General features: G+C 58.9%; 208 protein-coding genes, 1 tRNA gene and 8 pseudogenes (2 of these 217 running past the window's edge). 89 read left to right on the top strand and 128 right to left on the bottom strand.

Annotated elements, in window-relative coordinates; genetic code table 11:
• From KP808_RS10525 to KP808_RS26125, 9 genes and pseudogenes are all read right to left on the bottom strand, one after another.
• On the bottom strand, positions 1 to 146 hold the 5' end (the start) of the coding sequence (locus KP808_RS10525; protein ID WP_002553868.1) for a carbon-phosphorus lyase complex subunit PhnI. 934 nt of this gene lie to the left of the window's left edge; 146 of the gene's 1,080 nt are visible here — the first part of the coding sequence; its start codon is at positions 144 to 146; the stop codon falls past the left edge of the window.
• Positions 146 to 742, bottom strand: coding sequence for a phosphonate C-P lyase system protein PhnH (gene phnH / locus KP808_RS10520; protein ID WP_058400266.1), 597 nt, complete (start codon positions 740 to 742; stop codon positions 146 to 148). Before phnH ends, KP808_RS10525 begins: the two co-directional genes overlap by 1 nt.
• Positions 742 to 1,206 (bottom strand): phosphonate C-P lyase system protein PhnG, encoded by a 465-nt coding sequence (gene phnG, locus KP808_RS10515; protein WP_230018371.1) that lies wholly within the window; start codon positions 1,204 to 1,206, stop codon positions 742 to 744. The genes phnH and phnG overlap by 1 nt, the downstream gene beginning before the upstream one ends.
• Before the next feature lie 14 nt (positions 1,207 to 1,220).
• The gene (gene phnF / locus KP808_RS10510) at positions 1,221 to 1,955 is read right to left on the bottom strand and encodes a phosphonate metabolism transcriptional regulator PhnF (protein ID WP_058400264.1); all 735 of its coding nucleotides are present in this window, start codon (positions 1,953 to 1,955) and stop codon (positions 1,221 to 1,223) included.
• A 36-nt stretch (positions 1,956 to 1,991) separates the two neighbouring features.
• Positions 1,992 to 2,780, bottom strand: coding sequence for a phosphonate ABC transporter, permease protein PhnE (phnE, locus tag KP808_RS10505; protein ID WP_002553872.1), 789 nt, complete (start codon positions 2,778 to 2,780; stop codon positions 1,992 to 1,994).
• Between the two features lie 28 nt (positions 2,781 to 2,808).
• Complete coding sequence (phnD, locus tag KP808_RS10500; RefSeq protein ID WP_230018369.1) at positions 2,809 to 3,819, bottom strand: phosphonate ABC transporter substrate-binding protein; 1,011 nt, start codon at positions 3,817 to 3,819, stop codon at positions 2,809 to 2,811.
• A 38-nt stretch (positions 3,820 to 3,857) separates the two neighbouring features.
• Entirely contained in the window at positions 3,858 to 4,691 is an 834-nt protein-coding gene (gene phnC, locus KP808_RS10495; RefSeq protein WP_002553874.1) for a phosphonate ABC transporter ATP-binding protein, read from the bottom strand.
• A gap of 264 nt (positions 4,692 to 4,955) precedes the next feature.
• Positions 4,956 to 5,720 (bottom strand): methyl-accepting chemotaxis protein, encoded by a 765-nt coding sequence (locus tag KP808_RS26130; protein WP_371875234.1) that lies wholly within the window; start codon positions 5,718 to 5,720, stop codon positions 4,956 to 4,958.
• Between the two features lie 141 nt (positions 5,721 to 5,861).
• Positions 5,862 to 6,845, bottom strand: a pseudogene (locus KP808_RS26125) (cache domain-containing protein); the annotation flags it as partial.
• Positions 6,846 to 7,179: 334 nt separating this feature from the next.
• On the opposite strand from KP808_RS26125, the gene KP808_RS10485 reads away from it, so the two are divergent.
• The 3 genes from KP808_RS10485 (at position 7,180) to KP808_RS10475 (ending at position 10,609) form a co-directional block, all read left to right on the top strand.
• On the top strand, positions 7,180 to 8,007 hold the full coding sequence (locus KP808_RS10485) for an HDOD domain-containing protein (RefSeq protein WP_058400260.1): 828 nt from the start codon (positions 7,180 to 7,182) through the stop codon (positions 8,005 to 8,007).
• A gap of 160 nt (positions 8,008 to 8,167) precedes the next feature.
• Positions 8,168 to 10,144, top strand: coding sequence for a DNA topoisomerase III (locus KP808_RS10480; protein ID WP_058400259.1), 1,977 nt, complete (start codon positions 8,168 to 8,170; stop codon positions 10,142 to 10,144).
• Positions 10,145 to 10,207: 63 nt separating this feature from the next.
• Positions 10,208 to 10,609 (top strand): RidA family protein, encoded by a 402-nt coding sequence (locus KP808_RS10475; protein ID WP_003367150.1) that lies wholly within the window; start codon positions 10,208 to 10,210, stop codon positions 10,607 to 10,609.
• A gap of 6 nt (positions 10,610 to 10,615) precedes the next feature.
• On the opposite strand, the gene KP808_RS10470 is transcribed toward KP808_RS10475, so the two are convergent.
• The 3 genes from KP808_RS10470 to KP808_RS10460 all read right to left on the bottom strand — a co-directional run bounded on the left by KP808_RS10470 (position 10,616) and on the right by KP808_RS10460 (position 14,610).
• Positions 10,616 to 10,927, bottom strand: coding sequence for a DUF6482 family protein (locus KP808_RS10470; protein ID WP_032609388.1), 312 nt, complete (start codon positions 10,925 to 10,927; stop codon positions 10,616 to 10,618).
• 107 nt (positions 10,928 to 11,034) lie between these two features.
• Positions 11,035 to 12,831 (bottom strand): methyl-accepting chemotaxis protein, encoded by a 1,797-nt coding sequence (locus KP808_RS10465; RefSeq protein WP_122258629.1) that lies wholly within the window; start codon positions 12,829 to 12,831, stop codon positions 11,035 to 11,037.
• A gap of 165 nt (positions 12,832 to 12,996) precedes the next feature.
• On the bottom strand, positions 12,997 to 14,610 hold the full coding sequence (locus tag KP808_RS10460; RefSeq protein ID WP_230018367.1) for a methyl-accepting chemotaxis protein: 1,614 nt from the start codon (positions 14,608 to 14,610) through the stop codon (positions 12,997 to 12,999).
• A gap of 210 nt (positions 14,611 to 14,820) precedes the next feature.
• Here KP808_RS10460 and KP808_RS10455 point away from each other — a divergent pair, with 210 nt between their 5' ends.
• Positions 14,821 to 15,765, top strand: coding sequence for a DNA/RNA non-specific endonuclease (locus KP808_RS10455; protein WP_219171366.1), 945 nt, complete (start codon positions 14,821 to 14,823; stop codon positions 15,763 to 15,765).
• A gap of 144 nt (positions 15,766 to 15,909) precedes the next feature.
• Here KP808_RS10455 and KP808_RS10450 read toward each other — a convergent pair whose 3' ends face one another.
• The 7 genes from KP808_RS10450 to KP808_RS10420 all read right to left on the bottom strand — a co-directional run bounded on the left by KP808_RS10450 (position 15,910) and on the right by KP808_RS10420 (position 22,531).
• Positions 15,910 to 16,830, bottom strand: a complete 921-nt coding sequence (locus KP808_RS10450; RefSeq protein WP_058400255.1) for a substrate-binding domain-containing protein — start codon at positions 16,828 to 16,830, stop codon at positions 15,910 to 15,912.
• Positions 16,831 to 16,847: 17 nt separating this feature from the next.
• Positions 16,848 to 18,833: a methyl-accepting chemotaxis protein gene (locus KP808_RS10445; RefSeq protein WP_122259771.1), complete on the bottom strand. Its 1,986-nt coding sequence runs from the start codon at positions 18,831 to 18,833 to the stop codon at positions 16,848 to 16,850.
• A gap of 199 nt (positions 18,834 to 19,032) precedes the next feature.
• The gene (locus tag KP808_RS10440; RefSeq protein WP_122259770.1) at positions 19,033 to 19,869 is read right to left on the bottom strand and encodes a DUF1206 domain-containing protein; all 837 of its coding nucleotides are present in this window, start codon (positions 19,867 to 19,869) and stop codon (positions 19,033 to 19,035) included.
• A gap of 110 nt (positions 19,870 to 19,979) precedes the next feature.
• Positions 19,980 to 21,071: an SMP-30/gluconolactonase/LRE family protein gene (locus KP808_RS10435; RefSeq protein WP_005779725.1), complete on the bottom strand. Its 1,092-nt coding sequence runs from the start codon at positions 21,069 to 21,071 to the stop codon at positions 19,980 to 19,982.
• 122 nt (positions 21,072 to 21,193) lie between these two features.
• Entirely contained in the window at positions 21,194 to 21,463 is a 270-nt protein-coding gene (locus KP808_RS10430; RefSeq protein WP_230018365.1) for a hypothetical protein, read from the bottom strand.
• A 25-nt stretch (positions 21,464 to 21,488) separates the two neighbouring features.
• Complete coding sequence (locus tag KP808_RS10425; RefSeq protein ID WP_081023588.1) at positions 21,489 to 22,007, bottom strand: DUF2778 domain-containing protein; 519 nt, start codon at positions 22,005 to 22,007, stop codon at positions 21,489 to 21,491.
• 23 nt (positions 22,008 to 22,030) lie between these two features.
• The gene (locus KP808_RS10420) at positions 22,031 to 22,531 is read right to left on the bottom strand and encodes an Hcp family type VI secretion system effector (protein ID WP_058400249.1); all 501 of its coding nucleotides are present in this window, start codon (positions 22,529 to 22,531) and stop codon (positions 22,031 to 22,033) included.
• 343 nt (positions 22,532 to 22,874) lie between these two features.
• Between KP808_RS10420 and KP808_RS10415 the strand changes: the two genes are divergently transcribed.
• From KP808_RS10415 to KP808_RS10405, 3 genes are all read left to right on the top strand, one after another.
• Positions 22,875 to 23,246: a hypothetical protein gene (locus KP808_RS10415; RefSeq protein WP_016981345.1), complete on the top strand. Its 372-nt coding sequence runs from the start codon at positions 22,875 to 22,877 to the stop codon at positions 23,244 to 23,246.
• A 1-nt stretch (position 23,247) separates the two neighbouring features.
• On the top strand, positions 23,248 to 23,430 hold the full coding sequence (locus KP808_RS10410) for a DUF1289 domain-containing protein (protein ID WP_004665593.1): 183 nt from the start codon (positions 23,248 to 23,250) through the stop codon (positions 23,428 to 23,430).
• Positions 23,431 to 23,536: 106 nt separating this feature from the next.
• Positions 23,537 to 24,790 (top strand): MFS transporter, encoded by a 1,254-nt coding sequence (locus KP808_RS10405; protein WP_058400247.1) that lies wholly within the window; start codon positions 23,537 to 23,539, stop codon positions 24,788 to 24,790.
• 6 nt (positions 24,791 to 24,796) lie between these two features.
• Here the strand turns inward: KP808_RS10405 and KP808_RS10400 are convergent, their stop codons facing one another.
• A complete protein-coding gene (locus KP808_RS10400) occupies positions 24,797 to 25,537 on the bottom strand; it encodes a carbon-nitrogen hydrolase family protein (RefSeq protein WP_122259767.1) in 741 nt (246 codons plus the stop codon).
• A 162-nt stretch (positions 25,538 to 25,699) separates the two neighbouring features.
• Between KP808_RS10400 and KP808_RS10395 the strand changes: the two genes are divergently transcribed.
• The 3 genes from KP808_RS10395 (at position 25,700) to KP808_RS10385 (ending at position 30,105) form a co-directional block, all read left to right on the top strand.
• Complete coding sequence (locus KP808_RS10395; protein WP_058400245.1) at positions 25,700 to 27,001, top strand: Nramp family divalent metal transporter; 1,302 nt, start codon at positions 25,700 to 25,702, stop codon at positions 26,999 to 27,001.
• Positions 27,002 to 27,226: 225 nt separating this feature from the next.
• Positions 27,227 to 29,338 (top strand): TonB-dependent siderophore receptor, encoded by a 2,112-nt coding sequence (locus tag KP808_RS10390; protein WP_219171362.1) that lies wholly within the window; start codon positions 27,227 to 27,229, stop codon positions 29,336 to 29,338.
• Positions 29,339 to 29,376: 38 nt separating this feature from the next.
• A complete protein-coding gene (locus KP808_RS10385; protein WP_122281705.1) occupies positions 29,377 to 30,105 on the top strand; it encodes a DUF4198 domain-containing protein in 729 nt (242 codons plus the stop codon).
• A 27-nt stretch (positions 30,106 to 30,132) separates the two neighbouring features.
• Here the strand turns inward: KP808_RS10385 and KP808_RS10380 are convergent, their stop codons facing one another.
• Positions 30,133 to 30,351, bottom strand: coding sequence for a winged helix-turn-helix transcriptional regulator (locus KP808_RS10380; RefSeq protein ID WP_080394833.1), 219 nt, complete (start codon positions 30,349 to 30,351; stop codon positions 30,133 to 30,135).
• 407 nt (positions 30,352 to 30,758) lie between these two features.
• Here KP808_RS10380 and KP808_RS10375 point away from each other — a divergent pair, with 407 nt between their 5' ends.
• The 9 genes and pseudogenes from KP808_RS10375 (at position 30,759) to KP808_RS26115 (ending at position 43,056) form a co-directional block, all read left to right on the top strand.
• The gene (locus KP808_RS10375) at positions 30,759 to 33,605 is read left to right on the top strand and encodes an RHS repeat-associated core domain-containing protein (RefSeq protein ID WP_230018363.1); all 2,847 of its coding nucleotides are present in this window, start codon (positions 30,759 to 30,761) and stop codon (positions 33,603 to 33,605) included.
• Between the two features lie 509 nt (positions 33,606 to 34,114).
• On the top strand, positions 34,115 to 34,981 hold the full coding sequence (gene purU / locus KP808_RS10370; RefSeq protein ID WP_058400242.1) for a formyltetrahydrofolate deformylase: 867 nt from the start codon (positions 34,115 to 34,117) through the stop codon (positions 34,979 to 34,981).
• Positions 34,978 to 35,880, top strand: a complete 903-nt coding sequence (folD, locus tag KP808_RS10365; protein ID WP_230018361.1) for a bifunctional methylenetetrahydrofolate dehydrogenase/methenyltetrahydrofolate cyclohydrolase FolD — start codon at positions 34,978 to 34,980, stop codon at positions 35,878 to 35,880. The genes purU and folD overlap by 4 nt, the downstream gene beginning before the upstream one ends.
• Positions 35,862 to 37,103, top strand: a complete 1,242-nt coding sequence (locus tag KP808_RS10360) for an FAD-dependent oxidoreductase (protein ID WP_122281703.1) — start codon at positions 35,862 to 35,864, stop codon at positions 37,101 to 37,103. The genes folD and KP808_RS10360 overlap by 19 nt, the downstream gene beginning before the upstream one ends.
• A 13-nt stretch (positions 37,104 to 37,116) precedes the next feature.
• Positions 37,117 to 37,422 carry a sarcosine oxidase subunit delta gene (locus KP808_RS10355; RefSeq protein ID WP_004658056.1) on the top strand — a complete coding sequence of 102 codons (306 nt, stop codon included), beginning with the start codon at positions 37,117 to 37,119 and terminating at the stop codon, positions 37,420 to 37,422.
• Positions 37,419 to 40,325 (top strand): 2Fe-2S iron-sulfur cluster-binding protein, encoded by a 2,907-nt coding sequence (locus KP808_RS10350; RefSeq protein WP_230018359.1) that lies wholly within the window; start codon positions 37,419 to 37,421, stop codon positions 40,323 to 40,325. The genes KP808_RS10355 and KP808_RS10350 overlap by 4 nt, the downstream gene beginning before the upstream one ends.
• A gap of 3 nt (positions 40,326 to 40,328) precedes the next feature.
• Entirely contained in the window at positions 40,329 to 40,901 is a 573-nt protein-coding gene (locus tag KP808_RS10345; protein ID WP_230018357.1) for a sarcosine oxidase subunit gamma, read from the top strand.
• A 214-nt stretch (positions 40,902 to 41,115) separates the two neighbouring features.
• A pseudogene (locus KP808_RS26120) lies at positions 41,116 to 42,150 on the top strand (cache domain-containing protein); the annotation flags it as partial.
• A 138-nt stretch (positions 42,151 to 42,288) separates the two neighbouring features.
• A complete protein-coding gene (locus KP808_RS26115; RefSeq protein ID WP_371875232.1) occupies positions 42,289 to 43,056 on the top strand; it encodes a methyl-accepting chemotaxis protein in 768 nt (255 codons plus the stop codon).
• A gap of 120 nt (positions 43,057 to 43,176) precedes the next feature.
• On the opposite strand, the gene KP808_RS10335 is transcribed toward KP808_RS26115, so the two are convergent.
• Positions 43,177 to 44,073 carry a LysR family transcriptional regulator gene (locus tag KP808_RS10335; RefSeq protein ID WP_230018353.1) on the bottom strand — a complete coding sequence of 299 codons (897 nt, stop codon included), beginning with the start codon at positions 44,071 to 44,073 and terminating at the stop codon, positions 43,177 to 43,179.
• Positions 44,074 to 44,180: 107 nt separating this feature from the next.
• Here KP808_RS10335 and KP808_RS10330 point away from each other — a divergent pair, with 107 nt between their 5' ends.
• The gene (locus KP808_RS10330) at positions 44,181 to 45,056 is read left to right on the top strand and encodes an MBL fold metallo-hydrolase (protein ID WP_230018350.1); all 876 of its coding nucleotides are present in this window, start codon (positions 44,181 to 44,183) and stop codon (positions 45,054 to 45,056) included.
• Positions 45,057 to 45,150: 94 nt separating this feature from the next.
• Positions 45,151 to 45,549, top strand: a complete 399-nt coding sequence (locus KP808_RS10325) for a hypothetical protein (protein WP_005746847.1) — start codon at positions 45,151 to 45,153, stop codon at positions 45,547 to 45,549.
• Positions 45,550 to 45,636: 87 nt separating this feature from the next.
• Here the strand turns inward: KP808_RS10325 and KP808_RS25910 are convergent, their stop codons facing one another.
• From KP808_RS25910 to KP808_RS26105, 4 genes and pseudogenes are all read right to left on the bottom strand, one after another.
• Entirely contained in the window at positions 45,637 to 45,762 is a 126-nt protein-coding gene (locus KP808_RS25910) for a hypothetical protein (protein WP_080164905.1), read from the bottom strand.
• A 65-nt stretch (positions 45,763 to 45,827) separates the two neighbouring features.
• Positions 45,828 to 47,309 carry a chemotaxis protein CheW gene (locus tag KP808_RS10320; protein WP_230018348.1) on the bottom strand — a complete coding sequence of 494 codons (1,482 nt, stop codon included), beginning with the start codon at positions 47,307 to 47,309 and terminating at the stop codon, positions 45,828 to 45,830.
• Positions 47,306 to 47,773, bottom strand: a pseudogene (locus KP808_RS26110) (methyl-accepting chemotaxis protein); the annotation flags it as partial. The gene KP808_RS10320 and the pseudogene KP808_RS26110, both read right to left, overlap by 4 nt.
• Positions 47,774 to 47,980: 207 nt before the next feature.
• Positions 47,981 to 49,345 (bottom strand): annotated as a pseudogene (locus tag KP808_RS26105) (PAS domain-containing protein); the annotation flags it as partial.
• A 735-nt stretch (positions 49,346 to 50,080) separates the two neighbouring features.
• Between KP808_RS26105 and KP808_RS10310 the strand changes: the two are divergent.
• From KP808_RS10310 to KP808_RS10290, 5 genes are all read left to right on the top strand, one after another.
• Positions 50,081 to 51,010 (top strand): AraC-like ligand-binding domain-containing protein, encoded by a 930-nt coding sequence (locus KP808_RS10310; RefSeq protein ID WP_054081844.1) that lies wholly within the window; start codon positions 50,081 to 50,083, stop codon positions 51,008 to 51,010.
• 109 nt (positions 51,011 to 51,119) lie between these two features.
• Positions 51,120 to 52,031, top strand: coding sequence for an arginase family protein (locus KP808_RS10305; RefSeq protein WP_230018344.1), 912 nt, complete (start codon positions 51,120 to 51,122; stop codon positions 52,029 to 52,031).
• Positions 52,032 to 52,211: 180 nt separating this feature from the next.
• Positions 52,212 to 53,558: an LLM class flavin-dependent oxidoreductase gene (locus tag KP808_RS10300; protein WP_230018342.1), complete on the top strand. Its 1,347-nt coding sequence runs from the start codon at positions 52,212 to 52,214 to the stop codon at positions 53,556 to 53,558.
• Positions 53,555 to 54,514: a D-isomer specific 2-hydroxyacid dehydrogenase family protein gene (locus tag KP808_RS10295; protein ID WP_058407588.1), complete on the top strand. Its 960-nt coding sequence runs from the start codon at positions 53,555 to 53,557 to the stop codon at positions 54,512 to 54,514. Before KP808_RS10300 ends, KP808_RS10295 begins: the two co-directional genes overlap by 4 nt.
• 76 nt (positions 54,515 to 54,590) lie before the next feature.
• Positions 54,591 to 55,565: an aliphatic sulfonate ABC transporter substrate-binding protein gene (locus KP808_RS10290; RefSeq protein ID WP_230018340.1), complete on the top strand. Its 975-nt coding sequence runs from the start codon at positions 54,591 to 54,593 to the stop codon at positions 55,563 to 55,565.
• Between the two features lie 59 nt (positions 55,566 to 55,624).
• Here KP808_RS10290 and KP808_RS10285 read toward each other — a convergent pair whose 3' ends face one another.
• The 3 genes from KP808_RS10285 to KP808_RS10275 form a co-directional block, all read right to left on the bottom strand.
• A complete protein-coding gene (locus KP808_RS10285) occupies positions 55,625 to 57,295 on the bottom strand; it encodes an amidase (protein ID WP_230018338.1) in 1,671 nt (556 codons plus the stop codon).
• Between the two features lie 88 nt (positions 57,296 to 57,383).
• A complete protein-coding gene (locus tag KP808_RS10280) occupies positions 57,384 to 58,016 on the bottom strand; it encodes an ANTAR domain-containing response regulator (RefSeq protein WP_005746856.1) in 633 nt (210 codons plus the stop codon).
• Complete coding sequence (locus tag KP808_RS10275) at positions 58,013 to 59,161, bottom strand: transporter substrate-binding domain-containing protein (RefSeq protein ID WP_134931271.1); 1,149 nt, start codon at positions 59,159 to 59,161, stop codon at positions 58,013 to 58,015. Before KP808_RS10275 ends, KP808_RS10280 begins: the two co-directional genes overlap by 4 nt.
• A gap of 742 nt (positions 59,162 to 59,903) precedes the next feature.
• On the opposite strand from KP808_RS10275, the gene urtA reads away from it, so the two are divergent.
• From urtA to KP808_RS10220, 11 genes are all read left to right on the top strand, one after another.
• Complete coding sequence (gene urtA / locus KP808_RS10270) at positions 59,904 to 61,085, top strand: urea ABC transporter substrate-binding protein (protein ID WP_230018336.1); 1,182 nt, start codon at positions 59,904 to 59,906, stop codon at positions 61,083 to 61,085.
• A 66-nt stretch (positions 61,086 to 61,151) separates the two neighbouring features.
• Positions 61,152 to 62,054, top strand: a complete 903-nt coding sequence (gene urtB / locus KP808_RS10265) for an urea ABC transporter permease subunit UrtB (RefSeq protein WP_058407591.1) — start codon at positions 61,152 to 61,154, stop codon at positions 62,052 to 62,054.
• A 1-nt stretch (position 62,055) separates the two neighbouring features.
• Complete coding sequence (gene urtC / locus KP808_RS10260) at positions 62,056 to 63,198, top strand: urea ABC transporter permease subunit UrtC (RefSeq protein ID WP_057402228.1); 1,143 nt, start codon at positions 62,056 to 62,058, stop codon at positions 63,196 to 63,198.
• Positions 63,195 to 63,932, top strand: a complete 738-nt coding sequence (gene urtD, locus KP808_RS10255) for an urea ABC transporter ATP-binding protein UrtD (protein WP_016981335.1) — start codon at positions 63,195 to 63,197, stop codon at positions 63,930 to 63,932. Before urtC ends, urtD begins: the two co-directional genes overlap by 4 nt.
• 2 nt (positions 63,933 to 63,934) lie before the next feature.
• Entirely contained in the window at positions 63,935 to 64,624 is a 690-nt protein-coding gene (gene urtE, locus KP808_RS10250; protein ID WP_005746864.1) for an urea ABC transporter ATP-binding subunit UrtE, read from the top strand.
• A 22-nt stretch (positions 64,625 to 64,646) separates the two neighbouring features.
• Entirely contained in the window at positions 64,647 to 65,087 is a 441-nt protein-coding gene (gene ureE, locus KP808_RS10245; protein WP_005746865.1) for an urease accessory protein UreE, read from the top strand.
• Positions 65,084 to 65,815: an urease accessory protein UreF gene (locus tag KP808_RS10240; protein ID WP_219171340.1), complete on the top strand. Its 732-nt coding sequence runs from the start codon at positions 65,084 to 65,086 to the stop codon at positions 65,813 to 65,815. The genes ureE and KP808_RS10240 overlap by 4 nt, the downstream gene beginning before the upstream one ends.
• A gap of 27 nt (positions 65,816 to 65,842) precedes the next feature.
• Positions 65,843 to 66,538 carry an urease subunit beta gene (locus KP808_RS10235; RefSeq protein WP_219171338.1) on the top strand — a complete coding sequence of 232 codons (696 nt, stop codon included), beginning with the start codon at positions 65,843 to 65,845 and terminating at the stop codon, positions 66,536 to 66,538.
• A 3-nt stretch (positions 66,539 to 66,541) separates the two neighbouring features.
• Complete coding sequence (gene ureC, locus KP808_RS10230; RefSeq protein WP_058400220.1) at positions 66,542 to 68,254, top strand: urease subunit alpha; 1,713 nt, start codon at positions 66,542 to 66,544, stop codon at positions 68,252 to 68,254.
• A 26-nt stretch (positions 68,255 to 68,280) separates the two neighbouring features.
• A complete protein-coding gene (ureG, locus tag KP808_RS10225; protein WP_054070969.1) occupies positions 68,281 to 68,943 on the top strand; it encodes an urease accessory protein UreG in 663 nt (220 codons plus the stop codon).
• The gene (locus KP808_RS10220; RefSeq protein ID WP_219171336.1) at positions 68,940 to 69,797 is read left to right on the top strand and encodes an urease accessory protein UreD; all 858 of its coding nucleotides are present in this window, start codon (positions 68,940 to 68,942) and stop codon (positions 69,795 to 69,797) included. The genes ureG and KP808_RS10220 overlap by 4 nt, the downstream gene beginning before the upstream one ends.
• A 68-nt stretch (positions 69,798 to 69,865) precedes the next feature.
• On the opposite strand, the gene KP808_RS10215 is transcribed toward KP808_RS10220, so the two are convergent.
• A complete protein-coding gene (locus KP808_RS10215) occupies positions 69,866 to 70,957 on the bottom strand; it encodes an NADH:flavin oxidoreductase/NADH oxidase (RefSeq protein ID WP_005746873.1) in 1,092 nt (363 codons plus the stop codon).
• Between the two features lie 59 nt (positions 70,958 to 71,016).
• On the opposite strand from KP808_RS10215, the gene KP808_RS10210 reads away from it, so the two are divergent.
• On the top strand, positions 71,017 to 71,352 hold the full coding sequence (locus tag KP808_RS10210) for an ArsR/SmtB family transcription factor (protein WP_005779766.1): 336 nt from the start codon (positions 71,017 to 71,019) through the stop codon (positions 71,350 to 71,352).
• A 134-nt stretch (positions 71,353 to 71,486) separates the two neighbouring features.
• Here KP808_RS10210 and KP808_RS10205 read toward each other — a convergent pair whose 3' ends face one another.
• From KP808_RS10205 to KP808_RS10190, 4 genes are all read right to left on the bottom strand, one after another.
• Positions 71,487 to 73,109: a methyl-accepting chemotaxis protein gene (locus tag KP808_RS10205; RefSeq protein ID WP_230018334.1), complete on the bottom strand. Its 1,623-nt coding sequence runs from the start codon at positions 73,107 to 73,109 to the stop codon at positions 71,487 to 71,489.
• A 391-nt stretch (positions 73,110 to 73,500) separates the two neighbouring features.
• Positions 73,501 to 74,976, bottom strand: a complete 1,476-nt coding sequence (locus KP808_RS10200; protein WP_230018839.1) for an FGGY family carbohydrate kinase — start codon at positions 74,974 to 74,976, stop codon at positions 73,501 to 73,503.
• Between the two features lie 30 nt (positions 74,977 to 75,006).
• A complete protein-coding gene (locus KP808_RS10195) occupies positions 75,007 to 75,939 on the bottom strand; it encodes a transketolase family protein (RefSeq protein ID WP_058400216.1) in 933 nt (310 codons plus the stop codon).
• Positions 75,929 to 76,765, bottom strand: a complete 837-nt coding sequence (locus KP808_RS10190; RefSeq protein WP_005753658.1) for a transketolase — start codon at positions 76,763 to 76,765, stop codon at positions 75,929 to 75,931. The genes KP808_RS10195 and KP808_RS10190 overlap by 11 nt, the downstream gene beginning before the upstream one ends.
• 364 nt (positions 76,766 to 77,129) lie before the next feature.
• Here KP808_RS10190 and KP808_RS10185 point away from each other — a divergent pair, with 364 nt between their 5' ends.
• The 6 genes from KP808_RS10185 to KP808_RS10160 all read left to right on the top strand — a co-directional run bounded on the left by KP808_RS10185 (position 77,130) and on the right by KP808_RS10160 (position 83,337).
• Entirely contained in the window at positions 77,130 to 78,134 is a 1,005-nt protein-coding gene (locus KP808_RS10185) for an ABC transporter permease (protein WP_054070966.1), read from the top strand.
• Between the two features lie 63 nt (positions 78,135 to 78,197).
• On the top strand, positions 78,198 to 79,130 hold the full coding sequence (locus tag KP808_RS10180) for a sugar ABC transporter substrate-binding protein (protein WP_230018332.1): 933 nt from the start codon (positions 78,198 to 78,200) through the stop codon (positions 79,128 to 79,130).
• Between the two features lie 15 nt (positions 79,131 to 79,145).
• Positions 79,146 to 80,675 (top strand): sugar ABC transporter ATP-binding protein, encoded by a 1,530-nt coding sequence (locus KP808_RS10175; protein WP_122269199.1) that lies wholly within the window; start codon positions 79,146 to 79,148, stop codon positions 80,673 to 80,675.
• A 31-nt stretch (positions 80,676 to 80,706) separates the two neighbouring features.
• A complete protein-coding gene (locus KP808_RS10170; RefSeq protein ID WP_057412099.1) occupies positions 80,707 to 81,471 on the top strand; it encodes an SDR family oxidoreductase in 765 nt (254 codons plus the stop codon).
• A 30-nt stretch (positions 81,472 to 81,501) separates the two neighbouring features.
• The gene (locus tag KP808_RS10165; protein WP_230018330.1) at positions 81,502 to 82,302 is read left to right on the top strand and encodes an SDR family oxidoreductase; all 801 of its coding nucleotides are present in this window, start codon (positions 81,502 to 81,504) and stop codon (positions 82,300 to 82,302) included.
• 81 nt (positions 82,303 to 82,383) lie between these two features.
• Positions 82,384 to 83,337 carry a sugar-binding transcriptional regulator gene (locus KP808_RS10160; protein WP_230018328.1) on the top strand — a complete coding sequence of 318 codons (954 nt, stop codon included), beginning with the start codon at positions 82,384 to 82,386 and terminating at the stop codon, positions 83,335 to 83,337.
• 145 nt (positions 83,338 to 83,482) lie between these two features.
• Here the strand turns inward: KP808_RS10160 and KP808_RS10155 are convergent, their stop codons facing one another.
• The 9 genes and pseudogenes from KP808_RS10155 to KP808_RS25950 all read right to left on the bottom strand — a co-directional run bounded on the left by KP808_RS10155 (position 83,483) and on the right by KP808_RS25950 (position 90,308).
• Positions 83,483 to 84,805 (bottom strand): MFS transporter, encoded by a 1,323-nt coding sequence (locus tag KP808_RS10155; RefSeq protein WP_058400212.1) that lies wholly within the window; start codon positions 84,803 to 84,805, stop codon positions 83,483 to 83,485.
• 82 nt (positions 84,806 to 84,887) lie between these two features.
• On the bottom strand, positions 84,888 to 85,766 hold the full coding sequence (locus KP808_RS10150; protein WP_230018326.1) for an SMP-30/gluconolactonase/LRE family protein: 879 nt from the start codon (positions 85,764 to 85,766) through the stop codon (positions 84,888 to 84,890).
• A 46-nt stretch (positions 85,767 to 85,812) separates the two neighbouring features.
• Positions 85,813 to 86,745: a BKACE family enzyme gene (locus KP808_RS10145; protein ID WP_010200522.1), complete on the bottom strand. Its 933-nt coding sequence runs from the start codon at positions 86,743 to 86,745 to the stop codon at positions 85,813 to 85,815.
• An 84-nt stretch (positions 86,746 to 86,829) separates the two neighbouring features.
• Positions 86,830 to 87,618 (bottom strand): SDR family oxidoreductase, encoded by a 789-nt coding sequence (locus KP808_RS10140; protein ID WP_003432996.1) that lies wholly within the window; start codon positions 87,616 to 87,618, stop codon positions 86,830 to 86,832.
• Positions 87,615 to 88,337: a GntR family transcriptional regulator gene (locus tag KP808_RS10135; RefSeq protein ID WP_019741340.1), complete on the bottom strand. Its 723-nt coding sequence runs from the start codon at positions 88,335 to 88,337 to the stop codon at positions 87,615 to 87,617. The genes KP808_RS10140 and KP808_RS10135 overlap by 4 nt, the downstream gene beginning before the upstream one ends.
• Before the next feature lie 186 nt (positions 88,338 to 88,523).
• Positions 88,524 to 88,673 (bottom strand): annotated as a pseudogene (locus KP808_RS10130) (AraC family transcriptional regulator); the annotation flags it as partial.
• A 150-nt stretch (positions 88,674 to 88,823) separates the two neighbouring features.
• Positions 88,824 to 89,117, bottom strand: a complete 294-nt coding sequence (locus KP808_RS10125) for a hypothetical protein (protein WP_058400210.1) — start codon at positions 89,115 to 89,117, stop codon at positions 88,824 to 88,826.
• An 85-nt stretch (positions 89,118 to 89,202) separates the two neighbouring features.
• Positions 89,203 to 89,562: a hypothetical protein gene (locus KP808_RS10120; protein WP_230018324.1), complete on the bottom strand. Its 360-nt coding sequence runs from the start codon at positions 89,560 to 89,562 to the stop codon at positions 89,203 to 89,205.
• 455 nt (positions 89,563 to 90,017) lie between these two features.
• Positions 90,018 to 90,308, bottom strand: coding sequence for a hypothetical protein (locus KP808_RS25950; RefSeq protein WP_122281731.1), 291 nt, complete (start codon positions 90,306 to 90,308; stop codon positions 90,018 to 90,020).
• A 185-nt stretch (positions 90,309 to 90,493) separates the two neighbouring features.
• Here KP808_RS25950 and KP808_RS10115 point away from each other — a divergent pair.
• A pseudogene (locus tag KP808_RS10115) lies at positions 90,494 to 90,800 on the top strand (tyrosine-type recombinase/integrase); the annotation flags it as partial.
• Between the two features lie 75 nt (positions 90,801 to 90,875).
• Here KP808_RS10115 and KP808_RS10110 read toward each other — a convergent pair.
• The 9 genes from KP808_RS10110 to thrS form a co-directional block, all read right to left on the bottom strand.
• A tRNA-Pro gene (locus KP808_RS10110) sits at positions 90,876 to 90,952 on the bottom strand.
• Positions 90,953 to 91,040: 88 nt separating this feature from the next.
• Positions 91,041 to 91,397, bottom strand: coding sequence for a MerR family transcriptional regulator (locus KP808_RS10105; RefSeq protein WP_002553165.1), 357 nt, complete (start codon positions 91,395 to 91,397; stop codon positions 91,041 to 91,043).
• Complete coding sequence (gene ihfA / locus KP808_RS10100; RefSeq protein WP_002553164.1) at positions 91,378 to 91,680, bottom strand: integration host factor subunit alpha; 303 nt, start codon at positions 91,678 to 91,680, stop codon at positions 91,378 to 91,380. Before ihfA ends, KP808_RS10105 begins: the two co-directional genes overlap by 20 nt.
• A 3-nt stretch (positions 91,681 to 91,683) precedes the next feature.
• Positions 91,684 to 94,062, bottom strand: a complete 2,379-nt coding sequence (pheT, locus tag KP808_RS10095) for a phenylalanine--tRNA ligase subunit beta (RefSeq protein WP_230018322.1) — start codon at positions 94,060 to 94,062, stop codon at positions 91,684 to 91,686.
• 28 nt (positions 94,063 to 94,090) lie between these two features.
• Positions 94,091 to 95,107 (bottom strand): phenylalanine--tRNA ligase subunit alpha, encoded by a 1,017-nt coding sequence (gene pheS, locus KP808_RS10090; RefSeq protein ID WP_002553162.1) that lies wholly within the window; start codon positions 95,105 to 95,107, stop codon positions 94,091 to 94,093.
• A 104-nt stretch (positions 95,108 to 95,211) separates the two neighbouring features.
• A complete protein-coding gene (gene rplT, locus KP808_RS10085; protein ID WP_002553161.1) occupies positions 95,212 to 95,568 on the bottom strand; it encodes a 50S ribosomal protein L20 in 357 nt (118 codons plus the stop codon).
• Positions 95,569 to 95,597: 29 nt separating this feature from the next.
• Complete coding sequence (rpmI, locus tag KP808_RS10080) at positions 95,598 to 95,792, bottom strand: 50S ribosomal protein L35 (RefSeq protein WP_002553160.1); 195 nt, start codon at positions 95,790 to 95,792, stop codon at positions 95,598 to 95,600.
• A 60-nt stretch (positions 95,793 to 95,852) separates the two neighbouring features.
• Positions 95,853 to 96,404, bottom strand: a complete 552-nt coding sequence (gene infC, locus KP808_RS10075; RefSeq protein ID WP_170855886.1) for a translation initiation factor IF-3 — start codon at positions 96,402 to 96,404, stop codon at positions 95,853 to 95,855.
• The gene (thrS, locus tag KP808_RS10070) at positions 96,404 to 98,326 is read right to left on the bottom strand and encodes a threonine--tRNA ligase (protein ID WP_230018320.1); all 1,923 of its coding nucleotides are present in this window, start codon (positions 98,324 to 98,326) and stop codon (positions 96,404 to 96,406) included. Before thrS ends, infC begins: the two co-directional genes overlap by 1 nt.
• Before the next feature lie 360 nt (positions 98,327 to 98,686).
• Between thrS and KP808_RS10065 the strand changes: the two genes are divergently transcribed.
• Positions 98,687 to 98,992: a hypothetical protein gene (locus KP808_RS10065; protein ID WP_058407607.1), complete on the top strand. Its 306-nt coding sequence runs from the start codon at positions 98,687 to 98,689 to the stop codon at positions 98,990 to 98,992.
• 295 nt (positions 98,993 to 99,287) lie between these two features.
• On the top strand, positions 99,288 to 99,500 hold the full coding sequence (locus KP808_RS10060) for a cold-shock protein (RefSeq protein ID WP_003315566.1): 213 nt from the start codon (positions 99,288 to 99,290) through the stop codon (positions 99,498 to 99,500).
• 65 nt (positions 99,501 to 99,565) lie between these two features.
• Here the strand turns inward: KP808_RS10060 and KP808_RS10055 are convergent, their stop codons facing one another.
• Positions 99,566 to 99,913 carry an I78 family peptidase inhibitor gene (locus tag KP808_RS10055; protein WP_058407608.1) on the bottom strand — a complete coding sequence of 116 codons (348 nt, stop codon included), beginning with the start codon at positions 99,911 to 99,913 and terminating at the stop codon, positions 99,566 to 99,568.
• A gap of 310 nt (positions 99,914 to 100,223) precedes the next feature.
• Between KP808_RS10055 and KP808_RS10050 the strand changes: the two genes are divergently transcribed.
• A complete protein-coding gene (locus KP808_RS10050; RefSeq protein WP_002553154.1) occupies positions 100,224 to 100,418 on the top strand; it encodes a hypothetical protein in 195 nt (64 codons plus the stop codon).
• Between the two features lie 27 nt (positions 100,419 to 100,445).
• Here KP808_RS10050 and KP808_RS10045 read toward each other — a convergent pair whose 3' ends face one another.
• The 8 genes from KP808_RS10045 to KP808_RS10010 all read right to left on the bottom strand — a co-directional run bounded on the left by KP808_RS10045 (position 100,446) and on the right by KP808_RS10010 (position 107,837).
• A complete protein-coding gene (locus KP808_RS10045) occupies positions 100,446 to 101,471 on the bottom strand; it encodes a nucleoside hydrolase (RefSeq protein ID WP_057402304.1) in 1,026 nt (341 codons plus the stop codon).
• Between the two features lie 22 nt (positions 101,472 to 101,493).
• Complete coding sequence (gene rbsD, locus KP808_RS10040) at positions 101,494 to 101,898, bottom strand: D-ribose pyranase (protein ID WP_044323545.1); 405 nt, start codon at positions 101,896 to 101,898, stop codon at positions 101,494 to 101,496.
• Positions 101,895 to 102,815: a ribokinase gene (gene rbsK, locus KP808_RS10035; RefSeq protein WP_004665169.1), complete on the bottom strand. Its 921-nt coding sequence runs from the start codon at positions 102,813 to 102,815 to the stop codon at positions 101,895 to 101,897. Before rbsK ends, rbsD begins: the two co-directional genes overlap by 4 nt.
• A gap of 30 nt (positions 102,816 to 102,845) precedes the next feature.
• The gene (locus tag KP808_RS10030; RefSeq protein WP_230018311.1) at positions 102,846 to 103,862 is read right to left on the bottom strand and encodes a LacI family DNA-binding transcriptional regulator; all 1,017 of its coding nucleotides are present in this window, start codon (positions 103,860 to 103,862) and stop codon (positions 102,846 to 102,848) included.
• A gap of 1 nt (position 103,863) precedes the next feature.
• Entirely contained in the window at positions 103,864 to 104,856 is a 993-nt protein-coding gene (locus KP808_RS10025) for an ABC transporter permease (protein ID WP_002553148.1), read from the bottom strand.
• Positions 104,853 to 106,406, bottom strand: a complete 1,554-nt coding sequence (locus KP808_RS10020) for a sugar ABC transporter ATP-binding protein (protein WP_230018309.1) — start codon at positions 106,404 to 106,406, stop codon at positions 104,853 to 104,855. Before KP808_RS10020 ends, KP808_RS10025 begins: the two co-directional genes overlap by 4 nt.
• Before the next feature lie 53 nt (positions 106,407 to 106,459).
• Complete coding sequence (locus KP808_RS10015; protein ID WP_371875231.1) at positions 106,460 to 107,380, bottom strand: sugar ABC transporter substrate-binding protein; 921 nt, start codon at positions 107,378 to 107,380, stop codon at positions 106,460 to 106,462.
• A 232-nt stretch (positions 107,381 to 107,612) separates the two neighbouring features.
• Positions 107,613 to 107,837, bottom strand: a complete 225-nt coding sequence (locus KP808_RS10010) for a YgdI/YgdR family lipoprotein (RefSeq protein WP_005746777.1) — start codon at positions 107,835 to 107,837, stop codon at positions 107,613 to 107,615.
• A 133-nt stretch (positions 107,838 to 107,970) separates the two neighbouring features.
• Between KP808_RS10010 and KP808_RS10005 the strand changes: the two genes are divergently transcribed.
• From KP808_RS10005 to KP808_RS09995, 3 genes are all read left to right on the top strand, one after another.
• Positions 107,971 to 108,222: a DUF1654 domain-containing protein gene (locus tag KP808_RS10005; protein WP_004662361.1), complete on the top strand. Its 252-nt coding sequence runs from the start codon at positions 107,971 to 107,973 to the stop codon at positions 108,220 to 108,222.
• A 4-nt stretch (positions 108,223 to 108,226) separates the two neighbouring features.
• Positions 108,227 to 108,928 carry an endonuclease gene (locus KP808_RS10000; protein WP_058400205.1) on the top strand — a complete coding sequence of 234 codons (702 nt, stop codon included), beginning with the start codon at positions 108,227 to 108,229 and terminating at the stop codon, positions 108,926 to 108,928.
• 234 nt (positions 108,929 to 109,162) lie between these two features.
• Positions 109,163 to 109,399 carry a DUF6555 family protein gene (locus tag KP808_RS09995; protein WP_002553142.1) on the top strand — a complete coding sequence of 79 codons (237 nt, stop codon included), beginning with the start codon at positions 109,163 to 109,165 and terminating at the stop codon, positions 109,397 to 109,399.
• 78 nt (positions 109,400 to 109,477) lie between these two features.
• Here KP808_RS09995 and map read toward each other — a convergent pair whose 3' ends face one another.
• From map to KP808_RS09975, 4 genes are all read right to left on the bottom strand, one after another.
• Positions 109,478 to 110,269 (bottom strand): type I methionyl aminopeptidase, encoded by a 792-nt coding sequence (map, locus tag KP808_RS09990; RefSeq protein ID WP_230018307.1) that lies wholly within the window; start codon positions 110,267 to 110,269, stop codon positions 109,478 to 109,480.
• Positions 110,266 to 110,523 (bottom strand): ParD-like family protein, encoded by a 258-nt coding sequence (locus KP808_RS09985; RefSeq protein WP_002553140.1) that lies wholly within the window; start codon positions 110,521 to 110,523, stop codon positions 110,266 to 110,268. Before KP808_RS09985 ends, map begins: the two co-directional genes overlap by 4 nt.
• A 76-nt stretch (positions 110,524 to 110,599) precedes the next feature.
• Positions 110,600 to 110,809 carry a hypothetical protein gene (locus tag KP808_RS09980; RefSeq protein WP_058400203.1) on the bottom strand — a complete coding sequence of 70 codons (210 nt, stop codon included), beginning with the start codon at positions 110,807 to 110,809 and terminating at the stop codon, positions 110,600 to 110,602.
• 102 nt (positions 110,810 to 110,911) lie between these two features.
• Complete coding sequence (locus KP808_RS09975) at positions 110,912 to 111,943, bottom strand: Ldh family oxidoreductase (RefSeq protein ID WP_122259689.1); 1,032 nt, start codon at positions 111,941 to 111,943, stop codon at positions 110,912 to 110,914.
• A 255-nt stretch (positions 111,944 to 112,198) separates the two neighbouring features.
• Here KP808_RS09975 and KP808_RS09970 point away from each other — a divergent pair, with 255 nt between their 5' ends.
• Both KP808_RS09970 and KP808_RS09965 read left to right on the top strand, forming a co-directional pair.
• Positions 112,199 to 113,227 (top strand): FecR family protein, encoded by a 1,029-nt coding sequence (locus KP808_RS09970; RefSeq protein WP_005779809.1) that lies wholly within the window; start codon positions 112,199 to 112,201, stop codon positions 113,225 to 113,227.
• A gap of 227 nt (positions 113,228 to 113,454) precedes the next feature.
• Positions 113,455 to 113,847, top strand: a complete 393-nt coding sequence (locus tag KP808_RS09965; RefSeq protein WP_002553137.1) for a Fe2+/Zn2+ uptake regulation protein — start codon at positions 113,455 to 113,457, stop codon at positions 113,845 to 113,847.
• Between the two features lie 33 nt (positions 113,848 to 113,880).
• Here the strand turns inward: KP808_RS09965 and KP808_RS09960 are convergent, their stop codons facing one another.
• On the bottom strand, positions 113,881 to 114,069 hold the full coding sequence (locus KP808_RS09960; RefSeq protein ID WP_005779813.1) for a hypothetical protein: 189 nt from the start codon (positions 114,067 to 114,069) through the stop codon (positions 113,881 to 113,883).
• 243 nt (positions 114,070 to 114,312) lie between these two features.
• On the opposite strand from KP808_RS09960, the gene KP808_RS09955 reads away from it, so the two are divergent.
• A complete protein-coding gene (locus tag KP808_RS09955) occupies positions 114,313 to 116,121 on the top strand; it encodes a monovalent cation:proton antiporter-2 (CPA2) family protein (RefSeq protein ID WP_230018305.1) in 1,809 nt (602 codons plus the stop codon).
• 42 nt (positions 116,122 to 116,163) lie between these two features.
• Here the strand turns inward: KP808_RS09955 and KP808_RS09950 are convergent, their stop codons facing one another.
• From KP808_RS09950 to moaB, 3 genes are all read right to left on the bottom strand, one after another.
• Positions 116,164 to 117,090, bottom strand: a complete 927-nt coding sequence (locus KP808_RS09950) for a glycosyltransferase family 2 protein (protein ID WP_058400200.1) — start codon at positions 117,088 to 117,090, stop codon at positions 116,164 to 116,166.
• 87 nt (positions 117,091 to 117,177) lie between these two features.
• Positions 117,178 to 118,389, bottom strand: coding sequence for a molybdopterin molybdotransferase MoeA (locus KP808_RS09945; protein WP_058407618.1), 1,212 nt, complete (start codon positions 118,387 to 118,389; stop codon positions 117,178 to 117,180).
• A gap of 6 nt (positions 118,390 to 118,395) precedes the next feature.
• A complete protein-coding gene (gene moaB / locus KP808_RS09940; RefSeq protein ID WP_230018303.1) occupies positions 118,396 to 118,935 on the bottom strand; it encodes a molybdenum cofactor biosynthesis protein B in 540 nt (179 codons plus the stop codon).
• Positions 118,936 to 119,010: 75 nt separating this feature from the next.
• On the opposite strand from moaB, the gene mobA reads away from it, so the two are divergent.
• Positions 119,011 to 119,610 (top strand): molybdenum cofactor guanylyltransferase MobA, encoded by a 600-nt coding sequence (gene mobA / locus KP808_RS09935; protein WP_058400198.1) that lies wholly within the window; start codon positions 119,011 to 119,013, stop codon positions 119,608 to 119,610.
• Positions 119,611 to 119,714: 104 nt separating this feature from the next.
• Positions 119,715 to 119,939 (top strand): YgdI/YgdR family lipoprotein, encoded by a 225-nt coding sequence (locus KP808_RS09930; protein WP_002553129.1) that lies wholly within the window; start codon positions 119,715 to 119,717, stop codon positions 119,937 to 119,939.
• Positions 119,940 to 120,015: 76 nt separating this feature from the next.
• Here the strand turns inward: KP808_RS09930 and KP808_RS09925 are convergent, their stop codons facing one another.
• Complete coding sequence (locus KP808_RS09925; protein ID WP_230018301.1) at positions 120,016 to 120,906, bottom strand: pseudouridine synthase; 891 nt, start codon at positions 120,904 to 120,906, stop codon at positions 120,016 to 120,018.
• 184 nt (positions 120,907 to 121,090) lie between these two features.
• Here KP808_RS09925 and KP808_RS09920 point away from each other — a divergent pair, with 184 nt between their 5' ends.
• A complete protein-coding gene (locus tag KP808_RS09920) occupies positions 121,091 to 121,945 on the top strand; it encodes a shikimate dehydrogenase (protein ID WP_230018299.1) in 855 nt (284 codons plus the stop codon).
• A 3-nt stretch (positions 121,946 to 121,948) separates the two neighbouring features.
• Here KP808_RS09920 and KP808_RS09915 read toward each other — a convergent pair whose 3' ends face one another.
• On the bottom strand, positions 121,949 to 122,620 hold the full coding sequence (locus tag KP808_RS09915; RefSeq protein ID WP_004642739.1) for a TetR/AcrR family transcriptional regulator: 672 nt from the start codon (positions 122,618 to 122,620) through the stop codon (positions 121,949 to 121,951).
• Between the two features lie 107 nt (positions 122,621 to 122,727).
• Positions 122,728 to 124,635 (bottom strand): 3-dehydroshikimate dehydratase QuiC, encoded by a 1,908-nt coding sequence (quiC, locus tag KP808_RS09910; RefSeq protein ID WP_230018297.1) that lies wholly within the window; start codon positions 124,633 to 124,635, stop codon positions 122,728 to 122,730.
• A 617-nt stretch (positions 124,636 to 125,252) separates the two neighbouring features.
• Between quiC and KP808_RS09905 the strand changes: the two genes are divergently transcribed.
• Positions 125,253 to 126,581, top strand: coding sequence for an MFS transporter (locus KP808_RS09905; protein WP_230018295.1), 1,329 nt, complete (start codon positions 125,253 to 125,255; stop codon positions 126,579 to 126,581).
• A gap of 779 nt (positions 126,582 to 127,360) precedes the next feature.
• On the opposite strand, the gene KP808_RS09900 is transcribed toward KP808_RS09905, so the two are convergent.
• On the bottom strand, positions 127,361 to 128,248 hold the full coding sequence (locus KP808_RS09900) for a DMT family transporter (RefSeq protein ID WP_002553127.1): 888 nt from the start codon (positions 128,246 to 128,248) through the stop codon (positions 127,361 to 127,363).
• 260 nt (positions 128,249 to 128,508) lie between these two features.
• Between KP808_RS09900 and KP808_RS09895 the strand changes: the two genes are divergently transcribed.
• Entirely contained in the window at positions 128,509 to 129,765 is a 1,257-nt protein-coding gene (locus tag KP808_RS09895; RefSeq protein WP_230018293.1) for an OprD family porin, read from the top strand.
• Positions 129,766 to 130,009: 244 nt separating this feature from the next.
• Here the strand turns inward: KP808_RS09895 and pcaC are convergent, their stop codons facing one another.
• The 8 genes from pcaC to KP808_RS09855 form a co-directional block, all read right to left on the bottom strand.
• Positions 130,010 to 130,408 carry a 4-carboxymuconolactone decarboxylase gene (gene pcaC / locus KP808_RS09890; RefSeq protein WP_054079414.1) on the bottom strand — a complete coding sequence of 133 codons (399 nt, stop codon included), beginning with the start codon at positions 130,406 to 130,408 and terminating at the stop codon, positions 130,010 to 130,012.
• A complete protein-coding gene (locus KP808_RS09885) occupies positions 130,405 to 131,727 on the bottom strand; it encodes a 3-carboxy-cis,cis-muconate cycloisomerase (RefSeq protein ID WP_230018837.1) in 1,323 nt (440 codons plus the stop codon). The genes pcaC and KP808_RS09885 overlap by 4 nt, the downstream gene beginning before the upstream one ends.
• Positions 131,728 to 131,790: 63 nt before the next feature.
• Positions 131,791 to 133,140, bottom strand: a complete 1,350-nt coding sequence (locus KP808_RS09880; RefSeq protein ID WP_058408908.1) for an MFS transporter — start codon at positions 133,138 to 133,140, stop codon at positions 131,791 to 131,793.
• Positions 133,141 to 133,227: 87 nt separating this feature from the next.
• Positions 133,228 to 133,830 carry a protocatechuate 3,4-dioxygenase subunit alpha gene (pcaG, locus tag KP808_RS09875; protein ID WP_003366941.1) on the bottom strand — a complete coding sequence of 201 codons (603 nt, stop codon included), beginning with the start codon at positions 133,828 to 133,830 and terminating at the stop codon, positions 133,228 to 133,230.
• 11 nt (positions 133,831 to 133,841) lie between these two features.
• The gene (gene pcaH, locus KP808_RS09870; protein WP_003366939.1) at positions 133,842 to 134,561 is read right to left on the bottom strand and encodes a protocatechuate 3,4-dioxygenase subunit beta; all 720 of its coding nucleotides are present in this window, start codon (positions 134,559 to 134,561) and stop codon (positions 133,842 to 133,844) included.
• Between the two features lie 137 nt (positions 134,562 to 134,698).
• Positions 134,699 to 135,619: a pca operon transcription factor PcaQ gene (gene pcaQ / locus KP808_RS09865; protein WP_230018291.1), complete on the bottom strand. Its 921-nt coding sequence runs from the start codon at positions 135,617 to 135,619 to the stop codon at positions 134,699 to 134,701.
• A gap of 52 nt (positions 135,620 to 135,671) precedes the next feature.
• Positions 135,672 to 135,914 (bottom strand): glutaredoxin family protein, encoded by a 243-nt coding sequence (locus KP808_RS09860; RefSeq protein ID WP_003315616.1) that lies wholly within the window; start codon positions 135,912 to 135,914, stop codon positions 135,672 to 135,674.
• A 57-nt stretch (positions 135,915 to 135,971) separates the two neighbouring features.
• Complete coding sequence (locus KP808_RS09855; protein WP_122281140.1) at positions 135,972 to 137,042, bottom strand: acyltransferase family protein; 1,071 nt, start codon at positions 137,040 to 137,042, stop codon at positions 135,972 to 135,974.
• A 243-nt stretch (positions 137,043 to 137,285) separates the two neighbouring features.
• Between KP808_RS09855 and KP808_RS09850 the strand changes: the two genes are divergently transcribed.
• The 7 genes from KP808_RS09850 (at position 137,286) to KP808_RS09820 (ending at position 145,108) form a co-directional block, all read left to right on the top strand.
• Positions 137,286 to 137,600, top strand: a complete 315-nt coding sequence (locus tag KP808_RS09850) for a DUF883 family protein (RefSeq protein ID WP_002553118.1) — start codon at positions 137,286 to 137,288, stop codon at positions 137,598 to 137,600.
• 4 nt (positions 137,601 to 137,604) lie between these two features.
• Complete coding sequence (locus KP808_RS09845; RefSeq protein ID WP_002553117.1) at positions 137,605 to 137,997, top strand: phage holin family protein; 393 nt, start codon at positions 137,605 to 137,607, stop codon at positions 137,995 to 137,997.
• The gene (locus KP808_RS09840; RefSeq protein ID WP_002553116.1) at positions 137,994 to 138,350 is read left to right on the top strand and encodes a hypothetical protein; all 357 of its coding nucleotides are present in this window, start codon (positions 137,994 to 137,996) and stop codon (positions 138,348 to 138,350) included. Before KP808_RS09845 ends, KP808_RS09840 begins: the two co-directional genes overlap by 4 nt.
• Positions 138,351 to 138,523: 173 nt before the next feature.
• Positions 138,524 to 139,855 carry a deoxyguanosinetriphosphate triphosphohydrolase gene (locus tag KP808_RS09835; RefSeq protein ID WP_058402165.1) on the top strand — a complete coding sequence of 444 codons (1,332 nt, stop codon included), beginning with the start codon at positions 138,524 to 138,526 and terminating at the stop codon, positions 139,853 to 139,855.
• Positions 139,856 to 140,104: 249 nt separating this feature from the next.
• Positions 140,105 to 140,497 carry a response regulator gene (locus KP808_RS09830; protein ID WP_122281139.1) on the top strand — a complete coding sequence of 131 codons (393 nt, stop codon included), beginning with the start codon at positions 140,105 to 140,107 and terminating at the stop codon, positions 140,495 to 140,497.
• A 358-nt stretch (positions 140,498 to 140,855) separates the two neighbouring features.
• Positions 140,856 to 141,482 (top strand): response regulator transcription factor, encoded by a 627-nt coding sequence (locus KP808_RS09825; RefSeq protein ID WP_046719639.1) that lies wholly within the window; start codon positions 140,856 to 140,858, stop codon positions 141,480 to 141,482.
• A 56-nt stretch (positions 141,483 to 141,538) separates the two neighbouring features.
• Positions 141,539 to 145,108, top strand: a complete 3,570-nt coding sequence (locus KP808_RS09820) for a transporter substrate-binding domain-containing protein (RefSeq protein WP_230018835.1) — start codon at positions 141,539 to 141,541, stop codon at positions 145,106 to 145,108.
• A gap of 71 nt (positions 145,109 to 145,179) precedes the next feature.
• Here the strand turns inward: KP808_RS09820 and KP808_RS09815 are convergent, their stop codons facing one another.
• Positions 145,180 to 145,524 (bottom strand): YggL family protein, encoded by a 345-nt coding sequence (locus KP808_RS09815; RefSeq protein ID WP_058401058.1) that lies wholly within the window; start codon positions 145,522 to 145,524, stop codon positions 145,180 to 145,182.
• A gap of 329 nt (positions 145,525 to 145,853) precedes the next feature.
• Here KP808_RS09815 and dacB point away from each other — a divergent pair, with 329 nt between their 5' ends.
• The gene (gene dacB, locus KP808_RS09810) at positions 145,854 to 147,320 is read left to right on the top strand and encodes a D-alanyl-D-alanine carboxypeptidase/D-alanyl-D-alanine endopeptidase (protein ID WP_230018289.1); all 1,467 of its coding nucleotides are present in this window, start codon (positions 145,854 to 145,856) and stop codon (positions 147,318 to 147,320) included.
• Positions 147,321 to 147,372: 52 nt separating this feature from the next.
• Here dacB and KP808_RS09805 read toward each other — a convergent pair whose 3' ends face one another.
• Both KP808_RS09805 and rlmKL read right to left on the bottom strand, forming a co-directional pair.
• Positions 147,373 to 149,763 carry a sensor domain-containing diguanylate cyclase gene (locus KP808_RS09805; protein ID WP_058401056.1) on the bottom strand — a complete coding sequence of 797 codons (2,391 nt, stop codon included), beginning with the start codon at positions 149,761 to 149,763 and terminating at the stop codon, positions 147,373 to 147,375.
• Positions 149,764 to 149,903: 140 nt separating this feature from the next.
• The gene (gene rlmKL, locus KP808_RS09800; RefSeq protein ID WP_230018287.1) at positions 149,904 to 152,156 is read right to left on the bottom strand and encodes a bifunctional 23S rRNA (guanine(2069)-N(7))-methyltransferase RlmK/23S rRNA (guanine(2445)-N(2))-methyltransferase RlmL; all 2,253 of its coding nucleotides are present in this window, start codon (positions 152,154 to 152,156) and stop codon (positions 149,904 to 149,906) included.
• 588 nt (positions 152,157 to 152,744) lie between these two features.
• Between rlmKL and rmf the strand changes: the two genes are divergently transcribed.
• Positions 152,745 to 152,960, top strand: coding sequence for a ribosome modulation factor (gene rmf / locus KP808_RS09795; protein ID WP_002553055.1), 216 nt, complete (start codon positions 152,745 to 152,747; stop codon positions 152,958 to 152,960).
• 138 nt (positions 152,961 to 153,098) lie between these two features.
• On the opposite strand, the gene KP808_RS09790 is transcribed toward rmf, so the two are convergent.
• Positions 153,099 to 154,130, bottom strand: a complete 1,032-nt coding sequence (locus tag KP808_RS09790; protein WP_230018285.1) for a quinone-dependent dihydroorotate dehydrogenase — start codon at positions 154,128 to 154,130, stop codon at positions 153,099 to 153,101.
• Positions 154,131 to 154,381: 251 nt separating this feature from the next.
• On the opposite strand from KP808_RS09790, the gene KP808_RS09785 reads away from it, so the two are divergent.
• Both KP808_RS09785 and KP808_RS09780 read left to right on the top strand, forming a co-directional pair.
• Positions 154,382 to 155,593: a CmpA/NrtA family ABC transporter substrate-binding protein gene (locus KP808_RS09785; protein WP_058408915.1), complete on the top strand. Its 1,212-nt coding sequence runs from the start codon at positions 154,382 to 154,384 to the stop codon at positions 155,591 to 155,593.
• 14 nt (positions 155,594 to 155,607) lie between these two features.
• Positions 155,608 to 156,183, top strand: coding sequence for an ANTAR domain-containing response regulator (locus KP808_RS09780; RefSeq protein WP_044308275.1), 576 nt, complete (start codon positions 155,608 to 155,610; stop codon positions 156,181 to 156,183).
• A 59-nt stretch (positions 156,184 to 156,242) separates the two neighbouring features.
• Here KP808_RS09780 and KP808_RS09775 read toward each other — a convergent pair whose 3' ends face one another.
• Positions 156,243 to 157,490: a glycoside hydrolase family 68 protein gene (locus tag KP808_RS09775; protein ID WP_003433034.1), complete on the bottom strand. Its 1,248-nt coding sequence runs from the start codon at positions 157,488 to 157,490 to the stop codon at positions 156,243 to 156,245.
• Between the two features lie 897 nt (positions 157,491 to 158,387).
• Between KP808_RS09775 and KP808_RS09770 the strand changes: the two genes are divergently transcribed.
• The 5 genes and pseudogenes from KP808_RS09770 (at position 158,388) to cobA (ending at position 166,264) form a co-directional block, all read left to right on the top strand.
• Positions 158,388 to 159,599, top strand: coding sequence for a nitrate/nitrite transporter (locus KP808_RS09770; RefSeq protein WP_230018283.1), 1,212 nt, complete (start codon positions 158,388 to 158,390; stop codon positions 159,597 to 159,599).
• A 7-nt stretch (positions 159,600 to 159,606) separates the two neighbouring features.
• Complete coding sequence (locus KP808_RS09765; protein WP_058401052.1) at positions 159,607 to 161,268, top strand: bifunctional protein-serine/threonine kinase/phosphatase; 1,662 nt, start codon at positions 159,607 to 159,609, stop codon at positions 161,266 to 161,268.
• Positions 161,269 to 161,545: 277 nt separating this feature from the next.
• Positions 161,546 to 162,751: pseudogene (locus KP808_RS09760) on the top strand (NAD(P)/FAD-dependent oxidoreductase); the annotation flags it as partial.
• Positions 162,752 to 162,771: 20 nt separating this feature from the next.
• On the top strand, positions 162,772 to 165,492 hold the full coding sequence (locus tag KP808_RS09755) for a nitrate reductase (protein ID WP_230018282.1): 2,721 nt from the start codon (positions 162,772 to 162,774) through the stop codon (positions 165,490 to 165,492).
• A gap of 10 nt (positions 165,493 to 165,502) precedes the next feature.
• Entirely contained in the window at positions 165,503 to 166,264 is a 762-nt protein-coding gene (gene cobA / locus KP808_RS09750) for a uroporphyrinogen-III C-methyltransferase (RefSeq protein WP_058401051.1), read from the top strand.
• Between the two features lie 87 nt (positions 166,265 to 166,351).
• On the opposite strand, the gene KP808_RS09745 is transcribed toward cobA, so the two are convergent.
• The 8 genes from KP808_RS09745 to ppsA form a co-directional block, all read right to left on the bottom strand.
• The gene (locus tag KP808_RS09745) at positions 166,352 to 167,386 is read right to left on the bottom strand and encodes an OmpA family protein (protein ID WP_058401050.1); all 1,035 of its coding nucleotides are present in this window, start codon (positions 167,384 to 167,386) and stop codon (positions 166,352 to 166,354) included.
• Positions 167,387 to 167,491: 105 nt separating this feature from the next.
• A complete protein-coding gene (sigX, locus tag KP808_RS09740) occupies positions 167,492 to 168,082 on the bottom strand; it encodes an RNA polymerase sigma factor SigX (protein WP_002553043.1) in 591 nt (196 codons plus the stop codon).
• Between the two features lie 82 nt (positions 168,083 to 168,164).
• Positions 168,165 to 168,989 (bottom strand): mechanosensitive ion channel family protein, encoded by an 825-nt coding sequence (locus tag KP808_RS09735; protein WP_002553042.1) that lies wholly within the window; start codon positions 168,987 to 168,989, stop codon positions 168,165 to 168,167.
• A gap of 2 nt (positions 168,990 to 168,991) precedes the next feature.
• The gene (locus KP808_RS09730; protein ID WP_002553041.1) at positions 168,992 to 169,240 is read right to left on the bottom strand and encodes a hypothetical protein; all 249 of its coding nucleotides are present in this window, start codon (positions 169,238 to 169,240) and stop codon (positions 168,992 to 168,994) included.
• An 86-nt stretch (positions 169,241 to 169,326) separates the two neighbouring features.
• Positions 169,327 to 170,322 (bottom strand): zinc transporter ZntB, encoded by a 996-nt coding sequence (locus tag KP808_RS09725; RefSeq protein ID WP_058408918.1) that lies wholly within the window; start codon positions 170,320 to 170,322, stop codon positions 169,327 to 169,329.
• An 11-nt stretch (positions 170,323 to 170,333) separates the two neighbouring features.
• Positions 170,334 to 170,822, bottom strand: a complete 489-nt coding sequence (gene rraA / locus KP808_RS09720; RefSeq protein WP_058401048.1) for a ribonuclease E activity regulator RraA — start codon at positions 170,820 to 170,822, stop codon at positions 170,334 to 170,336.
• An 87-nt stretch (positions 170,823 to 170,909) separates the two neighbouring features.
• Positions 170,910 to 171,902 (bottom strand): alpha/beta fold hydrolase, encoded by a 993-nt coding sequence (locus tag KP808_RS09715; protein WP_058401047.1) that lies wholly within the window; start codon positions 171,900 to 171,902, stop codon positions 170,910 to 170,912.
• Positions 171,903 to 172,063: 161 nt separating this feature from the next.
• Positions 172,064 to 174,439 carry a phosphoenolpyruvate synthase gene (gene ppsA / locus KP808_RS09710; RefSeq protein ID WP_004667524.1) on the bottom strand — a complete coding sequence of 792 codons (2,376 nt, stop codon included), beginning with the start codon at positions 174,437 to 174,439 and terminating at the stop codon, positions 172,064 to 172,066.
• 193 nt (positions 174,440 to 174,632) lie between these two features.
• Here ppsA and ppsR point away from each other — a divergent pair, with 193 nt between their 5' ends.
• A complete protein-coding gene (gene ppsR / locus KP808_RS09705) occupies positions 174,633 to 175,451 on the top strand; it encodes a posphoenolpyruvate synthetase regulatory kinase/phosphorylase PpsR (RefSeq protein ID WP_002553036.1) in 819 nt (272 codons plus the stop codon).
• Between the two features lie 53 nt (positions 175,452 to 175,504).
• On the opposite strand, the gene prpF is transcribed toward ppsR, so the two are convergent.
• The 5 genes and pseudogenes from prpF to KP808_RS09680 form a co-directional block, all read right to left on the bottom strand.
• Complete coding sequence (gene prpF / locus KP808_RS09700) at positions 175,505 to 176,686, bottom strand: 2-methylaconitate cis-trans isomerase PrpF (protein ID WP_230018280.1); 1,182 nt, start codon at positions 176,684 to 176,686, stop codon at positions 175,505 to 175,507.
• Between the two features lie 134 nt (positions 176,687 to 176,820).
• A pseudogene (acnD, locus tag KP808_RS09695) lies at positions 176,821 to 179,410 on the bottom strand (Fe/S-dependent 2-methylisocitrate dehydratase AcnD).
• A 69-nt stretch (positions 179,411 to 179,479) separates the two neighbouring features.
• Complete coding sequence (gene prpC / locus KP808_RS09690) at positions 179,480 to 180,607, bottom strand: bifunctional 2-methylcitrate synthase/citrate synthase (protein WP_058401043.1); 1,128 nt, start codon at positions 180,605 to 180,607, stop codon at positions 179,480 to 179,482.
• A 383-nt stretch (positions 180,608 to 180,990) separates the two neighbouring features.
• The gene (prpB, locus tag KP808_RS09685; protein WP_230018277.1) at positions 180,991 to 181,884 is read right to left on the bottom strand and encodes a methylisocitrate lyase; all 894 of its coding nucleotides are present in this window, start codon (positions 181,882 to 181,884) and stop codon (positions 180,991 to 180,993) included.
• Positions 181,881 to 182,588, bottom strand: a complete 708-nt coding sequence (locus tag KP808_RS09680; RefSeq protein WP_122258754.1) for a GntR family transcriptional regulator — start codon at positions 182,586 to 182,588, stop codon at positions 181,881 to 181,883. The genes prpB and KP808_RS09680 overlap by 4 nt, the downstream gene beginning before the upstream one ends.
• A 296-nt stretch (positions 182,589 to 182,884) precedes the next feature.
• On the opposite strand from KP808_RS09680, the gene rloA reads away from it, so the two are divergent.
• The 4 genes from rloA (at position 182,885) to pabB (ending at position 187,372) form a co-directional block, all read left to right on the top strand.
• On the top strand, positions 182,885 to 183,436 hold the full coding sequence (rloA, locus tag KP808_RS09675; RefSeq protein ID WP_122258753.1) for a retropepsin-like aspartic peptidase RloA: 552 nt from the start codon (positions 182,885 to 182,887) through the stop codon (positions 183,434 to 183,436).
• A 4-nt stretch (positions 183,437 to 183,440) separates the two neighbouring features.
• Positions 183,441 to 184,976: an osmotic stress tolerance membrane protein RloB gene (gene rloB / locus KP808_RS09670; RefSeq protein ID WP_005732527.1), complete on the top strand. Its 1,536-nt coding sequence runs from the start codon at positions 183,441 to 183,443 to the stop codon at positions 184,974 to 184,976.
• The gene (locus tag KP808_RS09665) at positions 184,976 to 185,953 is read left to right on the top strand and encodes an alpha-L-glutamate ligase-like protein (protein WP_161936594.1); all 978 of its coding nucleotides are present in this window, start codon (positions 184,976 to 184,978) and stop codon (positions 185,951 to 185,953) included. Before rloB ends, KP808_RS09665 begins: the two co-directional genes overlap by 1 nt.
• Positions 185,954 to 186,028: 75 nt before the next feature.
• A complete protein-coding gene (gene pabB, locus KP808_RS09660) occupies positions 186,029 to 187,372 on the top strand; it encodes an aminodeoxychorismate synthase component I (protein ID WP_230018275.1) in 1,344 nt (447 codons plus the stop codon).
• A 118-nt stretch (positions 187,373 to 187,490) separates the two neighbouring features.
• On the opposite strand, the gene thrH is transcribed toward pabB, so the two are convergent.
• Positions 187,491 to 188,108, bottom strand: coding sequence for a bifunctional phosphoserine phosphatase/homoserine phosphotransferase ThrH (gene thrH, locus KP808_RS09655; RefSeq protein ID WP_230018273.1), 618 nt, complete (start codon positions 188,106 to 188,108; stop codon positions 187,491 to 187,493).
• 139 nt (positions 188,109 to 188,247) lie between these two features.
• On the opposite strand from thrH, the gene KP808_RS09650 reads away from it, so the two are divergent.
• On the top strand, positions 188,248 to 188,982 hold the full coding sequence (locus KP808_RS09650; RefSeq protein ID WP_230018271.1) for a phosphoadenylyl-sulfate reductase: 735 nt from the start codon (positions 188,248 to 188,250) through the stop codon (positions 188,980 to 188,982).
• A 78-nt stretch (positions 188,983 to 189,060) separates the two neighbouring features.
• On the opposite strand, the gene cysB is transcribed toward KP808_RS09650, so the two are convergent.
• From cysB to KP808_RS09630, 4 genes are all read right to left on the bottom strand, one after another.
• Complete coding sequence (gene cysB / locus KP808_RS09645; protein WP_003382487.1) at positions 189,061 to 190,035, bottom strand: HTH-type transcriptional regulator CysB; 975 nt, start codon at positions 190,033 to 190,035, stop codon at positions 189,061 to 189,063.
• 159 nt (positions 190,036 to 190,194) lie between these two features.
• On the bottom strand, positions 190,195 to 190,683 hold the full coding sequence (locus tag KP808_RS09640) for a universal stress protein (RefSeq protein WP_058408926.1): 489 nt from the start codon (positions 190,681 to 190,683) through the stop codon (positions 190,195 to 190,197).
• A gap of 76 nt (positions 190,684 to 190,759) precedes the next feature.
• Complete coding sequence (locus KP808_RS09635; protein WP_058401039.1) at positions 190,760 to 191,680, bottom strand: 5'-nucleotidase; 921 nt, start codon at positions 191,678 to 191,680, stop codon at positions 190,760 to 190,762.
• A 3-nt stretch (positions 191,681 to 191,683) separates the two neighbouring features.
• On the bottom strand, positions 191,684 to 192,655 hold the full coding sequence (locus tag KP808_RS09630) for a putative 2-dehydropantoate 2-reductase (protein WP_230018269.1): 972 nt from the start codon (positions 192,653 to 192,655) through the stop codon (positions 191,684 to 191,686).
• 243 nt (positions 192,656 to 192,898) lie between these two features.
• Here KP808_RS09630 and KP808_RS09625 point away from each other — a divergent pair, with 243 nt between their 5' ends.
• Positions 192,899 to 193,975 (top strand): 3-deoxy-7-phosphoheptulonate synthase, encoded by a 1,077-nt coding sequence (locus KP808_RS09625; RefSeq protein WP_058401037.1) that lies wholly within the window; start codon positions 192,899 to 192,901, stop codon positions 193,973 to 193,975.
• Positions 193,976 to 194,061: 86 nt separating this feature from the next.
• Here KP808_RS09625 and KP808_RS09620 read toward each other — a convergent pair whose 3' ends face one another.
• Complete coding sequence (locus tag KP808_RS09620) at positions 194,062 to 194,349, bottom strand: GNAT family N-acetyltransferase (RefSeq protein WP_002553019.1); 288 nt, start codon at positions 194,347 to 194,349, stop codon at positions 194,062 to 194,064.
• A gap of 473 nt (positions 194,350 to 194,822) precedes the next feature.
• On the opposite strand from KP808_RS09620, the gene oprI reads away from it, so the two are divergent.
• On the top strand, positions 194,823 to 195,074 hold the full coding sequence (gene oprI, locus KP808_RS09615; RefSeq protein ID WP_002553018.1) for an outer membrane lipoprotei OprI: 252 nt from the start codon (positions 194,823 to 194,825) through the stop codon (positions 195,072 to 195,074).
• Positions 195,075 to 196,055: 981 nt separating this feature from the next.
• Here the strand turns inward: oprI and KP808_RS09610 are convergent.
• The 3 genes from KP808_RS09610 to KP808_RS09600 all read right to left on the bottom strand — a co-directional run bounded on the left by KP808_RS09610 (position 196,056) and on the right by KP808_RS09600 (position 198,077).
• Positions 196,056 to 197,021: a L,D-transpeptidase family protein gene (locus KP808_RS09610; protein ID WP_002553017.1), complete on the bottom strand. Its 966-nt coding sequence runs from the start codon at positions 197,019 to 197,021 to the stop codon at positions 196,056 to 196,058.
• A gap of 112 nt (positions 197,022 to 197,133) precedes the next feature.
• Complete coding sequence (locus tag KP808_RS09605; RefSeq protein WP_002553016.1) at positions 197,134 to 197,415, bottom strand: hypothetical protein; 282 nt, start codon at positions 197,413 to 197,415, stop codon at positions 197,134 to 197,136.
• Positions 197,416 to 197,471: 56 nt separating this feature from the next.
• Entirely contained in the window at positions 197,472 to 198,077 is a 606-nt protein-coding gene (locus KP808_RS09600; protein ID WP_004664750.1) for an arylesterase, read from the bottom strand.
• Positions 198,078 to 198,087: 10 nt separating this feature from the next.
• Between KP808_RS09600 and KP808_RS09595 the strand changes: the two genes are divergently transcribed.
• Together KP808_RS09595 and KP808_RS09590 are read left to right on the top strand one after the other, a co-directional pair.
• Positions 198,088 to 198,771 carry an ABC transporter ATP-binding protein gene (locus KP808_RS09595; RefSeq protein ID WP_058408825.1) on the top strand — a complete coding sequence of 228 codons (684 nt, stop codon included), beginning with the start codon at positions 198,088 to 198,090 and terminating at the stop codon, positions 198,769 to 198,771.
• A complete protein-coding gene (locus KP808_RS09590; RefSeq protein WP_230018267.1) occupies positions 198,771 to 201,287 on the top strand; it encodes an ABC transporter permease in 2,517 nt (838 codons plus the stop codon). The genes KP808_RS09595 and KP808_RS09590 overlap by 1 nt, the downstream gene beginning before the upstream one ends.
• Before the next feature lie 37 nt (positions 201,288 to 201,324).
• Here KP808_RS09590 and greB read toward each other — a convergent pair whose 3' ends face one another.
• The 5 genes from greB to KP808_RS09565 all read right to left on the bottom strand — a co-directional run bounded on the left by greB (position 201,325) and on the right by KP808_RS09565 (position 204,793).
• Positions 201,325 to 201,798: a transcription elongation factor GreB gene (gene greB / locus KP808_RS09585; RefSeq protein ID WP_004667519.1), complete on the bottom strand. Its 474-nt coding sequence runs from the start codon at positions 201,796 to 201,798 to the stop codon at positions 201,325 to 201,327.
• Between the two features lie 47 nt (positions 201,799 to 201,845).
• Positions 201,846 to 202,175, bottom strand: coding sequence for a hypothetical protein (locus KP808_RS09580; RefSeq protein WP_002553011.1), 330 nt, complete (start codon positions 202,173 to 202,175; stop codon positions 201,846 to 201,848).
• 104 nt (positions 202,176 to 202,279) lie between these two features.
• A complete protein-coding gene (locus tag KP808_RS09575; protein WP_058400496.1) occupies positions 202,280 to 202,588 on the bottom strand; it encodes a hypothetical protein in 309 nt (102 codons plus the stop codon).
• A gap of 242 nt (positions 202,589 to 202,830) precedes the next feature.
• Positions 202,831 to 203,265 (bottom strand): DoxX family protein, encoded by a 435-nt coding sequence (locus KP808_RS09570; RefSeq protein WP_002553009.1) that lies wholly within the window; start codon positions 203,263 to 203,265, stop codon positions 202,831 to 202,833.
• Positions 203,266 to 203,371: 106 nt separating this feature from the next.
• Complete coding sequence (locus KP808_RS09565) at positions 203,372 to 204,793, bottom strand: MltF family protein (protein ID WP_058408829.1); 1,422 nt, start codon at positions 204,791 to 204,793, stop codon at positions 203,372 to 203,374.
• Between the two features lie 180 nt (positions 204,794 to 204,973).
• On the opposite strand from KP808_RS09565, the gene KP808_RS09560 reads away from it, so the two are divergent.
• From KP808_RS09560 to KP808_RS09550, 3 genes are all read left to right on the top strand, one after another.
• Positions 204,974 to 205,810 carry a TatD family hydrolase gene (locus KP808_RS09560; protein WP_004659190.1) on the top strand — a complete coding sequence of 279 codons (837 nt, stop codon included), beginning with the start codon at positions 204,974 to 204,976 and terminating at the stop codon, positions 205,808 to 205,810.
• A gap of 84 nt (positions 205,811 to 205,894) precedes the next feature.
• On the top strand, positions 205,895 to 207,370 hold the full coding sequence (locus KP808_RS09555) for a methyl-accepting chemotaxis protein (RefSeq protein WP_230018265.1): 1,476 nt from the start codon (positions 205,895 to 205,897) through the stop codon (positions 207,368 to 207,370).
• 124 nt (positions 207,371 to 207,494) lie between these two features.
• Positions 207,495 to 207,737: a hypothetical protein gene (locus KP808_RS09550; protein WP_058408832.1), complete on the top strand. Its 243-nt coding sequence runs from the start codon at positions 207,495 to 207,497 to the stop codon at positions 207,735 to 207,737.
• A gap of 13 nt (positions 207,738 to 207,750) precedes the next feature.
• On the opposite strand, the gene KP808_RS09545 is transcribed toward KP808_RS09550, so the two are convergent.
• The 12 genes from KP808_RS09545 to kdpF all read right to left on the bottom strand — a co-directional run bounded on the left by KP808_RS09545 (position 207,751) and on the right by kdpF (position 222,021).
• Positions 207,751 to 208,548, bottom strand: coding sequence for an acyl-CoA thioesterase (locus KP808_RS09545; protein WP_044323455.1), 798 nt, complete (start codon positions 208,546 to 208,548; stop codon positions 207,751 to 207,753).
• A 121-nt stretch (positions 208,549 to 208,669) separates the two neighbouring features.
• Positions 208,670 to 209,431, bottom strand: a complete 762-nt coding sequence (locus KP808_RS09540) for a CHAD domain-containing protein (protein WP_122281958.1) — start codon at positions 209,429 to 209,431, stop codon at positions 208,670 to 208,672.
• 24 nt (positions 209,432 to 209,455) lie between these two features.
• A complete protein-coding gene (locus KP808_RS09535) occupies positions 209,456 to 211,465 on the bottom strand; it encodes a transglutaminase TgpA family protein (RefSeq protein ID WP_122281957.1) in 2,010 nt (669 codons plus the stop codon).
• The gene (locus tag KP808_RS09530; protein ID WP_122281956.1) at positions 211,462 to 212,445 is read right to left on the bottom strand and encodes a DUF58 domain-containing protein; all 984 of its coding nucleotides are present in this window, start codon (positions 212,443 to 212,445) and stop codon (positions 211,462 to 211,464) included. The genes KP808_RS09535 and KP808_RS09530 overlap by 4 nt, the downstream gene beginning before the upstream one ends.
• Positions 212,415 to 213,332, bottom strand: coding sequence for an AAA family ATPase (locus KP808_RS09525; protein ID WP_122281955.1), 918 nt, complete (start codon positions 213,330 to 213,332; stop codon positions 212,415 to 212,417). The genes KP808_RS09530 and KP808_RS09525 overlap by 31 nt, the downstream gene beginning before the upstream one ends.
• A 387-nt stretch (positions 213,333 to 213,719) precedes the next feature.
• Complete coding sequence (locus KP808_RS09520) at positions 213,720 to 213,998, bottom strand: hypothetical protein (protein WP_002552999.1); 279 nt, start codon at positions 213,996 to 213,998, stop codon at positions 213,720 to 213,722.
• A 96-nt stretch (positions 213,999 to 214,094) separates the two neighbouring features.
• Positions 214,095 to 214,787, bottom strand: a complete 693-nt coding sequence (locus KP808_RS09515) for a response regulator (RefSeq protein WP_230018263.1) — start codon at positions 214,785 to 214,787, stop codon at positions 214,095 to 214,097.
• Positions 214,784 to 217,447 carry a sensor histidine kinase gene (locus tag KP808_RS09510; RefSeq protein WP_058408854.1) on the bottom strand — a complete coding sequence of 888 codons (2,664 nt, stop codon included), beginning with the start codon at positions 217,445 to 217,447 and terminating at the stop codon, positions 214,784 to 214,786. The genes KP808_RS09515 and KP808_RS09510 overlap by 4 nt, the downstream gene beginning before the upstream one ends.
• 65 nt (positions 217,448 to 217,512) lie before the next feature.
• Complete coding sequence (gene kdpC, locus KP808_RS09505) at positions 217,513 to 218,085, bottom strand: potassium-transporting ATPase subunit KdpC (protein ID WP_230018261.1); 573 nt, start codon at positions 218,083 to 218,085, stop codon at positions 217,513 to 217,515.
• Positions 218,086 to 218,139: 54 nt separating this feature from the next.
• Positions 218,140 to 220,218, bottom strand: coding sequence for a potassium-transporting ATPase subunit KdpB (gene kdpB / locus KP808_RS09500; RefSeq protein WP_230018259.1), 2,079 nt, complete (start codon positions 220,216 to 220,218; stop codon positions 218,140 to 218,142).
• 10 nt (positions 220,219 to 220,228) lie between these two features.
• Positions 220,229 to 221,923, bottom strand: coding sequence for a potassium-transporting ATPase subunit KdpA (gene kdpA, locus KP808_RS09495; protein WP_122281931.1), 1,695 nt, complete (start codon positions 221,921 to 221,923; stop codon positions 220,229 to 220,231).
• A 2-nt stretch (positions 221,924 to 221,925) separates the two neighbouring features.
• Positions 221,926 to 222,021 (bottom strand): K(+)-transporting ATPase subunit F, encoded by a 96-nt coding sequence (gene kdpF, locus KP808_RS09490; RefSeq protein ID WP_003406089.1) that lies wholly within the window; start codon positions 222,019 to 222,021, stop codon positions 221,926 to 221,928.
• Between the two features lie 242 nt (positions 222,022 to 222,263).
• Between kdpF and KP808_RS09485 the strand changes: the two genes are divergently transcribed.
• A complete protein-coding gene (locus tag KP808_RS09485; protein ID WP_122281930.1) occupies positions 222,264 to 222,527 on the top strand; it encodes a helix-turn-helix domain-containing protein in 264 nt (87 codons plus the stop codon).
• A gap of 85 nt (positions 222,528 to 222,612) precedes the next feature.
• Here KP808_RS09485 and KP808_RS09480 read toward each other — a convergent pair whose 3' ends face one another.
• The 3 genes from KP808_RS09480 to KP808_RS09470 form a co-directional block, all read right to left on the bottom strand.
• A complete protein-coding gene (locus tag KP808_RS09480; protein ID WP_230018258.1) occupies positions 222,613 to 227,409 on the bottom strand; it encodes an RHS repeat domain-containing protein in 4,797 nt (1,598 codons plus the stop codon).
• Positions 227,410 to 227,501: 92 nt separating this feature from the next.
• Entirely contained in the window at positions 227,502 to 227,987 is a 486-nt protein-coding gene (locus KP808_RS09475) for a hypothetical protein (protein ID WP_122281928.1), read from the bottom strand.
• 51 nt (positions 227,988 to 228,038) lie between these two features.
• A protein-coding gene (locus KP808_RS09470; protein ID WP_230018250.1) for an imidazole glycerol phosphate synthase crosses the window boundary here: on the bottom strand, positions 228,039 to 230,686 show its 3' portion. 2,545 nt of this gene lie beyond the right edge of the window; the window shows 2,648 of its 5,193 coding nt (coding positions 2,546-5,193); its start codon lies off the right edge, out of view; it ends in the stop codon at positions 228,039 to 228,041.

The raw sequence follows: 230,686 nt of genomic DNA, 5'->3' as shown, positions 1-230,686 counted from the left end.
ATGACTCGCGCAACCGCCAATGGCAACTGCTGGCGGATCTGCTCGACATCGAGCTCGGCAATGCTTGTATCGCCACGGCGCTTGTTGGCCAGCAGGCGGTGGGCGTTATCGATGGCCTGTTCGCCACCTTTCACGGCGACGTACATCAGGCACACTCCTGCACGCGGGTGCTGCGTGGCAAGCCGAGCATCTGGTTGCCCGACACAAAGAACACGTCCATCCCGCAGGGGAAGACATTACGTGCCTCACGCTCGGTCCAGAACGCTTCGTCCAGCGGCAAGGCCACAGAATTTTGCTGCTCGATGCCGGGACCGCTCCAGGCAAGGGCCGGTCCGCCTTGCAGGCCTGGCAGCTGAATCAGCAAGGTGCAGGACTGATCAGGGTAACGGTCGTTGCCGGTATCGAAACCGTGCAGCTCACCGACAGTCGACGCATCAAGCAACGCGAAGCGGGCAGCACTCCGGTCAGTGACAATCGGGCTGCCGCAATGAAAGGCAATGTTCGCGCGAATCGCCGGGGTATCAAATGCAGGGGCGAGCCAGAGCGGAGTGTCCAGGTCCAGCAGCGCCAGGCACAAGGCATGAGTTGCGCTGTCCAGGCCCTGCAAGGCAGGCGGCTGATGCCTGGTGGGCAGGGTCTGAATCACACCCGGACCGGACAAGGCCTTGAGCGCTACGCGAAAACTGCGCTGGGCATCCAGCACCGGATCGGTGAAGGCAGGTTGCAGAAGGACGGCATTCATCAGTCTTCTCCTCGGACCAGGGTAAAGAATTCCACTTTGGTTGCAGCGGCTTCGGCGTCCTTGCGTGCCCGACGCTCGGCTTGCGTACGTGCCAGTGGCTCGATCAGCTCGGACAGCCACCAGGCCTGTTGCGCGCCTTGCAAATGGGCATCGGCCAGTGCCGCCAGTTCGGCATGGCGCTTGTCGCGTCCGGCCAGATAGCTGTAACCCGTGCGGCCATCGGCCAGACGGACCACGCAGCGGGTAACGCTCATCTCGCCAAGGTTGAACGCCGAACCGGTGCCGCCCATGCGGCCACGCACCAGGGTCATGCCGATTTCCGGGGCGCGGATCATCTGGTAATCGGTGTCACGCAACGCCGCTTCGTGACGCTGTAATTGTTCGCGGCTCGGCTCATCGACAAGGGCGCGCGCCAGTACGCCCATCCAGTGCTGCCGTGCGGCCGTTTCAGGGGTTGCTTGCATGGAACACCTCGATGTCAGTCAGTCGTTGGGGTAACGGCGATCTGATTGAACGCCACCTGATACTGGAAGCGGTCGCAGCGGCTGACCGAGCGAGAAAGCTCCACCGGCTGCCCCGATCGGTCACACGAAACCGTCAACACCGTCAGCGCCGGCATGTGCCGGGGCATCAGCAGCAGCCCGGCCTCTTCACGGGACGGCAGGCGGGCTCCGATCAGGCTCTGCGCACGGCTCAGCGGCAACTCGCGCTCAGCCAGATACTGGCGAACCGAACCACCCTGATACTCAGCCAGCACATCGCTGTAGCGGGCGCTGTAGCGGTGGCAGATCAGGCTTACAGGCTGGCCATCCAGCTTGCGCAACGTCTGCATTTCGATCAGCGGCGCATGCTCGGCCAGCCCCAGATGCAGCGCATCTTCGTGACTGGCGAGGCATTCGCGGCGCAACAGCAGAATCGCTTCCACGCCGATGCCTTGTGCCGACAGCGACTGGCTGTAGGCGCTGTCGGCCTGCATCGGATAGATCAACGGACGTTCCAGCACTTGCGTGCCCTTGCCCTGACGCCGCAACACACTGCCCTCACGGACCAGTTCATCGACCGCTCGGCGGATCGTATGGCGGTTGACACAGAAGCGTTCGGCCAACTGAAACTCGGCAGGCAGATAATCGCCGGGCCGATACGAGACCAGCTCATCACGCAGGGTTTCAGCCAGTTCAAGGTACATCGGCTCAGCTTGTCTAGACAACTGCATAATTAAAAAAAGTGTTCATTGAACACCCCTCTTCTGTCAGATGAATTGCTTGCGCAGGCGCTGCGACATGATGTCGATGACGCTTACCACAACGATGATTACCAGCAGCACGGCGCTGGTCTGGACGAACGCAAAGGCACGGATGTTCTCCCAGAGAATGACCCCGATGCCGCCTGCGCCAACCATGCCCACCACGGTCGCCGAGCGCACATTGGATTCGAACCGGTATAAAGCATAGGAGATCCACAGCGGCATGACCTGAGGAATTACACCGTAGATGACCTCCTGTAAAGCACTGGCGCCGGTCGCACGTACCCCTTCGACAGGACCGGGCTCTATGGCCTCGACGGCTTCGGCGAACAGCTTGGCGAGCACACCGGTGGTACTGATCCAGAGGGCCAGCACCCCGGCAAACGGCCCCAGCCCGACTGCGACCACAAACAGCATTGCAAAAACCATCTCATTGATGGAGCGAAAGGCGTCCATGCAGCGCCGTAATGGCAGGTGAATCCACCACGGCGTGATGTTCTCGGCGCAAAGAACGCCCAGCGGTATCGAACAGACAATCGCCAGCGCCGTACCCCATAGGGCAATCTGGATGGTCACCAGCATTTCCTTGAGGTAGCTGCGCCACTCACGGAAGTCCGGCGGGAAGAAATCGGCGGCGAAGGTCGCCATGTTCGACGAGTCCCGAACCAGCGTCATCGGGTTCATTTCCGCGCCCTGCCAGGCCCAGGCCAGTGCCGCAAGCAACAGCCCCCAGCCCAGATAACGCGACCAGTTGGGCTTGCCCGCAGCCTGGGCATAGGCAACTTGAGTGGTCATGGCGAACTCCTGATAGTGATCGATTGGCTCAACCTGCAGAGCTGTCTACGGTTTTCTGGTTCAGCTCGGTGATCCGCTCCTGCAACTTGTTCAGGCTGGCGTCGATGTCCTTGAGGCGGGTCGCTTTCTCCTGAGCATCCAGCGTGGTGCTGGCGGCCACCTCAGTACGCTGTTTGAACAGCTCAAGCTGGCGAATAGGCAACAACTGGTCGTCGCTGGACTTGAGGAACTTGCCCATCTGCATGTTCTTCAGGACGGTTTTCTCTTCAGCGGTATTGCCATAATCGGCGAAGAAATCACGGATCTTCGCCTTGTTTTCGTCCGACAGCGCCTTGCTCCAGACAATCGGGTCGGCTGGAATCAGCGGCGACTTCCAGATCACTTTCAACTGCTCGACCTTGTCTGGTTGAGTCACGGCCAAGCGGTCCCAGCTTTCGGTATTGAAGGTCGCGACATCCAGCTGACCTTTGGCAACACTCAGGGCATTGACCTCATGGCTGGAGTTCAAGGTGCGCTTGAAGGCGGTGGAGGCATCCACGTGGTTTTTGGCAAATACGTAATAGCCAGGCACCAGATAACCCGATGTGGAGTTCGGGTCACCATTGCCGAAGGTCAGACTCTTGGCGTTCTTGAGCATGTCTTCGACGGAGTTGATCGGGCTGTCCTTGCGCACGATCAACAGGCTCCAGTAGCCCGCATCGCCGTTGGCGGCAGACGTCTGGGCAAAGATCTCGCCATTGGAGCGGTCTACCGCTTCCATCGCGGCCTTGTTGCCCAGCCAGGCCACATCGACCTTGTTGAAGCGCATGCCCTGAATCAGACCGGCGTAGTCCGAGGCAAAGGTGGCATTGACCTTCAGACCGGTTTTGCGGCTCATGTCATCGAGAAACGGCTGCCAGATACTTTTCAGGTTCTGCGATGACTCGGTGGACATGATGCCGAAATTGATGGCTTTTTCTTCTGCAGCCTGGACCGTGCCCAACGCGCAGGCGGTCAGCAAGGCGGCAGAGGCGAGAAGACGACCGATACGCTTGAACATGCAGGCTCTCCTGATAAATGGGGTGATGTTGAAAAGCTTCAGACTTTGGCCAGTTCCAGACGTGGTTTCTGCCGAACGCGACGGCTTCGTTCGGTGATCATCAGGCTCGCGTCCGCGTCTGCACCGTAGAGGTCATTGAGGAACTGTTTGCTGAGATCCTGCGCCAGGCCATCAAAATGTATCCGCCCGCCCTTGAGGGCCACGGCACGCGGGCAATAGCGCACCGCGTAATCCACCTGATGCAGGGTGACGACGACGGTCTTGCCGTCGCTGCGATTGATGTCGGCAAGAATTTCCATGACCCTGCGGGCCGATTCGGGGTCCAGCGAGGCAATCGGTTCGTCGGCCAGGATCACTTCGGCGCGCTGGGTCAAGGCGCGAGCAATCGCCACTCGTTGCTGCTGGCCGCCGGACAGGGTCGAAGCCCGCTGGGCGGCAAGATCTGCCAGCCCTACCCTGTCCAGCGCAGCCATCGCACGCTGTTTTTCCTCGCGATTGAACAGCGCCAGACTGCCGCGCCAGCGCGGCATGCGGCCCAGGCAACCAAGCAGAACGTTGTCCAGCACACTGAGGCGATTGACCAGATTGAATTGCTGGAAGATGTAGCCGATATCGGCGCGCAGGCGTCGCACCTGGCTGTTGAGACGACCGGACGACTGAACCTCGCGACCCAGCACCTGGACCTGACCACCATTGCTGCGATCACAGCACGCCAGACCGGCTAGATGGCGCAGCAAGGTTGACTTGCCAGAGCCGGAAGCGCCAATCAGCGCAACCATTTCACCGGGTTGTATAGACAACGCAAGGTCAACCAACGCACTTTTGTGCGAGAAGGTCTTGTTCAGGCCTTGTACATGAATGGCATCGTTCATGAGGCTTCTCGGTCTGCGCACGACCCGGGACAGGTCGTATTCGGTTGTCAACCAAACTGGACCTGTGTTGTTGCAGCCTCATGAACCGTGAGTGAAGAGCTGATAACAGTTTGTCGCAGAAGGTGTTGCAGCTCAGATCTTTGAAGCAGAGCGCGCAGACGTACGGCTTGCCTACGCGCTCGAGTTATACACGCACCTATGAGATGACTATCGTAACAATGCTCCGCGTGGTAACGATCATCATCATAGTGGACAGCTGCCGGATCAGATCCGGAAGCTGCCGACCAGTTGCTGCAAGCGGGCCGCCTGCTCTTCCAGCGAGTTGCAGGCGTCCAGGGTCTGACGCAGGTTGTCGACGCCCAGCTGGTTGAGGGTGTTGATATGGGTGATGTCGACATTGATCGACTCCACCACCGAGGTCTGCTCTTCCGTTGCAGCGGCCACCGACTGGTTCATGCCGTTGATCTCTTCGATGCGTCGGGTCACGCTGCTCAGGCGTTCGCCGGCGAGGTTGGCGATGCCTACGCTGTCCTCGCTCTGACGCTGGCTTTCAGTCATGTTGACCACTGCCTCACGAGCGCCGACCTGCAGCTCTTCAATCATCTTCTGCACTTGTTGCGCCGAATCCTGGGTGCGGTGCGCAAGGTTACGCACCTCGTCAGCCACCACGGCAAACCCGCGGCCTGCTTCACCGGCACGCGCCGCTTCGATGGCCGCGTTGAGCGCCAGCAGGTTGGTCTGCTGGGAAATGCTGGTGATCACTTCGAGAATCTGCCCGATGTTGGCGGTCTTGCCATTCAGGCTTTCGATGTTCACGCACGACTCGCTGATCTTGCCGGACAACTCGTTCATGGCCTTGATGGTCTGCTGCACCACACCTTGGCCGTCGCTGGCCAGGCCGCTGGCATCGCTGGACTGTTGCGAGGTGCGTGCCGCATTCTGGGCGATTTCCTGGGCGGCGGCACCCAATTCGTTGATCGCCGCTGCCACGCTTTCAGTGCGGTTGGCCTGCTGGTCGGAGTTGTCCATCGACGCGTTGGAGACCTTGACCACTTGTGTGGCAACCTCGCCCAATCGCGCGGCAGTCGAGGCCACTTCGCGGATCGAGGTATGGATACGTTCGACAAAATGGTTGAAGGACTCAGCCAGTGCGCCGAATTCGTCTTGCGATGTGATGGCCAGACGCTTGGTCAGATCGCCCTCGCCATCGGCAATATCACGCATCGCTCGGCCCATCTGATGCAAGGGTTGCATCAGCACCCGGATCAACAAGCCCAGCAGCAGGATGATCACCATCACCACAACCACCATCGCGGTGATGGCCGAGGTACGGAACTCGGTCAACATGGCGTAGGCGGAATCCTGCTCCAGTACCAGCGCCACGTACCAGTTGGCCGTCGAGACACCTTGAACGGGCGTGAAGGAAATGATCTCCGGCTTTTTACCGGAGTCGATTTCCGTTACACCAGTGGCAATTTTCGGCGTATTGACCGGGTACGCTTCATTGATGTTCTTGAGCACCAGCTTGCTGTCCGGATGCACCAGAATCTTGCCGTCGGCACTGACCAGAAACGCGTAACCATGGCCATCAAAGTTCAGCGAGTTGATGATCTTGGTGACGTTGTCCAGAGCGATATCAGCACCGGCCACACCCACGAACTGATTCTGAAACTTGACCGGTGTGGCCATGGTCATGACCAGCTTGCCGGAAGATGCCGCTATGTAGGGTTCGGTCACAATGGTGCCGGGCGCATTCTGTGCCGCCTTGTACCAGCCACGCGCACGCGGATCGTAGTCAGCAGGGCGATTGGCCGACGGCACCGAGAACATCACGCCATCGGTGCTGCCAAAGTAGCTCAACTGAAAACTTTCGCTGTAGGCAGGCAGGCCGATGGCGCGCTGCAACTGTGGCAGCTCCTTGCCATCCGCGGCGATTTGCTGCGACATCGATTGCAGCAATTGCATGCGGCTTTCCAGCCAGGTCTGGATGTTCTGCGTGGTGAGCGTACCCAGTTGTTGCAGCTCGGACCTGACGCTGGATTTGAGCGACTGACGTTGTCGATAGTCATTGATGACAATGAACACACTGAACGCCACGACCACAATCAATGCGGCGGCGAGAAGAATTTTTTTGCTGAAACCCAGACTTTTCATACGGTTACTTCCACGGCAAAAAACCAATAAGGACGATCTCTGAATCGCCAATCAAACTTCACAACAGTGCCGTCTATTTCACGTTACAACCTACAGGCCCTTCAGCAACCGGAGTCGATACACAAACGCCTGCGGTGTCGATCATCAGGCAGGTTCGAGCACCGAAACCTTACAGAGACGCTTGTATCGCCATATCGGCCGAGATGGACGAGTCCTTGATTATTTTTTTCGAAGCGTGCTGAGACCTGTCTCCCACAATCGGCGGTGAAACGTGCAGAGCCGGAAAAACTGGCTATGGTTGAATCATCCCCGCCGTGCAGAGGATGGTCTTGCCATGCTGAGTATCGAAAAACTTTTTGACGATTTGCACAGTCTCCCGAGCATTCCCAAGGTGGCTCAGGATCTGATGCTGCAATTTGACAACCCTTCCTCGAACCTGGAAAGCATTGCGCGAAACATCGAGAAAGACCCGGTGATTGCTGCCAAGGTGCTGCGCCTTGCCAACTCGGCGCGGTTTCGCGGCTCGCGAGAATCCTCCAGTATCGAAGACGCGGCGATGCGCCTGGGTTTCAACACCCTGCGCACCCTGGTAATGGCCTCGGCAGTGACCGGCGCGTTCAAAGCCGGGCCGAGTTTTGACCTCAAAGGGTTCTGGCTCAAAAGCTTTCAGGTTGCAGGGATCTGCCGAATGCTGGCGAAACAAACGGGCGTCGACCCTGAAATCGCCTTTACCTGCGGGGTCATGCATAACATCGGCGAACTGCTGATCCAGACCGGCGCGCCCGACGTTGCAGAGCGCCTGAACAACGCAGCCAAGGCCGGTACGCCGGGGCGTGCAGCCAACGAAACCCTGCAACTGGGTTTCAGCTACCCGGAAGTAGGCGCAGAACTGGCCAGTCGCTGGCATCTGCCAGAGCTGATCAAACAGGCTATCGCCTATCAGGCCACACCGCTGAAGGCTCCGGCCGACGCACCGCTGCCAAAGATTGTCGCTCAGGCCATCACCATCTCCGATGCACTGGAAGCCCATGGCGGCGCAACCCCGCAAGCGCAGCAGGCTTGCGGCGGGCCATTGATGGAGGGAGTCGATCTGGACGCACTGTTTGCCGGGCTGCCAGCGGTGCTTGAAGCCGACAAGGCGTTCTCCGACCTGCTGAGCTGAGCCGACACACTCTTCGCAGGCTGAAAAAGCGGTCATGGGGTGAACACTTCACTCCATGACCTGCTCCATTTATCTGTATATCCATACAGATAAAACTTGCCCGCAGCGTATTCAACGTTCATCCTTGCAGCCCTTGTACCGGTAATCGACGACGGTAGTCATGCGGCTGTTTCTTTGCGAAAAACCCTCCCAGGCCAAAGACATTGCGGCTGCGCTCGGCGCGACCCGGCGTGGCGACGGCTGCTGGGTGGGTGCCAATGCCACCGTGACCTGGTGCATCGGCCACCTGCTGGAAACCGCTCCGCCCGACGCCTACGATGCGCGTTACAAACGCTGGGTGCTGGAAGACCTGCCCATCATTCCGGAAAAGTGGAAGATGCTCGTCAAGCCGAGAACTGCCAGCCAGTTCAAGGCAGTCAAGCGATTGCTGGGCGAAGCTCAAGAGCTGGTGATTGCCACTGACGCCGACCGCGAAGGCGAGATGATCGCCCGCGAGCTGGTCGAACACTGTCGCTATCGCGGGCCGATTCAGCGTTTGTGGCTGTCGGCACTCGATGACGCCTCCATCCGCAAGGCGCTGGCAGCGCTCAAACCCGGTGCCGATACGTTCAGCCTGTATCACTCGGCGCTGGGTCGATCCCGTGCCGACTGGCTGATCGGCATGAACATGAGCCGCCTGTTCACCCTGCTGGGTCGCCAGTCGGGTTATCAGGGCGTATTGCCAGTCGGACGAGTACAAACCCCGACCCTGCGGCTGGTGGTGGACCGTGATCGCAGCATCGCCAACTTCGTACCGGCACCCTACTGGGCCATCGACGTCAGGCTGTTGCACGACAACCAGGCTTTTATCGCCCAATGGCGCGCACCGTCCGACGCCTGCGACGATCAGGACCGCTGCCTGAATCAACCGCTGGCGCAACAGGCTGCCCAAGCGATGCGCAGTGCGGCCAGCGCACGGCTGGTCAAGCTGCGCACCGAGCGGATTCGCGAAGTTGCCCCACTGCCTTTCGATCTGGGCACCCTGCAGGAAATCTGCTCGAAAAAGCTCGGGCTCGGGGCGCAGGAAACCCTTGATATAGCTCAGTCGCTGTATGAAACCCACAAGGTCATCACGTACCCGCGCAGCGATTGCGGTTACCTGCCGAACAGTCAGCATGGCGAAGCCGCGGGTATCATCGCAGCGCTGTGCAAGGCAGACGCGACGCTGGCCAGCCTGTCGCCGCACCTTGACCCGCAACGCCGGTCGCGGGCCTGGAATGACGGCAAAGTGACAGCCCACCACGGCATCATTCCCACTGCTGCCGTGCGCGGCGTCGAGCGTCTGACCGGCAAGCCGCGAGCGGTGTACACCCTGATCAGGGCGCGCTATCTGGCGCAGTTCCTGCCCAACCACGAATACGACCGTACCCAGGCCGACTTCGACTGCGCAGGCCATGCGCTGCGGGCGGTCGGCAAACAAATTGTCGAGCCAGGCTGGAAACGTGCCATGCCCGAGGCACTGGCACCGGCCAAGGGTCGCGAAGCGCCTGCGCCGCAGCCGTTGCCGGCATTGTTTCAAGGCTGCGAGTGCGCCGTCGCTGAGGTCATCCTCAAGGACCTCTGGACCCAACCGCCCAAACCGTTCACCGAAGGCGATCTGATCAAGGCGATGAAAAACGTCGCCAAACTGGTGGAAGACCCACTGCTCAAGCAAAAGCTCAAGGACACGACCGGCATCGGTACCGAAGCCACCCGCGCCGGGATCATTCAAGGCCTGCTGGATCGTGGCTATCTGACCAAACTGGGCAAGGCACTCTGCGCAGCGCCCGCAGCGTTCAGCCTGATAGACGCCGTTCCCCGCGCCATCGCCGACCCCGGCACTACAGCGATCTGGGAGCAGGCACTGGACATGGTACAAAGCGGCGAAATGAGCCTTGAAGAGTTCGTCGCCAAACAGGCAGCGTGGATGAGCAAACAGGTCAGCCGTTGCGTCGGCATGCGCATGAGCATCAGCGGCCCGGCCAGCCCGGCAGGCGTTGCGCCGCCCTGGAAGAAAAAACGCAAGACCACTAAACGCGCCGCCAAGACCTCCACCGCCACGGCGGATACTGCGGCGAAAAAGCCGCGGCGCGCTGCCAGACCGGCCGCCAAGGCGTAGGCCGGAACAGCGATAACCAGATCAGCCATTGCACATTCAAGCGTTACGAACAGGTGTTACAACATGTCAGACCGAGAGCTCATCATTCCGTCCACCATGCAGTCGATCATGGACCGTGCAGGCTATGCACCTGCGGTCAGGGTTGGGGATACCCTGTACTGCGCGGGCCAGGTGGGGCGTACGCGGGATATGGAAGTCATCCTCAACCCGGAGGCGCAGTTCATCGCCTGCTGGGAGAATCTGCGTACGGTGCTCGCCGAGGGCGGTTGCACCTTCGAGGATATAGTCGACATGACGACTTACCATGTCGCCATGAGCGAACACATGGCGGTCTTTCGTGAAGTAAAAAACCGCATATTCCCGCGTGGCCAGTGCGCCTGGACCTGCATCGGCGTTGCCGAACTGGCGCACCCCGGGTTGCTGCTCGAAATCAAGTGCGTTGCGATCAGGCGCAACAACGCCTGATCGACATCACAGACTCGAGCGCAGGGGTATCTCGTGCCGCGAAGTTTGTGCCTGAACATCGTCCAGACCGACCATTTCGTCATGCGCCACGGCCTGGGTCATGAACAGTTTTACGTCAGAGACCGAAGACAGCACCTTGCGCGCCTCTTCCACCGAAGCAACGTGCAGGGTTTTTCCGCTCGAATCTTCTACTGGCACAGACTTGCCCTCGAGCTTTGCGTGCAGCACGTAGGAACCGCCTTCCATGGAGATCAGATCGAGTTCACGAACCGTTTGATCCTTTACATGTTTGGTCAGGTCTTGAATGTTCAAAGTCACACCTCCAGTGGCGTTCTGAAAATCAGCGCCTTGTAGAAGTGGAGCTTTTACCGGCGCGAACGTTCAGTCGTGTTGCAGGCCTTATCGGTGCAACAATAACGCTGCCTTCACTTGCCCAGCAACAGCGCTGCGTCGAAGCCCATCCGCAAGTTGCCCCAGTGGCGCCCCTCGAAAAAGAACGGCACATCGATTTCGGTCATGATCTCGCCGGTATCACGCAGGTAGGTCTGCAACAGAAAACGTTGCTGGTTGCCCGCTGCACGCAAGCCTATCGGGTCGGAGAACATGCGTTTGTTGCGGCACACCGGCAAGTCGACGGCACGGTCGCCGGTCGGTTTCAGTGACACCCAGCTGTTGTTGACCGGGCAGTAACCTTTGTTATCCACGATAAAGGTGACCTTGCCACCCCGGGTGCCCTTGGTCAGCTTGTCGCACTCTTCCTGGCAGACTTGTGCGAAACGTTCTGTGTAACCGGTCATGTACTGCTTGGGGTCGGTGCCGGGAATCAGATTGTAGCTCTGATCGAACAGATTGACGCCCTGTTTGTGCAGCTCGGCCAGCCGCACCTGCAGGATGTCCCGGCACTGACTCGCGCGAGTAATGGCAGCGTCCAACTCGCCATGCCCCAGCACGAAACGCCCCAGCAGCGCCTGCACTTGCTCAGCCACACTGGACAGATCCCGAGTAGCCGTTGCGGAGTGCTGCATGCGCTGATCGATGGCCTGGCTATCGGAATAGATCCGCGTTACCCGTTCATTGATCCCCGTGTTGGTAGAGGCGAACTGCTGAATGTGTGCAGCGATGTCGGCGAGCTTGTCGTTGGTCGACTCGAAATCACCGATCATGCTCTCGAAATGGCCGGATGCGCGCTCTACGACCAGTTGGGTTTCGCGGGCGCTGTGGCTGATCTGAATGGTCTGTTCGTGGGTGGAGCTGACCTCCTGAAGCATCGCGTCGATGTTGCGCGAGATGTCGTCAGTGGCTTTGCTGACGTTTTGCGCCAGCGTGCGCACCTCGTCGGCCACCACCGCAAAACCTCGACCACTCTCCCCCGCCCTAGCCGCTTCGATGGCCGCATTGAGCGCCAGCAGGTTGGTTTGCGAAGAAATCTGCTGAATCAGCCCGACAATCGACTTGATGCTTGATGAACGCTCATTCAGGCCGGAGACCAGCCCACCGAACTCGTTGAGACTGGTGGATATCTGGCTGATATTGCCGGTCACCTCAAGCAGTTCGGCGTAAGAGTCGCGTGCCATGCTCAGATTCTGCGCAGTGGTGCTGGAAATACCCTGGGTCTGCTGCGAAACATCCTCGATGCTGCCCACTGCCATATTGCTCTGGTCCATCACTTCTCTGGCGAAGCGTGCCTGATCGGTCGCGCTGTCGCTGGAGTCACTGATGTTCTTCAGCGAGCGTGCCGATTCGACGGCGATCTGCACAGTCAGCCCCTGAATGCTACTGATGATCTCGCGCTGTTTGGCCAGAAAGAGATTGCAGGTACTGGCCAGCCCGCGAATTTCATCATGTGTGAGCAGCGGCAGATCCCTTGATAGATCACCTTCGCCACTGGCGACCTCTTCGAGCGCGCGAGTCATGGACATCACCGGACGCACGATCAGGTGGCGGAAATACCACACCATGAAGCTGACCATGACCAGCGTGAACAGGGTGCTCAGCAGAATTGCGTTGCTCAGCAGATCGAGCTGACTCTGGATCACGCCCAGCGCGGCAGGGTCCGTTTGCGTGCCGCGCAATTGCAGCATGATGTCGGAACGAATGTTCAGCGCCACCCAATACAGCAAGGCGCTGACCAGGACCAGCAGGAAAAGGCTTGATAGCTTCTTGGTCAGCGTGTTGAAAAACTGCTTTTCAACTGACTCGTATAAGGCCTTTAACGTCTGCATGTCGCTGCTCCTGGGGTGGAAAGTGATTCATCCACGAAAATTAACGCTTGTCGGTACCGAAGATTCAAGGGCTGAACCGGCCAATACAGGCCTGTGATGAGCCCTGCGCGACTCGACCGAGGGTCGAATGCGCCGGAGAGTACTGCAGGTTGGGGCTATTTGATATCAAAGACGGAAACGATCCACCGATTGTGAAAGCTGCCCGGCCATTGCCGAGAGTTCATCGGTGGTGCTGGCGGTCTGCCCGATGACCCGGCTGTTGCCCTCGGACATGCTGGCAATCATCTCCACCTGGTGAGCGATTTCGTTACTGGCCAGGCTCTGTTCACCGATGGTGCGAGTGATGTCGTTGACCAGCTGTGTGGTGCTCAACGTGGCCTCCAGTATCTCGCTGATCGAGCGTTGCACTTCGGCGGTGACGGCCATGCCCTTGTCGACCTGGGCAACGCCTGCTTCCATGCTGGTCACCGCCTCGCGGGTACTTTGCTGAATACGAGCGACCATCGCGGTGATTTCCTGGGTCGAGGTGCTGGTGCGCCCCGCCAGATTGCGAACTTCGTCGGCAACTACGGCAAAACCTCGACCCTGCTCGCCAGCGCGTGCAGCTTCAATGGCTGCGTTAAGCGCCAGCAGGTTGGTCTGATCGGCAATGCCCTTGATCACCTGAATAATATTGAAAATTCCTTCCGAGTCCTTGTCCAGCGTACGGATAACCTGCGCCGACAGCTGCGCCGAGCGGGCAATGCTGTCCATGTCACTGACCACCTGATGAATAACCCGGCCACCATTTTTCGCCAGTGTTTCAGCCTGATTTGCCATCTCCAGTGCGTGCCCGGCATGCCGGGTGATTTCTTCGATGCTCGCCGTCATCTCGCTGGTCGCTGCCGACATGGTGCCCGCTGCCGAGCTCTGCTGCCGACTGCTGTCGGCCACTTCATGGCAGCCACTGCTGAGCTGGCGGCTCATACCGCTGACGCCATGCGCGTTGCTGCGCACCACTTCGATCATCCCGCGCAGGTCGCGCTGCATGACCGCCAGACTGCGAATCAGCATGCTGGCCTCATCACGGCCACGGGGCTCGGCGATTGGTTCACTGAGATTGCCGTGAGCAATGCTGTCGGCAATGCGGCTGGCAGAGGCAAGAGGAATCATGATGCTGCGGGTTACCCAGCGGCCCTGAACCAGAAGCAGCAGGATACTGGCCACCAGCACCACAACCAGAGCGATGTTGGCGCTGCGGATTGCCTGACGGGCACCTTCGCCGCTTGCCTTGAAATTCCCCTCGATCAGGTCGCTGAGACTGGACATCTGCTCTTCCAGTTGCGTGAAGGCGCTGGTGAACGTGCCCAGTTCCTGTTGCGCTCGCTCCGGATTATCCAGAGCCAGACCGACAATACGCTCGCCACTGGCAATATAGGTATCGAGGCTCGGCTTGATCCTGTTCAGCTCCGCCTTGATCGCTTCGGTGATGGGAAGTTTGAGGTTATCGTTCAGCACAGCGCGAAAATGTGCAGCATGTTCATCAAGGGACTTCTGCACCTCTTCACGCGTGCTGTTGCTTTTGCCCAGGCCGACCAGCATCGCCGACAGCACATCGGCACGCAGCGCATCGTGCATCATGTCGGCTTCCAGATGATTGCTGAGCGCGGTCATGCTGACCTCGCTGTCGATCATCGCCGTCTCCGTGCGGGTATTGCCCACATAGTTGACCAGGCTGATGATCAGAACCGTCAGCACGCTAGTGCCAATCAACAACAATAGACGTAGCTTTATCGACATCCTGATGTCCCCTGCGATCAGTGAAATAACATGAACTGCGGAGTGCTCTTATTCAGAGCTTATCGACGCCTGTTACCCGTAACTTGAACCCGTTTACAGTTTTTTACCGTATGAGTGCCCGCGAACGATCGATTACCCGGCCTGACGTCGACCTGTAACGCGGCTATGGTGAACTGTAATGAACTCACGCCCACCGCAGGAGCCAACCAAGTGCCTGACAAAAAGCCCGCTATCGATCTCGCCTACCGACCACGTCTCGCCGACCTCAAGCCACTGCTCCCATCGGCCGAACTGCTTGCACCGCAGCCTGTTGCATCGCCACGCACCACACCGGCGAGCGAATTGCAGAAGCGCAAGGGGTATGTCGAGAATTTTCTCGGTGAATTCGTCGTGCCATGGCCTTCGACCGACGCGGAGCTGGCACCGGATGTCTATCCGCTGGACAACGCCGGCAATCGCCTCGATTACACCCACTTTTCAATCACCATGTCGCGCAGTCGGCGTCTGGCCCTGTATGTCGGTGTCAATATCGACGGTGCCAGCAGCGTCGAGGTCAAGCGTGGCAAGGATTCGTGGTCCTTTGATGGCAGGCTGCCTGCCGAGGCGCAGATCGGCGAAAGCCTGTACGCCGACAATCTGCTGGATCGCGGTCATCTGGTCAGGCGTCAGGACCCTAATTGGGGCAAGGAAGCCGAAACGGCCAACAGCGATACCTTTCACTTCACCAACTGCTCACCGCAGATGGCCGCCTTCAATCAGAAGACCTGGCTGGAACTTGAGGACTACATCCTTGAGAACACACGACGCTGGAAATCCCGGGTAACCGTTTTCAGCGGGCCGGTACTGCGCGAAGACGACCGCAGCTACCGCAACGTCAAGATCCCTTCGGCATTCTGGAAGGTCGTGGCGTTTCTTGGCGACGACGGCAAACCTTCGGCCAGTGCCTACATGATCGACCAGAGCAGCGAGCTGGGTAAGCTGGAGATCGTATTCGGTCCACTCAGAACCTGGCAGCGCAGCGTCCTGCAGATCGAAAAACTCACTGGCATCAGCTTCGGCGACCTGGCCAGCTACGACGGTTTCTCCAACGAAGAGCGCCTGACCGGCACACGCATCGAAGCACAGATTCGCGGGCCGCAGGATATTCGGGTCTAGCGCTTTATAGACAAGCCCTGAGATACCCTGGAGTGGGCCAGTGCCCGGAAGGCGTGACAGCTTCCGGGCTGATTGGAAAATGTGTCCAACGCTGAGCGCTCCGCGTGCGGATCACTGGAGCGACAGTCAGTCCAAGCCGCGGCCTCACTCGAACTGCTGGCGATTCTCCGGAGTGATGAGTTTGAAGGGTACCCAAATGACCGGAGATGCCAGTGTTTCGCCGCGCGCCATGCGCATCGCGGCATCCACTGCGCCGTTGGCCTGCCCGACCGCGTCCTGAAACACGCTGACGGCCATCTTGCCCTCGGCCATCAGCTTCAAGCCGTCCGGGGTGCCGTCGATGCCGCCCACCAGATAATCCCTGGCATTCTTACCGGCCTTTTCCAGCCCCATGATCGCACCGATCGCCATTTCGTCGTTGTTGGCCGCGACGATAGAGAAGTCCACACCCTGCTTGACCCAGTCAATCACGATTGTCGCGGCCTGGCTGCGCTCCCAGTTGCCGATTTTCTTCTGCACGACCTTCATGTTCGGGTACTTGGCGACCACCTTTTCCACGTCCTCGGTGCGCATGACCGACGACTTGTTACTCGGGTCGCCCACCAGAATCACCACATTGCCCTTGTAACCGGCACGACGGGCCAGCTCTTCCATTTGCAAGGTGCCGGACTCCAGCTCGTCAGAGCCGACAAATGCCGTCAGCGCCGGCCATTTGGCAGGTTCGGGATTGCGGTTGACGAACACCAGCGGAACCTTGGCCTCATTGGCCAGACGCATCATTTCCGCTGCGCTTTTGCCGTTCACCATCGCGACAACGATGGCGTCGACTTTCGAATTGACCAGATTGCGGAATTGACGCATCTGCAACTCCACGTCGTCCTGGCCGTTCTCCATGAAGATGTCGGCATCCAGCAGCGCCACCTGCTTTTCCACCCCGTGGCGCAGAATGGTCTGGAAATTGTCGTTGTACTTGGCCATGCCCACACCGATCAATGGCGTGGCAGCCTGTGTCAGGCCGGCGACCAGCAGGCTCGCACTCAGGGAAATCGATAACCACTGTTTCATGTTCTGACTCCCGGGCATCAAACGCTGAAATGATGGAGCAGCTCGCGCTGATCCCTGGCCATTTTCGACAGGTCCTGACTGCTGCTCGCAGACTGTTCGGCACCGTCGGCGGCCTGCTGGGCAGAATCGTTGATGTGCGTGACCATGCGACTGGTTTCCTGCACCGTAGCGCTTTGCTGCTCGGTGGCAGCTGCGATCTGGATGTTCATGTCGCGAATCGTGTCCACCGCCTCGCCCATTTCCACCAGTAACTGGTCGGCACCGGAAGCCAGCGTCACGCAGTGATTGGACTGGATCTGGCTTTCGTTCATCACCTGCACAGCCGAGTGGATCTTGCTCTGCATCTGGCCGATCATTTCCTGAATCTCGCTGGTCGAGGTCTGGGTGCGGCTGGCCAGCGAACGTACTTCATCGGCCACCACCGCAAAGCCCCTGCCCTGTTCGCCCGCGCGTGCCGCTTCGATGGCCGCGTTGAGCGCCAGCAAGTTGGTCTGCTCGGCAATGGTACGAATGGCATCGACAATACCGTCAATGTTTTGCCCGTATTTCTGCAGCTCGTCGGTGACCGCAGACGCCTTGTTGACCTGTTCAGCCTGCTGACGAATGTTGACGATGGTTTCAGCCACGCGCTTCTGCACCTTGCTGGTCAGTTCGCTGGTGCTGTCCACCGCGCCACGCGTGTCCTGAGCACGACGGGCCACTTCTTCCACGGTGCTTTCCATTTCATTCATGGCAGACGCGGCAGAATTGAGACGGTCTTTCTGCTCGTCGACTACGCGGGTGGTCTGTTCACTGATCTGCGCGTTCTGACTGGCAGTCAACGCCAGGGTGTCGGCAGAGCCGATCAACTGACGAAACGTCTGTTGCAACGACTGGGTGAATTCATTGAGGTAACCGCCCAGCTCGCCGAACTCGTCGCGACGGCTGACATCGAAACGCACCCGCATGTCGCCGCTGGTGAGGGTCTTGAGCACCTCGCGAAACGCTGCCAATGGACGCCGAAGGCTGAAGGCGACCCAGGTACCGATGACTGCCGCTGCGATTACCGCCAGCAGGCAAGCGATCAGCAGCAGGCTGAGGCCGGTGGCGATGGTCGAATCTGCACCCGCCTTGGCCTCATTAGCCACCGCCAGTGACTGATTGCCGAACTCGCCGATCTTGTCCAGTGTTGCCTGAAGACGGGTTTCCGCAGCCTGGCGCTGTTTGCCGACCTGCTCGGCGAGCGCCGCTTCCTGCCTGTAGGCCTGATAAACGCCATCACTGCCGGTGAGGTCGTTAAGCAGGCGGTTGACCATCACACCAGCAATACGACCGCCGCGTGGATCTACTGCAGTCAGTTCGCGCGCCCGAGTGCTGATTACCTCATCCTGCAGGTTGAGCACACGCTGCAAGGTCTGGATATCCGGCGTCGCCGCATGAGCCGCCAGCCCTTCGTAGGATTTGCCGACTTCCAGCAGCAGCTTTTCACCTGCTGCCACATTATCCGCAGCCCCTGCACTGCGCTCGCGGGCAATGTAATCACGAAGATAACCGGTCAGCTGTGCGCCCTGGCTGCTGCTGTAGCCCTGCAATACCCGGCTCTGGAGTGACTGCAAAACGTGCTGTCGATGACTGGCAATCAGGGTCTGCGCCTGTTCGGCATAAGCAGCGCTCAACTGACGCTGCTGATTCAGGTTGTCGCGCAGTTCAGCGCGGTCGCCGATATAGGCAGGCGTGCTGTCCAGCAACTGATTGAACCGGGCCATGCTGTCGTTGAAGGGCTGCTTGCCATCGTCAATCTGCTTGGGGTCAGTGCTGACCAGAATCCCGAGCAGTGCCTGATTGGCGCGCAGCACATGTACGTAAAGCTCGCTCGCCGCCCTGCTCAAGGGTGCCGACTGCCCGGTAATGATGCTGATCCGGTCGCTTATGGAATGGGTGCTTTGGTAGCTGATACCTGCCATGGCGAGCAGCAGCACAACCAGCACGGCAAACCCACCGATCACTCGCTGAAGAATGGTCATGGCTATCCTCTTTTATTTTTATTGCGCCGAATCTGATCCGGGCCTGCGTAGAGAACGTCAGTCCGGAAAATGATCGGAGCTCAAGAGAGAATGTCGGCCGGGCAGAAGGCGACTTGAGGCATGGTTCACATTATCTTTATCGAAAAAAGGGCCGCCTGACCTGAAAGATCACGCAGCCCTTTGACTACCCGCATGGAGATCAGCGGAAATGACGCGCTACCGCCTCCGGTGCATCAGGCACATCCATGTTGATCCTGCGCCATGCGGCCTGGGCGAAGCTGTACACCGAAAACGCGATCAGACCCAGCGCCACGATCAGCAGCACCAGACCACCGGCAGGCAGATCCTGCAAACCGTTGAGCGCATCCTTCATGCCCGGCGGGTGCATGGCCTGATAGCTAGAACCGCTTACGGCCAGTAACACCGCAATTTCGATAAACGCCACGCCGCGCGCGATCAGCCCGAAGCGCGACACCGGACGCACATATTTCATGACGTCTTCATCAGCCTCGAAATACTTCACGAAGGAAGCCTTGTAGCCCTTGATGATATGCACAATGCCCAGCGCCAGGGGCACCAGTGCCACGACGTAGACCAGCAGGTTGGAGTGATCCCAGGACAGAAGCGTTGCCAACAGGTCCTTCGCCTGACCACCACCCGATGAGCCACCGGAGCTCTTGAGCCCGCTGACCAGCAGGCCCAGCGCGAAAAACGCCAATGCCCCGTAAGTAAAGCCGCCCACCAGAAGACCGCCACGAATCACCAGCCCCTTGAGTTCGCGGCCATGATGATCCACGTCACGCGTAGCCTGCAGCACACGCCATGCAGCGAACGCCAGCAGGCCAACAATCACCAGCCCGACCAGCACACTGCCGAACGGCTGGCTCAACAAGGCTTCAAGACTGCTGTGGCTATCGGCAGGCTGCGAAGATCCCTGCGCCGCCAATACCGCGAACAGACCAATAATCAGATAAACAACACCACGGGCGGCATAACCGCCTCGTGCAAGTAGAACAAGGCCGCGTTGCGCCGACATAAATAACTATCCCTGAGAGTAATTACAGGAACAGACCCGACATGTTCACAGGGGTTCGACCCGATTGACGGCGTGCGCACATTGCACGCCGTCAGTGGGCTCATGACCCTTCAGGCAAACGTGGCGCCTCGCGTATTCACGAACACCGAGTAAAGTGAATGGCTGCTGGCCATGAACAGCCGATTGCCCTCTCGCCCGCCGAAGCAGACATTGGCGCAGCGCTCCGGCAAGCTGATATGGCCGATGGCCTTGCCTTGAGGGTTGAACACTCGCACGCCGTCGAGTTTCTCCATATCCGCCTTTGGATCACCGTTACCTCCCCAGCCGCACCACAAGTTGCCGCTTTCGTCGCATTTGATGCCGTCGATGGCGGCGTAGTCGAGACCTTCGATGTGTTTGCGCCGCTCGCCCAGCGTGCCGTCTTCGTTGACCGCTATCGCCCAGATGAGGCCGTGGGGTTTGGCGCGCCCTTCGACCACATACAAGGTTTTCTCGTCCGGCGAGAAGCACAAACCATTCGGGCCTGCCAGATCATCGATGACCCTGGAAACCTTGCCGTTTGACGGGTCTATGCGATAGACGCCGAAGGGTTGCTCCTGCTTGACCTTTTGACCTTCGTAGTTGCTTTCGGCCTGGAAGGTAGGATCGGTGAACCAGATAGACCCATCGCGTTTGCAGGCGATGTCGTTGGGCGAATTGAAAGGCTTGCCCTCGAAGCTGTCGGCCAGCACGGTGATACGCCCGTTGTACTCGGTACGCGTCACCCGCCGTCCTTCGGTGGTGGTGCTCGACCCCTCACAGACCAGCAGCCTGCCCTGGCGATCGCGGCACATGCCATTGGAAAAGTTTGAATGCTCGCGGTACACCGACAGCTGACCCGTTACCTCGTCCCAGCGCATGATCCGATTGTTGGCGATATCGCTGACCAGCAAGTAGCGACCGTCTCCAATCCACACCGGCCCTTCGGCCCAGCGCATGCCGCTGGCCAGCTTCTCGACGCTGGCATTGAATATTCGTATTTGGGTAAAGCTGTCATCCAGAACACTGACCAATGGGTCGGGGTAGCGCTGGGTCAACGGCTGAGCGCTGGAAAGACGCGGCAATGCGCCAATGGCGGCAACCGTTGCCGAAACAGCCAGTGATTGTTTCAGGAAGCCTCTGCGGCTTTGGTCTGCGGTGGTGGTTAGGGGTGAGAAATCCATGGTGCGTCTCCTTGTTGTTATTTTTGGAACGGCGCCGGCCTTGCAGCCGCAAGGCATCCTACAAGATATCTTCAGTCACGACGGGGCTCTGGTAAACCTCCAATTCCCATGCCCTGCGTTTATCACCTTACTGACCTGAATCGACGAAGAGTTTTAGCCGCACCCCGTACAATAAATGTTGACGGCACCAACATCACCAATACCATTATGACAAGAAGCATGAACTCTCCATCTTCTCCGCCGATTATACCCAAAGCACTTGCAGCCGAAACATACATATCGAGGCCTGTTTCAGTTTGAAGCAGCCAGCCCATCAGGCCTAGCGCGACAAGCCATTTAGTGAGCAGCGCAGCCAACACTAAAATTAGCGTGCACTTTGTGATGAGCTTCATTATTTTTTTCATTGAGATATCTTCACTATTCGCTAAAAGCAGACACATCTATTACGCCATAGTACTTCAGATTCGTCCCCGGAAGAATTTCGCCGTGCTGACTGCGAAGAAAATTTTTAAGCTCATCGAATCCAATCTGAGAGTTAAGAGTGATACAGCCTTGGCTTATACCACGCGGCCCAACGGGGTGAAGCCTAAACGCGCCTCGTCTTATGTTATCAATGGTTGTCTGATCATCAACCTCTCCATCATCTCTGTAAAGACCAAACCACTCCCCCCTATCTGTACCAGCTAAAAAGTCCTGTATAGGCTCTTTAATCCAACCAAGACTACCCCCACTTTGCCTATCAACAATAAAATATCGACCAACTGGAATTGCACCCTTTCCCTCCACAGATTGATACTTCGGACTGTTGACAAAAGGGACGCCCATACCCGAGAAAGCTTCATAGGTAGCTTGCCCGCAACGCAAATTGCTTACAGGCTCACCATTTAAAGAAAAACTGCAGTATGCAATATTAGGATTATTGGTATTTCCAGACATGCGACGCCCGTCCTTTGCCAAAATTAAGCGTAAACCTTATTTTTTATACCATCCCATCCGCCAACAACTTGCCCGCCACCTTGACCGTCGGAGCGCTTTTGCTGAGTATAAAGCATTTTTATTCGCCCATAATTAAGGCGTATAGTTTCGGTTGGAAAACCATTATCTACCGAACCATTACCATTGAGAGATACCGACGAAAGTATAACCTCTTCAAGTTTAATCTCTAGGTATTTTATTTTTTCCGACCCCGCACGATTTACAGCAATAGTAACCTCTTTAAAATGCTTTCCACTACAGCAGGCCTCATGAAGCTTAGGTGTAGACTTGTCCACAGCCTTACGAAAGAAAAAATCGCTCATACTGGCTCGACCACTGCTTGCACCGCCGGCACTTGTTGCAGTCGCTGACGCTGACTGGCTGGCACCAACATCGAAATCAGAAAGCTCGATCCAATCTTTAAATACCGCATCAAGAGATTCGCCCGAAATACCCTCAATCTGCATATAAGCGTCAAACGCCATAGTAAAAACCCCTATTTAAAACGAAGAAAACCCTTTACCAACTGAGTCTTGTGATTTTGAAAGCTACTTATTAACCGCGTCAGAGTCGCAAGTATTTATGCATCAAGTAAAAGATTACATGAGCATACTCGCCAAAACCATCACCTTTATCTGAAGATGATGAAGGAATGGTCGTCAAAAAAAGTTTAAATACAAACATCGATTTTTTTGCGTGCCGCATTCGAACTGGTTAAGTTACCTGTCAGCACGGTATCCAAAAAAATCATGATTGCTCGGTACTGCGAAGCTGCCGACAATTCAGGTATCGTACGCAGCTATCCCTTTTACTGCCCGAGCACACCAGATGCCCTCAAGCAAACGCGAGCAGGCCCGCACTGAGCGCCAGCTTGTTACAGCGCTGACACACGCCTGCGAAACAGCCAAAACCGAAATGCCCGGCTTCTGCTGGCTGACTCACGAAGTTGATTACGCAGCCTTCCCTGCCAGCTTGCAGGTGGTATGGGTGTTCGACACGCTGGCCGACAAGAACGCTGCGCTGGCGCGCGGGCTGGTGGAGCGGATGATCGGTCTCACGGTAGAGGCACTTGACGATGCACAGGTTAGCCTGTCGAATGCAGCTGCTCATGTGCATGTCGACTGCGAAGAGCAGTGCCTGCGCGAGAACGGTGGCGACTGGCAGCAGCGTATCAAGCGCAAATACGCCAGGCGGAGTTGATATGGCAAAAGACATTGAAAACCCGTGCATTTCCGTGTGCCAGCTCAGCGGCGATCTGTGCGTGAGCTGCGGGCGTACCAAGGACGATATCCGCAAGTGGAAACGCATGAAACGTCCGGAAAAGATGGCCGCCGTGCAACGTGCCACACAGCGCATGAAAAGCCTGCAGAAAAAGAACGTGTGAAACCGAAAATTTCATCTTCGGTGCGGAAACTTCTTTAAAACGGCCCCGGTCAGTATTACCCGTGACTCGGCTACCTGGAGTCTGACGAATTACGGGAATTCCGCTCTTGGCCAGTCATGCAGATCGCCGCAACACCCTTTCACTGGATAGCCTGAATTTCTTCCTCGCCGATGTGCGTGACGGCTTGGGGCCTTACCTGGCGATCTATCTACTGGCCGTGCATAAATGGGACCCGGCCAGCATAGGCGTGGTGATGACCATCGCAGGTATTGCCGGGCTGCTGACCCAAACCCCTGCTGGCGCGCTTATCGACCGTACGCCTTACAAGCGCGCCATGATTGGCGTAGCGGCACTGCTGGTGACCCTGAGTTGCCTGATTCTGCCTTTCACTTCGTCCTTCTCGGTCGTCGCCCTGACCCAGGCGCTGAGCAGCATCGCGTCCTCGGTGTTCGCACCGGCCATCGCCGCAATCTCTCTGGGCATAACCGGGCCGAAGGCCTTTACCCGCCGCACCGGGCGCAATGAAACATTCAACCATGCAGGTAACGCCTGCGCAGCTCTGTTAGCGGGCGGCTTTGCCTACCTCTTCGGGCCTATTGCAGTGTTCTATCTGATGGCAGCGATGGCTCTGGCGAGTGTTATCGCGATCAGCTTCGTTTCTGCGGATGCCATTGACCACGACGTCGCCCGGGGTTTCGATGCGAACCACGACTCTCACGGTGCTCAGCCTTCCGGACTTGCTACGTTACTGAGCAACAAGCCGCTGCTGCTTTTCGGTATCTGTTGCGCACTGTTCCATCTGGCCAACGCAGCCATGTTGCCACTGGTCAGTCAGAAGCTTTCGCAAATCAATATGCAGATGGCAACGCCGCTGACCTCGGCGTGCATCGTTGCAGCCCAACTGGTCATGGTGCCAGCTGCGCTGCTGGTGGGTATGAAAGCGGATGACTGGGGTCGCAAGCCGCTGCTGCTGGCAGGCTTTCTGATTCTGCCGATTCGTGGTGTGCTTTACACCCTGTCAGACGACCCGTACTGGCTGGTGGCGGTGCAGATGCTCGACGGCATCGGTGCCGGCCTGTTCGGTGCGCTGTTTCCATTGATGGTCAAGGACCTCACTCAAGGCAGCGGACGTTTCAATGTAAGCCTCGGGGCGCTGTCCACTCTGTTTGGACTGGGCGCGGCGCTGAGCAACGGCCTGGCCGGTTTCGTGGTACATGCAGCGGGCTACAGCGCTGCGTTCCTGACCCTCGCGGGTGTGGCGGCGGCGGCGTTTTGTCTGTTGCTGGTGGCCGTACCGGAGACACTTTCACGTTCGAATAATGAACCTGAACTCAAACCTGACCACGCGGTGAGCACATAAATCTGTTTACGCCACCCGAACCTGCCAGCCTTCGCGCTGGCAGGTCACAATAACCAGCCCGCTTCCTGCGCCCTGCATCCCGCCTATCCAGCGCCCTGCCCCGTCCCATAGACCGCTGCGGCCTGCCGACTCCCAGCCGCCAGTCGGTGCACCGTGATTAGCCACCAGCACTGGTAGGTTATGACGTCGGGCATGCCCCGCGAGCAGCTCTGCATCCTGTGCATAGCCACCTGGCGAAATAAGCACGCTCGCTGCATACACCCAGGCGCCACCTTCCGCCATACGCTGCACATGCGCAAGCTGAGTGAAATCAGCACACACGCACAGGCCAATCCGTTGCCGATCAATGGACAGATAGCAGTCCTTGTCTCCAGCACTGAACGCTTTGTCCTCACCGGGATGCAGGTATTGTTTGGCATAGGTAATGACGTCGCCGTCGGCGGTGAAGGTCAGCGCGCCGATCAGGATGCTGTCATTTGCTCCTCTGAGCGGTACGCCAATGGTGGTCACCAGGCGCAGCTTCATGGCCAACGCCTTAATCGGCTCAAGACGGGGGTCGTCCGCATGCACCGCCAGCTCTCGGGCCAGATCGGGTTCATAGCCTGTCAATGAGAGCTCGGGAAACAGCAGGTAACTGGCCCCAAGGTCAGCCGCGCGTTGCATGAAAGCGAGGTGTCCGGCGAGGTTCTGTTCGATATCTCCCCTTGCAGAGCAGAACTGAGCAACAGCGAGTATCGGAAACTTCATGGACTCTCCTGAGAACGCAGTGGTGACGAGGGGAACATTATCTAACATGCGCTGCCCGGTTCACACCTGGTTACATTTTCAACCACCACCAGCGTTGTACGACGTCTTATCTTGTCTGGCAGTGAATGACATCTCATTACAATAAAAACGGAGATTCAACGCATGCCTCATACCCCGTCTCTCAAAGAAACAGCTATACCCGCCAGCGAACCTCGCCTCAAAAAACTCGCCAAACTGCTGGGCCCCGGCATTATCGCGGTGCTGTCCTGGCTGGGCGCGGGTGATCTGATCACATCGTCGGTGGCAGGTGCCAGTTATGGCTACGCCATGATGTGGGTGCTGGCGATTTCGCTGTTGCTCAGGTTCCTGATCGTCAACATCATTGCCCGCTTCCAGCTCTGCAATAACCAGGGCATGACCATCCTGCAGGGCTATGCGCAACTGCATCCGCTGTTTGCCTGGTTCATGCTGGGCTATGCGTTGTTGATGGGCCATCTGATCAACGCTTACATGATCAAGGGTGCCGGTGAAGCGCTTGCCATGTTGCTGCACATCAATCAGCCGTTGCTCTGCTCGGTTGCGGTAGTGATCGCTGTATGGCTGCTGGTGGGACGCAATATCTACACGATGATCGAAGGCGTCATGAAGGTGTTGCTGGCAATCATGACCCTGGCGTTTCTTACCCTGGCGATCATGTCCGGTCCGGATGTCAGCGGCATCATCAAGGGCACTATCGGTTTCAGCATTCCACCCGATGAAGGCGTGCACGGGGCGCTGCTGGTGGCTGTCTCGGTGATCGGTGCCGTAGCAGGCTCTATCGCCAACTTCGTCCACCCTTACGTGATGCGTGAAAAAGGCTGGACCGGCCCCGAGCACAAACGCATTCAGCGCAACGACCTGCTGTTCGCCGTGATCGTCGGCATTATCATCAACCTGGCCATCTGGGTTGTAGGCGTCGAAATTCTCCGGCCCAACGGTATTCAGGTGAATACGCTGGCTGATCTGGGCAAGGCGCTGGAGATATTCTTCGGCCCGCTGGGCTGGTACATCTTCTTCATCGGCGTGTTCGCCACGCTGTTTGCCAGTATTTCCGGCAAGACCACCGCCTTCCCGATGCTGATCACCGATGCCTTCCAGCACATTCGCCCGAAGCGCCGCGAACGCTACGGCAAAGTGTTCCACAACGACCCGATGCACAAATGGTTCATGCTGTTCATCCTGGTCACCCCGCTGATCTGGTCGCTGCCCGGCATGCCGGACTTCGTGACCCTGACGCTGGGCGTCAACGCACTGAATATCGTGGGCCTGCCGGTCATCTCGCTGGGGCTGCTGATCATGTCCAATCAGAAGTCGCTGTTGAGCAAGGAATACCGCAACAACTGGTTCGAGAACATTGCGCTGACCTTTGCGACCGGACTGGCCTTGTGGGTGGCGTTTCAGCTGGGGACAGAGTTGCTTGCCTGAGCAGATAGAACGCTGCATGTGCGCTGAATAAACCGTCCGCGAGTCCATTTCCGTCCATGGAAATGGACTCGGTTTCAGTGATTGAATCTTCCCCCTGCCTCAAACCCTACCCTCACGCGTCAGGCTCCTGCTGATGGATACAACTGTCGCATCCTGCCAAAAACAAACAGAAATAATTCTCAACGGAGATGTTATATTGTATCTATTATCATCAGGAAGTCTCACATGTCGTCTCGTAGAATCGCGTCTCTGGCAGGCTTGGCAATCGGGGTTTTTGGCAATACCGGCTATGCGGAGGAACATCCGCAAACCATTGAACTGGAGAGCGTTAACGTAACCTCCGACTATCAGTACGAGACGGCCACCAGCCCGGTTCAGGGCTATCGCGCTACCCGTTCGGCCACCGCCACCAAAACCGATACCGCCATTCAGGACATCCCGCAGTCGATCAGCGTAGTGCCCGCTTCGGTGCTCAAGGATCTGGGCAGTAACAGTGTCGAGCGCGCGCTTGAGTTTGCCGGGGGCGTGTCGAAGCAAAACAACTTCGGTGGCCTGACGCTCTACGAATACAGCATCCGCGGCTTCACTACCTCCGAATTCTACAAGGACGGCTTCAGCGCCAACCGCGGCTATCCTGCCACACCGGATGCCGCCAACATCGAGCGTATCGAAGTGCTTAAAGGTCCCGCCGCCAGTCTGTATGGCCGTGGCGACCCTGGCGGGACGGTCAACATTGTCACTAAAAAACCCCAGCGTGAAGCCTTCACCACCCTGCAGACCAGCGCAGGTAGCTGGGATCGCTATCGCACCGCACTGGACGTCAACACACCGCTGGATGAGGAAGGCAGGCTGCTGTCGCGTGTCAATCTGGCCGTCGAAGACAACAACAGCTTTCGTGACCATGTCGAAAGCAAGCGGGTCTTCGTCGCCCCCTCATTCAGTTGGCAGTTGAACCCCGACACCAGTCTGTTGGTGGAAACCGAGTTCGTGCGGCACAAATCGACTTTTGACCGGGGCGTGGTCGCACCCAACAATAAATGGAGTGGCGTGTCCCGTTCGACCTTCCTCGGTGAACCGGATGACGACATCGACAATGACAACAACATGGTTCAGTTTGCCCTCGACCATCAACTCAGTGATGTGTGGTCGCTGCGCCTGGCCAGCCACTACAAGCAAGGCGAAATGTCAGGGTTTGCCAGCGAGGCGCGCCCATTGAATGCCGACGGCCGCACCGTCAACCGTCGTTACCGCGAACGCGACAACAACTGGCACGACAGCATCACCCAGCTGGAATTGCGCGGTCATTTCGACGCGATCGGTCTGGAGCACGAAGTGCTGATCGGCACCGAATACGAGAATTACCGCAAGAACGAGCGGGTGACTACCATTGCAGGCAGCCCATACGCCATCGACATCTACAACCCGGTGTATGGCCAGCCGAAACCCAATGGAGCGCGTTCCGGCACTGATTTCTACGAGCACATTGAAAGCCGTGCGCTGAACCTGCAGGACCAGATTGTCTTTACCGACAAGCTGCGCGGAATGATCGGCGCGCGCTACGAGCACTTCGATCAGCAGGTCGATGACTTCACCACGAATGCTACCTCCGGTCAGCGTCACGACGCTTTCACCCAGCGCGCCGGGCTGCTTTATCAGCTCACACCGCAGGTTGGCCTGTTCGCCAACGCATCCACCTCGTTCAAGCCGAACAATGGTCTGGACGCCGCCGGCAAAACCTTCGACCCGGAAGAAGGCATCGGTTATGAGGCCGGGATCAAGAGCGAACTGTTCGACAACCGCCTGAGCACCACCCTCGCCGCCTTCCACATAGAAAAGGAAAACGTTCTGGCCCTGGACCCGGGCACCGACACCAATCGCGCCGTGGGCAAGGCTCGCAGCCAGGGTTTCGACATGCAATTCACCGGACAAATCACTGACGCGGTGCGGATCATCGGAGCATTCGCCTACATTGATGCCGAAGTCACCAAGGGCGACCGGACCATCCCGGCAGGCAGTCGCATCCTCGGGGTCGCCAAACACAGTGGCAGCCTGTTGAGCGTCTATGAATTTCAGGAAGGCGTATTGCGCGGTTCGGACGTGGGCGCGGCATATACCTACGTCGGCGATCGTTCCGGCCAGTCCGGCACCGACTTCGAGCTGCCGGCTTACCAGACTGTAGACCTGCTGGCTCACTATAAAGCCAGCGAGAACGTGACAGTGGGCTTGAACCTCAACAACATTTTCGATGAAAAATACTACGAGCGCTCCTACAGCAATTACTGGGTCGCGCCCGGCGAACCGCGTAACTTTACGGTCAGCCTGACACTCGGCCTCTGACTCCTGTAACCCTCGCTTCACAACAATAAGGATGCACCATGCTGTCAACAAAACCTTTCGTGGCCCTGGGCCTGCTCGGCGCATTGTTCGCCAGTCAAGTGAACGCACACGGCCTGTGGACCGAACAGCGGCGCGGCAATATCGAGGTGGTCTACGGTCATGGCGCGGAAGACAACGCGTTCAAAGCGCAAAAAGTCAGCGGCGCATGGGCGTATGACCAGCAGGGCAAAATGATCCCGGTGACGGTACAACGCCTTGAGGATCACGCGCGACTGGTGCCGCTCAAGCCGCCCGCCGTGATGACGGTGGCGCTGGATAACGGCATGTGGACACGCAACGCCGAGAAAAAGTGGATCAACGAAGGCCGTAGCAAAGTGCCCAATGGCACCGACTCGATTCATACCTTCAAATATAGCGTGGCAATCTACGCAGAAGACGCGCACCTACCCTCGTTCAGCAAACTGAATTTTGTGATCGTGCCACAGGCTGATCCATTGAAAGTCGGGGTTGGCAAACCCTTACCGGTACGCGTACTGATCGACGGCAAACCCGCCGCCGGTATCAAGCTGATCGGCGATTACCGCAGCGCACCGGATGTCGTCAGCGCCGAAACCGACGCCCAGGGCCTGGCCAGCGTCATCGTGCGCAACGAAGGGCTGAATATCATCGCTGCCGAGGTCACGCTACCCGTCAAGGACAACGCCGACATCGCCGAACGCGGCTTGTTTACCTCGCTGACGTTTGTCGGTGAGGCGCATCACGACTGATGACGCGCAGTAGCAAATTGCTTCTATTCAGGTACGCAAGGTATCTTCGGCCGACGTTGCCGAAGAACCTTGCTGGTCAAACTTTGCGCGTACCTGCTCGTGCTCGCCCTTGCAGAAAAGCACCTCCAGTTGCGGCTTCAATGAGTGGCCGAGTTTGGTCAGTTCATAGTCAACGCGTGGTGGTGCGGTTGGGGATACCGTGCGAGATGAAGCCTCACAGCGCCGCGGCCATATAGCGACGCGCAATAACGATAGTGCCCTTGCTTAACAAACGAGCCTTTTTAATCCCGTCAAAAGAGACGAGTGACCTCGCCAACGCCATATTAGCTGATACGCTAACCAAGGTATGCGACATCCGGCCATCTCATTGACTCGCTTGCGTACCGTCACTAAGACGGCTCAAGCCGGACGTAAAGCGTGCGCAACTTTTCATTAAGTTCGAGCTTATGCGCTCAGGCAGAAGCTGAAACTAACGATGCTGTCTATACGTGCGTAAATCCCTATCGGCAAACGCTTATAAAGCCTCTATTTATGACACACGCTAAAATTGGCCTTGCCCCACGATGCGGCTCATAACCTGATCCTTTTGCTGTTCCCTGCTTCAAGACGCTTCAATTAATTAATGCATCCCTGATTGACAGTGAGAATGACTTATGACGGCTTCCCTGCACCAATACACGCCTTCTCTAGCAGTCATTGATCCGCGCAGCCTGGCTGTGCGTAACATTGCTTACTATCGACGGGATGCCAAGGAGGTTATCGTTGCGCGAGTCCAGCGCCATGTGTTCAATACCTATGGTCATTTAAGCCAACAGTGGGACCCGCGTTTGCTTGATTCGGGTGAGATTGAAATTCAACCCACCCAAACCGCGCGTTATAGCCTTAGTGGGCAAGCGTTGCAAACGGAGAGCGTCGATGCGGGTTGGCGGGTTGCCTGCCATGACGCTGCGGGGGTGTTGTATGAAAGCTGGGACGGGCGCGGTACCTGCCTGCGTTATGCCTACGATGAACTTATGCGCCCTGTCAGCGTGTTTGAGCAAGTCTCTTGGGATGCCCCGCTGCTTTGTGTAGAGCGTTTTACCTATGCGGGATCCGGCGAGGAAGACGCCCATAACAACCGTTGTGGCCAACTGATTCGCCATGATGATCAGGCGGGCAGTTTATCGCGTGAGCATTTTGGCGTATTGGCCCAGCCGCTCACCGAAGTCCGCCGCTTCTGCAAATCGCTGGCGGCCCCGATCTGGCCTGAGTCAGCAGATGATTTAGAAATCGACACCTACGCCACCTGCTGGCGTCACGATGCCTTAGGCGCTGTCATCGAGCAAAAGGATGCCCTCGATCACGTACAGCGTTTCGAGGTCAATGTCACAGGCGGGGCCCGTGCTTCCTGGCTTGACGGCACGGTGTTACTCAAACGCGCCACTTACAATGCTTTCGGCGACGTAGAGATCGAACAGGCAGGCAATGATGTGATCACGACGGCTTATTACTCGCCAGTGAGCGGCGTGCTGTGCAGCCTCAAGGCCGAAAGTCCAAGTGGCAAAATGCTGCAGGACTTGCATTACCAGTACGACCCGGTGGGTAATATCGAGCAAGTTGAAGACCTCGCGCAGCAGGTACAGTGGGATACTCAGCAGCGTATCCAGGCGGTGAGTACGTATACCTACGACACGCTCTATCAATTGATCAGCGCGACGGGGCGGGAAAGTGCCACTTACACCATCGGCCCGGACCTGCCAGGGCTGAAAGTCTTTGGCGCAGCGGATGACAGCCGTTGGCGCAATTACCGCCAAACCTATAGCTATGACAGCGGTGGCAACCTGACCCGGCTCAGGCACAACGCCGGAGTGCGCAACACCTATACGCGCGAAATGGTAGTCGACCCACGCAGCAACCGCAGTGTGTACAAGGACGGTTCACCTATAGATTTCGCCAAAGCATTTGATGCCAACGGTAACCAACAGAACTTGTCACCGGGTCAGGTCATGCAGTGGGATACCCGCAACCACTTGCGCAACGTCACCCAGGTACAGCGCGATGCGCCGGATGGCCAGGACGATGATGTCGAAACCTATGTCTATGACGGCGGCGGCCAGCGAGTGCGCAAAGTGCGCCGCGCCAAAACCCTTGGCACAGAGCAGGTGAGCGAAGTGCGTTACCTCCCAGGGCTTGAGATTCGCACACGTACATCAGGTGAAACGTTACATGCCGTCATTGCCCAGGCAGGACGTAATAGTGTGCACTGGTTGCATTGGGAAAACGGGTTACGTAAAGGCATTGATAACGACCAAGTGCGTTACAGCCTCAGCGATTCTGTGGGCAGCCATACACTGGAACTGAATCAACAGGCCGAATTAATCAGTCAGGAAAGCTATTATCCTTACGGCGGTACGGCATGGTGGGCTGCGAAAAATGCAATCGAAGCGACCTACAAAACGGTCCGTTACTCGGGTAAAGAGCGGGACGCGACGGGCTTGTATTACTACGGGTTCAGGTATTATGCGCCGTGGCTGCAGAGGTGGATCAGCCCTGATCCTGCAGGAGATGCTGACGGACTGAACCGGTACAGGATGGTGCGCAATAATCCCGTTACCTACCATGACACTGACGGTCTCACAGCGACAAGAACGCATTTTGATGAAAAAGATATTGAAGGATTCAGTTCAGTTTTTCAGAGTATAAAAGAAGGGCTTTCTGCATCGGGCCTGTCGGCGGAAGAAACAGTATTTGTCATGGTTGGCCGTTCACCGCAAGCCTTGGGAGAATATATCAGCGCCTCGGGCTTCGACACCGCACTGTTGCAGGTGTCAGGGTTAGGTAACATGAAAAAAATGCCGGAAATCAGCGAACTCGGCGAGGTGGAAAGGACTAACAGGAATAACTACCTGGATGGGAGTCTCGGAGAAGCGTTTTCGCAGCATAAAAATGCGGTACTGCTGGACTACTCGGTGACGGGAAGCAGCATTATGGAAACGCACAAGATGCTCACGCAACATTTTGGCAGCGAACGCACAACGATCAAAATGGCGACTATATCCAGGTTTTTAAACGACGATGATCTTAGCGCTAGTGAAGCGGCGAGCTTTCATCATCCCGACAACCTCTTATATGACACACCCCGTGGAAAAGCACGTCTTGACTATAAAAACAGAGGGGTTATGCGACTGATAAAAATCTTGCATAACGAGATTGACAAGGGCTTAAGCTACACCGAAAAATTCCACTTCACCAACATCGACTCGGGCGAAACAGCCGGCATCCTGGAAGACAAAAAATCCAGACTCAATGGCATGATGACAAGTGCAATACATCAGCACAAGGCTATAAGCTATACCGATATCAAAGACCGTAACAGAAGAAGATTTACACCCATGGTAAAAAACATGCACCCCCACTATTCGAGCCCAGATGATTATATAGATTCTTACAACTTCAAAAGGACCTACACCGGGTCGTTTTTACATGGCATAAAAAAAGCAGTTACGGGGTACCGCTCCTAGGTTCTGTACAGGAACTCGGTGGGCGAAGGCAAGGCAAGCAGGCGAGGAACGGTCGGCGTAGCGTTCGACGCTATGGGTTGTGGATGAGCATTACGATCGGACTCGCGCACGAGCCTGCTTTTAACTCAGCGTCACCGAGCGCTGCCGCTTCCTCAGCGAATGGCCAGCGCCGATCTCGCAGAGCGTGGCTTGTTTACCTCGCTGACCTTTGTAGGCGTTGCGCATCACAAATGACCTCCCTATTCCTGCTGGTACACGCCTGCCTCAAGCGTTTTCTGTCTGATGGCAAGCGAAACCAGGACCCCAGCCCTCACTGCCCCACCCATCCACATTCCCTCGAGTAAACAAAGTTTCCAGAAACCTCTGGACGCTGCTTTTCCTTTCGCCTATAAAACAGCCTTCAAGAATATTAAATTCCTGTAGAGAATTTTATTCGCCACTCAGAAAACCTCTGTATCTGACTTTTTACCCCCTTTGCCGAGCTGCCGCCCTATTCCAGAGGACAAGCCATGCAACACGAGAAGAACCATTTCATCCTGAAGATCAGCTGCCCGGCGACCTCCGGCATTGTCGCGGCAGTGGCTTCATGCCTGGCTGGCAACGGCTGCTATATCGGTGAAATGGCCCAGTTCGACGACGAGTACAGCGGCACATTTTTCATGCGTGCAGTGTTTCGTTTCAACGATGGTCACGACGGCGACATCCAGCAGCTGAAAACCGGTTTCGATGTGGTGGCCAAAGACTTCACCATGCAGTGGGAACTGCATGACACACGTCGCCCGATGCGCGTGTTGTTGATGGTCAGCAAGTTCGATCACTGCCTGACGGACCTGCTGTACCGCTACCACAAGGGGGAAATGGACATGACCATCACCGCCATTGTGTCCAACCACTTGGACTTGCGGCCGATGGCCGAGCGGGAAGGCATTCGTTTCATTTACCTGCCTGTGAGTAAAGAAACCAAGGCAGCGCAGGAAGCTGCGCTGATGAAGGTGGTCGACGAAACCGGCACCGAACTGGTGGTGCTGGCGCGCTACATGCAGATTCTCTCCGACGACCTGTGCAAGCAACTGGCGGGGCGGGCAATCAACATTCATCACTCGTTTCTACCGGGTTTCAAGGGTGCCAAGCCGTATCACCAGGCTTATGAGCGCGGCGTGAAACTGATCGGCGCCACTGCGCATTACGTCACCAGCGACCTGGACGAAGGCCCGATCATCGAGCAGGAAGTGCAGCGTGTCGATCACGTCTACCTGCCTGAAGACCTGGTCGCAGCAGGCCGTAACAACGAAACCATCGCGCTGTCGCGGGCAGTCAAGTACCACCTTGAGCATCGGGTGTTTCTAAACACTGACCGAACGGTGATCTTCCGATGAGCGCGCGCATCATCGATGGCAAGGCCGCCGCCGCTTGTGTTCTGGAACAGGTCAGAAACGACGTGAAAACCTTGAAAGCCGACGGCATCGAACCGGCACTGGCGGTCATTCTGGTCGGTAACGACCCGGCCAGTGAGGTGTATGTGCGCAACAAGATCCTGCGCGCCGAGGAAGCAGGCATTCGTTCGCTGGAGCACCGCCTGCCTGCCAAGAGTAGCCAGCAACAGGTGCTGTCGCTGATTGCCGAACTGAACGCCGACGACTCGGTAAACGGCATCCTGCTGCAACTGCCACTGCCGCCGCACATTGAAGAAGCCCGCGCCTTGCAGGCCATTGATCCGGGCAAGGACGTCGATGGCTTTCACAGTGAAAACGTGGGCGGCCTCAGCCAGGGACGCAGCGTACTGACGCCCTGCACGCCCAGCGGCTGCATGCACTTGCTTGAAGAGACCTGCGGCGATCTGAGCGGCAAACATGCGGTGGTTATCGGTCGCTCCAATATCGTCGGCAAACCGATGGCCGCCCTGCTGTTGCAAGCGCATTGCTCGGTGACAGTGGTGCATTCGCGCAGTACCGACGCCAAGGCCTTGTGTCAGCTGGCAGACATCGTCGTCGCAGCAGTGGGTCGCCCGCGCATGATCGACGCCAGTTGGCTCAAGCCCGGCGCAGTGGTGATCGATGTCGGCATCAACCGCATCGAGGATCAAGGCCGCAGCCGCCTGGTGGGCGATGTCGATTTCGACAACGCCCTGAGCGTGGTTTCTGCCATCACACCGGTACCCGGTGGCGTCGGGCCGATGACCATCGCCTTTCTGATGAAAAACACAGTGACTGCTGCCAGGCAGCAAGCCCTCGCACAGCGCAGCCAATCGGAGGCCGTATGCCTTTCAACCTGTTGAAATACGGGCTCAGCCCGGAGTATCCGGTCGAGGTGGATCTGCCTGCGCCCAAGGAACTCAAGCCTTCCTACGACGTGGTGATCATCGGCGGCGGTGGTCATGGCCTGGCGACCGCGTACTACCTGTCGAAATACCACGGCATCACCAATATCGCCGTGCTGGAAAAAGGCTATCTGGGCGGCGGCAACACGGCGCGCAACACGGCGGTTATCCGCTCCAATTACCTGACCAGCGAAGGTGTGAAGTTCTATGCCGAGTCGGTGAAGATGTTTCAGGGCCTGTCCAACGAGTTCGACTTCAACATCATGTATTCGGAGCGCGGCCAGCTAACCCTCGCGCATACCGACGCCACCGTACGCTCGTTCCGTCAGCGCGCCGAGGTCAACAAGCATTTCGGCGGCCGCACCGAAATGATCGACCGCCAGCAGATCCGCGAACTGGTGCCGAGCCTCAATCTGGACCCTGGCCATCTGCCGGTGCTCGCCGGCCTGTGGCATATCGACGGCGGCACCGCACGTCATGACGCGGTGGCCTGGGGCTATGCCAAACAGGCGGCCAAGCGCGGCGTCGAGATTCATCAACTGACCGAAGTGCAGGAACTGGTAATCGAGAATGGCGCCATCACTGCTGTGAAAACCAATCGCGGCACCATCCAGTGCGGTTGCGCCGTACAGGCGGTCGCGGGCATGAGTTCGCAGATGATGAAAAAGGCCGGCATTCGCTCACCGATCCAGACCTTCCCGCTGCAAGCGATGGTCACTCAACCCTTCAAGCCGTTCCTCGACCCGTTGGTGAGCTCGTCTGCCCTGCACTGCTATGTCCAGCAGACCAGTCGTGGCGAGGTGGTGTTTGGCGGCGGCTCGGACCCGTATCCGCTGTTCAACACTCGCTCGACGCTGGACCTCAAGGAAAGTCTGCTGGCGCACGCCATCGAGATGTTTCCGTTTCTGGCCAACGCCAAATTGATGCGCCAGTGGGCCGGAATCACCGACATGACCCCGGACTACAGCCCGATCATGGGCCTTTCCCCCGTCAGGAACTACTACCTCGATGCAGGCTGGGGCACCTGGGGCTTCAAGGCGACGCCGATCTGCGGCAAGACCATGGCCGAACTGGTGGCCAGTGGCGGCAAGGTGCCTGAGTTGATCAGGCCATTCGCGCTGGAACGCTTCTCGACCTTCCAGCAAGTCAACGAAATGGGCGCGACAGCGGCCAGCCACTGACGGAGAGCGACACATGAAAATCATGACCTGCCCGCTCAACGGGCCGCGCAACATCAGCGAATTCACCTACGGCGGCGAATTCAAGCACATGCCTGACCCGCAAACCTGCAGCGATGCGCAATGGGCCGATTACGTGTTCAACAGTGAGGACACCCTGGGCGTGGTGCGCGAGTGGTGGATGCATAACCCGTCCAGCTACTGGTTTCTGGCCGAACGTCATACCGGCAGCGACGAGATCATTCGCACCTTCGACCCGCGGGAAATATTTACCGCACGTATCGACTTCGCTTCCCTCCCATCCAAGGAGATCGCAGGATGACCACCCCAGCCCGCTTGCCCGAGCCCATGGGCCTGCTGATCGATCGCAACCAGCCGCTCACCTTCAGCTTCGATGGCAAAACGTATCAGGGCCTGCAAGGCGACAGCATTGCCAGCGCACTGCTGGCCAATGGTCGCTTTCTGCTCTCGCGCTCGTTCAAATACCATCGCCCGCGCGGACCGCTGAGCATGGCCGGACAGGACGCCAACAGCCTGATCCAGTTGCCACACGAGCCTAACGTGCTGGCCGACACTTTTGTCTTGCAGGATGGCTTGCAGGCAACCGGACAGAATTTCAGCGGCTCGCTGGACCACGATAGGGATGCCTGGCTGGGCAAGTTCTCGAAGTTCATGCCGGTGGGTTTCTACTACCGCTCGTTCTACAAGCCCAAAGGCATGTGGAAAGTCTGGGAGCCGATCATTCGCAAGAAAGCGGGCCTCGGCGTGCTGGATCTGGACTTTCAGCCTGAATACTACGACAAGGCCTACCTGTTCACAGATCTGGCGGTAATCGGTGCAGGACCTGCCGGGTTACAGGCGGCTCTGACCGCAGCCAACGCCGGAGCCAGGGTGCTGTTGATCGAACAGCAGCCGATACTCGGAGGTTCGCTGACGTACGCGCGCTTCGATATCGACGGTCAGCGTGCCGGGCAACTGCGGCGCGAACTGGTCGACGCCGTGCAGGCGCACGCCAATATTCAGGTCCTCACACAGGCCACTTGCAATGCCTGGTTTACCGACAACTATCTGCCAGTGATTCAGGGCAAGCGTCTGTACAAGGTGCGCGCTACGCAATGCCTGGTGTGCAGTGGCTCGTTCGACCAGCCGGTTATTTTTCGCAACAATGATTTGCCCGGTGTGATGCTGACCAGCGCCGCGCAGCGTCTGATCAGGCTGTACGCAGTCAAGCCCGGCAAGCGCGCGGTGGTGCTGACCGGCAATGATGACGGTTACCTCGCTGCACTGGATTTGCACGATCAGGGTGTCGAAGTGGTCGCGGTCGCCGACATGCGCGCCAATCCGTCGGATCTGGGATTGCAGGTTGCGCTGGAGCAACGCGGCATCGTCTGCCACATGAGCACCACCGTGTATGAAGCGCTGCACGAGAAAGGCATGCGTCACGTAAGCGGGGCCGAGCTGCGCAAGATCACCGGCCAGGGTCAGGTGGCCAACAAGGGTTTGAGTGTCGAGTGCGACCTGCTGTGCATGTCCGGCGGCTACATGCCGGCCTACCAGTTGCTGTGTCAGGCGGGCGGCAAGCTTGCCTATGACGATCGGCAGGCCGAGTTCGCGATCAGCAGCCTGCCGCAGAACCTGCGCATCGCCGGTTCGGTCAACGGTTATCACGCGCTGGATAACGTGCTGACCGATGCGGCGAATGCCACCGCCGGGGTGCTCTCGGCGCTAGGCCTGGAATCGACCGACAAACCGGCCGCACTGCGCAGCGAAGCGCAGGTCAACTTCGCCTGGCCGATGTTTCCGCATCCCGAAGGCAAGGATTTTGTCGATTTCGACGAAGACTTGCAGGTGCGCGATATCGTCAATGCCACCCGCATTGGCTATCGCGACATTCAGTTGGTAAAGCGTTATTCCACTGTCGGGATGGGGCCGTCGCAAGGTCGTCACTCAGCGTTGCCAACCGCACGACTGGTGGCCGCGTCTACCCAGCGCAGCATCAGCGAAACCGGTGTGACCACTGCCCGGCCGCCCTTCGAGGCAGAGAAACTGGCGCACGTCGCGGGACGGGCCTTCGACCCCTACCGCCAGACGCCCATGCACCAACGGCATGTGCAGGCAGGCGCGAAGATGATGCCGGCCGGGATCTGGCAGCGTCCAGCGTTCTATGGCAAGCCATCGCAACGCGATACCTGCATGCAGCAAGAAGCACTGCATGTGCGCAACAAGGTCGGGATTATCGATGTGTCGACACTCGGTGGCCTGGACGTGCGCGGACCCGATGCCGCCGAGCTGCTCAACCGCATGTACACCTTTGCGTTCCTCAAGCAGCCGGTCGGGCGTTCACGCTATGCGCTGATGACCAACGAGCAAGGCGTGGTCATTGACGACGGCGTTTGTGCACGCTTTGCCGACCAGCACTTCTACGTCACCGCCACCACCAGCGGTGTGGATCGCATCTACCAACAGATGCTCAAGTGGAATGCCCAGTGGCGTCTGAACGTGGACATCACCAACGTCACAGCGGCCATTGCTGCGGTCAACGTGGCGGGCCCGGATTCACGCAAGGTACTGGAGCAAGTGTGTACCGACCTTGATCTGTCCGCCGCAGGTTTCCCCTATCTGGGCGTGCGCCTGGGCACTGTTGCCGGTATCAAGGCGCGGCTGTTGCGGGTCGGTTTCGTCGGCGAACTGGGCTACGAGATCCATGTGCCCGCTCGTCACGCGCTCAGGCTCTGGGATGCACTTGTCGAGGCTGGCAAGGCCTTCGACATGCGTCCGTTCGGCGTCGAGACGCAACGTCTGTTACGTCTGGAAAAAGGCCACGTCATCATCAGCCAGGACACCGATGGCATGACCCATCCGGCCGAAATCGACATGGGCTGGGCGGTCAGCCGGAGCAAGCCGTTCTTCGTCGGCCGCCGCTCGGTGGATATCCTCGAAGCCCAGCCGCAGAAACGCAAGCTGGTGGGTTTCACCCTGCCCAAGGCCAGTCCGTTGCCGCTTGAAGGTCATCTGGTGCTCAAAGGCCCGGACATCAGTGGCAACGTGACCTCCTGCGAATACTCGTCAACCCTGGGCATGATTATCGGCATGGCTTATGCCGCGTTCGACCAAAGCACACCCGGCCAGCAGATTCCGATTCGCGTCGAAGACGGCGTGGTGGTTCAGGCGACCGTCGTGAAACTGCCCTTCTTTGATCCTGAAAACCAGCGCCAGGAGCTCTGAACCATGAATAGCCTTATCCAGGACCGCCCGGTCAGAGCCGGCGCGCCCTCACTGTGCACACTGCAAGACCTGACCGATCTGCCGCGCGTGGGGTTTCGCGGTACGCAAAGCGCCGAATACCTGACAGCACGTGGTTTCAGTCTGCCCGACACGCCGAACCGCGCGGTTACTCAGGCCGACGGCAGCCATGTTGCACGTCTTTCGCAGACCGAATACCTGCTGCTCGGCAGCCCGCTTGATAAAGGCCAGCGCATAGCCGATGAGGAAGCCCGTTGGGAACTGGACCATAACGCCAACTACCTGCTGCCTCGCGAAGACAGCCATGCGTGGCTGCAAATGAGCGGCCCGTGCATCCCCGAGGTGATGGCTAAATTGTGCGGCGTGGACCTGCGTCCGTCAGCATTCGCAGTCGGCTCGGTGGCGCAGACCTCGGCAGCGCGAATCAATGTGATCGTGATCAATGTTGGCGCGCAGAGCGAACCCTGTTTTCAGATTCTCTTTGATCGGGCTTCACTGGCTTACTTCAAGGAAGCGATGCTGGATGCCATGACCGAGTTTGGAGGGCGCCTCTCATGAACAACGGGTTACTGCTTCAGTGAATAAAGGCCGTTTCGTGCTCATGAACGACAACAAGTGTCTGTTACCGCCAAGCCGCCTAAAGAATACTGGCATAAAGCCGTTGGACATTTGGTAGACCATAAGAGCGACCCTCGGCTCAACGCCTGGGGTCGCAGACTGCACCCATGCAGCACCCGACACTTGCGGCAGTAACGCGCCCCCCGGAGCTCAAATGAATATCAAACAGAAATTGACGTGGGCGTTCGCAGTCATTGCGTGTTTGCCCATATTAGTCGTCGCCGCCATCGTGATCGTGAATCTGCGTGACAAGGCGACCAGTGATTTCGTGGACAGCAGCGCACGCGAGATTCGCCAGGTCGACAATGCCATGCAACTGTTTTTCGACGGCATTACGCAGAACGTCAATTACATCGCGGCGCACCCGCTGATCGCCGGGGCGAGCGATGATTTCCGCAACTACATGGGCGCAACGCCTCCCCCGCAGTCCGAGAATGACAGGCAGGCGACCGAGCTGTTCGCCAGTATCGCCAAGGCCCATCCGGCCTACTCCTACGTCTCTTACGGGTTGATCAACGGCAGCTACATCATGACGCCGGAAGACCCGAAAATGAGCAACTACGACCCACGTGTTCGCCCGTGGTACAAGACCGCAATGGCCAATGCTGGCAAAACCGTGCGCAGCGACGCCTATTACTGGGCCAACGATGACGCGGTGCTGGTCAGCACCATTCGGGCGATCCCCAATAAACTGGGCAACCCTGGCGGCGTGGTCAACATCGACGTATCACTCAAGCAGCTGACCAACATCGTCAAGCAGATCAAGCTGGGTGACAGCGGCTACCTGATGCTGATGGAAAAGAGCGGCACCGTGCTGGTCGATCCCAAGCAGCCGGAACACAACTTCAAGAAACTGGGTGAACTGGGCGACGGTTTCACCGAGCTGGCCAAAACCGCCAGCGGTCTGGTCGAGGTAACACTCAACGGCGAACGCTACATGGCCAACGTGTACCCGTCCGAGCAACTGGGCTGGAACTTCATCGGTCTGATCAAACAGGACGAAGTGATGGCCTCGGCCACCCGCCTGACCTGGCTGATCGGCGTTATCGCTGCGGTATTGGCGGTGGTCTTTGCGATTGTCGGTGCCAGCTTTGCCAGCGTCATCGTGCGTCCGATCCACAGCGTGTCCAGCGGCCTGGAAGGTATTGCGGGCGGCGAAGGCGACCTGACCCAGAACCTCGCCGTGCGCGGCAAGGATGAAACTGCGCAACTGGCAGGCTGGTTCAACAAGTTCCTTACCGCGATTCGCAACCTGATCCAGCACATCGGCCAGGCTGCCGGGAAGATTCTTGAAGCCTCACACAGCTCCACCCGTGTCTCCAACGACATGGCCGAAGCCGCTGGACGTCAGCGCGAGGCGGTGGACATGGTCTCCACGGCCTTCCATGAAATGGTCGCCACCTCCAACGAAGTCGCCCGCTCCTGCAGCCAGGCCGCCGATTCGGCCGACAGCGGTCAGCAACAGGCGCGTGAAGGTCAGCGGCAGATCGATGATGCGGTGCGCAGCGTGGACCAGCTCAGCGAGGAACTCACCCGCTCGGCCAAGGACATGACGCAACTGGAAAAGGACAGCGCAGGCATTCAGTCGATCCTCAACACCATCCGTTCGATTGCCGAGCAGACCAACCTGCTGGCCCTCAACGCGGCCATCGAAGCAGCCCGCGCAGGCGAACAGGGTCGCGGCTTTGCCGTGGTAGCCGACGAAGTCCGCGCACTGGCCAAACGTACCTCGGACTCGACCGCCGAAATCGACAACCTGCTGGGCAATCTGGCCAAACGCACCGCCTCGGTGGCGCAACAGATGCACGCCAGCCTCGACGTGTCGCAGCAATCGGTGACCAAGATCGGGCAGGCACGCAGCAGCTTCGGGCAGATCCGTGAGTCGGTGGATGTGATTCGCGACATGAACACCCAGATCGCAACCGCCGCCGAAGAGCAGCATCAGGTGGCCGAGGACATCAACCGTCACATTAGCCAGATCCATGGCGACGCCCAGTTGATCGCCGACCTCTCGGACTCCGCCCGTGCGGATTCCAGAAGTCTGGAACTACTGTCCAGCGAACTCGACGGCCTGGTGCGCAAGTTCAAGACCTGATCCTGCACACTCGGAGCGTGAGAAACGATAGGTGTCTGTGTGTCCCCTATCGTGCCCATGCTCCGCGTGGGCATGCCGTTCTGGACGCTCTGCGTCCTTTGCGCAGCAGGTGATCCAACCTCAAGGCTCTGCGCCGCTCCTCTCAAACCATTCAGTCAGAAAATCCAGCATGGTGCGCAAGGTGGCCGACTGGTGATGCCGCGAGGTGTAGATCGCGTGGATGCCCAGCGCCCTTGGCTGGTAGTCGGGCAGCACCGCGATCAGCTTGCCACCTGCAATCAGCGGCGCTGCCGAATGCACCGGTTGCAAGGTGATCCCCGCGCCAGCCACTGCGGCCTCCAGCAACACCACTGAATCATTGGCGCTGAGGTTGCCGCCCACCGGAACGCTGAGCGGCAACTGCTGACGGGTGAACTCCCACAGGCTTTTGCCGAAGTACGAATAGGTCAGGCAGTGGTGTGCAGCCAGTTCCTGCGGACTGGAGGGAGTGCCATGCATGGCGAGGTAGGCTGGAGAGGCACAGACAACCGAATCGCAATGCCCCAGTGGACGGGCAATCACATTGGGGTCCAGCTGATTGGTGATGCGGATCGCCAGATCAATACGCTCGCTGACCAGGTCCACAGCCTCGTTGCCAATAAGCAGATCCACCGAGGTGCCGGGGTAGCGTTGCAGGTAAGCCGTCACCGCAGGGGCCAGAACCGCCAGTGCCAGTGACTGCGAACAGGCAATGCGCAACATGCCGCGGGGCTCATCGACCTGCGTATCGGCAGCCAGCGGCACTGCGTCAGCCAGCTCGACAAGCTGCTGGCAACGCAGCAACGTCACTTGTCCGGGCGCAGTGAGCCCGAGCTTGCGCGTGGTGCGGTGCAACAAGCGCGCTCCCGCCCAGGTTTCCATTTGCGCCAGATAACGGGTAACCATCGCCCGTGACATGTCCAGCGCTTCGGCGGCAGCAATGAGGCTGCCGCGTTCGTTGATGGCCATGAACACCCGCGCCGCCATGATCCGATCCATGATTCATCCGATATAAGCAATCAATAGTTGCCAATACTGAGGCTTTTGTTTCATTTGAAGCAACATAAGATAACCACCTTAGTCCTGTCCGATAAAGGTCGTGCCCCATGCTGCGCAATTCTCTGCTTGCTCTATCGTTCGCTGCGCTATTCCCGCTTGCAGCCCAGGCCGCTGATCCACTGGCGATCGAAGTCTACAACCCGGCCGAAAAAGCCATCTTCCCGGTGTCATCCGAACTGATCACCGGCAAGCATGATGCGGTGCTGATCGATGCGCAGTTTCAGCGTAACGATGCTCAGGCGCTGGTAGAGAAGATCAAGGCCAGCGGCAAAAAACTCACCACCGTGTACATCAGCCACAGCGACCCGGATTACTACTTCGGGCTGGACGTCATCAAAGCCGCTTTCCCCGATGCGAAGATCGTTGCCAGCGCCCCTACCGTGAAAGCGATCAAGGCGTCGATGCAGGGCAAACTTGCCTACTGGGGCCCGATTCTCAAGGACAATGCGCCAGCCAGCCTGGTCCTGCCAGAGGTGCTCAAGGGCGACCATCTGACCCTTGAAGGCCAACCGTTGCAGATCAAAGGCCTTAACGGTCCGGCACCCGAGCGCAGCTACGTATGGATTCCATCGCTCAAGGCGGTGGTCGGCGGCGTTGTGGTGTCCAGCGGCATTCATGTCTGGATTGCTGATACCCAAAGCCCGAAATCGCGTCAGGACTGGCTCGCCACTCTCAAGGGCATTGAGGCGCTGAAGCCGGTCACAGTTATTCCGGGCCATTATCTGGGCGAGGTTCCAGCGGGTACCAAGGCTGTGACGTTCACCGCCGACTACCTGAAGTCCTTTGAACAACAAGCGGCCAAAACCAAGGATTCCAAGGGCCTGATCGATGCCATGCAGAATGCCTGGCCACAACTGGCCGAACCGAGTTCGCTGGAACTGAGTGCCAAGGTCATCAAGGGCGAGATGAAGTGGCCGAACTGATCTGAAACCAGGGAGCTGTTGCCGCATCGCCACAGTTGCGCGCAGCAGTTCCGGGGGATGGTCAGACGCCCCCGTCAATCGCTATGCTGCACCCATGAATGCTCCCGTCAAAATCCGTAACCCCTGCCCGCCCGGCGCTTGCGACTGCGAGCGCGAACGGCTGGATGCGGAAGACGCCGACCTGCGCATCCTCAAGCTGACCCGTGATGCGGAAAACACGCTGCTTGAGCGCCTGAGCCGTGTAGAAAGCCTGAAGGATCTGGAGCACATGCAGCGCAAGATTTTCGAGCAACTGGGTGTGCGCGTCGAAATCGCACCGGGCTTCAACGAAGTACGCACCATGCGCGGCATCAGCATTGTCGTGCAGAAAAAGACCGGCCTGTGCCGCAAGACGCGCAAGTCGGTTGCAAGCGCAATCCGCAGTGCACTTGAGGCACGCCCGCAGATCGCCTATGAACTACTCAACGCCAACGACCTGCTGCGCGACGCGTGAGTCAATACAGAGCCCGAACAGGCCTTTGAAACCATAACGCCCGATCTAAAACGGAGCGGGCGTCATGTGCATTGTCCTGTTGACTGATCAACAGGCCCCCGGCGGAATACCACCCTTGTTGAAGTCCTTCAGGCGTTCCTTTTCTTCTGGCGTCGAGTGCGCAGGCACATCGTTTGCCGGTTCCGGCTTTTTCTCGTCTTTCTGGTCAGTCATGGTCATTCTCTCCGCTCGTGGACACTCAAAATAAGGCCACACGCGAAGCATTCGGTTCCGATTGATTAGCGCGCTGCCACTCGTTCGGCGACATTGCACTCCAGTTGCCTGGCCAGCCCCTGCAAATCGAGCAGGGTTGCGCGCCAACTGCGTTCCTGACTGCCGACGCTGACCAGCGAGCGCACCCGGTCGTTGACCGAGATCCCCTTGCCTGTATTGGCCTGCCAACCCTGCTCGAGCATGGCCGGGTCGAACTGATTGAACGCGTCGATCGCATCGACCCGGCTCACGGCAAAACCAAAGCACAGGCGCTCGCCACGCACGATCAGGACACGGGACGCGTCACCCGGCGTTTGCGCCCCTTCGCCCAGCAGACTGCTCAGGCAGATCAGCGGCACTTGCTCGCCACGCAGATTGAACTGCCCCAACAAGTGTGTCGTCGGTTGCGACAAACCGATCAGCTGTTGCGGCACGCTCATGATCTCGACGATCTGACTCAACGGCGCGACGAAGCGGGTCGGTGCGTCAAACAGCAGACAGGCATGCCGCAGCATGGTCTTGGTCACATCGTGCGAGGCTTGTGCAGGTTTGACGTCGTGCTGGTAAACCTGGGTGTAGCTTTTGACTTCCGGGCGCTGCAACAGCATTGGATGATCCAGCAACAATGCCTGTTGCCCCTCCTCCAGGTTCATAACCCCGGCCAGCAGTTCAGGATGCGGCAGGCCGTAACCCGGTGCCGCCAGAAGACTGCCCGGGTCCTGGCGCTGGATGGCGACCATGCGGTCGTAACCAAACCCGCACACCCGGCCATCCGGTGCCGTCAACAGCAACAACTGCGGCTTGGAAGTCTGGCGTTTATGGTCCAGACCAAGGACTTCAGACAGATTGAGCGCCGGAACCTTGGTGCCACGTACCGACGTCACGCCAAAGCAGCAGTCACTGGCAAAGTCCGACGCGGAAATTTCAGGGTTATCCACCAGTTCGGTCACGACGCTCGCATCGATACAGAAGTTGCGACCGTCACACTCGAACACCAGGTAATGCAGCAAACGATTCTTGGCCGCGAGTGCCTCTTCCTTGAGCACCTGCGCGCTCGGATCAGCAGCAAACAGTACGCCTGGCAAGCTACTCAGAAAACCCAGGTCGAGCTTGTAGATCATCCGCGATTCTTCTGCGCCCAGCAGCAGTGATGGCAGCAACCCGACACTGGTGCCGCCAGGGCCCAAGGGGCTGAATTGAGAGTCGCGGGCCTTGAGAATGTCGCAGACCGCATCAATCGCCAGCCCCAGGTAGCCACCGCCGTACTTGAGAATCGCGACCAGCGGCGTGGGCAACGATGTATCGCCGCCCTCCGCCAACTGGCCCCGCAGGTCCACCAAAGGCACCGGTTTGCCGCGCAAGGTAAACACACCGCGCAACGCACCGCGCGTCAGCGGATGGGGGTACAGGTCGGCAGGCCAGTGCACGGCCTCCATCAGCGCTTCGGCAACCACCGCCAGATAAACGCCATTGATCTGCACGACGCCATAGGCATTCAGGCTGCTCATGCAGGTTGTCCGATGGATACCTTGTCCAGAGTCTGGGTGTAGCCGGTCAGGTTGGCTTTATGCAGCTCCACGATCAGTGTTTCCACTTCCTGCGCCGACAAGCGTTGTTTCTCGGTCGCGGTGTTGATCCCGTCGATTGCCTGAGTGGTCTGCATCACGCCTTCCACGATGTGTTCGAAGGCTTCGCCGGCACTGCGCGAAATCTCGTTGCCCGACTCGATCCGGCTGACTGTTTCGAGGATCAGCTTGTTGATTTCCTTGGTCGCACGCGAGGACTTCTCGGCCAGCTTGCGCACTTCATCGGCCACCACCGAGAAGCCCAGGCCGTGCTCGCCAGCCCTGGCCGCCTCGATAGCGGCGTTGAAGGCCAGCATGTTGGTCTGACTGGCTATCTCGCTGATCACCTGGATGATGTCCTGAATGCCCTCGGCCGACTTGGCGATCATGCCCATCGCATCGGACGCCTTGACCAGAGTCTGCGAACCGGTACTGGCCTGCTCACGCGTCATTCTGGCCAGATCGGTGGCCGTCTGGGTGCTTTGTGCCACGTAGGAAATGGCGTTCATCAATGCTTTAACCGACTCGCCCATGGCGCGGGTCTTGGCTTCTATCGCCTGCTCCATCTCGACCTGACGGGTAATTTCAGTGGCGAATTTCACCACTTTGAACGGCAGCCCGTCATGGTCTAAAATCGGGCTGTACGTCGCCTGAATCCAGATTTTCTGCCCGTACTTGCTGACGCGCATGAAGCGTCCGGAATAGAACTCGCCCTGCCCCAGCCCGTGCCAGAACTCCCGGTATTCAGTGGCACGCACATATTCCTCATCACAGAAAATACGGTGATGCTGGCCCTTGATTTCCTGCAGGCCATAACCCAGCGCTTTCAGGAAGTTGGCGTTGGCCGTAATGATGTTGCCGCTCATGTCGAATTCGATGACGGCCTGGGCGCGGTCGATTGCATTCACCTTGCCGTGGTGCTCGACGCTGGTTTCCTTGGCAACTGTCACGTCGAGCGCGAACTTGACGATCTTGTAAGGTTTGCCCTGCGCGTCAAAGATCGGGTTGTAGGTCGCCTGAATCCAGATTTCCTTACCGTCCTTGCGCTTGCGCTTATACTCATTGGCGTCATATTCGCCACGCCCCAGTTTTTCCCAGAGCTCGCGATACTCCAGACTGCTGACAAACTCCTCAGAGCAGAACATCCGGTGGTGTTCGCCGACAATTTCCTCCAGGTCGTAGCCGAATACCGCAAGGAAGTTGCGGTTGGCATGCAGCACCTTGCCGGTCAGATCGAATTCGATAACCGCCTGAGAACGCTCGATCGCCGTCACCTTGCCCGCGGACTCAGCCTGACGAATGCGGCTCTCGGTCACATCGTTGGCGAACTTCACGATCTTGTAAGGACGACCATCCGGGTCGAATATCGGGTTGTAGGTGGCGCTGATCCACAACTCGCGACCGTTCTTGCCGATGCGCTTGTATTCGCCGGAGTCATACTCGCCACGTTCGAGCTTGGCCCAGAAGGCACGATAGGCCGGACTGTTCAGGTAGTCGTCTTCGCAGAACATGCGATGGTGCTGACCCTGAATCTCGTCCAGACGATAACCCAGGACCTTGAGAAAGTTTTCGTTGGCGGTGAGCACGCGACCGTTAAGGTCGAATTCGATGACACCCTGCGAGCGATCGATAGCCGCAACCTTGCCTTCGTACTCGGCATTGGATTTGCGCTGCGCAGTCACGTCCGTAGCGAACTTCACCACCTTGAACGGATTGCCTTGCTCGTCAAACACCGGGTTATAAGTGGCCTGCAACCAGATCTCGCGCCCGTTCTTGCCCAGGCGCTTGTACTGCCCTTCGTCGAAAGCGCCCTTGCCCAGTTTTTCCCAAAACGTCGCGTATTCGACGCTGGACGCATATTCCGGCGTGCAGAACATACGGTGATGCCGACCCTGGACCTCATCCAGCCGATAACCGACGCAATCCAGAAAATTGGTATTGGCCCGCAGGATATTGCCTTCAAGATCGAACTCGATCATCGCCTGGGAACGGTCAATGGCCGTCAACAGCGAGTGAACATCAAGTTCCAGCCCGGCCCGGTCCCTGTGGGTGCTTTCAATTGTGGTCGACATGTGGAAGTACTCTGCGAGTAGGCATCTGTGGAAGTATTGTTATAAAGCCCCGGTCTGTGCGGGCCCGGTCAAACGCTTCAAACATGAGGCGCGGACTGACTATGGTGCCTGCTGATCAAGCCGGTTAATCGTCTTTCTCAATGCCTTCCATAGCGCAAACTTCAAGGCCGTCAGAGCCAGGTGGAACTATCGAAGTCACTCGGCAAGGAGCCGTTACATAAACATCGGCTTCAGTCAGATTAGCTTTAGCGCTGCCAGACCACTATTTAGCCACTATCAACGCACACACTTCCTGGCCCTACCGTTCACCGGTAAGGATCGCTTCGTAAACCACTTCCGTCCCCTGCTGAAAACCGTTGCGTCATCAGGCGTAAAACCAGATGACGAGAATCACGGCCCCCGTCCATCCCAGGGTGAGCAAGAAAGAAAGCCCTGCAAGGCGCGGGTCCATGGAACTCCTGTTCTAGAAGGCTTGGGTAAGCAGAGCGCTGCATACGTAGGGATATATCGGCTGGATCACAGGTCTATAAACTATTTTCACCACCTTGAAACACTGCCGGCACAGGGGTCTTGCTCTGGATCAACGTCTGATAACCTTGCCGCCGATCACTTCGTAAAAAGACGCTCGTCGCAGAGGCAGCCATGGCCATGATTTTCCCAGCCGAACCACTACGGCCCGAGGATCGTTTCGACGCCTGGCAGGAGGTTGTGAGCTCGACGTATGGCTTGGTCACCAGCCAGCCGCTGACCGAAGCGCCGTTTGACGGCAGGCTGAATGTCAGGGATCAGAGTAGCGTTACCTTCACCCGTATCCAGTCTTCCCCCCTCCATTACCGGCGGTTGCAGCAAGACAGGGAGAGCGATCACTTCCTCCTCACGCTCTCTTTGTGTTCCGTCGCTATCGTCGTGCAGAACGACAGAGAGTCCCGGCAAGGCGCTGGCGATATCGTCCTTTACGATAGCGCACAGCCTTACGCATGCAGTTACCCCGAAGGTGACGATCAGATTGTGCTGGCGGTGCCCCGCAAATTGTTGCTGCAACACATGCCCGCTGCCGAACGACTGGTGTGCCGCACGCTCGATGGCCGTTCGACGCTGGGCCGTGTTGCCGCAACCTTGTTGAATGAAGCCTGGAACACAGAAGGCTTATCGGACCCGCTGAGCGAGCGACTCAATGCATCACTGCTGGACGTACTGTCTACAGCCTTCGACTCGGTGTTCGGCGACACCGATATCCGGCAGCAGTCTCGTCAAATGCAACAACTGCAGCGCATCAAGCAGTTCCTGTTGAATAATCTACCCGACACAGGGCTGACGGCCGAAAGCATTGCTTTGGCGACTCATGTTTCGCCACGCACGCTCAATCGCCTGTTCGCACAGGAAGGCACCACGGCCATTCGCTGGCTCTGGCAGCAAAGGCTCTCGGCGTGCCATGACGCATTGCGCAAAGGCCACGTTCGCCGCGTCAGTGACGCTGCGCTGAATTTCGGCTTCAGCAACCTCTCGCATTTCAGTCGAGCCTTCAAAAACGCTTATGGCATCTCTCCTCAGCAGTTGCTGGGGCCACGATAAGACGATTGGCACCTTCGGCACAGCGATTGACCGTTCAGGCAAAGCACGCCACATCCGGGTCGAGCAGTATCACCGCCATGCCAATGAACGGTGACGAAGGAAAACCTCGATGACTACCCAACCCGATAAAACCCTGCGCCTGATCTTTCCCCAGTGGCAAGGTGGCAACAACGCGCCTTATCATTTTGGCGCACAGCTGCTGGCGTGGCTGGCACCGGACGCGTCAGGGCCCGTCGAGCACGTGGCCGTAACCGAACCGGATGATCAACCACTTGAACTTGAAAACGGCATCATCGCCCGCCATGCGCTGCTGGCCCAGCTTGGCCTTGCACGGCAACTGATCGACCAGCATCAGCCGGATCGTCTGGTGGTTCTGGTGGTTCTGGGTGGCGACTGCCTGGTCGACCTCGCGCCATTCGCCTACCTGAACGAACGTTATGACGGTGACCTTGCGGTGCTGTGGGTCGACGCTCACCCGGACGTCATGACACCCAGAGACTTCCAGCATGCACACGCGATGGTCATGGGCAATCTGCTGGGCGAAGGTGACAAGGATTTCGTCAATGCCGTGAAACGCCCGATCAAGCCTGCCAATGTGATGTACGCGGGCCTGCAGGAAACCCTTGAGGTCGAAAGCGCATTCATCAAGCGTCTCGGGCTGCGCAGCGCCGATGCACAGGCGCTGGCACACTCCAGCGAGCCGGTGCTGCAGTGGCTTGAGGAAACCGGTGCAAGGCACCTGGCGATCCATCTGGACCTGGACGTGCTGGACCCGGCACTGTTTCGCTCTGTGCTGTTTGCCCAACCCGGTGTCCCTACCAGTAAATTTGAAGGCGTTGCTCAGGGCAAGATGACTATCGAGCAGGTCGTCCGCTTGCTGACAGACGTTGCCAGCGCCGTGGACGTGGTCGGCCTTGGCATTGCCGAGCACCTGCCGTGGGATGCTCTGGCGCTGCAGAACATGCTGACGAAACTGCCGCTGCTTGGCGACCGGCTGCCAAGCCACGGGACTGACTCCTGAACCAGCGAGTAAAATTCAATTTATGCATATTTAAATACCAGATAATTAGTTAATTTAATAATTAACATATAACAAAATAGAATTTCACTGTGGGTTTTTATAGGCATATCGTCATCCTATACCGACCCCTTTCTCCAGGCGGAGGTGCATCCACCTTTCTGAACCGTCCGGAGCAAAAACATGAGCAGACAACGACACCTTAAACTTGGCGCAATGGTCCACGGAGTCGGCCATGGCTGGGGCGAATGGCGCCACCCGCAGGCGCTGGCCAACGCCAGTGTGAATTTCGGCTTTTATCAGCAGCAGACCCAGTTGGCCGAAGCGGCCCGCTTCGATTTTGTGTTCATTGCCGACAGCCTGCACATTCACGAAAAATCCAGCCCGCATTACCTGAATCGTTTCGAACCGTTGACCATTCTCTCCGCACTCGCAGCCACCACCCGGCATATCGGTCTGGTGGCAACGGTGACGGTCAGCTACACCGAACCCTTTCAGGTAGCTCGCCAGTTTGCTTCGCTGGACCACATCAGTGGCGGTCGGGCTGGCTGGAATGTGGTGACTTCCTGGCTCAGTGGCACCGCCGACAACTTCAGCAAGGGCGAACACCCACCGCACGCCGTACGCTACCGTATCGCCAAAGAGCATATCGAGGTGGTCAAGGGCCTGTGGGATTCCTGGGAAGACGACGCCTTCGCCTACGACAAGCAGAAAGGCGAGTTTTTCACGCCCGGCAAACTGCACACGCTGAACCACAAGGGCGAATTCTTCTCGGTGAAAGGCCCGCTCAACATCGCCCGGTCGAAGCAGGGTCAGCCGGTGATTTTTCAGGCAGGCACCTCCGAGGCCGGGCGTAACTTTGCCGCTCAGAACTCCGATGCAATTTTTGTCCACGCCGAGAGTTTCGATGAAGCGCGCGCCTATTATCAGGACCTGAAACAAAGGGCTGGCGGCTTTGGTCGCGACCCTCACGCGCTGTCGATTCTTCCGGGCATTCGCCCGATTGTCGGGCGCGATGAGGCTGAGGTGGAGAGCCGCTATCGCCAGGCCGTGGAGTTGGTGACGATCGAAGACGCCATTGTCGCCCTTGGCCGACCGTTCAATGATCACGATTTCAGCCAGTACCCACTGGACGAACCCTTCCCGGAACTGGGCGATCTGGGCTCCAACAGCCAGAAAGGCGGTTCGGACCGGATCAAGCAACTGGCCAAAGACGAAGGCCTGAGCCTGCGTGAAGTCGCCCTGCGCTTCTCCCTGCCCCGCCGTGACTTTGTCGGCACACCGGAACAGGTCGCCGACGCGATACAAACGTGGTTCGAAGCAGGCGCAGCCGACGGTTTCATCATCAATAGCGTCCTGCCGGACGGCCTGCAGTACTTCTCCGAATGGGTGGTGCCGGTGCTGCAACGACGCGGACTATTTCGCACCGAATACAGCGGCAATACGCTACGTGAAAACCTCGGCCTTGAGGTGCCGGTCAATCGTCATGCGAAGGCTGTCGCCCATCAATCTGACGAGGTGGTGGCATGACTCGACTCGTGATTGCCAGCCAGCTGGATGATGATTTCAATCAGGTGATTCGCGAGCGGCTTGCAGTGACCCACCCTGAAGCCAGGGTCATCGGCGTACCTGCCGGAGTGCCGAGCGATTTGCCCGGCGAGGTCAGCATTCTGCTGGCGTGCCCTATCAACGTGCGTGGTTATGAAGCCCCGGCCTTGCCGCCTCCGGGCTGGCCCTATGGCCTGAAATGGATTCAGGTGGTGTCTTCGGGTATCGACTTCTACCCAGGCTGGCTGTTCAACGGGCCGCCGGTGAGCACCTCGCGGGGCAGCGCGGCAGAAAACATCGCCGAGTTCTCGCTGGCCGCCATTTTTGCCGCAGCCAAACATCTGCCGGATATCTGGGTGCATGACTCGCAATGGAATTTCACCGCACTGACACCGCTCAAGGGCACTACGCTGGGGATTCTCGGCTTTGGTGCCATCGGTCGCAGCCTGGCAAGCAAGGCCCAGGCGCTGGGTATCAACGTGATCGCATTGCGGCAAAGTCCGGCTCCGTTCGAGGTTGACGGTGTCGAGGCTGCACGCGACATTCACGACCTGTTCGCGCGCGCAGACAATCTGGTACTGGCCGCGCCGTTGACACCGGCCACGCGGCACATCGTCAACGCCGAGGTGCTGAACAGTGCCAAACCCGGCCTGCACTTGATCAACATCGCCCGTGGCGGCCTGCTTGACCATGAAGCGCTGCTCAATGCGCTGGATAATGGAAACATCGGCCTGGCCTCGCTGGACGTCACCGAACCCGAGCCCCTGCCGGACGGGCATCCACTGTACTCACACCCTCGCGTGCGCCTGTCACCGCACACCTCGGCGATCTCCAGCAACAGCCGTAACGAAATAGCCGACAGCTTTCTGGCCAACCTTGAGCGTTTTCTCAATGGGCAGGCCTTGCAGAATCAGGCTGATCGCCAGCGCGGCTACTGACACAGATCACACCCATTACGCTGCGTGGAAATACAACTCCTGACACTCAGCGTCACCCTCAAATACCGAGCGTGCCATGCCCAAACCGATAAAACACACACAACCTGGCTACCGCCGTCCGCTGCTGGCAGGTCTGCTCGCGGCGTTGGTGTTATGCATCGCCCTCCCCGTCGAAGCACAGCAAACGTTGCGGATCGGTTACCAGAAGTCTTCCACGCTGATCACCCTGCTGAAAACACGCGGCACGCTGGAAAAAGCCCTTGCGCCACAGGACGTCACCGTCACCTGGCATGAGTTTCCGAGTGGCCTGCCGCTGCTGGAGGCGTTGAACGTCGGCAACGTCGATATCAGCGCGGATGTGGCGGACACCGTACCGATCTTCGCTCAGGCAGCACAGGCCAAGCTGACCTACTTTGCCCAGGAAGCGGCCTCGCCTTCCGCGCAGGCAATCATCGTCCACAAAAACTCGCCCGTGCAGCAGTTATCGGATCTGAAAGGCAAAAAAGTCGCTGTCACCAAGGCAGCGGGCTCTCACTACCTGCTGATTGCTGCGTTGAAAAAGGCCGGTCTGGCATTTTCGGATATTCAGCCCGCCTACCTGTCGCCCGCCGACGGCCGCGCGGCCTTCGAAAACAACAAGGTGGACGCCTGGGTCACCTGGGAACCCTTCCTGACCAGCGCCCAACGGCAATTGCCGACTCGCACCCTGGCTGACGGCAAGGAGCTGTCCAGCTACAAGCGCTATTACCTGACCGGCACCAACTACGCCAAGGACCATCCGCAAGTACTCAGCGTGGTTTACGAGCAGTTGCACAGCGCCGGTATCTGGCTAAAGGCCAACCCGCGAGAAGCCGCGCAGGTACTGAGCCCTTTATGGGGCAATCTGGATATCGAAACGGTCGAAATCGCCAACAGCCACCGCACCTATCAGATACAGCCGGTCACGCATGAGCAACTGGACGAGCAGCAGCATATCGCCGATGCCTTCTTCGCAGCGGGCCTGCTGCCCAAGGCGGTGGATGCGCAGGCTGTGGAGGTATGGAAGCCTTGAGAGAGGGGGCGTATGTGCTCTTACATCAAGCACGCACGCCCCTCGGTCAGCGTGCGAATTCAAGCACGCGGCGGCCTGGGAAACACTCCGCGGGCGGTTTCATAAGCCTGCGCGACACGCAACGCCAGGGCATCCTTGAAGCGCGGCGCGACAATCATCATGGCAACCGGCAGGCCCTCGGCCAGGCCTGCCGGGATTGACGTGGCCGGGTGGCCGGTCAGGTCGAACGGCGCGGTATTGGCGAGCATGTTCAGTGCGCTGTGCACGTACTCTTCAATCGGCGCATCGGCGGCGGTCAGCGTGGTGGCTACAAACGGCATGGTCGGCATCACCAGTACGTCAAAATCCTTGAATGCTTCGTCGTATTGACGGGTGAGTTCCGGCACCAGCATCCGCGCCTTGGCGTAGTAGGCACCGTGCAGGTTTTTCAGGCTGTAATGCCCGGTAAGTGCCACGGCACGCACGCTGCTGGACAATGCGTTGGCATGCTCACGACGCCTGGCACCGAAGTAGCTCATGATCTCGGGGTCGTAATAGCCGTCGACATTCATGCCATAGCCGTTGCCTTGCAGCATCTGGTACGCCGCACCATCGGTGGCGATGACATTCCACATGTCCAGCGCCACACCGCGGTGCCACGGAGCGCTTGCCTCTCCGACCGTCGCACCAAGGCTTTCCAGCTGTGCCACTGCGGCGCGAACCAGCGCGTCGACCTGCGGTTCGGACATGCCGGGAATCGCAAAACCTTCGCGCAGCAGGCCGACTTTCAAGCCGGCAACGCCCTGATCGAGGGTCGCGACACAACTGACCGCTGGCGGGTTTTTCTGCCTTGAATCAAGCCCGTCGGCCCCGGCGATTACGTCGAGCATGACCGCGCAGTCGCGCACGTTATTGGCCATCGGACCGACATGGTCGATGGTCCGCTCGATCGGAAAAGCCCCGGTATAAGGCACAAGGCTGTAGGTCGGCTTGTGCCCGACGATGCCGCTCCAGGCCGACGGCATGCGGATCGAACCGCCTTGGTCGCCGCCGATGGCCATGTCCACTTCCTGCAAGGCGACCAGCACGGCGCTGCCGCTGGAGGAGCCGCCTGCGTTGCGGGTCAGGTCCCACGGGTTTTTTACCGCACCGGTGGCCGAGGTAAAACTGGCTCCGGAGAAACACAAGTCTTCACAGACTGATTTGCCGACCACCGTCGCGCCTGCGGCCAACAAGCGTTTGACCACCGTGGCATCTTCGGACGGCACGTAACCATCAAGGCTCAGCGAGCCGTTGGCCATCGGTACGCCGGCCACTGATACGTTGTCCTTGATGACCACCGTTCTACCCGCCAACGGGCCGCTCGCCGCACCGGCTATGTGCGTCTTCACGTACCAGGCGCCATGCAGGTTTTCGGTCTCTGTCGGTTTGCTGTGCTCGCGCAGCGGCGTGGGCTGCGCAACGTGAGCGGCGTACAACGTATCAATGGCTTCGTAGGAGCCCAGGGTTTCGTCAGCAAGACTCAGGAACGATGCCATCTGGCTGTCTGACAGGTCGTACCCATGATCCTGGGCGGCAATCAGAAAGTCGGCTTTGTCGGGGCGTTTTACGGACATGGTGTTCTCCAGATAACGGTAAGGGCCGCCCGGGATCGGGCAGGCACTGACTGGAGCCGCCTGCGCAGGATGCGCAGGTATGGGCTCGATCCGGAGGACGCCGTTGTCCATGCCGGTCGCCACGCGGTGTTCCATACCTGCCGGTTCAGGGCGTATGGCAAGCGTCCGCGCAGAAGAGGATCAGACCGATGAGGCCCGACACTCGAAGCGAGTCTGCAGCCTGTCAGGAACAGGCTTGTTGAAACAGTTCGTGGGCCTTGACCAGCGCCTCGGCGATTTTCTCCACGGGCTCACGCTTGGCCATTGCCTGATCCCGCAGCGCGTTGTAAGCGTCTATTTCAGACATACCCTTGGTTTCCATCAGGATGATTTTTGCCTGCTGCACGGTACGCATCACCGCCATGCGCCCTTCCAGGCGCTTGACGTGTTTTTCCCGTTCCCGTGTTTTGCGTGCCTGGCTAAGGGTGATGGCCAGCGCCGTCAGCAGGCCGAAAGACCTGACCGGCGAGGGAATCACCGAACAGGCATTGAGCTGCACCAGCGCCTCGACAATGATCGGGTTTTCATAGGCGATCACCGGAATGATCGGCGGCGTCGAGCTGTGCAGCAGCCAGGGCGTGTTGGTCGACAGGCTTTCCGGCGACACCGCCAGCACGATCACGTCAGCCTCACTCTGCAACCGTTCGGGGATCGGCCACTGCACGCGTACCTGGCAACCAATACGCTGCAACTGGGCGATCAGGTTGCGACCGTCTTCATCATCGGGGTGCATCACCAGCACGCTGATGTCGCGCAGGTCCTTGATGCCGCCTGCGCTGTCGTTGCGCAAACGTTTCTTGGCGGCACGCAGGGTCATGGACGCCTCCCGGTCAGGCTGGACCAGCCGTTGAAGTCAGGCGCAACGGCATAAGGATCGGGCTTCAGCGCTTTCTGACTTTCGTAAAGGATGTCGAACTGCCCGTTGCCATTGGCACGGCCGATCCGCGAGTACAGGTAGGTATGGTGATTGTGCTCATCGATGCGCACCCGTCCCTGAGGCGCGTCGTATTCCAGACCGCGCATGGTTTGCAGGACGTCCTCTACCTCCGTGCTGCCTGCGCGGGCTATCGCCTTGGCCAGCAGATGGACCTGAAAATAAGCGGCTTCCCAGCAGCGGTCGGTCACTTGATGCTGGCCAAACATCTCCCGGTATTGCGCGATGCACTGACGATTGAGCGGCGTGTCGATCGACTGGAAGTAAGTGGCTGCCGAAATGTGCCCGGTGCCCAGATGAACACCCATCTGCTGAATGTCGGTTTCGCTGGTGGTGACACTGGCAATCGGCATGACCGCCGGGTCGAAACCGGCGTCGGCGTAGGCCTGGTACAGGTGCGCCATGGTGTCACCGACCACTGTGGAAAAGATGAACGACGGTTTCAGCTCCCGGGCTTTGACCATGAGCCTGGCGAAGTCCTCTGGCCTGGCGTTTTTCAATGGCAAGTAGTACTCGCCCAGCTTGCTGCCACCGCGCTCGTAAAGCAGGTCGCTCATCAGCCGATTGGTTTCATACGGGTAGACGTACTCGGAGCCGATCATCAGCACGCGACTGCCAAAGTGGTCGAACATGTAACTGCCCAATGGCACGGCGTTATGGTTCGGCGTGGCACCGGTGTAAATGATGTTGCGCGAATACTCGAAGCCCTCGTAGTAAACCGGATAGAGCAGCAACGCGTTGTAGCGTTCGACGACGGGCAATACTGCCTTGCGCGCCGCCGAGGTGTAGCAACCGAAGAAAAACCGCAGGTTCTCTTCGCGAATCAGCGATTCAACGTGCATGGCAAACAACGCAGGCGTTGAATCCGGGTTACGGGTAATCAGTTCCAGAGGGCGGCCATTCACGCCTCCTGCCGCGTTGATCTGATGGATTGCAAACTGTGCGCCGCGCATTGTTGAACACTCACCGGCAGCGGTAACGCCGGTATTGGAAAACAGACCTCCTATGCGGATCGACGGGTCAACCATGTCTATGAACCTTGTTCAACGTGAGGTGAGACGCCCGAACCTGGCCGGGAGCCTGAAAGAAGACTGAGCGAATAACCGTGGATTCAACGGTGGCTCTCAGGCGGTTGTGCCTGGGGCTGGCGTGACGGCAGTGTCAGGACCAGTCGTGCGAGGGACCTTCCACACCTGCCGAGAGCGGGCGTGTGGCAAGGGACCCTGCGAGGGTGTTGATCAGGCTTATGCAGGGAGCGGGCCATAGGTGCTGCGTGGGTGTTGATGACTCGTGTGTCTGCTGGCCGGGGCGTTCCCTTGGTAACAGGCATTTGCTGGCAGAAACGGGCGTACATTCGCAGGGGGTCTGTCGCTCAAAACATAGCTTTCGCGAACAAGTTCGCCCCCACAAAAGCTGTGCGAATTTCCCAGAAAAACGTCGGTAGCCTCACGTTTTTGGTGCGCACGAGACCCGCTCGCGCCAAAGCGGCGCATGCCGGTTTGTTCGTGTAATTAATGCAGGGATGCTCTGCCACACGGTTTCAAAACCCGTGCAAACAGCCGTTTCGGAACTTGGCATTGCCCTTGCTATGTTCCCCCTGAGACATCGCGCCAGCTGTCTGCCCTACGCCCCCTTGGCAAGTAGGGAGACACCTCGCGTACGACTGGATCGGACACAGTTTGTCCCGCCAGATTCGGCACAGAAGCCTGACATCCCGCCCATTGATTTGGCCGGGATGTCGGGCTTTTTTTATTCCTGGGAGAAAAGTGAATGCACAACGACAAACGCCGTTTGATCAAGCATGCTCTGTTGCTGGGTGCGATCAGCCTGCTGCCGTTTTCCCTGATCGGTGAGGCGCAGGCGGACGAGACTGTGAAAGTCGGCATCATCCACTCGCTGACCGGCACCATGGCCATCAGTGAGGCCTCGGTGGTCGACGCCGAAAAGCTCGCTATCGAAGAGATCAACGCCAGTGGTGGCGTGATGGGCAAAACCATCGAACCGATCGTTGAAGATGGTGCCAGCGACTGGCCAACCTTTGCCGAGAAAGCCCGCAAGCTGCTGGAAAACGACCACGTCGCGGTCACCTTTGGCGCGTTCACCTCGGCGTCGCGCAAAGCGGTGCTGCCGGTCTTCGAGCGCAACAAGGGCCTGCTCTACTACCCGACCTTCTATGAAGGGCTGGAAAAATCCCCGGCCATTATCTACACCGGTGCCGAGGCCTCGCAGCAGACCCTGGCAGCCGTCACCTGGCTGATGGCCAACAAGGGCAAAAGCGTCTATCTGGTCGGCTCCGACTACATCTGGCCACGCACTACCAACAAGCTGGCACGGGCATCGGTCACCAAACAGGGCGGCTCCATCGTCGGCGAAGATTACCTTCCGCTGGGCGCTATCGAATTTTCCTCGGTGATCAACAAGATCAAGGTGGCCAAGCCGGACATCGTGCTTTCGACCATCGTCGGCGGCTCGAACGTGGCGTTCTACAAACAGCTCAAGGCTGCCGGTATCGACAGCAGCAACCAGACGCTGATGGGCCTTGCGATCACTGAAGAGGAAGTCACCGGCATCGGCGCGGAAAACCTCGTCGGTTTCCTGACCTGCATGAGCTACTTCCAGAGCCTGAAAAACCCGGTCAACGAGAAGTTCGTCCAGGCCTTCAAAACACGCTACGGGCAGCAGCGCGTCGTCGGTGACCCGATGGCTGCGGCGTATACCGCAGTGTACTTGTGGAAAAAGGCCGTCGAGAAAGCAGGCAGTTTCGACGTGCCGAAAGTAATCGCCGCCTCCTCGGAACTGACCCTCGATGCGCCCGAAGGCGAGATCAAGGTGCACAAGGACAACCACCACCTGTGGAAACGTGCACGCATCGGCACGCTCAACGCGCAGGGCCAGGTGGACGTGATCTACGAGTCCGCACCGATCGAGCCCAACCCGTTTCCGAAACTCTGATACCGGGCCGGGCGCGATCTGGTTCGCGCCCGCTTTCGTCAATGTGCAGCAACAGGTAGCGACGGCATGACTCTCGATACGCTGGTAATGCAAGTCTTCAGCGGGTTCTCGCTGTTTTCCGTGCTGGTGCTGATGGCACTCGGGCTGACCATCGTGTTCGGCCTGATGGGCGTGATCAACATGGCGCACGGCGAACTGATGGCGATGGGCTCATACATGACCTACGTCACCTCCGTGGTGTTTCAGCGCTACTTCCCCGAGTTCATGGGCTGGTATTTCATCATCGGCATCGGAATGGCCTTTGTGGTGACCTTCGCCTTCGGTCTACTGCTGGAACGCTGCTTTATCCGCTTCATGTACAACCGGCCACTGGACACATTGCTGGCAACCTGGGGACTGTCGCTGGTGCTGCAGCAACTGTTCCGTCAGGTGTTCGGCCCCAAGGAAGTCAGCGTACCTACCGTGCAATGGCTGCAGGGTGCGTGGAAAATCAGCGAAGGGCTGGAGTTGCCGCTCAACCGCATTTTCATCATCGGCCTGACGTTCGTGATTGCCGCAGCGGTGTTTCTGTTCCTCTACCGCAGCCGCTGGGGCCTGCGCATTCGTGCAGTGACCCAGAACCGCGCGATGGCCGGAGCGGCCGGAATCAACACTGCGCGGGTCGATTCGGTGACGTTTGCGCTGGGCTGCGGCCTGGCGGGTATTGCCGGGAGTTCATTCACCATGCTCGCCTCCACCGGCCCGGTGAGTGGCCAGCAGTATCTGGTGGATACCTTCATCGTGGTGGTGTTCGGCGGCGTCGAAAGCCTGCTCGGCACCTTTCTCTCGGCGTTCGCCATCGGCCAGACGCAGATCTCGCTGGAATACCTCACCACCGGCTCCATGGCCAAGGCGATCACCCTGCTGGTGGTCATCGTGCTGCTGTTTTTCCGCCCCAACGGCCTGTTCGCCACGAAAGTGAGACGTTGAGATGAACAACATGACTGAAAAGCCACTGGCCGGGACGCCGGTCAAAGCAGCCCGACCAGACTGGCTGAGTGGTGGCTGGTTGTCGCTGATCGAGCGTTACAGCCTGATCTGGCTATCGCTGCTGTTGTTGGTGGTACTGCCGCTACTGCTGGGCGATTTCCGTCTGGGGCTGGCGGGCAAATACCTGAGCCTGGCGTTCTGCGCCGTGGGCATGGTGATGATCTGGGGCTACGGCGGCATTCTCAGCCTCGGCCAGGGGATCTTCTTCGGCCTGGGCAGTTACATGATGGCGATGTACCTGAAACTGGAAGCCACTGCCACGGACGAAGCCGCCAGCGCCCTCGCCGCTTTCTACGGCTCGGCGCTGCCGGACTTCATGATCTGGAACAGCGTCGAAGCCCTGCCTTGGTGGTGGAAACCGTTCGAATCGGCCACCTTCACCCTCGCAGCGATCCTTATCCTGCCTGCGCTGCTGGCGTTTCTGTTCAGCTATGCCTATTTCAAGAAGCGCGTCGGTGGCGTGTACTTCTCGATCATTACCCTGTCACTGGCCTCGATCATGTCGATCATGATCATCGGCCAGCAGGGCTACACCGGCGGTGTCAACGGTCTGACCGACTTCAAGACCGCCTTCGGCATGAGCCTGCAAGCCCCTCAGACGCCCTGGATTCTCTACCTGATCACCACGCTGTTGCTGCTGGCCAGTGTGGCAATGTGCGGTTTCATTCTGCGCAGCCGCCTGGGCAAGGTCGTCGTGGCGATCCGTGACCGCGAAGACCGGGTGCGTTTTTCCGGCTACAACACTGCGTTGTTCAAGGCCTTCATCTTTGCCGTGGCGGCCCTTATTTCAGCGCTGGGCGGCGTGATGTTCACCCTGCAGGTTGGTCTGGCGTCGCCATCGCTGGTGGGCATCATTCCGTCCACGGAAATAGTGATCTATGCCGCGCTGGGCGGTCGCCTTTCACTGGTCGGCGCGGTATACGGCACGCTGCTGATCGGTGCAGCCAAGACTTACCTGTCGGAGAACTTCGTCAGCTTCTGGCAATACTTCATCGGCTTTCTGTTCATGGCGGTGGTGCTGTTCCTGCCGACCGGCCTCGCCGGGCTGTTGCAACGCCTGAGCAACAAGGAGGCGCAGTCATGAGCGCAATGTTACTGAGTGTCGAAGACCTGACCGTGTCATTCGATGGCTTCAAGGCGGTCGATAACCTCAACTTCTATGTCGAGGAAAATCAGGTGCATGTGGTGATCGGCCCCAACGGCGCGGGCAAGACCACCCTGCTCGACATGATCTGCGGCAAGACCCGCCCGAGCGCAGGCAGCATCCGCTTCAAGGACCTGCAACTGGCGAACATGATCGAGTACCAGATCACCCGCGCAGGCGTGGGTCGCAAGTTTCAGAACCCGTCGGTGTACGAAGACCTCACCGTGCGTGAAAACCTCGACATTTCCTCACCGGACAAGCGCGGCATCTTCAACTGCCTGTTCGCCGGGAAGAACGCAGCACTGAGCGCCGAAATCGAACAGACCGCCGAGATGATCTTTCTCAAGGACCAACTGGGGCGCAAGGCCGGGCTGTTATCTCACGGGCAGAAGCAGTGGCTGGAGATCGGCATGTTGTTGATGCAGCGTCCTGAACTGCTCCTGCTCGATGAGCCCGTGGCCGGCATGAGCGCTGGCGAGCGGGAGAAAACCGCTGGCCTGCTCAAGCTCATCGCCAAGGGCCGGGCAATGGTCATCATCGAGCACGACATGGAGTTCGTGAAATCGGTGGCCGACAAAGTCACCGTCCTGCATCAGGGCAAAACCCTGGCCTACGGCTCGATGGATCAGGTGCAGAACGATCCTCGCGTCATCGACGTCTACCTGGGGCACTGAACATGCTGAATGTCTCTCACCTCAATGTGTATTACGGCGACAGCCATGTGCTGCGCGACCTTAGCCTGGAGCTTGCACCGAGCGAGTCGCTGGCGATCATGGGCCGTAACGGCATGGGCAAGACCACGCTGCTGAGAAGCCTGGTGGGCATGCTGCCGACCCGCAGCGGCAGCATCACACTGGCCGGGCAGGAACTGACTGGCAGCAAGAGCTACGAGCGGGTCGCAGCCGGGGTCGGTTTCGTACCGCAGGGGCGGATGATCTTCCCCTACCTGAGCGTCGAGGAAAATATCCTCACCGGCATGCAGGGCGCACCCGCTGCGCCGATCCCTGACTACGTCTACGAATACTTTCCGGTGTTGTTCGAAATGCGTCGGCGCAAGGGCGGCAACCTCTCCGGCGGTCAGCAGCAACAGCTGGCCATCGCCCGGGCGCTGGTTTCCAACCCCAAGGTGTTGATCCTCGATGAGCCCACCGAAGGCATCCAGCCCTCGATCATCAAGGACATCGCCAAGGCCCTCAATCTCCTGAAAAAGGAGCGCGGATTTTCGCTGATTGTTTCCGAGCAGGTGCTGTCGTTCGCCATGGCCGTGGCTGACCGCTATCTGATCATCGAGAAAGGCGAATTCGTGCATAGCGAAGTCCGCGAAACCGTCGACCGCGAGCGCATCCTGCGCTACCTGACCATCTGAACAGAGCACAGGAGCCATCGCCATGCTGATACTCGACCGCATTCTGGGCCAGGCCAGCGACCCTGCCCTCGCCGACCGCCTGCATGACCTGAGCCACGCCGGCCAGGTCGAAACCCTGAGCCTGTCCGGCAGTGACATTCAGCGCCATCGCCTGCGCCTGGCCAGTGATCGGGGCACCGACTGCGCCATTCGCCTTGAGCGTCACCAGCAGCTGCGCAACGGCTCGGTACTGATGCTCGACAGTCAACGCGCCATCGTCGTGCAGATGCAGGATCAGGAATACCTCGACCTTTTGCCAAGGGACGCAGCGGCGGCGCTGGAGCTGGGTTATTTCGCCGGCAACATGCATTGGGCGGTGCGCTTTGCCGGTGACATCCTGCAAATACCGCTCAATGGCCCGCAAGCCGATTACCTTGAACGTCTGGCACCCATGCTTGCGGACGGCCGGGTGCGATGCGCATGAACGCCATGAGCAGCCTGCTGCTGGCCCTGCAACAGGCCGACAGCTTCTTTCCCGGTGGCGCGGTGGCATGGTCGTGGGGCCTGGAAACCCTGCTGGCTGACGGGTATCTCGGCAATGGCGAAGTTGTCGCGCCGCGCCGACGACAGCGAACCGTTCGCTTTAACCGCAGTGCCGAGGTGCACGGTTTTGTCGAAGGTCAGTTGCGCCATCGCTGGAACAGTTTTGACCGGGTATTTCTACTTGCTGCATGGCGCACTGCCGATGACCAGCCTGCGTTGATAGCCATGGACGCGCAGATCGAAGCCTTGACCCTCGCCGAGGAACTGCGTCAGGGCTCACGGCGTGTAGGCCAGGCATTGCTGGCCGTGCACGTCGCGTTGGGCACGCAGGATGCGGCGGCTTATCAGCAGCAGGTTCTGGCGGGTCACGCGCAGGGACATTTGCCGGTTGTGCAGGGCTTGCTCTGGAACCGTCTGGGCATGCAGCGCGATCACTGCCAGCTGGCGGCGGCGCACGGCTTGTGTACCGGGCTGGTCAGCGCCGCCGTGCGCCTGGGGGTCATTGGCCATATCGATGGGCAACGGGTACTGACCGATATCCAGCCGCTGATCACCGACCTGCTCGCAATGGAGCCGCCTGCCCCGGACGACGCCTGTGGTTTCACGCCCATGGCCGAAATCGCCGTGATGCGCCACGAAACCCAGGACCTGCGCCTGTTTGCCAATTGAGCCAGCCACCCTACCGGGAGCCCTGTCATGCTGCTGACCCCCACCGAGCTTGAACGACTGACGCTATACACCGCCGCCGAACTGTCACGCAAACGCCGCAGCAAGGGCCTGCGCCTGAATTTTCCGGAAGCCTCGGCCCTGATTGCCGACGAGATTCTTGAAGGCGCACGCGAAGGCCGAAGTGTTGCCGAGCTGATCGGGTTCGGCTCGACCATTCTCAATACCGATGATGTGATGCCAGGCGTCGCCGACCTGCTGCCCGTGCTGCAAGTGGAAGGCACCTTCCCGGACGGCACCAAGCTGGTCACCGTGCACCAGCCCATCAGGCCGGGCAAACTGCCGCTTACGCTCATGCCGACACCTGGCGAGATACTCTCGCCGGACAGCGACATCCAGCTCAATAGCGGCCGACCGACCGCGACCCTGCGCGCGATCAATACGGGTGACAGGCCGGTGCAGATCGGCAGTCACTACCATTTCTTCGAGGTCAACAAGGCGCTGGATTTTCCGCGCGAAACGGCCTTCGGCATGCACCTGGACATTCCCGCAGGCACGGCGGTGCGTTTCGAACCGGGCGAGCTGCGCGAAGTGCAACTGGTGCAGTTCAGCGGTACTGGTGACATTCACGGCTTCAGCGGCCTGACCAATGGCAACCTGCACGACCCGGCCTGCAAACAGACAGCGCTGGAGCGTGCCCGCGCCCAACATTTCAAGGGAGCCTGAAGCATGGCGACGATGACCCGCAAGGAATACGCGGCCATGTACGGCCCCACTACAGGCGATGCAGTGCGCCTGGGCGACACCTCGTTGCTGGCTGAAGTCGAATTCGACTACTCGGTGCCCGGCGACGAGTGCCTGCACGGCGGCGGCAAGACCCTGCGCGACGGCATGGGCCTGATGCCCGGTCATGACAGCGCCGACGGTGCCCTGGACATGTTGATCTGCAACGCGCTGATCATCGACCCGGTGATCGGTATCGTCAAAGGCGACATCGGCATCAAGGACGGCAAGATCGTTGCGATTGGCAAGGCAGGCAATCCGCAGATCATGGACGGCGTACACCCACAACTGATCTGCGGCGTCGCTACTACCGTGCGCGATGCCGAGGGCCTGATCGTTACCCCCGGCGGTATCGACGTGCATGTGCATTTCGACTCGGCGCAACTCTGCGACCACGCGCTGGCGGCGGGCCTGACTACCCTGATCGGCGGTTCGCTGGGACCGATCACGGTCGGCATCGACTGTGGCGGGGAATGGAATGTCGGCAAGATGTTACAGGCAGCCGAAGCTTGGCCGATCAACTTCGGTTTTCTGGGGCGCGGCAATTCCAGCAAGCCTGAATCGCTGCTCGGGCAACTGCGTGGCGGTTGCCTGGGGCTGAAGATCCATGAAGACTGGGGTGCCATGCCTGCGGTGATCGACACCTGCCTGAAGGTCGCCGACGAATACGACTTTCAGGTCCAGTTGCACACTGACACGCTGAATGAATCCGGGTTTCTTGAAGACACACTGGCGGCCATCGGCGACCGCACCATCCACATGTACCACACAGAAGGCGCAGGCGGCGGACACGCCCCGGACATCATCAGTGTGGCGGGTAAAAGCAACTGCATCCCCTCCTCCACCAACCCGACCAACCCTTACACGGTGAACACGTTCGACGAGCACCTGGACATGATCATGGTCTGCCACCACCTCAATCCAGACGTACCGGAAGACGTGGCGTTCGCCGAATCGCGGGTACGGCCACAAACCATCGCCGCTGAAGACATTCTTCACGACACTGGCGCCATTTCGATTCTCGGCTCTGACAGCCAGGGCATGGGGCGCATCAACGAGGTGATCTGCCGCACCTGGCAACTGGCGTCGAAAATGAAAGACCAACGCGGCCGCCTGCCGGAAGAAACCACGGCACTGGGCGACAACGAGCGGATCAAGCGCTACATCGCCAAATACACCATCAACGCTGCGCGGGTGTTCGGCATCGACAGCTACATCGGCTCGCTGGAGCCCGGCAAACTGGCCGATCTGGTGCTGTGGCGACCGGCGTTCTTTGGCATCAAGCCGGAACTGGTGGTCAAGGGCGGCTTTATTGTGCATGGCGTGATGGGCGATTCCGCCGCCTCGCTGTACACCTGCGAGCCATTGGTGATGCGCCCGCAATGGGGGGCGTTTGGCGAGGCGAAGCAGGCGCTGTCGGTCAATTTCGTCAACCGCCTCGCCGTCGAGGCCGACACTGCAACGCGCCTGGGGCTCAAGAAGCAACTGCTGCCCGCGTTCGGCACGCGCACCCTGCGCAAGTCGGACATGTTGCACAACGATGCCTGCCCGGACATCCGCGTCGACCCGCAGACCTTCGACGTGTATGCCGACGGCGAGCGCCTTTACTGCGAACCGGTCAGCGAAGTGCCCCTCGCGCAGCGCTACATGCTGCGCTGAACCTCGACCACACAGGAAACCCGACGATGAGCCTGCCCTTGAATGCACCCGCCACGCACACCGATGTCCAGCCTCACCCCGGCGCTGCCCGAGTCGGAATCGGCGGCCCGGTAGGCTCCGGAAAAACCCGTTTGCTGGAACAACTGATTCCACGTTTTATCGCGCGTGGCATCGAGCTTGCGATCATCACCAATGACCTGGCCACTCGCGAGGATGCCGAGCGCGTGCAGCGCAGTGGCCTTATCGACCCGCAACGGGTGCGCGCAGTGGAAACCGGTGCCTGTCCGCACACCGCCATTCGCGAAGACCCAACCCTCAACCTGCAAATGGCTGACGAGCTGGAAGCACGTTTCGGCAATCTCGACCTGGTGCTGATCGAGTCCGGCGGCGACAACCTGGCCTCGACCTTTTCACTGGACCTGGTGGACTACTGGATCTTCGTCATCGACGTCGCGGGCGGTGACGACATACCGCGCAAACGTGGCCCCGGCGTATTGAGCTGTGACCTGCTGGTGGTCAACAAATATGACCTGGCGCCTTATGTGGGCGTTGATCTGCCACGCATGCGGCGCGAATCGGCGGACGCGCGAAATGGCCGGCCCGTTCTGTTTACCAACTGCGGCACCGGTGAAGGTGTCGACGCGGTGGTTGACGCGATAAGCCGCGCCGTATTGTTCGACCGCCCATGAACGCCCATCAAACGTTACTGCCCGTCCAGGCCAAAACCACGGCGCATATTGCCTTCAGCAAAGCGCCTTCGGGGGCCAGTTATGTGTCACGTCAGGAAGTCGGCTACCCCTTCCACCTGGGGCGCACCCTGACACTGCCACAAGACCCGCCAGGTATGGCGGCGGTCTACCTGCAATCGTGCTCGGGGGGCCTGTTCGCAGGCGAAGCCCTGCACTTGCATCTGCACGCGGGGCCAGGCACACAGGTGCACGTCAGCACGGGCGCGGCGACGGTCGCCCACAGCATGCTTGAACAGCCCGCGCGGCAGAACGTCATCCTGACCGCCGAAACCGGCGCACTGCTGGAATACCTGCCGATGGCGACCATTCTGTTCCCGCAGGCACGCCTGCACAGTGTGGTGAACGTCACGCTGCACCCGAACGCAAGGGTGATGCTTTGCGATGCATTCTGCTTGCACGTCCCGCAAGGCAGCGCAGGATTACCCGGTTCTTATCGCGCCGATCTGCACATACAGTGCCCCGACGGAAAGTTGCTGGCGGGGGATCGGCTGGCGTTGACCGGCGAAGACCTGCAACGGCGTTTGCCAGGCGTCAGCGCTGAGCTACAGGCTTTGGCGACCTTCATGCTGGTAGGACAGGGTTTACCTGTGGAGGATGTGAAACGGGCCTTGCGCGACGCATTACGCGTCGTCCCCGAGAGCTATCTGGGCGTCAGCGCCCTGCCGAACGATTGCGGCGTGTCTGTGCGCATCATGACCGCCGATGCGGTGGCGTTGCGAAACGCCCAGCACTTGGCCTGGGCGTGCGCTCGCCAGCAACTGACCGGCATTGCGCCGCGGGTGCGGCGCAAGTGAAACAGCGCGGGTTTGATCGTGGCACCGAGGCTGATGCAGAGTGATGCAGCCCCGGTCGTCACACTGGCTCAGCGATAACGTTCAAGCCAGTGAGCGTAAGGCGCAGGCAAGGTCCAGGCCGACTTTTCGACACCCAGTTCTTTCGCTGCGAAGTACGCCCAATGCGGGTCGGCCAGATGCGCGCGACCTATCGAAACCAGGTCGAGCTGACCGGATTTAACCGCTTCTTCAGCCAGTTTCGGCTCGCCAAAACCCCAGGCGCTGGTCACCGGAATATCCGCTTCACGGCGCACACGCTCGGCAATCGGCCCCATGAACGCAGGCCCCCACGGAATGTTGGCGTCTGGCGTGCTGAAACCGACGCTGACACTCAACAGATCCAGGCCACCGGCCTTGAAGCGACGCGCCAGTTCGATCGATTCGGTGAGGGTCTGTTCGTCACGACCGTCGTACTCAAGTACGCCAAAGCGTGCTGTCAATGGCAGGTTTTCCGGCCAGACCTCACGTACCGCCGCCAGCGTTTCGAGCAGGAAACGGCTGCGGTTATCGAAGCTGCCGCCGTATTCATCGGTACGCTGGTTGGAATGCTCGGAGAAGAAGCTCTGCCCCAGATAACCGTGGGCAAAGTGCAGTTCGATCCACTCAAAGCCCGCATCACGAGCACGACGGGCGGCATCGACGAAGTTCTGACGAACGCGGGCGATATCTTCCAGGGTCATGGCGCGCGGGACTTTCGGCAGGTTGGCACCGAACGCAATAGCGGAAGGCGCAATAGTGTCCCAACCGCGCGAATCGGAAGCGACAATGTGGTCGTCGCCTTCCCATGGACGATTGGCACTGGCCTTGCGTCCTGCGTGGGCGATCTGGATGCCCGGCACGCAACCTGCGTCCTTGATGGCTTTGACGATCGGCACGAACGCCTGCGCCTGCTCATCGTTCCAGATACCGGTGCAACCGGGGGTGATGCGCCCTTCCGGTGCAACCGCGGTGGCTTCAACCACCAGCAAACCTGCACCGCCACGCGCCATGCTTGCGAGGTGAACGTGGTGCCAGTCATTGACTACCCCGTCGATTGCCGAGTATTGGCACATCGGAGGAATGGCGATTCGGTTACGCAGCGTCACGTCTTTCAGTTTGAAGGGTTCGAACAATGCAGACATTGAAAAGCTCCCGTAGGCCAGATGACTTTTGATTTCAGTTGTTCGATGGTAATCGAACTATGGCAATCAACGGAAGCCTTGATATCATTCGCACCATGCGAACCTTCCAACACCCTGATCCAGAAGACCTCACCCTCGAACGCGTGCTCTACGCCTTGAGCGACCCGGTGCGCATGGAAATTGTGCGCTACCTTGCGGGTGTCGCCGAAGCCACCTGCGGTGAGCTGGACGGTGGCCGGCCGAAATCCAGCATGTCCCACCACTTTCGTGTTTTACGGGATGCCGGGCTTGTGCAGACGCGAAACATCGGCACCACGCATATGAATTCGTTGCGCACGCAGGTGCTGGAGAGCCGCTTTCCGGGGTTGTTGGGGAGTATTCTGGCGCAGCGGTAAAGCAGCAAAGCGCCAGTCCTGTGCTGCCATTTCCTTTACATGAATGCGAAAACGCCCGGTATCAGCCAATTGCCTGATACCGGGCGTTTCTTTGCTGCTGCGAATCTATTTACCGACTCGCTTGTCAGGCCGTCTTAAAGCTTAAATTTCCCCACTTCCTGTTGCAGACTGGTAGCCAGGTTTTTCAGCCCGCCGCTGGTCTTGAGCAGTTCCTGAACCGACATGTTGTTCTGTTCGGCCATTTGCGCAGAACGCTCGACATTACGTGCCACATCCTGGCTGGCTGCGGTTTGCTCACGCAGTGCAAAGGATATCTGGTCGACCACTTGCAGAACCTTGCCCGAGCTGTCGCGAATCTCGATGATGGCCTGACCGGCCGTGCCAGCCATCTCCACACCCTGATTCACTTCCTGAACACCGCTGCGCATGCTCTCGACCGTTTCGCGTACGCCTGCCTGAATTTTCTCGATCATTCCGGCAATTTCCTTGGTGGACTTGCCAGTGTTCTGCGCCAGCAGGCGCACTTCATCGGCAACCACTGCGAAGCCGCGACCTTGCTCACCGGCACGAGCCGCTTCGATCGCCGCGTTAAGCGCCAGCAGGTTGGTCTGGTCGGCAATGCCTTGAATCACGCTGATGATCGATGAAATGTGCTCGGAGTGCTGACCCAGGCCTGCGACCTGTGTTGACGACAGCTGCACGGTCTTGGCAATGCCGTTCATGCTGGACAGCGTATTTTCGATGACCTGCGCACCATCCTTTGACTGCTGACCCGAACGACTGGCGAGTTGATGCGCCTCATCGGCATTTTCGGAAACGTGGTGGATGCTGACGGTAAGCTCTTCAATGGTGGCCGCCATCATCGACGCAGACGTCGACTGTTCCTGAATCGCACCGGAAAGTTGCTCGGATGCACCGGAAATCTGTTGTACGGCAAGTACCAGTTGATTGGCTGCCTGGCTGATCTGTTGAATCATCTCACGCAGGCGGTTTTGCATGCGATCGAACGCTTTCGGCAGTTCGTCGTGGCTGCTGGTGTCGATCACAGTGTCCAGCTTGCCATTGGCAATTGCCGTTGCAGCATCGATGGCCAGTTGCAGGCGTGCTGTAGTGCTGCGCCCCAATGCGGTGGCCAGGATAGCCGAGAGCAGCGCTGCCGCAAGGCCGCCACACATCAGAATCATGATGGCGAAATGCTTTGCGTCCAACATATTCTGGGTTCTTTCCACCAGAAGCTTGTTCTCGGTGGCGCTGATTTCAGCCAATAAAGCACGCATGCTGTCCATCTTGGCCTTATCGGCACCGGAGGTAATGCGATTGTCCAGCTCGTCATCGGACATGTTGCGGGCGGTCAGGTCACGGCGCAGGGCGATGATCGGATGGATATCTTCATCGAGCCAGCGCTTCTGAGTTTCACCCAGCGAGGCCAGGCGACGCTGTTGCTCCGGGTTATCGGCGGTCAGGCGCTTGAGCGAATCGAGCTCTTCGGTAAAGCGCTTTTCACCTGCTACCAGCGGCTCGAGGAACGCATCTTTCGAGGCGATGACGAAGCCTCGCATACCCGTTTCGATGTTAATCAGTTGCTCAAGAGCCAGTTGTGCATCACTGAGTACCTGATAGGTATGGACGTTGCTATTAGTAGCGTCCTCAACCTGCTCGAAGCCTCTGTAGGCACTGAACACCAGCACGGCGATTAGAACGACTATAGCAACGAAACTGAAGTACAGCTTTTGCGAGATGCTGAGCTTGCTGAACATGATGTTAATCCTTAGCCGTGCCTGTCCGTGGCAGGGTGATGAGCGATCTAGTCGACAGAGGTAGTGGAACTATTCTGCGCGAGTGATGTCGTTTCGACATCCGTATTGTCGCCCGTGCTTTCCGTAACTTTAGGGCCCGGCCTTAGACACACTGCATGAATGGCATGCTGCTTTAGTCAACCCTATGATAAGACTGTAGAAAATAATTTAAATGACGACCAACATTCAAATTACCCAGCCATAAATCGCTAACATATTGACGTTAGAAAAACGTCATTAATCTTCTATATAAGTTTGGACATGCGTGGTGCAATGACTCTTGTGCGTCTTTTGAGCGGAGAATATCGGTAAGGTAAGTACACCGTTAGTTCGGAAAAGTCATACTAATCGCTCAACATACGAGCCGCCTTAGCGCTTCCTTCCATTCCAGATACAAGCCCTGCAGATTCCTGCCGGGAACGGGGTCAAAGCGTTCGCGCTGTCTTTCCAGCGCTTGCAGGTCGGCGGCGTTATTCCAGAGGCCGAGGGCTTTGCCCGCCAAGTGTGCGGCACCCAGCGCCGAGACTTCTGGCGACAGGCTGCGGATCACCGGGCATTGCAAAAGATCTGCCAGAAACTGCATGAGCCAGCGATTGCGGGTTGCCCCACCATCCACCCAAAGCTCTTTGAGCGGCGTGCCGATGTCAGCCTGCATCGCATCGAATACATCGCGAATCTGATAACCGATGGACTCCAGCGCAGCACGCATGATGTGGGCGCCGGAAGCCCCCTCCGTCAGGCCGCAGATCAGCCCGCGGGCTTCAGCCTGCCAGTGCGGCGCGCCCAGACCGGACAGCGCCGGTACAAAGTACACGCCGCCATTGTCGGCCAGTTGCGTGGCCTGTTCGCTCAGGGCATCCATGGACTCTCCGGCCACCAGTCGCGCGGCCCATTGCACCGCTGCGCCGGTGTGTACGATGTTGCCTTCCATTGCGTAAGTCGATGCTGCGCCATCATGCCAGGCCAGTGTCGTCGACAGACCGTGGCTGGAGGCGATAGGCCCGGCCATTGGCGTCATCAGCGAAGAGCCGGTGCCCAGGGTCGCCTTGACCAGTCCGGGGGCAAAACCGCCCTGCCCGTAAAGCGCAGCATGCGAATCGCCGATCATCGACAGAATCGGAATACCGGCGTCCAGCCCGCCGACCGCCACGGTATGAGCAAACAGACCGGCACTGGGCTGAATGCTGGCCAGTGCAGCAGCAGGGATCGAAAACAGCTCAAGCAATTGCGGGTCCCAGTCACAGGTCTGCAGGTTGAACAACTGGGTGCGTGCCGCGTTGGAATAGTCAGTCGCGAAAGCTTGGCCTGCGCTGAGTTTCCAGAGCAACCAGCTGTCGATGGTCCCCAGGCAGATTTCCCCTGCTGCCGCGCGAGCGTGACCGTCGTCCAGGTGATCGAGAATCCAGCGCATTTTGCCAGCGGAGAACATCGGGTCGAGGGCCAACCCGGTTTTGCTCAGAATCATGGCTTCGTGACCCTGGGCATGCAGCTCGGTGCACAGCGGCAAGGAACGACGGCATTGCCAACTGATGCAAGGCGACAAGGGTGCCCCGCTCGTCCGGTCCCACGCCACCACCGACTCGCGCTGATTGCTGATGGCCAGTGCGCTGATCGGACGCTGCAGACCAGTCATGCAGTCTGCAATCGCCTCAAGCGTGGCTTGCCAGATCAGCAATGGGTCCTGCTCCGAATAACCGGCTTGCGGGTGGCTGATACTCAAGGGCCGTGAACCACGGGCGACGACTTGCCCCTGTTCGTTGACCAGCACGGCCTTGGCATTGCTGGTGCCTTCATCGATGGCCAGAATCAGCGGGGAGTGTTCATTCATGGTCTGGTTGCTCGACATGCAGAAATGCCCCTAACGCAAACGTGCAGCGGCCGCGACAATGCCGTCCGCATCAATGCCATGCAAGGCACGCGTCGGCTCACGGGCACCGGCTGCTGCGTACTCACCGTCACCGATGCCCAGGCGAATCAGGGTGATGCCCAGCGCGTTCTCGGCGAGCAATTCAGCCACCAGGCTACCGAGCCCACCATTGATGTTATGTTCTTCGACAGTAATCACCCCGCGACTGCCGCTCAAGGCGTTGAGCAGCGCATCACGTTGCAGTGGACGAATCGAAGAAAGGTTGATGACCTGCGCGTCGAGCCCCTGCTCCGCCAACCGCGCCGCAGCGTCTACCGCCTCATGCACCACCGAACCCAGTGCGACGATGGTCAGGTCTGAACCACGGCGCAGAATATCGACTTTTCCGGGTACGAAGCGGTAGCTGGGGTCATGCAGTTCACGCAGCGGCTTGCCATCGAGGCGGACGTACACCGGGCCGTGATAACGCAGGGCGTAATAAATGATCTGCCGGCACTCCAGCGGGTCGGACGGCGCGAAAATCTGTACGTTGCCAAAGCCGCGCATGACCGAGATGTCGTCCAGGCAATGGTGGGTACTCGCCAGCGGCCCATAGCTGGTGCCCGCATTGAGCCCGAACATTTTCACATTGGCCTGGTTGTAGCAGACATCAACCTTGACCTGCTCGCAGGCCCTGGAAATCAGGAACGGCGCAGCGTTGCAGGTGGCAGCGATCTTGCCCCCCAGCGCGAGGCCCGCCGCCACACTGACCAGCGACTGCTCAGCGATGCCGACATTGATTACCCGCTCCGGAAAACGCTGCATGAAGGGGGCGATCTTGGCGGTGGACGTCGAGTCGCTGACCACTGGCACCAGGTCCAGACCTTCGTCGACGGCCGCGATAAACGCGTCCACCATCACGCTGGCAAAATGCTCACTCGACATGATTCAACTCCTCCAGTGCTGCGCTGACTTCATCACCTTTCGGCACCCGGTGGTGCCATTCGGATCGCCCTTCGATGAACGACACGCCCTTGCCTTTGATGGTGTGGGCGATCAGCACCTGAGGCGCGCCTTTGCGCAGTTGCATCTGCTCCAGCGCCGTCACCAGTTGCCCGACATCGTTGCCATCGCATTCGCTGACCGTGAAGCCAAACGCCGCCCATTTCTCATCCAGCGGGTCCAGCGGCATGATCTCTGCCGTGAGGCCCGCCAGTTGCAGCTTGTTCTTGTCGACGATCACAAACAGGTTGTCCAGGCCGTACTTGGCGGCTGCCATTGCCGCCTCCCAGTTCGAGCCTTCCGCCAGTTCGCCGTCGCCGGTCAGCACGTAGATTCGCTTGGTGCTCCCGGACATCTTCGCCGCCAGCGCCAGGCCTACCGCAACCGGCAGACCGTGGCCCAACGCACCGGTATTGAGCTCGATGCCCGGCGTTTTCTGCCGCACCGGGTGGCCCGGCAGACGCGAATTGAAATGCTGATACTCGGGCAGCCACGCTTCGGGGATATAACCGGCCTGGGCCAGACAGCAATACAGACCACCGACGCCATGGCCTTTGCTCTGGATGTAGATATCGCGCGCCGGGTCTTCTATGCGCTCGGGGCTGATGTCGAGAATACGGAAATACAGGGTCGCAAGAATGTCGGTTTCCGAAAGGTCGGCCCCCGTATGCCCTCCCGCAGGCGATCCGGCATTCAGGGTGATGACATTACGCCTGATCAGGCGTGCCTGTTCTTTGATCTGCTGGGCATCGTAGCGGAAGGCATTCATGGAGCGGCTCCTGTAGGGCTGGCCACGCGGCGATTCATTTGTTGTTCTGAAAAACGCTTGAATATTTATTCAGCACTGAAAATATATTTATATTTAGACGCCGATCGCTCAACAGGTCAAGCAGGCGCGCACCTGAAAAATCAAAAAACGTCGGACACATTTTTTGCCGACGACACTTGAAGCAGCTGCGCGAGGCTCTACCTTGAGGCTCACAGGGACATTTGAGGTGTGTTCATAAGAATTGAAGAAAATTAAACCGCTTGACTTTGCTCAGCCAGAGACGGAATCTGAATTAACAGTCAGGCATGCATATATATTCAGGCAGCCAGAACGAACTCCAACAACAATAAATTCGGAGACCCCCATGGACGCCAAAGCCCCTGCTCATCAGGCCGCTGCAAAACCGTCAGGTCGTGCGTGGTTGCTCAAGCTGCTGCCTGACAACATCGGTGGGCCATTGATTGGCCTGGCCCTGCTGCTGGTGGTCTTTTCCTTCAGCTCCGAATTCTTCTTCACCCTGCGCAACGGTCTGAACATCCTTGACCAAGTGACAGTGCTGGGCATTCTCGCCATCGGCATGACGGCGGTGATCGTCATCGGCGGCATCGACCTGTCTGTCGGTTCGGTGCTGGCGTTTTCGATGATGATGCTGGGCTGGCTGTATCAGGACCAAGGCCTGGCGCTGGGCCTGGCGATCCCGGTAGCCATAGCGACCGGCATGCTCGCCGGGCTGGTTTCCGGATTGCTGATTACCTACGCCAGACTGCCCGCCTTTATCGCCACACTGACCATGATGTCGGTCGCCCGAGGTCTGGCAAACATTCTTACCGAAGGTCGGCAGATAGTCGGTTATCCGGAGTGGTTCACCAGCCTGGCCACCGTGCGCCATTTCGGCTTTCTGTCGGCCACAGTCGGGTTGTTTCTGGTCATGCTGGGCGTGGCCTGGGTGTTCCTGCGCTTTCGGGCCGGTGGGCGCAACCTGTACGCCATTGGCGGCAGCCCTGAAGTGGCAAGGCTTTCAGGGATCAAGGTGCGAGCCATCACTTTATGGGTGTACGCCATCAGCGGCGCGCTTGCCGGTATCGCCGCGGTGACGATGGCCGCCCGCCTCGACTCCTCGCAACCCAGCGCCGGGCTGACGCTGGAACTGGACGCCATCGCCGCAGTGGTCATCGGCGGTGCCAGCCTCAGCGGCGGTGTCGGCAGCGTCGGTGGCACGCTGGTCGGTGTACTGATCATCGGCGTGCTGCGCAACGGCCTCAACCTGCTTGGCGTTTCGCCCTTCATTCAACAGGTCGTCATCGGCGTGGTCATCGCCCTTGCCGTGACCATCGATACCTTGCGTCGCCGCTCCAACAGTGCTCACTAAGCGTTGTCGTTTTGTGCTTGACCGATGTTGACATCCCCAACAATAAAATCAGGAGTCACCGCCATGTTCATGACCAAAAAACTGCTGCTCGCCACGGCTCTGGCCGCCGCCACCCTCACCACAGCAGGCTCGACCTGGGCCAAAGAGCTGACCATCGGCCTGGCCGTAGCCAATCTGCAGGCTGACTTCTTCAACCAGATCAAACAGTCGGTCGAAGCCGAAGGCAAAGCCCGCGGGGTGAAGATCATTACCGTCGATGCGCAGGGCAATTCATCGACTCAGGTCAGCCAGATCGAGGACCTGATCACCCGCCAGATTGATGCGTTGATCTACATTCCCGCAGGTGCCACTGCCGCGGGCGTGCCAGTCAAGGCCGCCAAGGCTGCCGGGATTCCGGTAATCGCTGTGGACCGCAATGCGCCTGACGCGCCCGGCGACATGTTTATTGCCAGCGACAGCGTGGCCGGTGCGCGCACGCTTGCCGAATACGTAGGCAAGGTGACTGGCGGCAAAGGCCGCATCGCCATCCTTCAAGGGCAGTTGGGCACAACCCCGGAAAACGATCGGGCGAAAGGTTTCCAGGAAGGCTTGAAAGGCTTTCCCGGACTCAAGGTCGTTGCCGAGCAGCCTGCCGAATGGGCGCAGGACAAGGGCTTTGCAGTCGCTCAGGACCTGTTGCAGCGTGACCCGAACATCAGCGTCTTTTTCGGTCGCGCTGACGCGATGGCCCTCGGTGCTGCACAGGCGGTAAAAGTCGCCAACCTCGGGCAACCGGTGGTCATAGTCGGTTTTGACGGCGACGTGGCAGGCCTCAAGGCGGTGGCAAGCGGCGTGCTGCAAGCGACCATGACCCAGCAGACGCAAAAGATGGGGCGCATGGCCGTTGCCTCCGCACTTGACCTCAAGGCTGGCAAAGCCGTGCCCAAGGAACAACTGCTGGAAACCGTGCTGACTACCAAAGACAACGTCGCGCCTTTCCTGCAACAGCACCCTTGAGCCACGGAGTCCGCCATGCAAGCTGCTCTGGATAACCCGACACTCCATAACCCTGAGGTCACACCTGCAGCAGTGCTGTGCCTGCGTAACATTGGCAAGACTTACGGCCCGGTGCAGGTGCTTTCACAGATCAATGTCGACGTGCGGCCAGGTGAAGTGCTCGCCCTGCTCGGTGAAAACGGCGCAGGCAAATCGACCTTGTCGTCGATTATCGCGGGCCTTGTGCAGCCTGAAGCGGGAGGCTCCATGAGCTGGCTCGGCGAGGATTACGCGCCAGCCTCTCCGGGCGCGGCGCTGGGCGCTGGCATCGGCCTGATTCATCAGGAGATTCGCCTGCTGGCGCAGTTGTCGATTGCCGAAAACATCTTTGTCGGGCGGCTGCCCATGCGCCACGGCAAGGTCGACCGGGACTACATGCAAGCGCAGGCACAGAAGCAGTTGGAACGCCTCGGCCTCGACGTGTCAGCTTCGCGCAAGGTCGAGGGTTTAAGCGTCGCTGCACAGCAACTGGTCGAGATCGCCAAAGCCCTGACCCTGAACGCACGCCTGCTGATTCTCGACGAGCCCACCGCCGCTCTTGGCGGTGAAGAAACCGAGCTGCTGTTTCAACAGGTCGAGCGCCTCAAGGCTGAAGGCGTGTCGTTCATCTATATCAGCCATCGCCTGGAAGAAATCGCGCGAATCGCCGACCGTATTCTGGTACTGCGCGATGGCCGCCAGATTGCGCTCCACGCCACCGCACAGGTGCCGGTGCGCGAACTGGTCGAGCAAATGGTCGGGCGCAGCCTGGAACGTATCTTCCCCGTCCTGCAAGCGCCGCAGGACAAGGTGATGCTGCAGGTCAAGGACCTCGCCTGCCGCGAGTTCGCCTTGCATGGCATCGACTTCAGCGTACGCGCCGGTGAAGTGTTCGGCATCGCTGGAGTGGTTGGTGCAGGCAGAACCGAACTGATTCGGGTGATTGCAGGCGCAGCCAGGGATATTCAGGGCCACATGCAACTGGATGGCGAAACCGTTCAACTGCACTCCCCCTCGCAAGCAATTCAGGCGGGCGTGGTGCTGGTGCCTGAAGACCGCAAGCAACAAGGCGTGGTGGTCGAGCACCGTATCGAAGACAACCTGGTCTATGGCAACACCGACCTGCTGCGAAGCGGCAACTGGGTATCGCCAAAGAGCCTGCACGCGTTTGCCCGAAACGCCATTTCGCGCCTCGGCGTAAAAGGCGCGCCCGAGCAGCGAATCGACAGCCTGTCCGGCGGCAATCAGCAGAAAGTCATCATCGCCAAATGGCTGGCCCGTAACCCCAAGGTGTTCATTCTCGACGAGCCGACCCGAGGCATCGACGTCGGTGCGCGGGCGGCGATCTACGAGGTGATCGCCGAGCTGGCGGCAACCGGCATGGCCGTGATCGTGGTCAGTTCCGACCTCGACGAAGTGCTGGGTTTGTCACACCGGGTCATGGTCATGAGCCGTGGCCGGCAGATGGGCATTCTTGAACGTGGCGAAGCGACACCGGTGTCAGTCATGGAAATGGCCACCGCCTGAGAGCCAACACACTGATTACGTGGAGAATGACATGCAACTTTTTCGTCTGGACGGCCAGGTGGCCTTTGTGACTGGAGCCGGCAGCGGCATTGGCCAGGCCATTGCAGTCGGCCTTGCCGAGGCCGGCGCTGACGTGGCGTGCTTTGACTTGCCAGGCAGCGCGGGCATCGGCGACACCGTAGAACGCATCAACGCACTGGGCCGACGCGCGCTTGCCCTGCAAGGTACTGTCACCGACCGCGCGACGCTGGATGCAGCCATCGCGCGAACTGAGACTGAACTAGGTGCGCTCAACGTGGCCGTCAACTGTGCCGGGATCGCCAACGCACAGGCCGCCGAAGACCTGGAACTGCAACGCTGGCAAACCATGCTGGACATCAACCTCACCGGCATCTTTCTCAGTTGCCAGGCCCAGGCGGCGGTCATGCTGCCACGCGGAAAAGGCGCCATCGTCAATATCGCCTCGATGTCCGGCAGTATCGTCAATCGTGGGTTGCTGCAAGCCCACTACAACGCCTCGAAAGCGGGCGTCATTCACCTCAGCAAAAGCCTGGCGATGGAATGGGCGGACAAGGGTTTACGGGTCAACTGCATCAGCCCCGGATACACCGCCACGCCCATGAATTCACGGCCGGAAGTGGCCGAGCAAGTGAAGATATTCGAACAGACCACGCCCATGGGGCGTATGGCCAGCGTGGACGAGATGGTCGGCCCGGCGGTCTTTCTGGTCAGTCAGGCCTCATCGTTCTGTACCGGCGTCGATCTGCTGGTGGACGGTGGATTTGTCTGCTGGTGAGCCAGTCCTGTCAACTACCGGAGCACGCATATGTATCAACGATTCAGCGGTAAAACCGTGGTCATCACCGGCGCTTGCCGGGGCATCGGTGCAGGCATCGCCGAACGCTTCGCTCAGGAAGGTGCCAATCTGGTGCTGGCCTCCAACGACCTTGAGCGAATGACGTTCACCTCTGAACAACTGGCCAGTGAATACTCGGTCAACAGCCTGGCGCTGGGCATCGACGTTACCGATGAGGCCGACATACAGCGCCTCTACCAGACCGCCCACGAGCGCTTCGGCAGCATCGATGTGTCGGTGCAAAACGCTGGCATCATCACCATCGACCATTGTGAAAGCATGCCCCGCGCAGACTTCGACAAGGTCTTGCAGGTCAACACAACCGGCGTCTGGCTCGGCTGTCGGGAAGCCGCCCGCTACATGGTCAGACAAGGCAGCGGGAGGCTGATCAACACATCCTCAGGCCAGGGTCGTCAGGGCTTCATCTACACTCCACATTACGCTGCGAGCAAAATGGGCGTGATAGGCATCACGCAAAGCCTGGCGCTGGAACTGGCACGGCACAACATCACGGTGAACGCCTTCTGCCCAGGCATCATCGAAAGCGAAATGTGGGACTACAACGACCGCGTCTGGGGTGAAATCCTCGGCACCGAAGAAAAACGCTATGCCAAGGGCGAACTGATGGCCGAGTGGGTCCGCAACATCCCCATGCGTCGCGCTGGCAAACCCTCGGACGTCGCCGGGCTGGTCGCATTCCTGGCCTCGGATGACGCCGCCTACCTGACCGGTCAGGCAATCAATATCGACGGCGGGCTGATCATGTCCTGACCGCTGTGGCAGGCACGACCCGCTGCCAGTTTGGTATCCTCGCCGCCACTTTGGATATCGCTATCATTTTTTGGGGCCTGCATGAGCCAGATCGAAGAACAACGGCTGATGAGCAAGATCGCCAGCCTCTATTATGAAGAAGGACTCAAACAGTCCGAGATTTCCACCCGACTCGACCTGTCCCAATCCTTCATCAGCCGCGCCCTGCGCCGCGCGTTGCAGGAAGGCGTGGTAAAAATCACCGTCATGCGCCCGCAAGGCCTGCACCTGGAGCTGGAAAGCCGCTTGCAGTCCCTGTACGGCATACGCCAGGTGATCGTCGTTGAAGCCACCGAGCCGGACAACGAAGAAAGCATCAAGCAAGCCATCGGCTCGGCCGCCGCGCATTACCTGGAAACCAGCCTCAGCGCTCAGGACCACATCGGTATCTCCTCCTGGAGCAGCACGATCCGCGCGATGGTCAGCCACATGCACCCCCAACCGGGCAAACAAAGTGCCCAGGAAGTCGTGCAACTGCTCGGTGGCGTCGGCAACAAAGGTGCCTTTGAAGCCACCCTGCTCACCCAGCGCCTGGCCACCCTCCTCAACTGCCCCGCGTTCCTGCTGCCGTCGCAGAGCATCGAGCAATCGGTAGAAAGCAAACAGCGCATCGTCGAAATGGAAGAAGTCAAAGAAGTCCTCCAGCGCTTCGACAGCATCACCCTCGCCATCGTGGGTATTGGCGAACTCGAACCGTCACAACTGCTGCGCAACAGCGGCAACTACTACACCGAAGACATGCTGCGCGTGCTCGCTGAACGGGGTGCGGTGGGTGATATCTGCCTGCGGTATTTTGATGCCCAGGGCAAACCGGTGCTGGAAGAGGATGAAGAGTTTGTGGTGTCGATGGGCTTGCCTAAGTTGCGCTCGATCAATCGCGTGCTGGGGTTGGCTGGGGGGGTGAGGAAGGTACAGGCGATCAAGGGTGCGTTGTTGGGGGGGTATCTGGATGTGTTGATTACCGATTTGGTGACTGCGCGGGGGTTGGCGGGTTGAGCCAAAACCCTCCTATCCTGCATGTTATTGTAGGGCTACACGTGTTAGCCCTACACACATCCTGCGGAGCAGTAATAGGCAGACCTTTAAACATCTTTTTCCCTGGCCTGCGTCTTGGGTTCTGTATGAAAAGTCGGCGCCAGCCTCACACTCCGCGCTGCACCGCCAACACTTCCGGCCGATGAGAAAACAGTTGTAGAAACGCCCCGCCCAGCGCGCAGCCCGCCATCACGAAGAAGCACACTGTATAGCCACTGAGGCTGGTCCAGCCGCCGCCCATGGAAATCAGTGTGCCCATGAGTACCGGTGCAATACCGCCGCCGATGAACATCGCCGTGGTGATGATGCCGTTGGCGGTCGACGTTGCAGAGGGTTGTGCAGAGTCGGACGCAACCGCGTAGTAGATGGGCCAGACGGCATTGGCGACCAGGCCGAAAAGCAGTTGCACGGCGATGACGATCAGGATGGTGTTGGCGAAGTAAAAGGCACCAACACTGACCGCCATCCATAGACCGCAAATGATCAGGGTTATGCGCCGACCAATGATGTCCGACAACGAAGGCCAGATCAGTTGCCCGAGGATACCCGTCAGCGTAAACACGACGCTCATTCCTGCCGATTCGGCCAACGACAGGTTGAGGATGTTGTACAGATAGGCTGGCAGGACAATGTTGACGCCCATGTAAACCACTTGCGTGAGCATGGTGTTACCGGCTGTCAGGGCGATATTGCGGTTACTCAGCGTGGCCTTCACTGACTTCCAGACCTGGCCTTTGACGTTGGTCGACGGCGTGCTGTCCGGCGGGGTCATGCCTTTGGCGGCAATGTCCACATACAGTTTGGTGATGCGCTCGGCCGTCGAGTAGCGCGCCCAGAAGATCATCAGCGGCAGAGCCACCACGAAGGCGAAGAAGAATACATAACGCCAGTTTTCCTCACCGAAGGTGCTGATCACGAAGCTGGCGACAATGCCACTGAGCATCGCGCCGATGGGGTAACCGGTGTGGTGTGCGCCCAGAGCAAAACCGCGGCGCTCCACCGGCCACCATTCAGCCGTGTTACTGACCCCGACCGGTTCGCCCCAGCCAGCCCCCAGGTTCACACCCACCCGCAAGGCAATAAAACTCGCAAGGCTGCCACTCAACGCCTTGAAGCCTGAGAGAAAGGACAATGCGGTGTAGCCCAGTACCAATGGCACCTGAAAGCGTGCCCGCTTCCAGCCACCGCCGTAACGATCACTCCAGATGGAGCCTGGAATATCGAGAACGGCCAAAGCCAGCATGACGACGGTGGCCACCGTACCCCACTGGTCCGCAGACAATTCGAAATGTTTGGAAATCGTCGGCCCCAGGCGCAATACAATCTCGCGGTCATAGGCATTCAGAATCCAGATCATCCAGCAGACCAACAACGACACCCACGAAAACCGGTGAATCTTGCCCAGCGATGCATTCTTGTTATTTGGCATGGGAACTCTCCAGGCGTGCCAGGCACGCCCAAGCGAGAAAGGGTCAGTCGTCCTTAACGTTCAGGTTGAGTCTGTTGACGGGTTAACTGGCAAAGCGCCGTTCAGCGATGCCTTGCACGCCCAGCCCGGTGATCGCAAACAAGGCACCGCGTTGCTGGCCATCTTCCGGAAAGCGTGGCAACGGCGGCCTGGCCATGGAGGTGACATACAGCGTGTCCAGGTTCGGTCCGCCGAAGGTCAGGCTCGTCACTTTCTTCACGGGCATGTCAATGATGCGATCCACCTGCCCGTCCGGGGTGTAGCGCACCAGTTTTCCGGCGTAGACCAGCGCTTGCCACAGGCAACCTTCGGCATCGACGGTGCAGCCATCCGCCGCGCCTCCTGCTGAGGTGTCGACCTTGGCGAAGGTTCGTCTGTTGGCAACTGCGCCGCTGGCGTTGTCGTAGTCATAGGCCCAGATATCCCCGGACCAGGTATCGGCGAAATAAAAGGTTTCACCGCCCGGGCTCCAGCAAGGGCCGTTGGACACGATAATGCCCTCATCCAGCGTGTGCAGGCTCAGGTCCGGGTCGAGGCGATACAGCTTCGCGCTGGCCTGATCCTCCCGAGTGTCCATCGAACCCACGATGAACCGGCCGTGCCGATCCACTTTGCCATCGTTGAGCCGATTGTCGGGCAGCCCCGGTTCCGGGTCGACTATCAGCTCGAGATCACCGGTAGGCAGATCAAGGTTGTAAATACCCGTCTGCAACGCAACGAGCGCCGCGTCGCCATTCCTGCGCAAGGCCATGGAACCGATTTTCTGGCCGACATCCCAGGCTCGCAACTCGCGCCCGTCATCCGTACAGCGCAGAACACGACCGTCGAAACTGTCGATCCAGTACAGACGCTGTTGCTCGACATCCCAGACCGGGCCTTCGCCCAGCGTGGTCTTCACGTCGACAACGATTTCGATACGCATTTTTCACCTCTGTCTTGTTGTTATTGAGATGACACGTTTTGCGAGACTAGAAATTAACCTTGTCCTGCCCCTTCAGGTCGAGCATTTCGCGGGCTTCATCAGGCGTCGCCACCTGCCCGCCCAGCGCTTCGATCACTGTGCGAATACGCTTGACCTGATCGGCATTGGACGCCGCCAGCTTGCCCGGTCCGTCCCACAGCGAATCTTCAAGACCGACCCGCACATGACTGCCCATCGACAGGCCCATGGTGCCCAGCGGAATCTGATTGCGACCGGCACCCAGAATCGACCATTGATAGGCGTCACCAAACAGACGGTCGGCCGTGCGACGCATATGCGCCAGGTCCTCGGGGTGCCCGCCGATACCACCACGCAAACCAAACACCGACTGAATGAAAATCGGCGCCTTGAGCAGCCCGCGCTGCAGAAAATGCGCGGCGGTATACAGGTGGCCGATGTCATAGCATTCGATTTCAAAGCGCGTGCGGTTCTCGGCACAGGTATTGAGGATGTGCGCGATGTCGCGGAAGGTGTTACGGAAGATCCGGTCATCACTCTCGGCCAGGTACGGCCGTTCCCAGTCGTGCTTGAATTCGCTGTAGCGATCGAGCATTTCGTACAGCCCGAAGTTCATTGATCCCATGTTCAACGAGGCGAGTTCCGGCTTGAGTTGCGCCACAGGTTGCAAGCGCTCTTCAACGCCCATGGTCGGCGCACCGCCGGTGGTGATATTGATCACCACATCGCTCCTGGCCTTGATGTGCGGCAGGAATTGCCGAAACAGATCGACATCCTGACTGGGCCGCCCGTCAACCGGGTCGCGGGCATGCAAGTGGACGATAGAGGCCCCCGCCTCGGCGGCACCGACGGCTGCATCGGCGATTTCCTGCGGTGTGATCGGCAAATGAGGCGACATCGAGGGCGTATGAATGGCCCCCGTGACGGCACAGGTAATAATGATCGGACGTTTCTTGGGCATGAGCATTCTCCGTTCTTGTTCTTGGCGAGGAAGTCTGGTGTGGAACACGACTCGGACGCTGTCCGGTCCTATCGAGCCTGATACTCAGAGGTATTCGACGTTGCCATCCACACTGATGGCCTGGCCCGTGACATTGCGTGCGGCGGGCGAGCACAAGAAAAGCGCCATCGCGGCAACGTCCTCAGCGGTGACCATGCGCTTGAGCGAAATCTTTTTCAGGTACTCCTCGCGCATCTCCTCCTCAGGCACATTCATCTGTTGCGCACGCGCACGAATCACACCGTCCATACGCGGGCCTTCGACGATGCCGGGCAGCAAGGCATTGACGCGGATATCGCTCTCACCCAATTCGGACGCCAGCGACTTCATCAGGCCGACAATCGCCCATTTGGTCGCCGCGTACGGTGTACGCCAGGCGTAGCCCAGACGACCGGCGACAGACGCGATATGGATCAGATGAGCGTTGGGCGACGCCTTGAGCAGCGGCACAGCGTGATGAGCAAAGCGGTATTGCCCGGTGAGATTGATGTCGATGGTGCGCTGCCACTCCTCTTCGCTAATGGCATCAATGCCTGCCGTAGGGCCGGCGATCCCGGCGTTGTTGATCAGCACATCAAGACCGCCGAACTGTTCGCGCTGCACCCTGAACACCGCTTCGATCTGCACCGGATCAGCAACGTCTGCGCGCGTGGCAACGCTGCCTGGATGGCGATCAAGGAATGCCGCAATGGCCGCCTCGCTGACATCACACACATGTACCTTTGCCCCGGCTTCCATATAAGCCGCCGCCAACACCTCACCGATCCCGGCGGCACCACCGGAAATCAGCACGCGCAGCCCTGTGTAGGGAACCAGCCGATTGAGAACACTCATGCTTTTTTCACTCCCGAGACCCGCGACCTGGAGCGGTCGCTCTTTGCGATCAGGCGCGTCAGAGAATCAGCCGCCTGCATGATGTCGTCAGTGACCGCTGCACGAGCGGCCGCCCCATCACGCGCCGCCAGCGCCTCGACGATACGGTTGTGTGCCTCCATCGAACGCTGAAGGTGCGCCCTGTCAGGCGCGACAAGTGCGAAACACGGACCTATGTGCAGCCAGAAATTCTCCACTGCCGCAACGATCAACTCAGCCTTGGCGACCGCATAAATGCGTCGGTGAAAGGCAAAGTTGGTCCACAGGTATAGGGCCACATCAACGCTGTCTGCAGCCTTCTGCATCTGCTCGCAGAGCTGGCTGATGTCTGCGAGATCGGCGTCGTTGATCAGAATGACCGCTTTCTCGGCCAGCAGACCTTCCAGCGCGACCCTGGCATCACGAATTTCACGCAGCCGCTCCGGGGTCATCATGGGCACGCGAAGACGAGCGGTTTCGGTGACTTCGAAGGCGTTCTCTGCACTGAGACGATTCAATGCTTCGCGCACCGGCATCGGGCTGGAGCCCAGCGCCTCGGCAAGACCACGGATGGTCAGCTTCTGACCCGGCTGAAAGCGCCCGCTCATCAGCGCTTCACGGATCTGTCGGTAAACCTGATCCTGGAGGGTATCGCGGGAAACCTGCCGCATGGCGGGCAGGAGGATCGGACGGTCTGTCATGGGGAGTGACTCATATTGGCGTTCTTATGGGGCTAATATGTGATCACAAATAACATATGTCAAATTTTTTCAGGGGGGGACGACGGGATGAGCCCACGCCTCGGCCTCAGGTGACTCCGGGTTACTTTCATAGGGCCATTGCGCAGCAGTTCAGTCATCGCACAGACATTGCCGCGACCCCGCCCTTCAAAATTCCAGTCGTGTCTCTCTGGAAGGACCATGTCCAAAATAAGCGGTATAGCACTTGCTGAAATGGCTCGGAGAGACGAATCCGCAGGCCACTGCGACCTGAACAATGGTCAGCCTGGAATGCTGCGGTAACCGACGAACCTCAGTCACTTGAAATTTCGAGGTGGTAAGAGGAATTGCCGCGCCGAGTAAGACCGGGCATCAAGCTGGCCATTCAGCGGACAAGGGAAAGAGCACATATACGACTGCGGCGTTAGACGCCTCCTAACAATCCTGATGAGGCCCCATAGGATGAAATCATTTCACCACTAATGGGATCAAATCGCCTTTGTAACGACGCACGTTCAGTGCTGCATGATGACGAACGCTTATACAGCCCGCTGGTACCATAAATATCCGTCCCGTCTCATTAAAGTGACCATCTTCGATAAGCGATCTAAGCGTTTTTTCATCAATACCTTCAAATGACTTGTTGTCGGATTTGAGTGTGAAGCTAAACAGACCTTTCTTCGGGCCTCTCTGAAATTTATAGGGGTGGCAGACCAAGCCAGCCTCGTTGATGCCAATCACATCCTCAATGACTTCAAGCATTTTTAGCTCCTTGCGACCCTATACCGGTGATCTCTATCGCTCAAACCCAACCAATTCGCCAAAAAAACGACACTCTTTACGCTTTTTAATCAGGAACCCATAACGAACACGCTGAAGCAGCCTGTGCGACCAACCAATCATGCTCACGCTTGGCATAAGGTCGAGGCATTCCGGCTGAGACTCTAAGCAAGAAATTATAGGAGCCCCGCAGCTCGTTTTCTGTCGGAGTCGCCGCGCCCAGCTTTGTATTCGTTTTCAGCCCCTTGATGCTTCCCTGTAGGGCGATCTCCTGCTGCATGCCATCCGCGCTACTCTCCAGAATGTTTACTGTGATGTAAGCGGCATTTGAGCAGCGATCCATTTTTTCCCACTGTTTCATTTGGGCTTCGGTAGCCATGGAAACTGATGACACGGAGAGCATCAAGCATCCCATTAGATAACGCATAACTGCATCCTTTCGAAAATAACGTCCGCCGTGATACCTCATCCCAAGCAAATTTTCCAGTACCGGGCACGGAGGTAGACGCACTCAGGAGAAACACTATGGCGAACGTTCAGGCCACCGACGCTTAACTCCGCCTGATCGGGCATACCTTGGGTCTGAAGCCCGACAGCCAATCCGCCGGGAAATCAGCCAAAATCACTTCCCGAGCAGTCCGGGGTTTGATGATGCAAATAATCTGGATGTGGTGGTAGCAAGAGCAGCGAACGCGGCAAGCACAAATAACGTATGACTCGCTACAGGTGCCACGACATAAACCGCTTTAACAGCGCTGAGCGGTGCCATGCCAAAGCAAGCCAAAAGACGCCATTAAAATTAACTAAATGCAGAAAAAAGTACGACGAAGGTTTCTGACTCCCCACCCTCGCCTATTACGCTGAAGGCTACGAAGCGTGAGATCAGGACGCTTTGAAAGCCTTCAGATCCATCTTGGCTTTAACCATGAGGTCTGGAGTCATAGGCCTCCCCTGATTATCTAAAAGCACTGGGGTGCATGCACAGCGACAGCGCACACGGTTATCCCCCTCTGCCCACCAATCAAGCATCTCCTGCCCAGAGAAGAGCTCACCATGCCTTTCAACATGATGTTCTCTGCTGGTGGGTGTCAGAGCCGACAGGTGCATGAATTTCACAGGTATGCCGAGACGCGCTGAATCAGAGATGTCGTTCTGTAGCTTGCGAATCCGCATTTCATGGAGTTCTGAATCAGAAATTCTACCGACCAAGATTGCGCTCCTCGTTAAGACCCTCATAAAGTTAATAGACCACTTAATCAACTCACGCCACCTTTATGAATTCGATATGAGCCAGCGCCACCAAATACGGATAGGCGACTGCATCGACATAATGCTCACGCTGCCAAATGAAAGCGTGCATGCACCGGATGAACGACTTTGCTTGGAAAAAGGCAACGGTGCGCGGCGAAACTTTGGCCGGAGGAAAACTTTCGCCCCGCTCTCCCAGGCTATCTGTCCATCAGGATTCACGACTTGGGGCACCTTCGGTCGTCGCGGGCGTCACGCAGGAAGATCGCAAGGCACTTGCTTGGGCATAAGAACGGCAGCATCACCAGCCCTTAATCGGGCGCTGAACCAGGGCATCTGATTGAAGCCGCGAACATGGTGTCAGCCACCGACTCACGCGGACCGGTTCTGACGATTTTGAAGAGGAGGCAGGCATGAAAAAAGAGTCACGCAAAAGTCACGCGCATGAAAAAGGCCAATGCTGCGAACATTGGCCTAAGTCATTGAAAAATATGGTCGGGACGGAGTGATTCGAACACTCGACCCCTAGCACCCCATGCTAGTGCGCTACCGGACTGCGCTACGCCCCGACTAGGCGTGTATCTGTTTTTCAACCTGCGAAAACGTTGAGAAATATACCCTAAGCGTTTGAATTTTGGAAGTATCCTGGATGCTCAATTACGCTTTGAGCATAACCAGTACGTCTTCCAGCTCGGCAATCATCTGCCGGATCATCTGCTTGTACTGCTGGGTATCGTCCTTCGGTTCCCCGGTGGTAAGACGAAGTCGGGCACCACCAATGGTGAAGCCCTGATCGTAGAGCAAGCCGCGGATCTGGCGGATCATCAGCACGTCCTGGCGCTGATAATACCGGCGGTTTCCGCGTCGCTTGACGGGGTTGAGTTGAGGAAACTCCTGCTCCCAATAACGCAAAACGTGCGGTTTTACCGCGCAGAGCTCGCTGACCTCACCGATGGTGAAGTAGCGTTTGCCGGGGATCGGCGGTAGCTCATCGTTATGACTTGGTTCCAGCATATGCCTCAACTCGGGCCTTCAGCTTCTGCCCTGGACGAAAGGTGACCACACGGCGCGCCGTAATCGGAATTTCTTCACCGGTCTTGGGATTTCTCCCAGGCCGTTGGCGCTTGTCTCGAAGGTCGAAGTTGCCAAAACCTGACAACTTCACCTGCTCGTTATCTTCCAGAGCGTGCCTGATTTCTTCAAAAAACAGTTCGACCAGTTCCTTGGCTTCCCGTTTATTCAGGCCCAGCTCTTCGTACAGACGTTCGGCCATCTCAGCTTTCGTCAGAGCCCCCATACGCTACTTCCTTAACGTGGCGTTTAACCTCTCCTCAAGCGAGGTGAGGATAGCAAGTGTCGTTGCGTTTACCTCATCGTCATTAAGAGTGCGCGATGGATGCTGCCAGGTCAAGCCGACTGCAAGGCTTTTTCTATGTGGATCAATGCCTTTACCCTGGTAAACATCAAATAACCTGAGGTCTGTGAGCCACTCGCCTGCATTTTCACGAATAACGTCCAGAACCGCACTGGCCGAAACGTCGCGATCAGCCAGCAAGGCCAGGTCGCGACGCACTTCCGGGAAGCGCGAAAGCTCGTGGAATTTCGGCAGACGGCCTGTCGATACTTCAGCCAGAACCAGCTCGAAAACAAAGACCGGACGATCCAGGCCCAGGGTTTTCGACAGTTCCGGGTGAATGGCACCCAGGAAGCCGACTTCGCGACCATCACGCTCGATGCGAGCTGTCTGGCCTGGGTGCAAGGCGGGATGCTGGCCCGGTTTGAAGGTGAACTCACCCAGCGCACCGGCAAACCCCAGAACCGCTTCGACGTCAGCCTTGACGTCGAAGAAGTCGACCGCATCACGGCCTTGCGCCCAACCTTCCGGCAGACGGCTGCCGCATACCACACCCGCCAGCATCGGCTCTTGCTTCAAGCCGTCAAGCTGACCGACGAAACGCAGACCGCTTTCGAACATGCGTACGCGGTCCTGCTGGCGGTTAAGGTTGTGCTGCAGCGCTTTGACCAGACCCGGCCACAACGAGGCGCGCATGGCGGCCATGTCATTGGAAATCGGGTTGGCCAGCAACAGTGGCTTGGCGCCCGGCGAGAACAGTTCGAACCATTTCGGGTCGATGAAGCTGTAGGTAATCGCTTCCTGATAACCGCGGGCAACCAGCAGGCGACGCAGCTCGGGCAGATCGCCCTTGGCTTCGGCCTTGGCCTGAGGAGCAAGACGGGCTTGCGGGTAGCGGACCGGCAGACGGTTGTAGCCGTACAGACGTGCCAGCTCTTCGATCAGATCGACTTCAAGGCTGATGTCGAAGCGATGACTTGGCACTTCTACACGCCACTGGCCGTCGGCTTCGGCAGCCACAGCAAGGCCCAGACCTGTCAGCAGACGCTCGATTTCGGCGTTTTCAATGACCAGACCGAGCATCTGCTCGACGCGACTGGCGCGCAACGTAACCGGAGCAATCGATGGCAAATGCTGTTCGCTGACCACTTCTGTTATCGGACCAGCCTCACCACCGGTGATTTCCAGCAGCAGGCCGGTCGCCCGCTCCATGGCTTCACGGGCCAGTTGCCAGTCAACACCACGCTCGTAACGGTGCGAGGCATCGGTGTGCAGACCGTAGGAACGCGCCTTGCCAGCCACCGAGATGGTGTCGAAGAAAGCACTTTCCAGGAAGATGTCGCGAGTACCGGCAGTTACGCCGCTGTGCTCGCCACCCATGACACCGGCAATTGCCAGAGCACGCTGGTGGTCGGCAATGACCAGGGTGTCGGCACGCAGGCTGACTTCCTGACCATCGAGCAGAACGAGCTTCTCGCCCTCCTCCGCCATGCGCACACGAATGCCACCGTTGATTTCGGCCAGATCGAAAGCATGCAGAGGCTGCCCCAGCTCGAGCATCACGTAGTTGGTAATATCGACAGCGGCATCGATGCTGCGCACGTCGGAACGACGCAGACGCTCGACCATCCATAACGGAGTAGGACGCGACAAGTCAACGTTGCGAATAACGCGGCCCAGGTAACGTGGGCAAGCTGCTGGAGCCAGAACTTCAACCGGGCGCACTTCATCGTGCACGGCAGCGACAGCAGCGATCTGCGGACGCGTCACGTCAGCGGCGTACAGCGCACCGACTTCACGCGCCAGACCGGCCACCGACAGGCAGTCGCCGCGGTTCGGGGTCAGGTCGACCTCGATGCTGGCGTCGTCCAGGTTCAGGTAGACGCGAATGTCCTCACCGACCGGCGCATCGGCGGCCAGCTCCATCAGGCCATCATTGCCCTCGCCGGCCTGCAACTCGGCAGCCGAACACAGCATGCCGTTGGACTCGACGCCACGCAGCTTGGCTTTCTTGATCTTGAAATCGCCCGGCAGCTCGGCACCGATCATGGCGAACGGAATTTTCAGACCGGGGCGCACGTTCGGCGCGCCACACACAACCTGAAAGGTTTCGCTGCCATTGCTGACCTGGCACACGCGCAGCTTGTCGGCATCGGGGTGTCGTTCGGTGCTCAGCACCTCGCCCACGACCACTCCACTGAAAACGCCGGCGGCCAGCGTGACGCTGTCAACCTCAAGACCGGCCATCGACAGACGAGCAACCAGCTCGTCGCGGGAAACCTGCGGGCTTACCCAGCCACGCAGCCATTGTTCACTGAATTTCATCCTGCTCTCCTGAAAGGTTCGTTACGACTTAGCGAAATTGCGCGAGGAACCGCAAATCGTTGTCGAAGAACAGGCGCAAATCATTGACGCCGTAACGCAGCATGGCCAGACGCTCTACGCCCATGCCAAACGCGAAGCCCTGAAACTCTTCAGGGTCGATACCCGACATGCGCAGCACGTTCGGGTGGACCATGCCGCAGCCCATGACTTCAAGCCAGCCAGTCTGCTTGCAGACACGGCAGCCCTTGCCACTGCACATCACGCATTCCATATCCACTTCTGCCGACGGCTCGGTGAACGGGAAATACGAAGGACGGAAGCGCACGGCCAGTTCTTTCTCGAAGAACACCCGCAGGAATTCTTCGATGGTGCCTTTCAGGTCGGCAAAATTGATGTCGCGATCAACCAGCAGACCTTCGATCTGGTGGAACATCGGCGAGTGGGTAATATCGGAGTCGCTACGGTACACACGGCCTGGGCAGACAATGCGGATCGGCGGCTGTTGCGATTCCATGGTGCGGACCTGTACCGGTGAGGTATGGGTGCGCAGCAGCATGTTCGCATTGAAATAGAAGGTGTCATGCATCGACCGGGCCGGGTGATGGCCTGGGATGTTGAGCGCCTCGAAGTTGTGGTAATCGTCTTCCACTTCAGGGCCTTCGGCGATGCCGTAGCCAATGTGCGTGAAGAATTGTTCGATACGTTCCAGAGTACGGGTAATCGGGTGCAGACCACCGGAGGTCTGGCCGCGGCCCGGCAGGGTCACGTCGATGCATTCGGCAGCGAGTTTGGCAGTCAGTTCCGCCTGCTCGAACGACGCCTTGCGTGCATTGAGAACCTCTGTGACACGCTCCTTGGCAACGTTGATCAGCGCACCGACTTGCGGACGCTCTTCAGCTGGCAGGTTCCCCAGGGTCTTCATCACCTGAGTCAACTCGCCTTTCTTGCCGAGGTAGTGAACCCGGATTTGCTCCAGGGCATTGATATCTTCGGCGCTTTGCACAGCCTCAAGAGCTTGAGAGACCAGCGCGTCCAGGTTTTCCATGTACAGACTCCAGATACAAAATAGGGGAAGAGCTGAAGGCTCTTCCCCTATTTATGACGTTTAACACCGACCCCGGAGAACCGGGGCCAGTGATTGTCGGGGACTTAGGCCAAGGTGGCTTTAGCTTTCTCGACAATCGCAGCAAACGCCGCTTTTTCGTTCACTGCCAGATCAGCCAGAACCTTACGGTCGATCTCGATGGACGCTTTTTTCAGGCCAGCAATGAAACGGCTGTAGGACAGACCGTTAACACGAGCACCAGCGTTGATACGAGCGATCCACAGAGCGCGGAACTGACGTTTTTTCTGACGACGGTCACGGTAGGCGTATTGGCCTGCCTTGATTACCGCTTGCTTGGCAACACGGAATACGCGTGAACGCGCGCCGTAGTAGCCTTTTGCAAGTTTCAGAATTTTTTTGTGACGCTTACGGGCAATGACGCCACGCTTTACACGAGCCATGAGTTACTTCCTCTATATCTTGATCAAAATTAACGAAGGCGCAGCATGCGCTCGACTTTTGCCACGTCAGACGGATGCAGCAAGCTGCTACCGCGCAGTTGACGCTTACGCTTTGTCGACATTTTGGTCAGGATGTGGCTCTTGAAAGCGTGCTTGTGCTTGATGCCGTTGGCGGTTTTCAAAAACCGCTTAGCTGCACCACTTTTAGTCTTCATCTTTGGCATGTTCGGATACTCCGCATTCAGTTGATAAATATAACCGCAAGGCCTGCCGTGCCCTGGTGGTTATTTCTTCTTTTTCGGGGCGATGACCATGATCAGCTGGCGTCCTTCCATCTTAGGATGCTGTTCGACGGAACCGTATTCGAGCAGGTCACCTTCAACCCGCTTCAACAGCTCCATACCCAGCTCCTGGTGGGCCATCTCACGACCGCGGAATCTCAACGATACCTTGGCCCTGTCCCCGTCACTCAGGAAACGTACCAGGTTGCGTAGTTTTACCTGGTAATCCCCTTCCTCCGTCCCTGGACGAAACTTGATTTCTTTAACCTGGATCTGCTTCTGGTTTTTCTTCGCTGCAGCAACCTGCTTCTTCTTCTCGAAGATCGATTTGCCGTAATCCATCACACGGCAGACCGGAGGAAGTGCGTCGGCAGAAATCTCTACCAGATCCAGCTTAGCCTCTTCGGCAATACGAAGCGCTTCATCAATCGAGACGATGCCAATCTGCTCGCCGTCAGCGCCAATTAAACGAACCTCGCGGGCCGAGATATTTTCATTGATCGGGGCCTTGGGTGCAGCTCGTTTATCTTGTCTCATTTCACGCTTAATAATAATTACTCCGTATCTTGGCGACCACGCCGGGAAACCGCTTGTGCGAGGAATTCAGCGAATTGGGCAACCAGCATCGAGCCAAGGTCAGCGCCTTCACGTGTACGCACAGCGACAGTTTGCATTTCAACCTCCCGATCTCCAATCACGAGGAGATAAGGAACCTTGAGCAAAGTATGCTCGCGGATTTTAAAGCCGATCTTTTCATTTCTCAAGTCGGACTTGGCACGAAACCCGCTTTCAGCCAGAGTTTTTTCCACTTCAAGGGCAAAATCGGCCTGTTTGTCAGTGATATTCATGATCACTGCCTGGGTAGGCGCCAGCCAGGCTGGAAACGCGCCTTCGTAATGCTCGATCAGAATTCCGATGAAACGCTCGAAAGACCCAAGAATCGCACGGTGCAACATGACCGGATTCTTGCGACTGTTGTCTTCCGAAACGTACTCGGCGCTCAAACGGATCGGCAAGTTGAAGTCCAGCTGCAAGGTGCCGCACTGCCAGACCCGGCCGAGGCAGTCCTTGAGGGAAAACTCGATTTTCGGACCGTAGAACGCGCCTTCGCCCGGCTGCAGATCATAGGGCAGACCAGCACTGTCGAGCGCAGAGGCAAGCGCCGTCTCGGCACGGTCCCAAAGCTCGTCGGAGCCTACACGCTTTTCAGGGCGAGTGGACAATTTGAGTTCGATGTCCTTGAAACCGAAATCGGCGTAGACATCCAGCGTCAGCTTGATGAATGCGGCAGATTCGGCCTGCATCTGATCTTCGGTACAGAAGATATGAGCGTCGTCCTGAGTGAAGCCACGCACACGCATGATGCCGTGCAAGGCCCCCGACGGTTCGTTACGGTGGCAGGCACCGAACTCGGCCAGACGCATCGGCAGCTCGCGGTAGCTCTTCAGGCCCTGATTGAACACCTGCACGTGGCAAGGGCAGTTCATCGGCTTGATCGCGTAGTCGCGACTCTCGGACTCGGTAGTGAACATGTTGTCAGCGTAGTTGGCCCAGTGCCCGGATTTCTCCCAGAGCGAGCGATCGACCACTTGCGGGGTCTTGATCTCGAGGTAGCCATTCTCACGCTGCACTTTGCGCATGTACTGCTCAAGCACCTGATACAGGGTCCAGCCCTGCGGATGCCAGAACACCATACCCGGCGCTTCTTCCTGGGTATGGAACAGGCCGAGGCGCTTGCCGATCTTTCGATGATCGCGCTTTTCGGCTTCTTCGATGCGCTGAATGTAGGCAGCCAACTGCTTCTTGTCAGCCCAGGCAGTGCCGTAGACACGCTGCAATTGCTCGTTCTTGGCGTCACCGCGCCAGTAGGCACCGGACAGCTTGGTCAACTTGAACGATTTCAGGAAACGCGTATTCGGCACGTGCGGACCACGGCACATGTCGACGTATTCTTCGTGGTAATACAGGCCCATGGCCTGCTCGTTCGGCATGTCTTCGACCAGGCGCAGCTTGTAGTCTTCGTGACGGGCGGTGAACACCTCGATCACTTCAGCGCGCGGGGTGACTTTCTTGATGACGTCGTAATCTTTTTCGATCAGCTGCTGCATGCGCTGCTCGATCGCCGCCATGTCGTCAGGCGTGAACGGGCGCTCGTAGGCGATATCGTAATAGAAGCCGTCGTCGATCACCGGGCCGATGACCATTTTTGCAGTCGGATACAACTGCTTGACCGCATGCCCGACCAGGTGAGCGCAAGAGTGACGGATTATTTCCAGCCCTTCCTGATCCTTGGGGGTGATGATCTGCAGGCTGGCATCGTTTTCGATCAGGTCGCAGGCGTCAACGAGCTTGCCGTCAACCTTGCCGGCCACGGTGGCCTTGGCCAGCCCGGCGCCGATTGAAAGCGCGACATCGGCTACGGAAACCGCATGATCGAATGAACGTTGACTGCCGTCGGGAAGAGTAATAGTTGGCATGGCGCCTCCTCTCCTAGTGGTGACCCCTACCAAAGGTCACGTGGGTTGGGATGAGCCAGTACGTGATCCGGTGGTATGCCTGCCTCACAGTGGCAGGAGCCTTGGGGCCAACCTTGAACCGGACCAGATGACTGGAATGTACGAAAAACCTGCCTGCGTCGCGTCCAAAGCCATCAGCAATGGGGACACTTGAAAATAACAGGACGCGCATCCTAGCACAGCTCGGCCTACACCGGACGCCCATATGCGTAAATCACACCAAATAACACGTCACCTGAACTGGCAGGCGTGATGGGCGTCTTAACCAGTCAGGATCCTGTACGTTTCCTTGTTCACTAAAGTCAGCAAAAGGAGAACACCATGAAGCTTTCCCGTCTGTCCGCACTCCTCGCCTGCGCCGCCGTCCTGGCCCCTTGGGGCGCTCAGGCCGCCATGGAAAAAACCGTGCAAGACACGTTCACGCAGGAATGCATCGCCGCGGCGAATCAGCACAAGCAGGATGCCAAGGCCGCACAAGCTCATTGCGATTGCAGCGCCCGGGTAGTGAACAAGGAGTTTTCTCAGCAGGAAATCGAAGCATTGAGCAGTACCGATAGCGCTCCTGCCCCTGCATTGACGCAAAAACTGCAGAAACTGGTTGCCGAAAACTGCACCAAATCAAAATAAATCATTTTTTTTAACTCGGTAAAGCAGCCGCCTGAAATGCCGAGAGCTACGCCCCGCCGCTAACCTGAAAGCCTTGCAGAGCGGGGCTTTCAGCATATGCTGCACAGTCTTGATGCAAGGCAATCAGAGACATCATTTAGCCACTTTACGTGTATGACGCTTTGCATATGCAGGGGCCCAGGCTAAAGAGATAACCTTAGTAGCTGTCTTTTTGCGCATTTCGACTATGATAGGCCCGTGTGCCCAGTTGGCCTGAGCAGCACGTTATTGAAAATTATGTTTCTGGAGATACACCATGTCTAATCGCCAAACCGGCACCGTAAAATGGTTCAACGATGAAAAAGGCTTCGGCTTTATCACTCCACAGGGTGGCGGTGACGACCTGTTCGTACACTTCAAAGCAATCCAGAGCGACGGTTTCAAAAGCCTGAAAGAAGGCCAGACCGTTACTTTTGTTGCGGCTAAAGGCCAGAAAGGCATGCAAGCAGAAGAAGTTCAGGTAGCCTGATTCACCTGACATAAAAAAACCCCGTCACTGACGGGGTTTTTTATGCGCCACAGAAAAGTGCCGACTCAACCGCAGTTGATGCGCGTCACCTTTCCCGAAACGTCGGTATTGACGTTTACCCGCTCGGATCGGTATTCCAGCGTAACCATGTCGTCAGGCCCGAGAATGCGGGCATCCTGAGAACCGGTACGGGCGCGCACTTGTGACAGAAGGTCGATGGACGCTGGCTTGCCGATTGCGAACTGGCCAAGCCCTGCATCACAACGGCCAGGTATGGCGTTGGCGTTACTGGCGGATGCGGGAGCGTCTGCCTTGACGGACGCTTCAGCGTCCTTATCAGAGGACGTGCTGCTGCATCCTGCCAGCAACGACGCCACGACCACAAAACCCAATGTTGCGAACTTCCGGGGCATACACCCTCCTCTGCCAATAAAACATTCCAGACCTGTCCGACCGCGCTCAGACGCGTTGGTTGCACAACTCTAGTTGAGAAGCCATCGGCAACCTGTTGATCTGCCTGGGCCGAGAGTCTGCCTTGGGATCACACAGGGCGCGCGGTGAAATCGTCACAAAACGTTTACAACCTATGGCCATAGACTCTGACTATCGGGATGAGATGTAAGTAGAAGTGTCAAAATGTGCGCGGAATGGTTTACTGCGAGAGACGCAAGCGCCGGGAAGCGAACAGCGTAGTGCGTGACCCTTCACTGGAGATCAACAGACATGACAGCCATAACTCTGGATGCAGACATCAAGGCCAGATGGCCTCAGGGCCACTGCTCGCACAGCCCCGGAAACCCGGAAGAGCTGATGATCATTGCCGTCGACCTGCTGATCAAGGAACTGGGCACCGAGGGTGCCCGCGCCTTCATCAGCCAGGTACTGAGCCGTTATGCCACGGCAGGGCTGCCGGTCTGATGCACCTGTTGCAGCCCGCGTGATGGGTTACTTCAGTCGCGCCAGACGCTCGGTCAGCAGATCGAAGAAACCCTGAGCGTCGCCATTCTCGACCCAGAATACATTCTGCGGCTGCTTGAGCGTGCCGTACCAGTCAGCCACTGTCTGACCGAAACCAATGCCCTCGCGGGTGTCGACCGCAACGTTGATCTGCCGCCCGGAAAACAACTCGGGCTTGAGCAACCAGGCAATGACACTGGCGTCGTGAACCGGACCACCGGGCAAGCCGTAATGCTCCATGTCCAGTTTGACGTATTCATTGAGAATGCCGTCGACCAGCTTGCCGGCGTTATTGCCCAATGCGGCAATCTGCTTGAGGCGTTGTTCGCTGGTCAGGATCTTATGGGTCACGTCCAACGGTACGTAAGTAAGCTTCACACCACTGGCCAGAACGATCTGCGCAGCATGCGGGTCAGCAAACAGGTTGAATTCGGCAACCGGCGTAATGTTACCGCCGTTGAAATGCGCGCCCCCCATGACCACCACTTCCTTGATGCCCTGGGTGATTTCCGGTGCCTGCACGAGCGCCAGCGCCAGGTTGGTCTGCGGACCGAGCATGGCGATAGTGATGCTGTGCGGCTTGGCCTTGCTCAAGGTGCGGATCAGGTAATCGACTGCATTACCGTCGGCCAACCCCTTGGCTGGCTCATGCACGGGCACGCCGGGCAACCCTTCCTGACCGTGAACGTTTTCTGCGTAGATAGGTGTGCGCACCAACGGTTTGGGCGCACCGGCATACACCGGCACTTCTTCACGCCCGGCCCATTCACGCGCCAGCCTGGCATTGCGCGAGGTCTTGTCCAGACGGACATTGCCGGCGACGGTGGTGATCGCCATCACGTTCAATTCTTCGGGTGACGCCAGCGCCAGCAGCAACGCAACGACGTCGTCCGCGCCGGGATCGGTATCGATGATCAGATCACGCTTTTCTGCCGCCTGAACGGCAGCGCTACTCAGTATGGACAAGAGCAATGCTCCACGAATGAACTGTCTGGAAAACTGCATCAACGTCATATGAAACTCCCTTTCTTGATAGCTAGAACACAACTCCGGAAACCAGCGCCACATTACTGTACGGCTGGCATTCTCCGGTACGGATGATTGCCTTGGCCTTGCGGCTCAATACTTTCAGGTCCTCATGGCTTATCCAGCGCTGCTGACCCAATTGATCATCGAGGTTCAGGCTTTCGATGACCTGCAATGCGGGAGGTTTGACCTCGGCCATTTCGTTGGCCAGCACATGGCTTTCGACCTGCATCTCACTCAGCACCACGTCCAGCACACTGACGAAATCAGGTACGCCGCGAGTCAGCGCCAGGTCGATCAGCTCGACGCCTGCCGGTACTGGCATTCCAGCGTCGACGATCATCAGGATGTCGCCATGCCCCAGCGACGCAATGACGCGAGACAGGGCAATGTTGAGTAGCGGGGTCTTTTTCATAGTGAATCGAATTCCTTTACTTCCTCGAACGTCGGGATGGACGGCTGGGCACCCGCGCGGGTCACGGATATGGCTGCCGCGGCCTGACCGAATCGAATGGCCTGCGATTCACTCTGACCCGCCGCCAGTGCTGCGGCAAAACCACCGACAAAGGTATCACCTGCAGCGGTGGTGTCCACGGCCTGTACACGACGCGCAGGGATATGTTCCACGCCCGCAGCACTGGCGAACAGGGTTCCGCGCTCACCCAGGGTAATGATTACGTTGCGCGCCCCGGCAGCCAGCATGGCCGCTGCCGCCTCTTCAGCCGCCGCCGAGGAGTCGACAGTCACACCGGTCAGGGTCTGCGCCTCACTTTCATTGGGGATCAGATAGTCGATAAGGCCATACCAGTTTGCCGGCAAAGGCTCGCTGGCCGGGGCAGGATTGAGAATGACGGTCTTGCCCAGCGCGCGGGCGCGGGTCAGGGTGTGGAAAACTGTTTCAGTCGGCACTTCAAGCTGGCAGATGACGATCCCGGAACCCGCCAGCAATGCGTCGAAACGCTCGATCAATGCCGGAGTGAGCCGACCATTGCCTCCGGCAACGATGACAATTGCATTCTGACTGCTGGCGTCGACCACAATCGAAGCGATCCCGGTGGACACGCCTTCAACGACCGTCACGGCCTGACAGTCGATATGCTCGGCCAGCAGTGCTGCACGCAGTTGCTCCCCGTAGGCATCGGCACCCACACAGCCGATCATCGCCACACTGCCACCCAGGCGCGCTGCGGCAACTGCCTGGTTGGCGCCTTTACCACCAGGCACGGTGTCGAACGTCTCCCCGCTCAGCGTCTCGCCGGGGCGCGGCAGACGCTGGGCGCGGATGACCAGATCCATGTTCAGGCTGCCCACTATCACTATTTTTGCTTGCATGGCTCATTAATCCGTTGCTGTGCGTGCGCGTCATTCATTGGACAAAGTGTTCGGCGCTGCCGTGGACTCGCGCACCAAGACGCAAGGCGTCACGAGTCTTTTTTCGACAGGAACTGTATGCGGTGCGGCGATTCGGTTTAACAACATTTCGGCGGCGGTTTCGCCCAGTTGCATGATCGATTGCCCCACAGTGGTGAGGGCCGGATAGACGTAGCGGCTCATCTGAATGTCATCAAAGCCGATGACCGACAGATCCTGAGGCACGCGAATCGAACGCTCGGCAGCTGCGCGCAGCACACCGATGGCGATGACATCGTTGCCGGCAAAAATCGCTGTCGGCGCATGCCTGGCCAGTAGCAGGCCCGCAGCTGCGTGGCCAGCCGAACTGGTAAATTCGCTGTGCACCGCCCAATCCGGGCCGACCTCGACAGATGCCTGCTGCATGGCCCGCCGATAACCCGCCAGGCGCATTTCGGCAACCATGCTGTCGCGCGGTCCGCCAATGCAGGCAATGTGACGATGCCCGAGATCCAGCAGATGTCGTGTTGCCAGCCAGGCGCCCTGCTCGTGATCGATGCGCACCATGTCAGCTTCGATGCCTTGCAGCTCGCGGTCGACGATTACCAGCGGCGTGCGCACCTCGGTGAGGCCACAGGTGACGCTGGCATCACCCGCCACAGACGAGACAATCAACCCGTCAACGCGCTTTTCCAGCAAAACACGCAGGTAACTGCGCTGCTTTTCCGGGTTGTCGTCGGAATTACAAAGGATCACGCAAAAACCGTTGCGCTCACAGTAGTCCTCGATGCCCCTCGCCAACTCGGCGAAATACGGATTCATACCGTTGGGAATCAACAGGCCGATGGTCGATGTGCTCCTGGCCTTCAGCGAACGCGCCACGGCGCTGGGCACATAATCGAGCTGCGCGATGGCCGCTTCGACCTTGAGCCTGACCGGCTCGCTCACCGGCCGGGTCTTGTTCAGCACATGGGAGACCGTGGTGTACGAGATCCCCGCCAGCGCCGCGACATCCTTGATAGTCGCCATATCAGCCCTGGCGCCGTGCCCGGTGACTGCGATAGGTGTCCAGCACTACTGCGATCACGATCACCGCACCAGTAATGATGCGCTTGGTCGGCTCGGTCGCACCGATCTGCGCCAGGCCTGCGGCCAGTACCGAAATGATCAGCACGCCGAAAAAAGTACTGATGATCGAACCGCGCCCGCCCATCAGGCTGGTGCCACCGATCACGACGGCGGCAATCACTTGCAGCTCAAGACCTGCACCGGCATTCGGATCAGCCGCTTCCAGTCGCGATATCTGAAACAGCGCCGCCACACCGGCCAACAGGCCCATCAGCGAGAACACCAGGATCTTGTAGGGTTTGGGATTGATGCCGGCCAGACGCACCGCTTCTTCATTGGTGCCGATGCCGATCAGATAGCGACCAAAAACAGTGCGGGTCAGCACGGCCTGAGCAATGAAAATAACCAGCAATGCGATGATGAACGACGGCGCGATACCGAACGCGATCGGGTCAGATAGCCAGGCGAACGAATCACCGATATAAGCGGTGCGCGAATTGGTCATCTGGTAGGCCGCGCCACGAGCCATCTCCAGCACACCGAGGGAGACGATGAACGAAGGGATGCGCCAGGCAACGGTAATGGAGCCGGTAATCGTGCCTGCCAGGGTCGCGCAGGCGATGCCTAGCAAGGCGGCCGGGAACACACTCCAGCCCCAACCCAGGATAGCCACACTCACAGCCGAAGCAGCCAGCGCCAGCACCGACCCCACGGACAGGTCGATACCGCCGATGATAAGGATCAGCGTCATCCCGACCGACAGCACCATCAGGTCAGGGATCTGGTTGGCCAGCATGCTGAATGTCTGATAGGACAGAAAGTGATCGCTGAGCAGGGAAAACAGCACGATCATCACCAGCAGCGCACCCGCCAGCCCGATGTAGGTGCCAAGACCAAAGTAATTGCCGCCGCGACGGGCCGGCACGGTCAGCGTCGGAGAAGGAGTATTTTTCATGAGTCGTTCCTGGGCGCGGCGTCATTGAGCAGCGCGTCACGTTTCTGATAACCGGCAAAGGCAGCGGCAAGCAATTGGTCCTGGGTCCAGCTGTCGCGCTCGAACGTGTCGATCAGGCGACCGGCAGACAGCACACCGATACGATCGCAGATCAACATCAGCTCGCGCAGATCACTGGAAACCACCACCAGCGCCCTGCCCTGACGGGTCAGTTCGGCAAGCAGCGCGTAGATATCGAATTTGGCACCGACGTCGATACCTCGGGTCGGTTCGTCGAACAGCATCACTGGGCAATCACGTTCCAGCCAGCGACCGATCACGACTTTCTGCTGGTTACCGCCTGACAGCTCGGAGACCAGTTGGTCCGGACTGGAACTGCGAATACGCATGGCAGCCACCTGGCGCTGCGCCAGCTTCAGTTCGTCGTCGGCGTTAACCAGGCCTGCTCTGGAGATCGAATGCATATTACCCAGCGCAATGTTGGCGCTGATTGACTGCGACATCAGCAGCCCTTCGCTCTTGCGGTCTTCCGTGATCAAGGCAATACCGTGCTCCACGGCGTCCGAGGGTGAACGGATGGTGATGGCTTGCAGTGGCTGCCCAACTTCAATCGCACCACTGTCGGCAACATCTGCACCGTAGATCAGGCGCAGTAACTCGGTGCGCCCGGCACCGATCAGCCCGGAAATACCGAAGATTTCACCTCGTCGCACATCGAACGAAACATCCTGAACCTTGCCGGCACGACTGAGCCCCTTGACTGACAGCGCTACTTCGCCAATCTGCCGGGCGCCCATGTCCATGTGTTCGCCAAGTTCACGGCCGACCATCAACGTGACCAGTTGCTCGCTGTTGTAGCGGGCAATCGGCTCGACGCACACCAGCTTGCCATCGCGCAGTACGGCTATGCGCTGAGACACTCTGGCAAGCTCCTCAAGCCGGTGGGAGATATAGATGATCGAGACACCACGAGCCTGCAGCCGCGTGATCTGCTCGAACAGCATTTCCACCTCGCGTGAGGTGAGCATGGCAGTAGGCTCGTCGAGGATCAGCACATGGCAGTCGCCAACCAGGTTGCGAGCGATCTCGACCATCTGCTGATGACCGATCCCCAAATCGCCGACCAGCGTATCGGGATCAATAGCGTCCAGACCCACCTGAGCCATAGCCTTGATCGCATTTTCACGCAGGCGCTTGCGGTCGATCCAGCCAGCACGACGCGGCAGGTCGTCAAGGAAAAGGTTTTCGGCAACGGTCAGGGTCGGCAGCAGGTTGAGTTCCTGCATGACCATGCGAACCCCGAGCTTTTCGGCCTGGGTACGACTCACAGGTTCATAAGGCTGCCCTTGAAACTCCATGCGCCCGGTAGTGGGCGTCACCAGGCCGCCAATGATTTTCGACAAGGTACTTTTACCGGCACCGTTTTCCCCGGTCAGGGCCAGCACTTCGCCACGCATCAACGTCAGATCGACGTCACCGAGCACGGGTTGAGCGTAGGTTTTACCGATGCCACTGACCGAAAGAACAGCTGTCTGAACAGACGCTGACATACATTTCTCCCAGTGCCCGTCCTGCAAGGACGGGCACCTTTACGCGGCGTGGATCAAGGTTTGGTAACAAGTTCTACTGGCGTTTCGATGACGCCTTTTTCGTTGGTGTCGACCTTCTCGCCTTTGACCAGCTTCAACGCAGCTTCAATACCAAAGACCGCTTGTTTGGCTGCAAACTGGTCAGCAGTGGCCAACACTCGGCCGTCCTTGAGCATCGGTTTGATCGCGTTGATGTTGTCGTAACCCACGACCATGACCTTGCCAGCCTTGCCTGCTGCACGCACCGCAGAAACCGCCCCCAGCGCCATGCTGTCGTTACCGGCCAGCAGGGCCTTCAGGTTCGGGTATTCATTGAGCATCGCCGAAGCAACGGCGTTACCCTTGTCGATTTCCCAGTTGCCGGACTGCACAGACACGACCTTCATCTGCGCCTTGTCCATGGCATCCTTGAAACCGGCGGTACGTTGCTGAGCGTTGGTGGTGGTCGGCACGCCTTCGATAATGCCGACTTCGTCACCGCTCTTGAGCTGCTTGGCCAGGTAGTCGCCTACCAGCTCGGCACCTTTGCGGTTGTCCGGCCCCACGAACGGGATCATCAGGCTTTTGCTTTTGAGCACGTCGGGATCAAGCTGGTTGTCGATATTGACGACCTTGATACCGGCGTCTGTCGCTTTCTTGAGCACCGGCACCAACGCCTTGGAGTCGGCAGGCGCGATCACCAGGGCGTCGACTTTGGAGACAATCATCTGCTCGACGATACGAATCTGCGCAGAGGTGTCTGACTCGTCCTTGATCCCGTTGGAAATCAGGTCGAAATCGGTGGCGTGCTCTTTCTGATAAGCCTTGGCGCCGTCTTCCATGGTCAGGAAAAATTCATTGGCGAGCGACTTCATCACCAGGGCGACCTTGGGTTTTTCAGGCGTCTGAGCGTATGCAGCAGAGAGGGGCATGACTGCGGTAACAGCAGCGAACATGGCGACAGCGAGCAGGCGTCCAGCGAATGGCAGCTTCATGAGTTCATCTCCGATCTTGTGATTATTGTTCGGGCGAACGACGCAGGGTCGATGCAATGCATCAACACGCAAACGTTTGCGAGGGATGAACTATGAAAAAACCCGCAGGGTTTGTCAATCCGTCGAAAATGAAATCTGTTCGTACTGCTCGCCCCCAACGCGCAGGGAACGAGCATTAGTGCTCAGTCGGATTTCACTCCTCCGGTCTGACCGTAGCCACTTCGTCGGCCTTGATGCGGACTCTCTTGCCGGAGATGTCTTCAAACTCGTAGAAACCATCACGACTCTTGGTCTTGGGCATGTCCTTGGTGATGTACTGTGTGCCGTTCTGAAGCGTGACGACCGAAGGCGTGGAGCAGCCTGCCAGCAGTACAGCAGTTGCGGCCAGTAACGGAAATGCCAGTGACTTGATATTCATGCGCGACTCCGGGAGCGTTGGTTTTTCAAGACAATAGTGTGCCATTTCAAGCGCTTTATCTTACATAGATGTTGCGAAAGATCCGACACTGAAATACTGTATGCCCGTACAGCTAAAATCAGGAACCTTATCCGTGGCCAAACAAACCGCAGCGACCGCCTCCACTCCCGGCCCTTACGAGCGCATGGGCATGCGGGTACAGAAGATCATCAACTCGCCTACCGCGCAGAAATCCAGGGCTGCCCTGCTTTTTCGTCAACCGGATGAGTCAGAGGACGACTGGGCGCAGCTTCTTGAAGAAATAGCCGAGAACGACAACGTCACCCTCGCCTGGCGCGACGATGGTGGCGTGCAAATATTCTGGACGTTGCCGAAGGAAGACTGACGGCATGATGTTTCGATTCTCGACACTGCTTTGCACCACCCTGCTCATCACCGCTTCATTCAGTGCTCAGGCCGAAGCTCCGCGTACTTTCAGCGAAGCCAAGAAAGTCGCCTGGGGGTTATACGCACCACAATCGACCGAATTTTACTGCGGCTGCAAATACACCGGCAACCGGGTCGATCTTGCGGGCTGCGGCTATGTCCCGCGCAAGAGCGCCAAGCGCGCCAGTCGTATTGAATGGGAACACATCGTTCCGGCCTGGCAGATCGGCCATCTGCGCCAATGCTGGCAGAACGGCGGGCGCAAAAACTGCACAAAGACCGATGCCGTTTATAAACGCGCCGAGGCAGACCTGCATAACCTGGTGCCCAGCATCGGCGAAGTGAATGGCGACCGCAGCAACTTCAGCTTTGGCTGGATACCCGAGCAAAAAGGCCAGTACGGTTCATGCCTGACGCAAGTGGATTTCAAGGCGAAAAAGGTCATGCCTCGCCCTTCCATTCGCGGCATGATCGCCCGCACCTACTTCTACATGAGTAAACAATACAACTTGCGCCTGTCGCGCCAGGACCAGCAGCTTTATCAAGCCTGGGACAAGACTTATCCTCCCCAGGCCTGGGAGCGCCAGCGCAATCAGCAGGTCGCCTGCGTTATGGGGCGGGGTAATGATTTTGTCGGCCCGGTAGACCTCAAGTCATGTAAATGAGGCTTGTCTCAAAAAAGAAGATCTTCGTTTGGATGACCATTCGGTCATCCATTCATGCGTTTGAGTGAACCCAAAACCACTCATCGGACAACTGTTAACTACATCTCGAAACGACGCGATTTTCGCTCTACGATCTGAAGACAGCAGCGTGACCGGAGAAGGTTTCTCGCGCATGCCCCACTGGAATAATCACACTATTTTGATGGCATGCCGTCAGGCTCACGGGCAGGAAAGATGAATCATCAAACGGAATTTGAAATTCACTATCAGTTCAATGGCGAACCTCGTTGTTTCCTGCACCAGACCAGGCAAATGTGCCAGTGCGACGCATTGCACTGCGCAACGCTGCACGCCGGCGTTGGCACAGTGAGTGGCAATATGTCTGCAGGGCCGATAGGAATGGCGACCTTGCAGGCAGAGCGTTTTGGCGTAACAGAAGTACGCTGGAAAAGATCTTCGCCGCAATACTGAAACATCACCCTTGATCAAAAAAAATGGCCTCTCGGGAAGGCCATTTTTTATGCACTCAAATCACCGAACCACTCACGTCTAAATGGCAGGATAATGACCCGTACCTTCAGGCCAGGGCGTCAGCAGTTCAAAACCGGTAGAGGTGACTACAACCATATGCTCCCATTGCGCAGACAATGAAAGATCGCTGGTCAGAACCGTCCAGCCATCCGGCAGAGTACGAGTACCGGCCCTGCCGGCATTGATCATCGGCTCGATGGTGAACACCATGCCCGGCTTCAGCCTGAGGCCTTTGCCCTGAGCGCCGTAGTGCAGAACCTGAGGCTCTTCATGGTACTTGCGGCCAATGCCGTGCCCGCAATATTCACGCACTACACTAAAGCCTTCACGATGAGCGATGCTCTGAATGGCATAACCGATATCACCCAGCGTTGCCCCGGGGCGCACTGCATGAATACCGGCGCGGGTTGCCTCGTAGGTCGTCTCGACAAGACGTTTTGCCAGGGGGCTGACCTCACCGACCAGATACATACGGCTGGTATCGCCATACCAGCCATCCTTGATGACCGCGACATCGATATTGACGATATCGCCATCTTTCAGAATATCGGTGGCAGAAGGTATGCCATGACAGACCACTGCATTGGGAGAGATACAGGTGGTCTTGGTAAAACCGTGATAGCCCACATTCGCGGGAATCACTTTCAGCTCTTTGACGATGTATTCGTTGCAGATATCGTCGAGCGCTTCGGTGCTGACGCCAGCCTTGACGTAAGGCGTGATCATTGCAAGTACATCGGCAGCCAGCCTGCCGGCTATGCGCAACTGCACAAGGTCCTGTTCGGTCTTGATACCGATGGCGCTGCTCATGAGGCCGCCTTGGAAAGGCTGGACGCAGAAAGCTCTGCAACGTTGAAGTTCGAAGCAGTCAGCACCGTGCCGCCTGCGTTCTCGATACGGATCAACATCTGGCAGATCTCGCTGTAATCCAGTGCCGGGTGCAATTCGGCAAGCATGCCGATGCGCATCCAGTGCTCAGCCTGCGCATTGATGGAGCGACTGAGCGCAACACTGGCAGAGCGCAGGTTGGCGTGCATGTTTTCGGAAATCTTTACCAGACCCATGGTTCACCTCAAATTGAATATATGAAGCATATACGTTACATATACTCACAATCAACCCGAGACGCTATCGGCCACACTATTCCATCGCACTGGCCTGACGGTATTCACCACTTGCGCGGGCTGCCGCAATGGCTATCGATACATCCTGCTCGTAGCCATTGAACTGACGCAGACCCGCCGCCAGCCGGAGGAAATCCTCACGCTGCATTTCATTGACGGTAGAGAGAGTACGATGCTCCTGAGCGACCGGGCTTTGTACTGACGTTTGCACTGACTTAAGGGACATAACAGACCTCATTCGTTCTTTACTGTTCATGCATACAGTATTTAGAACCGAGCGCCGACACAAGACTGACTGCGACGAATGGTCAGCAAATGTGTAAACGGCTCAATCGCCCGTCAGCCCCTGCAAGCGCTCCAGATCAGCCTCAGCGATGTCGATACCGTGCACCATCGACCGCGCACGCTCGCTGTAGCGTCGGTCCCCCGGCAGGCGTTCCTGCCCTGCCCCGTGGAGCTGCCTTACCAGTTCCTCACTACGCTGTGCAAAATGCTGACCGCTGCCTTTGTCCGGATCGATGACGATCAGCAACTGGCCGGTCCAGGGTGTCTGCGCACCGGGATGCTTCGACCAGTCAAAGCCGAACGAGAAATTGCCACCTGTCAGCCCTGCCGCCAGCAGCTCGACCATCATCGACAGTGCGGAACCCTTGTGACCGCCAAAGGGCAATAGTGCCCCGCCATCGAGAATGGCGCGGGGGTCTTCAGTGGGCCGGCCGTCGCGATCCACGCCCATACCCGCCGGCAGCAGTCGCCCTTCACGCGCTGCGATCTGAACGTCACCATGGGCAATGGCGCTGGTCGCCAGGTCGAAAACAATAGGCCCGCTCCCGGCACGCGGTGCAGCGAAGGCAATGGGGTTGGTGCCGAACAAGGGCTGACGCGCACCATGTGGCACTACGCAGGTCATGCTGTTGACCATGCTCAGGGCGACCAGCCCTTCTTCGGCGAAAGGTTCGACATCCGGCCACAGCGCGGCAAAGTGATGAGAGTTGCGTATCGCCAGAATCGCAATCCCGGCACTGCGCGCCTTGTCGATCAGCAATGATCTGGCTGCCGCCAGCGCAGGCTGGGCAAAGCCGTTATCGGCGTCGACCCTGACAAACGCGGCACCGACATCCTCGATCAACGGCACTGCCTTGCCGTCCACCCAGCCACTGCTCAGCGATGAGATGTAGCCAGGCATGCGAAAGATGCCATGACTGTGCGAGCCGTCGCGCTGGGCGCTGGCGCAGTTCTCGGCAAGCACATCGGCAACTTCCGGGGAGGTGCCGTGCGCAAGGAAGATCCGCCGCAACAGATCTGTCAGTTGCTGATATGAAACGGTCCGGACCGGCTGATCGTTAGGGGTGGCGCGCATCTGAGGCTCCTGTTCATGTCATGGCAAGGTACCGGGAACAACCGCACGAAATACCAGCAACGAGAGTAGCGCTGCAGGCTCTGCAAAAACACTCCCTGCGCACTACGGTGTGCTCGATTGTCGCGAACAGGTTTCAATGAGAGCTGCTTGCATTCACAAGGAATTACGCTGTGCGTTGACGGGTAATTCCTGCAAATGTTCTCTCTCCCTGATATCCAAGGGTAGAATGCGCCAACGGTATAGGCCGGAGCGCCCATGAGCGACCCTCTTTTCAGCAAGGCAGAACACGACGCGATCACCGATGCCGCTGCGCATTGGTGCATGCGCCTGCATGCCGAAGACTGCACGGCCGCAGAACGAAAAGCGTTCGAGCAATGGCTGAAGGCTCATCCTCTGCATGCGGTGGAGTATGAGGCGATGCGGGAAGTCTGGGACATTACCGGACAAATCGAACCGCTCAATCCGGCCCCTGCACTGCCGATTCAGGCTACCCAGAACAACCAGCCCGTACTTCGTCGCAAGCGCCGCCTGGCACCACTCGCGGCTGCCGCTGCGGTCATTGCCCTGGCTGTCCCGGTCACCGGCTATGTGGGCTGGAATCAGGGCTGGCTGCCTGACGCCTACGAGTCCTACAACGCCGATACCGCGACGCGTCTTGTGGTATTGGCAGATGGCAGCCGTGCCGAACTGAACCTCGGCACCGAGCTGACCTACGCCAACTACAAGGATCGACGCAGCGTCACGCTGAAAAAGGGTGAGGCGTTCTTTGAGGTCAGCCACGACAACACACACCCTTTTGTAGTCGATGCCGGCAAGGGCAGCATCAAGGTCACGGGCACACGCTTCAATGTGTGGATGTATCAGGACCAGGTACGTGTAACGCTGGTCGAGGGCTCGGTTCAGGTCAGCAGTGATCGCGCACATCCGTCGTCAAGCCATCATCTTGACCCTGGCATGCAGGCCAGCTACAAGGCAGGCGACGACGCGCCCCTGATCAGCCAGACCGACACAAAGGATTCGAGCCTGGCGTGGCGTAATGGCAAGCTGATCTTCAATGATCTGCCTCTCAGCCAAGCCTTGCCACTGATCAATCGCTACCTGCAAACACCTATTCTGCTGGCCGATACCGCAACCGGTGCCATGCGCCTGGGCGGCAGTTTCAACACGCGCGACCTGTCCAGCCTGCTGGCCTCTCTGCCCAAGGTGCTGCCGGTTTATGTCACGCAGAACCAGAACGGCAACCCGGTGCTCAACCGCCGGATACCCGACGCGCCCAAAGGCTGAGCGCTCTCGCGTACCTGACTGACGCTGAGCGATTTTGCATCCGCCGATAGCCGGATCAACCGCCCCCCCGCGACTGCCCGATCTTCATCTACCCTGAAACGCACAACGCTGCGGCGACCCCGTGCGCGTTGGCGTTTTTATTTTTTCCATTGATAACTGAGGTTTTGCTGCGCTCGTTCGTCTTAGTAACTGAGATTGTTTAAAAAAGCCTGAAAAGGAGTTTGCGGATGTTCAATCGCCAAGGAATCACGACTCGCACCCTGCTGCGCCAAACAGCACTGGCTGCGCAGGCACAGTCGCCCGCTCTGGAGACAGAGCGGCCCGGAAACGAGCACATCCGACTGCTCCTGAAAAGCTTTGGTCTGCGTACCAGCCTGGTCAGGCTCAAGGTGCTTGATGCGCTTCTGGTATCGAGCGAGGAAGGCCAGCCATTGGGAGTACGGGGCGTGCACAGCCAGCTGCTCAGGCTTGATGTACCGCTGTCGTTTCTAAGTGTGCGCGAAGTGCTCAAGCGCCTGTGCGATGAAGGCGTGATTCATCTCAATGACGACAAGACCTACAGCCTGCACCCTCGTGCCCGACAATGGCTGGGTGATGCGAGCAAGGATGGTGCCCAGTAAAACGGGCCTCGTCATCCTTGCCATTTGCCGCGCTTACCGCTTGACCTTGCGGCGCATGATCCCGTTAAGAATCACGACCAGTACGGCCACGCTGATTGCGATGTACTGAAAGGTTTTTTCGGTGATGACACCGCTGTTTTGCAGGTGCGACAAGCCCAGCATGATCGCCAGAACGCCGAGGGCGATCAGAATCGAGTAAATCAAACGCTGCTTGTTGGTCATAACGGTTTCCTGAATGCTCATGAGCGGGCAGTTGGCACTGCCTGTTTGCGCGCATAGCTTACGCCGATGCGCGACGAATGGCATCGTCAGCCTGCCCTGTTCCCCTCCTTCGCACCCTTCACGCACGCTCTATCAACCGCGTTGATTATTGTCATGCCGCGATGAACGTTGCCGTGTAAAACTCCCATGCTTTAATACCGCCCTGCTCAAATAGTGTGTTCAATTATTACCAAGGAGTTTTACATGCCCCATGAAGGCAGCCTGTTGCAGGCCGCAGTAGTGTTTCTACTCGCCGCCGTGCTGACGGTACCACTGGCCAAGCGCCTGAAGCTGGGCGCGGTGATCGGCTATTTGTTCGCGGGAGTGATCATCGGCCCTTCGGTGCTGGGCTTGATAGGCGATACGGAGAGTGTCAGTCACATATCCGAGCTGGGCGTGGTCTTGCTGCTGTTCATCATTGGTCTGGAGCTGTCGCCAAAGCGTTTATGGGTCATGCGCAAATCGGTGTTCGGCGTCGGCATGGCGCAGGTGTTGCTGACGGGCCTGGTCATTGGCGGGATCGCGTTGTTTGCCTTCGGCCAGTCGCTGAACACTGCGGTCATTCTGGGTCTTGGCCTGGCGCTGTCATCCACGGCCTTCGGCTTGCAGAGTCTGGCCGAGCGCAAGCAGTTGAACAGCCCGCATGGCCGGATGGCGTTCGCTATCCTGCTGTTTCAGGACATTGCAGCAATTCCTTTGATTGCCATCGTGCCATTCCTCGCCGGGGCCGATCACGCAATGGACACCGGCGAAAGCATCAACCACGGCCTGCGCGTGCTGGGCAGCATTGCCATCGTGGTGATCGGCGGGCGCTATTTGCTGCGTCCGGTATTTCGCATCGTTGCCAAGACCAAAATCCAGGAAGTCTCGACCGCCACTGCCTTGCTGGTAGTGATTGGTACGGCGTGGCTGATGGAACTGGTGGGCGTGTCCATGGCGCTGGGCGCATTTCTCGCCGGTCTGCTATTGGCAGACTCCGAATACCGTCACGAACTGGAAGCACAGATCGAACCGTTCAAAGGGTTGTTGCTGGGGCTGTTCTTCATCAGTGTCGGCATGGGTGCCAACGTCGGCTTGCTGCTCAGCTCGCCCCTCGCGGTGCTGGGCCTGACGCTGCTGTTGATCGGAATCAAGCTGCCGATGCTGTTCCTGATCGGTCGTACCGCTGGCGGTCTCAATAACCGCAGCGCGCTGCAATTGGGCCTGGTGTTGGCAGCCGGTGGCGAATTTGCCTTCGTGGTGTTCAAGATCGGCAGCGCTCAAGGGCTGTTCGAGGCCGGGCTGTACGACATGCTGGTGCTGACCATCACCTTGTCGATGGCGATCACGCCGCTGTTGTTCATTGCTCTGGCGCGCTGGATCAAACCCAAGGCCAAGGCCGTCAACGTGCCGGACGAATACCGCGATATCCAGACTGACAAACCACGCGTGGTCATCGCAGGCATGGGCCGTATGGGGCAGATCGTAGCGCGGATCCTGCGGGCGCAGAAAATCCCTTTCATCGCTCTGGATACCGCCGTGGAATCGATCGAGTTTTCGCGCAGCTTCGGTAATGTGCCGGTGTTTTATGGCGACCCGCTGCGTCCGGAAATACTGCGTGCAGCCAAGGTTGATGAAGCGGAATACTTTGTCATTGCAACGGATGATCCGGACACCAACATCAAGACCGCCGAGTTGATCCGCAAGCTGTATCCACACATGAAGATCATTGCCCGCGCACGTAACCGCCAGCACGTTCACCGGTTGATGGACATTGGCGCTCATGCCGTACGTGAGACGTTCTATTCAAGCCTGGAGATGAGCCGTCAGACCTTGATGGGGCTGGGCCTGACCGAAGCACAGGCCGACGCGCGCATCAGTCGCTTCAAGCGCCACGACGAACAAGTGCTGGCCGCACAGCATGAAGTGTATGACGACGACGCCAAGGTTCTGCAGACCGCCCGTGAAGCCAGGGCCGACCTCGCACAACTGTTCGAGGCCGACCGTCTGGACGAAGAGGCTGCGAAACTCTGATGCGCTCGACGCCGGGCGCTCAGCGTCCGGCGCAGAGTTCGCTCAGGCGTAAGGGCTGTCCCAATAGCGCTTGTACATCCCGAGCTTTTTCTTAACGCCGCGGGGCAGGCGCTTTTCCTGCTTGCTGAGCTTGTAGGCCAGCAGCTTCAGCGCATTACGCACGAACGACATGGGCCACCAGAGAATTCGCCGGGGGCCGAGGAATTTAAGCTCGGACTTGACGTAACGCATGCCCTCGCCGCCGATGCCACCAAAGGTTTCGTAGATCCACGCTTCACGGGACTGGAACACACCGATATCGAAGTAACGGCAAAACTCCTCGCGCAGGCTGTAGTTGTGCGAATGACGGCATACGGCCGAACCTTCATAAGCTGCTTTCCAGCCAGCGATCAGCATTTTGGCAGTGACGTACATGTCTTCGGAAAGAATCACATGCCGGGGAAAGCCGCCGATCTCCCGCAACGCTTCACCGCGATAGGCCGCGAACGAGTTGGACATGAATGGCGTCTTGATGCCCAGCGTGCGGGCATCGGCCAGGGTTTTGATCTGCGACGTCGGAGGGTAATTGAACAACCGTGCATGCTGAGCCAGCAGATTGGCGTTCTTGTGCGGCAGTTGACGCCCGCAGACCGCGCCGACCTTGGGGTCGGCGAAAGGCAGCAGAATGTTGGCAATGGCATTGATATCTTCAACGTAGGCGTCCTGGGTCAGGTAGACATAGACGTCATAGTCGGGATGCAGATCGACCATCATCTGCCGGGTGCCGCCGTGGTTGAAGTCCTTGCTGTCGATGCGCAGCACATTGGCACAGCGGGCTTGCGCCAGCTCCAGCGTGCCATCCGAAGAACTGGAGTCGACGATCAGCGTATCGAAGTTCGCAGTCTGCGTAGCCAGTGAGTCCAGCAGACGTTCCAGATCCTTGCGTCCGTTGTAGGTCGGGATCACACAAGCCACTCTCAATGGCGCCATAACAATACTCCAGGGCGAAGTCCGGTTGCCCAACTTGTCAGCGATGTTGAGAGTAGCTCATGCGTGCCCGCCCAACCATTAATGCACTCAGCCCAGCACTTCACTCAACGGGATGAAGTTGACCCAGTCCCCTTCGGCCACCGTTGAGCCTTCACGCACTTCAATCAGGCCGTCAGCCCAGGCGGCGCTGCGCAATACCCCCGAGCTCTGGTTGCGATAGGCCACGGCCCTGCCCTGCTCCAGACGCCCGCGCAGGTACTCGCGACGATTGCCCGGACGCGTCCAGACAAAGCCTGCGGGCACCGGAAACTGCAACGGTGCTACGTCAATCACACCTTGGCGGCGCAGCAGGTAAGCGCGCGCCAGCAAAGCGAAGGTGACCAGCGTGGAGGCGGGATTGCCGGGCAGGCCAATCACCGGTACGCCACGAAAATGCCCGAAGGTCAGCGGTTTGCCGGGCTTGATGGCCAGCTTCCAGAGCGTCAGCTCGCCTTCTTCGCGCAATGCGTGACCCAGGAAATCCGCTTCGCCTACCGAGACGCCGCCCGTGGAGAGGATGAGGTCGACATCGTGCAGATTCGCCAGCGCAGCACGAGTCTTCGCCAGATCGTCCGGCAGGATGCCTGCATCCACCACCTCGCATTCGAGCCGCTTCAGCCAACTGCACAGCAACACCCGGTTGCTGTTGTAGATCTGCCCCGGCCCCAATGGCTGACCTGGTTCAATCAACTCGTCGCCGGTGGACAGCACCGCGACACGCACCCGCCGGATCACCTCAAGCTCGGCGAGGCCCAGCGAAGCAGCCAGACCCAATTCAATAGGACCAAGCCGCGTTCCGGCCGCCAGCACGGTATCACCGACGCGGGTTTCCTGCCCCTGTGGACGAATGTTCTGCCCGACGCTCAGCGGCTCGCTGAAGCACACGCGCTGATCCGCCAGCACCTCGGCGTTTTCCTGCATCTCGACGCAATCGGCACCTTCAGGCATCGGCGCGCCGGTGAAGATTCGTGCACAGGTGCCAGGGGCCAGCGGCTCGGGTGCCTGACCGGCGAAGATGCGCTGGCTGACCGTCAACGGCTCGCCGCTCCAGTCCGCCGTGCGCAAGGCATAACCGTCCATGGCGCTGTTCGGCCAGGGCGGCAGATCCAGCGTGGAGACCAGATCTACCGCCAGCACGCGGCCTTCGGCATCGGCCAGCGGAACACGCTGGCGATCAGTGATCGGCGTGGCCTCGGCCATCGCCAGCAGCCGCGCGATAGCCTCTTCGACAGGCAGCAAGGTTTTCGGCTCGTTGTTCATCAGCACTCAACCACGAGTCGCACAGGGCTCGGCCTGCTTTAGGTGCGGCACGAAGTTGCAGGGCCGGAAGCGCGAATCCAGTTGCTGGGCGAGAATACCGTACCACGCCGTACGCACCGCATTGGTGGAGCCCGGCAGGCAGCACACCAGGGTGCCATTGGACAGGCCCGCCAACGCACGGGACTGAATGGTCGAGGTGCCAATATCCGGCACCGAAATCTGCCGGAACAGCTCACCAAAACCATCAACCTGCTTGTCCAGCAAGCAAGCCACGGCTTCCGGCGTACTGTCGCGGCCGGTAAAGCCGGTGCCACCGGTGATCAGCACGACCTGCACCTGATCGTCAGCGATCCAGGTCGCTACCTGAGCGCGGATTTTGTACAGGTCATCCTTGAGCAGCACACGCTCGATCAGGCCATGACCGGCGTCGGTCAGGCGGTCGACGAACATCTGGCCCGAGGTATCGGTTTCACGGGTGCGAGTATCGCTGACGGTCAGCACGGCGATATTCAGGGGTACGAAAGGTGTGTCAGCCTTGGCTTTCATGGCCTAATCCAGTTGTTAAGGAAACAGGCCGGTGTTATATCACAGCACTCCTTTTGACTGCCCGCCGAGTGTTTGATGAATGTCCTTGCCGCACTGCCGCCCTGCTCTATCCTGCTGCTGGCCGGAGGTCGCGGGCAGCGCATGGGCGGGCGCGACAAGGGCCTGATCGAGTGGCAGGGCAAGGCGCTGATCGAGCATCTGCACCGGCTGACCCGGCCGCTGACCGACGACCTGATTATTTCCTGCAACCGCAACATCGAGCGCTATGCGCAGTACGCCGATCAACTGGTGCAGGACGATGATGCCGATTTCAACGGCCCTCTGGCCGGAATTCGCGCCGCCCTGCCACTCGCCCGGCATCCGTGGTTGCTGGTTTTGCCCTGCGATGTACCTTTGGTCGATGAACCGTTGCTGCAAGCGTTGCGCGAGAAGGCTGTTGAATGCCCGGAGCGACCAATAATGGTGCGTGAAGGCCAGCACTGGCAGCCGCTTTTATGTATGATCCCCATCGCTCACGCCGCAACGCTGGAAGCCGCATGGCAGGCCGGCGAACGCAGCCCGAGACGGGCCCTGGAACCGCTGCAACCAGTCGCCCTGCAACTGGAAGCCGGTGATTCACGCCTGGCCAACCTGAACACCCCCTGTCTATTGACCGGGATCAGCGAGAAACCGTAGCAAGTGGCTGGCTATTGAACTTGCTGACGGTGTATACGGAACTTTGCCGACGGTGTATCCGTCTGAGAGTTCAGTAAATCAAGAATCCATCTGGAGACACAGTAATGAAACAACGGACCCTTCCCGCTGCCTTCCTGCTTGCATTGAGCATTGCCTCCCTCGCCGGCTGCGCATCGCCCACTGTGATCACCTTGAACGATGGTCGTGAAATCCAGGCTGTCGACACGCCAAAGTACGATGAAGAATCGGGCTTCTACGAGTTCAAGCAACTCGACGGCAAGCAGACCCGCATCAACAAGGATCAGGTACGTACCGTCAAGGATCTGTGATCCGGGCGTCGCGTGACTGATTTGGAAAAACCCGCCGAGTGCGGGTTTTTTTTGGCCGTCAGCCCGGCTTTAGCGCTTACCAGTCGAGTTCAAGCAGGCTCTCGAACTGACGCTGTTCACCGCTGAGCGGGTCGATGAAGCGCAAGCCCTTGGCCAGCAGCTTCAGAGGGTTTTGATAATCGTCGACAGGGTCTTTTACCACGTCCGGGTAGAACGGATCGTTGCAGATCCCCGCGCCCAGCGCTGCCATGTGCACGCGTAGTTGATGTTTCTTGCCGGTCACCGGATAAAGCCCGTACCGCCACAATTGATCCTGCCGCTCGAGCACCTCGATCTGCGTCCGGGTATTGCTCGCCCCTGCTCCTTCCTGCATGCGAAAGAACGGTTCGCCTTCAACCAGACGGCTTTCGTGCAAACGTGGAAACTCCAGGCCCGGCAGCGCTGGCGCAATGGCTTGGTAGAACTTGTCGATCTGCCGGGTGGGAAACAGTGCCTGATAAGCCGAGCGCGTCTGTCGGTTGGCGGAAAACAGCACCAGCCCCGCGGTGTGCCGGTCGATACGGTGCAGCGGTACCAGATCGGGGTTGCCCAGGCGATGGATCAAACGGCGCAGCAACGTCTGCTCGACGTACTCGCCTGCGGGTGTCACGGGCAAAAAGTGCGGTTTGTCCGCCACCACCAGATGCTCGTCGGCGTACAGAATCGTTTCGAGCACCGGGATCGGCGTTTCATTGGGCACCTCACGGAAATAGTGAATGCGCAGGCCCTCGCGGTAAGCAAGGTCAGGCGCGATGGCCCTGCCGTTTTCGTCCAGCACCCGCCCACGGGCAATACGGTCCAGCCATTGTTCGCGGCTGATGGCGGTGAATTTCGCGCACAGGCAATCAAGCACTGTGGCCCACGCGCCCGGTGGCAGGTACAACGTGCTGGCTTGTTGCTGTGCGGCGCTGAAAACGGAATCGGGCATGTGCGGCGTGAACTCTGGCTGATCTGAAGCGGCTGGCCGTGGATTATCACTGATTAGTGCGATCACCGCACAACATCGCTGCGTAGTAATCGCCTGCCACCTGCGGCACTATTAACCATCTGGTACATTCTGCTCAACACCTGCTCTGGACCGGGCAGTGGCACAAAAACAAGAGACGTATTCTATGACCCATGCTGAAAAAACATCCGTTCTCGCCGGCCTGATCGGCTCGGGTATCCAGGCCTCGCGAACGCCCGCCATGCACGAGCACGAAGGCGATGCACAGAACCTGCGCTACTTGTATCGGCTGATTGATATCGACGCCCTGCAACTGGACATCAGCGCCCTGCCCCGGCTTATCGAAAGCGCACAAAACTGCGGCTTCACCGGCCTGAACATCACCTTTCCGTGCAAGCAGGCAGTTATCCCCTTACTCGACGACCTGTCCGCCGAAGCCCGCGGTATCGGCGCAGTGAATACCGTGGTGTTCAAGGACGGCAAGCGCATCGGTCACAACACTGACTGCCTGGGCTTTGCCGAAGGCTTCCAGCGCGGCCTGGACAAGGCTCCACGTCAGCAGGTGGTGCAAATGGGCGCAGGTGGCGCAGGCGCTGCCGTGGCTCATGCGTTATTGAGCGCTGGCGTCGAATGCCTGACGGTATTCGAAGTCGAGCCGCAACGCGCGCAAGGCCTGGTGGACAACCTCAACGCGCATTTCGGTGCCGGACGGGCGCAGGTGGGTGTCGATTTGCCTGCCGCGATGGCCAAAGCCGATGGCCTGGTCAATACCACGCCGGTCGGCATGACCAAACTGCCAGGTACGCCGCTGCCGGTCGAGTTGCTGCGCCCTGAGCTGTGGGTTGCGGAAATCATCTACTTCCCGCTGGAAACCGAACTGCTCAAGCATGCCCGTGCGCTGGGCTGCCGCACGCTGGATGGCAGCACCATGGCGGTGTTTCAGGCAGTCAAGGCATTTGAGTTATTCAGTGGCCAGTCAGCCGATGCAGAACGGATGATGGCGCACTTCCATACGCTGTAAACCTCAGCGCTTGAGATAACGCAGCACAGCGTCGCAAATCATCGCCTTGTGACGCTGTTTGACCTCCTCGCTCCACAGCTCGATCTGGAAAATTTCGCTGAAGGTATGCCGGTTGGAGATCCGGTAGAAGCAGAACGAACTGATCATCAGGTGCAGGTCCACCGGATGAACCCCATCGCGGAACAAGCCACTGGCCTCGCCGCGTCGCAGGATGCCATCGAGCGCCCTGATGATATTCTGGCTTTTGGCCTGGATCGAATCGGACTGTTTGACGTTCTCGCCGTAATGAATGTTTTCGATGCACACGATACGCACGAAATCGACGTTGCTGTCATGGTGATCGAAGGTGAATTCAACCACGCGATGAATCGCCTCGACAGGCTCCAGCTCACTCAGGTTCAACTCGCTCTCGGTGTTGCGAATCGCACCGTAGAGTTTTTCCAGCACTTCGACATACAGCTGCTCCTTGCTGCCGAAGTAGTAATAGATCATCCGTTTCGAGGTTTTAGTTCGCTCGGCGATGGCATCGACGCGCGCGCCTGTAAGACCGTGGGCAACGAATTCGGCGACAGCAGCCTGAAGAATATCTTCGCGGGTTTTTTCCGGGTTGTTCTTGCGGCCCTTGGGCGCAGTAGCGGCAGGTTCAACGGCAACGGCGGAGTCGATTTTTTTCATTGTTGGCTCATGACCACGGGTAATGCGCGAAGTATGAAGCTGACCGCAGGCAGAGGGAAGCTGCGAGGCATTCGCACCCTCGCAGCAGCTCTGCAGTCGATCTCGCGTTACAGCCGCGCCTGACGCGCTGCCACATTGCGCGCCTTGGCCATCGCCGCCAGACGCACCGGCACGTTGGCCGCGCCATAGCCCACGTAGCCATTCTTGCGTTGCAGGATCTCGAAGAAGAAGCGCCCGTCGAAGGCATCTGTGTAGACATGGAACAGCTCGCCGCCCTGCGCATCGCGGTCATAAAGCACGTTGTAATACGCCAGTTCGCTGAGAAACTCTTCATCGAAATCGAAGCGGGCTGCCAGGTCGTCGTAGTAATTGAGCGGGATGTCCAGCAACGGCACCCCCGCTTCCTTGGCGCGGCTGACCTCGGCAAAGATGTCTTCACAGGAGAACGCAATGTGATGCACCCCAGAGCCGCGATAACTCGACAGCGCGTGGGAAATGGCCGTGTTGCGATTCTCGGAAATGTTCAGCGGCAAGCGCACGGTACTGCAACGGCTGCGCAGTGCGCGGCTCTTGACCAGACCGTAGGGGTCGGGCAGCACCACTTCGTCATCGGCCTCGAAATCCAGAATGCTTTTGTAGAACAGTACCCAGCTGTCCAGGCTGTCAGCGGGCAGCGCCATGGCCATGTGGTCGATACGCTGCAAACCACCCTTGGCAACCGCTTGCGGGTCGACGACAAAATCGCTGTCGTAAATCGATTCTCCGGGCGCAGCGTTATCAACCAGATAGATCAGGCTACCGTCGGGCGCGCGGACCGAAGGAATCTCCCGCTCATTGGGGCCGACCAGCCCGCGATACGGCTGGCCTTTGAAGGCCCGCGCACGCTCCAGCGACTGATGGCCGTCATCGACGCGCAAGGCAGTGGCGCACAACGACGGCCCGTGGGCCTCGAAAAAGCTGTGGGCAAAAGAATAGGGTTCGGCATTGAGCACGATCTTGATATCACCCTGCCCCAGCAGACTGACCGCCTTGGAGCGATGCTGACCCAGCTTGGCAAAGCCCAGCCGTTGCAGCCAGCCCGACAGGCGCGCGCCGTGGCTCTCGTCGACCGCGAACTCCAGAAACTCGACGCCGTTGTAAGTGCTGGCAGCGGGCGGGTTGAAAAGTATTTCAGGAACAGCGGCTGGCTCGTCACGCGCCATCAACTGGCGGGTTTTTTCCTCCAGATAAAGCAGCGAACGCAAACCGTCCGCCGCATTGGCGCGAGTCGGGGCGGCACGGAAACCGTCGTTGAACACTTCCAGCGACAACGGACCGGTGTAGCCACTGCGCAGAATCGGCGCGAGGAAACCCGCAAGATCAAACTCGCCTTGACCGGGGAAGCAGCGGAAATGGCGGCTCCACTCCAGCACATCCATGGCCAGAATCGGCGCGTCGGCCATTTGCACAAAGAAGATCTTGTCACCCGGGATTTGCGCAATCGCGCTCGGGTCGCCCTTGAGTGACAAGGTATGGAAGCTGTCGAGCAGCACACCGAGTGCCGGATGATCAACCTGACGCACCAGGTTCCAGACCTGTTGCCAGGTGTTCACATGCTTGCCCCAGGCCAGCGCCTCATAACCGACACGCAGGTTACGGGCTCCGGCACGCTCGGCCAGCAGGCTCAGGTCATCCAGCAGAATGTTCTCGTCGCCCACCGAATCGGCAGACGCATTGCTGCAGACCAGCACCAGATCGGTGCCCAGTTCCTGCATCAGATCGAATTTGCGTTCGGCACGGTCGACATTGCGCTGCAGGCGATCACGGCGGCAGCCTTCAAAATCCCGGAACGGCTGGAACAGGGTAATGGCAATGCCCAGATCAGCACATATCTGCCTGACGTTGCGTGGGCTACCGTCGTAATACAACAAGTCGTTTTCGAAAATCTCGACGCCGTCAAAGCCGGCTGCGGCGATGGCTTCGAGCTTTTCGGGCAGAGTACCGCTCAAGGATACGGTAGCAATTGAACGCTGCATGCTTTTCAGCTCCTGGATGAACGCGACCTGTTTCGGTCGCGACTGGACAGCACCGCATTCCTGGCCTTTCCCGGCCTTATTCAGAGGTGCGAGTAAAGTATTTGCCTGTCAAAATACTACAGCAACATAAAGTGTACGAACCGGTTAGTTTTACGTTCGATTATCGAACAAAAGCCGTTTTACTCAATTGACGCTGTACCACGCAATGCTCAACATCAGCATCACATTGCAGGGTAGACCCGCAGTCAAACGTTTTGATCTTTTGCTTCATCAGCAGCAACCCATAACAATTCAAAAAACAGGAACATTGCTCATGTGCACCCTTCTCGCTTTGCTCGCCCGCTCGCCCGTCCGTCTCACCAGACGTCAGGTTCAACGAACTCGTCCGGCCAAAAGCCCCGCGCGGATCTGCGTCGCCTGAAACATTCCAACACACTTGCGCGGCCCAACCTGTAAATTGTCGGCCCGACGGATCGTCTCGATGAAAGCCTGAGTCAACAGGCCAGTCGAATCACGGTTCTACGACTTCACTTTACCTGCACAACGCCTGCATCGAGTGGACTTCTCAGTCCGACTGTTGCCAGCAGCACAGTCCTGGAACGGATGGTTAGAACATCATGCTTAACACCCAGACCAACCCTGTCGCCCAGGCCGCCCGTGCCGGGATGGGCGAAAAGATTCGCGGCGCACTCGCCGTGGGCAAGACGCGCTGGGGCATGCTCGCCCTAGTGTTCTTCGCCACCACGCTGAACTACATCGACCGAGCGGCGCTTGGCGTCATGCAGCCCATCCTCGCCAAGGAAATGAGCTGGACGGCGATGGACTACGCCAACATCAACTTCTGGTTTCAGGTCGGTTACGCGGTGGGCTTCGTGCTGCAAGGCCGCTTTATCGACAAGGTCGGCGTCAAGCGCGCGTTCTTCCTCGCGGTGCTGCTGTGGAGCCTGGCGACCGGCGCTCATGGCCTTGCGACTTCCGCTGTGGGCTTCATGGTCTGCCGGTTCATTCTGGGCCTGACCGAGGCTGCCAACTACCCGGCCTGTGTAAAGACCACACGTCTGTGGTTCCCGGCGGGTGAACGTGCCGTGGCGACTGGCATTTTCAACGCTGGCACCAACGTCGGCGCAATGCTGACGCCGGCGCTGCTGCCGCTGATCCTTACCGTCTGGGGCTGGCAGGCCGCCTTTATAGCGATGGGTTCGCTGGGGCTGATCTGGGTCATCATGTGGCGCCTGAAGTACTACAACCCCGAAGAGCATCCGACCGTCAGCAAGGCCGAGCTGGATTATATTAATCAGGAAGTCGAACCTGCGCCGGTCAAGGTGCCCTTCACCGGCATTCTGAAGATGCGCGGCACGTGGGCGTTCGCGCTGGCTTACGCCATTACTGCGCCGGTGTTCTGGTTCTACCTGTACTGGTTGCCGCCGTTTCTCAATCAGCAATACAACCTGGGTATCAGCGTGACGCAGATGGGCATCCCGCTGATCCTGATCTGGCTGACCGCTGACTTCGGCAGCGTGGGTGGCGGCATCCTGTCCTCCTGGCTGATCGGGCGCGGCATGCGTGCGACCACTGCGCGTCTGCTGTCGATGCTGATCTTTGCCGTCACTATCTGCAGCGTGGTATTCGCCGCCAACGCCAGCGGCCTGTGGGTGGCGGTACTGGCCATCTCGCTTGCGGTGGGTGCGCATCAGGCCTGGACCGCGAATATCTGGAGCCTGGTGATGGACTACACGCCCAAGCACATGATGAGTACCGTGTTCGGCTTCGGCGGCATGTGTGCGGCCATTGGTGGTATGTTCATGACCCAGATTGTCGGTGCCGTGTTGACCGCCACCAACAACAATTACAACGTGCTGTTCACCATGATCCCGGCGATGTACTTCATCGCGTTGATCTGGCTGTACTTCATGGCCCCGCGCAAGGTGCCGACGCTCAGCGAGTAATCGTCTGACACCGTCATAAAGGCCCGGCTCACTCAGTGACCGGGCCTTTTTGCTATTGTCCCCACGCTTTGCGCAGAGTGACGAAAAGTGCTCTCCCGGACGCCTCTCGTGGGTCTGCGACCTCAGGTGGATTGAGGTTCGACTCAGGTCACCTTTGTTATCCCAGACGCCGCTCGTTCCTCACGCTCCGCATGGGAATGCAGTTCGTGACGCTCCGCGTCACACGGCGATTCTGTGGTTTCAGGTGGATTAGGGTTCGACTCAGGTCACCTTTGTTATCCCAGACGCCGCTCGTTCCTCACGCTCCGCGTGGGAATGCAGTTCGTGACGCTCCGCGTCACAAAGCGGTTCTGTGGTTTCAGGTGGATTGGGGGTCGAATCAGGTCACCTTTTCGCCCCTCGGCGACCTACTTTGATGGGGCCAAAGTAGGCAAATCCCCTCGCTCCTGTTTCCGGCCCGACTTCGTCGGGTTCCTTCGCCCTGTCACTGATCCGGGGGTCGCCGCAACGGACCATCCATGGTCCGGTGCGGCTAGCCTGGCGTCCTGCCAGGCTACCCCCGGATCAGCGCCAGGACTCAGCCGTCACTAAGGTCGCACTCTGCGTCGTCAGTGCCACCGCGATAAAAAAGCGCTTTATCTATGCACAGTGATTGCGCGCAAGACACTACGTTGTGCTGCGGTACAGATATGACGCAGAGCGTCACGAACTGCATGCCAACGCGGAGCATTGGCACGATAGTCAGTTAGATTTGTGTATTCGTGCGAGGGAACAGCTCATCACCCACCCTTGCGCCGCTGTTGCCAAGCCGCCGCCAGGCCGCTGAGGCAGATGATGGCGATGCCTGCCTGTGCGGTCGGTGATGGCATGTGGTCGAACACCACGAAACCCAGCAGCCCGGCAAACACGATCTGGCAATAGCTGAACGGTGCGAGCATTGCCGGGGCGGCGAAGCGGAAGGCCTGGGTCAGCAGCAAGTGGGCCGACATACCACATGCCCCCAGCGCCAGCAGAAACGGCAGATGTTTAAGCGCAGGCACTTCCCAGAAGAACGGCACCAGCGCGCTCATCAACAGGGTATTGAACAGCCCGGCAAAAAAGTTGCTGGTGGTCGGGCTGTCGAACGGGCTGACCAGCCGCGTCAGGAGTTGATACAGCGCAAAGCACAAGGCTGACGACAGCGGCAGCAGAATCGCCGGGGTAAACAGCTCGCCCCCCGGATGAATGATGATCATCACCCCGATAAACCCGACAACCACCGCAACCCACTGCCCGCGCGTCACACGCTCATGCAACAACGGCACCGACAGTGCCGTGACCAGCAACGGCGCAAGAAAGTTGACCGCCGTCGCCTCTGCCTGCGGGATGAACATCAGGCTGCTGGTAAACAGCAGACTGGTGCCCAACAGCGCCAGCGCACGCAATGCCTGCAAGCCGGGACGCTTGGTACGCAGCACGCGCAACCCCGCCGATGGCATGAAGATGCAGGCCATCAGCAGCGTGTGCACCAGATAGCGCGCCCAGACCACCAGAATGATCGGATAGAAGCCGGACAGGTACTTGGAGAGTGTGTCGTGACTGGCGAACAGAAAAGTCGCCAGAAGAATGAAACCAATCCCTTTCAGGGGCTGGTTGACGCCGGACAAAGGCGTACTGGCAGTGCTCATCGCGCTTCCTTGTTCAAGTTTCAGCAGCCGGACGCCATGGCCGAAAACGCCAGAGCACGTTGCCTATATTTACAGAGCCGTATCAACAGACCAGTGAGCATCGCACAAGCGTTTGCAACGTCCCCTACAAAATGTTCGAACCGGTTCATTAACGTTCGATTATCGCCCGAAACAGTTGTTTCACAATTGCACGGCACCTTCCGGCCTTTCACTATCGTAGCCAGCTACACGACTCAATAACTACAAAAAAGGTCTGTTCCATGCGCGCCAATTCCTCCTGCAAACTCCTTTGCGGTCTGTCTGCGGCCATTGCTGCAAACCTGACACCCATCAGCAGCAACGCTGCCGGGTTCGTCGAAGACGCCAAGGTCAATCTGAACCTACGCAACTTCTACATCAACCGCAACTTCGTCGACCCGGCCAATGCGCAGAACTACGCCGAGGAGTGGACGCAGAACTTCATCCTCGATGCCCGCTCCGGCTTCACCCAAGGCACCGTTGGCTTTGGCGTGGATGCACTGGGCCTCTACTCGCTCAAGCTCGACGGCGGCAAGGGAACGGGCGGCACGCAATTGCTGCCGATCCACAGCGATGGACGCCCGGCAGACGACTTCGGTCGACTGGCCGTGGCGGGCAAGGCGCGCTTCTCGAAGACCGAATTGAAGGTCGGCGAGTGGATGCCCGTGTTGCCGATCCTGCGCTCGGATGACGGCCGCTCGCTGCCGCAAACCTTTCAGGGCGGGCAGATCACCTCCAAGGAGATCGACGGCCTGACCCTGTACGGCGGTCAGTTCCGTGGCAACAGCCCGCGCAACGACGCCAGCATGGAAGACATGTCCTTGAACGGCCGCTCAGCGTTCACCTCAGACCGTTTCAACTTCGGCGGCGGCGAGTACGTTTTCAACGACAAACGCACTCAGGTCGGGGTCTGGTACGCCGAGCTTGAAGACATCTACCACCAGCAATATTTCAACCTGCTGCACAGCCAGCCGCTGGGCAGCTGGACGCTGGGTGCCAACCTTGGCTACTTCCAGGGCAAGGACGATGGCCAGTCGCTGGCCGGGGATCTGGACAACAAGACCTGGTCAGCGATGCTCTCGGCACGGCACGGCGGTAACACCTTTTACCTGGGTTTGCAGAAGGTCAGCGGCGACAGCGCCTGGATGCGCGTCAACGGTACCAGTGGCGGGACGTTGGCCAACGACAGTTACAACTCCAGCTTCGACAACGCCAGGGAGAAATCCTGGCAGTTGCGCCACGACTATGACTTCGCAGCCTTGGGCGTGCCCGGCCTGACCCTCATGAACCGCTACATCAGCGGCGACAACGTGCATACCGGCGCCATCACCGACGGCGAAGAGTGGGCACGGGAAACCGAGCTGGCGTACGTGTTCCAGAGTGGCGCGTTCAAAAGCCTGTCGCTCAAATGGCGCAACTCGACCATGCGTCGTGACTACAACACCAACCAGTTCGACGAAAACCGCCTGATCGTCAGCTACCCGCTGTCGCTGCTCTAAAAACAAAGAACGCCGCCACGGTTGATCACTCATCGTTATACAGAAATCCAACTGACTATCGTGCCAACGCTCCGCGTCGGCATGCAGTTCTGGACGCTCTGCGTCCTCTTTGTGGCGCTACGCGCTGGTTCTGCGAGTCAGTGAGATTCAGGCCCGACTTCGTGATAAAACAGCGCTTTCATATGGGCAGTGAACGCGGGTAAGGCATGACATTTCGCTGCAGCGCTCCTTGTCATGCGACTTTTCAATCCTCCTTCAACGACTCCACCCCCATTTCATCCCATACCGCTTCAGCCAGGTGGAACGTCGCATTGGCGGCCGGAATGCCGCAGTAGATAGCGCTCTGCATCAGCACTTCCTTGATCTCTTCACGGGTCACGCCGTTGTTTTTTGCGGCCTTCAGGTGCAGGCGCAATTCGCCCTCGCGATTCATGCCGATCAACATCGCAATGGTAATCAGACTGCGGGTATGGCGTGGCAGCCCCGGACGGGTCCAGATATCACCCCAGGCGTGACGGGTAATCATCTCCTGGAATTCTTCATTGAACGGCGTCAGTTTGCTCAGGCTGTTATCGACATGCGTATCGCCCAGCACCGCACGGCGCACCTGCATGCCGGCTTGGTAACGTTCGTCTTCGGTCATCGGAAAATCCTTGTGTGTTCAGCCACGGCACGCTCGACCCATTGTCGGGCCTGGCCAAGGTAATGGGACGGATCAAGCAGACGATCCAGCTCGTCGGAAGAAAACTGCTCGCTGACTTGCGGGGTTTCGCCAAGCACCTGACGCAAAAGCGCGCCCTGCTCTACCGCACGACGGCAGCACTGCTCTACCAGATGGTGGGCAGCGTCGCGCCCGATACGCTGAGCCAGCGCAATGCTCACTGCCTCGGCGAGCACCAGTCCTTTGGTGGACTGCAGATTGATCGCCATGCGCTCGGCATCGACCTGCAGGCCGGGTAGCACCTGCAACGCCTGTTGCAGCGAACCGGAAACCAGGCAACACAGCTCCGGCAAAGTCTCCCACTCGGCATGCCACAGGCCCAGACTGCGTTCATGCTCCTGCGGCATGGCCGCGAACATGGTGGCGACCAGCCCCGGGGCGCGGGTGGCTGTACTGATCATGACGGCAGCGCCAACCGGGTTGCGCTTGTGTGGCATGGTCGAAGATCCGCCCTTGCCCGGCGCCGAAGGCTCGAAGACCTCGCCCACTTCGGTCTGCATCAGCAGGCTCACGTCGCGCCCCAGTTTGCCGAGGCTACCGGCGATCAGGCCCAGCAGACCGGCAAACTCTACCAGTCGGTCACGCTGGGTGTGCCAGGGCTGCTCGGGCAACGCCAGTTGCAATTCACCGGCCAGCGCTTCGGCCACCGAAAAGGCCTGATCGCCCAGCGCCGCGAGGCTGCCGGAAGCACCGCCGAACTGCAGGCACAGCAGGCGTGGTTTGATCTCGTTCAAGCGCTGTCGATGACGAGTGACCGCGCCCAGCCAGCCGGCGATTTTCATCCCCAGGGTGACCGGCGTGGCCTGTTGCAGCCAGGTGCGTCCAGCCAGCGGCGTGCCAGCATGACGCTGTGCCTGCTCAGCCATCGCATCGGCCAGTCGAGCAAGATCATGCTCAAGCAGTACGATGGCTCGACGCAGTTGCAGGATCAGACCGCTGTCCATCACATCCTGACTGGTCGCGCCCATGTGCACGTAGCGCTCGGCTTCAGCGCTGCGTGCGGCAATCTGTTTGCCCAGCGCCTTGACCAGCGGAATCGCCGAATTGCCGGCGCTGCCGATGGCCATTGCCAGCGCGTCGAAATCGAACAGCCGTGCGTCGCAGCTCAGCTCGATGTCGGCGACCACCTCGGGCGGGATCAGGCCGACGCGTGCCTGTGCCCGCGCCAGCGCAGCCTCGAAATCGAGCATGCCCTGTACCCGGCCTTCATCCGAAAAGATCTCGCGCATTTCGGGTTGCATGAAGTAGGCATCGAAAAGTTGATTGCTCGCTCTGTTCACATCACCACTCCAGATTGAAAGGTTTCAGGTAGCGTCCGAATGACTGACCCAGCCCTTGATCAGTACCGCTATCGCGGCCAGGGCGGCCGGGACCACCAGCGCCGTCAGCACTTGCTCGAAGCTCCAGCCAAGGCCCAGCAGGGTGGCACCGGCCCAGGCACCGAGAATGGCACCGAAGCGACCTATCCCGAGCATCCACGACACCCCCGTTGCACGCCCCTGAGTGGGGTAGAAACGCGCCGCCAGCGACGGCATTGCCGACTGCGCACCGTTGATGCACATCCCGGCCAGCAGCACCAGCGTGGCCAACAGGGCGACATTGCCCAGACTCTGCCCGACCAGCCAGGCGAACACCCCCGCCAGCGCATAGGCCAGACCAATGACCTTATGCGGGTTGTAACGATCCATTGCCCAGCCGACTCCCACTGCACTCAGTACCCCGCCGAATTGGAACAGCGCACCGATGAACGCCGATTGCTCCATGCTCGCGCCACTGTCGCGCATCAACGTCGGCAGCCAGCTGGTCAACAGGTAGACGATCACCAGGCCCATGAAATACGTCAGCCACAGCAACAGCGTGCCAGCGCTGTATGTACCGGAGAAAATCACTTTCAGCACGTTGCGGCTACTGACCGTTTTCTGTTCAGGAACGCTGAAATCGGTGATGCCAGCCAGCGCCTTCGGCGCAATCGGTGCCAGCACTTTGCGAATCCGCTCTGCACCGCGATTGCGTACCACCAGAAACCGCGCCGACTCCGGCAGCCAGACCATCAGCACCGCCGCCAGCAGGATGGGCAGGATACCGCCCAGCATCAACAGGCTGTGCCAGCCCATGCTGGGGATCAGCTTGGCTGAGACAAAACCGCCGCAGGCCATGCCCAGATTGAAACCGCAAAACATGCTCGTCACCAACAACGACTTGAGCCGTTCCGGGGTGTATTCCGACAGCAACGTGGTGGCATTGGGCATCGCGGCACCGAGCCCCAGCCCGGTGAGAAGGCGTAATACCAGCAGTTGATCAATGTTGCTGCTGTAGGCAGACGCCAGGCTGAACAGACCGAACAGGAATACCGCGACCACCAGCACCACCTTGCGGCCGAACCGGTCGGCCAGCGGGCCGGAACCCAGCGCACCGAACACCATGCCGATCAGCGCGGCACTCATCACCGGCCCCAGACTGGCCCGATCGATTCCCCAATCCTGGCTGAGCGCGGGTGCAATGAAGCCCATTGCGGCGGTATCAAGACCGTCGAGGAACACGATCAGAAAACACAGCGCAACCACTCGCCATTGATAGCCGGACAGCGGTTGCGCATTGATGAAGGCCTGAACGTCGAGCGTACTCGACGCAGGGCTGCTGGCGGAAAGCGTCATGAAGGTGTCCTTTTATTTTTATAGGGTCGCCTGCCGATGCAGGCGCCTTGAAACGCACGCACATTGATTTCTGAATCGACAAGCGATTCAGAAATCGAAAAACACTGTCTCGCCTTCACCCTGCACACGGATATCAAAACGATAGGCCGTCTGCCCCTCGTGCGTGCAACGGCGCGCCACCAGGGTTTCGCGACGCGGGGGCTGCTCGATCAGATTGAGCACCGGGTCCTGCGCATTCGCCTGGGCTTCGTCATCGAAATACAGCCGCGTCTGCAGATGAATATTGATACCGCGGGCAAACAGCGAAACATTGATGTGCGCCGCCATCGGCACCCCGGCCGCATTACGTGCCGAGCCTGGCTTGATGGTCTTGAGGATCCATTGGCCATCGTCCGCGGTAGCTGTGCGACCAAAGCCGTTGAACGGCCTGTCCGGGTCGAATTCGCTGTGATACGCGCCTTGATGGTCGGCCTGCCAGAATTCCAGATACGCATCGCGGATCAGATGACCGTTGCCGTCGAAGACGTTGCCCAGCAGCACGATATGCTCGCCCGGCGCCTCGGGCCTGGCCATCTCGTTCCAGATTTCCAGCTCGCGGGTCGGATTGCCGGCCACCTGTGGTGCAAGACCGATGTGGACGTAAGGGCCAGCGGTTTGCGAAGGGGTTTCCTGCAGCAATTGAACGGGCATGTCGGGCCTCCTCAGCAATTTTCGAAGTGAGTCTTGCGCTGGCCGCGCAACACGATATCAAAGCGGTACGCCAGGCAATCCATAGGGTTGCCCATGCCCAGGTCAAGCCTGGCAATCAGGCTCTGCACGGCGTCCGGATTGGCGATGGCCTTGACGATCGGGCAGATCGGAATCAGCGGATCGCCTTCGAAATACAGCTGGGTGATCAGGCGTGTGGCAATCGACGGGCCGCTGATCGACACATGAATGTGCGCCGGGCGCCAATCATTGGGACCGTTGCGCCACGGGTAAGGGCCTGGCTTGACGGTGCGGAAGCTGTAATTGCCTTCGCTGTCGGTCAGTGCTCGCCCTACGCCGCCAAAGTTGGGGTCGATGGGTGCCAGATAAGCATCGCGTTTGTGGCGATAACGCCCGCCGGCATTGGCCTGCCAGATCTCCACCAGGGTATGCGGAATAGGCTTGCCGTACTGATCACAGACCCGCCCGGCCAGCAGGATGCGCTCACCGATGGGCAGCCCGCCGTTGTTGAAATTGAGCAGCAGATCGTTGTCGTGCTGGCCAAACTTCAAATGCGAGAAATCCGGGCCGGTGGTCTCGGAAATGGACTGCGGGATACTGACCAGCGCCTGACGCGGCGAGCGCAGGATCGAGGTCTTGTAATCAGGGGTGAGAGCTTTTGGATGCCAGTTTCGGTCACGAATGACGAAGCGGCTGTTGTCCGCGGCAGACATGGCGTTCTCCTCGTTTTTCTTATGGGGCGCGCAGGCGTGGGTCACATGCGCTACAGGCTGCGGCGAAGTGTCGCGCGATCCATGCTTACAGAGAACTGAAATAAACCCCATGATCCATAACCAATTGGTTATGGATGCTAGACGTTGCGATAGGCTTCTCCAAGGCTCCGCAGTTCGTCCACGCACCACTGCGCTGCGCGCGTGAGTGGCAAGGCCGGGTTGCTGCACAAACCGACCGAACCACCCGGCTCACGAATACCCATGTCCAGCTCCACCAGCGTGCCGCCTTTCAACTCCAGCGACACAGCATCCAGTGGCGCGATCCACACCGCATCGCTGCACTGCACATAGCGGCGGCTCAGGGTGAGCGAGAGTGTTTCAAGGCGCTGACGTGGCATGCGGATACCGCACTGTACGAACAGACTGTCGGCAAACTTGCGGATGGTGGTGCCCGCCAGCGGCAGCACCAGCGGGAATTGCTCCAGACTTTCAGGCTTGAGCGGCGCGGCCAGTAACGGGTGATCGTTGCGCACCACCAGCGTCATCGACTCGTTGTACAGATGCTCGAACGTCAGGCCCTGAATCTGCGGGCTGTCTGTCATGCGCCCGACCACCAGATCCAGTTCCCCTACCCTCAATTGCGACAGCAGATACGCGCTGGGCCCGGTCATCACGCTGACGATCAGCGCGGGGTGGCGCTCGTGCAGACGATGGACCACCTCCGGAACCAACAGGCTTTCAGCCGTGGACAGCACGCCCAGCCGGGCGGTGACAGTTTCGTGCTCCCCCGAGCGCAGGCTGCTGACACCTTCACGCAGGGCCTGGACGCTCGGCCCGGCGAAACGCATGAATGCCACGCCCGCTTCGGTCAGCGCCGCACCGCTCTTGCTGCGCACAAACAAGGTGGTGGCCAGCAGGGTTTCCAGTTCCTTGAGACTTTTTGACAGCGCAGGCTGACTGATCGCCAGAACGTCGGAGGCACGCGCCAGGCTGCCCTGCCGGGCCACTTCGAGAAAGCAGACCAGGTGGCGAAATTTGATGCGTGTATCGATATTCACTGCGCGTCGTGTCCGGTAAGTGAAAGGGAATGCAGCTCAACGACAAGGCAGCTCAGCGGCTCAGAAACGACGCCACCTGAGGCGCGTCAAATGGCCAGTCCAGCTCATCACCCGTGTCGACTCGACGCAACACCGGAACGCGCAACTCGTAGCGCTCAAGCAGTTGCTCATCCTCGCAGATGTCGACCAGCTCAACCAGCAGGCCGTGCTCGATGGCGAACGGCAGTAAAACCGCTTCGGCAACCTCGCACAGCGGGCATCCCAGGGTGCTGAACAGCTGGCATTCGGGCGGCATGAATTGATCCTCGGCAAATCCTCTACGACCGAAAATTATTCTAGGCGCACCCGGGGATCACGTCGACATCCGGAAATGCGTCTTGCTGAACGCGTTGGCGCGGTCCAATACCGGTTTCTCGAAACAACGGTAACCGACCCAGCCGTAACACACCGCTGCCGCCATCATCAGCAGCGCGAAAAACAGGTTGTCCAGATAGCTTTCGGGCCAGGCACCGACCAGGCTCCACACCCGCCCGATCACCCCCAGCACCAGCAGATGAGACAGGTAGATCGTGTAGGACATGTCGCCCACAGCGACCAGAAACCCAGGCACAACCAGTTGTCGACGCCGTTCAAGCAGGGCCAGGGTCAGCACCAGCAGGCCGAACGTCCCTCCGACCATGAGCATGCGCAGCAAGCCCTGACTGTCGTATAACCGGAAGTAACCGATCAGGGGCACACCCAGCAGCAATGCACCACCCAACGACGCAAGGACGGCAGCTGTCGGCACGCGCGCGCTGTGCCGACCATAAAAGAACAATGCCAGCGCTGCACCAAGAATGAATTCAAGGGCATAGGGATGCAGGATGATCTTCAGTGCGGGCGAATAGTCCTGCCAGTCGGCCAGCACGTTGAACACAACAATGATCAGCGCCCAGCCGCCGAGCAAAAGCGGCACGCTGCGTTCACGAAACAACAGAAAGCCTGAGTACACGACGTAGAACCACAGTTCGAACAGCAGCGACCAGGCCACCATCACCAGCAGCACTTTATCGTTGGGCAGCAGCAGGAACGACATGAGCAAGTTGGAAGACCCATGCCCGCTGTTGACCATGCCCGGCTGCACCAGGTACACCGCCAGCGTAATGAAAAAGTACAGCCAGTACGTGGGGTAGATCCGCGACACCCTGTTGAATAGAAAGCGTCGCGCCTCGACCCCGCTCTGGAAACGGCCACGGCTGACAATCACCATCACGAAACCGCTGATGACGAAAAACAGATCGACACCCAACTGAAAAAAATCGAGCAGCGGCGGCAGAAGGATGTCGCCACCGGAAAACTTGCTCTCTACCGACATCATGTGAAACAACACCACACCAAGGACAGCTATGCCCCTGAGCCCCTGCAGGGAATACAGCCGCTCCATGCCTCTCTCCATTCAGCTCTTATATCGCGCGCCATGCACGTGATCACGCGTGTGGAGCATAGCCAATGGCCAGAAATACGGAACCCCAATCTTCAACACGTTGCGGTTTTTCCTGACAGATACTTTTGGAGTAAGGTGCAGCGGCAGCGCACAGCCTGATTGGACACCAGACGGCAATCGAAGTGAACCTTCAGGAATCACCTGTACTCGAAACATCCATATGCCACCCAAACGGAGAAAATCATGGCCCGCCAAACCGCACAGAATGCTCAGGAAATCCTGAGAGCCGACTTCCAGGTACTGGTTGCCGACACTGAGAAATTGCTGGCGCATACCGCATCGCTGGCAGGTGATCAGGCCGATGAACTGCGTGCCCAGATTCGTGAGAGCCTGCTACGTGCCAAGGAAACCCTGAAGACCACTGAAGACTCGCTTCGCGAGCGCGGTGAGGCTGCTGTGATCGCGACCGAAGATTACGTTCAGAACAACCCCTGGCAATCAGTCGGTATCGCCGCAGGTGTCGGCTTTCTGATCGGTCTGCTGGCTACAAGGCGCTAACATCATGACTCTGGGAACGGAATCAGCACCGCCCGAGGGAACTCCGGGCTCTTCACCGCGGCGTCTTGGCGCTGCATTCCTTGGCCTGCTGCACACGCACGTCGAACTGTTCGGCATCGAATTGCAGGAGCAGAAGGCACGCACCGTGAGCCTGCTGCTGTTCGCGGGACTGGCGCTGGTTTTCGGTCTGCTGCTGCTCACCGGGCTCTCGGCCTTGTTGCTGATCGTTCTGTGGGACAGCTATCGCCTGGCGGGTATCGTCGGCCTGTGCACGTTCTACCTGCTGGCCGCCATCTTCTGCGGGTTGCGCCTCAAGGCCGCGATTTTCGATGAGTCGTCGCCATTTCACGCAACCCTCGAAGAGCTGGCCAACGACCGCGAGCGATTGATGCCATGAGTGAACCCAAGTCGCACCAGAGCAATACCCGTCGGGAACTGCGCAAGGCGTTGATCCGCCTGCGCATGGAGATGCACCGTCAGGAAATTCGTCACGAATCGACGCAACTGTTACAGCCGTTGCAACGCTTTCGCGGGATCCGCCATGACTGGAAAAGCGCGCTCGGCTTTCGCCACGCGCCACTCTGGGGCGTGGGCTCGGTCGCCCTGCTGGGGTTTCTGAGCGGCAAACGTGCCAAGACCGGACGCACCAGCCTGCTGGGTCGCCTGTTGAAGCTCGGCATCACGCTGACGCCACTGATCAAGGTCGCCATGCAGAGTCGCGCCATTCAGAACCGCAACCGCAGGCTCTGATTACGCCAGACTTTTTGCGTGAATCGAACCTCGCGACAAATGCCTGCTCCGGTGCTCCGGGGCGGGCATTTGCTTTTTAACAGCCCCTGTTTCTCTCTGTCCGCGCGTCAGGCCTTGCGGCAGGCGTGCCGAACCGGGAAGCTACAGCCAACATTACTGACGGAGTGCACGCCTTGGATTGGCAAACCCTGCTTAACCGCGAACGACTTGGCAAGACCCTGCACAGCCCCGAAGAGCTGGGACGCAGTCCGTTTCACAAGGACCATGACCGGATCATCTTTTCCGGTGCATTTCGCCGCCTGGGACGCAAGACCCAGGTCCATCCGGTGTCCAGCAACGACCATATTCATACCCGTCTGACTCACTCGCTGGAAGTCAGCTGCGTCGGCCGCTCACTGGGCATGCGCGTTGGCGAAACCCTGCGCACTGCCCTGCCCGACTGGTGCGAACCGAGCGACCTGGGCATGGTTGTACAATCTGCCTGCCTGGCACATGACATAGGCAACCCTCCGTTCGGCCATTCGGGCGAAGACGCTATTCGCAACTGGTTCAATCAGGCTGCCGGACGTGGCTGGCTCGACGCGATGAGCGAGACCGAGCGCAATGACTTTCTCAATTTCGAGGGCAATGCCCAGGGATTCCGAGTCCTTACGCAGCTGGAATACCATCAGTTCGACGGCGGCACTCGCCTGACCTACGCCACACTGGGCACTTACCTCAAATACCCGTGGACCGCGCGCCACGCAGACTCGCTGGGCTACAAGAAGCACAAGTTCGGCTGCTATCAGAGCGAACTGCCGATCCTTGAGCAGATCGCTGGCAAGCTGGGTTTGCCGCAACTTGAGGAACAACGCTGGGCGCGCCATCCACTGGTCTATCTGATGGAAGCCGCCGATGACATCTGTTATGCCCTGATCGATCTGGAAGACGGCCTGGAGATGGACCTGCTGGAGTACGCGGAAGTTGAGTCACTTCTGCTTGGACTGGTCGGCGATGATCTTCCGGAAACCTATCGGCAACTGGGCCCTGGCGACTCACGGCGGCGCAAGCTGGCCATCCTGCGCGGCAAGGCCATCGAGCACCTGACCAACGCAGCGGCCAGAGCATTCGTCGAACAACAGGACGCCCTGCTTGCGGGCACGCTGCCCGGGGATCTGGTGGAACACATGCACGGTCCGGCCAAGCGCTGCGTCCTGAACGCCAAGGACATGGCGCGCAAGAAAATCTTTCAGGACAAGCGCAAAACGCTGCATGAAATAGGCGCCTACACCACCCTGGAAATTCTCCTCAACGCTTTTTGCGGTGCAGCGGTCGAACAGTTTGGCGGCAGGACGCCGTCCTTCAAGCATCGACGTATCCTCGACCTGCTGGGCAACAGCGCGCCGGATCCCAAGGCACCGTTGCATGCCTCGTTCCTGCGCATGATCGACTTCATCGCCGGCATGACCGACAGCTATGCCAGTGAAATGGCCCGGGAAATGACCGGCCGCTCCGGACAGATTTAGCCTTGATAGACCAGCCGAGTACCTGAGCGCAGGCAGATACAACGCTGGTCATACCTGATTGCCCTGCAAAACTCAGACAGGCCCTACATGCATGTCAGACGAGTCCTATCGCAGCTTTTCTTGCATCCCTCAATAATTACAGCCACTTCAAATGCCACTCCGGCTCGTCATCCATCCGCCTGCGATACTAACGGTCCGCACGCCGTCTGCGAGGCCTGAACCTCTCGCCAGGGCCTTTCCGGAAAACTCATGTCCACACACAGCCTGCGCATCCTCCTGGTGGAAGATCACCCGTTTCAACTGATCGCCACTCAGGTGCTGCTCAACAATCAGGGCTATTTTCTGCTGACTCCCGTCCTCACCGCCGCAGAGGCCATGGCCGCCATGCAACGCAGCCCGGAGCCCTACGGGCTTTTACTGTGCGATCAGTGCCTGCCGGATATGTCAGGCCTTGACCTGATCGACGAGGCGACCCGTCAAGGCTTGTTACGCCGGGCCATTCTTCTCAGCGGCCTGCCCGATGTACAGCTTGAAAACATTCAGCAACTTGCCGCGCAGCGCGACCTGCCTCTGCTCGGCTGCCTGAGCAAACCCCTGCATGGCCCTGACCTCAGTCGCTTGCTGGGACACGGTCCTGAGTGACATCGACAAATCCTGCTTCAAGCGACTTCAGAAATGTCTGGCAACTATGTAAACGTCAATTGATACAAAACCGCGTCGTTTGTGAATTCACGTTCAGTCTCGTAGGAAATCATCAACGCACATGAATGATGATTCCATAAAGTAATAAACACCCCGTGCCTCAATAACCAAATACACACTGAAATAAGCGTTAACGTTTAAACACACTTGTGTTCAACGTAGGCTTTTACGTACTCCGATACGCTAATTATTGTAGGACTTTTCCTATATATGCCTGCCGAGCAAGTCTCTTTATGTGCCTGCCCGAACATCTGAGCTAAGGTGCGCGCTTTCTTCACTGCTTGTTATGGAATGGAATATGAACTCAGTTTTTATCATCGACGACCATCCGGTTATCCGGATGGCGGTCAGAATGCTTCTGGAAAACGAAAATTACGAAGTGGTGGGCGAAACCGATAATGGCGTCGACGCGATGCAAATGGTTCGCGAATGCATGCCTGACCTGATCATTCTCGACATCAGCATTCCCAAGCTCGACGGCCTTGAGGTACTGGCGCGCTTCAATACGATGGGGCTGTCCTCCAAGATTCTGGTGCTGACGTCGCAAACCCCCAACCTGTTTGCCATTCGCTGCATGCAATCGGGTGCCTCGGGTTATGTGTGCAAGCAGGAAGACCTTAGCGAGCTGCTCAGTTCGGTGAAAGCGGTATTATCCGGCTACAATTACTTTCCCAGCCAGGCGTTGACGTGCGCAGTTCGTGAAGATGGACAGACCAACGAGCTGGAGCTGTTCAAGTTGGTCAATGACCGCGAACTGATGGTATTGCAGTTATTTGCCCAGGGCCGTTCCAACAAGGAAATAGCCAAGGGTATGTTTCTCAGTAACAAAACCGTCAGTACTTACAAAACGCGACTGATGCAAAAACTAAAAACAAGAACCTTGGTAGAACTTATCGAGATGGCAAAACGCAACGCGCTAGTGTGAGAAAACGGATGCCCAAGCGCTTCAGACAATTATTAATACTGGCCACAGGCCTGTGCATGGGCTGGAGTGCTCAGGCCAGCCTTTATGCGGCCGAACATTACACACTGCTCGGTCGCTCAAGCCCGGCGCACATGGACGTGAAGCTGGACAGCAGCCAATGGCAATGGGTACGCGGTCAACGTGAACTGACTCTCGGCATCTCGAACCCCGATTACCCGCCCTTCGATATCACGATGTCAGGCAACGACTACGAAGGCATCACTGCCGATTACGCAGGCATCATTTCGGATGCGCTGGACCTGCCGGTCAGGGTGCAGCGTTTCGAAACCCGCGATGCAGCTATCAAGGCCCTGATCACAGGCCAGGTCGACCTGCTGGGCACTGCCAACGGCTTTGAAGCGGTTGATCGCAACATCAGACTGTCACAGCCCTACTCGGTTGATCAGCCCGTGCTGGTCACTCGGGTCGGAGACACGCGGCCCCTCAATGAGGGCCTCAAAGGCATGCGGCTGAGCATGGTCTATCACTATCTGCCACCCGCAGAGGTCGAGGCGATGTACCCCGGTGCAACACTGAAAACCTACCCCTCGTTTCAGAACGCCATCAACGCCGTAGCCTTCAACCAGGCCGATGTCTTTCTGGGCGATACGATTTCCACCCAATACATCATCAACAAGGGCTATCTGAACAACGTGCAGATGTCGAATTTCGGCAAGCACGAGCCCAATGGCTTCAGCTTTGCCGTCAGCAATGAAAACACACAATTGCTGGGTGTCATCAACCAGACACTGAAAGCAATTCCGGTCGATGAGCGCATCAACATTTCCAGGCGCTGGAGCACCGGCAGCGACCTGATGCTCACCGACCAGAAGCTGCAACTGACGCAACGCGAGGAACGCTGGATCGCTCAGCACCCGACCGTACGCGTGGTAGTCAATGAAGCGTACGCACCACTGACCTTCTTCGACGCCAAGGGCAACTTTCGCGGCATCACCGCCGACCTGCTTGAACTGGTCCGTCTGCGTACCGGGCTCAGGTTCGACGTCAAACGCTCGCCCAGCCTGACCGACATGCTGAACCAGGTTAGCGAGGGCCAGGCGGACCTGATCGGCGCGCTGGTGTCCAGCGATGAGCGGGAAGACCGCCTGAGCTTCAGCCGGCCCTATATCGACAATTCGTTCGTGCTGGTCACCCGCAAGGATCAGGGCTCGCCCAGCTATCTGGAGCAGATGGACGGCAAACGCCTGGCAATCACCCAGGGCAGCCCGATGCTGGACTGGCTGCGCCGCAAATATCCCAGAGTCGTACCGCTGGAAATAGACAACCCCTTCCAGGCGCTGGACATGTTGTCACTGGGCAGAACAGAAGGCGCGGTCATCTCGCTGCTCAGTGCAGACTACTTTCTGTCTTCAGGCATCTTCGAGGAGCGCCTGCAAATGACCGCCACCATCGGCGAAGACCCGGCGCTGATTTCGATGGCGACCTCACGCAATGCCATCGAGCTGAGTTCGATTCTCGACAAGGCGCTGGCAAGCATCGCGCCGCAGGATCTGGCGGCGATCAACAATCGATGGCGCGCCTACACCCCTTCAAGCGCCAACTGGCATGACTACGAACGCCTGATCTATCAGATTCTGGTCGGTGCAGGCCTGTTGCTGCTGGGCCTGCTGGCCTGGAATGCCTGGATGCGGCGGCAGATACGGCAGCGTGAAGCGGCGGAACGGGCGCTGGGCGACCAGTTCGAATTCATGCGTGCACTGGTCGAAGGCACACCCCATCCGATCTACGTGCGCGATCGCGAAGGCATGCTGCGCATGTGCAATGACAGCTACCTGAGGGTTTTCTCCGCGCAACGTGAAGACATCATCGGCAAGAGCGCTACCGAAGGTGTGCTGGGCAATGCCTTTGAAGCACGGGAATACGCTGCCGACTATCAACGGGTCATGGCCAGCAACACTGCACTGATCCTTGACCGCCCCCTGCGCATTGGCGACCGGCAGATGACCATCTACCACTGGATCCTGCCCTTTCGTGACTCTCTGGGCGAGGTACAAGGCATCATTGGCGGCTGGATCGATATCAGCGAGCGTCGCCAGCTTATCGAAGACCTGCAGGCCGCCAAGGAACAGGCTGACGCTGCCAGCCGTGCCAAGAGCACCTTTCTTGCCACCATGAGCCATGAAATCCGTACGCCCATGAATGCAGTGATCGGAATGCTGGAGCTGGCGCTCAAACGTGCCGATCATGGCGAGCTTGACCGTTCCGCCATAGAAGTCGCCTACAGCTCGGCCAACGACCTTCTGGACCTGATCGGCGACATTCTCGATATCGCACGCATCGAATCCGGGCGGCTTTCACTGAACCCGGAGCGGGCGAACCTGCGTCGACTGGTAGAGTCGGTGCTGCGGGTATTCGACGGTCTGGCTCGCCAGAAGGACCTTGACCTGGTGCTGGAACTGGACAGCCGAATCACCGCCGATGTGCTGATCGACCCGCTGCGCTTCAAGCAGATACTGTCCAACCTGGTGAGCAACGCCATCAAGTTCACCCCGATGGGACGGATCAGGATCGTGCTGCAGGCAGCAGAAAGCCCCGACCCGCAGTTGCTGCACCTGCACATCACCGTTCAGGACAGCGGCATAGGCATCAGCACTGAAGACCAGCAGCGTTTGTTCAAGCCCTTTGCCCAGGCCGATAACACCGGGCAAATGGCGCGTACCGGTGCAGGGCTGGGCCTGGTGATTTGCCGCAACCTGTGCATGATGATGGGCGGCAACCTTTCGCTCGACAGCACACCGGGTCAAGGCACCCGGGTCAGTATGAATCTGGTGCTGACCACACTTGAACCGCTGAGCGGCCAGCCCGTCGCTAAACCACCGATAGCTGTGGCTCACCAGACGCTACGGATCCTGATCGTCGACGACCATCCTGCCAACCGGCTGCTGCTCTGCCAGCAGCTTGGTTTTCTCGGTCACCATTGCGAAATGGCCGAAAACGGCGCGCAGGGGCTTGAGCACTGGAAGACCGATAGCTTTGATCTGGTGGTTGTCGACTGCAACATGCCGGTCATGAACGGCTATGACATGACCACGGCAATCCGCGCGATTGAAGATGCAGACGGCCAGCCACGCTGTCCGGTCTGGGGTTTCACGGCCAATGCGCAACCTGATGAGATCGAGCGCTGCCGCGCAGCAGGCATGGACGACTGCCTGTTCAAACCCATCAGCCTTTCGATGCTCAGCGAACGGCTGACAGCCATTTCGCCACAGGCGCGCACACCTCTGCCGTTCAGCCTCGACAGCGTCAGCAACCTGACCGGTGACCGCCCGGAAATGGTTGAACGCCTGCTTGCGCAGCTCCTGCACAGCAATCACGAGGACCGGCTGTTGCTGGCCAGACTGATACCGGAAAACAATCGCAGGAAAACCCGCGACCTGGCCCACAGGATCAAAGGTGCCGCACGAATCATCAGCGCTTCAAGGGTGGTCGATGCCTGCGATGCGCTTGAACAGGCCTGCGAAGCGGACACACCGGATGAACAGTTCCATACCTGTCAGCAGGTTGTGGAGCTGGCGATGATCGAGCTTGAGGACGCGCTGATTCTGCAGCAGGCGAAACCTGACTGAAGGTGCTTCAAAGAAGGTATGGCGAAGGGGGAGCAGCAAGGGAGGCAGGCGCTGGCCTGCCTCCCGTTACATCAGGCGGCCGGGTTGATTTCTTTTTCCGGGTACCAGACGTCGATCAGCTGGCTGACAGTGACTTCTGTCAGTTCACTGCGGCCTTTGAGCCAGGCTTCGACAGCAACACGCTGTTCTTCGCTGACCGAGCCACGCTTGCTCAGGCAAACCAGACCGAAGTCGTCGCCGCCCACATAACCAAGACCGTTGGCTTCCATTGCTTCTTTCAGGAAAGCGTCAAGGAAAGCATCGATTGCCTTGTCATCCAGCTCTTGCTTGAAGCCCAGGTTCAGTTCAAAACCCAATTCCTGGAACTCGTCCACACACAGTTTTTTGCGCAGACGGCGGGAGCGGTTATTGGCCATGGGACAATCCTCATCAATAAATATCGGGCGGCACTTTACCAGCTTGGCGATTTAAAAGCCCGACAATTGCGGTCTGTCATGTATATCCGGGGTTGCGACAGCGATGCAGGCCCGATCGATAAAAAATAACGTTTACCGGCCTGCCCCCCATCACAAGCCTGCCCTGCTTGGGGCATAATGCGGCTCGTTTCATGCTTGGCACTGTGTGTTACAAAAAAAGCCCGCCACGCATTCACTACTATAGTTATCAACATCGCATCGAAATAGTTACCGAGGGAATCCATCCATGCCCTCTTTTTTATGTCCCCCTTGCAGTAGGGTTTTATTCAATGATCAAGTCGCTACGTCCATTGTTGCTCGCGTCAATTCTTTTGCCACTGGCTCTTCCCTCCTACGCCGCCGTCATCAACACCACGCTGCCCCCCAAGGTTCAACAGGCCCTTAAAGCCAGCAAACTCGGCGATGACGCGCTCTCGCTGGTGATGTTGCCACTCAACGGGCCGGGCACGCCGACCGTGTTCAATGCCGACGTATCGGTCAACCCGGCTTCCACCATGAAGCTGATCACCACTTACGCCGCGCTGGAAATGCTCGGCCCTACCCACCAGTGGAAAACCGAATTCTTCACCGACGGCACCCTGAGCAACGGCGTGCTGCGCGGCAACCTGTACCTCAAGGGCGGCGGCGATCCAAAGCTGAATATGGAAAAGCTCTGGTTGCTGATGCGTGACCTGCGCGCCAACGGTGTGCAACAGGTGACCGGGGATCTGGTATTGGACCGCAGTCATTTTGTGCAGCCGCAATTGCCCGAGTTCAATGATGACGGCAACGACGAGAACAAGCCGTTTCTGGTCAAGCCCGATGCGCTGATGGTCAACCTCAAGGCATTGCGCTTCGTGACCCGCAACGATGACGGCAGGATTCTGGTTTCGGTCGAGCCGCCGATTGCGACCATCCACATCGACAACCAGGTCAAGGCAAGCGCATCGAAGCAGTGCACCGGAGATGTGCGTTACAACCCGGTCACCCAGCCTGACGGCAGCGTCAATGTGACGGTGACTGGCCAGTTGGGCAACGGTTGCAATTCGCAGACCTATCTTTCGCTGCTGGACCATCCGACCTACGCGGCCGGCGCAGTAAGGGCCATCTGGCAGGAACTGGGCGGCACCATCCAGGGCAAGGACCGCGTTGGCGTTCTGCCCGGCAATGCCAAGCTGCTGGCCAAGGCTTTTTCACCGGATCTGGTGGAAGTCATTCGTGACATCAATAAATTCAGCAACAACACCATGGCCCAGCAACTGTTTCTGAGCCTGGGTGAAGAGTTCCGTAATGAAGCTGACGGTGACGACGGCAAAGCCGCACAGCGCGTCATCCGCCAATGGCTGGCGAAAAAAGGCATCACCGCGCCGCATCTGGTCATGGAGAACGGCTCCGGTCTGTCACGTGCGGAACGTGTCAGTGCCCGTGAGATGGCCATTATCCTGCAGGCTGCCTGGCGCAGCCCGTATGCTGCCGAATTCATGAGTTCGATGCCGCTGGCAGGCATGGACGGCACCATGCGTAAACGTCTGAAGCGCACCCCGCTGCTGGGTGAAGCGCACATCAAGACAGGCACACTGAACACGGTTCGCGCCATTGCCGGCTTCAGCCGCGACAGCAACGGCAACACCTGGGCGGTCGTGGCGATCCTCAACGATCCGCGTCCGTTTGGCGCATCCTCGATACTTGACGAGGTACTGGTCGATCTGTATCGACAGCCGAAACTGAGCAACACCACGGTCTCGATCCAGCAATAACCACCCGCAGCATGCAACCAGCAGACCCGCTTTCGAAGCGGGTCTGTGTGCGTCAGATCTGCTCGGGCTCGACCCGATCGCGACCGGCCTGTTTGGCGGCATAGACGCCCGAGTCAGCGCGCAACAACATCGTGTCGATCCCCTCACCGGCTCGCCAGCTGGCGATGCCGAAGCTGGCCGTCACAACCTGGTCGACGCCTTCGATAACCTGATTGCGCAGGCCCTCGCGCAGGCTCAAGGCCAGCTGATACGCCTGCGAGCCCCGTGCGCCCGGGCAGATCACCATGAACTCTTCTCCGCCCAGGCGGCAGAACACATCATCGCTGCGCAGGCGCTGGCTGATCTTTTCCGAAATCGCCTTGAGCACCTGATCGCCTGCGGCATGCCCGAAACGGTCATTGATGCGCTTGAAATGATCGATATCGAGCATGATGATCGACAGGTTACCGCCGTGCCGGTCGATCCTTTTCAGCTCGGCCTGCATGCGGTCCTGGAAATAGCGCCGGTTGTAGGCGCCGGTCAGTACGTCGGTGACCGAAAGCGCGCGCAATTCCTGTTCGACACGCTTGAGGTCGGTGATATCGGACACAAAGCCGTGCCATAGCACGCTGCCGTCTGCCAACCGTTCCGGTGTCGATGCAGCGCGCAACCAGCGCTGGCCCTTGCGTGGCAGGTCGACACGGTACTCTTCGCTCCAGGGTGTCAGATGCTTCGCGCTGACCAGAATCGAGCTTTTGACGCGCGTCAGGTCCGGTGGTTGGATACGTCGCAAAACGGCCTCGGAATCGCCCAGCAACTGCGCTTCATCGACTTCAAACAGCTCGCACATACCGGCACTGGCGTACCTGAAGCGCGCACTGCCGTCGATAGCCAGGTGATACTGATAAATGCCGCCAGGCACCTGCGAGCCGAGCTTTTTCAACAATTGCCCTTGTTCGGCAAGAGCCTCGTTGACGCGCTTGTGCTCGGTGACATCGATGCACACCGCCAGGTACCCGGTCCACAGCCCCTGATCGTCGCGCACGGCGGTCACCAGCATGTTCACCACCAGGGTGCTGCCGTCACTACGCTGCAGGGTCCACTCCTGCGAGGGATGATGAGCGTCTTGCACGGCGTCGAGAAACATCAGCCGGGAAGCGCTGACCGGGTGCCCGCGGTCCTTGCTCAATACACTCGCACGAGCCTCCAGCTCAGCCGACTGATAAAGGTCCATGAGGCGCAGCCTGCCCAGCACCTCTTCCTGCGAATAACCCAGCATCTTCTGCGCACCGACGTTGAACGTTGTGATCAGCCCGTCCAGGTCGGTTGCAATAATCGCCACTTCCGTCGCGGCGTCCAGCACACTGCGCAATTGCCCGTGCGCCGCCCGCAACTGCTGCCCGCGCTGGCGCAACTCACGGGTACGCTGCGCCACACGCTGCAAGGCTCGCTGACGCTGGCTGATCAGGCTGTAGAGCAACGCGCTGAGCATCAGGCTCAAAAGCCCGCCGAGCCACAGCACCCGGCCCGGCATAATGCTCTGATTGCTCTGGCTGAAGATTTCCGTAGGGCGAACCTCGACCAGATAATCCCTGTCGCCCAGGCTCAGCAGGCTGCTGGCGTACAAATGATTGCGTATGGCTGCGACCGGCGACTGGTAAACCTGCTCAGGCTTTGTCGGCGAGCTGAGGTCAAGCATGGTGACCGCAAGATTGTCCTGTTCCGCGGTGCCAATGCTCATCAATTGCGCCAGGCTGATCACTGCCGTGACATACCCCCTCAATTCCGAAGGCGGCTCGCCAATGGAGAATACCGGCGCCACCAGCAAAATTCCGTACGTGTCTGACGGGTCAAGGGCCAGCAGGCTGATACGAGGCGTTGCAACAATGCGCTTGAGCAAACGCGCACGCTCAAGGGCGACATGACGTACCGGCTCCGAGGCTATATCGAACCCCGACGGCGTGGGAATTTTGCTGAGGGTCTGGATGAATCGAACCGGAAAATACTCATTGCGCACAGCGGCGGTTTTCAAGGTACCGTTTTCATCCATTTCTCGTATGGCGTATTCGGCTGAGCCCTCCTCGCGCGCCTGCTGTTCAAAAGCGGCCCGCTCCGCAAACGTCACTCTGGGGTTCCAGGCGTACGCCTGGGTTCCAATCAGCAATGGCGCGACAAAGCCGTCGAATTCCGATTGCTCGACCTGATGGGAAAAGATAAAGAAGCGACACAGGGTGTCCAGCCGAGTGACCTGCCGGTCCAGACGCTCCTGAAGACGACTGAAGCGCTCTGCGGCAAGCATATCGAACCGCTGGCGCAATTGACGCTGGTAGAGCTCATTGTCGGCCAGCGCCAACATGATGGTAAGTGCCGCTCCGACCATCAATGCTAAAACGGCTATTGGCCACGCTGAGAGCTGGCCGTTGATGAAACTCAGAACTCTGAGCCTGAACCGTTTCGCTGTCATACACAGAAACTCATGACGCCAACATGCTGAAACGCCAAGCTGGCTATGACTTCTGTTATAGCTATTCGCCAGTAATTTTCATAGCGAGCGATGAGCAAACCTGTACAAAACTGTTACAGGCAAGCTCATCACACACCGTGTCAGGCACGCGCCATGATTTTCCAGGCGCGGTGAATCTTGCCGTTGCGGGCAAAATCCTGGTCGATGGTTTGCGCGGTAATATCCTCCACCGCATAGCGCTGGCTCAGATTTTCATCGAGCACGAACTTGCGGAAGTTGTTGGAGAAGTACAGCACGCCACCCGGAGCCAGACGCGCCATGGCCAGATCGATCAGCTCGACCTGATCACGCTGCACATCAAAAATGCCTTCCATGCGCTTGGAGTTGGAGAACGTCGGCGGATCGATGAAGATCAGGTCGTATTCGTCGCGATTGGCCTGCAGCCAGGCCATCACGTCGCCCTGCTCCAGACGATTCTTGTCGGAGAAACCGTTCAACGACAGATTGCGCCGCGCCCAGTCCAGATAGGTCCGCGACAGGTCAACGCTAGTGGTGCTGCGCGCACCGCCCTTGGCAGCATGTACGCTGGCAGTCGCGGTGTAGGCAAACAGGTTCAGGAAGCGCTTGCCGGCCGCCTCGCGCTGAATACGCATGCGCATCGGACGATGGTCGAGAAACAGCCCGGTATCGAGGTAGTCGGTCAGATTCACTAGCAACTTGACGCCGCCTTCGCTGACTTCCAGAAACTGGCCCTGCGCGCTTTGACGCTCGTATTGTTTGGTGCCGCTCTGACGCTCGCGACGTTTGATCACCACACGGTTCTTGTCGATGTTCAACGCCTGCGGAATCGCCGCCAGCGCATCGAACAGCCGGGCCGAAGCCTTTTCCGGATCGATGGACTTGGGCGCTGCGTATTCCTGAACGTGAACCCAGTCGTGATACAGGTCGATCGCCAGCGAATATTCAGGCATGTCGGCGTCATACACGCGGTAGCAATCGATACCTTCGCGGCGCACCCATTTGCCCATCTGCTTGAGGTTCTTTTGCAGGCGATTGGCAAACATCTGCCCGCCTTCGCTCAGGCGCGCCTGTTCGACCACCACCGGTTCCGGCTTGATCGGGTTGCCGTTCTTGTTGAGCTTTCTTTCAACGACTTCAACTTCGACAGGGTTCTCGCGCTCGATCTGACGCTGCTCGGGTGTGCGACGCTCGCCGGTCACGAACTGATCAGGCGTGACCTTGATCAGCAGCAGTTTGCACGGCAAGGCACCGTTCCAGAACGAATACTGTTTGTGGCTGCGAATGCCCATGCGCTTGCCCAGGTCAGGCGCGCCGGTGAACACCGCAGCTTCCCAGTTAAGGCAGGACTGACGCAGGCGCTCGCCCAGATTCTGGTAGAGATACAGCAGGCTGGCTTCATCACCCAGACGCTCGCCGTACGGAGGGTTGCAGATCACCAGACCTTTCTGGTTCTGGTCGGGACGCGGCTCGAAGGTCGCGACTTCGCCCTGATAGACCTTGATCCAGTCACTCAGACCTGCACGTTCGATGTTGTTGCGCCCAGGCTGGATCAGTCGCGGATCGGCCTCGTAACCGCGAATCCATGAAGGCGTTTTGGCCAGCCCTGCTTCTGCGCGGGCCAGCGCTTCGTCGTGCAGCTTGCGCCACAGCGCCGGAACGTGGCCGAGCCAGGCAGAAAAGCCCCAGCGTTCACGCTTGATGTTCGGGGCGATGTCGGCGGCGATCATGCCGGCCTCGACCAGAAACGTACCGACACCGCACATCGGGTCAGCCAGCGCGCCGCCCTCGGCAGCAATACGCGGCCAGCCAGCACGGATCAGGATAGCGGCGGCGAGGTTTTCCTTCAGCGGTGCAGCGCCCTGCTGCAGGCGATAGCCGCGCTGGTGCAGGCTGTGCCCGGACAGATCGAGGGACAGAATGGCTTCGCCTCGGTCCAGTCGCAGGTGCACGCGCAGATCGGGGTTGATCTTGTCCACCGACGGACGCTCGCCATCCGGTGTACGCAGTTTGTCGACGATCGCATCCTTGACCTTCAATGCACCGAAGTGGGTGTTATCGATGCCTGACCCGTGGCCACTGAACTCCACTGCGATGGTGCCATCGGACTCGAGATGATCATGCCACTCGACATCCAGTACGCCGTGATAGAGGTCTTCGGCATCCTTCATCGGGAAGCGCTTGAGCACCAGCAGCACGCGGTTGGCCAGCCGCGACCAGAGGCACAGCCGGTAGGCGGTCTCCATGTCGGCCGAGCCGCGAATGGCCGACGTGTGCTCGCGGGTCTCTTGCAGACCCAGTGCCGTAGCTTCCTCGGCAAGCAGTCCTTCAAGGCCTTTGGGGCAAGTAAGGAAAAGTTCGTAGCGATCCGACATGTGTATTCCAGGGCCTGAGCCGTCAGCGGCGGGCAACGCATTGCCCTGCCAGATTTGAACAGGCGTCTTTCGTGGAGAACGCCTGCGTGGCACGTGATGTGTACCGGTCCACCGCATGATCCTGTCATGTCATTGCGGCAGTTATGGCGCGTATTAGAACAGATATCAGGTAAGCCGATGTCGGCAATAAGGCGCGCAATCAAGAGTCGTGTTTTGAAAAGTCACATTTGTGCAGCGCCGATCATGACCCTTCGTCGCTTAAACAGCCAAGGCATTGAGCCAGTATATGAGCCTGATAAGCGATTTCAATTAGCCTGCAAACGCCCATGTTCAAGGGGCCGCAGAAAAAATCATGGTGGAAACAGATCATCGCTTATTGCTCGACAGACCTGAATGTGACGTGCTTATGACAAAACGATCATTCACACCGCCCTGCGCTTTGGTTAGAAATCGTCTCAGGTCATCTCCGCAACGGTTATGGCATCAAGGCCCGCGACGCCGGCAGCGGGCCCCAACGGCAGAAGATTCTGCCCGACCTCATCACGGGGTCTCAGGGATATTACAGTCAACAGACGAGGGCATTACCCTATGAGAAGACTTAAGCGTGATCCGTTGGAAAGAGCATTTTTACGCGGATATCAATACGGCGTTCATGGTAAATCCCGTGAGCTTTGCCCTTTTACTCTACCGTCAGTACGCCAGGCATGGATCAATGGCTGGCGCGAAGGACGCGGCGACAACTGGGACGGTATGACCGGCACTGCGGGCATCCACAGACTCAACGAACTTCACGCGGTCGGATGAGGCGATTAAAAGACTTTCAGGCCTCTGTCGGGCCACCCACATGATTGACTGATTCACACCTGTACAATGCACGCCCGACCCGGGCGGCGGGCCAACGCCCAGGGGCTCTCTCGAGGAGCCCCTTTTTTTGCCTTCGATTCAGCGTACGGCCGGTGGCATTGCCGCAATGGCGTCCACCGATTCGCGAATCAGCGCAGGGCCCTTGTAGATGAAACCGGAATAGATCTGCACCAGACTGGCACCTGCGGCTATCTTCTCGGCAGCATGCCGGCCTTCAGTGATTCCACCAGCGGCAATGATCGGCAGGCGACCCGCCAGCTCACCGGCCAGCACCTTGACGATGTGCGTGCTTTTTTCCCGCACCGGCGCACCCGACAGACCACCCGCTTCATCGCCATGCGGCAGCCCTTCCACACCCTGGCGGCTGAGCGTGGTGTTGGTGGCAATCACTGCATCCATACCCGACTCTATCAGTGCAGAGGCCACCAGCACGGTTTCTTCATCGCTCATGTCCGGGGCAATCTTGATCGCCAGTGGCACGCGCCTGCCGTGCCGTTGCGTCAGTTCCTCCTGGCGCAGGCTCAGGGCCTGGAGCAGTTGCTTGAGCGAGTCACCGAACTGCAGGCTGCGCAGCCCCGGCGTATTGGGCGAACTGACGTTGACGGTGACGTAGCTGGCATGGGCATAGACCTTGTCCAGGCAGATCAGGTAATCGTCGACCGCACGCTCGACCGGCGTGTCGAAGTTCTTGCCGATATTGATGCCCAGAATGCCGCGATACTTTGCCGCCTGGACCCGGGACACCAGGTTGTCGACACCCAGATTGTTGAAGCCCATGCGATTGATGATCGCCTCGGCGTGCGGCAGGCGGAAAATGCGCGGCTTGGGGTTGCCCGGCTGTGGACGTGGCGTCACAGTACCGATCTCGACAAAGCCGAAGCCCAGTTGCGCAAAGCCATCGATGGCTGCACCGTTTTTGTCCAGACCTGCTGCCAGCCCCACAGGGTTGGGAAATTCAAGGCCCATCACACTGACCGGCAACTTCGCCGGGGACTTGCTCAGCAGGCCATTGAGGCCCAGCCGCCCGCCTGCACCGATCAGGTCCAGCGAAAGGTCATGAGAGGTTTCCGGGGAAAGTTTGAACAGTAACTGGCGGGCCAGGTTATACATGGCGGGATGGGCTCGTGAGCAGCTGAATTCAGGGTGGCGATTATAGACGTGTGCAGGCCTGTCAGGCGAGGCGCGCGACAAACTTGTTGCTCGCCTCTCCCCGGCGATGGCATATGCCTTGCTTGAAACCGCTATCGGCACTCGCTCCAACGGCGGAGCGGTGCATGGACAACGGCGTCGCTTCGACACTTGCATTGCAATGGGTCGGACGACGCCTTTTTTCTGGACGGACCTTTGATGAAGCACGCGCGATGAACGAACGAACCGGTAATGCGCTGGACTGGGTGGCCGGTAGCGACGCCCCGGAAATGAACAGCCTGGACGTGGGCTTCATGGCATTGACCGACTGCGCCCCGCTGGTGGTCGCGGCCACTCAGGGTTTCGCCCAGCCTTACGGCCTGAGCCTGAACCTCGAGCGTCAGACCTCCTGGGCCGGGCTGCGCGACAGGCTGGTCAGCGGGCAGTTGCAGGCGGCACACAGCCTGTACGGCCTGATCTATGCGGTGGAAATGGGCATCAGCGGTGGTCCGGCGACCGACATGGCGATCCTCATGGGGCTCAATCAGAACGGCCAGTGCATCAACCTGTCCCGCGAATTGCAGGAGGCTGGCGTGATCACTCCTGAGGCACTGGACAAACGTGCGCACCAAAGCGGCTCAAGGCTGACCTTCGCGCAGACCTTCCCCACCGGCAACCATGCCATGTGGCTCTACTACTGGCTCGCCAGCCAGGGCATTCACCCGCTCGATGATGTGAACAGTGTCGTGGTGCCCCCCACGCAAATGGCGCAACACCTGCAGGCTGGGCGCATCGACGGTTTCTGCGTCGGCGAACCCTGGGGTGCCAGCGCCGTTCAGCAGCAACTGGGCTTCACGATGGCGACCAGCCAGTCGATCTGGCCGGATCACCCGGGCAAGGTGCTGGGCTGTACCCGCGAGTTTGTCGAACAGAACCCCAACACGGCCAGAGCACTGATCATGGCCGTCCTGGAAGCCAGCCGTTTCATCGAGCAAAGCGATCATAACCGGCGCAGCACCGCACAGCTGCTCAGCGGTGCGGATTATCTGGATACCTCGCCGGACTGCATCGAGCCACGCCTGCTTGGCCACTACAGCGACGGCCTCGGCAATCACTGGCAGGACCCGCATGCAGTCAGTTTCCATGATCAGGGGCAGGTCAATTATCCGTGGCTGTCCGACGGCATGTGGTTCATGACTCAGTTCCGGCGCTGGGGCCTGTTGCGTGAAGACCCGGACTACCTGGCCGTCGCCAGCCGCGTCCAGCAACTGGACCTGTATCGCCAGGCAGCCGATGCGCTGGGCATCGACTCACCCGCAGCAACCCTGCGCAGCAGTCAGTTGATCGATGGCAAGGTCTGGGACGGCAGCGATCCCGCAGGCTACGCACGTAGCTTCAAGCTCCACTCGCTGGCCGACAACGCGCCCGCTGTGGCCAGTCGTTGACGGAGAACGTGACCATGCTGCGTATCCTGCTTATCAATGACACCGCCAAAAAGGTCGGTCGCCTCAAGTCAGCCTTGATAGAGGCCGGTTTCGACGTGATCGACGAATCCGGCCTGATCATCGACTTGCCCGCTCGCGTTGAAGCGGTGCGCCCGGACGTCATCCTGATCGACACCGAATCGCCAGGACGCGATGTAATGGAACAAGTGGTGCTGGTCAGCCGTGACCAGCCGCGACCCATCGTGATGTTCACCGACGAGCACGATCCGGGCGTGATGCGCCAGGCCATCAAGTCCGGGGTCAGCGCTTATATCGTCGAGGGTATTCAGGCCCAACGGCTGCAACCGATTCTGGATGTGGCAATGGCCCGCTTTGAAAGCGATCAGGCGCTGCGTGCGCAATTGCATGCCCGCGATCAGCAACTGGCCGAGCGCAAGCGCATCGAACTGGCCAAGGGGCTGCTGATGAAAATGAAGGATTGCAACGAGGAAGAGGCGTACACCCTGATGCGGCGCCAAGCGATGAGTCGCCAGCAAAAGCTGATTCAGGTGGCCGAGCAAATTATCGCGATGAGCGAGCTACTGGGGTAAACGAGCGAAGAACGCCTGCTCGCACAGGCGTTCTTCAGCGTTTACAGGGGCGCAGCCTGTCAGCTCAACTGCACATCCTTCATCGCCGGGACGTAGCCGTAGTCATACTCTTCCTGCACGAACGAGCGGTCGCCCTTCAACAGGATTCTGACCGTCGGCGCCTCGGTGCCGCCGATACGGTAGTCATCGCCGCTGGTGGGCACGCTGTCGATGAACGAAGTCACCAAGCCGTTGGGCATCACACAGTGGGAGTACGTCTGGAATGGCTGTGCAGGCGGATTGCCCAGCACCAGTCCGGAAGCGTTCATCGGCCGGTAAGGCCCGAACAAATGCTCGCCCACAAAACCGTAAACGCCGTCCGGCCCGGTCACACCGTCGGCATACGTAAACTTGTGACTAATGGTGAATAAATAATACTTGCCGTCCTGAAAGACATAATGCGGACGTTCAGTCTGGTCATTGACGCCCACCGCAGTCACCAGTGGCGGTAGTATTTCCCACTCTTCTCCGCTGAGATCTTTCGCAACTGCCAGGCCGATACAGCCCACTTGAAAACGCGCACCCCCCACTTCTTCATGGCCGGGTGGCACCGGGCCAAGTTCTGCAGCGCCAACGGTATGCGTACCGCGTTCGCCGGCCACATTACCTTCAAAGACCATATACAACTTGCCATCATTGGGATCAATAAACGGACTCGGGTCGCGGAAGTTCCACGTCGAGTTCTGCGCTTCGGTTTGATAATAAGTGCCGTCGGCCTCGAACAGTTTTTTGACCTGGGTAAAGTCTTTCAACTCCACGCCCTGATCGGACGTCACAATACGGCCGCGCACTTTGGCAATGGTCGCCCCCGGTGTCACGCAGGTGTAGTAAAGATCGATATCACCCTTGTCATTCAATAATACCGGTGTGCCCGCCCACTCACGGGTGGTGGGCGACACGCCTTCGGCCATGACCCGGCCACCGAAGATCCAGTTCTTGCCGGTGCGCGAATACCAGTAGCACATGCGCGCCCGCCCGTGACGATCTTCCCAGTCGCGCTTGATGTCGTAGCGGCCGTTGGCGCCGAGATACTGCGGGTCGTCGGGGTGGCGATCAGCCGTCAGTGTGACGATAACCGACCAGCCGTTGACTGAGACCACCGTGCCGTCAAGCTCTCGCAACGGCATGGTGTCCCAGATGAAGACCTTATCACTCATGACCGGAAAGTCCGCTTTTACCAACGGCTGCGTGGTGGTCGGATCATTTTCATTGACCTTCAACGCATCGGCACGGGACCAGATGGTAGGTGCGTAATTGATGTTACTCATGATGATGTCCTTTATTGGCGCCTGCAATGAAGCGCGAAGAGGAAGACAGCCCGGTCTGCGGGCTGTAGTGCCGGGAGGTACCCGGGATCGGTGTTTCAAGCCCTGGGGCAACTGAAAACCGGAAAAAGAGCGAGTAGCCGATTACTTTTTTCAAAAGTAAACATTTATCGAAATTGACAGGCAATTTGCAATTACAGATTGCCATAGTGAAGAGTAAATTCATGTCCTGATGAATGAGCCGTGTTAATCACGGTGCAATGAATGCTGTCAGAGATACCGGGCAATGTAAATTAAATATTGAGACCGGCGTTATCGTACAACTTCAATAAACAGAAAATTAATAAATATTAACACTTATTGATCATCGCTATTAACACCGTCATACAAGCACATCAAAACAGCATCACAGTGACAGTACCTAATATCAAAACTAGTGGCACATGAAATAATAATAACGCCATTGAACTTTAATAAACTCTTCAGTAACCACGCTTGATCTCGTCCTGTCAGGCTGCAGGCTGTCGCTCGCGGCGCGCCCTGTTTTACGGCGCTTTGCTGACGAGCGCCCGCTTCAAGGTCACTGACCGGCCCTCGCCTACTTCCTGGAAATCACCCAAACCCGCTCGCAGCTTGCAGCTAACCGCTCGCAACGCCATTGGCCCATCTCTTGCTTTAGCAATCGCACGGTAGCCAACGGCGGCTATCACTTTTTACGACAAAGACGTCGCTCATCTCTTTCCGCTCACGTGGACAGAGAGGCGACGTTTTTTGCGTTTTGGTCCCGGTGACGGGGCCGGTGGAGTCGCCGTCATTCGGAACACTCCACCACAGCGTCTGGAATACCCCGTGTCGAGGTCATGGCCCGACTGACTAACTAGCAGATGATGAGGTGTGCACATGGATACAAGCTTCTGGAAGGCAGGCCATAAACCGACCCTGTTTGCGGCGTTTCTCTATTTCGACCTGAGCTTCATGGTCTGGTACCTGCTCGGCCCGCTGGCCGTGCAGATTGCCACTGACCTGCACCTGACCACTCAGCAACGCGGCCTGATGGTCGCCACACCGATTCTGGCGGGTGCCGTGCTGCGCTTTTTCATGGGTCTGCTGGCGGACCAGCTGTCGCCCAAGACAGCCGGCATCATCGGTCAGGCGATTGTCATCGGCGCACTGCTGGCAGCCTGGCAACTGGGCATTCACACCTACGGTCAGGTACTGCTGCTGGGGCTGTTTCTGGGTATGGCGGGCGCTTCATTCGCCGTCGCGCTGCCTCTGGCGTCGCAATGGTATCCACCGCAGCACCAAGGCAAGGCGATGGGCATTGCCGGTGCGGGCAACTCGGGTACCGTGCTGGCAGCATTGATCGCGCCGGTACTGGCCGCCAGTTTCGGTTGGGGCAACGTGTTCGGTCTGGCGCTGATCCCGCTGGTTCTGACCCTGATCGCTTTCACCCTTATGGCGCGCAACGCCCCGGAGCGCAGCAAGCCCAAATCCATGGCGGACTATCTCAAGGCGCTGGGTGATCGTGACAGCTGGTGGTTCATGTTTTTCTACAGCGTGACGTTCGGCGGCTTCATCGGCCTGGCCAGCGCCCTGCCCGGCTATTTCAACGACCAATATGGCTTGAGCCCGATTACTGCCGGTTACTACACCGCTGCCTGTGTCTTCGGCGGCAGCCTGATGCGCCCGCTCGGTGGCGCGCTGGCTGACCGCTTTGGCGGGATTCGCACGTTGACCGTGATGTACGCCGTTGCGGCCATCGGTATCGCGGCGGTGGGTTTCAACCTGCCAAGTTCGTGGGCAGCACTGGCCCTGTTCGTTGCCGCGATGCTGGGCCTGGGTGCCGGTAACGGCGCGGTCTTTCAGCTGGTTCCGCAGCGTTTCCGCAAGGAAATCGGGGTCATGACCGGCCTGATCGGCATGGCAGGCGGCATCGGTGGCTTCCTGCTGGCAGCCGGTCTGGGCACTATCAAACAGAACACTGGCGATTACCAGTTGGGCCTGTGGCTGTTCGCAGGTCTGGCGGTGCTGGCCTGGTTCGGTTTGCTGAACGTTAAACGTCGCTGGAGAACCACCTGGGGTTCGGCGGCCGTGACTGCGGCGCGAGTCTGAACCGCCGATGACGCTGCAATTGCAGTTCGCTCAATTCAGCGCCAGCGGTCCGCGCGCGGAAAACCAGGATGCTCTGCGCCTGGTCACTCCGGCCCCGGCACTGGCCGCCAGCAAGGGCTATCTGTTCGCCCTGGCCGACGGCGTCAGCCAGTGTGCCGATGGCGCACTGGCTGCGCAGTCCACGCTACAGGCGCTGGCACTCGACTATTACGCCACGCCGGAAACCTGGGGCGTGGCCCAGTCTCTCGACCGCCTGCTGCTGGCGCAGAATCGCTGGCTGCTGGCCAACGGTTTACTGACCACCCTCAGTGCTCTGGTGCTGCGCGGACGACGCTTCACCCTGGCCCACGTCGGTGACTGCCGGGCTTATCGCTGGCAGGCCGGTACGCTAAAGCGCATCAGTGAAGACCACGTCTGGGAACAGGCCGACATGCAGCATGTGCTCAAGCGCGCGCTGGGCCTGGACCAATACGTGGTTATGGACTATCTGGACGGCGAGCTGTGTGAAGGTGAACGACTGTTGCTGGTCAGCGACGGTATCTGGGCGACCCTTGGTGATGCCAGCATCCGCTCGATTCTGACCGAGCAGGACAACCTCGACTCGGCGGTGAAAACCCTGGTCAGCGCGGCGCATCTGGCAGGCAGCCAGGACAATGCCAGCGCCCTGCTGATTCAGGTCGATAGCCTGGGCGAGGACGATCTGGGGGACACGCTGCTGCAATTGCAGCAATGGCCACTGCCACCCGCGCTCAAGGCGGGCCAGATTTTCGAAGGCTGGACGGTTGGCAATATCGCGGCGCAGTCGCGCCAGTCCATCCTTTATCGGGTGACCGATACCCACGGCCAACCGTGGCTGCTCAAGACCCTGCCCGCCAGCCGACATGACGAATCGGGTGCTGGCCAGGGGTTATTGCTTGAAGAGTGGTTTTTGCGCCGGGTTGCCGGGCGCTTCTTTCCCGAGGTCCATCCGTTGGCAGACCGTCAGCACCTGTATTACGTGATGCGCGAGTATTGCGGAAATACACTGGCCGAGGTTTTCACGCGCAACGGGCCGCTGCCGCTGGCTCAATGGCAGGACCTCGCGACCCGACTGTTACGCGCTGCGGGCCTGCTGCATCGACGCAACATCATTCATCGCGATCTCAAACCGGAAAACCTGCTGCTGGCAGATGATGGCGAACTGCGCCTGCTGGATTTCGGTCTGGCTTACTGCCCGGGACTGTCAACCGGCAACCCTGACGACTTGCCCGGCACCCCGAGCTACATCGCTCCGGAAGCCTTCAACGGCGCTGAGCCGCATCCGCAGCAAGACCTCTATGCGGCAGGCGTCACGCTTTACTACCTGCTAACAGGCCACTACCCATATGGCGAGATCGAAGCCTTTCAGCATCGCCGCTTCGGCACGCCGATCGCCGCCAGCCGTTATCGACCGGATCTGCCGCAATGGCTGAGCCAGAGTCTGGACAAGGCACTGCAAGCCGACCCGTACCAGCGTTACGAAACCGCCGAGCAGTGGTTACTGGAAATGGAGCAAGCCGAGCATCGCCCGGTGGTAGCAAAACCGCGCCCATTGCTGGAACGCGAACCGCTCAAAGTCTGGCGAACGCTGGCACTGTTCTCGATGCTGCTCAATCTTCTGCTGGTGATCTGGCTCATGAGCCATCACTGAAGCGGACCGCCCTGCTTCTGTGCAACACGCCTCAACGCAGTGCAGAAATAACCTGAGGCATCGACCGTAACCCCCTTTACGCAGGTAAATGCGAGTTGGCACAGGCGCTGCATGGTCTTGTGCAGATCATTCATAACGCGTAGCCCTCAACGATGAGGGCTGCGCCTCCCGATAGAGCGGGACCGGACAAAGGCGTCCCCGTCAGGCAACTGGCGGGACGCCTTTTTTTGTTTGCGCGAAACGTGTCGAGCACGCGCTGCAGTGACTCGGAGGCAAGATGAAAAAACTCAAACTGGTGATGATAGGCAACGGCATGGCCGGCGTGCGCACACTCGAAGAGTTGCTGAAACTGAGCGAAGACCTGTATGACATCACGGTCTTCGGTGCCGAGCCACACCCCAACTACAACCGCATCATGCTGTCCCCGGTGCTGGCAGGCGAACAGAATTTCGAAGACATCGTGCTCAACGATCTGGCCTGGTACGAAAGCAACGGTATCCAGTTGTTGCTGAACCGTCGCGTGGTGAAGATTGACCGAATCAAACGCGTGGTAATCGCCGATGACGGCACCCAGGCCTCTTACGATCGCCTGCTGATCGCCACCGGCTCGCGACCTTTTATTCTGCCGGTTCCCGGCAACACGCTGGAAGGCGTCATCGGCTACCGCGACATCGGCCACACCCGCCAGATGATCGATACCGCCGTCACGCACAAACGTGCAGTGGTCATCGGCGGCGGCCTGCTCGGGCTCGAAGCTGCCAACGGCTTGAGCCTGCGCGGCATGCAGGTCACTGTGATTCACAACGGCCAGACGCTGCTGGAACGCCAACTGGACAAAACCAGCGGGCTGATGCTGCAAGCAGCACTGGAAAAGCGTGGCCTGGGTTTTCGCCTCAACGAACAGACCGAAGCCCTGCTCGGCGATGATCTGGGCCGCGTACGCGCGGTGCAATTCAAAAACGGCGAGGTGATCGACACCGATCTGGTAGTCATGGCCGCAGGCATACGTCCCAACACCGAATTGGCCGAACAGGCTGGCCTGCCCTGCAACCGGGGCATTCTGGTCAACGATACGTTGCAGACCTACGACCCGCGCATCTATGCGATTGGCGAATGCGTCAGCCATCGCGGCATCGCTTACGGGCTGGTGGCGCCGCTGTTCGAACAGGCCCGGGTGTGTGCCAATCACCTTGCGCAGCTTGGCTTTGCCCGTTATCCGGGGTCAGTGACCTCGACCAAGCTGAAAGTCACCGGCATCGACCTGTTTTCCGCCGGGGACTTTCTGGGTGCTGAAGGCACTGAAAGCATCACCCTCTCGGACCCCATCGGCGGCGTCTACAAGAAACTGGTGATCAAGAACGACGTACTGGTCGGCGCCTGTCTTTATGGCGACACCGCGGACGGTAGCTGGTACTTGCAGCAGATCCGTGATGGCCAGGGCATCGATGCCATACGCAATCACTTGATATTCGGCAAGCCCGCCGCGCCAGAGGCCGCCCGCGCATGACCAGCCTCGCCATTCAGACCACTCGGGTAACCGCCTCCACCTGCTGCTATTGCGGCGTTGGCTGCGGCGTGCTGATCGAGCATGACGGCCAGAATATCCTCGGCGTCAGCGGTGACCCGAAGCACCCGGCCAACTTCGGCAAGTTGTGCAGCAAAGGTTCAAGTCTGCACCTGACCGGGGACATCGACGCGCGCGCACTGTACCCGGAACTACGCCTGAGCAAAGACCTGGCACGCAGCGTCACCGATTGGGACACTGCGCTGGAGCACGCGGCCAACGTCTTCGCCGAGAGCATCCGCGAGCACGGCCCCGACAGCGTCGCATTCTATATTTCCGGCCAGTTGCTGACCGAGGACTACTACGCGTTCAACAAGCTGGCCCGCGCACTGGTCGGCACCAACAATATCGACAGCAATTCACGGCTATGCATGTCTTCGGCCGTGGCAGGCTACAAGCGCAGCCTGGGCGCCGACGCACCGCCTTGCAGCTATGAAGATATCGAACTGAGCGATTGCGTGATGATCGTCGGCAGCAACATGGCCTACGCGCACCCGATTCTGTTTCGTCGCCTGGAAGAAGCGAAAAGCCGTCGCCCGCAGATGAAACTCATCGTCATCGACCCACGACGCACTGATACCTGCGAACTGGCGGACCTGCACCTGGCGATTCAGCCTGGCACCGACGTTGCGCTGTTTCACGGCATCCTCAATGTGCTGATCAGCGAAAGCCTGGTTGACCCCGAGTTCATTGCCGCACACACACAGGGCTATGAGGCGCTGTCAGCGCTGGTACGAGATTACCCGCCTGAACACGTAGCAACCCTCTGCGGCATTACCCAGGAACAGCTACACACCTGCGCCCGCTGGGTGGGTGAAGCCCCGGGCTTTCTGTCGCTGTGGTGTATGGGCCTGAATCAATCCACTGCAGGCAGCGCAAAAAACAGCGCACTGATCAACCTGCACCTGGCCACCGGGCAGATCGGCCGACCCGGTGCAGGCCCCTTTTCGCTCACCGGTCAACCCAACGCCATGGGCGGACGTGAAACCGGCAGCCTGTCCAACCTGCTGCCCGGCCATCGCGACGCAGCCAATCCCGAACACCGTGCGCAGGTTGCGCACTACTGGGGCGTCGACAGCCTGCCCGCCAAGCCCGGTTTGTCCGCCATCGAACTGTTCGAGCAACTGCAGAACGGTACGATCAAGGCATTGTGGATTGCCTGTACCAACCCGGCACAATCACTGCCCGATCAGAACAGAATCCGACAGGCGCTGGAAACCTGCCCGTTCGTGGTGCTTCAGGAGGCCTTCAAGACCACCGAAACGGCGCGCTATGCCGACCTGTTGCTGCCTGCCGCCAGCTGGGGCGAGAAAGAAGGCACGGTGACCAACTCGGAGCGGCGCATTTCCAATGTCCGCAAAGCCGTTGCGCCCCCCGGCGAAGCGCGCTCCGACTGGGCAATTACTGTGGACTTCGCCCAGCGCCTGCAAAAGCGCCTGCAACCCGATGCACCTGCGCTGTTCGATTTCCACACACCCAAGGCCTTGTTCGATGAATTCAAAGGCCTGACGGTCGGGCGGGATCTGGACATGTCCGGGATCGACCGCGAGCTCATCGACCTCCATGGCCCACAGCAATGGCCCTTCCCTCGCGGTGCCAGCGTGGGCACGCCGCGGCTGTATACCGATGGTATTTTCCCCACCGACTCGGGCCGTGCGCAGTTTTTATCCGAGCCTTATATCGCCGCCAAAGAGCTGCGCGATGCTGACTACCCACTGACACTCAACACCGGCAGGCTGCGCGATCAATGGCATGGCATGAGCCGCACCGGCACGGCTGCGCGGCTGTTCGGGCATGTCAGCGAAGCGCTGTTGAGTCTCAACCCTCAAGACATGCGGCGTCATGACCTGCAACCTGGCGATCTGGTCAAGCTGATCAGCCGACGCGGCGAGCTGCTGTTGCCCGTCGGCGGCGATGACAGTATTGCCTGCGGTCAGGCCTTCTTGCCGATGCACTGGGGCGACCGGTTTCTCAAGGGCGGCGTAAACACGCTGACTCAGCCAGCCTTCGACCCGGTCTCGAAACAACCGGAACTCAAGCATTCCGGGGTCAGAATCGAAAAAGCTTATCTGCCCTGGCAGTTTTTCGCCCTGATCGAGGGCAATGTGCAGCAGCAGATGGAAAGGCTGCGCCCTCTGTGCGACGTGTTTACTTACCTGAGCATGGGCCTTGCCGGACGCGAGCGGCCTGCATTGGTCATACGCGCCGCCAGCGCCGAAGCGCCTGATCCGATGCTGCTGCAGCACATTGACCAGATACTGGGCCTCAATGAAGGGCCGGTTATGGCTTATGACGACCCCAAGCGCTCAATTGGCAAGCGGGTGCGTATCGACAACGGCCGCATTACCGCCATCCGCCTGGCCGGTGAAACACTTGCCCGACACTGGCTGCAGGCGCTATGGCTGGAAGAGCGCATTGATGCTTCGCTACGGCGCTGGCTGCTTGCCCCGCTCAGTAGCGAACCTGGCAAAGACTCGACGCAGCCCCGTGACAAGACCTTGTGCAACTGCATGAACGTCAGCCAGAGCGCAGTAATGGACGGAATCGGGCGCGGCCTGGACCTGAATCAACTCAAGACACAATTGGGCTGCGGGACCCAATGCGGCTCCTGCGTGCCTGAAATAAAAAGACTGATCAACACCGTGGCCGTTACCCAATGAGGAGTGCAGCATGAGCGCAAAAGTATGGCTGGTGGGCGCTGGTCCCGGTGACCCGGAATTACTCACCCTCAAGGCAGTGCGAGCCTTGCACGAAGCCGATGTGGTGCTGATCGATGATCTGGTCAATACCGCAGTGCTTGAGCACTGCCCGAATGCGCGAGTTATTGCGGTCGGCAAACGCGGCGGTTGCCGTTCAACGCCACAAGCGTTCATCCATCGCCTGATGCTGCGCTATGTACGTCAGGGCAAATGCGTTGTGCGCCTCAAGGGCGGCGATCCGTGCATCTTTGGCCGTGGCGGTGAAGAGGCGCAGTGGTTGCAGGAACGCGGCGTCGCGGTGGAACTGGTCAACGGCATCACGGCGGGGCTTGCAGGCGCAACACAGTGCGGCATTTCGCTGACCCTGCGCGGCATAAGCCGTGGCGTAACACTGGTCACTGCCCATACCCAGGACGACAGCAGCCTCAACTGGCAGGCCCTCGCGCAAGGCGGAACTACTCTGGTGGTCTACATGGGCGTGGCAAAGCTGGCGGAAATTCGCGAGAGCCTGCTGGCTGGCGGAATGAGTGGCGAGATGCCGGTGGCGATGATCGAGAATGCTTCACTGCCCTGGCAGCGCGAGTGCCGCAGCACGTTGAATGCAATGCAGCGCGACGCCAGCGCTTTCGAGCTGAAGAGCCCTGCCATTCTGGTGATCGGCGCGGTTGCCGCGTGCAGCAATGAGCTGCTGAATCAAACGCTGATGGATCACGCACAGCTGAATGCCGGCTGACCCTGCCCCTTGAGGATCGTCTGCCTGAGCAAATCGCAGGCAAAGAAAAGCCCGGCCTAAGCCGGGCTTTTCAGTATAAGCGGCTAATTACTTAGCTTGAGCTTCTACTTCTGCTTCTACGCGACGGTTAACTGCGCGGCCAGCTTCAGTTGCGTTGTCAGCAACTGGACGGGATTCGCCGTAACCAACCGAGTTTACGCGGCTAGCGCCAACACCGTACTGGTTAACCAGAACCTGTTTAACGGCGTTTGCACGACGCTCGGACAGTTTTTGGTTGTAAGCGTCAGGACCGACGGAGTCAGTGTGACCTTCAACAGTGGTGGTGGTCTGTGGGTACTGCTGCATGAAGTCAGCGAGGTTCTTGATGTCGCCGTAGCTGTTAGGCTTGACTACGGATTTGTCGAAATCGAACTTCACGTCCAGCTCAACACGAACGACTTCAGCAACTGCTGGGCAGCCATCAGCGTCAACGGTTACGTTGGCTGGGGTGTCAGGGCACTTGTCAACGTTGTCGCACACGCCGTCGTTGTCGCTGTCGGAGCACACTTCAGCTACTGGAGCTGGTGCTGCTTCAACTTTCTTGCTGCCGCCACCGAAGTTTACGCCGATACCGACGCTAGGCGCCCACTCGGTGTCGCCCTGGTCGATGTTGTACTGAGCTTCAACGCCAGCACGAGCATAGAAATTGTCGGTGAAGTACAGCTTGGCACCGCCGCCGATGTTGGCGAAGGTGGAACCGTTACGACCGTTGCGACCGTTCTGGCCAATGCTCTGATCGGAGAAACCGGCAGAAACGTATGGACGCAGCATGTCGCCTGGGTTGTTGAAGTGGTACAGAGCGTCCAGAGCGGTGTCGGCGCCCTTGATGTTCTTGCCATCATCGCTACGAACGTTGTGAACTTCGTCGTAGCCCAGACGCAATTCAACGTCGTCGGTCAGGAAGTAGCCAATCGAACCGCCGAACAGGTTGCCGTTGTTTTTGAAATCACGGGCGCTGTCGTACATTTCTTTCTTGGCGAAGCCTTCGATTTCGACTGCGCCTTGGCCTTGAGCCAGAGCGCCGAACGAAGTTGCGGCAACAATAGTACCAATGGCCAAGCCCAAGGTGTTTTTCAGTTTCATCCGTTAAATCCCCATCTGATGATTATTAAGCGGTCCCACACAGGGGGACAACTCAGCGGCGAGTCTACCAGACCTCGCCAGTTCTTTAGAGATATTTGCACCGTATTAAGTTTCGGCGATTCCCGCAAATTTCTCTCGTAATTTATCTAAAGCCCGCTTGTAACGCATTTTCGTTGCGCTCAAGCCCATGTGCATGATGTCAGCAATCTCCTGGAATTCAAGTTCTGCAACAAAACGCAGGACCAGAATCTCCCGATCGATCGGGTTCACATACACAAGCCAGCGATCAAGTCCGCCCCGCTCTTCAGGTTTGGGCGTCTTTTCTTCCGACGCTTCCTCAAGTGGATCCAGACTCAAAGCGTCCATCAAGCGACGCTTACGCCGTTCCTTCCTGTACTGCGTGATGCATTCATTGTAGGTGATGCTGTAAAGCCAAGTCTTAAATTTAGATTTACCTTCAAAATTTTTCAACCCATACAACACCTTAAGCATCACCTCCTGACAGACATCGTCAGCATCGCGATCGTTCCCTAAATAACGTGCGCAGACGTTAAAAAGTGTTCTCTGGTAACGACGCATCAATTCTTCATAAGCCCGCGTCACATTGAACAGCTCAACATGGGCGCGCGCGACCAGCTCCTCATCAGAGAGCTCGCGGGGATCGTAGCGCGTCGAAAACGGTTGAGGTTTATTCAAAACAAATCTTGCCGACAGTCAGGTCAGTGTCCGCCACGGCCTGTATCGGCAACCTGGCGGCATACATTAGCAGGTTAACCGCTTAACGGCTGCTTACTCTCTGCTCGAGCAGGATGCGATTGGAAAACGACACCAGCTCCCCCTCGTCTGTCAGCAACGTTGTTTTGACCGTACCGATTTCCTCGATCTGACCTTCCGTATCGCCCACCCGCACCTGCTGGCCCACCTGAAACAGCTCACGAACATAAATTCCGGCGATGATCTGCCCGGCAATCTCCCGACTGCCGAGGCCCAGGGCAAGCGCCACTGTCAGACCAACGGTAATCAAGGCAATCACAATAACGTGGTTCAGCAGGTCGGTCTTGACCTCAAGCTGGCTGATCGCAACCGAAATACTGATGATGATGACCAGACCCTGAGCAATTCGCCCCAGGCCGGCAGAGTAGTCGATACCTACGCCTTCGGCTGCGCCGCGTACCAGCCCATTGACCAGTTGCGCCAGCAGCACGCCAACCAGCAGCACCAGCGCGGCACCAAATACCTTGGGCAGATACAGCGCCAACATGTCCAGCGTAGCTGAAACCCGCTGCAGCCCCAGCGATTCGGCAGCCGAGACGAGGAAAATCAGTAGGACAAACCAGTAGACGATCTTGCCGATCAGGGTTGAGATCGGCACCTTGACGCCGGCGCGGCCGATAATCTTGGTCAGACCGGTACCGCCGACCAGACGATCCAGGCCCAGTTTGGCCAGCAGTTTGGAAAGCAGCGCGTCGAGCAGTTTGGCGACGACAAAACCCAGCAGCACCACAACAAGGGCGCCGAACAGGTTAGGGATGAAATTTGCGACTTTGGTCCACAATGCAGTCATTGCAGCAAGAAGGCTCTGGGTCCAGAGATTCAATTCCATGCTCAATCAGCCTTATCGATAGAACGGGCACCCGGAATGGTGCGGCGAGAAACAGGAGAGACGTGGGCAGAGCCGTTGTTCACGGCAATCATCAGTGCTTCTGACCAACGGCCCAGCAACCCGAACAACACACCGGCACCGACCTGGCGATTGGCGGTTTTCAGGACGCGTCCCAGACATGCGTCATCATCCCGGCTGGAGGATGAAGAATTGAGCATGTCGCGTAAAGATTCTTCAAACGGATCGTGCATCAGGCACCTCACGTAATGTCAGTCAAAGACGCGACGCGAAAACAACAAGTCACACACGCCCGTCAAAAACCCGGACAAGCCCACGCCTATACCCAGCGCAATCGCTTGAATAGCCACCACTGCCCGACCGCGAGCGCGACAATCAGCGAGCACGCCACCAGAAAGCCGTATGAACTGTCAGAACCGGGTATACCGCCGACATTGATACCCAGCAAACCGGTGAGAAAACTCATGGGCAGGAAGATACCGGTAATGATCCCGAAACGGTACATGGTGCGGTTCATGTGCTCGCGCAAGCGCCGGTCTTCGGACTCCAGCAGCAGCCCTACCCGCTCGCGGGTCAGCTCGAGCTCTTCCAGATAGCGCGTCAGGCTGTTGTTCAGCTCATTCCAGTAATCGGCGTCGTCATGCGCGAACCACGACAATTTGATCCGCGAAAGCTGGCCATAAATATCGCGCTGCGGCCCGAGAAACCGGCGCAGACCGGCTGCGCGTCGACGAATATGCAGCAGCTTGCCATGCTCGGGGCTGTACCGTTCGTCGGCGTCGGTCTTTTCTTCCTCTTCATCGACCGATTCGGTGAGTTCGCCGACCAGGTCCTGCACCTTGTCAGTCAGGTATTGCGCCAGGTACAGGATCAGCTCCGATGCACTGGTGGGGCCTTTGCCCTGCCCCAGCCTCTCGATCAGTTCCTCAGTGGCCCGCAGAGGACGCAGGCGCAGCGAGATCACCCGCTGCGCAGCAGCAAAAATGCGCACCGAGACCATGTCTTCCGGTTCGGCACCGGGGTTGAGGTTCACCCCGCGCAGAAACAGCAGCAACTCTTGCTCCGGCAACGGCAGCAGGCGCGGCCGGGTGTTCTCTTCAAGCAACAGGTCGCAGGCAAATTCGCTCAGACCGCTACCGGTGCGCAGCCATGTATGGGTCTGCGGATGACTGCGATCCCAGTGCAGCCACAGACTTTCCTGCGGCTGCAGCTCAAGGTCCTGCAACTCGGTTCGAGCGATGAAACGCGCCCCGCCTTTACCGTCCAATACGAGGGCATGAACCAGCCCCCACTGCGCGTTTGCTTCATCGAACATGGATACTTCGCTTATTCCGGCATGGTCAGGGGTGAAGGGGAAATGATGACGCCATTGTTGTCGGCATACAGATACTCTCCCGGACGGAAGGTCACACCACCGAAGGTGACCAACACATTCAGGTCACCGATTCCGCGTTTCTCGGTTTTTTTCGGATGGCTGGCCAATGCCTGAACACCCAGATCGGTCTGCGCGATGACGTCAACGTCGCGGATGCAACCGTAAATCAACATACCTTCCCAGCCGCTTTTGGCCGCTTTCTCTGCCAGCATGTCACCGAGCAAGGCACAACGCAGCGAACCACCACCGTCGACCACCAACACCTTGCCCTTGCCGTCGAGCTCGACCTGCTCTTTGACCAGCGAGTTGTCTTCGAAACATTTAACGGTGACGATCTGGCCACCAAACGAATCGCGACCGCCAAAATTGCTGAACATCGGCTCCACGACCTGAATCAGGTCCGGATAGGCGTCACACAGATCGGGGGTGATGTAGTGCATGAGGTCAACTCCTGTCTCGGGATTGATACGGACCGGCCTGATCAATCAGGCGCGACCGGCTGACGCTAACCATAGCGACTTTAACCGCTAACTGCCCACCGCTGCCTGAAACTCTACAACCTGTTCAGGAACATTCTGCTCGTTCAGCCACTCGATGACCCGCGGCCAGACCTGTTGCTGCGCGGCCTTGCTGACCAGCATCCGCACGTGGTCGAAGTCTTCGTCAAAGCCGTGCTCGCGCCCCAGACAAAGAAACTGTTTGTGCTGCTCTGATCCGATCTGATCGAACAGCGTGCGACAGGCCCACACCGGGTCCTGATGATCGCCAGCCGCAGCAACGGCCAGCAACGGCACCTGAACCTCCTTAAGCCCCGCCCACCAGTTGTTGTCGCGCTCGCCAAAACGCCCGAACAGCCCGTGCCAGCGCAAACTTTCCAGCACCAGCCCTATCGGCTCATCTTCCGGCCCGCGCTTGAAACGCGGCCCTGAAACATGTTCGAAGGACCTGAGCAACAGCCGCGCGGACCATTGCAGCGGCGGAATTTTCAGTGGCCAGTACGTGCGGCTGACCTGACTGCCGAACAACGCCACCGACGCTGCAGTTTCCGGCCCCAGGTATTGGCCGCCCAAGGCGGCCGCCAGGGTTGTGCCGCCCAGAGAGTGACCTATCCAGTGCGGTATCTGACCACTTTGCTCGCAGACGAAAGCGGCAATGGCGGGTACGTCGAAACGGGCATAGTCAGCCACACAGTTGGCGCGATAGTTCTGGTTGCGTGCCGACAAACCGTGCCCGCGCATTTCCGGGATCCAGACGTCATAACCGGCACGCGTCAGATACGGCCCAAGACCGATACCTTTGGGCGAATACCAGAAACGCCGGTTGGAAAAACTGCCATGCAGCAGAATCACCGGGATGCCGCGCACATCGGGCTGATCGACCAGCCCCAGTCGGGTCACCACCAGTTCGACGCTGGGGTCCGGGCTGTTGGCTGGCTTGAGACGGTAGACGTCCTCGACAAGATCGCCGCGACGCTCGGCGCTGATCAAGGCAACGGGAAAAAGCTGGCTACTGCTTTGCATATCACTCTTTATCTGGCTTGACAGACGGGATGAAACATCGGGCTCCGGGGCTATCGCGGCACGCCATAAAAAAGGCGGCTTCCGAAGAAACCGCCTCTTTCAAACACCTGAAGCACATGACGGCTCAGGACACCCTCGCGTCACACGAAGGCCGTGTCGCCTCAGACAGGCGCCTGCGCCTCGGCGAGGAAGAACCAGGTTTCCAGCACCGAATCAGGGTTGAGCGATACGCTCTCGATCCCTTGATCCATAAGCCAGCGCGCCAGATCCGGATGGTCGGAAGGGCCTTGGCCGCAGATGCCTATGTATTTGCCCGCCTTGTTGCACGCCTGAATGGCATTGGACAGCAGCTTCTTGACCGCCGGGTTACGCTCGTCGAACAGGTGAGCAATGACGCCGGAGTCGCGATCAAGGCCAAGTGTCAGCTGGGTCAGGTCGTTGGAGCCGATGGAGAAACCGTCGAAATACTCGAGGAACTCTTCGGCCAGAATCGCATTGGACGGCAACTCGCACATCATGATGATGCGCAGGCCGTTTTCGCCACGTTTCAGGCCATTGGCGGCCAGCAGGTCGATGACCTGACTCGCCTCACCCAGCGTCCGGACGAATGGCACCATGATCTCGACGTTGGTCAGGCCCATCTCTTCACGCACGCGCTTGAGCGCACGGCACTCCAGCTCGAAACAGTCGCGGAAGTTCTCGCTGATATAGCGCGAAGCACCGCGAAAGCCCAGCATCGGGTTTTCTTCTTCAGGCTCGTATAGCTTGCCGCCGATCAGGTTCGCGTACTCGTTGGACTTGAAGTCCGACAGACGCACGATGACCTTTTTCGGCGTGAACGCGGCGGCCAGGGTGCTGATGCCCTCGACCAGTTTGTCGACGTAGAAACCGACCGGATCATGGTAACCGGCGATGCGCTTGTCGACGCTTTCCTTGATTTCCGGCGGCAGCAGCGAATAGTTGAGCAGCGCCTTGGGGTGCACGCCGATCATGCGGTTGATGATGAACTCCAGACGCGCAAGACCGACACCGGCGTTGGGCAACTGGGCGAAATCAAACGCACGATCCGGGTTGCCGACGTTCATCATGATCTTGAACGGCAGCTCGGGCATCGCATCGACCGAGTTGGTCTTGATGTCGAAACCCAGCTCGCCTTCAAAGATGTAACCGGTGTCGCCTTCTGCACAGGAAACCGTTACGCCCTGACCATCCTGCAGCGTCTGGGTGGCGTTGCCACAACCGACCACTGCCGGAATGCCCAGCTCGCGCGCGATGATCGCGGCGTGGCAGGTACGACCGCCACGGTTGGTGACAATTGCGCTGGCGCGCTTCATGACCGGTTCCCAGTCCGGGTCGGTCATGTCGGACACCAGCACGTCACCAGGCTGGACCTTGTCCATCTCGGACACGTCCTTGATGATCCGCACCTTGCCTGCGCCGATGCGCTGGCCGATGGCACGACCTTCGACCAGCACCTTGCCGGTCTCCTTGAGCAGGTAGCGTTCCATGACGTTGGCCGAGGCGCGGCTTTTCACGGTTTCCGGACGCGCCTGCACGATGTACAGCTTGCCGTCGTCACCGTCCTTGGCCCATTCGATATCCATCGGGCACTTGTAATGTTTCTCGATGATCATTGCCTGTTTAGCCAGTTCCGAAACTTCGGCATCGGTCAGGCAGAAGCGCGCACGATCAGCAGGCTCTACGTCGATCACCTTGACCGAACGACCAGCCTTGGCTTCTTCGCCGTAAATCATCTTGATAGCCTTGCTACCCAGATTGCGCCGCAGAATCGCCGGACGGCCAGCAGCCAGCGTGTCTTTATGCACGTAGAACTCGTCCGGGTTGACCGCGCCCTGCACAACCGTCTCGCCCAGGCCGTAGGCACCGGTAATGAACACCACATCGCGGAAACCGGATTCGGTGTCGAGGGTGAACATGACGCCCGCCGTTCCGGTTTCGGAACGCACCATACGCTGCACACCCGCCGACAGCGCGACCAGCTTGTGGTCGAAGCCCTGGTGCACGCGATAGGAAATGGCACGGTCATTGAACAGCGAAGCGAAGACTTCCTTGGCAGCGCGGATAACGTTCTCGACACCGCGAATGTTCAGGAAAGTCTCCTGCTGGCCTGCGAACGAGGCATCCGGCAGGTCTTCAGCGGTCGCGGAAGAGCGCACCGCCACCGCCAGGTTCGGATTGCCGGCTGACAGCTCGGCAAATGCAGTACGAATCTGGGCGTTGAGCGTCTCGGGAAACTCGGCTTCCATGATCCACTGGCGAATCTGCGCACCGGTGCGGGCCAGGGCGTTGACGTCATCGACATCGAGCGCGTCCAGCGCAGCATGGATCTGATCGTTCAGACCGCTCAGCTCAAGAAAATCACGGTAAGCCTGGGCCGTAGTCGCGAAGCCGCCGGGCACTGAGACGCCAGCACCTGCGAGGTTGCTGATCATCTCGCCGAGGGACGAGTTTTTGCCCCCCACGTGCTCTACATCATGGACGCCGAGCTTATCGAGGGAAACTACGTACTCTACCAAGGTGATCTCTCCACTAACTGTGTTTGTTGTTGGGAAAAGCTCATTCACCCGAATCACATGTGATGTGACCTCGGGCGTGTCTGGCCGGGCGCAGGCCCATGCCTTGAAACCGTACCTTCAAAAAAGACGCACCTGCAGGCAGGCACGCCTATGATAGCCAGAATTCGTCAACTGCTTAAGGCCTGGGTCAAAAATGAAACGATCTGCTTTCTTCATCTCGGACGGCACCGGTATCACCGCCGAAACCCTGGGCCAGAGCCTGTTGGCACAATTTGAAAACATTACATTCAACAAGTTCACCAGGCCCTATATCGACAGCGTCGAGAAAGCGCGGGCGATGGTACAACAAATCAATAATGCCGCCGACAAGGACGATGTGCGCCCGATCATCTTCGACACGATCGTCAATCAGGACATCCGCGAGATTCTGGCGACGTCCAATGGCTTCATGATCGACATCTTTTCGACCTTCCTCGCCCCGCTGGAGCAGGAGCTTAGTTCACACTCTTCCTATTCGGTGGGCAAATCGCACTCCATCGGGCATAACTCCAACTACATGGAGCGCATCGAGGCAGTCAACTTTGCGCTGGACAACGACGACGGCGCGCGGACGCATTATTACGACAAGGCCGACATCATCCTGGTTGGCGTGTCGCGCTGCGGCAAGACCCCGACCTGCCTGTACATGGCCATGCAATTCGGTATCCGGGCCGCCAACTACCCGCTGACCGAAGATGACATGGAGCGTCTGCAACTGCCTGCGGCACTCAAGGAACACCGCAGCAAACTGTTCGGCCTGACCATCGACCCGGACCGTCTCACCGCAATCCGTCACGAGCGCAAGCCAAACAGCCGCTATTCCAGTTACGCGCAGTGTGAATTCGAAGTGCGCGAGGTAGAGAGCCTGTTCCGCCGCGAGAACATTCCCAACATCAACTCCACGCACTTTTCAGTGGAAGAGATCTCTGCCAAGGTGCTGGTCGAAAAAGGTGTGGAGCGCCGCTTCAAATAACCATTGAAAGTAGCCGCATCAACTGATTTTTGCAGCTGACTGTTTCAGTCGTTTTACTGTGGCACTCGCACCCAGCCTTCCATCAGCACTCTGGCGCTGCGGCTCATGAGGGCTTTGGTGACTTTCCAGTCAGCGCCTTCCTGAACAGCCTGCGCACCGACCCGCAGTGTGCCGGAGGGATGACCGAAGCGCACCGCACTGCGCGCCTGTCCGCCAGCTGCCAGACTGACCAGCGTGCCCGGAATGGCGGCGGCAGTGCCGATGGCAACGGCAGCGGTGCCCATCATCGCGTGATGCAACTTGCCCATCGATACGGCACGCACCAGCAGATCGATATCCTTTGCCACAACAGGTTTGCCACTCGATGACAGGTAATCGGCAGGCGCTGCTACAAAAGCCACCTTGGGTGTGTGCTGGCGCGTCGCGGCTTCATCAATGCTACGAATCAGGCCCATGCGCACGGCACCGTGGGCGCGAATGGTTTCCAGACGGGCGAGCGCCTGCGGATCACCATTGATATCGCCCTGCAACTCGGTACCGCTGTAGCCGATATCGGCGGCGTTGACGAAAATTGTCGGGATACCCGCGTTGATCATGGTCGCTTTCAGGGTGCCTATACCGGGCACTTCAAGGTCGTCTACCAGGTTGCCGGTGGGAAACATCGAGCCACCTGCGCCCTCTTCGTCCGCTGCCGGATCAAGAAACTCCAGCGCCACCTCTGCGGCCGGAAAAGTCACGCCGTCCAGTTCGAAATCGCCGGTTTCCTGTACCTCGCCGTTGCTGACGGGCACATGGGCGATGATGGTCTTGCCGATATTGGCCTGCCAGATACGCACGATGACGACGCCGTCTTGCGGCACACGACCAGCATCGAGCAGACCACTGGCGATAGCAAACGAGCCGACGGCCGCCGACAGGTTGCCGCAATTGCCGCTCCAGTCGATGAAAGGCTTATCGATGGACACCTGGCCGAACAGGTAATCGACATCGTGGTCGGCCTTGGTACTACGCGACACAATGACCGTTTTGCTGGTACTGGACGTCGCCCCGCCCATGCCGTCGATCTGCTTTTCATAGGGGTCCGGGCTGCCGATGACTCGCAGCAGCAACGCATCCCGCGCCGATCCCGGAATCTGTGCGACTTCAGGCAGGTCCGTCAGCCTGAAAAACACACCCTTGCTGGTGCCACCACGCATATAGGTGGCGGGGATGCGGATCTGGGGTGAATGAGCCATGAATTCGTTGTCCTGTTCAAAGAGCGCTACGCGCTCAAAATCGGACGCAGAGCGTCCAGAACTGCATGCCCACGCGGAGCATGGGCACGATAGTGCTCTTGCGCACGCTTATCGTTCCTCACGCTCCAGCGTAGCTACGATGCAGTAGCTTCCAGAAAATCCTGAGCAAAACGCTGCAGTACGCCGCCAGCCTCATAAATAGAAAGCTCTTCGGCAGTGTCCAGACGGCACGTCACCGGCACTTCCACACGTTCACCGTTACGGCGCTGGATCACCAGCGTCAAGGTCGCGCGCGGTGTGCGCTGACCGATCACGTCGAAGGTTTCGCTGCCGTCGATGCCCAGCGTCAGGCGGTTGGTGCCCGGTTTGAACTCCAGCGGCAGCACGCCCATGCCGACCAGGTTGGTGCGATGGATACGTTCGAAGCCTTCTGCGGCAATGGCTTCAACGCCCGCCAGCCTGACACCTTTGGCAGCCCAGTCACGGGACGAACCCTGCCCGTAGTCGGCACCGGCAATGATGATCAACGGTTGCTTGCGGGCCATGTAGGTTTCAATGGCTTCCCACATGCGCGTAACCACGCCCTCGGGTTCGATCCGGGTCAGCGAGCCTTTCCCTGACCTTGCCGTCGACCACCGCCATCTCGTTGACCAGTTGCGGGTTGGCAAAGGTTGCCCGCTGGGCCGTCAAGTGGTCGCCCCGGTGGGTTGCGTAGGAGTTGAAGTCCTCCTCCGGCACGCCCATTTTCGCCAGATACTCGCCCGCAGCACTGTCGAGCATGATCGCGTTGGACGGTGACAGGTGATCGGTGGTGATGTTGTCCGGCAGCACGGCCAGTGCGCGCATGCCCTTGAGCGTGCGCTCTCCGGCCAGCGCGCCTTCCCAATAGGGCGGGCGACGGATGTAAGTGCTCATCGGGCGCCAGTCGTAAAGCGGCTCGACTTTCGGCCCTGTGTGTTCTTCGATGGCGAACATCGGAATGTAGACCTGACGAAACTGCTCCGGCTTCACCGACGCCTGCACCACGGCATCAATCTCTTCGTCGCTCGGCCAAATGTCCTTGAGGCGAATCTCTTTGCCATCGGCCATTCCGAGCACATCGTTTTCGATATCGAACCTGATGGTACCGGCAATGGCGTAGGCCACCACCAGAGGTGGCGAGGCAAGGAAGGCCTGTTTGGCGTAAGGGTGAATACGCCCGTCGAAATTGCGATTACCCGACAACACCGCAGTGGCGTACAGATCGCGGTCGATGATTTCCTGCTGGATCAGTGGGTCCAGCGCGCCGGACATGCCGTTACAGGTGGTACAGGCAAACGCCACGACGCCAAAACCCAATTGCTCCAGCTCGGACGTCAGCCCTGCGGCATCCAGATACAACGCCACGGTTTTCGAGCCCGGTGCCAGCGACGACTTCACCCACGGCTTGCGCATCAGCCCCAGACGATTGGCATTACGCGCCAGCAGGCCTGCCGAAATCACATTGCGCGGGTTGCTGGTGTTGGTGCAACTGGTAATCGCCGCGATGATCACTGCGCCATCCGGCATCTGCCCCGGCACCTCGTCCCACTGTCCGGCAATGCCTCTGGCGGCCAGATCCGCAGTGGCGACCCGCGCATGGGGGTTGGACGGCCCGGCCATGTTGCGCACCACGCTGGACAGGTCGAAGCTCAGCACGCGCTCGTACTCCACTTCGTGCAGGCTGTCCGACCACAAACCGGTGTGCCGCGCATACAGCTCGACGAGTTTTACCTGCTCGTCTTCACGGCCGGTCAGGCGTAGATAATCGATGGTTTGCGAATCAATGGAAAACATTGCCGCCGTCGCGCCGTATTCCGGTGCCATGTTGGAAATCGTCGCCCGGTCACCGAGGGTCAGGCTCGAAGCACCTGCACCATAGAACTCCAGATACGCGCCAACTACCTTCTGCTGACGCAGGTATTCGGTCAGAGCCAGCACCACATCGGTGGCGGTGATACCCGGCTGACGGCGTCCAGTCAGTTCGACGCCGATGATGTCCGGCAGGCGCATCCACGAGGCGCGTCCCAGCATGACGTTCTCGGCCTCGAGGCCGCCGACGCCGATGGCAATCACGCCCAGCGCGTCGACATGTGGCGTGTGGCTGTCTGTCCCCACCAGCGTGTCGGGAAAGGCTACGCCGTCGAGTACCTGCACCACTGGCGACATTTTCTCCAGGTTGATCTGGTGCATGATGCCGTTGCCAGGCGGAATCACTTCGACGTTCTTGAACGCCTGCTTGGTCCAGTCAATGAAATGAAAGCGGTCTTCGTTGCGACGGTCTTCGATGGCGCGGTTCTTTGCGAACGCCTGCGGGTCATTACCGTCGGATTCCACCGCCAGCGAATGGTCGACAATAAGCTGCACCGGCACCACCGGGTTCACCTGCGCAGGATCACCGCCCTGCGAGGCAATCGCATCGCGCAGGCCGGCAAGATCGACCAGTGCGGTCTGCCCCAGAATGTCGTGGCAGACCACCCGCGCAGGGAACCACGGAAAGTCCAGATCACGCTTGCGCTCGATGAGCTGGGTCAAAGAAGCACTCAAGGTCGCAGGATCACAACGGCGCACGAGGTTCTCGGCCAGCACTCGCGAGGTGTAGGGCAGCGTGGCATAAGCGCCGGGCTTGAGCGCCTCGACCGCTGCGCGCGCATCGAAATAGTCCAGTCGGGTGCCAGGGAGCGTTTTGCGAAATTCACTGTTCATTGCGGGACTCGATCACGGAGTGTTCGGAATGCGGGCGGGGAACTCGTCAGCGGCTCCCCTGCCCCCTTTTCAGCGCTGTTCGATGGGCAGGAAGCTGCGCTGTTCGACGCCGGTGTATTCGGCGCTCGGACGGATGATGCGATTGTTGGCGCGCTGTTCGAAAACGTGAGCGGCCCAGCCGGTCAGGCGCGAGCAGACAAAGATCGGGGTGAACAGCTTGGTCGGGATGCCCATGAAGTGGTACGCCGAGGCATGGTAGAAGTCGGCGTTGGGGAACAGTTTCTTCTGCTCCCACATGACCTTGTCGATGGCTTCGGAGACAGGGAACAACACGCTGTCGCCCACCTCGTCGGCAAGCTTCTTCGACCAGCCCTTGATGACCTCGTTGCGCGGGTCGGACTCTTTGTAGATGGCATGACCGAAACCCATGATCTTTTCCTTGCGCTCAAGCATCCCCAAGGTGCCTTTGGTGGCTTCCTCAGCCGAAGCGAAACGCTGGATCATTTCCATCGCGGCCTCGTTGGCACCGCCATGCAGCGGGCCGCGCAACGTGCCGATGGCTGCGGTGACGCAGGAAAACAGGTCCGACAGAGTCGACGCGCAGACGCGGGCAGTGAACGTGGAGGCATTGAATTCATGTTCGGCGTACAGAATCAACGACACGTCCATGACCTTGCGGTGCAGTTCGCTGGGGGACTTATCCAGCAGCAGGTGCAGGAAATGCCCGCCGATGGAGTCTTCAGCGGTTGTGCAGTCAATGCGTTTGCCGTCATGACTGAAGCGATACCAGTAGCACATGATCGCCGGGAACGCCGCGAGCAAACGGTCGGTGGCATCGCGCTGCTGATCGAAACTGCGCTCCGGTTCCAGTGTGCCGAGCATTGACGCGCCGGTGCGCATGACGTCCATCGGGTGAGTGTCGGCGGGAATGCGCTCCAGCACTTCCTTCAGGGCCTGAGGCAGATCGCGCAGGCTCTTGAGTTTATCCAGATAAGCAGCCAGCTGGGCCTGGGTCGGCAGCTCGCCGTACAGCAGCAGGTAGGCAACTTCCTCGAACCGGGCCTCAGCGGCCAGTTCGCGCACGTCATAGCCGCGATACGTCAGCCCGGCGCCCGCCATGCCCACCGTGGACAACGCCGTCTGCCCGGCAACCTGCCCGCGCAGCCCGGCACCACTCAATACTTTTGCTTCAGCCATGATGTTCTCCACTATTGTTTTTGTGTGATGGGACGCAGAGCGTCACGAGATAAATTCACACCGGCAGCGCTCATCGTTGTACATCAGCCCAATGAGCCCGGAAAACGGGGCTCAAACTACGATGATGATCGTTCCCACGCTCCGCGTGGTAATGCATTTCGTGACGCTCCGCGTCACACATTGGAGCCTTGACGCGTGATTCAGTCCGTACGAATGCGGGCCTGAGTTTCGATTACGTTTGCTTTCTCGCCAGGCTGGAGACTTGTGACGCAGAGCGTCACGAACTGCATGCCAACGCGGAGCATTGGCACGATGGTCATCTCAAGACCTGTGTATAACGCTGAGCTTGCAGCGTGGGAACGAGAGTTCTCGTTCTGTGCCCATCAGCCCTTTTTCTGCGCAAACAGCGCGTCGAGTTTCTGCTCGAAGGTGTGGTAGTCGATGGCGTCGTACAGCTCCATGCGCGTCTGCATGCTGTCGACCACGTTCTTCTGGCTGCCATCGCGACGGATTGCGCCGTAGACATTTTCCGCAGCCTTGTTCATGGCGCGGAAGGCAGAAAGCGGATAAAGGACCAGCGACACGTCGGCCGCGCGCAGCTCATCGACGGTAAACAAGGGCGTAGCGCCGAATTCGGTGATATTGGCCAGGATCGACACGCCTGCACGGTTGGCAAATTGCTTGTACATCGCCAGTTCGGTGATTGCCTCTGGAAACACCATGTCTGCGCCCGCTTCGATACAGGCCGCAGCACGCTCAAGTGCCGATTCCAGCCCCTCGACCGCCAGTGCATCGGTGCGCGCCATGATCACGAAACTGTCGTCAGTGCGCGCATCCACGGCGGCTTTGATCCGGTCGACCATTTCCTGCTGCGAGACAATTTCCTTGTTCGGGCGATGCCCGCAGCGCTTGGCACCCACCTGATCCTCAATGTGAATCGCAGCAGCGCCGGCCTTGATCATCGAGCGCACGGTTCGCGCCACATTGAACGCCGAAGAACCGAAACCGGTGTCGACATCCACCAGCAGCGGCAGGTCGCAGACATCGGTGATGCGGCGCACATCAATCAACACGTCCTCAAGACCGGTAATCCCCAGGTCCGGAATGCCCAGTGACCCTGCCGCAACGCCGCCGCCAGACAGGTAAATAGCCTTGAACCCGGCGCGTTTTGCGAGCAGCGCATGATTGGCATTGATTGCGCCGACCACTTGCAACGGCTGTTCACTGGCGACCGCATCGCGGAAACGCTGGCCGGGAGTATTGTTGTTGTGACTCATTGTTCACCTCGGTCGGGAGCCGCCTGGAAGTGGCGCTCGATGTTGCGTCTGGATGCACCGATATGGCGGCGCATCAACAATTCAGCCAGCTCACCGTCGCGATCAGCGATGGCATCAAGAATGCGGTGATGTTCGGCAAAGGCCTGACGAGGCCGGTTGGGCGTTGTGGAATACTGGATGCGGTACATGCGCACCAGTTGGTACAGCTCGCCACACAGCATCTGGCTGAGGGTACGATTGCGGCTGCCCTGGATGATCCGGTAATGAAAATCGAAATCACCCTCCTGCTGGTAATAGCCGATGCCCGCCTGAAACGCAGCATCGCGCTCATGGGTGTCAAGGACGCCGCGCAATTCATCGATCTCGGCCTGGGTCATACGCTCGGCGGCCAGGCGGCAGGCCATCCCTTCCAGAGACTCACGGATCTCATAAAGCTCGATCAGCTCGGCATGGCTGAGCGCGACAACACGTGCACCGACGTGCGGCACGCGCACCACCAGTCGCTGCCCTTCGAGCCGGTGAATGGCTTCACGTAACGGCCCGCGACTGATGCCGTAGGTGCGCGCCAGCTCCGGTTCGGAGATCTTGCTACCGGGGGCGATCTCGCCTTTCACAATAGCGGATTGAATGCGTCGGAAAACGTTCTCGGAGAGGGTTTCCGACTCATCAACGACTGCTACTGCCTTCTCGACCGCACCCAGCATTGTCGACACCTTTAGCCTTTTAAGACGCAAATCTAGCCATAAACTGCAAATCAGTCAAAGCAAAACAAAGGATTGTCGACAATATATCGAAAGGACGTCAAAGGTTCCTGCGAGAGAACCTGAACAGACATACAGGTTGATCACTGGCAGCGCCGAGGCTTCATGCTAGAATGCGCCGCGTCCGCACAGCACGCTCCGCACCGGAGCGGCGACTGCGAACTGCCTGCCCTATCACCCTCAGGTCAACTCCATTTGCGCCCTGACCCTGAAGTTGTTCGCTCATCGCGCCAGGATTTATGAGACTGACTAGCCTGCCCACATTGCTCTGCCTGCTGTTCTTTTCCGGCCTGCTGCTGCCCAGCGTCAGCCTGGCCGCCAACAAGACAGTCTATGGCCTCAACGAATACGCCAGCCTCATTGAAATCGACGTCGAGATTGCCGCCAAACTGGATACGGGGGCCAAGACCGCTTCACTGAGCGCCCGCGACATCAAGCATTTCAAACGCAATGGCGAAAGCTGGGTGCGCTTCTATATAGCCAGCGACAGCAAGCATATACACCCCATAGAACGACCTCTGGCCCGGGTCAGCAAGATCAAGCGCCGCGCCGACGACGTTGACCCGAATGAAGAAAATAAATACTCGTCACGTCCGGTGATCAACCTCGATATCTGTATGGGTGAAGCTTTACGCACCATCGAAGTGAACTTGACTGACCGAAGTGCTTTCCAATATCCGCTTTTGATCGGCTCCGAAGCGTTGAAACGCTTCGATGCGCTGGTCGATCCAAGTCTTAAATATGCGGCAGGGAAGCCCGGCTGCGCTTCCGTCGCTCAAAACGCAGAGTAAACCCATGCGCTCTCTTACACTCCATCTGAAGATCCTGATCACTGCCCTTGTGACCCTGGGCATCGCGATCACGGCCTATCAGATACTGGCGCTCGGCATACCCGTCACCGAAGACGAAACCGATGACCTGTGGAATATCGACGCCAAAGTCGAATTCATCGCCAATCCAAAGGATTCGGTGAAGGTCCAGATGTTCGTGCCGCCACTGGCCCACGACTACATCAGCCTCAATGAAAGCTTCATCTCGAACAATTACGGCGTCAGCGTCAACCGTGCTGACGGCAATCGCAAGGTCACCTGGTCGGCCCGTCGCGCCACCGGCAACCAGACGCTTTACTACCGCCTGGTACTGACCAAGCGCTACAGCGGTGAGAAACCCAAGGTCAAAGGGCCGATCTTTCGCGACAGCATGACCGTCGAAGGCCCCGAAAAAATTGCAGCCGAGGCTTTGCTGGCCCCCATTCGCCAGCACTCTGCGGACGTGGAAACCTTCATCACCGAAGCCATCAAACGCGTCAACAACCTGAATGACGATAACGTCAAGCTGCTGCTGGCCGGTGATAACTCGGCCTCCAACAAGGCCCGGGTCACCGAGCTGCTGCTGTCGATCGCCCACGTACCACTGGAAAAGGCCCACACCATTCGCCTGGATGCCGAGCAGCAGACGCCGGAACTCTGGCTGCGCAGCTTCAATGGCAAGGAATGGCTGTACTTCAACCCGGATACCGGTGAAGCCGGTCTGCCGGATGATCGCCTGTTGTGGTGGACCGGTGAAGACGCCCTGGTCAGTGTAGAAGGGGGCAAGAAAGTGCAAGTCACGTTCAGCCTCAATAACAGTGAAATGAACGCCATGCGTCTCGCCAAACTGACCGACGCCAGCACCGACTCCGACTTCCTCGCCTATTCTCTCTACGGGCTGCCACTGCAAACCCAGCAGACCTTCATGGTCATGGTCATGATCCCGATTGGCGTACTGGTCATCCTGATCCTGCGCAACCTGATCGGCCTGCAGACACTGGGCACTTTCACGCCCGTGCTGATTGCCTTGGCGTTCCGCGAAACCCAACTGGGTTTCGGCATTATTCTGTTTACGGTGATCACCGCTCTGGGCTTGTCATTGCGCTCGTACCTGGAGCACCTGAAGTTGCAAATGCTGCCGCGCCTGTCGGTTGTACTGACCTTCGTTGTGGTGCTGATTGCGGCCATCAGCCTGTTCAGCCACAAGCTGGGGCTCGAACGCGGGCTTTCGGTGGCGCTGTTCCCGATGGTGATCCTGACCATGACCATCGAACGCCTGTCGATTACCTGGGAAGAGCGTGGCGGCAGCCACGCCATGAAAGTCGCGATCGGCACACTGTTCGCGGCATCGTTGGCACACCTGATCATGAGCGTGCCGGAACTGACCTATTTCGTTTTCACCTTCCCGGCAGTGCTGTTGATACTGGTCGGCTTCATGCTGGCGATGGGTAGATACCGTGGCTATCGCCTGACCGAACTGATGCGCTTCAAGGCTTTTCTGAAAGAGGAAAAGACTAAATGATCGGCTGGTGGAAGACCTGGAAGGCGCTTGAGGCCCGCGGCATTATGGGCATCAATCGGCGTAACGCCGACTATGTGCTCAAGTACAACAAGCGCAGCCTTTATCCGGTCGTCGATGACAAGATCATCACCAAGGAGCGGGCCATCGCGGCAGGTATTCACGTGCCGGAAATGTACGGAGTGATTTCCACGGAAAAGGAAATCGACCGGCTTGACGATATCATCGGCGCGCACAGCGACTTCGTGATCAAGCCCGCTCAGGGCGCAGGCGGCGACGGCATTCTGGTCATCGCCGACCGTTTCGAGGAGCGTTTTCGTACCGTCTCGGGACGCATCATCAGCCACGCGGAAATCGAGCATCAGGTGTCCAGCATCCTCACGGGCCTTTATTCGCTGGGCGGACACCGTGACCGGGCGCTGATCGAATACCGGGTTGTTCCGGACCCGATCTTCAAAAGCATCAGTTATGAAGGCGTGCCGGACATCCGCGTCATCGTGCTGATGGGCTATCCGGTGATGGCCATGCTGCGCCTCCCGACCCGCCAGTCAGGTGGCAAGGCCAACCTGCATCAGGGCGCGATTGGCGTCGGTGTGGACCTGGCCACCGGCGTCACCCTGCAAGGCACCTGGCTGAACAACATCATCAGCAAGCACCCGGACACCACCCATTCGGTGGACGGCGTGCAACTGCCCAACTGGGACGGTTTCATGAAGCTTGCCGCCGAGTGTTACGAGCTGTGTGGTCTGGGCTACATCGGTGTCGATATGGTGCTGGACCAGGACAAGGGCCCGCTGATTCTGGAACTCAATGCCCGTCCCGGCCTGAACATTCAGATCGCCAATGACAGTGGCCTGACCCATCGCACTCAGGCCGTCGAGGCGCGTCTGGAGCAGCTGGCTCTTGAAGGACGCCAGGAATCGGCGCAGGAGCGGGTCAGCTTTGTCCAGGACCTGTTCGGTCACGTGCCCGGCGTCTGAACGGACATACCGCTAGGACTGCCGCATCGGCAAGGCTACAATCGCCAGCCGCGTTTCCAAGACCGATATTCGACGATGCCGATCTGCTCGATACACCCCCTGCCCTACAGCGCCGACCCGATCGCGTTCTTTGCGCGAATCCGCGAAGCGCCGGGTGCGGTGCTGCTCGACAGCGGCAGGCCGACAGCCGTTCGGGGCCGACATGACCTGCTCAGCGCATGGCCGCTGCAGGAACTGAGCGTTACCGATGACGAGGACGGAGCCACCTATCTCCAGCGCTTGCGCGACAGTCTCGAGGCGCTCGGCACAGCACAGCTGCCTGACGGATGCGAACTGCCCTTCGCTGGCGGCCTGATCGGTTATCTGAGCTATGAGTTTGGTCGACGCCTGGAACCGCTACCGGATCAGGCCATTGACGACCTGCAACTGCCCGAAGCGCGCCTGGCGCTCTACGCCTGGGCGCTGATCAGCGATCATCAGCATCAGACCAGCCAGCTTGTCTTTCACCCGACGCTGGCCGAGACTGAGCGCAAACGTCTGATTGAGCTGTTCTCTGTCAGCGTCACTCAACCACCCACCGTTTTCCGGCTCAGCCAGGCGTTTCAGGCCAGCATCAGTGCGGACGACTATCGACAGGCTTTCGAACGCATTCAGGCCTACATCCAGGCGGGAGACTGTTATCAGGTCAACTTCGCGCAACGCTTTCAGGCGCAATGTACTGGCGACCCGTGGGCCGCTTATTGTGCACTGCGAGCGGCTTGCCCGACGCCGTTCGCCGGCTACCTGAGCCTGCCGGGGCACGATGCAATCCTGAGCCTTTCTCCGGAACGCTTCGTGCGGGTCAGCGCCAGACAGGTCGAAACCCGCCCCATCAAAGGTACGCGGCCGCGCAGCCCGGACGCCGCAGAGGATGCCGCGTTCGCCAACGAGCTGCTGGCCAGCGAAAAGGACCGCGCTGAAAACCTGATGATCGTTGACCTGCTGCGCAACGACCTCGGCCGCAGTTGCCGCATCGGCTCGGTGAAAGTCCCCGAGCTGTTCAGCCTCGAAAGCTACCCCAACGTGCACCATCTGGTGAGCAGCGTGACCGGGGAGCTGGCCGCTGGCAACGATGCTCTGGACCTGATCGGTGGCAGCTTCCCCGGTGGCTCCATCACGGGCGCGCCGAAGATCCGCGCCATGCAGATCATCGACGAGCTGGAGCCGACCCGACGCAGCCTGTATTGCGGCTCGTTGATGTACCTGGACGTACGCGGCGAAATGGACAGCTCGATCGCCATCCGCAGCCTGCTGGTCAAGGATGGGCGCATTTCCTGTTGGGGCGGCGGCGGCATTGTGGCGGACTCGAACTGCGAGGCCGAATATCAGGAAACCTTCACCAAGGTCCGTGTGCTGCTGGAAACGCTTGAGGCGCTCTGAGATCCTGCGCGATACGCCTACCTCGCTCCGACTATCGTGCCAATGCTCCGCGTTGGCATGCCTTTCTGGACGCTCCGCGTCCGATCTTGCGCAGGAACCAGAAGTGTAAGCCCTGCGTCTAGAGCGGCAGATCCCGATTCGACGCCTTGATGAACTCTTTTTTCAGCTCATCAAAGGTATGCACCGCCGGAAACTGCGGGAACTCGCGGATCACGTTGTCGGGGGCATGAAACAGGATACCGGCGTCGGCCTCGCCCAGCATGGTGGTGTCGTTGTAGGAGTCGCCCGCCGCAATGATCCGGTAGTACAGGCTTTTGAACGCCAGTACCGACTGACGCTTGGGGTCTTTCTGACGCAACTGGTAACTGACCACCCGGCCGGTTTCATCAGTAATCAGGCGATGACATAGCAGGGTCGGAAAACCCAATTGGCGCATTAGCGGCTGCGAGAACTCGTAGAAGGTGTCGGACAGAATCACTACTTGAAAACGCTCGCGCAACCAGTTGACGAACTCCACTGCACCTTCCAGCGGCTGGAGGGTGGCGATCACTTCCTGAATATCCGACAGCTTCAGACCGTGCTCATCGAGAATACGCAGGCGCTGCTTCATCAGGACGTCGTAGTCGGGAATGTCCCGAGTAGTTGCGCGCAGTGATTCAATACCGGTTTTTTCGGCAAAGGCGATCCATATTTCCGGGACAAGCACACCTTCCAGATCCAGACAGGCAATTTCCACAGCACACTCCTCAAGGCTTTGACTATCAACGCAGGCAGCACTCTAGCCGCTGGTAACGGCCACTGAACAGTGGATTTTGTTACCATTGCCGCCATCACGAGCGCTTAAGCGCCACTCTTGCATTTTAGGAAGCCGCCTGATGAGCCAACCTTTCGACGTCGCTGAACTGGCGACGACCTATGCGAACAAGTCTGCACAAGACATTCTGAAACTGGCCTTCGAACACTTCGGTGACGAACTATGGATCTCCTTCAGCGGCGCCGAAGACGTCGTGCTGGTAGACATGGCCTGGAAACTGAACAAAAACGTCAAGGTCTTCAGTCTCGACACCGGACGCCTGCACCCGGAAACCTATCGTTTCATTGAACAGGTCCGTGACCACTACAAGATCGAGATCGAAATCATCTCGCCGGATCAGAGCAAGCTCGAACCTTTCGTCAAGGAAAAAGGCCTGTTCAGCTTTTACCGGGATGGTCATGGCGAATGCTGCGGCGTACGCAAGATCGAACCGCTGCGCCGCAAACTGTCTGGCGTCACAGCCTGGGCCACCGGCCAGCGCCGCGACCAGAGCCCTGGCACACGCAGCGCCGTTGCCGCACTGGAAATCGACAGCGCGTTCTCGACCGCCGAACGCACGCTGTACAAATTCAACCCGTTGGCGCAGATGAGCAGCGAAGAAATCTGGGGCTACATCCGCATGCTGGAACTGCCTTACAACAGCCTGCACGAGCGCGGGTTCATCAGCATCGGCTGCGAACCCTGCACCCGCCCGGTATTGCCGAACCAGCACGAGCGCGAAGGTCGCTGGTGGTGGGAAGAAGCCACACAGAAGGAATGCGGGCTGCATGCGGGCAACCTGATAGTGCGCGACTGACGCCGCCAGAGGCACGCCTCAACCTGCAAGTTACAGGTCAAAGCGCGTACGGCTCTGACTTGTAACTTGCCGCTGCTACTAGTGCACCGGCAACTCGACGTTGGCAAACAGCTCTTCCATTTCCTGTTTGTTATGGCACTGAATCGCCTTGGCCATGACTTCACGGGTCAGGTGCGGGGCAAACTTTTCGATGAAATCGCACATAAAGCCACGCAGGAAGGTGCCGCGACGGAAAGCGATCTTGGTCACGCTGGACTCGAACAGGTCGCTGGCGTCCAGTACCACCAGATCGCTGTCGACCTCTTCGTCTACCGCCATCCTTGCAACAATGCCCACGCCCAGATTCAGTCTGACGTAGGTCTTGATCACGTCAGCATCCGCAGCCGTAAACACGACCTTGGGCACCAGCCCCCGATGACTGAACGCTTCATCGAGCTTGGAGCGGCCGGTAAAACCGAATACGTAAGTCACAATCGGGTACTCGGCCAGCAGCTCCAGCGTGAGCTTGGGCACCTTGGTCAACGGGTGGCCCTGTGGCACAACAACGCAACGGTTCCAGCGATAGCACGGCATCATCACCAGATCGCTGAACTGCTCAAGCGCTTCGGTGGCAATCGCGAAATCGACCGTCCCGTCAGCAGCCATTTCGGCGATCTGCATTGGCGAGCCCTGATGCATGTGCAAGGCCACGTCAGGGTACTGCTTGATGAAATTACTGATGACCGGCGGCAACGCATAGCGCGCCTGGGTGTGAGTGGTTGCGATCGACAGTGTGCCTTTCTTCTCGTTGGAGAACTCCTGGGCAATCTGCTTGATGCTTTCGACCTTGCGCAGAATCTCGCCTGCGGTGGTGATAATCCGCTCGCCTGCGGGTGTCACGCGCGTCAGGTGCTTGCCGCTACGGGCGAAAACCTCGACGCCCAGCTCGTCTTCAAGCAGACGAATCTGCTTGCTGATGCCGGGCTGGGAGGTGTAAAGGCTCTGGGCCGTCGCAGAAACGTTGAGGTCGTGGTGCGCCACTTCCCAAATGTAGCGCAGTTGTTGGAGCTTCATATGTATCCCTCAAAGCAGATAAACCCTATGGGTATCAGCGACGGTATATAACTGGATTAATGGTGAGACGAATAATTCTAGAACTTTTTATCACCTTTGTAAGGTGATCGCACGCTCGATTTCACTAAAACCACCAATTGAACCTTCCTCTCCCTACCCTCACTCCTTTTTCAACATCATCGGAACCATGTAGACCGGCACGTCGGAAAATTGCAGGACCCTGGCAGCCGTCCGGCCTATCGAGGTGCCCTCTTCTATCCTGCGACTGTGACTGCCCACCACCAGCAAATCCACCTCCAGCTTGTGCGCCTGCTCGATAATCACACTGGCAGGCTCTCCCTGAACGACACGCACCGTACGAATCAGGGAGAGGTCCGCGTGGCCGTCTCCCAGTTCTTCACGAAAGCCGTCGAGCATTCGTTGCTCTATGGCGTCCAGAAACGTATTAACACCCTTGCCACGAAGCTCTTTCAAGGCCTCCTCGCCCAGATGGCTCTGCAATACCGACTCGGCGAACAGCCCCAAGGGCTCAACGACATGGATTACATACAGCCCTGCGTTGAACGTTCGAGCCAGCGCCAGCGCGTGCTGCGTTACATAAGGCGCGTACAGACCAAGGTCTGTGGCATACAGCATCGAACGAACCATACAACCTCCCGAACAACCGGAATGGCGGAGATTGACTCAGCGTAGCAGCGCATCATCGGCTGCGACGACGGACTTCTCAGCCACCGTTGGCAAGCGGCGTTATTTCATTGCTGATGCCATGCGGAACATGTCCGGTTGCCACTACTTCACGCGCCTTTTCGCAGTGACCGGGCTGATCGTCGAAGAACACATCGGCAGCAAATGCTTCAAGAAAGGCCGACTTCTGCAAGCCGCCGAGAAACAGCGACTCGTCGAGACGAATGTCCCATTCGCGCAAGGTGCGGATCACCCGTTCATGTGCAGGTGCCGAGCGGGCCGTGACCAGCGCGGTACGAATCGGGCAGCTCGCATCGGGAAACTCACGCTGCAATTGATAGAGCGCGGCGAGAAACGGTTTGAAGGGGCCACCACGCAGAGGCTCGCGCGCCGACTCACGCTCGCTGGCCTGAAAGGCAGCCAGGCCGCCGCTCTGGTAAACCCGCTCCGATTCGTCGGAAAACAACACGGCGTCACCATCGAACGCAATCCGCAGCTCGGCGCTGGCTGCACGCCGCGCACCGCCAGAAAGGATGGTCGCCGCAGCAAAACCGGCATCCAGCGCGCTGCGCACATCCTCGGCATGGGTCGACAGAAACAGATGGCAGCCAAACGCAGCCAGATAAGGATAAGGACTGCGCCCACCCGCGAAGGCGGCACGGCTGATGTCCAGGCCGTAATGCTGGATCGAGTTGAACACCCGCAGGCCGGTATCGGCGCTGTTGCGCGACACCAGCACCACTTCCACGCGCGCCTTGTCCAGGCTGGCATTGAGGCTCAGGAGTTTTTCAACCAGCGGGAAAGCGTCGCCCTGCTCGAGAATCTCATCCTCGTGCTCGATCTGATACTTGCGGTAGGCCTCCACGCCGTCGGCCATATACACGTCGTGGCTGTCGCGAAGATCGAACAGCGCCCGCGATGAAATCGCCAGCACCAGCTTATGGCCATCAGCCTCTGTCATGAGTCACTCCTCGTTTGCCGAGCGGTTGCCACGGTCAATAAATGCCAGTGCCTGATAAAGCGCCCGCATGCGCGGCATGTCAAACCCTGCAGCAAGCGCGGCAGCGAGGGGCCGGGCATAAATGGCTTCAAGCTCCAGTGGCCGCTTCTCGACCAGGTCGTGATACATGCTGGGCCTGTAGTCCGGCATGCTTTGGGTCACGGTAAACAGATGCTGCGCGAAACCGGGCGGCAAGGCATGACCACAGGCCTCGGCACCCTGTACTACTTCATCCATCAGCGCCTGGATCAATGCCTGACTGTCAGGGTCGGCCATCAATTGGCTGGTACTGGTCTGCAACAAGGCCGACAGCCCGTTGTAGGGCACATTCCAGACCAGCTTCTGCCAGCGAGCCTGCTGCAGATTGGCCATGACAGGGGCGTCGATGCCGGCCGTCTTGAACAGGGCCGCGCAGGCTTCGACGACCGCCATGCGGCTCGCCTGGTCGCCTGCCGGGCCGCTGTGATAGCCGATACTGACCGCGCCGAAGGCTTCATGAGCGACGACGCCGGGCGCAATCCGGTTGACGCAGACGAAACATAGCCCGCCCAATATATGCAGGCTGTCGGGCAGCACGCTGCGCAACTGATCTTCGACGGCCAGACCGTTCTGCAGCAGCAACACTTTGGCGTCCGGCGCAGCGGCCTGGCTAATGATCGGCCCCAGCGCGGCATTGCCGCTGCTCTTGGTGCCAACCAGCAACCAGTCGCAAGGCGGCATGTCAGCCGCCGAGCGATAGGCTTGAACGGGTTTGAGATGCAGATCGCCATGCACGGCACTACTGACCTGCAACCCCTCGCGCGCCACCGCCTCAAACTCGCTGCGCAGCAAAAAATGCACGTCGTATCCGGCACGCGCCAGCATCAGCCCGTAAAAGCCGCCGATGGCACCGGTACCAATAATGCCGACACGCGGACGACGGAAATCAACACTCATGACCTCTCCCTTGGCTGTCAGATTATTTCGGGCCTCACACTATCCGTCGCAGCGGATTGTCTTGCAATACAGCAGCGCGGCCCGGCGGGCAGTTACCCGTAACCTGCCCGATACCTCGTTTACTTATTGTCGAACAGCGCGATAACGCGCTAAGGTTCGGCTCCCCGCTGCGCTCAAACCTGCTGGGCACCGCCGCACGGGGGACCGTTGGCGGCCAGTACCCGCGACCTGATGAGTAACACGATGGCTGATTTACCGATTGACGACCTTAACGTTGCCTCTAACGAGACTCTGATCACCCCGGATCAGCTCAAGCGCGAAATCCCTCTGACCGACGCTGCCCTGCACACCGTCAGCCAGGGTCGCGAGGTGATTCGCAACATCCTCGATGGCAATGATCACCGCCTGTTCATCGTGATCGGCCCCTGCTCGATCCACGACCTGAAGGCAGCCAAGGAGTATGCAGAGCGCCTCAAGGCGTTGGCAGCAGAAGTGTCCGACACGCTGTATCTGGTCATGCGCGTCTATTTCGAGAAGCCACGCACTACCGTGGGCTGGAAAGGCCTGATCAACGACCCGTACCTGGATGACTCGTTCAAGATCCAGGATGGCCTGCATATCGGTCGCCAGTTGCTGCTGGACCTGGCTGAAATGGGTTTGCCAACCGCCACCGAGGCACTGGACCCGATCTCCCCGCAGTATCTGCAGGACCTGATCAGCTGGTCGGCCATTGGCGCGCGCACCACCGAATCCCAGACTCACCGCGAGATGGCTTCCGGCCTGTCGTCGGCAGTCGGCTTCAAGAACGGCACCGACGGCGGCCTGACCGTTGCCATCAACGCCTTGCAATCGGTCTCGAGCCCGCACCGCTTCCTCGGCATCAACCAGGAAGGTGGCGTGTCGATCGTGACCACCAAAGGCAATGCCTACGGCCATGTCGTGCTGCGCGGCGGCAATGGCAAGCCCAACTATGATTCGGTCAGCGTCGCGCTGTGCGAACAGGCCCTGAACAAGTCCGGTATTCGCCCGAACATCATGGTCGACTGCAGCCATGCCAACTCCAACAAGGACCCGGCCCTGCAGCCGCTGGTAATGGAAAACGTCGCCAACCAGATTCTGGAAGGCAACGAATCTATTATCGGCCTGATGGTCGAGAGTCACTTGAACTGGGGCTGTCAGGCGATTCCGAAGGACCTGTCGGAATTGCAGTACGGCGTATCCATTACCGATGCCTGCATCGACTGGGAAAGCACTGAAAAGACCCTGCGTAGCATGCACGCGAAACTCAAGGGCGTACTGCCCGCTCGCAAGCGCAAGTAACTGCCTGACCGACTAACCTGCAACAACGAAAAACGCCGAGCATATGCTCGGCGTTTTTCATGCTGACGGTCAGTAAGCTCGATGTATCAGAGCTTGGCCGCCTGCGACTGCAGGTCATGCAGTTCCATATAACGCTCGACATAAGAACAGGACGGTATGACGGAATAGCCCATGCTGCCTGCATAGTCCAGGGCTTCCTTGGTAAGGGCGGCGGCTATACCGCGTCCGCGCAAGGCATCGGGCACAAAGGTCCGGTAGAAATCCAGCGTCTGCTTGCCGAGATCCATGTACGTCAGGTAGGCACGGTGGCCGTCGATAATGATTTCGAAATGGTGGCCGACTTCGTCATGGTGGATGGACAACGCCTCGCTCATCGCTACTCCTCGCGGGTCTTGGAATTTGACCCCTACCTTACCGGTCTTTTTCCGGCGAAGGAACATCTACGCCGCCCAGTGTCTGTTTTCGACACCGGTAAGAGCATTGCCGATCTCGACGCACATCACACTGAGATAGTAGGCACCATTGCCGGATATGCTCAAGCGCGGTCGGATTAAAAATGCCTGGAAATGCTCCCGCACCGACCGACAGTCAAACATCCAAGGTTTTTGCAGATGTTCAAACGCGTTGTGCGGAACCGCCGATACGGACAGGGGGTCCAGTGAAAGTGGATAGTTTTTGTACAGAACGCTTGAGAAGTAACGCGGAACACTTTCAAAGCAGGGAATTTTAGCAGCTTCTTGCGCTGGGTCCGTTTACTTACTACAAACAATGGGTACTATGTACGCCGGTCGTTTTCTCATTTTCGAGAGATGACTAATTTGAACAAAATTCCTTGAAGGTGAACACGATGAACAACGTTCTGAAATTCTCTGCTCTGGCTCTGGCCGCAGTTCTGGCTACCGGTTGCAGCAGCGTATCCAAAGAAACCGAAGCTCGTCTGACAGCTACCGAAGACGCAGCAGCTCGTTCGCAAGCACGTGCCGACGAAGCCTACCGCAAGGCTGACGAAGCTCTGGCTGCTGCTCAAAAAGCTCAGCAAACTGCTGACGAAGCCAACGAGCGCGCTCTGCGCATGCTGGACAAAGCTAGCCGCAAGTAATAATCCCCCGGGATTATTGAAAGCCGATCCGGCAACGGGTCGGCTTTTTTATGCCTGTTATCTGGCTGGGTGACTTTGTTATCCCAGACACCTCTCGTTCCTCACGCTCCGCGTGGGAATGCAGTTCGTGACGCTCCGCGTCACACAGCGGTTCTGCGATGTCAGGTGGATCGGGGTTCGACTCAGGTCACCTTTGTTATCCCAGACGCCTCTCGTTCCTCACGCTCCGCGTCACACGGCGGTTCTGCGATGTCAGGTGGATCGGGGTTCGACTCAGGTCACCTTTGTTATCCCAAACGCCGCTCGTTCCTCACGCTCCGCGTGGGAATGCAGTTCGTGACGCTCTGCGTCACACGGCGGTTCTGCGATGTCAGGTGGATCGGGGTTCGACTCAGGTCACCTTTGTTATCCCAGACGCCGCTCGTTCCTCACGCTCCGCGTCACACGGCGGTTCTGCGATGCCAGGTGGATCGGGGTTCGACTCAGGTCACCTTTGTTATCCCAAACGCCGCTCGTTCCTCACGCTCCGCGTGAGAATGCAGTTCGTGACGCTCTGCGTCACACGGCGGTTCCGAGACATCAGTGATATATGTTTCTAGCTCAGGTCACCTTTGCGCCCTTACGGCGCCCTACTTTGAGGGACCAAAGTAGGCAAAGTCCTCGCTCCTGTTTCCGGCCCGACTTCGTCGGGTTCCTTCGCCCTGTCACTGATCCGGGGGCCGCCGCAACGGGCCATCCTTGGCCCGGTGCGGCTTGCTCGGCGTCCTGCCTCGCATCCCCCGGATCAGCGTCAGGGCTCAGCCGTCACTAACGTCGCACTCTGCGTCGTCAGTGCCACCGCGATAACAAAACGCTTTATCTATGTACAGTGATTGCGGGCATGACACTACGTTGCGCTGCAGCACAGATGTGACGTGAAGCGGCGCACCATAGCTGAGGTTATCGTAGCGCTGGCTCTAGCGTCGTTATACATAACCAGGACTACTGAAAAATCACAGGCTCTTCAGCACTCGCAGGCGCTTTGCCCGGTTCTGCGATTTCCACCGGCATGCCGTCTTCGGCCGCGACCACATCACGTACTACGTCCCAGTTCATGCGCAGGTTGTTGGCCAGGTCGTCACGTTTGAGCAGCGCATTGATGACCGCAGTGTGCTTGTCGACCACCGAGGGGTTGCCCAGGTCATCGACCGGTGTGTGTGCTTCAAGGTAAACCTTGCCGCCGCTGATGCCGAATTTGTAGGGCTCGCTGATGATTCGCACGGTCGTACCGACCGGAGCCATGTCGGCCAGTTCCAGCACGTTGTTGTTGTACATGCGGAAACAGCCATGACTGGTGCGCATGCCAATACCGAACTTTTTATTCGAACCGTGGATCAGGTAGCCGGAAAGCCCCAGACCGAATTTGAACGGCCCCAGCGGGTTATCCGGACCGGCCGGCACGACGTCAGGCAGCGGATCACCGTCAGCGGCATGTTCGGCCTTGATCGAGGCAGGTGGCGTCCAGGTCGGGTTTGGCGTCTTGGCCGTTACCTTGGTCACCCCGATGGGCGAACCCCAGCCTTCACGACCGACACCCAGCGGATAGGTGTGCACGACATTCTGCCCTTTGGGGTAGTAGTACATGCGGTACTCGGCAAGGTTGATGACTATCCCTTCGCGCGGGCCCGGCGGCAGAATGAAGCGGGTCGGCAGCACGATGTCCTTGCCTGCACCCGGCAACCAGGGGTCAACACCAGGGTTGGCCGCGATCATTTCCAGATAACCCAGATCGTATTTTGTGCCCAGATCGGCAAAGGTGTCCTCGTATTTGGCCTTGATGACCTGCACCTGGCCCACGATGTCCTCACCGGGCGGCGGCAACGGAAACTCCAGAGCATGGACAGAGCTCGCCGCGCACAGAGCAGCAAGCGACAGACAGCGGGTAACGGCTGGAATGCGCGACAACATCCGGGAAGATCCTTCGGGTAACTACTATAGAGATGGAAACAACAACTGAAGTGTACACCGGCACTTGCCGGATCGGGGATATCTGCGCCTGACCGGCGCGTTTCGGCGACAGCTAGAGTTCAGGCCAGATCGGATTCATGCCCCTGCGCTGCGCATCCATGATGGCCTTGCACAGCGGGCAAAGGCGCTCATCGCGCATGGCTTGCAGTTCGACGGCGCGCATCTGCGGCTGGGCAGGCAACAACGTGCCGCACAACGTCCGGTCGATCGAGCCGCCCAGCTCCAATTGGCGAGCAATCAGATGGACGCGCACTTCCTGACAGGCGAACAGATCCAGCTGCTCATGGGGCTCAAGCATTTGATAGGCATACAGGGACCAGGCGGGACGCGGCATGGGGGGCTCCAGATCGGGGGCGCCACATTAGCCGAAAGCCCCCGTCCGGGAAAGCCTCAAAGCAGCGGTTTCAGGCTCGGCCAGACATTTTCCAGCAACTTGCCCTGAGCAGCCGCCGCCGGATGCAGACCATCAGCCTGCATCAGCTCGGGCACTCCGCCCACGCCTTCCAGAAAGAAGGGCACAAACGGGACTTTCTTCTGCTCGGCCAGGTTGCTGTAAACCTCTTTGAACGCATTGGTGTAACGCGGCCCGTAGTTGGGCGGTATCTGCATACCGAGCAGCAACACTTTCGCACCGGCTGCCCGAGAGCTGTCGATCATTGATGAAAGGTTTTGTTGCAATTGAGCGGGCTGCTGGCCACGCAGTCCGTCATTGCCACCCAATTCGAGAATAACCAGTTCCGGCTTATGCTCTGCAAGCAGCGCAGGCAGACGCGCCTGGCCTCCTGCACTGGTGTCGCCACTGATCGACGCATTGACCACCTTGTCGTCGAATCCCTCCTTGCTCAGACGCTGCTCCAGCAGGCTGACCCACCCCACGCGGGTATCCAGTCCGAAAGCCGCACTGATACTATCCCCGACGATCAATACCGTGCCCGCCAACGCGCCCTGTGACAGCAGCAGTAACCCCAGGCCAGCACTTAAAAACAACGCACGCATCGGATTCTCCATGAGTGAAAGTATTCTCAGTGCCCAAAGCCTCAGCAAAGTAGTCCCCAGCACCGAAGGTGACCTGACCATCCTGCACGAACTCTCCCTGGAACTAAACAAGGGCGACACACTGGCCATCGTCGGTGCCTCCGGTTCGGGCAAATCCACCCTGCTCGGCTTGCTTGCCGGGCTGGACCTGCCCAGCTCCGGTTCGGTTATCCTCTCGGGCCGCAACCTGAGTGAACTGGATGAAGACCAGCGCGCCAGGGTACGCGCCGAGCACGTCGGTTTTGTATTTCAGTCATTCCAGTTGCTCGACAGCCTCAATGCGCTGGAAAACGTCATGCTGCCGATGGAGCTTGAAGGCCGCAAGGACGCCCGCGAAAAGGCTCGCCACCTGCTGGAGCGCGTAGGCCTTGGCCAGCGCCTGACCCACACACCGCGTCAGTTGTCCGGAGGCGAACAGCAACGGGTGGCCATCGCCCGCGCGTTTGCCGCCGACCCGGACGTGCTGTTTGCCGACGAACCCACCGGCAACCTGGACAGCCACACTGGCGAGCGTATCAGCGACCTGCTGTTCGAACTGAACAAGGAGCGCAACACCACGCTGGTGCTGGTGACTCACGATGAGCGTCTGGCGCATCGCTGCCGCCGCCTGATCCGTCTTGAAGGGGGCCGACTGGTCGCCCCGCTGGAGCCTTGATGGCACGTTTGCCTTTTGCCCGTCTGCTAAGCCTCGCCGCCCGCCAACTGTTGCGCGATGCACGCGCCGGAGAGCTGCGGGTGTTGTTCTTTGCCCTTCTGGTAGCCGTGGCTGCCAGCACCGCCATCGGTTATTTCGGCGCGCGCCTGAACGGCGCAATGCTGTTGCGGGCGACCGAGTTTCTTGGCGCTGATCTGATTCTTGAGGGTTCCAGCCCGGCGCGCGCCGAGCAGGTCGAGGAAGGCAAGCGCCTGCAACTCAAGCATGCGCAGATCGTGATTTTTTCCAGCGTGATCGCCACCGATGCCGGTATCCAATTGTCCAGCATCAAGGCGGTGGATGACGCTTACCCACTGCGCGGCGAGCTTAAAAGCGCTGCGGACCTGTATCAGACCGAGCAGGCTGGCAGCGGCCCCAGACCCGGTGAAGCCTGGGCCGAGGCACGACTGTTTCCAGCCGTTGATCTGAAGGTCGGTGATGATATCGACGTCGGCTCGAAAACCCTGAAACTGACTCGGGTACTGACGTACGAGCCAGACCGTGCGGGCAACTTCTACAGCCTGACCCCGAGGGTGATGATCAATCTCCAGGATCTCGCCGCTACCGGCGTAGTGCAACCGGGCAGCCGAGTCAGCTACCGGGAAATGTGGAGCGGCCCGCCCGAAGCGCTGGCCGCCTACCGTAAAGCCATCGAGCCGACTCTGGAACCGCATCAGGAAATCAAGGACGCCCGCGATGGCAGTCAGCAGATTGGTGGCGCGCTGGGCAAGGCTGAACGTTATCTGAATATGGCGAGCCTGGTGGCCGTTCTGCTGGCGGGGGTTGCCGTGGCGCTTTCGGCATCCAGGTTTGCCGCACGGCGCTTCGATGCCAGCGCCCTGCTGCGCTGTCTGGGCCTGTCACGCGGCGAGACCATGACCCTGTTCAGCCTGCAACTGGCGATCATCGGCCTGCTGGCCAGCCTGAGCGGCGCGCTGCTGGGCTGGCTGGCGCAATTGGGGTTATTTGCACTGCTGCAAAATCTATTGCCGGCCGCGGTACCTCCGGGCGGCCTTTTGCCTGCGCTGGCAGGCATGGGCACCGGGCTGGTGGCGTTGGCCGGTTTCGCCCTGCCGCCGCTGGCAGCACTGGGTCGCGTGCCGCCGCTGCGCGTGCTGCGCCGTGACATGCTGCCGATTCCCGCCAGCTCATGGCTGGTGTATGGCGCGGCGCTGTTCGCGCTGGGCCTGATCATGTGGCGTCTGAGCCTCGACCTGGTGCTGACCTTTGCCCTGCTGGGCGGTGGCGTCGTTGCCGCGCTGATACTGGGCAGCCTGTTGCTGCTGGCGCTTAACAGCCTGCGCCGCCTGCTGGCCGGTGCGTCGCTGCCCTGGCGGCTGGGCCTGGGGCAACTGCTGCGTTACCCGCTGGCCGCTGCCGGTCAATCTCTGGCCTTCGGCCTGATCCTGCTGTCGATGGGTTTGATCGCGCTGCTGCGCGGTGAACTGCTCGACACCTGGCAAAACCAGCTGCCCAAGGACGCACCGAACTATTTCGTGCTCAATGTGTTGCCATCAGAGAAAGAAAACTTCGCCCAGACCCTGAGCAAGCTGTCCACCCACTCGGCTCCGCTCTACCCGGTAGTGCCGGGACGTCTGACCAGCATCAACGGTGAACCGGTGGGCAACTTCGTGACCAAGGACTCGCGTGGTGAAAACGCCACTCGCCGCGACCTTAGCCTGACCTGGGCCGCAGATTTGCCCGAAGGCAATACCCTGACTGCCGGTAGCTGGTGGAAGGCGCTGCCTGCCTCAGGCCAGAGCGACGCGACGCCCGGGGTATCGATCGAGACCAAGCTGGCCGAGAGCCTGAAGATCAAGCTGGGCGACCGCCTGAGCTTCATTGTCGGTGGCCTGACGCGCGAAGCTGTGGTCACCAGCCTGAGGGACGTGAACTGGGATACCTTCCAGCCCAACTTCTTCATGATCTTCCAGCCTGGCACCCTGGCTGATTTGCCCACCACTTACCTGACCAGCTTCTACTTGCCGCCTGGCCAGGATAAACAGATCGTCGAGCTGTCGCGGGCCTACCCGTCGATCAGTATTCTGGGAGTGGAGGCCTTGCTGGCGCAGGTGCGCAGTATTCTTGATCAGGTCACGCTGGCCGTGCAATTCGTGCTGCTGTTTGTGCTGGCGGCCGGTATTGCCGTGCTGTTCTCAGGGTTGCAGGCGACCCTGGACGAACGCATCCGTCAGGGCGCGCTGCTGCGTGCACTCGGTGCAGAGCGAGCACTGCTGATCAAGTCACGGCGCATCGAATTCGGTTTGCTGGGGGCTGCCAGCGGCGTGCTGGCGGCGCTGGGCTGTGAGCTGGTGAGCTTCGTGCTGTACCGCTACGCCTTCTCACTGGAATGGCAGCCGCATCCGTGGCTACTGCTGCTGCCGGTAATCGGTGCCCTGCTGGTGGGTGGCGCTGGCGTATTCGGCACACGCCGCGCACTGAACGTCAGCCCGTTGACCGTACTGCGCGAAGGTTGAGCGCGACTGGCCGGACTACGACGCTGTGCGTCCGGCCTTACTGCTCATAAACAATCGAATTCACGAACCACAGCTTTTCGCCTTCCGGCGTGTTGACCAGCACCTCATCGCCCTCTTCCTTTTTTAACAAGGCGCGTGCCATGGGCGAGTCGATGGAAATGTAATCGTTGCGCCCGTAGATCTCGTCGTAGCCGACGATGCGAAATTTCTTGAGGTCGCCCGCTTCGTTCTCGATCTCGACCCAGGCACCGAAGAACACTCGCCCTTCCTGCTCCGGCGAATACTGGACGACGCGCATGTCTTCGAGGCGCTTGCGCAGGTAGCGCACGCGCCGGTCGATCTCGCGCAGCAGTTTCTTGTTGTACTGGTAATCCGCGTTCTCGCTGCGATCACCCAACGACGCTGCCCAGGCGACCTTTTGAGTAATGTCGGGCCGGTGCTCTCGCCACAGGTAATCGAGTTCTTTCTTCAGGGCTTCATGCCCGCCCCTGGTGATGATCTTTGTACTCAAGACGTTTCTCCAGCCCTGCAAAAATCAGTTCGGCAGGCGATAAAAAGTCAGCGACGCGCCACCTCATGCTGGATGCAGCCGTCGTAATACACCTTGCTGACAGCATCAGGCTTCAAACGCGACTCGCTGTCGTAGGTCTGCTCGGTGATGCGCAATGCCATGGGCCGCATCCACTGTTTGGCGAACTTGCGCGCCTGCAGCTTTTGCCGCGCCCCGTAACGGGTAACGCCTGACAGCTTGGAAGCCTGCGCACCACCGGCAATGGTCGAGCCCCAGCGACAAAGATAACGCTCGTTCTCCGTCGCGTTTCTGGCCTGAACGGAAAAAGCCAGCCCGGAAAGCGTCAGGCACGCCAGAGCACAATAGACCAAACGCATGCGAAAACCACCTAATCCTTTGATAAGGCGGCGATTTTGCCTGTCAGCTCACAGGCTGGGGGCCAGCAATATGCCTTCTATGCCAATTGAATACGTCCGCCGTTTCAACCCAGCGTAATCAGGCCCTGGCGGGCAATACGCGTCAGATCACGAATCAGCTGCTCGACGTCGTCAGCCTGAGGCGATTGCACCACCGCCAGGTCGAACTCGTCGTTGCCAAAGTGGCTCAATGAGGAGTTCGTATCGACAAACTGAATTAGAAACGCACAGTTACCACCGCCCCGTCGAGGCCAGCCATCGAGGTAGCGCAACAGCGTAGGCTGGTGAGAGCCGCTCAAAAGGATTTTCGGGTTCTTGCGTGACAAGACCGTGCTGATCGGGGAAAGACGAATGAGGGGGCGCAGGTTGTTCATGGTTATATCTCTGCCTCGCAAGATCCGCTGGGCAGCGGTGAGAGGCAACACCGAACCAACGTTTTAGCGGTATTTCGACAAGACTTGAGCCTTGCCAGGCGCCCCGCAAGTAGTTGTTAAATCGGCGCTTGAGCACGCATCCTAGAGAAACGCCCCATTCATTGTCAATTGTCATCCGTGGCGCGAGCCCGCAAACGCACAAGGCCCGCCGGAAGCGGGCCTTGCAGGACAAGCATAGCCGGTTATCGGGAGATGACGCGGTCCAGCGACAACTTGCCTGCACCTTCGATAAGCACTGCCAGAGCGCCGCCGAGCAACGCCAGCGCATACTCATAACCGTTATTGGCCATGAAGAAGCCGTTATGGATATGCACGGTAAAGATCGCTACCAGCAACAGCAGGATCACCACTACCGCAGCCGGACGAGCCAGCAGCCCCAACAGCAGGCCCAGACCGCCAAAGAACTCGGCGCTGCCAGACATCAGCGCCATCAGGTAACCCGGTGTCAGGCCCAGGCTTTCCATGTACTGCGCAGTGCCTTCCAGGCCATAACCGCCGAAGGCCCCGAACAGTTTCTGACTGCCGTGAGCGATAAACGCAATACCGACAATAACGCGCAACAGGGTAAGGCCGTAACCGGCGCGAGTGCTGAGAACCGATTTGATCATTGTGTTCATGTGGGTGATTTCCGGGATTGATTAAGTGAACGTGGCGCCATAATAATCAAATTTACTTATGTGAAAACCGCAAATAACGGCACATAACAATCCAACAAATCGATGATTAGCGCTTTACGGCAGTTTTCGGCCCACTCTTTTCCAGCGAGTCTCGCTCGCGATCAAATGCCAGGTAATACTTGTTCACGCTGTTGACGAACGCGACGACGTTGGCACCGCCCTGCTCCATTGCCACGCGCTCGGTCTGGAAAAACCACTGATCTGGATTGAGCCCGCGCCGCCGCGCTTCCTCGCGCATACCTTGCACACGCTCCGGCCCCAGGTTGTAGGCCGCCATTACGAACGCCATGCGCTCGCGCTCGTTGACTCGGCTGCTGGAGAAATACTTGCGCTGGATCAGCGCCATGTAACGCGAACCTGCACGGATATTGTCGTCAGCGCTCTGAATGCTCGGCACTCCGACGCTTTTTGCCGCCGACGGAGTGATCTGCAACAGCCCTGTCGCGCCGCCACTGCCCTTGGCCGCCGGGTCGAGCTTCGACTCCTTGAACGCCAGGGCCGCCAGGTCCAGCCAGTCCATACCCTGCGCATCGGCATGGCGTTGCAGCATCGGACGCAGTTGCTCAAGACGTTGCAGGTTGTTGCGTACCAGCGGGTTGTTGACCTTGTAGGTGTTTTTGTAAGCCTTGGCGAGCACCTGATCCTGCTGAGCCGAAGGTTTATAGCCTTTGAGGAAATCATCGACACTGGCCCGCAGCTGGGTTGCGTTGTCGCGTACAAACCAGCTGATGTCGCCGTGGGTCTGCAAGGTCAGGCCACGCTCGATACGCAGTTTGGGCATGATCTTCGCCCAACGCTCGGCGATAGGCTGCTCGACCAGTGTCATCGGGTAAATACCGGCCTGGACCATCTCCAGCACATCTTCGACTGCAAGACTTGGGTCGACCCATTCGATCTTGGCCAGCGGCAGCTTGCGCAGCTCCAGTTGCCGATTGACCTGATGGAGGGCCTCGTCGGCCGCGCTGCCGGTGGGCAGGCTCAGTGTATGTCCCGACAGTTGCTCCACACGCCGTACGTTGCGCTGGCCACGCGCGCCGACCAGCACCAGAGGCACGTCATGAATGATCGGCGCACTGGCCTGAACACCTTTGGCTTCGCTGACATCAAGCAGTTCGCCAGGCGCGATCATATCGCCTTCGCCGCGCTGCAACGCGGTCAGTAGCTGGTTCTTGGCCTTGGGTATGACTTTGAGCGTGACCTTCTGAGCGCCGCGCGAATGGCTGTTGAGGTACTGTTCGAAGGCTTGCAGGCGATGATATTCGATGCCGATTTCCTGGCCCTTGACGTCACCGGAGCTGTTGCGGCTTTGATTGACCAGCACGCGCAGCACCTTGCTGCTGCGAATGGCAGGCAGATCGCGCACCTGCGCTTTGTGCTGCACGGCCTGTGGGCCGGTCTGACGAGCAGAAACCTGCAGCGGCAGCAGCGCCAACAGACACATAAAAGACACAAGCGCGGATCGGATCATTCACTTCCCCAGGGCAACGCCGGAAAAAAACAGGAAAAAGGAAATCTTGAGGTCACGCAGCAGCATCGAACAGCGAAGGAAATCGTTGAACCATCCGGCTCAATCGCTTGAATACCCAGCGTTTTCTTATTGTGGCCGGAGCTCTGGTATGCTCGACAGCCTTCAGCTGGAGGTAGCACCATGCAACTCATCGACATCGGCGTCAATCTGACCAACGCAAGCTTCGCCTCGCAACGACAGGCGGTACTCGATCGCGCCTATGCCGCAGGCGTCGAGCAACTGGTGGTGACCGGCACCAGCGTCGAGGGCAGCGAACACGCCTTGCAGCTGTGTCACGAGCTGGATGAAAGCGCGCAACGCCTGTTCTGCACGGCAGGCATCCACCCGCACTCGGCGAGCGATTGGACCGGTGACACCGAGAAACAGTTGCATGCCCTGCTCAAGGAAAATCGCGTTCGCGCCGTGGGTGAATGCGGCCTGGATTTCAATCGCGACTTCTCGCCTCGCCCGCAGCAGGAAAAGGTTCTTGAAGCGCACCTGGCCATGGCGGTGGAACTGCAATTGCCGGTGTTTCTGCACGAACGTGACGCCAACCAGCGCCTGCTGGAGATTCTGCGCGACTACCGCGACCGTCTGCCGGCTGCGGTGGTGCACTGCTTTACTGGCGAACGCGCCGCGCTGTTCAGTTATCTGGATCTTGACCTGCACATTGGCATAACAGGCTGGATCTGCGATGAGCGACGCGGCACGCACCTGCACCCGCTGGTGGGCAATATCCCTCGCGGCCGGCTGATGCTGGAAAGCGACGCGCCTTATCTTCTGCCACGCAGCCTGCGCCCCAAGCCGAAAAATGGCCGTAACGAACCTGCTTACCTGCCGGAAGTCTTGCGCGAAGTGGCTTTGCACCGGGGCGAAAGCCAGGAAGATCTCGCCCGTCACAGCACGGCCTGCGCGCGTGAGTTTTTCGATTTACCCACCCTGGAACAGATAACCGGCGAAAATCTGCAGCTTCCTTGACCCGCATCAAGGGTCTCTTTGATGGCTGAGGCATCGTGATGGCATCTTGCTGCTACCTCACACGACCATCAAAGAAGGCCGCTCATGGGCTCATGGCTTGGCAACCTGTCACTGAAATATAAATTCTGGGCCGTTAATGCGGTCGCTTTCGTCACAACCCTGCTGCTGGTGCTTTACGCCATGCAAGCAGAGCAGCAGGCACGAGCAGATACGTCACGTCAGGCAGCGCAAGCTCAGGCTCGCTTGCTGGCCGCGTGGCCTGCCGACGCAGCGCTGCCCGCCAGTGATACGTTGCTGGCTTACAGCAAAGGTCAGACACCCGCCTTCAATACCCTCGCGCTGCCAGAGCTGGTCGACGCCCGCGACTGGGTTGCGCTGAACAAACCAGCCAGCGACAGACTGTTGAGCGGCGCGCAGATCGTCACCCGCAGCACTGGCCAGCAGATCGCGGTGCTGGCCTTTGCTCCAACCTTTCTGCAAGTATTTCAGGATCGCTTCAGCCATTACGCAGCCGCCGTTTTCGTGCTGATGCTGTTGATGCTCTGCGCCTCGCAACTGCTGATCCGTTTTCTCCTCAGCCAGCTCAACGCGCTCAAGGATGTGATGCTGCACGTCGAAAAAAGCGGCGATCTGGCGGCCCGCGTGCCTAACCGCAGTGACGATGAGGTCGGGCAGATGGCCAAGGCGTTCAATGCCATGCAGGCTGGGTATCAGCGGGTGGTCAATACAGTTTCGCAAACTGCCGGCCGCCTCGATCAGGGTGCCGCGCATCTGGCTGCGGGCATGAAGGATGTGCGCCAGGGCATGCTCGGCCAGCAAAGCGAAACCGATCAGGTGGCCACGGCAATCAACGAGATGACCGCCACGGTCCATCACATTGCCCAGCACGCCACGGCCACACGCGACCAGTCGCAGACCGCCGACACGTTGGCGGGCAGTGGCAAGGAAGTGGTCGACCGCGTGCAGGTATCCATCGCCGGGCTCTCCAGCGGCGTGCAACAGACCGCCGAAATGATCCAGCGCATGGCCCAGGACAGCCAGAAGATCAACGGCGTGGTCAACGTGATCCACAGCATTGCCGAACAGACCAACCTGCTGGCCCTGAATGCCGCCATCGAAGCCGCACGCGCCGGGGAAATGGGTCGCGGCTTTGCCGTGGTAGCCGACGAAGTGCGCAATCTGGCCAAACGGGTGCAGACCTCGACCGATGAAATCACCACAATGGTTTCGACCCTGCAAAGCGGCACCCGCGATGCGGTGGATTTCATGCAGGAGAGCTCATTCAAGGCCGATGAATGCGTGCAGCAGGCCAAGGAAGCGGGCGAAGCGCTGGCGGCCATTGCCGGTGCCGTGGCACAGATGCGCGAAAGCAATACGCAGATTGCCGTCGCCGCGCAGCAGCAAAGTCAGGTGGCCGAGGAAATGAACCGTGCGGTGGTGAGTATCCGCGATGTCACCGAACGCACGGTGGTGCAGACCGTGGACTCGGCCAGCACCAGTGACGAACTCGCCACGCTGGCGGGCGAGTTGAATGCTGCAATCGGTCAGCTCAAGTTGTAACAGGCTATCGCGGCGATAGACAGGCTTGAGTCGTCAGCGATCAGCAAGCGGGCCTATGCTTCAGGCATTGAACGGCGCTTTACGCACCGTCCTGAACAAGCGCTATCTTTAAGAGGACCGCAGCATGAACAAGCCACTTTCCGATCTGCAGCTCAATCAATGGCGTGACAGCAACGACAATCAGGAGCACTCGGCCAGCCTGGCCATGTACCTGATTGCCGTACCCCTCTTCATTCTGGCGACCCTGCTGATACTCAACGGTCTGTTCTCCGAGAGCCTGCCATCGATCGCCATCGGTGTGATCGGCCTGCTGGCTGCGCTGGGTTTTCAGCGCAAGGACGCTGCCCGCTCCGCCCGGAAATATTGACCTGCCTTGTCAGTCAGCCAAACACCGTCACCGTCTGGCGGCTGATTGCGATCAGTTCGCCGTCGGGGCTCCACAACGCTGCTGCGGTGTGACCGTAGCCATCCCGGGCATGTTCGATGACTGCGCGATAACTGCACCATTGCAGCGTATCGAGCACCGGCTGTGGCTGGACGAATTCGATGGTCCAGGTCAGCGAACTGCCCGGTGCAGGCTTGTTGAGGTGCGGCAATACCGCAGGCGGCCAGGTGTCGACCAGCGCCAGAATATGGGCCTCGCTCATGGGGCTGGCATGCGCCTCATCACGAAAACGCACATGACCACCAATTGCCGGTGACGGTGTATTGCTGAACGGCATGCCGCCCAGTGCCCAGCGAATGTCCATGAAGCGCAGGTAGTCGGGCATCACGCCCTTGGCAAAAGGCAGTTCCGGGCATTGCTCTACCGGCTTGAGCACTGGCGCGGCCTCTGCGGCAACCGCAATCATCGACTCACGGGGCGCGCCGAAGCTGCCTTGTATCAGGGTCATCACCTGACCGTTCTGCATGGCGCGCCCCGACACCTGACTGACAGCCTTACCGTGACGCAGAATTTCGACGTCAAAGGCAATTGGCACGCCAGGCTCGGCAGGCCCGACAAAGGTAATCGCCAGCGAGCGAACCGGGCGCCCTTCCGGCACCTCGGCACGCATCGCTTCATAGGTCAACGCCGCCATCAACCCGCCAAAGCAGGCGCGCCCCTGGGACCATTCGGCAGGGATCGCGACAGCACGCGGGTCGCGACGCACTGCATCGATCAGTTCGGAAAAGGTCATGCTTACTCCAGCAAGTCGAAACACAAGTGGATGGATAATAACCATCCTCCTAGTCAACGACATGCCGCATATTGGCCATTATTGCGGCCTGAATGACCTATTCCATGAAAACGCCACTGCCTTAGAAACAGGCCTTGGCCAGCCGCTTGAGCGACGCCTCGGCCTTGCGCTCGGCACGCACGATGCCGATTTGCCAACCCGCAATGCACGGCGCCAGATCCGGCTGCTCGGCAGCCTGCGCCAGCCATTGCAAATGATCATGCCAGTCGCCCAACTCGCCTTGTGCGGCCTTGAGCCGGGCCTGCATGTTTTTCGGCTGGTGGCTGAGTTCCGGGTACGCTTCGGCGGCGTAACGCACGCGTTTGATCAGCAGGCGCAGATCATGCCGATCATGCCCAGGCTCGGCGATGGCCACACGTAGCTTGCTCCACTGTTTGTCCATACGCTTTTCGATGGTCTTGCGCAGGCCACGCAACATTCCCTGACGCTGTTGCAAACGCAGCAGCTCCGGGAATAGATCTATCAGCTTGAGCAAACGGCTCAGTTCAGGCGACGTCGCAACCCTGGGGCAGGCATTTCCCAAGTACTGGTTGCGCTTGAAAGCGGCCTCGTTCAGGCCCTGCTCTTCGAGAAACGCGGCGAGCACCTGCATGTCACGCAAAGGCGTGGTCAGTTGCCCTACCGCTTTTGCGGCCTCTTCCAGCTCTGCGGCAGCCGGGTTTTCCCGCAGGGGCCGCAGTACGCTACGCAGACGACGCACGGTGGTACGCAAATCATGCAGCGCTTCGTTGTCCGTCGAAACTGCAAGGCGTGCCTGGCACGCAAGCAATTTGACATCCAGCGCCAACACCTCGGCCACCAGATGATCCACCATTGAAGACATGCAATTCCCCTTCGAAACACTCATTCATGAATGCCTGTCCCTGACGGCTGACAACCTCCATGGCAGACGACGACGCAACGTGCTCAATGCATGCCTCAAGCGGCTGGCCGAAGCAAGCCGCCCGGCATAGCGCTGCGCCTGAAATTCGCGGATGAAAGCTTCGATGGCCTCGGCATGCTGTGGAAAATACAGCACCGCTCTGCGGCAGAATGCGTCAGCGCCTTCACCCGGCATACGACGCAGACCATGACGGGCGAGCAAGCGTTCAAATGCGTTGAACACCCGCAGTTGCGAGTCGCTTTCGCGCTGCCACGGTTTGAACAGCCATAATGCAATCAAGCCCAGTGAAAGCAAGGTCCCCAGGACGAAAACCGGTGCCTGAAACCCTGAAAACCAACGGCCGAGAATTTGTAACTGCTGTTGTCCCTGATAGCCCAGCACCCAGCGCTGCCAGCCATAGTTGAGGTTATCCCAGCTCAGGCGTATGGCGTTGACCCAAGGCACATTGCGATAGCGTAACGCTGAATAGGGCGAGTCCTGCAGAAAGGCCTCGTCTGCTGCCAACGCCTGCTCCAAGCCCTGTTCGATACGCTGCGGTGCAACTGCTGCGGTGGGGTCGACACTGCGCCAGCCGATACCCGGCTGCCAGTATTCGACCCACGCATGCGCGTCGAACTGGCGCACCGTCAGGTAGTGTCCGTCGGGGTTCAGTTCGCCGCCTTGATACCCGGCCACGACCCGCGCCGGAATACCCGCAGCGCGCAGTACAAAAGTCATTGCACCGGCGTAGTGGGCGCAAAAACCCTGACGACTGGCAAACAGAAATTCATCAATGCTGTCGTTGCCCAACAGTGTCGGCTTGAGGGTGTAGTGAAACGGCTGGTCGCTGAAATAACCGAGCATCGCGGCAACCATTGCATCCTCCGTAGTGTAGCGACGGCGCAGCTCAGCGGCCCACTGCCGGGCCTGATCATTACCCCTGGCGGGCAATTGCAGGTTCTGGCGCTGGACCTGTTCGCTGGGTTGCGGGTCGCGAATGCTCAGCGGCCAGGAGTTGACGGCATATAACAGCGATTGCTCGACGGGACGTCGGCGTTGCAGGCGGAAGTCGCTCATCTGCCGAACGTCCGGCAACGTGGTCTCGGCCACGTCGAGGCTCGGCAACCAGGGCCGACCGCTGGCTTCCATGACAATGCTGTAGGCCAGTGGATCGCCGCGCTTTTCCCACTGCGGGATCTGCACGGTCTGGGCACGTGCCGACTGTGACCAGCGCCGCCCATCGAACTGCTCAAGGGTCAGACCGCGCCAGTACAACTGATTGCGCGCCGGTATCGGTCCTTCAAAACTGGCCCGAAATACCAGTGCCGGGGACTTGCTCAACTCGGCCATGTCGCCCGGTGCCATGTTGTCGGACAGCCCAGTGACGCCCTTGTTGCTCGGTTGCGGCAACGACCAGAGCGGGTCCAGACGTGGAAAAAACAGAAACAGCACAAGCATCAACGGCACAGCCTGCGCCATCAGCTTGAACGCCAGCTTGAGCGTGTCGATTGACCTGCCAGCCAGATCCGCCTGCTGCAGACCAATCAACGCGGCCAGCAGTGCGCCGACCGGCAAAAGGCTGAAAAGCGCCCACAGCAGGTTGTCTTCAAACAGATAGCCGACCGCCACGCAAAAGAAACCGAGGAAGATCAGAACCCGTGCGTCGCGATGGTTGTTCATTTCCAGCATTTTCAGAACGAATGCCGCCACCAGTAACGCCGCTCCGGCATCCAGCCCGACCAGACTGCCACGCGCCAGATACACGCCACCGGCGGTGCCCACCAGCAACCCTGATTTGATCCAGGTGCCGGGCAGCCGCGCGCGCATCCGGAACACCTGAACCCGCCAGCATGTGCAGCCCAGCCACAGAAGCGTGATCGATACCGGCACGTGCAGCGCGAACGGCAACACCACCAGTGCCTGCGCCAATAGCAGCCAGGTGAGGCTGACACGCGGAATGGGTGAGGCTGCGAGCGCTTTATTCTTGTCACTCATGATCGATGACCATAAAGCGCCAAGGCGCGCAGGCAGGCTTCGCGGTGCGCATCACCGCTGTCGACCGTGGACAGAAAATCTGGCAGGCGCAAGGCAAACGGCTGACGACGCTGGGACAGCTCCAGCACCCAATAACACAGACGCGACAAGCGCTCCTCGATATCGCCGCCCAGCGCCATGAAGTCCAGGCACAGGTCGTGGCCGCTCAAGTCAGTGAAGTCCTTGACCAGCAACCCCTGACCTCGGGAATAGGCTTTCCAGTGCAGGCGACTGAGGTTATCGCCCGGCTGGTAGCTGCGCAGCCCCTGATAATCATCGACACCGGCACCCTGAGTGGCCTGACCGTCGTCCTCGGCGTGGGGCTGCACACCTTTTAGCAGCGGCATGGCACCCGACAGTGGCCGCGGATAGATCAAGGCACTCTGCTGCAGATCCAGCCAGCTCCAGGCGCGGAAAATGCCCAGCGGGAACGCGCTCTCGATCCGCAGCCTTGGCGCATGCAGCCAGCCGCGCTTTTCGGCAGGCAGGGTCAGTTCCACATCGGTCAGCCCGCGAGGCAGTACATCGCCGGATTGCAGAGCTGTCGCAGTCCAACCCACGCCCAAGGCGTGGTGGGCCTGGCTGGCACTTTCCAGGCGCAGGCGCAATTGCACCGGTTCGCCGACAAACACTGAACGCGCCACACCGGCACTGAGAATCAAGCCGCTGAGGTTGCGATACGTGTGCAGGATGGCCAACACGCCGACCGACAACAGCAGAAAGGTCAGCCCGTAGGCCAGACTGTTTTGATAATTGATCGCCACCAGCAGCATGAGCACGATCACGACCGCAAAGGTCATGCCGGTGCGCGTCGGCATGATGAAGATGCGCCGGTGGTCGAGCGTGATGCGTGACGCCGGAGGAATTCGTTTTGCCAGCCAGCGTTGCCATAGCGGTTTGAGCGGCTCGATCAAAGCACCGGCACCTCGCGCAATAACCACTGCACCAGCGCCCCACCGCCATGCCCGGTCGGGTCGCTGCGCTCGCGCAGCCGATGGCCGACCACCGACGGCAATACCGCCTGCACGTCCTCGGGAATGACGTAATCACGCCCCAGCAACATCGCCCAGGCCCGCGCTGCGGACAGAATCGCCAGGCTCGCCCTGGGCGACAGTCCATAGGCGAATTGCGGCTGGCTGCGGGTTGCCTCGACCAGTCGCAGTACATAGTCGACCAGCGCATCGCTGGCCCGCAACTGCCGTGCATGCGCTTGCAACTGGCCAAGCATGGCGTGGTCCAGAATCGGCTGCAGGCGCGGTAAAAGTTCGCGGCGTGACTCGCCAAGCAGCAACGCTTTCTCTGCGGCTCTCGCCGGATAGCCCATGGAGATGCGCATCAGGAACCTGTCCAGCTGAGACTCGGGCAAGGCAAAGGTGCCACCGGAACTGAACGGGTTCTGAGTCGCAATCACGAAGAATGGATCGGGCAACAGACGTGTCGCGCCCTCAATGGAGACCTGCCCTTCTTCCATGGCTTCCAGCAACGCGCTCTGGCTCTTGGGGGTGGCGCGGTTGATTTCGTCGGCCAGCACCAGTTCGGCGAAGATAGGCCCCGGATGAAAGGTGAATTGCCCGCTGTCCCGATCAAATACCGAAGTCCCCAGGATGTCACCCGGCAGCAGGTCGGAAGTGAACTGAATGCGCTGATAACTGAGGCCCAGAATTTTCGCCAGCGCATGGCTGAGCGTGGTCTTGCCCATCCCCGGTAAATCTTCGATCAGCAAATGCCCGCCGCCGATCAGGCAGGTCATTGCCAGCCGCACCTGCACTTCCTTGCCCAGTACCACTTCATTGATGGCGCTCAGGCATGCATCGAGTTTTCTACCCATCGAAAGCCCCTTCCGGCAACTGCTTAATGACTGTGGGACTGCAAGCGATGCTAGTGTCCGAACACTTTAAGATGAGCGTAGGCCGTTTCGCTAGAGTCGGTAGGGATTTGATGTGATGTGATGCTGGAAGATCTGCGCCCGCTTATGACACTGCGGCGCAGCACAGAGATGTGACGTGGAGCGTCACGCAAGGCATTCCGACGCTGGAGCGTGCGGAACGATAATCTCAACTATCGTGCGACGCTTCGCGCTCGTTGCTATGCAAACCGCAAACCCTGTGGGAGCGAGCTTGCTCGCGAAGAGGCCGGTACAGCCCCGAGAGCTCTGCGCCTGAAGCATTGCCTCGCGAGCAAGCGCTCTCCCACAGGACCGGTGTATCGTCAGCTATCAACGGCCAGCGCGCGACTCGCGGATGTAGAAGCGGGCTTTTTCGGCTTTTTCGGTGCAGCCTTCAAATGCTTCGAACTGTTGCTGGGTCTTGGCACCGGTCAGCAGCGACAGGGCCTTGGAGTAACTGACGGTGCCGGCGAAGCCTTCGGCCTTGGCCAGATCAAGCTCGTGCCAGGCAGCGTCTATCTGGGTGGCGCAGCTGTCTCGATACCCGGTCTTGCCAGCGCAACCTGCAAGAACCAAGACAAGCAATGGCAGACAGATAAAGGCTTTCATGGGGGTGTTACCTCAGGAGTGAATATGGAGTGTGCGGCTTTGACGATTCGATGCAGTAAAAGTGCCGTACCACGGGGGTATGGTCGCTTTTTTCATCTAGTGGTCGGCCAGCAGACGATACCCTATTCCAGGCTCGGTGAGGATGAACCTCGGGGCGGTCGGATCGTCCGCCAGTTTCTGACGCAAATGCCCGACCACAATGCGCAGGTAGTGGCTGTCATCGGTGTGGGTAGGCCCCCAGATATCCTTGAGCAACTGCTGCTGGGTAATGACCCGCCCAGGGTGGCGTGCCAACTGCGCCAGCACCGCGTATTCCTTGCGCGTCAGCGCCACTTCGTGACCATCGAGCAGCACCCGGCGATAGGCCAGGTCGACGGTCAGCGGACCGAATTGAAGGGCCGACTCCGGCTTGTCGCTACCGGAAACCTGCCTGAGCAGCGCCCTGATTCTGGCCAGAAACTCCTGAATGCCGAACGGTTTGGTCACGTAGTCGTTGGCTCCGGCGTCCAGCGCCTGGACTTTCTGTGCTTCGCTGGCGCGTACCGAAAGCACCAGTACCGGCACCGCTGACCACTCGCGAAACTCGCTGAGCACTTGCTGACCGTCCATGTCCGGCAGGCCAAGATCAAGCACCAGCAAATCCGGCTTGTTCAATGCCGCCTGGGTCAGGCCATCCCCGCCAGTGGCCGCTTCCAGCACCCTGTAGCCCTGAGACACCAGACTAATGCGCAAAAATTTGCGAATCTGCGGCTCGTCATCGATGACCAGAATGGTTGCCGCCTGGCTCAAGCTGACTCCTCCATTTCCACATCGGGCTGCGCCTGCAACGGCAGGAACAAGGTGATGCGCGTACCCTGCCCGTCAATGCCTTCCTCGACGCTGAGACGTCCACCATGCGCGCCAATCATGCCCTGACAGATCGCCAGCCCCAGGCCCGTGCCCTGCCCGCCCCGATCACCGCGTGCCGCGGTGTAGAACATGTCGAAAATCTTCGCCCGCTCATCCTCCGGAATGCCCGGCCCTTCGTCACTGACCGAGAAGAACAGCTCGCTGTCGACCACACCCGCCGCCACCTGCAAGCGCCCGTCAACGGGTGAAAAGCGCGCAGCGTTTTCCAGCACATTGACCAGCGCCTGCTCGATCAGCGCCGCATGCACGTACAGCAATGGCAGCTCGCCGGTCACCTGGGTGCTGACCTGCAAGGGTGCCAGCACGGCGCGCAGCCGGTTGAGCGCACTGCCGACGATATCGGCAGGCGACACCCAGTCTCGTGCAAGTTTCAGCGCGCCATGTCCCAGGCGCGTCATGTCCAGCAGGTTCTGGATATAGCGATCCAGACGTTCGGCTTCGTCGCGTGTACCTTCCAGCAGCTCGCGGCGATCCTCCAGCGGGATGGCTTCGCCCAGCGCCAGCAGGCTGTCGATGCTGCCGCGCATGGAGGTCAGTGGCGTACGCAGGTCGTGGGACACAGAGGCCAGCAAGGCGCTGCGCAATTGCTCGGTTTCCCCATGCAGGCGCGCGGCTTCAAGCTCTTGCGCCAGTTGTGCGCGAGCCAGCGCCTGCGCCAGCGGCTGGGTCAGCGCCGCCAGCAGACGCCGGTGTTGCGCGGTGAACGACTGGCCTTCACGCGCACTGACACCCAGCAGGGCCAATGGCCCTTCTTCCGCGGTAATCGGCCACCACCACCAGCGCCCGGACGGTAGCGTGCCGGTGCCGCTGCCAGCCGGTTGATCGTGCTGCCAGGCCCAGTCGGCGGCGGCACGTTCGGCTTCCGAGAAGGTCAGCGGCCCACCAGTCTCAACAACCAAACCGCCCTGCCCGTCACGATCAACCAGGCACAGATACAATTCCTTCCAGCCGGAAAAATGCTGTTCGGCGGCATTGAGTACTGCTTTTCGATCCGTGGCAGCGGTCATCTTGCGCGACAGGTCGAGCAGTTCGCTGGTCTGTTCCTGAGTATCACGCAACGCCTGCAACTGCCTGCGCTGGCGCGCCGCAAGCTTGCCGGTCAGGGCCGACATCAGCAGGAAGAACAGCAGCGTCAGCACGTCTTCTTCGCGCTGGATGTTCAGGGAAAAACTCGGTGGAATGAACAGAAAGTCATAGGCCAGAAATGACAGCCCGGCACACGCCAGCGCCGGTCCCATGCTGCTGCGCACCGCAACCAGTAACACCGCCGCGAGAAAGATCAGGGAAATGTTGGGCAGCGCCAGCACGCCCGACACACCCCAGGCGACCAGACTGGCAAGCAGCGTGGCCACAAAGGCCAGGCCGTAATCGAACCACACCACTTCGCGCGCCGGGCGTGCGCGCGGCGGTTGATCGGGTAGCTCTTCACTGTCGTCGAGCACTGAAATTTCCAACCCGTGCCCTTCACGCAACAAACGTGCGGCAACACCGCCGCCAAACACCCGGCGACGCCAGTGCCGACGCGACTGACCGACCAGTACCACGCTGGCTCGCCGTTCGATGGCATGCTGCACCAGTGTTCTGGCAACCTCCCCGGCACGCAATGACACCGCCTCGCCACCCAGCCGCTCGGCCAGTTGCTGAGCGCTTTGCAGGCGCGCGCGGGACTGCTCGTCGAGGGTTTGCCCGTCGTCCACATGCACGGCGCTCCACGGCAGGTGGCGACGCTGAGCAACCCGACTGGCGTGACGCACCAGGCGCTCGGCATGGGCATCACCGTCGATGCCCACCAGCATCCGCCCACGAACTGCCGGAGCCGACTGGCCCAATTGCCGGTAGCCCTGCGCCAGATCGTTATCGACCTGCGCCGCAGCGGTCTGCATGGCCATTTCGCGCAGCGCAGTGAGATTGGTTTGCGTGAAGAAGGCGTCGATGGCCGCGCGCGCCTGCTCCGGCACGTACACCTTGCCGTCGCGCAGGCGCTCCAGCAGTTCGCGCGGCGGCAGGTCGATCAGCACCAGGTCGAAAGCTTCCTGCAACACCCAGTCCGGCAGCGTTTCGCGCACCTGCACCCCGGTGATACCGCGCACCTGATCATTAAGGCTTTCCAGATGCTGGACGTTGACGGTGGTGTAGACATCGATGCCGGCAGCGAGCAGTTCCTGAATGTCCTGCCAACGCTTGGTATGCCGACTGCCGGGCGCATTGGTGTGCGCCAGTTCGTCGACCAGCACCAATGCCGGTGCCGCCTTGAGCAAGGCATCAAGGTCCATTTCTTCGAGGGTCATGCCTCGGTATTCGGTGCGCAACAAGGGCTGTTGCGGTACGCCGTTGAGCAGCGCTTCGGTTTCCGCACGGCCGTGGGTCTCCACCACGCCCGCCAAGACCCTGACGCCCTGACGCAACTGCGCATGGGCCGCCTGAAGCATGGCGTAGGTTTTGCCCACGCCCGGCGCGGCACCAAGAAAAACCTTCAGCCGCCCGCGCCCTTCGCGGGGCAGCTGGGCCAGCAGTGCATCAGCTCGACCGGAATCACTCACCTTGGTTACCACCCTCTCTAATCATCTACAGCTTAGTGAATCTGCTGCGAACACGGCGCACTTTGTTACAACTGCGCGTTGCGCGGTGCAGACGGTAACTGATTCAGGCTCATATTCAAGGCCAATACGTTGACCACGGGCGGGCCGATCAGCGGACGCTGAGTATTGGCGTCGATCAGCGCCTGTACTTTGTCCAACGGCAACTGGCGCGCCGCAGCAACGCGACCGGCCTGCCAGGCAACCGCTTCAGGCGAGAGATGCGGGTCCAGACCGCTGCCGGACGTGGTCAGCAAGGCAAGTGGCACCGGTTCCTGCGAGGCATTGGCCAGTTTCGCAACGTCCTCTTTCACGCGTGCCACCAGTGCCGGGTTGCTCGGCGCAAAGTTGCTCGCGCCACTGGCTACCGTCGCAAACGCGCCTGCCGAAGGACGCGACTGAAACCACCCATCACCGGTAAACGACTGGGCGATGAGTGCCGAGCCGCGCACCTTGCCCGCCGCGTCGTATACCAGGCTGCCATTGGCCTGCGCCGGAAACGCCACTTGCGCAACCCCGGTGACCACCAGTGGATAGGCCACGCCGGTGATCAGGCTAATCAACACGATCAGGCTCAAGGCCGGACGCAATACATTGGACATCTGCACATCCTCAATCAGGTGAGGCTGCACGCCGACCGGCGTGCAGCACAGGCTTCAAACAAGGCCGAGTGCGACCAGCAGCATGTCGATCAACTTGATGCCGAGAAACGGTACAACGATGCCGCCCAGGCCATAGATCAGCAGGTTGCGACGCAACAGATGCGCCGCGCTGGCGGCCTGAACCCGCACGCCCCGCAGGGCCAGCGGGATGAGCACAACGATGATCAGCGCGTTGAAGACGATGGCCGAGACAATCGCACTTTGCGGGCTGGCCAGTTGCATGACGTTGAGCACGCCCAGTTGCGGATAAATCGAGGCAAACAGCGCAGGCAGCACGGCGAAGTACTTGGCCACATCATTGGCAATCGAAAACGTCGTCAGCGCACCGCGTGTGACCAGCAATTCCTTGCCGATCTGCACCACGTCCAGCAGCTTGGTAGGGTCGCTGTCGAGGTCAACCATGTTGGCCGCTTCACGCGCGGCCTGGGTGCCATCGTTCATCGCCATACCGACGTCCGCCTGCGCCAGTGCAGGCGCATCGTTGGCACCGTCGCCACACATCGCCACCAGTCGGCCTTCGCCCTGCTCCTGACGAATCCGTTCCAGCTTTTTCTCTGGTGTGGCTTCGGCCAGCACATCATCGACACCCGCTTCAGCGGCGATGGCTGCGGCAGTCAATGGGTTGTCGCCAGTCACCATTACCGTGCGAATCCCCAGCTTGCGCAACTCTTCGAAGCGCTCGCGAATACCCGGCTTGACCACGTCCTTGAGATGAATCGCACCCAACAAACGACCGTTGGCGCAGACCAGCAGCGGCGTGCCGCCGGTCTTGGCAATCTTGTCGACTTCCCGCGCCAGTGCAGGCGGCAGGTCGCTACGCTGCATGTTGATGAAAGCCAGCAGCGAATCCACCGCGCCCTTGCGGTACACATGGCCCTGATAATCCACACCGGACAGACGTGTATCGGCGCTGAACGGTACAGCGGTTACCGAACTCAGGGTGGGCTCGTTCATCGGGTGCAGGTTGCGCAGGAACTCGACGATGGATTTGCCTTCCGCCGTATCGTCGGCCAGCGACGCCAGCAAGGCGCCCTCGCCCAGTTCCTTCGGGGTCACGCCGGGTGCTGCGTAAACGGCAGCGCAGCGGCGATTGCCGAAGGTGATGGTGCCGGTCTTGTCCAGCAACAGCACATGCACATCGCCCGCAGCTTCCACGGCGCGACCGGACTTGGCGATCACGTTGAGGCGCACCAGCCGGTCCATGCCGGCAATGCCGATGGCCGACAGCAGGCCGCCAATGGTGGTCGGGATCAGGGTGACCAGGAGTGCCACCAGAAACACCAGCGGCAGGCTGCCCCCGGCAAAGTGGGCGAACGGCTGCAAGGTGATGACCACCAGCAGAAAGATCAGGGTCAGGCCGATCAGCAGAATATCCAGCGCGACTTCGTTAGGGGTCTTCTGCCGCTTGGCACCTTCCACCAGTGCAATCATGCGGTCCAGCGTCGATTCGCCGGGGTTGGCGCTGATGCGTATCAGCAGCCAGTCGGACACCAGCCGGGTGTTGCCGGTCACGGCCGAGCGGTCACCACCGGATTCGCGAATCACTGGCGCGGATTCGCCGGTAATCGCCGCCTCGTTGACCGCCGCGATGCCCTCGATGACTTCGCCGTCGCCGGGAATCATTTCGCCGATCTCGACGCGCACCACATCGCCCTTGCGCAACTCGCTGGCATTGATGATGCGCAGGCTGCCGTTCTCATCGCGAATGCGCGCCTTGAGCCCTTCGCTGCCGGCCTTGAGGCTGTCGGCGCGGGCCTTGCCACGACCTTCGGCCAGCGCTTCGGCGAAGTTGGCGAACAACACGGTGAACCACAGCCACAGGGCGATCTGCACGCAGACCGAAGTGGGCACCTGCGGGTTGGGGATCACGCACAGCACGGTGGTCAGAATGGCAGTCAGTTCCACCACCAGCATCACCGGCGAACGCTTGAGCTGGCGCGGGTCGAGCTTGACGAACGCCTGCACCAGCGCCGGACGCCACAGGGCAGCGATGCCGGTCTTGGCTGTCTCGCTGGCGGCCTGAGGCTCGGCAGCTTTTACAGCATCACGTCTTGAAAAATCAGTAGTGCTCATGATCGGTTCCTCAGAAACCCAGGCTCAGGTGTTCGGCAATCGGCCCCAGTGCCAGGGTCGGCAGGAAGGTCAAACCACCCACCAGCAAAATGGTGACGGTCAGCAGAGTGACAAACAGCAGGCCGTGGGTCGGGAAGCTGTTCTGACCCTGTGGTGCGGTTTTCTTCATGGCCAGGCTGCCAGCCAGTGCCAGCACCGGCAGGATGTAACCAAAGCGGCCAATGAAGATCGCCAGGCTGAGCATCAGGTTGTGGAACACGGTGTTGGCACTGAAACCGCCGAACGCCGAGCCGTTGTTGGCCGTGGCCGAGGTGTAGGCGTACAGCAACTGGCTGAAACCATGCGGGCCGGGGTTGCTGACCGCACCGGCCGGGCCAGGCAGGCTGGCAGCAATCGCGCCCAGCACCAGCACGCCGACCGGCATCACCAGCAAGGTGGCGACCAGCAGCCGGACTTCCTGCGCTTGCAGCTTCTTGCCGAGGTATTCCGGCGTGCGGCCAATCATCAGGCCGGAGAGAAATACCGCAATCAGTACGTTCAGCAGCATGCCGTTGAGGCCCACACCCACGCCGCCGAAAATCACTTCACCGACCATCATGTTGACCAGCGCAACCATGCCGGTCAGCGGGTTGAGGCTGTCGTGCATACCGTTGACCGAACCGTTGGAGGCCGCAGTGGTAGCGACTGACCACAGCACCGTGCCGGTGGTGCCGAAGCGGGTTTCCTTGCCTTCCAGCGGTGCGGTCTGCTCGACACCGGCGATGTTCAGTGCCGGGTTGGGCTGGTACTCGGCCCACAGCGACACCGCGCCGCCGATCAACAGCAGTGCCAGCATGCAGCCAAGAATCGCGCGGCTCTGGCGCATGTCCTTGACATAGTGGCCAAAGGTGAACACCAGCGCTGCCGGGATCAGCAGGATCGACACCAGTTCGAACAGGTTGCTCCACGCCGTCGGGTTCTCGAACGGGTGCGCCGAGTTGACGCCGAAGAAACCGCCGCCATTGGTGCCCAGTTGCTTGATCGATATCTGACTGGCCGCAGGGCCCATCGGCAGGCTTTGATCCGCGCCTTGCAGGGTCAGCGCATCAATGTAATGGCCGAAGTTCTGCGGCACGCCCTGCCAGACCAGAAACACGGCCAGCACGATACTGATCGGCAACAGCCCATAGAGCGTGGCGCGGGTCATGTCGGCCCAGAAGTTACCCAGGCTCTGCGACGAGCGACGACTGATACCGCGACATAGCGCGACCAGCACGGCGAGACCGGTGGCGGCGCTGACGAAGTTCTGCACGGTCAGGCCGACCATCTGGCTCAGGTAGCTGAGCGACGCTTCGCCGCTGTAGGCCTGCCAGTTGGTGTTGGTGACAAAACTCATCGCCGTGTTGAAAGCCAGCGACCATTCCATGCCCGGCAGTTGCTGCGGGTTGAGCGGCAGCACGCCTTGCAGCATCAGCATCGCGAACAGCACGACAAAGCCTGCCAGGTTGAAAGCCAGCAAGGCCCACATGTATTGCTGCCAGGATTGCTCGGTTTTCGGGTCGATGCCGGAAATCCGGTAGCAGGCCCGCTCGACCGGCCCCAGCACCGGGCTCAGCCAGGTGCGCTCGCCTTCCATGACCCGATAATAGAAACGCCCCAACCAAGGCGCGGGTGCCAGCAGCAGGACCAGAAAGGCCAGGATCAACAGATAATCGTAACTGTGCATGATCACTCCTGACTCTGGTCGGCGCGCAACAGCGCCACCAGCAGATAGATGAACAGCCCGACTCCCATCAGCAGCGAGATACCATCCATAACGCTCATTGAAATTTCCCCCATCAGGCAACACCGATACGGCACAGGCCGCGTGGGGAGATTGTCCGCAGGCAGGGTGTAAAGGCGCGAGATCGACAGGCCGGTCGGGGCGTAAAGAAGCTGTAAAAAAGCGCTACAGCCTAGACGGCGCAAGGCCTTCGCGGACCTCCAGCGCTGTCATTTATGTCAGGTTCGCGTTGGGGGTGGCGGGGGTATCGTGGTGCGGCGATCTTCAGGAAAAGGACTTCACCATGCTTCGCGACAACGGAAAACCACCCGGCACTACGCCGCCCTCCAACACCACAACCGCCACTGTCCAGTTGACTGTCAAGGAACGACAAGTCCTGGAATGGGTGGCGATCGGCAAATCCGCGTGGGAGATATCCCGTATTCAAGGGTGCACGGAAGCGACCGTGCACTTTCATACCAGCAATATCCGCCGCAAGTTCGGGGTGACGTCATTGAAGGCGGCGCTGGTGATGGCGATCAGGCAGGGGGTTATTTTGGTGGAGTGAAGTATTTAAAACCGGTGCACCCCACAGGAGGTAACCCCCTGCGTTGTGCACTTGGATTGCGGATCAGCACTTATATTTATTAGTCTTAGTCGAAGCTATATCTATCCTTAGGTTTTCCAGGCAGGTACCGGTCCAATCCTACTTTTCCAGGAGCCGGATTTGGACGCCTTATGTTCTCTACGGTGGGAATTTTTTTAAGCTCTTTTTTGGCAAGTGATAATTCTTTTGCAATCGTACGGCGCGCATGAGCAGTAATTCCGGGCCCTTCGAAATTTTCAACCATGTAGTTTAATGACTCCCGACCGTTAACCTGTTTGAGCGCAAGAGAATCCGCCAACTTCGGCATGAAGTTGTTACGGGCATCTGCAATGCGCTTGGGATAACTATCAACCACTTCATTCAAGCTATCCCAGTCTGTTAGCTTGATTTTCGATAACTTTGTTAGCTTTTTACTCCCACGAGTGGTAAGTAGCGCAGGAATTTTTTCGACGCCTGGAGATTTTGTGGTCAGAGTAGGAGTCTGCTTTAAGGCTCGGTACAACAGTTTGAATGGAGTAAATATCCCAAAGTGCCCCGACGGATCCACCCTGTTCACCGGGTCTCCCTCGACATACGCATACCCATTCACCCCTCCCTTGCCAAACGGACTCCAGCTATCGGGACTGTTGAAGCGCATCAACACCGGGCTGTAGGCCCGATAACCATTCCCCAGCATTTGCCAGCCGCTATCCGCCTCGGCCAGTTCGCCGTTGAACCCCAGTTTGCCGAGTGGGGGGACTTCACTGCTGGCGTGGCCGTAGGCCGTATACCTCCTCCGGTTGGCGCCGTCGGCACCTACCTCGCCCAGCACGCTATCGCTGCCGTCGGTGGCAAGCAGCAGCGTGTGATCACTCTGCTGTTCGGCCAGCAGGTAGTCGTCGCCACGCATGAAGGTGCTCTGGGCATGGCTGCCGAGTTGATTGGCCAGCCCTGCGTCGCTATAGAAGCGCAGGTCCCTGTCGTCGCCACGGGTCTCCCCGGTCAGTTGGTCCTGGGGGTCATACTGGTAATGAATGCCGGCCGAGGGCGTGCCTACTTCGATCAGGCGGCCGAGGGGGTCGTATTTGAGCGTGCGTCCGGCTTCGTCGGTTTTGAGGTTGCCGTCCAGGTCGTACTCAAGTTTGATTTCAGACGGGTAGTATTTATCGTTAGTGTTCGTCACCCGGCTCAACTGCACCGGGTCGTCAGCTTCGTAAAAATACCTGGCATTGTTGGTATCGTCATTGTTGCTGTCGTCGCTGCCGTCATTGAAGCGAGTCGTGACGAGCGTCAGGTTGTTCGCGCCATCGAAAATGAAAATCTGCGCGCGGAGGGTCCTGCCATAGGGGTCCACTGGCCGCTGAGTTCCCGTGCATTGGTATTGAGCCAGGCGACCGGACGTATCGTAACGGTAGGTTTCGTCACGGAGTGTTTCCGTGCCCTGGCGCAGGGTACGCTGGACCATGTCATCCACATCATCGTAGACCTGAACCATCTGTTGCTCGACTCCGTCGAGGTCAAACGTACGCTTTACTTCCCGACCCAAATCATCATATTCAAGGCTGATCGCGACGGTTCTCTCGCGGCTGCCGTCGGTCTTGTCGGTGGTGGTGATTTTTGCGAGGCGACCAAAGACAGTGTCGTAGTCGAACGTTGAATAGACCTCACCCAGCGAGGTTTCGTAAAGACGACCGCAGCTGTCATAGCGATTGACCTGCTCCTGTCCCAGTACGTCGGTGTAAGACAGCAGCAGGCCCAATCGGCTGTAGCTGTAGAACATGTCGTAGGTCTTGCCTGCCGAGGTGCGCTTCTCGCTTTTCAGCGAGCCGGTGCTGTAATACTCGCGATCCAGTATCTCGCCCTGCTCCGAGGAATGAAGCAGACGAGCATTCTGCTTATCGTAACTGTAATCGGCAGCCACACCCGGCTCCGCAGTCCGGACAGGCCCGGACTCTTTCAGCGGATCAACTTCGCAGGTGGTTTCAGGTTCAGGCACAGCTTCGGACTGCACCCTGCGCCACGGCTCATCACCCACCTGGGGCTTGTATTCGTAGTCGATTTTCCGCTTGCTGGGCAGGGTTATCGATTTGGGTTGCAGCAGACCGGGGTCGTAAACAAGCGTACGTTTACGCCCCCCGGTGACAGAGCTGACCAGACGATCCAGCCCATCGAACTCCTGCTCTCCCAACACAATGCTTTTGCCGTTGTGCTCAATGCCGATACTGACGGGCAAGTCTTCGCTGCTGTAGCCAGCATAGCTGCGACGCACGATGGCCCTGCTTGGCAATGTGGACTCGATCACCCGATCAAAGACGTCGTAAACAGAGGTGGTGCGCCGCTCGCCGCCCGCTTCCCCGATAATTTCCTCGACACGGCGGCCAAGGCCGTCGTAATGGTACTGGCTCAGACTGACCGAGTTTTCAGCCTGATCCTTTCGCTCGCTGCGGGTCGGCTGTTCGAACAGGTTCATCCAGGTCTCGGTGAACTCGCTTTTACCGCCAGCGTTGCCTTCGATCCAGCTACGTTGAATCGGGCCCTGCGATTGCGCCGTACCAATAGGGTCGGTCTCTTCGAACGTCTTGACGCCATCCGGCCCGGTGACGCAGCGCTGCTTGCCCCAATCGTCGTATTCGAAGACGCTCTTGAGCGCCAGATCCTGCTGGCCCAGCCAGTCAAACTCGGTCTCACTGACCATAAGCCCCCACGCATCGTAAACAGCCGCGTAGGTCTGGCGAGGCTTGTCGGCGCGCGCAGGATTATCTGCGTCATCCCGTTCCTCACAGACGACTCGGTTGAGGCCATCGAAGTAGCTGCAGGTTTTTACCCCTTTGACGTCGATGAGCGTCTGCATGGCCTGATCAGTCGCCCTGGCACATAGCTGATACTCGTAATTTCTGGTCGCGTTGTAGGTTTCATCATTTGGCGCCACGGTTTCACTCAGCACACGTCGCAGGCTGTCGTAGACATAACGAATTTCCACGTTGTTGTCGTCGCGACTGAGCAAGGGTTCGCCATCGAGCAGAGAATCCTCCAGCGTAATGACCTTCTTCGCGCCATCGAAGCCGGTGACGGTCTGTACGGTTTGCATCACTGTCGCGGCATAACGGCTGCTCTCAGGGAAGCTTTCGGGAGTGTTCTCGGGAGCACTTTCAGTGGTGTTCCTGGGGAGGCGCACAGGAATGCTGTAGGCGTACGCTGTGCTGGTCACCTTCCCGCCCATTATCACTTGCTGCAATTTGAGCCGACCGTGCAGGACTGCATTGTTCGGCTCATCGAAGTATTCGTAGGTCGTGCGTTGCTGTTCCTGCTCACCGTCAGGGGCCTGCATCAGTAACGTCTCGCTTTGCGGTGCAAGCCATTTCTGTAGCTGGCCGCCACCCACTGCTGGCAACGCAAGGTAGCGATAGCGGGTGATCAGGATCGGCGCCTTGCCGTAGCCGGATACCGACGGGGTGACCTTGCTGCTTTTCATCCAGCGGACGAAGCCTTCAGGGTCCTTCGGGCATCCGTCCTCGCCGTCGGCCAGATACCATTCACTGGCCTCGACCAAACCGTTGGCCTGAGTCTGAGTCAGCAGATTACCGTGCTTGTCATACGTGCTGCTGACAGTCTCACTGCGCGGCACACTGCCGTCTGACGACAGCCGCCAGGTGGTCTGGACCTCTTTGGGCAGCTGACAGTAGGCAAGCTGAGCCTCAAAGGGTTCTCCCGGCTCGATGTAGTAACGAGTGTCCACCTGCATGACGGTAAGGTTCTTGCGCGTGGTTTCTCGAGTGAGCAGGTGAAACTGGTTGAAGGTTCGTTCGATGCTGCGCTCGGCATCAGCCTTGCCCGCGACCTCGACACGCAATGTTTCGGTCGACGAATACTCGTACAGCTCCGCCCCGCGGTACAGATACAGATTGTCCAGACCATTGTCTTCCCAGGCGATATCCAGCCCTGCGCCCAGAAAATTGCGCTCGCGCCCGAAGCTGTCCTTGTAAGTGTAATAAACATCCATTTGCGCCTGCCCCAGGCCGGGCGTCGTGCGATGGCGCGTGACTCTGGGCAGAGGAGCGCGTGCCGCCCTCGCAGGAAACTGATGGCCGCTGTCGGTATAAAAGATCTCTTCCCGGCCGCCAGCAGGTGTTTCCACCGCCGTCATGCATAAATGTTCACGGATCGTGTTGTATACAAAACGCCAGGAGGCAGCATTGTCGGTCGGCAATTCGATACGGTTGACACGGTGATCCGACCCACCCAGCACCATCACGAATGTCGCATCCGGGCCATCGCCAGTGGTCATGCGCAGCTTCACCGACGTTGCGTCGCGGCTGATGCCGAGCAGGATCTGATCCGAGTCATCCTTGATTTCGCTGAGCATTTGATGCCCGCCGAAAGAAGCGTAATCCAGCGTGATACTGTGACCTTCAGGGGCAAATACGCGCACCGGCAGCGCAACTCTGTTGATCCCGCTGCCGCGCATTTCGAGGTGCTCCACCAGACCGGACTTGTGCATCACCCGGTAGTTGTTATCGCCCTCCTTGTACAAGTGGAAGCTGTCGATTTTCTTTTCCGACATCAGCATCTGGCCGTCGCCGGTGCCATCGACCTTGAATGTCTCGCCGCTGCTCAGCGATACGATCTGCTTACCCGGATCGTACTGCGACAATTGCAGGTTCCAGCCAAGACCAAAGCCGCTGTCCTGACGGTTGAGAGGATTATAGTTGAGTGCCAGTGGCATGCCTGGGCCACGCAACCCGTTGGTTTTGACATCGGGCAGGGTGATCGCCACCGTGTATTGCCCGGTGCGGGGGTCAACGCCGCTCTGTACATAACTGAGGAAGTTGAACGCGTTGGAGTGTACGGAAGTCGATGCTGTCATGTTACATGAACCTCGAACGTTATGTATTAAGATAACCGCCGCCCACGGGGGCGACGGTTAAGCAGGCCTGACAAGTTCAGTTGTACTAACGACTAACTCGATACATCGACACGGACGCAGGACAACTTGCCTTTTATGTTTTCACCGCCGTCATACTCCCTGATCACAACAACGCCGCGACTGATCATGGTGCCGACCGGCTTGCTTCTGAGCTGGTCGATGGATATCCAGGGTGTTGTAAGGGGGTCGATATAAGTCTCGAGCCCAAATACCCAGCCTCCCGAATCATTACAATCTCTGGATTCCAGGTATATCTTCATGGCTGAGCGCACATTATCCAGCTTGATAAAACTCATCTCATCGTTCGTGCAATCATGATCTTTGTTGTTGAGATAAACCGTTTCGTCCTTGGCGGGAAAGTTGCAGTTCTTACCTCCGCCATCAGCGTTTGCTGCGAGCATGATCAGTCGAACCGCCTGTGCCGGGGGCTTTGGCACCGGGCTGTGGGACGGAACGAGCGTACAGCCTGTCAAACCCGCAAGCACTACACAGGCAAAGGTTTTACTTAGCGCATTCATAATAATAATGACTCCCTGTCGGTGTGTGGCATCAATGCCTCATTCGGGCTTCTATATCGAATAGAGGGTATGCATGAGACGGTTGCGCCTGCCGACGCCGGTGGCCAGAAAACCGATTCGTCGTTTATGGGCATTGCCCTGCTTATCGAGCAACAGGACGACTATTTCCCCCATCAATTTGTCGCGTGCGGGGTCACCTGCCGGGATATATTTAAGGCCCCGGAGGCGGTGCAGGCTGATGACCAGTTTGCCGGTCTCGAATAAGGACATCTTGACGTCAATGTCCAACGTGTGAACATCCCCCATCACGTCCTGGAGCGCTTCGTCAAAGTTCACCTTGCTTACATCACCGATAACCGCAGGGTCGTCGAAAACAAACCCCGTCCAGCTGAACATTTTTTCTTCGTCCTGCTCGCTCTCCCAGAGAATGATCGACGTATTGATCACGTCACCGTCAGGCTTGGAGGGCAGAAACTTGAGCGTCTCGAAATTCACCCATTGCTGGGTATCGGGGTTAATGACAGCCAGCGTCCAGTAATCAGTGGTCTCGAACTGGTAATCGAAATGCACATCCTCCCCAAAGTCTGGAGCCCCACTCAACGGCGGATCAACCGGAGGATCTCCGCCATCCCCATGTGCACGCCGCGGAATGAAGGTGTAATTGCGGGCATCGAACCTGGGCAAGTTTCGCGGGGTGATTTCAACCTTGCTGTTCATCTCTTCAACAACCAAAGAGGTCCACCAATCGCCGTTGTCATCCTGAAATTTCGCGTGGAAGACGCCGACGAAACCCGATCTCGCCCGGCTGTGCAGGAAGAAGTTCTGCGTGATTGTCCGTGGCGCATCCAGGCCCGATTCAGCAGCGAAGACGCCGGCCCCGGACAGCTCGAAACGGTTATATTGACTGCGCACGCGCCACGTTTGGACATCCCCCTCGGGCATGCCTTCGAGATGGGAGAGTACTGACTCGATATTTTGGCCGGTTTCATCGTCTACCAGACGCATTGAGGCCCTTTCAGTGGGACTCAGCTCGTACTCGATGTCGTTGTGCGGGCTTATCTGGGTCTTGATCTGCAGCCTGAGTTGTTGATAACCGTTGCGGTACAGATTGCCTGTATTACCGTAAGGCGATGACGAGCCAGGAACCGTGACGATAAACACCGTAATCTCTTGCCAACTTTCTTCATCGATGACTTCGGACAACTCGATGACGCTATAGCCGCACGCCATAACCACCCCATTGCTCAGCACTTCACAGCTCACCACGCTACTGGCGACAAGCGCCTCATCGGGCGGCATGAAAAGCCCCTGCTGATCAACAGTGCCTAGCCCACCCGCCACTTCCCAGCGTCGCTCAAGCCCAGGCAGCAGTGCGCTGTCATCGTGTAACTGCACCGCTACATTTGGCCGTGCTCTGGGTACGAAAGCTGGCTCGATACGCAGCGTTTGCTGCCCGTTGGCAATAAGCACCGTAGCGATACCACGGTCATTACCCAACGCCCCTATCTGTTGCACCGCCAGTGCTCTTTTTCCGGACCTGGCATCCGGACTGAAGAGCGCGCCCTTGCCGACCTCACTCAAGCTGCCAAGCTCGGGGCCCAGCAACGCCCAGCTCAGCGGGCTGCCGTCAAGCGTCGAAGCCGCCAGCGAGACCGGTTGCAGCACAGCACCCCCTGGCACTACCGTTACACATGGCGCCAACTCCATGCTGCGTGATACCACTCCCACCAGAGCCGAGACCTTGACGACAGCGCCTGACTCTTCATACGTGGCTGTGATGACCACGCGCAGCGCATCATGGCCAATCGCCTCAAGCACCGGCGCCGTGTAAACACCGCTGGAAGAGATGCTGCCGCTTCCCGCAGCCAGGTGGCTTTTAATGCTTAACGCACTCCAGCTGGTGGCCGGTATTTCTTCGCCTTGCGGGTTGTGCAGGACAAATAGCTGAGTCTGACCTGCCTTCAGGGTCGAAAACAGGGGCGTAATGCTGGCCTGTGTCGAACGAAGGCTGCCAAACAACAGCAGGTCATGTGGACGGTATTGCTCAATTGGTTCGAATACGCGTCCACCGGTGAACTTCAGGCAGTCCGCCACGTGCAGACGTTCACGTTCGATCATCGACTGAGTCTCTTGCGAGAGCATCAGCACCGTGCCGTAGATTGGCTGACCATCTGCCCCACGATCATCAGGTATCGGATAAACGAAATCATCTGTCGGCGCAAACACGCCTTCAGCGTCGCCATCCTGCGCGCCCATGAACAGCACAAGCGCGCCATCACCGGTAGTAGTGTCCATACGCGCATCGCTTGAACGCGGCGCAGCGCGGGTAACAAGCCGCAAGCTGCCTGGAGTCTGAACATGATAGCGATTGAGCTGTGCCTGCAGCACTGAGAAAACCCGGCGATGAAGCGCAATTTCCTTGAACTCCTCAGCAAAGAAATCCGCCAGTCGCTGGTTGATCGCATCATCGACGCCCCCCAGACTACAGGCAACACCAGCCCCGCCGGCCAGATCGAGCAGCACATGCCCCTCCTCATCCACGAAGAGGTCGACAGTCATCGCCAGCCAGAAGCCCATGGGCTCGCTGATGATGAAGCTGCCGGACACGGTAGTTACACTCCCCTCCGGCTGATGCAAGCCGCTGTAACGGCCAGACACGATGTTCATCGTGACGAGGACACTGCTGGAGCCCGGCGAGT

Origin of the sequence: Pseudomonas savastanoi, assembly GCF_020917325.1 — a bacterium.
Lineage (GTDB): Bacteria > Pseudomonadota > Gammaproteobacteria > Pseudomonadales > Pseudomonadaceae > Aquipseudomonas > Aquipseudomonas amygdali.
Note: the sequence above shows the minus strand (reverse complement) of the source record. Positions and strands in the feature narration are given on the sequence as shown.

Bases quoted from the DNA above. Each gene is read 5' to 3' on its own strand.
- KP808_RS09730 (WP_002553041.1), bottom strand. From the start codon at position 169,240: ATGCACGATCCGTTTGAAGAATCTTTACGCGACATGCTCAATTCTTCA.
- KP808_RS09765 (WP_058401052.1), top strand. From the start codon at position 159,607: ATGACGCTGCAATTGCAGTTCGCTCAATTCAGCGCCAGCGGTCCGCGC.
- KP808_RS09960 (WP_005779813.1), bottom strand. From the start codon at position 114,069: ATGACCAACAAGCAGCGTTTGATTTACTCGATTCTGATCGCCCTCGGC.
- KP808_RS09840 (WP_002553116.1), top strand. From the start codon at position 137,994: ATGAGTGAACCCAAGTCGCACCAGAGCAATACCCGTCGGGAACTGCGC.
- KP808_RS10325 (WP_005746847.1), top strand. From the start codon at position 45,151: ATGAATGCTCCCGTCAAAATCCGTAACCCCTGCCCGCCCGGCGCTTGC.
- quiC (WP_230018297.1), bottom strand. From the start codon at position 124,635: ATGCAGCGTTCAATTGCTACCGTATCCTTGAGCGGTACTCTGCCCGAA.
- KP808_RS10300 (WP_230018342.1), top strand. From the start codon at position 52,212: ATGAGCAGACAACGACACCTTAAACTTGGCGCAATGGTCCACGGAGTC.
- KP808_RS10145 (WP_010200522.1), bottom strand. From the start codon at position 86,745: ATGCCCAAGAAACGTCCGATCATTATTACCTGTGCCGTCACGGGGGCC.
- KP808_RS09480 (WP_230018258.1), bottom strand. From the start codon at position 227,409: ATGACAGCATCGACTTCCGTACACTCCAACGCGTTCAACTTCCTCAGT.
- KP808_RS10235 (WP_219171338.1), top strand. From the start codon at position 65,843: ATGCTGCTGACCCCCACCGAGCTTGAACGACTGACGCTATACACCGCC.
- KP808_RS09525 (WP_122281955.1), bottom strand. From the start codon at position 213,332: ATGGGTAGAAAACTCGATGCATGCCTGAGCGCCATCAATGAAGTGGTA.
- KP808_RS10170 (WP_057412099.1), top strand. From the start codon at position 80,707: ATGCAACTTTTTCGTCTGGACGGCCAGGTGGCCTTTGTGACTGGAGCC.
- KP808_RS09855 (WP_122281140.1), bottom strand. From the start codon at position 137,042: ATGGAGCGGCTGTATTCCCTGCAGGGGCTCAGGGGCATAGCTGTCCTT.
- KP808_RS09635 (WP_058401039.1), bottom strand. From the start codon at position 191,680: ATGACAGAGGCTGATGGCCATAAGCTGGTGCTGGCGATTTCATCGCGG.
- prpB (WP_230018277.1), bottom strand. From the start codon at position 181,884: ATGAGTCACAACAACAATACTCCCGGCCAGCGTTTCCGCGATGCGGTC.
- ureC (WP_058400220.1), top strand. From the start codon at position 66,542: ATGGCGACGATGACCCGCAAGGAATACGCGGCCATGTACGGCCCCACT.
- KP808_RS10450 (WP_058400255.1), bottom strand. From the start codon at position 16,830: ATGAAACAGTGGTTATCGATTTCCCTGAGTGCGAGCCTGCTGGTCGCC.
- pheS (WP_002553162.1), bottom strand. From the start codon at position 95,107: ATGGAAAACCTGGACGCGCTGGTCTCTCAAGCTCTTGAGGCTGTGCAA.
- KP808_RS09945 (WP_058407618.1), bottom strand. From the start codon at position 118,389: ATGAACAACGAGCCGAAAACCTTGCTGCCTGTCGAAGAGGCTATCGCG.
- KP808_RS10355 (WP_004658056.1), top strand. From the start codon at position 37,117: ATGAAAATCATGACCTGCCCGCTCAACGGGCCGCGCAACATCAGCGAA.
- KP808_RS10360 (WP_122281703.1), top strand. From the start codon at position 35,862: ATGCCTTTCAACCTGTTGAAATACGGGCTCAGCCCGGAGTATCCGGTC.
- KP808_RS25910 (WP_080164905.1), bottom strand. From the start codon at position 45,762: ATGACTGACCAGAAAGACGAGAAAAAGCCGGAACCGGCAAACGATGTG.
- rloB (WP_005732527.1), top strand. From the start codon at position 183,441: ATGCGCTCTCTTACACTCCATCTGAAGATCCTGATCACTGCCCTTGTG.
- KP808_RS09625 (WP_058401037.1), top strand. From the start codon at position 192,899: ATGGCTGATTTACCGATTGACGACCTTAACGTTGCCTCTAACGAGACT.
- ureG (WP_054070969.1), top strand. From the start codon at position 68,281: ATGAGCCTGCCCTTGAATGCACCCGCCACGCACACCGATGTCCAGCCT.
- KP808_RS09570 (WP_002553009.1), bottom strand. From the start codon at position 203,265: ATGAACACAATGATCAAATCGGTTCTCAGCACTCGCGCCGGTTACGGC.
- pcaG (WP_003366941.1), bottom strand. From the start codon at position 133,830: ATGCCCGTTCAATTGCTGCAGGAAACCCCTTCGCAAACCGCTGGCCCT.
- phnH (WP_058400266.1), bottom strand. From the start codon at position 742: ATGAATGCCGTCCTTCTGCAACCTGCCTTCACCGATCCGGTGCTGGAT.
- KP808_RS10375 (WP_230018363.1), top strand. From the start codon at position 30,759: ATGACGGCTTCCCTGCACCAATACACGCCTTCTCTAGCAGTCATTGAT.
- purU (WP_058400242.1), top strand. From the start codon at position 34,115: ATGCAACACGAGAAGAACCATTTCATCCTGAAGATCAGCTGCCCGGCG.
- KP808_RS10320 (WP_230018348.1), bottom strand. From the start codon at position 47,309: ATGAGCAGCCTGAATGCCTATGGCGTCGTGCAGATCAATGGCGTTTAT.
- KP808_RS10390 (WP_219171362.1), top strand. From the start codon at position 27,227: ATGTCGTCTCGTAGAATCGCGTCTCTGGCAGGCTTGGCAATCGGGGTT.
- KP808_RS10385 (WP_122281705.1), top strand. From the start codon at position 29,377: ATGCTGTCAACAAAACCTTTCGTGGCCCTGGGCCTGCTCGGCGCATTG.
- KP808_RS10195 (WP_058400216.1), bottom strand. From the start codon at position 75,939: ATGTCGAGTGAGCATTTTGCCAGCGTGATGGTGGACGCGTTTATCGCG.
- KP808_RS10205 (WP_230018334.1), bottom strand. From the start codon at position 73,109: ATGTTCAGCAAGCTCAGCATCTCGCAAAAGCTGTACTTCAGTTTCGTT.
- phnE (WP_002553872.1), bottom strand. From the start codon at position 2,780: ATGACCACTCAAGTTGCCTATGCCCAGGCTGCGGGCAAGCCCAACTGG.
- KP808_RS09565 (WP_058408829.1), bottom strand. From the start codon at position 204,793: ATGATCCGATCCGCGCTTGTGTCTTTTATGTGTCTGTTGGCGCTGCTG.
- KP808_RS09620 (WP_002553019.1), bottom strand. From the start codon at position 194,349: ATGAGCGAGGCGTTGTCCATCCACCATGACGAAGTCGGCCACCATTTC.
- KP808_RS09605 (WP_002553016.1), bottom strand. From the start codon at position 197,415: ATGCCGCGTCCCGCCTGGTCCCTGTATGCCTATCAAATGCTTGAGCCC.
- rloA (WP_122258753.1), top strand. From the start codon at position 182,885: ATGAGACTGACTAGCCTGCCCACATTGCTCTGCCTGCTGTTCTTTTCC.
- KP808_RS10045 (WP_057402304.1), bottom strand. From the start codon at position 101,471: ATGACGTTGATGCAGTTTTCCAGACAGTTCATTCGTGGAGCATTGCTC.
- KP808_RS10175 (WP_122269199.1), top strand. From the start codon at position 79,146: ATGCAAGCTGCTCTGGATAACCCGACACTCCATAACCCTGAGGTCACA.
- KP808_RS10135 (WP_019741340.1), bottom strand. From the start codon at position 88,337: ATGACAGACCGTCCGATCCTCCTGCCCGCCATGCGGCAGGTTTCCCGC.
- urtA (WP_230018336.1), top strand. From the start codon at position 59,904: ATGCACAACGACAAACGCCGTTTGATCAAGCATGCTCTGTTGCTGGGT.
- dacB (WP_230018289.1), top strand. From the start codon at position 145,854: ATGATCAAGTCGCTACGTCCATTGTTGCTCGCGTCAATTCTTTTGCCA.
- KP808_RS09965 (WP_002553137.1), top strand. From the start codon at position 113,455: ATGTTCAATCGCCAAGGAATCACGACTCGCACCCTGCTGCGCCAAACA.
- pcaH (WP_003366939.1), bottom strand. From the start codon at position 134,561: ATGTCTGCCGCGGACAACAGCCGCTTCGTCATTCGTGACCGAAACTGG.
- phnF (WP_058400264.1), bottom strand. From the start codon at position 1,955: ATGCAGTTGTCTAGACAAGCTGAGCCGATGTACCTTGAACTGGCTGAA.
- KP808_RS10295 (WP_058407588.1), top strand. From the start codon at position 53,555: ATGACTCGACTCGTGATTGCCAGCCAGCTGGATGATGATTTCAATCAG.
- KP808_RS10445 (WP_122259771.1), bottom strand. From the start codon at position 18,833: ATGACCATTCTTCAGCGAGTGATCGGTGGGTTTGCCGTGCTGGTTGTG.
- ureE (WP_005746865.1), top strand. From the start codon at position 64,647: ATGCTGATACTCGACCGCATTCTGGGCCAGGCCAGCGACCCTGCCCTC.
- KP808_RS10125 (WP_058400210.1), bottom strand. From the start codon at position 89,117: ATGCTTGAAGTCATTGAGGATGTGATTGGCATCAACGAGGCTGGCTTG.
- rraA (WP_058401048.1), bottom strand. From the start codon at position 170,822: ATGCACTACATCACCCCCGATCTGTGTGACGCCTATCCGGACCTGATT.
- folD (WP_230018361.1), top strand. From the start codon at position 34,978: ATGAGCGCGCGCATCATCGATGGCAAGGCCGCCGCCGCTTGTGTTCTG.
- KP808_RS10215 (WP_005746873.1), bottom strand. From the start codon at position 70,957: ATGTCTGCATTGTTCGAACCCTTCAAACTGAAAGACGTGACGCTGCGT.
- thrS (WP_230018320.1), bottom strand. From the start codon at position 98,326: ATGCCAACTATTACTCTTCCCGACGGCAGTCAACGTTCATTCGATCAT.
- pheT (WP_230018322.1), bottom strand. From the start codon at position 94,062: ATGAAATTCAGTGAACAATGGCTGCGTGGCTGGGTAAGCCCGCAGGTT.
- KP808_RS09715 (WP_058401047.1), bottom strand. From the start codon at position 171,902: ATGCAAAGCAGTAGCCAGCTTTTTCCCGTTGCCTTGATCAGCGCCGAG.
- KP808_RS10350 (WP_230018359.1), top strand. From the start codon at position 37,419: ATGACCACCCCAGCCCGCTTGCCCGAGCCCATGGGCCTGCTGATCGAT.
- KP808_RS10475 (WP_003367150.1), top strand. From the start codon at position 10,208: ATGTCAGACCGAGAGCTCATCATTCCGTCCACCATGCAGTCGATCATG.
- KP808_RS10105 (WP_002553165.1), bottom strand. From the start codon at position 91,397: ATGCTGGAACCAAGTCATAACGATGAGCTACCGCCGATCCCCGGCAAA.
- KP808_RS09920 (WP_230018299.1), top strand. From the start codon at position 121,091: ATGACCCATGCTGAAAAAACATCCGTTCTCGCCGGCCTGATCGGCTCG.
- prpF (WP_230018280.1), bottom strand. From the start codon at position 176,686: ATGGCTCATTCACCCCAGATCCGCATCCCCGCCACCTATATGCGTGGT.
- KP808_RS10420 (WP_058400249.1), bottom strand. From the start codon at position 22,531: ATGGCGTTTGACGCTTATATGCAGATTGAGGGTATTTCGGGCGAATCT.
- KP808_RS09550 (WP_058408832.1), top strand. From the start codon at position 207,495: ATGAACAAGCCACTTTCCGATCTGCAGCTCAATCAATGGCGTGACAGC.
- KP808_RS10465 (WP_122258629.1), bottom strand. From the start codon at position 12,831: ATGCAGACGTTAAAGGCCTTATACGAGTCAGTTGAAAAGCAGTTTTTC.
- KP808_RS10400 (WP_122259767.1), bottom strand. From the start codon at position 25,537: ATGAAGTTTCCGATACTCGCTGTTGCTCAGTTCTGCTCTGCAAGGGGA.
- KP808_RS09775 (WP_003433034.1), bottom strand. From the start codon at position 157,490: ATGAGTAACATCAATTACGCACCTACCATCTGGTCCCGTGCCGATGCG.
- prpC (WP_058401043.1), bottom strand. From the start codon at position 180,607: ATGGCTGAAGCAAAAGTATTGAGTGGTGCCGGGCTGCGCGGGCAGGTT.
- KP808_RS09955 (WP_230018305.1), top strand. From the start codon at position 114,313: ATGCCCCATGAAGGCAGCCTGTTGCAGGCCGCAGTAGTGTTTCTACTC.
- KP808_RS10305 (WP_230018344.1), top strand. From the start codon at position 51,120: ATGACTACCCAACCCGATAAAACCCTGCGCCTGATCTTTCCCCAGTGG.
- KP808_RS10220 (WP_219171336.1), top strand. From the start codon at position 68,940: ATGAACGCCCATCAAACGTTACTGCCCGTCCAGGCCAAAACCACGGCG.
- KP808_RS09640 (WP_058408926.1), bottom strand. From the start codon at position 190,683: ATGGTTCGTTCGATGCTGTATGCCACAGACCTTGGTCTGTACGCGCCT.
- KP808_RS10150 (WP_230018326.1), bottom strand. From the start codon at position 85,766: ATGCGTATCGAAATCGTTGTCGACGTGAAGACCACGCTGGGCGAAGGC.
- KP808_RS10415 (WP_016981345.1), top strand. From the start codon at position 22,875: ATGCCCTCAAGCAAACGCGAGCAGGCCCGCACTGAGCGCCAGCTTGTT.
- cysB (WP_003382487.1), bottom strand. From the start codon at position 190,035: ATGAAGCTCCAACAACTGCGCTACATTTGGGAAGTGGCGCACCACGAC.
- rplT (WP_002553161.1), bottom strand. From the start codon at position 95,568: ATGGCTCGTGTAAAGCGTGGCGTCATTGCCCGTAAGCGTCACAAAAAA.
- KP808_RS10120 (WP_230018324.1), bottom strand. From the start codon at position 89,562: ATGCGTTATCTAATGGGATGCTTGATGCTCTCCGTGTCATCAGTTTCC.
- KP808_RS10275 (WP_134931271.1), bottom strand. From the start codon at position 59,161: ATGGTTGACCCGTCGATCCGCATAGGAGGTCTGTTTTCCAATACCGGC.
- KP808_RS09915 (WP_004642739.1), bottom strand. From the start codon at position 122,620: ATGAAAAAAATCGACTCCGCCGTTGCCGTTGAACCTGCCGCTACTGCG.
- ihfA (WP_002553164.1), bottom strand. From the start codon at position 91,680: ATGGGGGCTCTGACGAAAGCTGAGATGGCCGAACGTCTGTACGAAGAG.
- KP808_RS10485 (WP_058400260.1), top strand. From the start codon at position 7,180: ATGCTGAGTATCGAAAAACTTTTTGACGATTTGCACAGTCTCCCGAGC.
- KP808_RS10015 (WP_371875231.1), bottom strand. From the start codon at position 107,380: ATGTTCGCTGCTGTTACCGCAGTCATGCCCCTCTCTGCTGCATACGCT.
- KP808_RS09930 (WP_002553129.1), top strand. From the start codon at position 119,715: ATGAAACAACGGACCCTTCCCGCTGCCTTCCTGCTTGCATTGAGCATT.
- cobA (WP_058401051.1), top strand. From the start codon at position 165,503: ATGAGCGCAAAAGTATGGCTGGTGGGCGCTGGTCCCGGTGACCCGGAA.
- rpmI (WP_002553160.1), bottom strand. From the start codon at position 95,792: ATGCCAAAGATGAAGACTAAAAGTGGTGCAGCTAAGCGGTTTTTGAAA.
- pabB (WP_230018275.1), top strand. From the start codon at position 186,029: ATGCCGATCTGCTCGATACACCCCCTGCCCTACAGCGCCGACCCGATC.
- KP808_RS09745 (WP_058401050.1), bottom strand. From the start codon at position 167,386: ATGAAACTGAAAAACACCTTGGGCTTGGCCATTGGTACTATTGTTGCC.
- KP808_RS09790 (WP_230018285.1), bottom strand. From the start codon at position 154,130: ATGTATAACCTGGCCCGCCAGTTACTGTTCAAACTTTCCCCGGAAACC.
- KP808_RS26130 (WP_371875234.1), bottom strand. From the start codon at position 5,720: ATGGACAACTCCGACCAGCAGGCCAACCGCACTGAAAGCGTGGCAGCG.
- KP808_RS09650 (WP_230018271.1), top strand. From the start codon at position 188,248: ATGAGCCAACCTTTCGACGTCGCTGAACTGGCGACGACCTATGCGAAC.
- KP808_RS09905 (WP_230018295.1), top strand. From the start codon at position 125,253: ATGCTTAACACCCAGACCAACCCTGTCGCCCAGGCCGCCCGTGCCGGG.
- KP808_RS10310 (WP_054081844.1), top strand. From the start codon at position 50,081: ATGGCCATGATTTTCCCAGCCGAACCACTACGGCCCGAGGATCGTTTC.
- kdpF (WP_003406089.1), bottom strand. From the start codon at position 222,021: ATGAGCGTTATGGATGGTATCTCGCTGCTGATGGGAGTCGGGCTGTTC.
- KP808_RS10140 (WP_003432996.1), bottom strand. From the start codon at position 87,618: ATGAGTGTTCTCAATCGGCTGGTTCCCTACACAGGGCTGCGCGTGCTG.
- KP808_RS10055 (WP_058407608.1), bottom strand. From the start codon at position 99,913: ATGCCCCGGAAGTTCGCAACATTGGGTTTTGTGGTCGTGGCGTCGTTG.
- KP808_RS10020 (WP_230018309.1), bottom strand. From the start codon at position 106,406: ATGTCAGCGTCTGTTCAGACAGCTGTTCTTTCGGTCAGTGGCATCGGT.
- KP808_RS09725 (WP_058408918.1), bottom strand. From the start codon at position 170,322: ATGTTCGATGAAGCAAACGCGCAGTGGGGGCTGGTTCATGCCCTCGTA.
- KP808_RS09755 (WP_230018282.1), top strand. From the start codon at position 162,772: ATGACCAGCCTCGCCATTCAGACCACTCGGGTAACCGCCTCCACCTGC.
- KP808_RS10000 (WP_058400205.1), top strand. From the start codon at position 108,227: ATGATGTTTCGATTCTCGACACTGCTTTGCACCACCCTGCTCATCACC.
- phnC (WP_002553874.1), bottom strand. From the start codon at position 4,691: ATGAACGATGCCATTCATGTACAAGGCCTGAACAAGACCTTCTCGCAC.
- KP808_RS09560 (WP_004659190.1), top strand. From the start codon at position 204,974: ATGCAACTCATCGACATCGGCGTCAATCTGACCAACGCAAGCTTCGCC.
- oprI (WP_002553018.1), top strand. From the start codon at position 194,823: ATGAACAACGTTCTGAAATTCTCTGCTCTGGCTCTGGCCGCAGTTCTG.
- kdpC (WP_230018261.1), bottom strand. From the start codon at position 218,085: ATGTCCAATGTATTGCGTCCGGCCTTGAGCCTGATCGTGTTGATTAGC.
- KP808_RS09555 (WP_230018265.1), top strand. From the start codon at position 205,895: ATGGGCTCATGGCTTGGCAACCTGTCACTGAAATATAAATTCTGGGCC.
- KP808_RS09880 (WP_058408908.1), bottom strand. From the start codon at position 133,140: ATGACGCTTTCCGCCAGCAGCCCTGCGTCGAGTACGCTCGACGTTCAG.
- urtC (WP_057402228.1), top strand. From the start codon at position 62,056: ATGAACAACATGACTGAAAAGCCACTGGCCGGGACGCCGGTCAAAGCA.
- KP808_RS09845 (WP_002553117.1), top strand. From the start codon at position 137,605: ATGACTCTGGGAACGGAATCAGCACCGCCCGAGGGAACTCCGGGCTCT.
- urtE (WP_005746864.1), top strand. From the start codon at position 63,935: ATGCTGAATGTCTCTCACCTCAATGTGTATTACGGCGACAGCCATGTG.
- KP808_RS09680 (WP_122258754.1), bottom strand. From the start codon at position 182,588: ATGCTGGGTGCGGTCGAGAAGGCAGTAGCAGTCGTTGATGAGTCGGAA.
- KP808_RS09485 (WP_122281930.1), top strand. From the start codon at position 222,264: ATGCTTCGCGACAACGGAAAACCACCCGGCACTACGCCGCCCTCCAAC.
- KP808_RS10185 (WP_054070966.1), top strand. From the start codon at position 77,130: ATGGACGCCAAAGCCCCTGCTCATCAGGCCGCTGCAAAACCGTCAGGT.
- KP808_RS09900 (WP_002553127.1), bottom strand. From the start codon at position 128,248: ATGAGCACTGCCAGTACGCCTTTGTCCGGCGTCAACCAGCCCCTGAAA.
- KP808_RS09805 (WP_058401056.1), bottom strand. From the start codon at position 149,763: ATGACAGCGAAACGGTTCAGGCTCAGAGTTCTGAGTTTCATCAACGGC.
- KP808_RS09575 (WP_058400496.1), bottom strand. From the start codon at position 202,588: ATGAACAACCTGCGCCCCCTCATTCGTCTTTCCCCGATCAGCACGGTC.
- phnD (WP_230018369.1), bottom strand. From the start codon at position 3,819: ATGTTCAAGCGTATCGGTCGTCTTCTCGCCTCTGCCGCCTTGCTGACC.
- kdpB (WP_230018259.1), bottom strand. From the start codon at position 220,218: ATGAGCACTACTGATTTTTCAAGACGTGATGCTGTAAAAGCTGCCGAG.
- KP808_RS10410 (WP_004665593.1), top strand. From the start codon at position 23,248: ATGGCAAAAGACATTGAAAACCCGTGCATTTCCGTGTGCCAGCTCAGC.
- KP808_RS09520 (WP_002552999.1), bottom strand. From the start codon at position 213,998: ATGAAAGCCTTTATCTGTCTGCCATTGCTTGTCTTGGTTCTTGCAGGT.
- KP808_RS09985 (WP_002553140.1), bottom strand. From the start codon at position 110,523: ATGGGTCTGGTAAAGATTTCCGAAAACATGCACGCCAACCTGCGCTCT.
- KP808_RS09770 (WP_230018283.1), top strand. From the start codon at position 158,388: ATGGATACAAGCTTCTGGAAGGCAGGCCATAAACCGACCCTGTTTGCG.
- rbsK (WP_004665169.1), bottom strand. From the start codon at position 102,815: ATGCAAGCAAAAATAGTGATAGTGGGCAGCCTGAACATGGATCTGGTC.
- urtB (WP_058407591.1), top strand. From the start codon at position 61,152: ATGACTCTCGATACGCTGGTAATGCAAGTCTTCAGCGGGTTCTCGCTG.
- kdpA (WP_122281931.1), bottom strand. From the start codon at position 221,923: ATGCACAGTTACGATTATCTGTTGATCCTGGCCTTTCTGGTCCTGCTG.
- KP808_RS10285 (WP_230018338.1), bottom strand. From the start codon at position 57,295: ATGGAACACCGCGTGGCGACCGGCATGGACAACGGCGTCCTCCGGATC.
- KP808_RS10330 (WP_230018350.1), top strand. From the start codon at position 44,181: ATGCTGCGCAATTCTCTGCTTGCTCTATCGTTCGCTGCGCTATTCCCG.
- KP808_RS09815 (WP_058401058.1), bottom strand. From the start codon at position 145,524: ATGGCCAATAACCGCTCCCGCCGTCTGCGCAAAAAACTGTGTGTGGAC.
- KP808_RS09590 (WP_230018267.1), top strand. From the start codon at position 198,771: ATGGCACGTTTGCCTTTTGCCCGTCTGCTAAGCCTCGCCGCCCGCCAA.
- KP808_RS10200 (WP_230018839.1), bottom strand. From the start codon at position 74,976: ATGAATGAACACTCCCCGCTGATTCTGGCCATCGATGAAGGCACCAGC.
- KP808_RS09850 (WP_002553118.1), top strand. From the start codon at position 137,286: ATGGCCCGCCAAACCGCACAGAATGCTCAGGAAATCCTGAGAGCCGAC.
- KP808_RS10280 (WP_005746856.1), bottom strand. From the start codon at position 58,016: ATGACCCTGCGTGCCGCCAAGAAACGTTTGCGCAACGACAGCGCAGGC.
- KP808_RS10425 (WP_081023588.1), bottom strand. From the start codon at position 22,007: ATGTCTGGAAATACCAATAATCCTAATATTGCATACTGCAGTTTTTCT.
- phnG (WP_230018371.1), bottom strand. From the start codon at position 1,206: ATGCAAGCAACCCCTGAAACGGCCGCACGGCAGCACTGGATGGGCGTA.
- KP808_RS09535 (WP_122281957.1), bottom strand. From the start codon at position 211,465: ATGAGTGACAAGAATAAAGCGCTCGCAGCCTCACCCATTCCGCGTGTC.
- KP808_RS09780 (WP_044308275.1), top strand. From the start codon at position 155,608: ATGCTGCGTATCCTGCTTATCAATGACACCGCCAAAAAGGTCGGTCGC.
- KP808_RS10050 (WP_002553154.1), top strand. From the start codon at position 100,224: ATGACAGCCATAACTCTGGATGCAGACATCAAGGCCAGATGGCCTCAG.
- KP808_RS10335 (WP_230018353.1), bottom strand. From the start codon at position 44,073: ATGGATCGGATCATGGCGGCGCGGGTGTTCATGGCCATCAACGAACGC.
- KP808_RS10290 (WP_230018340.1), top strand. From the start codon at position 54,591: ATGCCCAAACCGATAAAACACACACAACCTGGCTACCGCCGTCCGCTG.
- KP808_RS09735 (WP_002553042.1), bottom strand. From the start codon at position 168,989: ATGGAATTGAATCTCTGGACCCAGAGCCTTCTTGCTGCAATGACTGCA.
- KP808_RS09630 (WP_230018269.1), bottom strand. From the start codon at position 192,655: ATGAGTGTTGATTTCCGTCGTCCGCGTGTCGGCATTATTGGTACCGGT.
- rlmKL (WP_230018287.1), bottom strand. From the start codon at position 152,156: ATGTCGGATCGCTACGAACTTTTCCTTACTTGCCCCAAAGGCCTTGAA.
- rmf (WP_002553055.1), top strand. From the start codon at position 152,745: ATGAGAAGACTTAAGCGTGATCCGTTGGAAAGAGCATTTTTACGCGGA.
- KP808_RS09580 (WP_002553011.1), bottom strand. From the start codon at position 202,175: ATGCGTTTGGTCTATTGTGCTCTGGCGTGCCTGACGCTTTCCGGGCTG.
- KP808_RS10430 (WP_230018365.1), bottom strand. From the start codon at position 21,463: ATGAAGCTCATCACAAAGTGCACGCTAATTTTAGTGTTGGCTGCGCTG.
- rbsD (WP_044323545.1), bottom strand. From the start codon at position 101,898: ATGAAAAAGACCCCGCTACTCAACATTGCCCTGTCTCGCGTCATTGCG.
- KP808_RS09885 (WP_230018837.1), bottom strand. From the start codon at position 131,727: ATGCAACCCGAAATGCGCGAGATCTTTTCGGATGAAGGCCGGGTACAG.
- KP808_RS10010 (WP_005746777.1), bottom strand. From the start codon at position 107,837: ATGAATATCAAGTCACTGGCATTTCCGTTACTGGCCGCAACTGCTGTA.
- KP808_RS09975 (WP_122259689.1), bottom strand. From the start codon at position 111,943: ATGCGCGCCACCCCTAACGATCAGCCGGTCCGGACCGTTTCATATCAG.
- KP808_RS10395 (WP_058400245.1), top strand. From the start codon at position 25,700: ATGCCTCATACCCCGTCTCTCAAAGAAACAGCTATACCCGCCAGCGAA.
- pcaC (WP_054079414.1), bottom strand. From the start codon at position 130,408: ATGACCGAAGACGAACGTTACCAAGCCGGCATGCAGGTGCGCCGTGCG.
- moaB (WP_230018303.1), bottom strand. From the start codon at position 118,935: ATGAAAGCCAAGGCTGACACACCTTTCGTACCCCTGAATATCGCCGTG.
- KP808_RS09785 (WP_058408915.1), top strand. From the start codon at position 154,382: ATGAACGAACGAACCGGTAATGCGCTGGACTGGGTGGCCGGTAGCGAC.
- map (WP_230018307.1), bottom strand. From the start codon at position 110,269: ATGAGCAGCGCCATCGGTATCAAGACCGAACAGGACCTTGTGCAGTTG.
- KP808_RS09895 (WP_230018293.1), top strand. From the start codon at position 128,509: ATGCGCGCCAATTCCTCCTGCAAACTCCTTTGCGGTCTGTCTGCGGCC.
- KP808_RS25950 (WP_122281731.1), bottom strand. From the start codon at position 90,308: ATGCGGATTCGCAAGCTACAGAACGACATCTCTGATTCAGCGCGTCTC.
- KP808_RS10460 (WP_230018367.1), bottom strand. From the start codon at position 14,610: ATGTCGATAAAGCTACGTCTATTGTTGTTGATTGGCACTAGCGTGCTG.
- KP808_RS10480 (WP_058400259.1), top strand. From the start codon at position 8,168: ATGCGGCTGTTTCTTTGCGAAAAACCCTCCCAGGCCAAAGACATTGCG.
- KP808_RS09610 (WP_002553017.1), bottom strand. From the start codon at position 197,021: ATGTTGTCGCGCATTCCAGCCGTTACCCGCTGTCTGTCGCTTGCTGCT.
- KP808_RS09860 (WP_003315616.1), bottom strand. From the start codon at position 135,914: ATGCCGCCCGAATGCCAGCTGTTCAGCACCCTGGGATGCCCGCTGTGC.
- KP808_RS10065 (WP_058407607.1), top strand. From the start codon at position 98,687: ATGAAGCTTTCCCGTCTGTCCGCACTCCTCGCCTGCGCCGCCGTCCTG.
- KP808_RS10030 (WP_230018311.1), bottom strand. From the start codon at position 103,862: ATGGCGACTATCAAGGATGTCGCGGCGCTGGCGGGGATCTCGTACACC.
- KP808_RS26115 (WP_371875232.1), top strand. From the start codon at position 42,289: ATGGCCGAAGCCGCTGGACGTCAGCGCGAGGCGGTGGACATGGTCTCC.
- KP808_RS10155 (WP_058400212.1), bottom strand. From the start codon at position 84,805: ATGCCAAATAACAAGAATGCATCGCTGGGCAAGATTCACCGGTTTTCG.
- KP808_RS09950 (WP_058400200.1), bottom strand. From the start codon at position 117,090: ATGGCGCCATTGAGAGTGGCTTGTGTGATCCCGACCTACAACGGACGC.
- KP808_RS10160 (WP_230018328.1), top strand. From the start codon at position 82,384: ATGAGCCAGATCGAAGAACAACGGCTGATGAGCAAGATCGCCAGCCTC.
- KP808_RS10345 (WP_230018357.1), top strand. From the start codon at position 40,329: ATGAATAGCCTTATCCAGGACCGCCCGGTCAGAGCCGGCGCGCCCTCA.
- KP808_RS09540 (WP_122281958.1), bottom strand. From the start codon at position 209,431: ATGTCTTCAATGGTGGATCATCTGGTGGCCGAGGTGTTGGCGCTGGAT.
- KP808_RS10435 (WP_005779725.1), bottom strand. From the start codon at position 21,071: ATGGATTTCTCACCCCTAACCACCACCGCAGACCAAAGCCGCAGAGGC.
- KP808_RS09475 (WP_122281928.1), bottom strand. From the start codon at position 227,987: ATGAATGCGCTAAGTAAAACCTTTGCCTGTGTAGTGCTTGCGGGTTTG.
- KP808_RS10240 (WP_219171340.1), top strand. From the start codon at position 65,084: ATGAACGCCATGAGCAGCCTGCTGCTGGCCCTGCAACAGGCCGACAGC.
- KP808_RS09980 (WP_058400203.1), bottom strand. From the start codon at position 110,809: ATGTCCCTTAAGTCAGTGCAAACGTCAGTACAAAGCCCGGTCGCTCAG.
- KP808_RS09595 (WP_058408825.1), top strand. From the start codon at position 198,088: ATGAGTGAAAGTATTCTCAGTGCCCAAAGCCTCAGCAAAGTAGTCCCC.
- KP808_RS10025 (WP_002553148.1), bottom strand. From the start codon at position 104,856: ATGAAAAATACTCCTTCTCCGACGCTGACCGTGCCGGCCCGTCGCGGC.
- KP808_RS10210 (WP_005779766.1), top strand. From the start codon at position 71,017: ATGGCAATCAACGGAAGCCTTGATATCATTCGCACCATGCGAACCTTC.
- KP808_RS09830 (WP_122281139.1), top strand. From the start codon at position 140,105: ATGTCCACACACAGCCTGCGCATCCTCCTGGTGGAAGATCACCCGTTT.
- KP808_RS10165 (WP_230018330.1), top strand. From the start codon at position 81,502: ATGTATCAACGATTCAGCGGTAAAACCGTGGTCATCACCGGCGCTTGC.
- KP808_RS10180 (WP_230018332.1), top strand. From the start codon at position 78,198: ATGTTCATGACCAAAAAACTGCTGCTCGCCACGGCTCTGGCCGCCGCC.
- KP808_RS09825 (WP_046719639.1), top strand. From the start codon at position 140,856: ATGAACTCAGTTTTTATCATCGACGACCATCCGGTTATCCGGATGGCG.
- mobA (WP_058400198.1), top strand. From the start codon at position 119,011: ATGAATGTCCTTGCCGCACTGCCGCCCTGCTCTATCCTGCTGCTGGCC.
- urtD (WP_016981335.1), top strand. From the start codon at position 63,195: ATGAGCGCAATGTTACTGAGTGTCGAAGACCTGACCGTGTCATTCGAT.
- ppsR (WP_002553036.1), top strand. From the start codon at position 174,633: ATGAAACGATCTGCTTTCTTCATCTCGGACGGCACCGGTATCACCGCC.
- KP808_RS10190 (WP_005753658.1), bottom strand. From the start codon at position 76,765: ATGAATGCCTTCCGCTACGATGCCCAGCAGATCAAAGAACAGGCACGC.
- KP808_RS10060 (WP_003315566.1), top strand. From the start codon at position 99,288: ATGTCTAATCGCCAAACCGGCACCGTAAAATGGTTCAACGATGAAAAA.
- KP808_RS09925 (WP_230018301.1), bottom strand. From the start codon at position 120,906: ATGCCCGATTCCGTTTTCAGCGCCGCACAGCAACAAGCCAGCACGTTG.
- KP808_RS09545 (WP_044323455.1), bottom strand. From the start codon at position 208,548: ATGACCTTTTCCGAACTGATCGATGCAGTGCGTCGCGACCCGCGTGCT.
- KP808_RS09995 (WP_002553142.1), top strand. From the start codon at position 109,163: ATGAATCATCAAACGGAATTTGAAATTCACTATCAGTTCAATGGCGAA.
- KP808_RS09820 (WP_230018835.1), top strand. From the start codon at position 141,539: ATGGGCTGGAGTGCTCAGGCCAGCCTTTATGCGGCCGAACATTACACA.
- KP808_RS09600 (WP_004664750.1), bottom strand. From the start codon at position 198,077: ATGCGTGCGTTGTTTTTAAGTGCTGGCCTGGGGTTACTGCTGCTGTCA.
- KP808_RS10440 (WP_122259770.1), bottom strand. From the start codon at position 19,869: ATGTCGGCGCAACGCGGCCTTGTTCTACTTGCACGAGGCGGTTATGCC.
- KP808_RS09970 (WP_005779809.1), top strand. From the start codon at position 112,199: ATGAGCGACCCTCTTTTCAGCAAGGCAGAACACGACGCGATCACCGAT.